The 226,141-nt window shown below is 64.4% G+C and carries 223 protein-coding genes, 1 tRNA gene and 1 riboswitch (1 of these 225 cut by a window edge); of the genes, 123 read left to right on the forward strand and 101 right to left on the reverse strand.

Translation table 11 applies throughout. The annotated features are described in order from the left end of the window. From betI to NFG58_RS13385, 4 genes are all read left to right on the forward strand, one after another. Nucleotides 1-446, forward strand: partial view of a transcriptional regulator BetI gene (betI, locus tag NFG58_RS13370; protein WP_204248998.1) — the 3' portion only. Its footprint begins 175 nt before the window's first position; only the last 446 of its 621 coding nucleotides appear in the window; the start codon falls outside the window, past its left edge; its stop codon occupies nt 444-446. Between the two features lie 162 nt (nt 447-608). Continuing rightward, a complete protein-coding gene (gene betB / locus NFG58_RS13375; protein WP_286985819.1) occupies nt 609-2,078 on the forward strand; it encodes a betaine-aldehyde dehydrogenase in 1,470 nt (489 codons plus the stop codon). A gap of 78 nt (nt 2,079-2,156) precedes the next feature. Beyond that, on the forward strand, nt 2,157-3,938 hold the full coding sequence (gene betA, locus NFG58_RS13380) for a choline dehydrogenase (RefSeq protein ID WP_348826720.1): 1,782 nt from the start codon (nt 2,157-2,159) through the stop codon (nt 3,936-3,938). A 229-nt stretch (nt 3,939-4,167) separates the two neighbouring features. Continuing rightward, a complete protein-coding gene (locus NFG58_RS13385; protein WP_045994601.1) occupies nt 4,168-6,618 on the forward strand; it encodes an acyl-CoA dehydrogenase in 2,451 nt (816 codons plus the stop codon). A 60-nt stretch (nt 6,619-6,678) separates the two neighbouring features. Here the strand turns inward: NFG58_RS13385 and NFG58_RS13390 are convergent, their stop codons facing one another. The 3 genes from NFG58_RS13390 to NFG58_RS13400 all read right to left on the reverse strand — a co-directional run bounded on the left by NFG58_RS13390 (nt 6,679) and on the right by NFG58_RS13400 (nt 10,908). Then, a complete protein-coding gene (locus NFG58_RS13390; protein WP_222568960.1) occupies nt 6,679-8,733 on the reverse strand; it encodes an SLC13 family permease in 2,055 nt (684 codons plus the stop codon). Between the two features lie 181 nt (nt 8,734-8,914). Continuing rightward, entirely contained in the window at nt 8,915-9,475 is a 561-nt protein-coding gene (locus NFG58_RS13395; RefSeq protein ID WP_045994599.1) for a carboxymuconolactone decarboxylase family protein, read from the reverse strand. A gap of 98 nt (nt 9,476-9,573) precedes the next feature. Then, nucleotides 9,574-10,908, reverse strand: coding sequence for an aspartate aminotransferase family protein (locus NFG58_RS13400; RefSeq protein ID WP_348826721.1), 1,335 nt, complete (start codon nt 10,906-10,908; stop codon nt 9,574-9,576). A gap of 155 nt (nt 10,909-11,063) precedes the next feature. Between NFG58_RS13400 and NFG58_RS13405 the strand changes: the two genes are divergently transcribed. Further along, the gene (locus tag NFG58_RS13405) at nt 11,064-12,029 is read left to right on the forward strand and encodes a MurR/RpiR family transcriptional regulator (protein ID WP_348826722.1); all 966 of its coding nucleotides are present in this window, start codon (nt 11,064-11,066) and stop codon (nt 12,027-12,029) included. A gap of 160 nt (nt 12,030-12,189) precedes the next feature. Here the strand turns inward: NFG58_RS13405 and NFG58_RS13410 are convergent, their stop codons facing one another. After that, the gene (locus tag NFG58_RS13410; protein ID WP_213229605.1) at nt 12,190-13,167 is read right to left on the reverse strand and encodes an NADPH:quinone reductase; all 978 of its coding nucleotides are present in this window, start codon (nt 13,165-13,167) and stop codon (nt 12,190-12,192) included. A 285-nt stretch (nt 13,168-13,452) separates the two neighbouring features. Between NFG58_RS13410 and azu the strand changes: the two genes are divergently transcribed. Further along, nucleotides 13,453-13,947 (forward strand): azurin, encoded by a 495-nt coding sequence (azu, locus tag NFG58_RS13415; protein ID WP_348814508.1) that lies wholly within the window; start codon nt 13,453-13,455, stop codon nt 13,945-13,947. A gap of 384 nt (nt 13,948-14,331) precedes the next feature. Here azu and NFG58_RS13420 read toward each other — a convergent pair whose 3' ends face one another. Then, the gene (locus NFG58_RS13420) at nt 14,332-14,985 is read right to left on the reverse strand and encodes a hypothetical protein (protein WP_045994595.1); all 654 of its coding nucleotides are present in this window, start codon (nt 14,983-14,985) and stop codon (nt 14,332-14,334) included. A 246-nt stretch (nt 14,986-15,231) separates the two neighbouring features. Between NFG58_RS13420 and NFG58_RS13425 the strand changes: the two genes are divergently transcribed. Beyond that, complete coding sequence (locus NFG58_RS13425) at nt 15,232-15,987, forward strand: glycerophosphodiester phosphodiesterase family protein (RefSeq protein WP_124803901.1); 756 nt, start codon at nt 15,232-15,234, stop codon at nt 15,985-15,987. 161 nt (nt 15,988-16,148) lie between these two features. Next, nucleotides 16,149-16,973 (forward strand): alpha/beta hydrolase, encoded by an 825-nt coding sequence (locus tag NFG58_RS13430; protein WP_348826723.1) that lies wholly within the window; start codon nt 16,149-16,151, stop codon nt 16,971-16,973. 66 nt (nt 16,974-17,039) lie between these two features. Here NFG58_RS13430 and NFG58_RS13435 read toward each other — a convergent pair whose 3' ends face one another. The 15 genes from NFG58_RS13435 to gltS form a co-directional block, all read right to left on the reverse strand. Next, nucleotides 17,040-17,279, reverse strand: a complete 240-nt coding sequence (locus NFG58_RS13435) for a DUF2188 domain-containing protein (protein ID WP_108448894.1) — start codon at nt 17,277-17,279, stop codon at nt 17,040-17,042. A 98-nt stretch (nt 17,280-17,377) separates the two neighbouring features. After that, on the reverse strand, nt 17,378-18,841 hold the full coding sequence (locus tag NFG58_RS13440) for a cobyric acid synthase (protein WP_348814510.1): 1,464 nt from the start codon (nt 18,839-18,841) through the stop codon (nt 17,378-17,380). Between the two features lie 124 nt (nt 18,842-18,965). Continuing rightward, nucleotides 18,966-19,601, reverse strand: a complete 636-nt coding sequence (gene cobO / locus NFG58_RS13445) for a cob(I)yrinic acid a,c-diamide adenosyltransferase (protein ID WP_222568954.1) — start codon at nt 19,599-19,601, stop codon at nt 18,966-18,968. Next, nucleotides 19,558-20,448, reverse strand: coding sequence for an ABC transporter ATP-binding protein (locus NFG58_RS13450; protein ID WP_348826724.1), 891 nt, complete (start codon nt 20,446-20,448; stop codon nt 19,558-19,560). Before NFG58_RS13450 ends, cobO begins: the two co-directional genes overlap by 44 nt. Nucleotides 20,449-20,456: 8 nt before the next feature. Then, complete coding sequence (locus NFG58_RS13455; RefSeq protein ID WP_348826725.1) at nt 20,457-21,467, reverse strand: iron ABC transporter permease; 1,011 nt, start codon at nt 21,465-21,467, stop codon at nt 20,457-20,459. Continuing rightward, complete coding sequence (locus tag NFG58_RS13460) at nt 21,454-22,371, reverse strand: cobalamin-binding protein (protein WP_348826726.1); 918 nt, start codon at nt 22,369-22,371, stop codon at nt 21,454-21,456. Before NFG58_RS13460 ends, NFG58_RS13455 begins: the two co-directional genes overlap by 14 nt. Next, the gene (locus NFG58_RS13465; RefSeq protein WP_348826727.1) at nt 22,368-24,314 is read right to left on the reverse strand and encodes a TonB-dependent receptor; all 1,947 of its coding nucleotides are present in this window, start codon (nt 24,312-24,314) and stop codon (nt 22,368-22,370) included. Before NFG58_RS13465 ends, NFG58_RS13460 begins: the two co-directional genes overlap by 4 nt. Before the next feature lie 151 nt (nt 24,315-24,465). Beyond that, nucleotides 24,466-24,732: riboswitch (cobalamin riboswitch) on the reverse strand. Between the two features lie 126 nt (nt 24,733-24,858). Then, on the reverse strand, nt 24,859-25,368 hold the full coding sequence (locus NFG58_RS13470; RefSeq protein ID WP_348826728.1) for a bifunctional adenosylcobinamide kinase/adenosylcobinamide-phosphate guanylyltransferase: 510 nt from the start codon (nt 25,366-25,368) through the stop codon (nt 24,859-24,861). Beyond that, nucleotides 25,320-25,958 carry a histidine phosphatase family protein gene (locus NFG58_RS13475; protein ID WP_348826729.1) on the reverse strand — a complete coding sequence of 213 codons (639 nt, stop codon included), beginning with the start codon at nt 25,956-25,958 and terminating at the stop codon, nt 25,320-25,322. The genes NFG58_RS13470 and NFG58_RS13475 overlap by 49 nt, the downstream gene beginning before the upstream one ends. Continuing rightward, nucleotides 25,910-26,716 carry an adenosylcobinamide-GDP ribazoletransferase gene (gene cobS / locus NFG58_RS13480; RefSeq protein WP_348826730.1) on the reverse strand — a complete coding sequence of 269 codons (807 nt, stop codon included), beginning with the start codon at nt 26,714-26,716 and terminating at the stop codon, nt 25,910-25,912. The genes NFG58_RS13475 and cobS overlap by 49 nt, the downstream gene beginning before the upstream one ends. Continuing rightward, nucleotides 26,709-27,329: a bifunctional adenosylcobinamide kinase/adenosylcobinamide-phosphate guanylyltransferase gene (locus NFG58_RS13485; RefSeq protein ID WP_348826731.1), complete on the reverse strand. Its 621-nt coding sequence runs from the start codon at nt 27,327-27,329 to the stop codon at nt 26,709-26,711. The genes cobS and NFG58_RS13485 overlap by 8 nt, the downstream gene beginning before the upstream one ends. Further along, a complete protein-coding gene (cobD, locus tag NFG58_RS13490; protein ID WP_348826732.1) occupies nt 27,326-28,555 on the reverse strand; it encodes a threonine-phosphate decarboxylase CobD in 1,230 nt (409 codons plus the stop codon). The genes NFG58_RS13485 and cobD overlap by 4 nt, the downstream gene beginning before the upstream one ends. Beyond that, nucleotides 28,552-29,532 (reverse strand): adenosylcobinamide-phosphate synthase CbiB, encoded by a 981-nt coding sequence (gene cbiB, locus NFG58_RS13495; protein WP_348826733.1) that lies wholly within the window; start codon nt 29,530-29,532, stop codon nt 28,552-28,554. The genes cobD and cbiB overlap by 4 nt, the downstream gene beginning before the upstream one ends. Before the next feature lie 58 nt (nt 29,533-29,590). Then, complete coding sequence (gene cobT / locus NFG58_RS13500) at nt 29,591-30,718, reverse strand: nicotinate-nucleotide--dimethylbenzimidazole phosphoribosyltransferase (RefSeq protein WP_348826734.1); 1,128 nt, start codon at nt 30,716-30,718, stop codon at nt 29,591-29,593. Between the two features lie 357 nt (nt 30,719-31,075). Beyond that, a complete protein-coding gene (gene gltS / locus NFG58_RS13505) occupies nt 31,076-32,284 on the reverse strand; it encodes a sodium/glutamate symporter (RefSeq protein ID WP_348826735.1) in 1,209 nt (402 codons plus the stop codon). A gap of 651 nt (nt 32,285-32,935) precedes the next feature. On the opposite strand from gltS, the gene NFG58_RS13510 reads away from it, so the two are divergent. The 4 genes from NFG58_RS13510 to NFG58_RS13525 all read left to right on the forward strand — a co-directional run bounded on the left by NFG58_RS13510 (nt 32,936) and on the right by NFG58_RS13525 (nt 37,797). Next, on the forward strand, nt 32,936-34,504 hold the full coding sequence (locus NFG58_RS13510) for an arylsulfatase (RefSeq protein WP_083970615.1): 1,569 nt from the start codon (nt 32,936-32,938) through the stop codon (nt 34,502-34,504). A gap of 178 nt (nt 34,505-34,682) precedes the next feature. Beyond that, complete coding sequence (locus NFG58_RS13515; RefSeq protein ID WP_348826736.1) at nt 34,683-35,816, forward strand: PA0069 family radical SAM protein; 1,134 nt, start codon at nt 34,683-34,685, stop codon at nt 35,814-35,816. Nucleotides 35,817-36,007: 191 nt separating this feature from the next. Next, nucleotides 36,008-37,324 carry a sulfite oxidase gene (locus NFG58_RS13520; RefSeq protein WP_222516690.1) on the forward strand — a complete coding sequence of 439 codons (1,317 nt, stop codon included), beginning with the start codon at nt 36,008-36,010 and terminating at the stop codon, nt 37,322-37,324. 14 nt (nt 37,325-37,338) lie between these two features. Continuing rightward, a complete protein-coding gene (locus tag NFG58_RS13525) occupies nt 37,339-37,797 on the forward strand; it encodes a hypothetical protein (RefSeq protein ID WP_222516691.1) in 459 nt (152 codons plus the stop codon). A gap of 123 nt (nt 37,798-37,920) precedes the next feature. Here the strand turns inward: NFG58_RS13525 and NFG58_RS13530 are convergent, their stop codons facing one another. From NFG58_RS13530 to NFG58_RS13565, 8 genes are all read right to left on the reverse strand, one after another. Continuing rightward, nucleotides 37,921-38,601 (reverse strand): glutathione S-transferase family protein, encoded by a 681-nt coding sequence (locus NFG58_RS13530; RefSeq protein ID WP_348826737.1) that lies wholly within the window; start codon nt 38,599-38,601, stop codon nt 37,921-37,923. Nucleotides 38,602-38,652: 51 nt separating this feature from the next. After that, complete coding sequence (locus tag NFG58_RS13535) at nt 38,653-39,444, reverse strand: DUF2797 domain-containing protein (protein ID WP_108132990.1); 792 nt, start codon at nt 39,442-39,444, stop codon at nt 38,653-38,655. Between the two features lie 28 nt (nt 39,445-39,472). Beyond that, nucleotides 39,473-39,769, reverse strand: coding sequence for a DUF1315 family protein (locus NFG58_RS13540; protein ID WP_045994422.1), 297 nt, complete (start codon nt 39,767-39,769; stop codon nt 39,473-39,475). 9 nt (nt 39,770-39,778) lie between these two features. Next, complete coding sequence (locus tag NFG58_RS13545; protein ID WP_348826738.1) at nt 39,779-40,624, reverse strand: rhomboid family intramembrane serine protease; 846 nt, start codon at nt 40,622-40,624, stop codon at nt 39,779-39,781. Between the two features lie 271 nt (nt 40,625-40,895). Continuing rightward, nucleotides 40,896-41,882, reverse strand: a complete 987-nt coding sequence (locus NFG58_RS13550; RefSeq protein ID WP_222516727.1) for a metallophosphoesterase — start codon at nt 41,880-41,882, stop codon at nt 40,896-40,898. Between the two features lie 13 nt (nt 41,883-41,895). Continuing rightward, nucleotides 41,896-42,777, reverse strand: a complete 882-nt coding sequence (locus tag NFG58_RS13555; RefSeq protein WP_108132991.1) for an NAD(+) kinase — start codon at nt 42,775-42,777, stop codon at nt 41,896-41,898. Nucleotides 42,778-42,898: 121 nt separating this feature from the next. Further along, entirely contained in the window at nt 42,899-43,768 is an 870-nt protein-coding gene (locus NFG58_RS13560; RefSeq protein WP_348826739.1) for a DMT family transporter, read from the reverse strand. Between the two features lie 90 nt (nt 43,769-43,858). Beyond that, nucleotides 43,859-44,473, reverse strand: a complete 615-nt coding sequence (locus tag NFG58_RS13565; RefSeq protein WP_222516694.1) for a YqaE/Pmp3 family membrane protein — start codon at nt 44,471-44,473, stop codon at nt 43,859-43,861. Between the two features lie 194 nt (nt 44,474-44,667). Here NFG58_RS13565 and NFG58_RS13570 point away from each other — a divergent pair, with 194 nt between their 5' ends. Both NFG58_RS13570 and NFG58_RS13575 read left to right on the forward strand, forming a co-directional pair. Continuing rightward, a complete protein-coding gene (locus tag NFG58_RS13570) occupies nt 44,668-46,134 on the forward strand; it encodes a dihydrolipoyl dehydrogenase (RefSeq protein ID WP_287165103.1) in 1,467 nt (488 codons plus the stop codon). Between the two features lie 50 nt (nt 46,135-46,184). After that, nucleotides 46,185-46,607 carry a CBS domain-containing protein gene (locus tag NFG58_RS13575; protein ID WP_045994411.1) on the forward strand — a complete coding sequence of 141 codons (423 nt, stop codon included), beginning with the start codon at nt 46,185-46,187 and terminating at the stop codon, nt 46,605-46,607. 545 nt (nt 46,608-47,152) lie between these two features. On the opposite strand, the gene NFG58_RS13580 is transcribed toward NFG58_RS13575, so the two are convergent. Then, a complete protein-coding gene (locus NFG58_RS13580) occupies nt 47,153-47,827 on the reverse strand; it encodes a metallophosphoesterase (RefSeq protein WP_348826740.1) in 675 nt (224 codons plus the stop codon). 116 nt (nt 47,828-47,943) lie between these two features. Here NFG58_RS13580 and NFG58_RS13585 point away from each other — a divergent pair, with 116 nt between their 5' ends. The 6 genes from NFG58_RS13585 to NFG58_RS13610 all read left to right on the forward strand — a co-directional run bounded on the left by NFG58_RS13585 (nt 47,944) and on the right by NFG58_RS13610 (nt 52,183). Next, on the forward strand, nt 47,944-48,510 hold the full coding sequence (locus NFG58_RS13585) for an XRE family transcriptional regulator (protein ID WP_045994409.1): 567 nt from the start codon (nt 47,944-47,946) through the stop codon (nt 48,508-48,510). Beyond that, nucleotides 48,507-49,232 (forward strand): AzlC family ABC transporter permease, encoded by a 726-nt coding sequence (locus NFG58_RS13590; protein WP_108132997.1) that lies wholly within the window; start codon nt 48,507-48,509, stop codon nt 49,230-49,232. The genes NFG58_RS13585 and NFG58_RS13590 overlap by 4 nt, the downstream gene beginning before the upstream one ends. Further along, complete coding sequence (locus NFG58_RS13595; protein WP_045994407.1) at nt 49,229-49,573, forward strand: AzlD domain-containing protein; 345 nt, start codon at nt 49,229-49,231, stop codon at nt 49,571-49,573. The genes NFG58_RS13590 and NFG58_RS13595 overlap by 4 nt, the downstream gene beginning before the upstream one ends. A 343-nt stretch (nt 49,574-49,916) precedes the next feature. Continuing rightward, entirely contained in the window at nt 49,917-51,170 is a 1,254-nt protein-coding gene (locus NFG58_RS13600; RefSeq protein ID WP_348826741.1) for a methyl-accepting chemotaxis protein, read from the forward strand. 165 nt (nt 51,171-51,335) lie between these two features. Next, a tRNA-Gly gene (locus NFG58_RS13605) sits at nt 51,336-51,409 on the forward strand. A gap of 366 nt (nt 51,410-51,775) precedes the next feature. Beyond that, on the forward strand, nt 51,776-52,183 hold the full coding sequence (locus NFG58_RS13610; RefSeq protein WP_045994404.1) for a DUF1090 domain-containing protein: 408 nt from the start codon (nt 51,776-51,778) through the stop codon (nt 52,181-52,183). A 115-nt stretch (nt 52,184-52,298) separates the two neighbouring features. Here the strand turns inward: NFG58_RS13610 and NFG58_RS13615 are convergent, their stop codons facing one another. After that, nucleotides 52,299-53,222 (reverse strand): YeeE/YedE thiosulfate transporter family protein, encoded by a 924-nt coding sequence (locus NFG58_RS13615; RefSeq protein ID WP_348826742.1) that lies wholly within the window; start codon nt 53,220-53,222, stop codon nt 52,299-52,301. Nucleotides 53,223-53,607: 385 nt separating this feature from the next. Here NFG58_RS13615 and NFG58_RS13620 point away from each other — a divergent pair, with 385 nt between their 5' ends. The 4 genes from NFG58_RS13620 to putP all read left to right on the forward strand — a co-directional run bounded on the left by NFG58_RS13620 (nt 53,608) and on the right by putP (nt 59,932). Beyond that, nucleotides 53,608-53,979, forward strand: coding sequence for a hypothetical protein (locus tag NFG58_RS13620; protein ID WP_045994420.1), 372 nt, complete (start codon nt 53,608-53,610; stop codon nt 53,977-53,979). Between the two features lie 68 nt (nt 53,980-54,047). After that, nucleotides 54,048-54,872, forward strand: coding sequence for an AraC family transcriptional regulator (locus tag NFG58_RS13625; RefSeq protein WP_124803941.1), 825 nt, complete (start codon nt 54,048-54,050; stop codon nt 54,870-54,872). A gap of 180 nt (nt 54,873-55,052) precedes the next feature. Beyond that, nucleotides 55,053-58,244, forward strand: coding sequence for a bifunctional proline dehydrogenase/L-glutamate gamma-semialdehyde dehydrogenase PutA (gene putA, locus NFG58_RS13630; protein ID WP_348826743.1), 3,192 nt, complete (start codon nt 55,053-55,055; stop codon nt 58,242-58,244). Nucleotides 58,245-58,453: 209 nt separating this feature from the next. After that, the gene (putP, locus tag NFG58_RS13635) at nt 58,454-59,932 is read left to right on the forward strand and encodes a sodium/proline symporter PutP (protein ID WP_045994400.1); all 1,479 of its coding nucleotides are present in this window, start codon (nt 58,454-58,456) and stop codon (nt 59,930-59,932) included. A gap of 143 nt (nt 59,933-60,075) precedes the next feature. Here putP and NFG58_RS13640 read toward each other — a convergent pair whose 3' ends face one another. Then, nucleotides 60,076-60,396, reverse strand: coding sequence for a hypothetical protein (locus tag NFG58_RS13640; RefSeq protein WP_045994399.1), 321 nt, complete (start codon nt 60,394-60,396; stop codon nt 60,076-60,078). A gap of 299 nt (nt 60,397-60,695) precedes the next feature. Here NFG58_RS13640 and NFG58_RS13645 point away from each other — a divergent pair, with 299 nt between their 5' ends. Next, complete coding sequence (locus NFG58_RS13645; protein WP_108450177.1) at nt 60,696-61,304, forward strand: OmpW family outer membrane protein; 609 nt, start codon at nt 60,696-60,698, stop codon at nt 61,302-61,304. A gap of 254 nt (nt 61,305-61,558) precedes the next feature. After that, on the forward strand, nt 61,559-62,200 hold the full coding sequence (locus tag NFG58_RS13650; RefSeq protein ID WP_348826744.1) for an OmpW family outer membrane protein: 642 nt from the start codon (nt 61,559-61,561) through the stop codon (nt 62,198-62,200). A gap of 298 nt (nt 62,201-62,498) precedes the next feature. Here the strand turns inward: NFG58_RS13650 and NFG58_RS13655 are convergent, their stop codons facing one another. The 5 genes from NFG58_RS13655 to NFG58_RS13675 all read right to left on the reverse strand — a co-directional run bounded on the left by NFG58_RS13655 (nt 62,499) and on the right by NFG58_RS13675 (nt 65,752). After that, nucleotides 62,499-62,999 (reverse strand): gamma-glutamylcyclotransferase family protein, encoded by a 501-nt coding sequence (locus NFG58_RS13655; protein WP_348814535.1) that lies wholly within the window; start codon nt 62,997-62,999, stop codon nt 62,499-62,501. Nucleotides 63,000-63,039: 40 nt separating this feature from the next. Then, nucleotides 63,040-63,384 (reverse strand): YqcC family protein, encoded by a 345-nt coding sequence (locus NFG58_RS13660; RefSeq protein ID WP_108133007.1) that lies wholly within the window; start codon nt 63,382-63,384, stop codon nt 63,040-63,042. A gap of 183 nt (nt 63,385-63,567) precedes the next feature. Then, a complete protein-coding gene (locus NFG58_RS13665; protein ID WP_045995128.1) occupies nt 63,568-64,317 on the reverse strand; it encodes an amino acid ABC transporter ATP-binding protein in 750 nt (249 codons plus the stop codon). After that, nucleotides 64,314-64,988 carry an amino acid ABC transporter permease gene (locus NFG58_RS13670; RefSeq protein WP_108450181.1) on the reverse strand — a complete coding sequence of 225 codons (675 nt, stop codon included), beginning with the start codon at nt 64,986-64,988 and terminating at the stop codon, nt 64,314-64,316. The genes NFG58_RS13665 and NFG58_RS13670 overlap by 4 nt, the downstream gene beginning before the upstream one ends. 17 nt (nt 64,989-65,005) lie before the next feature. Further along, the gene (locus NFG58_RS13675) at nt 65,006-65,752 is read right to left on the reverse strand and encodes an amino acid ABC transporter substrate-binding protein (RefSeq protein WP_287165107.1); all 747 of its coding nucleotides are present in this window, start codon (nt 65,750-65,752) and stop codon (nt 65,006-65,008) included. Nucleotides 65,753-66,231: 479 nt separating this feature from the next. Here NFG58_RS13675 and NFG58_RS13680 point away from each other — a divergent pair, with 479 nt between their 5' ends. The 4 genes from NFG58_RS13680 (at nt 66,232) to NFG58_RS13695 (ending at nt 69,511) form a co-directional block, all read left to right on the forward strand. Continuing rightward, entirely contained in the window at nt 66,232-67,269 is a 1,038-nt protein-coding gene (locus NFG58_RS13680) for a DUF3549 family protein (RefSeq protein ID WP_348826745.1), read from the forward strand. Between the two features lie 91 nt (nt 67,270-67,360). Beyond that, complete coding sequence (locus NFG58_RS13685; RefSeq protein ID WP_045995124.1) at nt 67,361-67,798, forward strand: RimK/LysX family protein; 438 nt, start codon at nt 67,361-67,363, stop codon at nt 67,796-67,798. Between the two features lie 33 nt (nt 67,799-67,831). After that, the gene (rimK, locus tag NFG58_RS13690) at nt 67,832-68,746 is read left to right on the forward strand and encodes a 30S ribosomal protein S6--L-glutamate ligase (RefSeq protein ID WP_045995123.1); all 915 of its coding nucleotides are present in this window, start codon (nt 67,832-67,834) and stop codon (nt 68,744-68,746) included. Nucleotides 68,747-69,034: 288 nt separating this feature from the next. Beyond that, entirely contained in the window at nt 69,035-69,511 is a 477-nt protein-coding gene (locus tag NFG58_RS13695; RefSeq protein WP_045995122.1) for a hypothetical protein, read from the forward strand. Between the two features lie 100 nt (nt 69,512-69,611). Here the strand turns inward: NFG58_RS13695 and NFG58_RS13700 are convergent, their stop codons facing one another. From NFG58_RS13700 to NFG58_RS13730, 7 genes are all read right to left on the reverse strand, one after another. Then, entirely contained in the window at nt 69,612-70,388 is a 777-nt protein-coding gene (locus tag NFG58_RS13700) for an ElyC/SanA/YdcF family protein (protein ID WP_348826746.1), read from the reverse strand. A gap of 58 nt (nt 70,389-70,446) precedes the next feature. Continuing rightward, nucleotides 70,447-71,019, reverse strand: coding sequence for a putative Fe-S cluster assembly protein SufT (gene sufT, locus NFG58_RS13705; RefSeq protein WP_045995121.1), 573 nt, complete (start codon nt 71,017-71,019; stop codon nt 70,447-70,449). 86 nt (nt 71,020-71,105) lie between these two features. Continuing rightward, nucleotides 71,106-72,347 (reverse strand): cysteine desulfurase, encoded by a 1,242-nt coding sequence (locus tag NFG58_RS13710; RefSeq protein WP_045995120.1) that lies wholly within the window; start codon nt 72,345-72,347, stop codon nt 71,106-71,108. A 2-nt stretch (nt 72,348-72,349) separates the two neighbouring features. Continuing rightward, nucleotides 72,350-73,696: a Fe-S cluster assembly protein SufD gene (gene sufD, locus NFG58_RS13715; protein ID WP_108133009.1), complete on the reverse strand. Its 1,347-nt coding sequence runs from the start codon at nt 73,694-73,696 to the stop codon at nt 72,350-72,352. Next, nucleotides 73,693-74,445, reverse strand: coding sequence for a Fe-S cluster assembly ATPase SufC (gene sufC / locus NFG58_RS13720; RefSeq protein ID WP_045995118.1), 753 nt, complete (start codon nt 74,443-74,445; stop codon nt 73,693-73,695). Before sufC ends, sufD begins: the two co-directional genes overlap by 4 nt. Nucleotides 74,446-74,520: 75 nt before the next feature. Then, nucleotides 74,521-75,963: a Fe-S cluster assembly protein SufB gene (gene sufB / locus NFG58_RS13725; RefSeq protein ID WP_045995117.1), complete on the reverse strand. Its 1,443-nt coding sequence runs from the start codon at nt 75,961-75,963 to the stop codon at nt 74,521-74,523. A gap of 79 nt (nt 75,964-76,042) precedes the next feature. After that, on the reverse strand, nt 76,043-76,504 hold the full coding sequence (locus tag NFG58_RS13730) for an SUF system Fe-S cluster assembly regulator (RefSeq protein WP_045995116.1): 462 nt from the start codon (nt 76,502-76,504) through the stop codon (nt 76,043-76,045). A 430-nt stretch (nt 76,505-76,934) separates the two neighbouring features. Here NFG58_RS13730 and NFG58_RS13735 point away from each other — a divergent pair, with 430 nt between their 5' ends. The 9 genes from NFG58_RS13735 (at nt 76,935) to NFG58_RS13775 (ending at nt 84,704) form a co-directional block, all read left to right on the forward strand. Beyond that, on the forward strand, nt 76,935-77,600 hold the full coding sequence (locus NFG58_RS13735; RefSeq protein WP_045995115.1) for an ABC transporter permease: 666 nt from the start codon (nt 76,935-76,937) through the stop codon (nt 77,598-77,600). A gap of 187 nt (nt 77,601-77,787) precedes the next feature. Continuing rightward, nucleotides 77,788-78,948: an ABC transporter ATP-binding protein gene (locus NFG58_RS13740; RefSeq protein WP_045995114.1), complete on the forward strand. Its 1,161-nt coding sequence runs from the start codon at nt 77,788-77,790 to the stop codon at nt 78,946-78,948. 4 nt (nt 78,949-78,952) lie between these two features. Next, a complete protein-coding gene (locus tag NFG58_RS13745) occupies nt 78,953-79,684 on the forward strand; it encodes an ABC transporter permease (RefSeq protein WP_222516702.1) in 732 nt (243 codons plus the stop codon). Nucleotides 79,685-79,729: 45 nt separating this feature from the next. Beyond that, nucleotides 79,730-80,611, forward strand: coding sequence for a glycine betaine ABC transporter substrate-binding protein (locus NFG58_RS13750; RefSeq protein WP_348826747.1), 882 nt, complete (start codon nt 79,730-79,732; stop codon nt 80,609-80,611). 131 nt (nt 80,612-80,742) lie between these two features. Then, entirely contained in the window at nt 80,743-82,050 is a 1,308-nt protein-coding gene (locus tag NFG58_RS13755; RefSeq protein WP_348826748.1) for an MmgE/PrpD family protein, read from the forward strand. Nucleotides 82,051-82,241: 191 nt separating this feature from the next. Continuing rightward, the gene (locus tag NFG58_RS13760) at nt 82,242-82,418 is read left to right on the forward strand and encodes a hypothetical protein (protein ID WP_185696407.1); all 177 of its coding nucleotides are present in this window, start codon (nt 82,242-82,244) and stop codon (nt 82,416-82,418) included. 60 nt (nt 82,419-82,478) lie between these two features. After that, nucleotides 82,479-83,336, forward strand: a complete 858-nt coding sequence (locus tag NFG58_RS13765) for a nitrilase-related carbon-nitrogen hydrolase (protein WP_124803961.1) — start codon at nt 82,479-82,481, stop codon at nt 83,334-83,336. Between the two features lie 198 nt (nt 83,337-83,534). Then, entirely contained in the window at nt 83,535-84,020 is a 486-nt protein-coding gene (locus NFG58_RS13770) for a gluconokinase (protein WP_348828138.1), read from the forward strand. Between the two features lie 375 nt (nt 84,021-84,395). Beyond that, a complete protein-coding gene (locus NFG58_RS13775; protein WP_045995291.1) occupies nt 84,396-84,704 on the forward strand; it encodes a hypothetical protein in 309 nt (102 codons plus the stop codon). A 331-nt stretch (nt 84,705-85,035) separates the two neighbouring features. On the opposite strand, the gene NFG58_RS13780 is transcribed toward NFG58_RS13775, so the two are convergent. The 6 genes from NFG58_RS13780 to NFG58_RS13805 all read right to left on the reverse strand — a co-directional run bounded on the left by NFG58_RS13780 (nt 85,036) and on the right by NFG58_RS13805 (nt 90,608). After that, nucleotides 85,036-85,944 carry a 2-dehydro-3-deoxygalactonokinase gene (locus NFG58_RS13780; protein ID WP_045995290.1) on the reverse strand — a complete coding sequence of 303 codons (909 nt, stop codon included), beginning with the start codon at nt 85,942-85,944 and terminating at the stop codon, nt 85,036-85,038. After that, nucleotides 85,941-86,615 (reverse strand): 2-dehydro-3-deoxy-6-phosphogalactonate aldolase, encoded by a 675-nt coding sequence (locus NFG58_RS13785; RefSeq protein ID WP_348826749.1) that lies wholly within the window; start codon nt 86,613-86,615, stop codon nt 85,941-85,943. Before NFG58_RS13785 ends, NFG58_RS13780 begins: the two co-directional genes overlap by 4 nt. Nucleotides 86,616-86,707: 92 nt before the next feature. Beyond that, entirely contained in the window at nt 86,708-88,012 is a 1,305-nt protein-coding gene (locus tag NFG58_RS13790; protein ID WP_348826750.1) for a TRAP transporter large permease subunit, read from the reverse strand. Then, nucleotides 88,012-88,626, reverse strand: coding sequence for a TRAP transporter small permease subunit (locus NFG58_RS13795; RefSeq protein WP_124803969.1), 615 nt, complete (start codon nt 88,624-88,626; stop codon nt 88,012-88,014). Before NFG58_RS13795 ends, NFG58_RS13790 begins: the two co-directional genes overlap by 1 nt. 133 nt (nt 88,627-88,759) lie before the next feature. Further along, nucleotides 88,760-89,800 (reverse strand): TRAP transporter substrate-binding protein, encoded by a 1,041-nt coding sequence (locus NFG58_RS13800; protein ID WP_286985013.1) that lies wholly within the window; start codon nt 89,798-89,800, stop codon nt 88,760-88,762. Nucleotides 89,801-89,807: 7 nt separating this feature from the next. Further along, a complete protein-coding gene (locus NFG58_RS13805) occupies nt 89,808-90,608 on the reverse strand; it encodes a FadR/GntR family transcriptional regulator (protein WP_045995058.1) in 801 nt (266 codons plus the stop codon). Between the two features lie 388 nt (nt 90,609-90,996). On the opposite strand from NFG58_RS13805, the gene NFG58_RS13810 reads away from it, so the two are divergent. Beyond that, entirely contained in the window at nt 90,997-91,998 is a 1,002-nt protein-coding gene (locus tag NFG58_RS13810) for an NADP-dependent oxidoreductase (protein ID WP_348826751.1), read from the forward strand. Between the two features lie 96 nt (nt 91,999-92,094). Here NFG58_RS13810 and NFG58_RS13815 read toward each other — a convergent pair whose 3' ends face one another. Then, entirely contained in the window at nt 92,095-93,018 is a 924-nt protein-coding gene (locus NFG58_RS13815) for a DMT family transporter (protein ID WP_124803971.1), read from the reverse strand. Nucleotides 93,019-93,182: 164 nt separating this feature from the next. On the opposite strand from NFG58_RS13815, the gene NFG58_RS13820 reads away from it, so the two are divergent. From NFG58_RS13820 to NFG58_RS13830, 3 genes are all read left to right on the forward strand, one after another. Beyond that, a complete protein-coding gene (locus tag NFG58_RS13820) occupies nt 93,183-93,671 on the forward strand; it encodes an Lrp/AsnC family transcriptional regulator (RefSeq protein ID WP_197037138.1) in 489 nt (162 codons plus the stop codon). Nucleotides 93,672-93,861: 190 nt separating this feature from the next. Further along, nucleotides 93,862-94,542, forward strand: coding sequence for a DsbA family protein (locus NFG58_RS13825; protein ID WP_348826752.1), 681 nt, complete (start codon nt 93,862-93,864; stop codon nt 94,540-94,542). Further along, a complete protein-coding gene (locus NFG58_RS13830) occupies nt 94,539-95,453 on the forward strand; it encodes a complex I NDUFA9 subunit family protein (protein ID WP_348826753.1) in 915 nt (304 codons plus the stop codon). Before NFG58_RS13825 ends, NFG58_RS13830 begins: the two co-directional genes overlap by 4 nt. A 66-nt stretch (nt 95,454-95,519) precedes the next feature. Here NFG58_RS13830 and gloA read toward each other — a convergent pair whose 3' ends face one another. The 3 genes from gloA to NFG58_RS13845 all read right to left on the reverse strand — a co-directional run bounded on the left by gloA (nt 95,520) and on the right by NFG58_RS13845 (nt 98,390). Then, nucleotides 95,520-96,062 (reverse strand): lactoylglutathione lyase, encoded by a 543-nt coding sequence (gloA, locus tag NFG58_RS13835; RefSeq protein ID WP_045995063.1) that lies wholly within the window; start codon nt 96,060-96,062, stop codon nt 95,520-95,522. A 43-nt stretch (nt 96,063-96,105) separates the two neighbouring features. Then, nucleotides 96,106-97,689 (reverse strand): GMC family oxidoreductase, encoded by a 1,584-nt coding sequence (locus NFG58_RS13840; protein WP_348826754.1) that lies wholly within the window; start codon nt 97,687-97,689, stop codon nt 96,106-96,108. A 134-nt stretch (nt 97,690-97,823) separates the two neighbouring features. Then, nucleotides 97,824-98,390 carry a tat (twin-arginine translocation) pathway signal sequence gene (locus NFG58_RS13845; RefSeq protein WP_045995064.1) on the reverse strand — a complete coding sequence of 189 codons (567 nt, stop codon included), beginning with the start codon at nt 98,388-98,390 and terminating at the stop codon, nt 97,824-97,826. Between the two features lie 213 nt (nt 98,391-98,603). On the opposite strand from NFG58_RS13845, the gene NFG58_RS13850 reads away from it, so the two are divergent. Both NFG58_RS13850 and NFG58_RS13855 read left to right on the forward strand, forming a co-directional pair. Beyond that, nucleotides 98,604-98,942, forward strand: a complete 339-nt coding sequence (locus NFG58_RS13850) for a ribbon-helix-helix domain-containing protein (RefSeq protein ID WP_348826755.1) — start codon at nt 98,604-98,606, stop codon at nt 98,940-98,942. Nucleotides 98,943-99,158: 216 nt separating this feature from the next. Further along, nucleotides 99,159-100,667, forward strand: a complete 1,509-nt coding sequence (locus NFG58_RS13855) for a sodium:alanine symporter family protein (protein ID WP_045995065.1) — start codon at nt 99,159-99,161, stop codon at nt 100,665-100,667. 143 nt (nt 100,668-100,810) lie between these two features. Here the strand turns inward: NFG58_RS13855 and NFG58_RS13860 are convergent, their stop codons facing one another. Further along, entirely contained in the window at nt 100,811-101,728 is a 918-nt protein-coding gene (locus NFG58_RS13860; RefSeq protein ID WP_045995066.1) for a LysR substrate-binding domain-containing protein, read from the reverse strand. Between the two features lie 152 nt (nt 101,729-101,880). Between NFG58_RS13860 and NFG58_RS13865 the strand changes: the two genes are divergently transcribed. From NFG58_RS13865 to NFG58_RS13875, 3 genes are all read left to right on the forward strand, one after another. After that, nucleotides 101,881-102,765, forward strand: a complete 885-nt coding sequence (locus NFG58_RS13865) for a pirin family protein (RefSeq protein WP_348826756.1) — start codon at nt 101,881-101,883, stop codon at nt 102,763-102,765. 158 nt (nt 102,766-102,923) lie between these two features. Beyond that, nucleotides 102,924-103,547 carry an isochorismate family cysteine hydrolase YcaC gene (ycaC, locus tag NFG58_RS13870; protein WP_045995068.1) on the forward strand — a complete coding sequence of 208 codons (624 nt, stop codon included), beginning with the start codon at nt 102,924-102,926 and terminating at the stop codon, nt 103,545-103,547. 101 nt (nt 103,548-103,648) lie between these two features. After that, on the forward strand, nt 103,649-104,587 hold the full coding sequence (locus tag NFG58_RS13875; protein ID WP_348826757.1) for a pirin family protein: 939 nt from the start codon (nt 103,649-103,651) through the stop codon (nt 104,585-104,587). A gap of 27 nt (nt 104,588-104,614) precedes the next feature. On the opposite strand, the gene NFG58_RS13880 is transcribed toward NFG58_RS13875, so the two are convergent. Continuing rightward, the gene (locus tag NFG58_RS13880) at nt 104,615-104,953 is read right to left on the reverse strand and encodes a hypothetical protein (RefSeq protein ID WP_348826758.1); all 339 of its coding nucleotides are present in this window, start codon (nt 104,951-104,953) and stop codon (nt 104,615-104,617) included. A gap of 146 nt (nt 104,954-105,099) precedes the next feature. On the opposite strand from NFG58_RS13880, the gene NFG58_RS13885 reads away from it, so the two are divergent. Continuing rightward, nucleotides 105,100-105,684 (forward strand): NAD(P)H-dependent oxidoreductase, encoded by a 585-nt coding sequence (locus tag NFG58_RS13885; RefSeq protein ID WP_348826759.1) that lies wholly within the window; start codon nt 105,100-105,102, stop codon nt 105,682-105,684. A 76-nt stretch (nt 105,685-105,760) separates the two neighbouring features. Here NFG58_RS13885 and NFG58_RS13890 read toward each other — a convergent pair whose 3' ends face one another. Beyond that, the gene (locus tag NFG58_RS13890; RefSeq protein ID WP_348826760.1) at nt 105,761-106,150 is read right to left on the reverse strand and encodes an MAPEG family protein; all 390 of its coding nucleotides are present in this window, start codon (nt 106,148-106,150) and stop codon (nt 105,761-105,763) included. Between the two features lie 125 nt (nt 106,151-106,275). Between NFG58_RS13890 and NFG58_RS13895 the strand changes: the two genes are divergently transcribed. After that, on the forward strand, nt 106,276-106,881 hold the full coding sequence (locus tag NFG58_RS13895) for a cytochrome b/b6 domain-containing protein (protein WP_348826761.1): 606 nt from the start codon (nt 106,276-106,278) through the stop codon (nt 106,879-106,881). 96 nt (nt 106,882-106,977) lie between these two features. Here NFG58_RS13895 and NFG58_RS13900 read toward each other — a convergent pair whose 3' ends face one another. From NFG58_RS13900 to NFG58_RS13915, 4 genes are all read right to left on the reverse strand, one after another. Continuing rightward, nucleotides 106,978-108,468, reverse strand: coding sequence for a sodium:solute symporter family protein (locus NFG58_RS13900; RefSeq protein WP_348826762.1), 1,491 nt, complete (start codon nt 108,466-108,468; stop codon nt 106,978-106,980). 174 nt (nt 108,469-108,642) lie between these two features. After that, nucleotides 108,643-109,035, reverse strand: coding sequence for a RidA family protein (locus tag NFG58_RS13905; protein WP_045995074.1), 393 nt, complete (start codon nt 109,033-109,035; stop codon nt 108,643-108,645). 39 nt (nt 109,036-109,074) lie between these two features. Then, entirely contained in the window at nt 109,075-110,535 is a 1,461-nt protein-coding gene (locus NFG58_RS13910; protein ID WP_348826763.1) for a D-aminoacylase, read from the reverse strand. Nucleotide 110,536: 1 nt separating this feature from the next. After that, nucleotides 110,537-111,400 carry a MurR/RpiR family transcriptional regulator gene (locus tag NFG58_RS13915; protein ID WP_045995075.1) on the reverse strand — a complete coding sequence of 288 codons (864 nt, stop codon included), beginning with the start codon at nt 111,398-111,400 and terminating at the stop codon, nt 110,537-110,539. 213 nt (nt 111,401-111,613) lie between these two features. On the opposite strand from NFG58_RS13915, the gene NFG58_RS13920 reads away from it, so the two are divergent. Further along, nucleotides 111,614-112,843, forward strand: a complete 1,230-nt coding sequence (locus tag NFG58_RS13920) for an amino acid deaminase (RefSeq protein WP_348826764.1) — start codon at nt 111,614-111,616, stop codon at nt 112,841-112,843. Between the two features lie 202 nt (nt 112,844-113,045). Then, nucleotides 113,046-114,095: a DUF2235 domain-containing protein gene (locus tag NFG58_RS13925; RefSeq protein ID WP_348826765.1), complete on the forward strand. Its 1,050-nt coding sequence runs from the start codon at nt 113,046-113,048 to the stop codon at nt 114,093-114,095. A 302-nt stretch (nt 114,096-114,397) separates the two neighbouring features. Here the strand turns inward: NFG58_RS13925 and NFG58_RS13930 are convergent, their stop codons facing one another. From NFG58_RS13930 to NFG58_RS13940, 3 genes are all read right to left on the reverse strand, one after another. Continuing rightward, entirely contained in the window at nt 114,398-115,888 is a 1,491-nt protein-coding gene (locus tag NFG58_RS13930; RefSeq protein ID WP_348826766.1) for a CoA-acylating methylmalonate-semialdehyde dehydrogenase, read from the reverse strand. Between the two features lie 93 nt (nt 115,889-115,981). Beyond that, nucleotides 115,982-117,265: a Xaa-Pro peptidase family protein gene (locus tag NFG58_RS13935; protein ID WP_124803985.1), complete on the reverse strand. Its 1,284-nt coding sequence runs from the start codon at nt 117,263-117,265 to the stop codon at nt 115,982-115,984. A gap of 86 nt (nt 117,266-117,351) precedes the next feature. Further along, nucleotides 117,352-118,230: a hypothetical protein gene (locus NFG58_RS13940; RefSeq protein WP_348826767.1), complete on the reverse strand. Its 879-nt coding sequence runs from the start codon at nt 118,228-118,230 to the stop codon at nt 117,352-117,354. Nucleotides 118,231-118,335: 105 nt separating this feature from the next. On the opposite strand from NFG58_RS13940, the gene NFG58_RS13945 reads away from it, so the two are divergent. From NFG58_RS13945 to NFG58_RS13960, 4 genes are all read left to right on the forward strand, one after another. Further along, a complete protein-coding gene (locus NFG58_RS13945) occupies nt 118,336-119,217 on the forward strand; it encodes a LysR substrate-binding domain-containing protein (RefSeq protein WP_045991825.1) in 882 nt (293 codons plus the stop codon). Nucleotides 119,218-119,424: 207 nt separating this feature from the next. After that, a complete protein-coding gene (locus NFG58_RS13950) occupies nt 119,425-119,649 on the forward strand; it encodes a hypothetical protein (protein WP_222517197.1) in 225 nt (74 codons plus the stop codon). A gap of 377 nt (nt 119,650-120,026) precedes the next feature. Further along, entirely contained in the window at nt 120,027-120,608 is a 582-nt protein-coding gene (locus tag NFG58_RS13955) for a manganese efflux pump MntP family protein (protein WP_045991826.1), read from the forward strand. A gap of 312 nt (nt 120,609-120,920) precedes the next feature. Beyond that, nucleotides 120,921-122,510, forward strand: a complete 1,590-nt coding sequence (locus NFG58_RS13960) for a hypothetical protein (protein WP_348826768.1) — start codon at nt 120,921-120,923, stop codon at nt 122,508-122,510. A gap of 106 nt (nt 122,511-122,616) precedes the next feature. On the opposite strand, the gene NFG58_RS13965 is transcribed toward NFG58_RS13960, so the two are convergent. Further along, nucleotides 122,617-122,784: a hypothetical protein gene (locus NFG58_RS13965; protein ID WP_348826769.1), complete on the reverse strand. Its 168-nt coding sequence runs from the start codon at nt 122,782-122,784 to the stop codon at nt 122,617-122,619. Between the two features lie 205 nt (nt 122,785-122,989). Between NFG58_RS13965 and NFG58_RS13970 the strand changes: the two genes are divergently transcribed. The 3 genes from NFG58_RS13970 (at nt 122,990) to uxuA (ending at nt 125,366) form a co-directional block, all read left to right on the forward strand. Further along, nucleotides 122,990-123,703, forward strand: a complete 714-nt coding sequence (locus NFG58_RS13970; RefSeq protein WP_348826770.1) for a GntR family transcriptional regulator — start codon at nt 122,990-122,992, stop codon at nt 123,701-123,703. Between the two features lie 87 nt (nt 123,704-123,790). After that, nucleotides 123,791-124,165 (forward strand): hypothetical protein, encoded by a 375-nt coding sequence (locus NFG58_RS13975; protein ID WP_348826771.1) that lies wholly within the window; start codon nt 123,791-123,793, stop codon nt 124,163-124,165. Between the two features lie 25 nt (nt 124,166-124,190). After that, complete coding sequence (uxuA, locus tag NFG58_RS13980) at nt 124,191-125,366, forward strand: mannonate dehydratase (protein WP_348826772.1); 1,176 nt, start codon at nt 124,191-124,193, stop codon at nt 125,364-125,366. A 210-nt stretch (nt 125,367-125,576) separates the two neighbouring features. On the opposite strand, the gene NFG58_RS13985 is transcribed toward uxuA, so the two are convergent. Genes NFG58_RS13985 through NFG58_RS14000 form a run of 4 tightly spaced genes read right to left on the reverse strand, consistent with a single transcriptional unit; the run spans nt 125,577 to nt 132,967 of the window. Next, complete coding sequence (locus NFG58_RS13985; RefSeq protein WP_222517192.1) at nt 125,577-128,087, reverse strand: CoA transferase; 2,511 nt, start codon at nt 128,085-128,087, stop codon at nt 125,577-125,579. A 60-nt stretch (nt 128,088-128,147) separates the two neighbouring features. Further along, nucleotides 128,148-129,710, reverse strand: coding sequence for a BCCT family transporter (locus NFG58_RS13990; protein ID WP_108133289.1), 1,563 nt, complete (start codon nt 129,708-129,710; stop codon nt 128,148-128,150). 54 nt (nt 129,711-129,764) lie between these two features. Continuing rightward, the gene (locus NFG58_RS13995; protein WP_348826773.1) at nt 129,765-131,435 is read right to left on the reverse strand and encodes a GMC family oxidoreductase N-terminal domain-containing protein; all 1,671 of its coding nucleotides are present in this window, start codon (nt 131,433-131,435) and stop codon (nt 129,765-129,767) included. Between the two features lie 23 nt (nt 131,436-131,458). Further along, nucleotides 131,459-132,967 (reverse strand): CoA-acylating methylmalonate-semialdehyde dehydrogenase, encoded by a 1,509-nt coding sequence (locus tag NFG58_RS14000; RefSeq protein WP_108133287.1) that lies wholly within the window; start codon nt 132,965-132,967, stop codon nt 131,459-131,461. Between the two features lie 178 nt (nt 132,968-133,145). Here NFG58_RS14000 and NFG58_RS14005 point away from each other — a divergent pair, with 178 nt between their 5' ends. The 3 genes from NFG58_RS14005 to ampC all read left to right on the forward strand — a co-directional run bounded on the left by NFG58_RS14005 (nt 133,146) and on the right by ampC (nt 136,588). Beyond that, on the forward strand, nt 133,146-134,060 hold the full coding sequence (locus NFG58_RS14005; RefSeq protein WP_108133286.1) for a LysR family transcriptional regulator: 915 nt from the start codon (nt 133,146-133,148) through the stop codon (nt 134,058-134,060). Between the two features lie 365 nt (nt 134,061-134,425). Beyond that, a complete protein-coding gene (locus NFG58_RS14010) occupies nt 134,426-135,124 on the forward strand; it encodes a glutathione binding-like protein (protein WP_045991839.1) in 699 nt (232 codons plus the stop codon). 396 nt (nt 135,125-135,520) lie between these two features. Further along, nucleotides 135,521-136,588, forward strand: coding sequence for a class C beta-lactamase (gene ampC, locus NFG58_RS14015; protein ID WP_348826774.1), 1,068 nt, complete (start codon nt 135,521-135,523; stop codon nt 136,586-136,588). 138 nt (nt 136,589-136,726) lie between these two features. On the opposite strand, the gene NFG58_RS14020 is transcribed toward ampC, so the two are convergent. Together NFG58_RS14020 and NFG58_RS14025 are read right to left on the reverse strand one after the other, a co-directional pair. Then, entirely contained in the window at nt 136,727-137,089 is a 363-nt protein-coding gene (locus tag NFG58_RS14020) for a transcriptional regulator (RefSeq protein WP_348826775.1), read from the reverse strand. Between the two features lie 334 nt (nt 137,090-137,423). Next, the gene (locus NFG58_RS14025) at nt 137,424-137,711 is read right to left on the reverse strand and encodes a hypothetical protein (RefSeq protein ID WP_108449122.1); all 288 of its coding nucleotides are present in this window, start codon (nt 137,709-137,711) and stop codon (nt 137,424-137,426) included. 1,121 nt (nt 137,712-138,832) lie between these two features. Here NFG58_RS14025 and NFG58_RS14030 point away from each other — a divergent pair. Beyond that, nucleotides 138,833-139,834 carry a hypothetical protein gene (locus NFG58_RS14030; RefSeq protein WP_348826776.1) on the forward strand — a complete coding sequence of 334 codons (1,002 nt, stop codon included), beginning with the start codon at nt 138,833-138,835 and terminating at the stop codon, nt 139,832-139,834. 25 nt (nt 139,835-139,859) lie between these two features. On the opposite strand, the gene NFG58_RS14035 is transcribed toward NFG58_RS14030, so the two are convergent. After that, on the reverse strand, nt 139,860-140,939 hold the full coding sequence (locus NFG58_RS14035; protein WP_348826777.1) for a phage portal protein: 1,080 nt from the start codon (nt 140,937-140,939) through the stop codon (nt 139,860-139,862). After that, nucleotides 140,936-142,720 (reverse strand): terminase family protein, encoded by a 1,785-nt coding sequence (locus NFG58_RS14040; protein ID WP_348826778.1) that lies wholly within the window; start codon nt 142,718-142,720, stop codon nt 140,936-140,938. The genes NFG58_RS14035 and NFG58_RS14040 overlap by 4 nt, the downstream gene beginning before the upstream one ends. Nucleotides 142,721-142,847: 127 nt before the next feature. Here NFG58_RS14040 and NFG58_RS14045 point away from each other — a divergent pair, with 127 nt between their 5' ends. The 17 genes from NFG58_RS14045 (at nt 142,848) to NFG58_RS14125 (ending at nt 153,709) form a co-directional block, all read left to right on the forward strand. Then, a complete protein-coding gene (locus tag NFG58_RS14045; RefSeq protein ID WP_348826779.1) occupies nt 142,848-143,687 on the forward strand; it encodes a GPO family capsid scaffolding protein in 840 nt (279 codons plus the stop codon). 15 nt (nt 143,688-143,702) lie between these two features. After that, nucleotides 143,703-144,719, forward strand: a complete 1,017-nt coding sequence (locus tag NFG58_RS14050) for a phage major capsid protein, P2 family (protein WP_348826780.1) — start codon at nt 143,703-143,705, stop codon at nt 144,717-144,719. Between the two features lie 12 nt (nt 144,720-144,731). Beyond that, nucleotides 144,732-145,427, forward strand: a complete 696-nt coding sequence (gene gpM, locus NFG58_RS14055; protein ID WP_124804017.1) for a phage terminase small subunit — start codon at nt 144,732-144,734, stop codon at nt 145,425-145,427. Between the two features lie 104 nt (nt 145,428-145,531). Further along, entirely contained in the window at nt 145,532-146,002 is a 471-nt protein-coding gene (locus NFG58_RS14060; protein ID WP_348826781.1) for a head completion/stabilization protein, read from the forward strand. Next, a complete protein-coding gene (locus tag NFG58_RS14065; protein WP_222485782.1) occupies nt 146,002-146,214 on the forward strand; it encodes a tail protein X in 213 nt (70 codons plus the stop codon). Before NFG58_RS14060 ends, NFG58_RS14065 begins: the two co-directional genes overlap by 1 nt. Before the next feature lie 79 nt (nt 146,215-146,293). After that, nucleotides 146,294-146,638 (forward strand): putative holin, encoded by a 345-nt coding sequence (locus NFG58_RS14070; protein ID WP_124804023.1) that lies wholly within the window; start codon nt 146,294-146,296, stop codon nt 146,636-146,638. Continuing rightward, nucleotides 146,635-146,907 carry a phage holin family protein gene (locus NFG58_RS14075; RefSeq protein WP_348826782.1) on the forward strand — a complete coding sequence of 91 codons (273 nt, stop codon included), beginning with the start codon at nt 146,635-146,637 and terminating at the stop codon, nt 146,905-146,907. Before NFG58_RS14070 ends, NFG58_RS14075 begins: the two co-directional genes overlap by 4 nt. Beyond that, the gene (locus NFG58_RS14080; RefSeq protein ID WP_348826783.1) at nt 146,907-147,710 is read left to right on the forward strand and encodes an N-acetylmuramidase family protein; all 804 of its coding nucleotides are present in this window, start codon (nt 146,907-146,909) and stop codon (nt 147,708-147,710) included. The genes NFG58_RS14075 and NFG58_RS14080 overlap by 1 nt, the downstream gene beginning before the upstream one ends. Beyond that, a complete protein-coding gene (locus NFG58_RS14085) occupies nt 147,707-148,078 on the forward strand; it encodes a hypothetical protein (RefSeq protein ID WP_348826784.1) in 372 nt (123 codons plus the stop codon). Before NFG58_RS14080 ends, NFG58_RS14085 begins: the two co-directional genes overlap by 4 nt. Before the next feature lie 120 nt (nt 148,079-148,198). Beyond that, nucleotides 148,199-148,687, forward strand: a complete 489-nt coding sequence (locus NFG58_RS14090) for a phage tail protein (protein ID WP_348826785.1) — start codon at nt 148,199-148,201, stop codon at nt 148,685-148,687. Continuing rightward, complete coding sequence (locus tag NFG58_RS14095) at nt 148,680-149,138, forward strand: phage virion morphogenesis protein (RefSeq protein ID WP_348826786.1); 459 nt, start codon at nt 148,680-148,682, stop codon at nt 149,136-149,138. The genes NFG58_RS14090 and NFG58_RS14095 overlap by 8 nt, the downstream gene beginning before the upstream one ends. A 62-nt stretch (nt 149,139-149,200) precedes the next feature. After that, entirely contained in the window at nt 149,201-149,752 is a 552-nt protein-coding gene (locus tag NFG58_RS14100; protein WP_287165183.1) for a phage baseplate assembly protein V, read from the forward strand. Further along, the gene (locus tag NFG58_RS14105; RefSeq protein ID WP_348826787.1) at nt 149,752-150,114 is read left to right on the forward strand and encodes a GPW/gp25 family protein; all 363 of its coding nucleotides are present in this window, start codon (nt 149,752-149,754) and stop codon (nt 150,112-150,114) included. The genes NFG58_RS14100 and NFG58_RS14105 overlap by 1 nt, the downstream gene beginning before the upstream one ends. Then, the gene (locus NFG58_RS14110; RefSeq protein ID WP_348826788.1) at nt 150,111-151,022 is read left to right on the forward strand and encodes a baseplate assembly protein; all 912 of its coding nucleotides are present in this window, start codon (nt 150,111-150,113) and stop codon (nt 151,020-151,022) included. Before NFG58_RS14105 ends, NFG58_RS14110 begins: the two co-directional genes overlap by 4 nt. Then, nucleotides 151,015-151,644, forward strand: a complete 630-nt coding sequence (locus NFG58_RS14115; protein WP_348826789.1) for a phage tail protein I — start codon at nt 151,015-151,017, stop codon at nt 151,642-151,644. Before NFG58_RS14110 ends, NFG58_RS14115 begins: the two co-directional genes overlap by 8 nt. A 15-nt stretch (nt 151,645-151,659) precedes the next feature. After that, on the forward strand, nt 151,660-153,144 hold the full coding sequence (locus NFG58_RS14120) for a phage tail protein (protein ID WP_348826790.1): 1,485 nt from the start codon (nt 151,660-151,662) through the stop codon (nt 153,142-153,144). A gap of 10 nt (nt 153,145-153,154) precedes the next feature. Beyond that, nucleotides 153,155-153,709 (forward strand): hypothetical protein, encoded by a 555-nt coding sequence (locus NFG58_RS14125; RefSeq protein ID WP_348826791.1) that lies wholly within the window; start codon nt 153,155-153,157, stop codon nt 153,707-153,709. Nucleotides 153,710-153,725: 16 nt separating this feature from the next. Here NFG58_RS14125 and NFG58_RS14130 read toward each other — a convergent pair whose 3' ends face one another. Beyond that, nucleotides 153,726-154,358, reverse strand: coding sequence for a hypothetical protein (locus tag NFG58_RS14130; RefSeq protein WP_348826792.1), 633 nt, complete (start codon nt 154,356-154,358; stop codon nt 153,726-153,728). A 164-nt stretch (nt 154,359-154,522) separates the two neighbouring features. On the opposite strand from NFG58_RS14130, the gene NFG58_RS14135 reads away from it, so the two are divergent. From NFG58_RS14135 to NFG58_RS14165, 7 genes are all read left to right on the forward strand, one after another. Next, nucleotides 154,523-155,698 (forward strand): phage tail sheath protein, encoded by a 1,176-nt coding sequence (locus NFG58_RS14135; protein WP_348826793.1) that lies wholly within the window; start codon nt 154,523-154,525, stop codon nt 155,696-155,698. A gap of 40 nt (nt 155,699-155,738) precedes the next feature. Next, nucleotides 155,739-156,248, forward strand: a complete 510-nt coding sequence (locus NFG58_RS14140; protein ID WP_348826794.1) for a phage major tail tube protein — start codon at nt 155,739-155,741, stop codon at nt 156,246-156,248. A gap of 88 nt (nt 156,249-156,336) precedes the next feature. After that, the gene (locus NFG58_RS14145; protein ID WP_348826795.1) at nt 156,337-156,645 is read left to right on the forward strand and encodes a phage tail assembly protein; all 309 of its coding nucleotides are present in this window, start codon (nt 156,337-156,339) and stop codon (nt 156,643-156,645) included. Between the two features lie 26 nt (nt 156,646-156,671). Further along, nucleotides 156,672-156,791 (forward strand): GpE family phage tail protein, encoded by a 120-nt coding sequence (locus NFG58_RS14150; RefSeq protein WP_348826796.1) that lies wholly within the window; start codon nt 156,672-156,674, stop codon nt 156,789-156,791. A gap of 12 nt (nt 156,792-156,803) precedes the next feature. Beyond that, complete coding sequence (locus NFG58_RS14155; protein ID WP_348826797.1) at nt 156,804-159,434, forward strand: phage tail tape measure protein; 2,631 nt, start codon at nt 156,804-156,806, stop codon at nt 159,432-159,434. Between the two features lie 527 nt (nt 159,435-159,961). After that, the gene (locus NFG58_RS14160; protein ID WP_348828139.1) at nt 159,962-160,387 is read left to right on the forward strand and encodes a phage tail protein; all 426 of its coding nucleotides are present in this window, start codon (nt 159,962-159,964) and stop codon (nt 160,385-160,387) included. Further along, nucleotides 160,384-161,400, forward strand: a complete 1,017-nt coding sequence (locus tag NFG58_RS14165) for a phage late control D family protein (RefSeq protein ID WP_348826798.1) — start codon at nt 160,384-160,386, stop codon at nt 161,398-161,400. The genes NFG58_RS14160 and NFG58_RS14165 overlap by 4 nt, the downstream gene beginning before the upstream one ends. Nucleotides 161,401-161,403: 3 nt before the next feature. Here the strand turns inward: NFG58_RS14165 and NFG58_RS14170 are convergent, their stop codons facing one another. From NFG58_RS14170 to NFG58_RS14190, 5 genes are all read right to left on the reverse strand, one after another. After that, complete coding sequence (locus NFG58_RS14170) at nt 161,404-162,666, reverse strand: hypothetical protein (protein WP_348826799.1); 1,263 nt, start codon at nt 162,664-162,666, stop codon at nt 161,404-161,406. Then, on the reverse strand, nt 162,666-163,769 hold the full coding sequence (locus NFG58_RS14175; RefSeq protein WP_348826800.1) for a nucleoid-associated protein: 1,104 nt from the start codon (nt 163,767-163,769) through the stop codon (nt 162,666-162,668). The genes NFG58_RS14170 and NFG58_RS14175 overlap by 1 nt, the downstream gene beginning before the upstream one ends. 53 nt (nt 163,770-163,822) lie before the next feature. Then, a complete protein-coding gene (locus NFG58_RS14180) occupies nt 163,823-164,188 on the reverse strand; it encodes a S24 family peptidase (protein WP_348826801.1) in 366 nt (121 codons plus the stop codon). 7 nt (nt 164,189-164,195) lie between these two features. Further along, complete coding sequence (locus tag NFG58_RS14185; protein ID WP_348826802.1) at nt 164,196-164,531, reverse strand: hypothetical protein; 336 nt, start codon at nt 164,529-164,531, stop codon at nt 164,196-164,198. A gap of 89 nt (nt 164,532-164,620) precedes the next feature. Continuing rightward, entirely contained in the window at nt 164,621-165,064 is a 444-nt protein-coding gene (locus NFG58_RS14190; protein ID WP_260425321.1) for a S24 family peptidase, read from the reverse strand. A 339-nt stretch (nt 165,065-165,403) separates the two neighbouring features. Between NFG58_RS14190 and NFG58_RS14195 the strand changes: the two genes are divergently transcribed. From NFG58_RS14195 to NFG58_RS14255, 13 genes are all read left to right on the forward strand, one after another. Then, nucleotides 165,404-165,631, forward strand: a complete 228-nt coding sequence (locus tag NFG58_RS14195) for a DNA-binding protein (protein ID WP_124804075.1) — start codon at nt 165,404-165,406, stop codon at nt 165,629-165,631. Nucleotides 165,632-165,670: 39 nt separating this feature from the next. Next, on the forward strand, nt 165,671-165,874 hold the full coding sequence (locus tag NFG58_RS14200; protein ID WP_124804077.1) for a hypothetical protein: 204 nt from the start codon (nt 165,671-165,673) through the stop codon (nt 165,872-165,874). Nucleotides 165,875-165,913: 39 nt separating this feature from the next. Continuing rightward, a complete protein-coding gene (locus NFG58_RS14205; protein ID WP_124804079.1) occupies nt 165,914-166,114 on the forward strand; it encodes a hypothetical protein in 201 nt (66 codons plus the stop codon). A 2-nt stretch (nt 166,115-166,116) separates the two neighbouring features. Continuing rightward, a complete protein-coding gene (locus NFG58_RS14210) occupies nt 166,117-166,386 on the forward strand; it encodes an ogr/Delta-like zinc finger family protein (protein WP_348826803.1) in 270 nt (89 codons plus the stop codon). A 38-nt stretch (nt 166,387-166,424) separates the two neighbouring features. Further along, nucleotides 166,425-166,808, forward strand: coding sequence for a hypothetical protein (locus tag NFG58_RS14215; RefSeq protein ID WP_348826804.1), 384 nt, complete (start codon nt 166,425-166,427; stop codon nt 166,806-166,808). A gap of 58 nt (nt 166,809-166,866) precedes the next feature. Continuing rightward, complete coding sequence (locus tag NFG58_RS14220; protein ID WP_348826805.1) at nt 166,867-169,548, forward strand: toprim domain-containing protein; 2,682 nt, start codon at nt 166,867-166,869, stop codon at nt 169,546-169,548. Between the two features lie 22 nt (nt 169,549-169,570). Beyond that, entirely contained in the window at nt 169,571-169,897 is a 327-nt protein-coding gene (locus tag NFG58_RS14225; RefSeq protein ID WP_348826806.1) for a hypothetical protein, read from the forward strand. Then, nucleotides 169,894-170,292: a hypothetical protein gene (locus NFG58_RS14230; RefSeq protein ID WP_348826807.1), complete on the forward strand. Its 399-nt coding sequence runs from the start codon at nt 169,894-169,896 to the stop codon at nt 170,290-170,292. The genes NFG58_RS14225 and NFG58_RS14230 overlap by 4 nt, the downstream gene beginning before the upstream one ends. Before the next feature lie 3 nt (nt 170,293-170,295). After that, a complete protein-coding gene (locus tag NFG58_RS14235; protein WP_348826808.1) occupies nt 170,296-170,517 on the forward strand; it encodes a TraR/DksA family transcriptional regulator in 222 nt (73 codons plus the stop codon). Then, nucleotides 170,507-170,659 (forward strand): hypothetical protein, encoded by a 153-nt coding sequence (locus tag NFG58_RS14240; protein WP_348826809.1) that lies wholly within the window; start codon nt 170,507-170,509, stop codon nt 170,657-170,659. The genes NFG58_RS14235 and NFG58_RS14240 overlap by 11 nt, the downstream gene beginning before the upstream one ends. Then, nucleotides 170,656-170,937 carry a hypothetical protein gene (locus tag NFG58_RS14245; protein ID WP_348826810.1) on the forward strand — a complete coding sequence of 94 codons (282 nt, stop codon included), beginning with the start codon at nt 170,656-170,658 and terminating at the stop codon, nt 170,935-170,937. The genes NFG58_RS14240 and NFG58_RS14245 overlap by 4 nt, the downstream gene beginning before the upstream one ends. Further along, complete coding sequence (locus tag NFG58_RS14250; RefSeq protein ID WP_348826811.1) at nt 170,934-171,191, forward strand: pyocin activator PrtN family protein; 258 nt, start codon at nt 170,934-170,936, stop codon at nt 171,189-171,191. Before NFG58_RS14245 ends, NFG58_RS14250 begins: the two co-directional genes overlap by 4 nt. A 129-nt stretch (nt 171,192-171,320) precedes the next feature. Next, nucleotides 171,321-171,536: a hypothetical protein gene (locus tag NFG58_RS14255; RefSeq protein WP_348826812.1), complete on the forward strand. Its 216-nt coding sequence runs from the start codon at nt 171,321-171,323 to the stop codon at nt 171,534-171,536. A 55-nt stretch (nt 171,537-171,591) separates the two neighbouring features. Here the strand turns inward: NFG58_RS14255 and NFG58_RS14260 are convergent, their stop codons facing one another. Then, complete coding sequence (locus NFG58_RS14260; RefSeq protein ID WP_348826813.1) at nt 171,592-172,527, reverse strand: site-specific integrase; 936 nt, start codon at nt 172,525-172,527, stop codon at nt 171,592-171,594. 250 nt (nt 172,528-172,777) lie between these two features. Between NFG58_RS14260 and dusA the strand changes: the two genes are divergently transcribed. Next, complete coding sequence (gene dusA / locus NFG58_RS14265) at nt 172,778-173,782, forward strand: tRNA dihydrouridine(20/20a) synthase DusA (RefSeq protein WP_348826814.1); 1,005 nt, start codon at nt 172,778-172,780, stop codon at nt 173,780-173,782. A gap of 271 nt (nt 173,783-174,053) precedes the next feature. Here the strand turns inward: dusA and NFG58_RS14270 are convergent, their stop codons facing one another. After that, nucleotides 174,054-175,088: a succinylglutamate desuccinylase/aspartoacylase family protein gene (locus NFG58_RS14270; RefSeq protein WP_045992886.1), complete on the reverse strand. Its 1,035-nt coding sequence runs from the start codon at nt 175,086-175,088 to the stop codon at nt 174,054-174,056. A 182-nt stretch (nt 175,089-175,270) separates the two neighbouring features. Here NFG58_RS14270 and NFG58_RS14275 point away from each other — a divergent pair, with 182 nt between their 5' ends. Next, a complete protein-coding gene (locus NFG58_RS14275; RefSeq protein WP_222568536.1) occupies nt 175,271-175,885 on the forward strand; it encodes a TetR family transcriptional regulator in 615 nt (204 codons plus the stop codon). Nucleotides 175,886-175,936: 51 nt separating this feature from the next. On the opposite strand, the gene NFG58_RS14280 is transcribed toward NFG58_RS14275, so the two are convergent. The 4 genes from NFG58_RS14280 to NFG58_RS14295 form a co-directional block, all read right to left on the reverse strand. Next, the gene (locus NFG58_RS14280) at nt 175,937-176,677 is read right to left on the reverse strand and encodes a hypothetical protein (RefSeq protein ID WP_348826815.1); all 741 of its coding nucleotides are present in this window, start codon (nt 176,675-176,677) and stop codon (nt 175,937-175,939) included. A gap of 304 nt (nt 176,678-176,981) precedes the next feature. Beyond that, nucleotides 176,982-180,176 (reverse strand): efflux RND transporter permease subunit, encoded by a 3,195-nt coding sequence (locus NFG58_RS14285; RefSeq protein ID WP_348826816.1) that lies wholly within the window; start codon nt 180,174-180,176, stop codon nt 176,982-176,984. Beyond that, on the reverse strand, nt 180,173-181,567 hold the full coding sequence (locus tag NFG58_RS14290; RefSeq protein ID WP_108133279.1) for an efflux RND transporter periplasmic adaptor subunit: 1,395 nt from the start codon (nt 181,565-181,567) through the stop codon (nt 180,173-180,175). The genes NFG58_RS14285 and NFG58_RS14290 overlap by 4 nt, the downstream gene beginning before the upstream one ends. A gap of 92 nt (nt 181,568-181,659) precedes the next feature. After that, complete coding sequence (locus tag NFG58_RS14295; RefSeq protein WP_108133278.1) at nt 181,660-183,123, reverse strand: TolC family outer membrane protein; 1,464 nt, start codon at nt 183,121-183,123, stop codon at nt 181,660-181,662. 348 nt (nt 183,124-183,471) lie between these two features. On the opposite strand from NFG58_RS14295, the gene NFG58_RS14300 reads away from it, so the two are divergent. Then, nucleotides 183,472-184,386 (forward strand): alpha/beta hydrolase, encoded by a 915-nt coding sequence (locus NFG58_RS14300; RefSeq protein ID WP_222568540.1) that lies wholly within the window; start codon nt 183,472-183,474, stop codon nt 184,384-184,386. A gap of 155 nt (nt 184,387-184,541) precedes the next feature. Here NFG58_RS14300 and NFG58_RS14305 read toward each other — a convergent pair whose 3' ends face one another. Beyond that, nucleotides 184,542-185,387, reverse strand: coding sequence for a fructosamine kinase family protein (locus NFG58_RS14305; RefSeq protein WP_045992891.1), 846 nt, complete (start codon nt 185,385-185,387; stop codon nt 184,542-184,544). Nucleotides 185,388-185,495: 108 nt separating this feature from the next. Between NFG58_RS14305 and NFG58_RS14310 the strand changes: the two genes are divergently transcribed. Further along, a complete protein-coding gene (locus NFG58_RS14310) occupies nt 185,496-185,807 on the forward strand; it encodes a YqfO family protein (protein WP_286985616.1) in 312 nt (103 codons plus the stop codon). A gap of 96 nt (nt 185,808-185,903) precedes the next feature. Here the strand turns inward: NFG58_RS14310 and NFG58_RS14315 are convergent, their stop codons facing one another. Next, nucleotides 185,904-186,461, reverse strand: a complete 558-nt coding sequence (locus NFG58_RS14315; protein WP_348826817.1) for an NUDIX hydrolase — start codon at nt 186,459-186,461, stop codon at nt 185,904-185,906. Between the two features lie 101 nt (nt 186,462-186,562). Here NFG58_RS14315 and NFG58_RS14320 point away from each other — a divergent pair, with 101 nt between their 5' ends. From NFG58_RS14320 to NFG58_RS14335, 4 genes are all read left to right on the forward strand, one after another. Next, on the forward strand, nt 186,563-187,195 hold the full coding sequence (locus NFG58_RS14320) for a CoA pyrophosphatase (protein WP_052704359.1): 633 nt from the start codon (nt 186,563-186,565) through the stop codon (nt 187,193-187,195). A 40-nt stretch (nt 187,196-187,235) separates the two neighbouring features. Then, complete coding sequence (locus tag NFG58_RS14325; protein ID WP_045992895.1) at nt 187,236-187,895, forward strand: 2OG-Fe(II) oxygenase; 660 nt, start codon at nt 187,236-187,238, stop codon at nt 187,893-187,895. 12 nt (nt 187,896-187,907) lie between these two features. Continuing rightward, complete coding sequence (locus NFG58_RS14330) at nt 187,908-189,542, forward strand: PAS domain S-box protein (RefSeq protein ID WP_348826818.1); 1,635 nt, start codon at nt 187,908-187,910, stop codon at nt 189,540-189,542. A gap of 193 nt (nt 189,543-189,735) precedes the next feature. Next, on the forward strand, nt 189,736-190,407 hold the full coding sequence (locus NFG58_RS14335; RefSeq protein WP_045992896.1) for a response regulator: 672 nt from the start codon (nt 189,736-189,738) through the stop codon (nt 190,405-190,407). 83 nt (nt 190,408-190,490) lie between these two features. Here the strand turns inward: NFG58_RS14335 and NFG58_RS14340 are convergent, their stop codons facing one another. Then, nucleotides 190,491-191,030 (reverse strand): DUF6624 domain-containing protein, encoded by a 540-nt coding sequence (locus tag NFG58_RS14340; RefSeq protein ID WP_045992897.1) that lies wholly within the window; start codon nt 191,028-191,030, stop codon nt 190,491-190,493. 287 nt (nt 191,031-191,317) lie between these two features. Between NFG58_RS14340 and NFG58_RS14345 the strand changes: the two genes are divergently transcribed. Then, the gene (locus NFG58_RS14345; RefSeq protein WP_124804121.1) at nt 191,318-191,791 is read left to right on the forward strand and encodes a nucleoside deaminase; all 474 of its coding nucleotides are present in this window, start codon (nt 191,318-191,320) and stop codon (nt 191,789-191,791) included. Nucleotides 191,792-191,881: 90 nt separating this feature from the next. On the opposite strand, the gene NFG58_RS14350 is transcribed toward NFG58_RS14345, so the two are convergent. Further along, nucleotides 191,882-192,778, reverse strand: a complete 897-nt coding sequence (locus NFG58_RS14350) for an MOSC N-terminal beta barrel domain-containing protein (protein ID WP_348826819.1) — start codon at nt 192,776-192,778, stop codon at nt 191,882-191,884. An 88-nt stretch (nt 192,779-192,866) separates the two neighbouring features. Continuing rightward, the gene (locus NFG58_RS14355) at nt 192,867-193,556 is read right to left on the reverse strand and encodes an aspartate/glutamate racemase family protein (protein WP_222568545.1); all 690 of its coding nucleotides are present in this window, start codon (nt 193,554-193,556) and stop codon (nt 192,867-192,869) included. A gap of 189 nt (nt 193,557-193,745) precedes the next feature. Here NFG58_RS14355 and NFG58_RS14360 point away from each other — a divergent pair, with 189 nt between their 5' ends. After that, entirely contained in the window at nt 193,746-194,642 is an 897-nt protein-coding gene (locus tag NFG58_RS14360) for a DMT family transporter (RefSeq protein ID WP_045992901.1), read from the forward strand. 234 nt (nt 194,643-194,876) lie between these two features. On the opposite strand, the gene NFG58_RS14365 is transcribed toward NFG58_RS14360, so the two are convergent. The 6 genes from NFG58_RS14365 to NFG58_RS14390 all read right to left on the reverse strand — a co-directional run bounded on the left by NFG58_RS14365 (nt 194,877) and on the right by NFG58_RS14390 (nt 204,915). Further along, nucleotides 194,877-195,650: an enoyl-CoA hydratase-related protein gene (locus NFG58_RS14365; protein ID WP_348826820.1), complete on the reverse strand. Its 774-nt coding sequence runs from the start codon at nt 195,648-195,650 to the stop codon at nt 194,877-194,879. 141 nt (nt 195,651-195,791) lie between these two features. Then, the gene (locus NFG58_RS14370) at nt 195,792-196,643 is read right to left on the reverse strand and encodes a 3-hydroxybutyryl-CoA dehydrogenase (RefSeq protein WP_045992903.1); all 852 of its coding nucleotides are present in this window, start codon (nt 196,641-196,643) and stop codon (nt 195,792-195,794) included. A gap of 143 nt (nt 196,644-196,786) precedes the next feature. Beyond that, nucleotides 196,787-198,415, reverse strand: a complete 1,629-nt coding sequence (locus NFG58_RS14375) for an acyl-CoA synthetase (protein ID WP_045992904.1) — start codon at nt 198,413-198,415, stop codon at nt 196,787-196,789. A gap of 124 nt (nt 198,416-198,539) precedes the next feature. Continuing rightward, nucleotides 198,540-200,327, reverse strand: coding sequence for an acyl-CoA dehydrogenase (locus NFG58_RS14380; protein ID WP_124804127.1), 1,788 nt, complete (start codon nt 200,325-200,327; stop codon nt 198,540-198,542). Between the two features lie 212 nt (nt 200,328-200,539). After that, a complete protein-coding gene (gene lolA / locus NFG58_RS14385) occupies nt 200,540-201,178 on the reverse strand; it encodes an outer membrane lipoprotein chaperone LolA (RefSeq protein WP_045992906.1) in 639 nt (212 codons plus the stop codon). Nucleotides 201,179-201,366: 188 nt separating this feature from the next. Continuing rightward, nucleotides 201,367-204,915, reverse strand: a complete 3,549-nt coding sequence (locus NFG58_RS14390; protein ID WP_348828140.1) for a DNA translocase FtsK 4TM domain-containing protein — start codon at nt 204,913-204,915, stop codon at nt 201,367-201,369. A gap of 181 nt (nt 204,916-205,096) precedes the next feature. Here NFG58_RS14390 and aat point away from each other — a divergent pair, with 181 nt between their 5' ends. From aat to infA, 3 genes are all read left to right on the forward strand, one after another. After that, on the forward strand, nt 205,097-205,813 hold the full coding sequence (gene aat / locus NFG58_RS14395) for a leucyl/phenylalanyl-tRNA--protein transferase (protein ID WP_045992907.1): 717 nt from the start codon (nt 205,097-205,099) through the stop codon (nt 205,811-205,813). Nucleotides 205,814-205,911: 98 nt separating this feature from the next. After that, nucleotides 205,912-206,658 carry an arginyltransferase gene (locus NFG58_RS14400; RefSeq protein WP_045992908.1) on the forward strand — a complete coding sequence of 249 codons (747 nt, stop codon included), beginning with the start codon at nt 205,912-205,914 and terminating at the stop codon, nt 206,656-206,658. A 676-nt stretch (nt 206,659-207,334) separates the two neighbouring features. Beyond that, nucleotides 207,335-207,553, forward strand: a complete 219-nt coding sequence (gene infA, locus NFG58_RS14405; protein ID WP_013332816.1) for a translation initiation factor IF-1 — start codon at nt 207,335-207,337, stop codon at nt 207,551-207,553. A gap of 380 nt (nt 207,554-207,933) precedes the next feature. Here the strand turns inward: infA and clpA are convergent, their stop codons facing one another. From clpA to icd, 3 genes are all read right to left on the reverse strand, one after another. Next, nucleotides 207,934-210,210 (reverse strand): ATP-dependent Clp protease ATP-binding subunit ClpA, encoded by a 2,277-nt coding sequence (gene clpA, locus NFG58_RS14410; RefSeq protein WP_045992909.1) that lies wholly within the window; start codon nt 210,208-210,210, stop codon nt 207,934-207,936. A gap of 204 nt (nt 210,211-210,414) precedes the next feature. Beyond that, complete coding sequence (gene clpS / locus NFG58_RS14415; protein ID WP_045992910.1) at nt 210,415-210,747, reverse strand: ATP-dependent Clp protease adapter ClpS; 333 nt, start codon at nt 210,745-210,747, stop codon at nt 210,415-210,417. A gap of 303 nt (nt 210,748-211,050) precedes the next feature. Further along, nucleotides 211,051-212,307, reverse strand: coding sequence for an NADP-dependent isocitrate dehydrogenase (gene icd, locus NFG58_RS14420; protein WP_045992911.1), 1,257 nt, complete (start codon nt 212,305-212,307; stop codon nt 211,051-211,053). Between the two features lie 145 nt (nt 212,308-212,452). Between icd and NFG58_RS14425 the strand changes: the two genes are divergently transcribed. The 9 genes from NFG58_RS14425 to NFG58_RS14465 all read left to right on the forward strand — a co-directional run bounded on the left by NFG58_RS14425 (nt 212,453) and on the right by NFG58_RS14465 (nt 221,486). After that, entirely contained in the window at nt 212,453-213,043 is a 591-nt protein-coding gene (locus tag NFG58_RS14425; protein ID WP_108133262.1) for a pseudouridine synthase, read from the forward strand. Continuing rightward, complete coding sequence (locus NFG58_RS14430) at nt 213,040-213,489, forward strand: NUDIX hydrolase (protein ID WP_045992993.1); 450 nt, start codon at nt 213,040-213,042, stop codon at nt 213,487-213,489. The genes NFG58_RS14425 and NFG58_RS14430 overlap by 4 nt, the downstream gene beginning before the upstream one ends. A 68-nt stretch (nt 213,490-213,557) precedes the next feature. After that, the gene (gene mnmA, locus NFG58_RS14435) at nt 213,558-214,670 is read left to right on the forward strand and encodes a tRNA 2-thiouridine(34) synthase MnmA (protein ID WP_045992913.1); all 1,113 of its coding nucleotides are present in this window, start codon (nt 213,558-213,560) and stop codon (nt 214,668-214,670) included. Then, nucleotides 214,667-215,305 carry a high frequency lysogenization protein HflD gene (hflD, locus tag NFG58_RS14440; RefSeq protein ID WP_045992914.1) on the forward strand — a complete coding sequence of 213 codons (639 nt, stop codon included), beginning with the start codon at nt 214,667-214,669 and terminating at the stop codon, nt 215,303-215,305. Before mnmA ends, hflD begins: the two co-directional genes overlap by 4 nt. 40 nt (nt 215,306-215,345) lie before the next feature. Beyond that, entirely contained in the window at nt 215,346-216,719 is a 1,374-nt protein-coding gene (gene purB, locus NFG58_RS14445) for an adenylosuccinate lyase (RefSeq protein WP_348826821.1), read from the forward strand. Between the two features lie 126 nt (nt 216,720-216,845). Beyond that, complete coding sequence (locus NFG58_RS14450) at nt 216,846-218,033, forward strand: cupin domain-containing protein (RefSeq protein WP_348826822.1); 1,188 nt, start codon at nt 216,846-216,848, stop codon at nt 218,031-218,033. Beyond that, on the forward strand, nt 218,026-218,454 hold the full coding sequence (locus tag NFG58_RS14455) for a GNAT family N-acetyltransferase (RefSeq protein WP_348814576.1): 429 nt from the start codon (nt 218,026-218,028) through the stop codon (nt 218,452-218,454). Before NFG58_RS14450 ends, NFG58_RS14455 begins: the two co-directional genes overlap by 8 nt. Nucleotides 218,455-218,914: 460 nt before the next feature. Beyond that, nucleotides 218,915-220,510: an isocitrate lyase gene (locus NFG58_RS14460; protein WP_108133257.1), complete on the forward strand. Its 1,596-nt coding sequence runs from the start codon at nt 218,915-218,917 to the stop codon at nt 220,508-220,510. Between the two features lie 505 nt (nt 220,511-221,015). After that, nucleotides 221,016-221,486, forward strand: a complete 471-nt coding sequence (locus NFG58_RS14465; protein WP_108449068.1) for a glycine zipper 2TM domain-containing protein — start codon at nt 221,016-221,018, stop codon at nt 221,484-221,486. A 169-nt stretch (nt 221,487-221,655) separates the two neighbouring features. Here NFG58_RS14465 and NFG58_RS14470 read toward each other — a convergent pair whose 3' ends face one another. Further along, nucleotides 221,656-221,931 (reverse strand): hypothetical protein, encoded by a 276-nt coding sequence (locus NFG58_RS14470; RefSeq protein WP_045992920.1) that lies wholly within the window; start codon nt 221,929-221,931, stop codon nt 221,656-221,658. A 220-nt stretch (nt 221,932-222,151) separates the two neighbouring features. Between NFG58_RS14470 and NFG58_RS14475 the strand changes: the two genes are divergently transcribed. Next, the gene (locus NFG58_RS14475; protein WP_045992921.1) at nt 222,152-222,634 is read left to right on the forward strand and encodes a peptidylprolyl isomerase; all 483 of its coding nucleotides are present in this window, start codon (nt 222,152-222,154) and stop codon (nt 222,632-222,634) included. Between the two features lie 195 nt (nt 222,635-222,829). On the opposite strand, the gene NFG58_RS14480 is transcribed toward NFG58_RS14475, so the two are convergent. Then, nucleotides 222,830-223,474 (reverse strand): CDP-alcohol phosphatidyltransferase family protein, encoded by a 645-nt coding sequence (locus tag NFG58_RS14480; protein WP_108133256.1) that lies wholly within the window; start codon nt 223,472-223,474, stop codon nt 222,830-222,832. 110 nt (nt 223,475-223,584) lie between these two features. Beyond that, entirely contained in the window at nt 223,585-225,843 is a 2,259-nt protein-coding gene (locus tag NFG58_RS14485; RefSeq protein WP_348826823.1) for an FAD-dependent oxidoreductase, read from the reverse strand. Nucleotides 225,844-226,141 lie beyond the last annotated feature (298 nt).

Genomic DNA, 226,141 nt, shown 5'->3' on the forward strand with positions numbered 1-226,141 from the left:
CGACCATGCGCCAGATCCAGCATGACCTGGGCCAGGCCGTGGCGGCGCGGCGCAAGGCGCTGAGCGACTCAAGCCCCCGTGCCCATCTGGAAGCGATCATCGACGGCAACTTCGACGCCTCCCAGACCAACGCCCGCGCTGCCGGCACCTGGCTCGCCTTCTGGGCCAACTCGATGCACAAGGCCGACCTGCAGCGGCTGCAGAAGATCAACGACCGGCGGCTGTACGCCAACCTGTGCTACCAGTTTCGCCGGCTGATGCCCCGACACGAGGCCCAGCGCGCCGCCAATGGCCTGGCCGCGATGATCGACGGTCTGTGGCTGCGCGGCACCCTGTCGCCGGAAGGCCTGGACGCGGTCCAGGCCCGCCAGCTGGCGCGGGAGTACCTGAATCGACTGCTCGACAGCCACGCGCCCGCTGCGGCTCGCAAACCCGAACCGGCCTGAGTCGTCTTCAGGCTCAGGCCCCGAGCCTCGAGCCGCATCTCAGGCAGACCGAGTGGGCAGGCTCAACACCTGCGCCACTCACGCGCACATTCTTGCTCTTCACTTATCGCCCCGACATCGCTGTCAGCTTGCTGACACATGCCCTTTCGACAGGAGGATGCCATGGCAACTCTCGAACTCCAGAAGCTCTACATCGACGGCCGTCTGACCGACGCCACCTCCAACGAGACCTTCAGCGTCACCAACCCCTACGATGGCAGCCACCTGGCCGACGTGCAGGTGGCAAGCCAGGCCGACGTGGACGCCGCTGTCGCCGCGGCTCAGCGCGGCCAGAAGGTGTGGGGCGCGATGTCCGGCATGGAGCGCGGACGCATCCTCAACCGCGCCGTGGCGCTGCTGCGCGAGCGTAACGACGAGATCGCCGAGCTCGAGACCCGCAACACCGGCAAGCCGTTCAGCGAGACGTCCACCGTCGATATCGTCACCGGCGCCGACGTGCTCGAATACTACGCCGGCCTCGCCGCCGCCATCGAAGGCAGCCAGATTCCGCTGCGTGAAGACAGCTTCGTCTACACCCGCCGCGAGCCGCTGGGCGTCATCGGTTCCATCGGCGCCTGGAACTACCCGATCCAGATCGCCTGCTGGAAGTCCGCCCCGGCGCTGGCCGCCGGCAACGCCGTGGTGTTCAAGCCCAGCGAGGTCACCCCGCTGACCACCATGATCCTGGCCGAGGTGTTCACCGAAGCCGGTCTGCCCGATGGCGTGTTCAACGTCGTCCACGGCGAGGCCGAGGTGGGCCAGGCGATCACCGGCCACCCGAATATCGCCAAGGTCTCCTTCACCGGCGAGGTGGGCACCGGCAAGAAGGTAATGTCGGCCTCCGCCGCCTCCAGCCTCAAGGACGTCACCATGGAGCTTGGCGGCAAGTCGCCGCTGATCGTCTGCCGTGACGCCGACCTGGTCCGTGCCGCCGACGCGGCGATGATGGCCAACTTCTACTCCAGCGGCCAGATCTGCACCAACGGCACCCGGGTGTTCGTCGACAACGCCGTCAAGGACGACTTCGAGGCACTGCTCGAGGAGCGCGTGGCGCGCATCAAGGCCGGCGACCCGATGGACCCCTCGGTCAACTTCGGTCCGCTGGTCAGCTTCGAACACCAGGAGAAGGTGCTGTCCTACATCGAGCTGGGCAAGCAGCAAGGCGCCCGGGTACTGGCCGGCGGCGACGCCTGGGACCAGGGCGACTGGGCCAAGGGCGCCTGGGCGGCCCCCACGGTGTTCACCGACTGCACCGATGACATGCGCATCGTGCGTGAAGAGATCTTCGGCCCGGTGATGTCGGTGCTCGGCTTCGACTCCGACGAGGAAGTGCTCGAGCGCGCCAACGCCACCACCTATGGCCTGGCCGCCGGCGTCTTCACCGAGAGCCTCAACCGTGCGCATCGCCTGATCCATCGCCTGGAAGCCGGCATCTGCTGGATCAACACCTGGGGCGAGTCCCCGGCCGAAATGCCGGTGGGTGGCTACAAGCAGTCCGGCGTCGGCCGCGAGAACGGCATCGAGACCCTGGCCCACTACACCCAGACCAAGTCGGTCCAGGTCGAAATGGGCCCCTTCGAGTCGGTCTTCTAAGGCCGGCCCGTCGCGACAGCACTCGAACACCGCGTCACGCCTGACCCGGTCACCCCATTGCCTTCAGGGAGGCGTCACATGTCACAGCTCCGTGAATTCGACTACGTCATCATCGGCGCCGGCTCCGCCGGCAACGTCCTCGCCACTCGTCTGACCGAGGACCCGGACGTCCAGGTCCTGCTGCTGGAAGCCGGCGGCAAGGACCACCGCTTCGACTTCCGCACCCAGATGCCGGCAGCGCTGGCCTATCCGTTGCAGGGCAAGCGCTACAACTGGGCCTTCGAGACGGACCCCGAGCCGCACATGGACAATCGCCGCATGGAGTGCGGTCGCGGCAAGGGCCTTGGCGGCTCTTCGCTGATCAACGGCATGTGCTACATCCGTGGCAACGCCCTGGACTATGACGGCTGGGCCAAGCGCGACGGGCTCGAGGATTGGCACTACGCCAACTGCCTGCCCTACTTCAGGAAGGCCGAGACCCGCGATATCGGCCCCAATGACTACCATGGCGGCGACGGCCCGGTGTGCGTGGCCACCCCGAAGCCCGGCAACAACCCGCTCTACCACGCCTTTATCGAGGCGGGACAGCAGGCAGGCTACCCGGCCACCGAGGACGTCAACGGCTACCAGCAGGAAGGCTTCGGCCCCATGGACCGCTTCGTCACGCCCCAGGGACGCCGCGCCTCCACCGCGCGCGGCTATCTGGACGAGGCAAAGAAGCGCCCCAACCTGACCATCGAGACCCGAGCCACCACCGACGTCATCCTGTTCGAGGGCAAACGTGCGGTGGGCATGCGCTATCAGCGCAAGGGCCAGACCCAGGAGGTGCGCACCCGTCGCGAGGTGCTGCTGTGCGCCGGCGCCATCGCCTCGCCGCAGATTCTGCAGCGCTCGGGCATCGGCCCGGCGGACCTGCTGGCGGAGCTCGGCATCGAGGCGGTCCACGTCAACGACAACGTCGGAGCCCATCTGCAGGACCACCTGGAGATGTACATCCAGTACGAGTGCAAGAAGCCGATCTCGCTGTACCCGGCGCTGAAGTGGTACAACCAGCCGGCGATCGGCGCCGAGTGGCTGTTCAAGGGCAGCGGCGTGGGCGCCAGCAATCAGTTCGAGGCCGCCGGTTTCATCCGCACCAGCGAAGAGGAAGCCTGGCCGAACCTGCAGTACCACTTCCTGCCGATCGCCATCAGCTACAACGGCAAGAGCGCGGTGCAGGCCCACGGCTTCCAGGCCCACGTCGGCTCGATGCGCTCCCAGAGCGAAGGCCGTGTACGGCTGACCTCGGTCGATCCCAAGGCCGCGCCCTCGATCCTGTTCAACTACATGTCCACCGACAAGGACTGGGAAGAGTTCCGCGACGCCATTCGCCTGACCCGCGAGATCATCGCCCAGCCGGCCATGGACGAGTTCCGCGGCCGCGAGATCTCGCCGGGGCCGGACGTGCAGAGCGACGATGAGCTCGACGCCTTCGTGCGCCGCCACGCCGAGACCGCCTATCACCCCTGTGGCACCTGCCGCATGGGCGACGGCGACGACTGCGTGGTCGACGGCGCCGGACGCGTGCACGGGGTAGAAAGCCTGCGGGTGGTCGACGCCTCGCTGTTCCCGGTGATTCCCACCGGCAACCTCAACGCGCCGACGATCATGCTGGCCGAGCGCATGGCCGACAAGATCCGTGGCCGCGAGCCGCTGCCGCCGAGCCAGGCGCCCTACTACGTGGCCAACGGCGCCCCGGCCCAGAAGCCGCCGCAGCGCCGGCTCGAGGAGGCCCATCCGACCCAGAGCGAGCGGCGCCTCTCCGCGCGTGCTGGTGCTGGTGCTGGTGCAAGTTCTGATAGCACAGCGCAGCCTGGCTGACGCCGGAAAAGCTGCCGCTGGCGGCGACACGATTTAGACGACATCGACTTGGCCCCGTGACTTTCACGGGGCCTTTTTTGTGCAGCTAAGAGACCTCTAGTTCGACCATGGTGCAAGAGGCAAGGTTTTCGATGGCCGGTTGTCAGGCGATGGGCTAATCTGCAAGAATTCAAACAGGCGTTTTATTACAACCACACTTCCTCTCATCGCTCTCCAAGGAGAACCGCCCATGCTCAGCCTGCTCCTGCTCATCTTTGCGGTCGTTGGCCTGATCGCCATCGCCCGCCGCGAGGCCGGGGCCGCGCCTGCCGCCGCCCTGCCCGCCATTCTCGGGGTCGCGGGCCTGGTCCTCGACGCCGAATTCGTCGGCGTACTGCTGCTGATCACCGCCGCCGTCATCGCCGTCTGCGGCCTGCCGGCGCTGCGCCATGGCTGGCTGTCGCCGCGTCTGTTCGCCATGTTCAAGAAGGTCGCCCCCCGCGTATCGGATACCGAGCGTACTGCGCTTGAGGCCGGCAGCGTGGCCTGGGACGGTGAGCTGTTCTCCGGCCGCCCTGACTGGCAGCGCCTGCTCGACTTCAAGGATGACGGCCTCAGCGACGAGGAACGCGCCTTCATCGACCATCAGTGCACCGTGGCCGCCGGCATGTGCAACGCCTGGGACATCGCCCGCGAGCGCGCCGACCTGCCGCCGGAGCTGTGGGACTACCTGAAGAAGGAACGCTTCTTCGGCATGATCATTCCCAAGGAGTACGGCGGTCTCGGCTTCTCGGCCAAGGCCCAGTCGGCGGTGCTGCAGAAGCTCGCGGTCAACGAGACCCTGATGTCCACCGTGGGTGTCCCCAACTCGCTGGGTCCGGGTGAGCTGCTGCTCAAGTACGGTACCCAGGAGCAGAAGGACCACTATCTGCCGCGTCTGGCCGACGGCCGCGAGATCCCCTGCTTCGGCCTGACCGGCCCCCGCGCCGGCTCCGACGCCACTTCGCTGCCGGACGTCGGCATCGTGTGCAAGCAGGAAATCGACGGCAAGGAAGTGCTGGGCCTGCGCCTGACCTTCAACAAGCGCTGGATCACCCTGGCGCCCATCGCCACCGTGGTCGGCCTGGCCTTCCGCATGTTCGACCCGGACCACCTGCTGGGCGACACCGAAGACCTCGGCATCACCTGCGCGCTGGTGCCGCGTGACACCGACGGCATGGAGATCGGCCGTCGCCACCACCCCATCGGCAGCCCCTTCATGAATGGTCCGATTCGCGGCAAGGACGTGTTCGTGCCGCTGGACACCATCATCGGTGGCCCCGAGATGGCCGGCGAAGGCTGGCGCATGCTGATCGAGTGCCTGTCAGTCGGCCGCTGCATCACCCTGCCCTCAGGCGCTACCGGCACCGGCCGCTACGCCATCGGCTGGGCCGGCGGCTTCGCCCGCATCCGTCGCCAGTTCAATGTGCCGGTGGCCGAGATGGAGGGCATTCAGGAGCCGCTGGCACGCCTTACCGCCAAGGCCTACATCGCCCAGGCGGCGGTCTACCAGACCGCCAACACCATCGACCACGGCCAGGCGCCGGCGGTGCCATCGACCATCCTCAAGAGCCAGCTGACCGAGTTCCAGCGTGACATCCTGGCCGATGCAATGGACATCCACGGCGGCAAGGCGGTGACCCTGGGCCCGCGCAACTACCTGGGCATCGGCTACAGCGCCAACCCGGTGGCGATCACCGTGGAAGGCGCCAACATCATGACCCGCAACCTGATGGTGTTCGGTCAGGGCGCGATCCGCTGTCATCCCTACGTGCTGGAGGAACTGGCGGCCAAGGACGCCGATGACGCCAAGGCCTTCGACCGGGCGTTCTTCCGCCATGCCGGGCTGATCTTCGGCAACGCCGCCCGCGCCCTCACCATGGGCCTGGGCATCGGCAAGCCGTCCTGCCCCTTCGACGAGGTCGCCCGCCCCTACGCCCAGGACGTGGCCCGTCTGTCTGCCGGCTTCAGCCTGTGCGCCGACGCCGCCATGGCGAGCCTGGGCGCCGAGCTCAAGCAGCGCGAGATGCTCTCGGCGCGCCTGGGTGACGTGCTCTCCAACCTCTATCTGGTGAGCATGGTGATCAAGCAGTGGCACGAGGGTGACAAGGTCGAGGGCGAGGCGGAACTGATGCACTACGCCTGCCGCTTCCTGCTCAACCGCGCCGAGACAGCCTTCGTCGAGGTCTTCGACAACCTGCCCAACCGGGCGCTGGGCAAGACCCTGAAGGTGCTGGTAATGCCGCTGGGCCGCCGCTGGGCACGCCCCCACGACGACCTGGCCCGGTCCATCGCCCGTGCGGTGTCCACCGACAGCGCCCTGCGCAAGAAGCTCTTGGTCGGCGCCTGGGACAGCAACGACCAGGTCCAGGACAACCCGGTGGCGCGCTACAACGCCCTGCTGGAAACCCAGGACCGCGCCGAGGTGCTCTATCGCCAGATCAACAAGGCGTACTCCAAGGGCAAGCTGCCGGTGCAGGCGCTGCACCCGGAAGAACGCCTGGAAGCCGCGCTCGAGGAGGGTCTGATCAGCGAGGAGGATGCCGACTTCATGCGCAAGCGCGAGGCCGAGGTGCTCGACATGCTGAGCGTGGACGACTTCGCCTTCGACGCCTTCGTCACCGACAAGGAAAAGATGAACCACCACAACGTCACCGCGTAACGCCGACGTTGCTCGCACCACCACGACGCCCGGGCCCAGCCCGGGCGTTTTTATTGGCCGTTATTGCAGCGGCCAGACCAGCATGATCAGCGGGATGGCGACCACCATCACCACCAGGGTCAGCGGCAGGCCAAGGCGCCAATAGTCGCTGAAGTGATAGCCCGCGGGGCCCATCACCAGGGTGTTGGACTGGTGGCCGATGGGCGTCAGAAAGGCGCAGGAAGCGCTGATCGCCACCACCATCAGGAAGGGGTCCAGCGACAGCTCGAAACCGCTGGCGAGACTCGCCGCGATGGGCGCCATCAACAGCGCCGCCGCCGCATTGTTGATGACGTTGGACAGCAAGGTGCTGACCATGAAGAGCCCCGCCAACACCAGGATGGGCGGCCACTGGCTGCCAAGCCCGAGCATGGCATCGGCGATCAGACCTGCCCCGCCGCTGGACTCCAGCGACTGCCCCACCGGAATCATCGCCCCCAGCAACACCACCACCGGGCCGTCGATGGCACGGTAGCCTTCACGCAGCGGCAGCACCCCCACCAGCAGGGTGACCAGCGCGGCCAGCGACAGGGCCACCGCCGCCGGCAGCAGATCGAACAGCATGGCCGTGATGGCGACGGCAAAGATGCCCACCGACAGCGCAAGCTGGCGCGGCTGGCCGAGGGTCAGGCGCCGGTCTGCCAGCGGCAGGCAGCCAAGCACCGTCAGGCTCTCCCCCAGCCCTTCGGGATCGCCCTGCAGCAGCAGCACGTCGCCGGGCCGAAAACGAATATCGCGCAGACGCTGCTTGAGGCGCCCACCGTCACGGGCCACCGCCACCAGGTGCAGGCCGTACTGATGGTGCAGGCGCAGCTCGGCGGCGGTGCGGCCGCTGATGGCGGCGTCGTTGCGCACCACCGCCTCGATCAGGTGCAGGTCCTCGGGGGCCTTGTCGTCCTGGCGCTCGTCGCCGTCCTCGGTGCCCCGCGCCGCCTCACGGGTCTCGTCCAGGGTGATGCGGCGCTCTCGCGCCTGCTCGTCCTCGTCGACCAGTTGGCGGGTACGCTGGGCCAGCGAAGCGGACCCGGCATTGCCGTCTGCGTTCAACGGCTGGGCCGACGTCGACGTGGCCGCTGCGTTGTCCGAGGACCGCACCTGATCATCGCTGCCGGTCTGCTCGGTGTTGGCTGGCTCGGTGTCGGTCGGCTCGGCGTCGCTCTGCTCGGCATCAGGATCCGGCGCCTCCTCGGGTGCCAGACCGACCCGCAGTCCGGCCCGATCCTCCAGAGCCTTGAGCTCCTCGGGACCGGCCTCCAGCAGCAGGATGTCGCCCTCCTTGAGCACCCCATAGAAAGAGTGACCGGCGTAGCGATGACCGCCCCGCACCAGCGCCAGCACCGGCACGTTGTCGTCGAGCTTGCGCCTGAGCTTGTGCAGCGACCAGCCCAGGGCCTGGGCATCGGCGTCGACCCGTACCTCCACCAGATAGTGGGCGGTATCGAACATGGCGTCGCGGCTGGCCTGGCCGGTGCGCCTTGGCACCAGGCGCCAGCCCAGCAGCACGATAAAGGCAACCCCGGCGAGTGCCACGGCGCCGCCCACCGGGAAGAAGTCAAACATGCTGAAGCGCTCGCCGGCGACGCTGGCACGGTAGCTCGAGATGATGATGTTGGGCGGGGTGCCGATCAGGGTGGTGAGGCCACCCAGCAGCGAGCCGAAGGCCAGCGGCATCAGCAGGATCGACGGCGAGGTATCGTGTTCGCGCGACATCCGCAGGGCCACCGGCAGCAGCAACGCCAGCGCCCCCACGTTGTTCATGAAGCCCGACAGCACGGTGACAAGGCCGGTCAGCGCCAATAGCTGGTACAGGAGCCTGTCGCCAACCTTGAGCACCTGGGCGGCGATCACGTCCACCACCCCGGCCCGCTCGAAGCCACGGGACAGCACCAGCACCGCCACCACGGTGATCACCGCCGGATGGCCAAAACCGGAAAAGGCCTGGTCGGCGGGCACCAGCCCCAGCACCACCGAGGCCAGCAAGGAGGCCAGCGCCACCAGATCGAAACGAAACCGCCCCCAGACGAACGCCGCCAGCGTCAGCCCGAGCACGATAAATACCAGAAGACTGTCGTCCATGCCGGCCCCTCCCTGGGCGGCGCCCTGACGGGCGATTGCAGAGTGCTGGAGGTCGCGAAAGCGTCACCGAGAAAGCGCCAGGGTACCGCTGATTCAGCGTAGCCTAAAACACCTCGTCAGCGCGCCTCGGAGGGTTCGACGAAGGGCAGGCTTCGTCAACGGGCTGGGGTTCGGCAAAGGGTTAGGGTTCGTCAAAGGGCAGCGGTTCATCGCCGCGACGGACCTCGAACACGTTCAGCGTCATCGCCACAAGGGCGTAGTAGCCAAGCACCCCGACCAGTTCCACCACGGCCTCCTCGCCGAAGGCCTCCACTGCCCTGTCGTAGGTGGCCTGATCGACGCGACGGTGCTGATACAGCACGCTGGCCAGGCGATGGACGATGACTTCGTCGCTGCGCTCGAAGGTCGGTTGACGGCCTTCTCGCAAGGCCTCGACCACCGACTCGGACAGGCCGGCCTTGAGGGCGATGGGGGCGTGGATCTGCCACTCCGCCTGGGACTTCCACCAGGCCGCGGTGGTCAGGATGGCAAGCTCGGTGAGGCGCAGCGGAAGCGAGGTATGGTAGCGACAGAAGGCGCCCAGGCGCTGGGCATGGTCGGCAAGCTGTGGGCTGTGCACCCAGGCCAGGAAAGGACCATCGAGGTTGCCGCGGGGGCCGCTGAGGATATCGTCGAGCACCCGGCGCTGCTCCGCGCTCATGGTGGCGTCGTCAAGCTCGGGCAAGCGGGAACGAAGGGTCATGCTGTCATCCTGTACGTGGGAAAAAAGGTAGCAAGCCCGCCCCTTGGCGGGCCTGGTGTGTCAGTGGTGTTGCGCGGGCCGAAGCGCCAGGCATGGACTCAATGGCCCACCTGGCCAAGCGCCTGCTGCAAGGCGGCGTCGAGCTTGTCGACGATCTCGTCGAGATGATCTTCCTCGACGATATAGGGCGGCGCCAGCAGCACATGGTCTCCACGGCGTCCGTCCAGGGTACCGCCGGCGGGATAACACATCAGCCCCTGGTCCATGGCGGCGGCCTTGACCGCGGCGTTGAGGCGTCGGTCGGGGTCGAAGGGCTCCTTGCTGGCCCGGTCCGCCACCAGCTCGAGTCCCAGAAACAGCCCGCGTCCACGAATATCGCCGACCTGTGGATGGTCGCCAAAGCGCTGTTGAAGGCGAGCACGCAGCGCCTCGCCCCTGGCGCGCACCTGCTCAAGCAGGCCGCGTTGCTCTACCGCGCGCTGCACCGCCAGCGCCGCGGCGCAGGCGGTGGCGTGGCCGATATAGGTGTGGCCATGCTGGAAGAAGCCGGTGCCCTCGGCGATGGTGTCGCGGATACGCGCACTGGCCAGGGTGGCGCCGATGGGCTGGTAGCCACCGCCCAGGCCCTTGGCCACGGTCAGAAGGTCGGGGCTGACGTCTTCCTGCTCGCAGGCAAACAGGCTACCGGTGCGCCCCATGCCGCACATCACCTCATCGAGAATCAGCAGGATACCGTGACGATCGCAGATCTCGCGCACCCGCCGAAAGTATCCGGGCACCGCCGGCACCGCGCCAAGGGTCGCCCCCACCACCGGCTCGGCGACGAAGGCCATGACCCGGCGTGGCCCCAGCCGCTCGATGGTGTCCTCGAGTTCCACCGCGAGTCGCTCGCCGTAGGCTTCGGCGCTTTCGTCCGCGCGCTGGCCGCGATAGGCGTAACAGGGGCTGACGTGGGTGGTGTCGGCCAACAGCGGTTCGAAGGGACGCCGCCGCCAGGCGTTTCCGCCGGTGGCCAGCGCCCCCAGGGTATTGCCGTGGTAGCTCTGGCGCCGGGCGATGACCTGGGTGCGCTCTGGCTGGCCGATCTCGAGAAAGTACTGGCGCGCCATCTTCAGCGCCGCTTCCACCGCTTCGGAACCGCCGGAGACGAAGTAGACGCTGCCGATGCCCTGGGGCGCACGATCGACCAGAAAGTCGGCCAGCGCCTCCATCGGCTCCGAGGTAAAGAAGCTTGAATGGGCGTAGGCCATGCACTTGACCTGTTCGCTGATAGCGGCCTGCACCTCGGGATCGCTATGCCCCAGGCAGGACACCGCCGCGCCGCCACAGGCATCGAGGTAGCGCTTGCCTGCGGCATCGATCAGATAGGGCCCATCGCCTGCCACCGCGGTGGGATAGGACGCCTTGAGGTGGCGGTGAAAGACGCGGCTCATGGAACCTCCAGCAGGTAGATACAACATCGCATAAATGCAAATATTAAATGCATTCTATTTTTGCACAATGCATATTTGCAAGTTGAGTCTACGCCTCACCGGACAGACGCCCGCCAAGCTGGCACACTGGCCCGCTCGTCATTCAAGGAGACGCCATGCCCTCTCGCGACTCGAAGCCCGCCACCAAGCCACCGACCGAGCGGAGCGCTCAGGACCGCCCTGTTCGCCTCGGCGAATCGAGCACCCTCGGCGACTTGCAGGAGCTGGCAGCGCAGATCCAGGCCGGTGACGGCGAGGTTCGTCTGGGCAAACGATCGTTGCGGGTGCTGATGGCACTGCTGGAGTCGCCGCAGGCGAGTGCGGTGGCCTCGATCAGCGAGCTGGCCGGGCGGCTCGAGGTGAACCCCTCGACCTTGACCCGGCTGGCCCAGCGCCTGGGCTTCGACGGCTTCGGCGAGCTGCAGGCGGTGTTTCGGCGGGATCTGGCCGACGGCGGCGAGCACTTCTACAGCGACCTGGCCTCGAGGCTGTCGACCGATCGCGACCAGGGCCAGGGTGTCGCGCGGCTGGCCCGGCTCGGACGCCAGGAGAGCGCCAACTTCGCCGGCCTGCTCGAGCGACTCGACGCCGATGACTACGACCGGGTGGTCGAGCTGCTGGCCCTCGCCCGTCGGGTCAGGGTCCACGGGCAACGCCAGTTTGCGTCGCTGGCGCAGTTCATAGCCTATGGGCTTGGCATGCTGCGTGCCGATACCGGAGAGCTGGATGCGGGACACCAGGGGGTGGCCGATGCCCTGGCGCAACTGGATGAAGGGGACCTGCTGGTGGTGATCAGCTGCTTTCCCTACACCACCAGCGTGCTAGAAACCGCACGGGTGGCGGCGCGGGCGGGGATTCGGGTGGTCGCCCTGACCGACAGCGAGTCGTCTCCGCTTGCCCGGGTCGCCGAATACCGTTTCCTGGTGCCTACCGACAGCCTGTTCTTCTCCAACGCCATGGGTGCCTTCTTCCTGCTGGCCCAGGGCCTGCTGACCGAGGTGGCCGATCGCCTGGGCGACGAGGGACTGGCCGCCCTCAAGCGGCGCGAGAAGATGATTCGCGAGCTGGGGGCGTCGCTGTAGCGCCAAGCAGAACCGACGGCGAGCAGGGCAGCCGGTACGCAAGCCACTCCGCCGTCAGGCCGACGCCTCCCTGAAATGCAAGCGGGCCCGCCAACTTGGCGGGCCCGCTCTGTCCGGAGGACAAGTTCGATCAAGAAGATAGGGATCGGCGATCGATCGCTCAGGGCAGCAGCACGGTAGACCCGGTGGTCTTGCGTGACGCCAAGGCGTCCTGGGCCTTGCCGGCCTCCGCCAGGGCGAAGCGCTGGGCCACGTCGATCTTTACCTTGCCGCTCTCGATCATGTCGAACAGCTCGTCGGCCATGTCCTGCAGCCGCTCCGGGCTGTCGGCGTAGCCGTTGAGGCTCGGCCGAGTGACGTAGAGCGCGCCCTTCTGGTTGAGGATGCCGATGTTGACCCCCTCGACCGGTCCGGAGGCGTTGCCGAAGCTGACCATCAGGCCGCGCGGCTTCAGGCAGTCCAGCGAGGTCTCCCAGGTGTCCTTGCCGACGCTGTCGTAGACCACGTCGACCATCTCGCCACCGGTCAGCTCGCGCACCCTCTCGACCACGTCTTCCTTGGTGTAGTCGATGGTCGCCCAGGCGCCATTGCGCTTGGCAAGCTCTGCCTTCTCGACGGAGCTGACCGTACCGATCAGCTTGACGCCCAGGGCCTTGGCCCACTGACAGGCAATCGACCCCACCCCACCGGCAGCGGCGTGGAACAGGATGGTCTCGCCGCCCTGCAGCGGGTAGGTCTGACGCAGCAGGTACTGCACCGTCAGCCCCTTGAGCATGGCCCCCGCTGCGGTCTCGCAACTGATCCCCTCGGGCAGCGCCACCACCTTGTCCGCCGGCAGGGTGTGCAGTTCGGCGTAGGCACCCAGGGGCCCCTGAGCGTAGGCCACGCGGTCGCCTACCTGCAGATGCTCGACCCCCTCGCCCACGGCGTCGACCACGCCAGCGCCTTCGGTTCCCAGGCCCGACGGCAGGGACGGCGCCGGATACAGACCGGTGCGGAAGTAGATATCGATGAAGTTGAGGCCCACCGCCTCATTGGCGACGCGTACCTCGCCGGGGCCCGGCTCGGCCGCCGGTGTATCGACGAGTTCCAGCACCTCGGAATCGCCGGTGCGTGCGAATTGAATCCGCTTGGCCATGAAAGGCTTCCTTACGCTGCTAACGGGTATGTACGCCCAGTCAAGCGCTCTGCTCGACCTCGGTCAAGTCCAAACTGGATTTGCCGTCGGCACAGCCGTGGCCACGGGATCACTGTCGGCGCTTGACAGCTCCATTGATGTCTACGAGACTCATCAACTGTATACAGTTAACATATAAACATGGATACATCTTGTGTGGTGCACCGCGTTTCCCCTTGCTGAACGCCGTGAACGGTCGTGGCAAACCCTGCACCCACCTCATCCAGCAACGAAAAGGACGCTGTCATGAAACATGCCCTGCTTTCCTCCGCCTCCATCCTCGCGATCACCGCCGTGCCGCTATTCTCTGCCGTGGCGATGGCGGATGACGACGCCTCGGACAACGTCGCCGAAGAGTGCCGGCTGACCATCGATTCCAATGACCAGATGCAGTACGACAAGAGCGAGCTGAGCGTACCCGCCAGCTGCGAGACCGTCAGTCTGACGTTGACCCACTCGGGCTCCATGGCGAAAGACGTGATGGGACACAACTGGGTGCTGGCCCCTACCGACGCCTATCAGGAGATTGCCTCCGCCGGCATGCAGGCGGGACTCGACAGCAACTACCTACCGGAGGATGACCGCATCCTGGCCGCCACCGACATCATCGGCGGCGGCGAATCCACCAGCATCACCTTCGACACCGAAGGACTCGCCGACCAGGATCTGACCTTCTTCTGCTCCTTCCCCGGCCACTCCTCGATGATGAAGGGATCGTTCAGCCTCACCAGCGAGGGCTAGGGCTTGTCTGAAAAGTGCCTGCGCTCGGTAATACGGCGTTAAAAATCGGATCAAAATGCTCATTTACACCCCGTAAACTGCGCTTTCTCACCGATTTTTGCCTTGTCTAACCTTCGCTCGTCGACTTTTCGGACAGCGCCTAGACAACTGCACGGATCGACGGGCATCGATCCCTGACGGCGTGACCCGGGCCACCTCCGTTCTTGCTGCCCGCGAGCGGATCAACAACCACCTCGGCCCGGCAAGCGCCGACCCTTTGCCCAACGACGAAGCCCCGGCCCTCGCCTCCAAAAGAGGTAAGGGCCGGGGCTTCGTTGTTACTACCACTTCTACTAGTTCATAGCGTCCGCGGGAAGGACCCAACAGGTGCCCTTCCGTCGCTGATCACAACGTCCGCGGGAAGGACTCCAGCCCTCTGACAAAGCGGTTCTTGTAATCCTCAAAGAGTGCCTTGTCCTGCTTGAAGTTGGCCACCACGGAGGCTTCGTCCACGGTCAGGGTACGCGGCAGATTGTCGAGGCTGGTGGCCGTATGCTTTGGCCCCAGACCGATCTGCAGCTCGCCCGGGCCCTTGATCCAGCGCTGGATACCGGCGGCGCTAAACTCGGCCTTCTGGGCATCGCTGACCACGTCCACCCGCAGCGGCGCCCGCAGCGCCAGTTCCGCCACCAGGCGAAGGGCGGGATTCAGCTTGCCCTTGCCGGCCGGCTTTTGCGCCTCGCCCTGGCTATCGCTTTCCGCGCCGGTCTTGTTGCCGCCGTCGACCGCACTTTCGGCGTCAGGATCCAGCGACGTCAACTGGGCCACATTCATGCTGGTACCGGCTTCGTCGCTGACCAGCAGGGCCAGCGCGATGGGACGGGACTGATCGTCCACCAGCGCGAGAAGCCGGGCGGCTTCCTGCTTGAACAGCACCCCGATGACGCCGGCGAAGGTGACCAGGGGGGCGATACCCGCCTGATGACCGTAGGCTTCCGCACACAGGCGTGCCAGGCAGGCTTCCCGCTGCTGGGGCTCGTTGATTTTGACGACCTTCATCACTGACCTCTAATTGCTGGCGCCGACCGGCGCTGACCCACTTGTCGAAACCGGCGAGACTAGCATATTCCAGGCAGCGACACCGCCCTCGGCGTACCGCTGCGACAGACGGGGTGTTCATGTCGTCGCCGTTCGGTCATCTTTGTGGCCCAACATGGAGGCGTGCAGCCTCTGGCTAGCAGGACGGTCATGTCCGATGATGACGAAAGCCGGTGCCATGTTGTGACGCCAAGCCAAGGAGAGCCCATGACGACATCTCGCACGCCCCTTATCGACCTGCCCCGCCTGATGGCGCATCGCGGCCTGTCGGCCCATGCACCGGAAAATACCCTGAGTGCCGTCCAGCTTGCCTGGGAAGCCGGTATCACCTGGGTCGAGCTCGATGTGCAATTGCTGGGTGATGGCACCCCGGTGATCTGGCACGACCCCGGCATGCGGCGCTGCTCCAACGGGCGCGGCAAGTTAAGCAAGCTGCGTCTGGAACAGGCCAGAGAATACGACGTCGGCGCCTGGTACGCCGAGCGCTTTCGCGGTGAGCGCATGGCGACACTCGACGACATGCTCAATCTGATCGATCGACGCGGTATGGCGGTCAACCTGGAACTCAAGGTGACCCGGGGCCGCGACCCCGAAGCGTTGGCCGAATCGGTGATCCCACGTCTGCTGGAAGCGCTGCCGTTCGAACGTCGACTGGTGTCTTCTTTCAGCCCGGCGGCGCTCGATCACGCGCGAAGCATCGCATCACCCAGCCAACTCGCCCTGGGCGTCCTGGTCGACAAGATCGGCAAGAACTGGCGGCACGACATGGAAGCGGTGCAGGCCTACAGCCTGCACTGCGACTGGAAGAAGCTGAAGGAAGAGCGGGCTCGGGAGGTCACCCAGAGCGGCACACCGCTGCTGTGCTATACGGCCAATGATCCGGTGGCCTTCGCCAAGTACTGGAAATGGGGCGTGACCACCGTCATTTCCGATGACCCCGAACGCTTTGCCGACAAGACGTAACTTGCCAAGGCGTATCCTTGAAGCGGCTCTGCCACTGGCATGGCCCTGTATTAAAAAGCGACCTGTCTTAAAACCGACCTGTCCAAACCTAGCGCTTGCTTGGCATGCCAGCGGCCACTCGCTAGAGTGGGCTTGATATGTTGCTGCCAGCGAGCCACTTCATGCCCCAGGTATCTGACCTTCAGGTGTCACTGCACGACACAGACCGACAATCGCTGTTTGTTCGTCGATGGCGTCCCGAGCCTGATACCCAGGGCGCGCCCATCGTGTTGCTGCATGACTCGCTGGGCTGCGTTGAGCTGTGGCGCGATTTTCCCGAAGCCCTGTGCCTGACCACCGGCCGCGAAGTGATCGCTTACGATCGACTGGGCTTCGGCCAATCCACACGCCACCCAGACCGACTGACCCACACCTTTATCGCCGACGAAGCGCACCAGGGCTTTGCCGCGCTTCATCGCGCATTAAAGCTCGAGGGTTTCGTTGTTCTGGGCCATAGCGTGGGCGGCTGCATGGCTGCCGGTATCGCTGCCCACTACGACGATTGCCAGGCGCTGATTACTCTGGCGGCCCAGGCCTTTGTGGAAGAACGCACGCTTTCGGGCATACGCCAGGCCCGCGATACGTTCGCCCTGCCCGGCCAGATCGAGCGCCTGGAGAAGTACCATGGCGACAAGGCCCGTTGGGTGCTCGACACCTGGGTAGAGACCTGGCTGGACCCCGACTTTCGGAGCTGGGCCCTGGATGACACCCTCAGGCGCGTTGCGTGCCCTGTGCTGGCGCTGCACGGCGACCAGGACGAATACGGCTCACCACAGCAGCCCAAACGCTACGCGCAACTGCCTCAAGGGTCGTCACGGATGGTATTGCTGGAGGGGTGTGGCCACGTGCCCCATCGCGAGCAGCCTGACAGAGTCCTTGACTACATCACGAGCCTGCTGAGTGAGCAAATCAACGTAGATGATGGTGAAGAGCAAGGGACGCAATAGCGGATAATAGTACGCCTCATCGAACGGGCAATTGACAAAGACATTGCGCTCAAATGGCATACGCCGTCACTTCTTCGAGCGCAGAGACTTGGTTGCCTCAGATGCGCGCCGATAGCTCTTGCGCTCCTGGATAGTGCCATCGAGCCCATGCACGTATAGCTCACCGTGCTCCTTCCTGGCCGCGCGGCGCGCATATTCCACGGCTTCAGCCTTGCTCTCGAAAACCTTGCCGGCACGAGACGTGCCGCTGGTCTTTACCGCCCATCCCTTGTCTCTGCTGACCACATGTTTGGATGTCACCTTCATGACCAAGCCCTCGACGCAGTTGCCATGGTGCCATCTGTACAGGGAAAGCAGTGGCACCCCCACAGTTTACGCCGGGCGCCGATATCGGACCATCTTCCTCAACCGATCAGGCGCAGAACCATCTCCATATCCAGATGCTGCTCGATGGTGTCGGCCAGGCGGTCGAGTTGACGTTCGCGATGGGCGTCGAGGTCTACCCGGCGAGTGTCCTCGGGCGGAAGCCCGAGGCGGGCGAGCAATGCTTCGCAGGCGTCGGGGCCGTCGAACAGCCCGTGCAGATAGGTACCCATGATCTGGCCATCCTGGCTGACGGCACCCTCGTCTCGTCCTTCGAGACGCATCAATGGCCGTGAAAGCGCCTCGCCCCGGCTGACGCCCTGATGAATCTCGTAGCCGTGGATGCTGCAGCAGCCGTCGGCGGTGTCGATGCGCCCGCTGACGCGTTTAAGGCGCTTGTCGGGGCGCATGGTGGTGGACATGGCAAGCCAACCGAGCCCTTCGACGCCGCCGGGCTCGCCCTCGATGCCGTCAGGATCGTCGATCCATTCCCCCAGCATCTGAAAACCGCCGCAGACACCCAGCACCCGCCCGCCGTAACGCAGATGACGCCGGATACGCTCATCCCACCCTTGGCTGCGCAGCCAGGCCAGGTCCGCCCGGGTGTTCTTGCTGCCCGGCAACAGGATGACGTCGGCATCGGGCATCGGCTGGTCGGGGCCGACCAGGCTCAGGCTGACGCGAGGATGCAGGCGTAGCGGATCGAGGTCGGTGTGGTTGCTGATGCGCGGCAGAGCCGGCACCACCACCTTGAGCATGTCGCCCCCTGCGTGATCAAGCCGCTGCTCCAGCGACAGGCTGTCCTCGGCGTCGAGCCACAGCCCCTGCAGGTAGGGAAGCACACCGAGCACCGGCCTCGCCTCGCGCTCGGCCAGCCACTCAAGCCCCGGTTCCAGCAGCCCGATATCGCCGCGAAAGCGGTTGATCACGAAGCCCTTGATCCGCGCGTTTTCGGACGCGCTGACCAGCGCCAAGGTGCCGCATAGCTGGGCAAAGACGCCGCCTCGGTCGATGTCACCGACCAGCAGTACCGGGCAGTCCACCGCCTCGGCGAAGCCCATGTTGGCGATGTCGCCTTCGCGCAGGTTGACCTCGGCGGGGCTGCCCGCCCCTTCGGCGATGATCACGTCGAAGCGCTCGGACAGCCGGCGATGGCAGTCCATCACCGTCTGTCGGGCGGTGGTCTTGTAGGCGTGATAGTCCAGCGCGGCCATGCTGCCGTGGACGCGACCGGCCAGGATGACCTGGGCGCCCTTGTCGCTTTCGGGCTTCAACAGCACGGGATTCATGTCGCTGTGGGGCGCTACGCGGGCAGCCTGGGCCTGCAGCGCGGTGGAGCGACCGATCTCGCCGCCGTCCACGGTGACGGCACTGTTCAGCGCCATGTTCTGGGGCTTGAACGGGGCCACGCTGAACCCGCGCCGTGCCAGCACCCGGCACAGACCGGCGACCACCGTGGACTTGCCGGCATCCGAGGTGGTGCCCTGGATCATCAGCGTTGCCATGCTAGCGCTCCCTTACTGCTCGATGCTCTTCCTGGAGTTAGATCAAAGCTTGATCGCAACGCGATACTCTTTTTGGGGTTCGATCAATGCTCGATCAAAGCTCGATACCCTTCTGGGGGTTCGATCAAAGCTCGATACCCTTCTGGGCCTTGATGCCTTGATCCTTGAAGGCGTGCTTGACCACCTTCATCTCGGTGACCGTATCGGCCAGTTCGATCAGCGCCTGAGGCGCGTGGCGCCCGGTCACCACCACATGCTGCATCGCCGGTCTGGCCTGCAGGTCGTCCAGCACCCGGTCGAGATCCAGATAACCGTAGCGCAGGGCGATGTTCAGCTCATCGAGCAGTACCAGCGCGATATCGGGATCCTGAAGCAACTCGCGGGCCTTGTCCCAGGCGGCTTCGGCGGCGGCGACATCGCGCTCCCGGTCCTGGGTGTCCCAGGTGTAGCCCTCGCCCATGACGTGGAACGCCACTCCGGGCTGGCGGCGATAGAAGGCCTCCTCCCCGGTGGAAAAGGCGCCCTTGATGAACTGCACCACGCCCACCTTCATGTCGTGGCCCAGCGCCCGGGCCAGCATGCCGAAGCCGGATGAACTCTTGCCCTTGCCGGGGCCTGTCAGCACCAGCAGCACGCCCTGTTCCTTGTCGGCACTGGCGATGCGCTCGGCCATGATCCGCTGCTTGGCGGCCATGCGCCGGGCGTGGCGCTCGGGATCAACGTTCTTCGGAGTCTGTGTCGTGGGGGACGTGTGGGTCATGGGAAACTTCCTTGGTGGGGCGCGGCGGATTAATCGACGAAGCCACCCGCGGCATGAAGACGGCGGCGCCATCGACCTCGGCGACGCTCAACGGCTGGTCGTAGAGCCGCTCGAGGGCCGACGTCACCAGCATATCGTCGCGTGGTCCCCAGCAGGCCGCGCCATCGGGATACAAAAGCAGCAGGTGGTCGCACCAGCGCGCCGCCAGATTGAGATCGTGCAGGCACATCACCACGGCGGCACCCTGGCTTGCCTGTTCGTCGAGCAGCGCCATGGCCGCCACCTGATGATGCAGGTCGAGGTGGTTGGTGGGTTCATCCACCAGCCAGATCTGCGGCGCCTGGGTCAGTACCGTGGCCAGGCTGACCCGCTGACGTTCACCACCGGACAGGGTCGCCAGCGGCCTGTGGGCCAGGTGAGCGATATCGAGGCGTTCAAGCGCCCCCAGGGCGCGCTGGACGTCGTCCTCGCTTTCGTTCTGCCAGGCCCGGAGGAAGGGATGGCGGCCGATCAGCGCGGTTTCCAGCACGCTGGCCGGAAACTCGTCATGGCGCTCCTGGAACACCACACCCAGACGCTGGGCGACGGCACGCCGGCGCCAGTCGGTCAGCGGCCGGCCGTCCAGCCTCAAGCGCCCATGGCGCGGCGCCCTTAACCCGGCCAGGGTATGCAGGAGCGTGCTCTTGCCGGCGCCGTTGGGCCCGAGGATGCCCCAGCGACTTCCGGGCTCGATGGAAAAGGACAGCGGCTGACCGTCCGCCCTGCCGGGCACGTCGATCACCAGAGCTTCGCAGGACAGCGAACAGGATGGCAGCGCCTGGTCGGTGGATGCGGGTGTGACAGCCATGAGCGCCCCTATCCCTTGCCGTGGCTGCGATGCAGCAGGTAGAGAAAACTCGGCACCCCGATCAGCGCGGTGATCACCCCTACGGGCAACTGCTGGGGGGCGATCAGGGTCCGCGCCAGGGTATCGGCCAGGGTCAGCAGGCAGCCGCCGGCCAGCAGCGAGGCCGGCAGGATCAGGCGCTGGTCGGCACCCAGGCGGAGGCGCAGCATATGCGGCACCATCAGGCCGACGAATCCCACCGATCCGGCGGTGGTCACCGCGGTGGCGGTGGCCAGGCTCGCCGCCAGATACAGCCCCCATTCCAGCGGGCGCACCGCCACGCCCAGCGCCAGCGCCTGCTGGCCACCCCGGGCAAGTACGTTGAGGGTCCGCCCCAGCGGCACCAGCACCAGTGCCGACAGCGCGGCGATCACCAGTACCGGCCAGGGGCTGCGGGCGTAGGCCATGTCGCCCATCAGCCAGTAGAGCATGCCCGGCAGCTCTTCCACCGGGCTGACCGCCAGCAGGAAGGTGATGATCGCGCCCCAGCCGGAGGCCATGACGACCCCGGTCAGCAGCAGGCGCGCCGGCGACCAGCTGCCGCTGCCATGGGCCAGGCCAAATACCACCAGGATCGACACCAGCGCGCCGGCAAAGGCCGACGCCGAGACCAGCGCCGCGCCAAGGCCAGCCAGCATGGCGCACAGCGCCGCCACCGAGGCCCCGCCGGAGAGCCCGAGCACGTAAGGGTCGGCCAGCGGATTGCGCAGCAGTACCTGCATCAGGGCGCCGGCCAGGGCCAGCAAGGCACCGGTACCGAAGGCGGCCAGCGCACGGGGCAGGCGCAGCTCCCACACCAGGGTCTGGTGGAGGGGGCTGCCCTGCCCGGTCAGCGTCAGCCACAGCTCCATCGGTGACAGCGCGACGCTGCCCACCGACACGGCCAGCACCACCGACACCACACCGAGCAGCGCCAGCAGGCCCAGCGGACGACCTCGCCGGGTGGGCCGAAAGGTAGCGCTGGAGTCAGCGGCGTTCACGGGCAGAGTCCAGATGTTGGCACAGGGTTCGGGTGCCCTCGACCAGGCGCGGCGTCGCCCGCTGCACCAGGTCAGGGTTGATGAAATAGAGGTTGTCGCGGGCCACAGCGGTCATCTGCGGCCACTGGCGCCAGGCATCGAGCCAGGTGGAGTCCGCCTTGCCCATGCCGCCGGTGATGATGACTTCCGGGTCCGCGGCCAGCACCGCCTCCCGCGACAGTCGAGGCACCAGCGGCGCCTCGTCGGCGAATAGATTGACACCACCACAAAGTGACAGCGCCCGACTGATCCAGTGCTCACCGTTGACGGTCATCAGCGGCTGCTCCCATACCTGATAGAAGACCTCGACCGGTGCTGCGTCAACGTAGCGTTCGCCGAGGGCCGCTACCGATTCTCGCAGCTCCCGGGCCGCGGTGTCGCCGGTATCCGCCGAACCGGCCAGGCGACCGAACCGCTCAAGCGTCGAGGCGATCTGCTCGAAGTTGGCGGCGTCCGAGCGGAACACCGGCAGCCCGAGTTCATCCAGGCGTTCGACCTGCTGTCCGGGATTACCCCCGGCCCAGGCCACCACCAGGTCGGGGTCAAGCGCCAACAGCGACTCGAGGTCGAGTCGATCGTAGCTGCCCACCTGGGGCAGCGAGCGCGCGGCCTCGGGATAGTCGCTGAAGCTGACTACCCCCACCACCCGCTCGCCGGCCCCCGCCGCGAACAGCATCTCGGTGACGCTGGGCGACAGCGCCACGATACGCTCTGCCGGCGCCGCCAGGCATAGATCCCGCTCGGTGTCATCGAACACGCAGATGTCACCGTTCCCGCCGGGAGAGGAGGACGCCATGGCGGCACTGGCCAGCGCCGACAGCACCAGGCCAGCGCTGGCCGAGACAAGCGAGCGGCGGATGATCACAGGTTGAAGCCGACGCTCAGGTAGGCCGCACGTCCCGGGTTTTCGTAGTCCCAGCCGCCTTGAAAGGCAGACGCACGCGAGGTGGCGTACTCGCGATCGAAGACGTTCTCGAGCGTCAGGTTGGCCTTCCAGTCCGGCGCAAAGGCCCAGCCCGCGCGCAGATCCAGGGTGCCGTAGCCAGCCAGGCGTTCGTCGTTGTCGACGTCATTGTAGCGGTGGTCCTGGGCGACGAAGGAGGCCCCCAGATTCCAGTCACCCAGCTGGCGATCGGCGTCCAGGCGCAGGGTCTGGCTGGCGCGGCGAATCAGCTGCTTGCCGGTGTCGCGGTCTTCCGGGTCGGTATAGGCGACGCTGGCGGCCAGGGTCCACTGGTCGAGCTCGAGCCCTGTGGCAAGCTCGACCCCACGAATACGCGCCTCGTCGACATTGAACGGCGCGGATCGGCCGCCCCGCGTCTCATTGGCGATCAGGTCGTCGACGTTGGTCTGGTAGAGCGCCAGATCCCAGTAAAGCCGCTGGTACTGCCCGCGCAGGCCGATCTCCCAGGTTTCGGACTCCTCGGGCTCAAGATCGCTGTTACCAAAGCCGGGAAAGTACAGCTCGTTGAAGGTCGGGGCGCGGAAGGCGGTACCGTAGCTGGCGCGCAAGGTGTGCTGATCGTCGAGGGCGTAGCCCAGCGCCAGGTGGCCGGTGACCTCTTCATCGTAGGCCTCGTTGTCGTCGTGGCGCAGACCCGCCTGCAACGAGAACGGATGGAAGTCCATCAGTGCCTGGGCAAACACCGCCACGTTGTCGCGGCTGGTCTCTTCGTAGTCGTTGGTGCTGTCGACCTTGTCTTCCAGATATTCGGCGCCGGCGATCAGCTCGTGGTCACCGAGTTGCAGGGTATTGTCCCAGCGAGCGGTGCGCGTCTCGGTATCAAAGACCGTCGTCGCGGGAACGAAGTCACTGGGCTCATCGCTGTGGTCCTCCAGCTCATCGCGGGCCTCGCTCAGGGTAAGACGCGACGACCAGATATCGGTCACCGGCACCTCGGCGTAGACACCCGCCACCTGCTGCACATAGTCGGAGTCACCACCTTCGTATTCGTTGTTGCCACGGGCACGTAGTCCCAGCAGTCCGAGGTTGGCGCCGTTGTCGAAGGTGTGAGACAGGCTCACCAGACCCGAAGTGTTGTCGTAGGCCTTGTCCTCGCCACCGTCGCGAATCTCGGTGCCGTCGCTGTCCAGGCGGGTGGCGCTGAACTGGTAGGAGGTGCCGCCCTCGCGGCCCGACAGACTGGCCGAGGCCCGCTGGGTATTGAAGGAGCCGGTACCGAGCTGCACGCTGGGCGTCGGTCCCTGTTCATCGGGCTTGTCGGTGAACAGCTGAACCACCCCGCCCACCGCGTCGGCGCCGTAGAGCGCACCGCGGGGCCCGCGTACCACCTCGATACGCTCGAACATGCGCGGCTCCAGGTACTGCCAGGCAGGCCCGCCATTGGTGGCGGAGCGCAGGCGGATACCGTCGATCATCATCACCGAGGCGGTGCTGCCGGTACCACGGATATAGACGCTCGCCTGCTTCCCGAAGCCACCGTTGGTGGAAATATCTACACCGGGCTGGCCACGCAGGGCGTCGGTAATGCTGACCGGATCGCGGCGCCTTAGCGCCTCTTCATCGATGACGCTGACGGAGGACAGCGACTGACTGGCGGTACGCGGCGAAAGCGTCGCCGACACTACCAGCGGGTCGAGTTCGGTGGCGGGCTCGGTGGTGGGCTCGATAGAGGCCTGTTCGACGGAGGAAGACTCGGCGGTCGTCACGTCGGAGGAAGCGGACTGCTGAGCGCTGGCCTGGCTCACCAACAGCCAGGGGGCGGCGGCAAGGCCGACGCACAGACGCAGGCCACGGGAGCGGCAGGCAACAGAAAGACGAGCAGGGGCGAAGAAAGCAGACGACATGGTGTATCCCTTGGCACCGTGCGCACCCGCACGGCGTAGACCCTCGAAGGCCGAGGAGCGAACAGGGGACACAGAACGCTGGACAGGACACCCGGGAGCGTCAAGAACACCAAACTGACAGGCAAGCGCTGCGCGTCGGGACCCCACCGCCCCTTGGCATGGCTCTTCAGGCCGGTCTCCGGGCTGACGAGATGAACCATCGAAGCGTTTCGACGGTTCGGCGCGTTCGCCTTCCCGTGACTGGCTGAGCGGGACACAGGGTCCGGTCGCACCAGGGGTCAAGGACCCTGTCACAGTGGCGTGGTGAGCGCGCTTGACTCGATCACCGTTGCGGGGGCAGCGTCGGATTGGCACCGACTTCCCGTTTCACCCCTCGTGTCTACTTCTGGCCACGGCGTCTTGCGTCAGAAAGGACTGACGCCGAGGTCATGCTGGCACGTTTCGGGGCACCTGAGAGTGCGCGTAAGCTAGCAATCGGCACAGCGGGCGTCAACGAAAAGCGCCGTTCGGCTTGTTCGATGGGGGCCATGCCGGCTCTGTTCGCTCAGTCCGCTCGGCCCGCTCGGCCCGCTCGGCCCGCTGCGGCAGCATCCTTCCCATCGAGCCGCATGGTCAGGCCATGGCGTACATAGTGTACCTGGCTTGCCAGGCGCACCGCGTCCTGTGACAGCCAGCCCATCAGATCGCGCAGGCGGCGCTGGGCCCGGTCCACCGGGACGATGCCGCGCCCCACCTCGTCAAGCACCAGCACGCACTGTGCCGGCGAACTGGCCCAGCCGGCAAAGGCCTGGCGCCAGCGCTGGCCCAGCAGGTCGTCGTCGGCGCTTGCAGATCCGGCCTCAAGTCCGGCCTCAAGTTCGGCCTCGAGCCAGGCTAGCCAGCCGCTGATGACGAGGGTGTCGCCATCGTCGATGGCGGGATCGGGGCGGGGACCGGCGCCAACACCGGGCACCCGACTCATCATCTCGCCGGCGTCGCACCAACGTGCCTCGGGGTAGCGCTCGGCTACCCGCTGACGCTTGCCTGACGCGGTACCGCCGATGAAGACGTGCATGTGATGCCCTCTGCCTGTCGGTTGAGTGTCCAGCGCCGACCGGCGGCCTGACCGACGACGCCCTCCCAGAACGGTACGCCCTCGAACTCCCGGCGCAGCTCACGGATCACCCCGCCGTGGGTGACCACCAGCACGCGCCGATGGCCGGCCTCGACGGCGGCATCGAAGATGGCGTCGAGCGCCAGCGTCAGACGATCACGCAGGTCCTGGGCGGATTCACCACCGGGAGGTGCCAGTTCACCGGCGCTGTCGATCCACTCCCGGTAGACCGGATCGTCCTTGAGCTCTTCCCAGTTGCGTCCCTCGAACTCGCCGAAGTCGTTCTCGCGCAGACGTTCGTCCAGGCGAGGCTCCGGCCAGCCCCGTCCCTCGGCGATATGGGCCAGGGTCTGGCGGCAGCGGGTCAGGTCGCTCGACACCACGGCGTCGAAGCGCTCCCCTTCCAGTTCCAGGCGCAACCGATCCATATCGGCCAGGGCGTCGGGCATCAACAGCTCGATATCGCGCTGGCCCTGGTAGCGCTTGTCCAGGTTCCACTGGGTCAGCCCGTGACGAACCACCACCAGCTCGAGACACACATCAGAAGCCATAGTTCTCCTCCCTCGATGGCACTGCCCAGCATATCGCCGTTGATGCCGTGAAAGGCTCGGATCATCCCCCGGGCGAAGACCCAGGTAAAGCCCCCGCTGGCAAGCACGATCCCTGAAAACCCGACCACACTCGTGCCACCCGGCGCCAGCAGCAGTCCCGCGGACACAACCACCAGAAGCGGAACCAGGGCAAGCGCCAGGTCTCGCCAGCCAAGGCCCTGCTGCCAGCTATGGGCGAGTCCCTCGGGGCGAGCGGCGGGCACGCCGATGAGCAGCGCCACCGCACCGGCCCTGGCCAGGGCGGGGACCACGACCAGCCACAGCAGAGCCCCACCGGTCGTGAGCCACCACCACAACAGGACCGCCTTCCAGGCCAGCAGGAACACCAGCGCCAGCACGCCAAAACTGCCGACCTGCGGGTCCTTCATGATCTGCCAGCGGCGCTCGAGCGGCGCATTGCTGCCCAGCGCATCGGCCAGGTCCATCACACCGTCCAGGTGCAGCCCACCGGACAGCGCCACCCACAGCGTCAGCAGCACCAGTGCCTGGATCGGCGTGGGCAGCGCTGAGGTCAGCGCGGCGGCCACGGCCAGCAGCGCGCCGATCAAGAGCCCCACCAGCGGGTAGCAACGCGCCGCCCAGCGACGGTTGGCGCCGTTCCAGTCGATCACCATCGGCAACGGTATGCGGGTCAGAAACTGGATCGCCAGCCCCAGCCCGGCCAGTGCCGGACCCACTCGCGGCTTTTGATCACTCACTCGGCTCTCCTCTACCCAGCGTGTTACCCACCTCTGTCGTCATGCCCGCGGGATATTCTTCCGTAGGCTTCCACTCGATGGTCTGTCCGGCGACTACCTCCACCACCCGATCGGCGCGCCGCGCCAGCAGCAGATGCAGACGCTGGAGCTCGCCCAGGTACCAGCGCACCAGGGCGTCCCTGGGCGGCAGTTCCTCGTTGAGGTCGTTGGAGACGACCACCAGCGCAATGTCACGCCGGCGAGCGTCGGCGAGCAGCGCTGCCAGCTGGTGGAAGGCGTCTCGCGCCGCAGCGCGCCGCGCGTCCCGCTCGAGGCCATCGGCAAACAGGCGCTGGCTCGACCACAGCGTCAGGCAGTCCAGAAGTACAGCGTCGCCTGCGCTCACCCGGCGCCAGGCCCCCAGCAGGTCCTGCGGCGCCTCCAGCGTATGCCAGCGGCTGTCGCGCCGGGCCTGATGGCGCGCCACCCGCGTGGCCATCTCGCCCTCCTCGGCCCTGGCGGTCGCCAGGTACCAGAGCTGCCCCCGGGGCTTGTCGGCGTGAAGCGCCAGCGCCGCCTGCTCGGCCACGCGACTCTTGCCCGAACGCACGCCACCGCTGACAAAGACGATCATCGGTGCTCTCCACGAGAGAGGGTATCGCCCTGCTCCGGCAAGGACTCGAGCCCGTCGCCGAGCCCGTCGTCGATCCATTCACCGAGCCATTCGCCAAGCCAGCTGAGCAGGCGATCATTGTCGGCGCGGAGCTGCAACGCGACGCGAATCCAGGCACCGTCCAGCCCGTTGAAGGTGTGGGTGTGGCGAGCCAGACAGCCGTGACCTGCCAGATACGATAACAAGGCTTCGCCATTGGCCTGCGACGCCTGGCCCGGCGGCCTGAACAGCACGAAATTGGCCTGGGAGTCCGCCACCGTCAGGCCCAGATCGCGCAGGCCTGCCGTCAGGTAGGCGCGCTCGGAGTGAAGCCAGTCGCGCGTGCGACGTGCGAAGTCACTATCGGCCAGCAGCTCGGGCACCACGGCAGCGGCCAGGCCGTTGACGCTCCAGGCCACCTGATGGTGTTGCAGCGCCCGACAGCGCGGCGGAGATGCCACCAGATAGCCAAGCCGCAGCCCCGCCAGGGCGTAAAACTTGGTCAGCGAGCGCAACAGCACCAGCGGCGCGCCCTGTTCCACCAGATCGGTGAGCGGGGCTTCGTCGTCGGCAAAGTCGACGAAGGCTTCATCGATGACCACCAGGGTGTCGCTGCGCCTGGCCGCCGCCACCAGCGCTTCCACGTCGCGTCTGGGAAGGCGCGTGCCGGTGGGATTGTTGGGGCGACACACAAACACCAGATCGACAGACGCAAGGCGCGCCGAGAGCGCCTCGACGTCCAGCCGGAAGTCATCTCCGCTGAGCTGCACCCGCTCGATCTCGATATCGTTGAGTCGGCATGCCCGGGCGTATTCGCCGAAGGTCGGCTCGACGATCAAGGCCCGGGCGCGACGATAGGCCCGGGCCACCAGGTGGATCGCCTCGGCGCCGCCATTGGTCAACACCAACGACGGTGGCGCTATCCCCAGCGACGCCGCCAGGGCCGCCAAGGCGTCCCGGTGCTCGGGGTCGGGATAGTGGCGTACCTCGCTCATGGCGCTGGCGAGCCAATCAGAAAGCCAGGCCGGCGGACCCAGCGGATTGAGGCTCGCGCTCACATCCATGGTCGGTGTCACCGACGACAGGCCAAGTCTGTCGAGCAGCGCCGCGCCCTGGCCGCCATGATCAGGCCAGCAAGAGCCCTGGCCCTGCGTTGGCGTCTGGCTCGCGCTTGTGTCGCTCAGATGCTGATTGTGGGTCGATGTCATCGCACGGCCTCCAGCACCAGTATGATCAGGGCCAGCAGTGTCAGAACGCCCGCCGTGCCGGCGTAGAGACAGCGAATCGCGGCGTCGATATGACGCGCCTTTAACGTCTCGGTGGGCGAGCCCAGCCGCGCCCGGTCGCTGATCTGATCGCCATAGTGGTTTACCCCGCCCAGCTCGACGCCGAGCAGATTGGCCACCATGGCCTCCGGCCAGCCGGCGTTGGGACTGGGGTGAGCCGGTGCCTGTCGGCACGTCGCCGACCAGGCGCCGCGCCTGCGCAGCCCCGGAACCACCGCAGCAAGACACCACATCGCCAGCGCCGTCAGCCGAGCCGGCAGCAGGTTGACCAGATCGTCGAAGCGAGCCGAGGCCCAGCCGAACTCACGGTAGCGATCATTGCGATGGCCGACCATGGAATCCAGAGTATTGGCTGCCTTGTAGGCCAAGGCCAGGGGCGCACCGCCGAGCAGAGCCCAGAACAGCGGTGCGGTGATGCCATCGACGGTATTTTCGGCCACGCTCTCGACGCACGCTCGGCTCACCCCTGCCTCGTCAAGCTCCCGGGTATCGCGCCCGACGATGGCCGAGACCGCGCGCCGCGCCTGATACAGATCGCCCCTTGCCAGCGGTGTGGCCACCGCGCGGGCGGCCTGCACCAGGCCCCGGCAGGCAAGGCAGGTCCACAAAAGCAAGCCCTCCACCACCAGCGCCAGCCAGGGCGAGACGACACCGGCAAGGCCAATCGCCAGGGTGGCCAGCGTCCATGCAAGCCCCACCACTACCAGCGTGAGCACCACGCCCTTGGCTCGACGCGCCTGCGGCCTGCCACGATTGAGCCGCGCTTCCAGGGCGCCGATCAGTCGGCCCATGCCGACCACCGGATGCGGCAGCCAGCGTGGATCCCCCAGCCACAGGTCCAGCACCAGGGCGGCGAGCACCAACGCCAGCAACTCGGGGCTCAGTGGCGGCAGCGTCATGGGAACCACCACCCCCTGTCCGCGCTGTCGTCCTCTACTCTCACGACGTCTGCTCGCCTCATGCCGACGGGCCACCCTCGACTCCGGCGTCGGCGAAGGTCGCCATCTCGCTGAGCATGGCGCAGGCACTGGCGAGCAGCGGATAGGCCAGGGCCGCGCCGCTGCCTTCGCCCAGGCGCAGGCCAAGCGACAACAGCGGCTCACCGCCGAGTGCAGCCAGCGCCTCACCGTGACCGGCCTCATCGCTGCGATGGCCAAACACCAGGTAGTCGCGCACGCCAGGCGCCAGCCGAGTCGCCGCAAGGGCCGCTACCGTGGCGATAAAACCGTCCACCAGCACCGGCGTGCGACCCGCCGCTGCGGCCAGGCAAGCCCCCGCCATGGCGGCGATCTCGAGCCCGCCCAGACGCGCCAGGGTATCGAGGGCGGTATCGCCAGTGCCCCGGGCCAGCGCCCTGGAGATGACCTTGCGCTTGTGGGCCAGACGCGCATCATCGATACCGGTGCCACGCCCCACCACCTCCTCGGCGGAAAGCCCGGTAAAGGCGGCCAGCAGAGCGCTGCTTGCGGTGGTGTTGGCGATGCCCATCTCCCCCAGGATGACACAGCGGGCACCCGCAGCGCGGGCGCGCTCGACGGCACGAATGCCGACCTCAAGCGCCGCCTTTACCTCGTCGGGACTCATGGCGTCCTCGCAGGCAATATTGCCGCTGCCCGCGCGCACCCGATCGAGCACCACACCCGGCACCTGGTCACTGGGCGTGGCCACCCCAACGTCGACGACCTCGAGCCGGGCATTGATCTGGCGGGCGAAAACGTTGATGGCGGCGCCCCCGCGGGCGAAGTTGGCGACCATCTGGGCGGTGACCGAGGCCGGAAAGGCCGACACGCCTTCCGCCGCCACCCCGTGGTCTGCGGCGAACACGATGATGGCCACAGGGTCGACCCGGGGTAACGGCTCCCCGGTCATCGCCGCCAGATCCGCTGCCAGCTTCTCGAGTCGACCCAGGCTGCCGGGGGGCTTGGTCAGGCTATCGAGACGTGCACTGGCCAGGCGGCGGGCCTCAAGATCCAGCGAAGGAATGCGGCCAATATTGGAGGAAAGAGTTGAAGCAAGGGGTGAGTCGAGGGTCGAGTCAAGCGTCGAGGCGGGAGTAGAAGACGAGGACGAGGGCTGGTCACGCACGGCGATATCCTGATGGCACAAACGCCGCCCGGGCGGCGAATAAGAAAAAGACCGCCCGAGCCTTCAGACACGCGAACAGGCGGGCAACAAGCCGCCGAGCTTAGCAGATCACCGAAAGGCGATCTTCCCTCGGAAACGGATCCGAGATCCAGCGTCTATGCTGCAGGTCGTGCTGCAGGTCGTGCTGCAGGTCGTGCTGCGGGTCGCCTTGCCTCATTCAAACCCCATTCGAGCCCCGTTCGAGGCCCCCGCATTCATCATGATTCGCCCGGACGACCGGACGCCGCGCCCGGGGGGGCGCGGCGTCGGTATCTATTCATGAAACAGCTCTACTGCTGATACCGCTAGAGCGTGACCTCAGGCAAAGACGTTGAGACACCAGGTGATGGCGGGCACGGAGACCATGTCGATCAAGACGGCGCCACACAGCGAAACGATGATGTAGGCCTTGCTCGATACCACCTTGTAGTGGTCGCAGACGGCGCCCATGTTGGCGAAGGCGTTGGGCGTAGCGCCCAGGCCAAAGCCGATGAAGCCGGCGGAGAGTACGGCGGCGTCGTAGTTGCTGCCGAGCGAACGAAAGACCACCAGCGCCGCGATGGCAACGATCACCAGCGTCTGGATCATCAGGATCAGCGCCAGGCCAAGTCCCATGCCCTGCAGCTGCCAGATCTTCAGGTTCATCATGGCCATGGTCAGGAAGATCGCCAGGCTGACTTCTCCGATCAGATTGATGGCACGCTCGGACACCTCGACCAGGCGAAGGTGATCGTTCAGGTTGCGCAACACGATGGCCACGAACATGGCCCCGACGTAGCTTGGCAGCACGATGCCGAGTTTCTCTTTCATGAGTTCGCGACAGGCCAGGCCGATGACCATCACCGGCACCACCACCGCCATGGCCTTCAGTACCCGATGCGGGGTCAGCGTCTGATCATCTTCGCTCAGGTGCTCCTCGTGCAGATCGGCAAGCCCGCCGACCTCCTCGGCCTCGATGCGAAGCTTGAACCGCTCGATCAACCAGCGGGCGAGAGGCGCGCCCAGCAGGCTACCGGTGATGACACCGTAGGTGGCCGCCGTCATGGCGGCGGTCAGGGCGCCGTCGGCACCGAGCGCTTCCGCCTCTGGCCCGAAGGCCGCCGCACCGCCAAAGCCGCCTTCCAGCGAAGGCCCGCCCGCCATCAGGCCGATCAGGGGGTCGAGCCCGATCATCGAGGCGACGCCGATACCGATACCATTCTGCACCAGCACCAGGGCCCAGCAGGTCAACAGGAAGATCACCAGCGAACGCCCGCCCCTGGCCAGCACCGAGAGGCTGCCACCGAGCCCTACCGTGGCGAAGAAGGCGATCATCATCGGATCCTGAACGCTGGTGTCCAGATCCAGCGTCAGCACGTCCATCGATCGTAGCAGCCATACCAGCACGGCGAAGCCGATGCCCCCGACCACCGGCGTCGGTACGCACATGCGCTCGAGCCACTCCACCCGGCGCCGAAGCTGAATGCCCACCATCAGCAGGACCAGCGCCAGCGCCATTGTTTCCACTGCGTTCAAGCCTATATTCATCTGCCTTCGCTCTCCTTCGCCCTCGAAGGACACCCTCCTGGTGACTCTTGGTGCGGCTACGCCAGGTGTCCGCCCTTAGACTACTGGACAAACATTCAGGCATGAGAGGGGCCTATTTGTCGTGGAGCAAGCTTTTGCTCCCTCTTGTGTCCTCAGCGGTCCGCCCCACCCGAGGGAGGGTCCAGGCAGAAACAGCGGTTCAAACTCAGCCAAGGGAGAAGGTGCCAAGGGCCACGACCAATGACACAGAGGGCGATGACCAACGACTCTGAGGGCGATGACCAACGACACAGAGGGCGAGGTCACTGGCACCCTGACGATCGAGTCGACGATGGCAAAGCAAATGAGACAACCATTTGGGCAGGCTCGGGGAAGTTGGTCATGCACAAGCAATGATCGTTTACTATGCTGTCTTGCATGCCCATCAAGGCACACTTTTAGCTGAGCCAGCAGACTCGGCCTTCCTTCCCCCTGGTTCCAGCCCAGCGGGCGAGGATCGGAGGAAATACAACGATACCGCCGGCCTTCACGCGTCGGCTGTCAGGACCTGACCAGCAAGCCGTACGTCGACCAGCAAGGAGAGCAGGCCAACACATCACTCCGCTGTATCAATGCCATGTCAATGACATCATTTAATTTAAGGGAACGATCATGAAAGTGTATTCGTCGGCAATACCTTCGCCCTGGAAGGGCATCGTGGCGGCATCGATTGCTGCGGTCGGCCTGGCAGCCAGCATTCAGCCAGCGTCCGCTACCGAAGAAGAAACCTCCTCCGAGGCGTCATCAGACAAGCCCAACATCCTGGTCATCATGGGCGATGACATCGGCTGGTTTAACACCAGCGCCTACAACAGCGGCATGATGGGCTACACCACGCCCAACATCGACAGCATCGCCGAAGAAGGCATCCGCTTCACCGACGCCTATGGCCAGCAGAGCTGCACCGCTGGGCGCGCGGCCTTCATCACCGGGCAGTCACCCAAGCGTACCGGTCTTCTCAAGATCGGCATGCCCGGCGATCCGCTCGGCCTGCAGCCGGAAGACCCGACCATCGCCGAGATCCTCAAGCCGATGGGCTACGCTACCGGCCAGTTCGGCAAGAACCACCTCGGCGATCGCGACGAGTACCTGCCGACCAACCACGGCTTCGACGAATTCTTCGGCAACCTCTACCACCTGAACGCCGAGGAAGAGCCGGAGAACGCCGACTACCCCACCGATCCTGGCTTCCGTGAACAGTTCGGCCCCCGTGGTGTCATTCGCTCTTCCGCGGATGGCCAGATCGAGGACACCGGCCCGCTGACAAAACAGCGTATGGAGACCATCGACGAGGAATTCCTGACCGCCGCCGAGGACTTCATCGAGCGCCAGGAATCTTCCGACACCCCCTGGTTCGTGTGGTACAACACCACCCGCATGCACATCTTCACCCACCTCAAGGAAGAGAGTGAAGGCCGCACCGGACTTGGCATCTACGCCGATGGCATGACCGAGCACGACGCCCTGGTGGGCCAACTGCTCGACAAGCTCGAGGAACTGGGTGCCGACGAGAACACCATCGTCATCTACACCACCGACAACGGCGCCGAGAAGTTCACCTGGCCGGATGGCGGCACTTCGCCCTTCCGTGGCGAGAAGGCCACTACCTGGGAAGGCGGCATTCGGGTGCCGTTCATGATGAGGTGGCCGGGTCAGATCGAACCGGGCCAGGTGTCCAACGAGATCCTTTCGCTTGAGGACATGTTCCCGACCCTGATCGCCGCCGCTGGCGAGCCGGACATCAAGGAGCAGCTGCTTGACGGCTACACCGCCGGTGACAAGGAATTCAACGTGCACATCGATGGCTATAACGTGCTGCCCCACCTGACTGGCGCCGAGGACGCCGGCGAGTGGCCGCGCGACACCTTCTTCGCCTTCGTCGATGATGGTTCCCTGGGTGCCGTGCGCTTCGGCCAGTACAAGGCACACTTCAGCATCCAGGAGCACGAGGGCATGGACGCTTGGCGCCGTCAGCAGACGCAGCTCAAGGCACCGCTTCTGATCGACCTGCGTGCCGATCCGTTCGAGATGGCCCCGGAAGACTCTTCCTACTACGACGACTGGCAGCTGCGCCGCATGTATGCCTTCTCCCCTGTAGGCAAGATCGTGGCGGACTTCATGGCCACCTTCGAGGAATACCCCCAGCGTCAGGAAGCCGGCTCCTTTACGCCGAAGCAATAACGCTTCCACCGGCAAGTCGACAGGAGGCCGCCCTTGTGCGGCCTCTTGCCGTTATGCTCCCCGTTCGGCTCTTGTTCAGCCCCCGTTTATCTCCTTTTCACCCCCTAGCTCTGCTCCGCGTTCGTTTTCCCCATCATAAAGCTGGATATATAAACAGTATTCGACTAGCCTTGCCGGCATGGATCACTATCACGACGACGGCCAGCAAAGAAGCGCTACGAGCCCCTTGAAGGGCCGCGGCGCGACCTATGATCCCGCCAATCGTTTTTCTCCCACCCGTAGCGAACAGGTGGACGACGGCTGGTGGCAAGAGGCAACACCTGATCGCATCGCCACCGTCACCGCCACCGAGAGCGCCAAGAGCGCGCTGTCGTGGAACCGCTCGCCAGACCTCCCTTTCGATCGCTCGATCAACCCCTACCGTGGCTGCGAACATGGCTGCATCTACTGCTACGCGCGGCCCAGTCATGCCTACTGGGACCTGTCACCCGGTCTCGACTTCGAGACCCGCCTGATCGCCCGCACCGGCCTGGTGGAACGCCTCACCGAAGAATTGTGCAAGCCCGGCTACGTCTGCCGTCCGATCAACCTGTCCGGCAATACCGACGCCTACCAGCCCATCGAGGCCGAACACCGAACCACCAGGGCACTGCTCGAACGGCTGCTGGAGTGGCGTCATCCGGTCACCCTGGTGACCAAGAGCGCGCTGATCCTGCGCGACAAGGACCTGTTGAGCGAACTGGCAAGCCGCCGCCTGGTGCGGGTGATGGTCAGCCTCACCAGCCTGGACACCGAACTCAAGCGTCAGCTGGAGCCGCGCACCGCCTCACCCCGGGCCCGACTCAGGGTCATCGGCGAGCTTGCCGATGCCGGTGTACCGGTGGGCACCCTGGTCTCGCCGGTGATTCCCGGGCTTACCGACCATGAACTGGAGCGCCTGCTTCAGGCCGCCAGGGACGCCGGCGCCAGCACCGCCGGCTGGATGCTGCTGCGCCTGCCACGAGAGGTCGCGCCGCTGTTCGAGGCCTGGCTCGAGTCCCACTATCCTGAGCGCGCCGCCAAGGTCATGAGCCTGATTCGCCAGTGTCGCAACGGCCAGGACTACGACAGTCGCTTCGGCCACCGCATGCGCGGCCAGGGCGTCTTCGCCGAACTGCTCGACCAACGCTTCCGCAAGGCCTGCCGTCGCCTGGGCCTGTCACGACGTAGTGATAGTGGCCTTGATAGCGGCCTTGATAGCGGTCTTGATACTGATAGTGAGCTTGATACCGAGAGCTTCAGGCCGCCCCACCGTCAGGGGTCACTATTCTGAGGCTTGTCCAACCTTCGCTAGTCGACGTTTCGGTTAAAGCCTCGCGAGACGCCACCGCCTCCAAGCCGCTATGCGCCAGCGCTGGTCCCATTGCCGCCTTCCAACTGTCCCTGGCTGCCGCCGGTGCCACCACCTACGCTACAAGGATCCTCTGGAATAACGACCTACAATTAAAATATAAGGAGTTCTGCATGCGCCGCCAGACCAAGGGCCTGCACGCCCTCTACGCCAAGGATCCCGTGGACGCCGATCGCAAGCTGTGGGGGCGGCAGGTGGATCCCGTCAGCCGTCGTGGATTTCTCACCGGCTCCAGCCTGCTGGCCATGAGCGCGGTACTCGGCGCCAGCATTCCCTTCGCACGCTTCATGCCGGGAGGCCTGATACCCGCAGCCCTGGCCCAGAGCGACGAAGCCTTCGAGATCGAGGGCAAGGAGGGGCTGAGGGTCCTCAACGACCGTCCGATCAACGCCGAGACACCGGCCCATCTGCTCGACGATGACATTACCCCGGCGCGCTACATGTTCGTGCGCAACAACGGCCTGCCCCCGGAGCGAGCCGAGATCGATCCCGCCACCTGGACGCTGGAAATCACCGGCGAGTCGTGCCAGAACCCCACCACCTTCACCATCGCCGAGCTGAAGGAGCGCTTCTCCGAGCACACCTACCAGCTTCAGGTAGAGTGCGGCGGCAATGGTCGCAGCGAGTACGTCCCCGCCGCCAGCGGCAACCAGTGGACCACCGGCGCGGTGGCCTGCCCGACCTTTACCGGGGTACGACTTCGCGATGTGCTGGAGGCCTGTGGCATCGCCGACGACGCCGTCTATATCGGTTACTACGGCGCCGATCGCCATGCCAGCGGCGCCGCCGACAAGGAAGCGATCTCTCGCGGTGTGCCGATGGAAAAGGCCCTGGAGGACGAGTCGCTGATCGCCTGGGCGATGAACGGCGAGGACATTCCCTACCAGAACGGCTACCCGCTGCGCCTGGTGTGCGGCGGCTGGCCGGGCTCGGTATCGGGCAAGTGGCTCAAGCAGATCGTCGTACGCAACCAGAAGCACGATGGGGCCAAGATGGCGCCTCCCTCCTACAGCGTGCCGGCGAACCCGGTGGCACCGGGCACTGAGGTGGCCAAGGAAGACTTCGTCACCATCCAGTCGATGCCGGTGAAGTCCCTGATCACCTACCCGCGATCAGGGATCGAGCACGCCCAGGGCCAGCCGATGGAGGTGCGCGGTCACGCCTGGGCGGGGGATCTGTCGGTGTCCGAGGTGCACACCTCCATCGACTTCGGCGCCACCTGGCAGAGGGCCAGCCTCAACGACGCACCCAATCGCCTCGCCTGGCAGCGCTTTACCACCCAGGTCGAGTTCCCCGAGCCAGGCTATTACGAGGTGTGGGCCCGGGCGGTGGACGAAAACGGCCAGTCCCAGCCCATGGTGGTGCCCGGCTGGAACCCCAAAGGCTACCTCAACAACGCCTGTCACCGCATCGCGGTTCAGGTCGGCTGAGGGAGGAGACTGGCATGGGAATTCGTACCACCAGAAGGCATAGGGCATGGTCGTCGACCCGCCCGCTCTTGATGACTGGCCTGCTGCTCGGCGCGGTGCTGTTCAGCCCCTTTGGCCTGGCTCAATCGACAGGCGAGGCCTCTGGGCAAGCCACAGATGCCCCCCTCGAGACCGATCCGGACAGCGGGTTCGTGATGGCGGAGGGCTGGCAGACGGTCAAGGGCAACTGCACCGTCTGCCACTCCGCCGCCCTGGTCACCCAGAACAGGGGGTCACGCGAGCACTGGGCCTACCTGATCGACTGGATGCAGGAGACTCAGGGCCTGTGGCAGTTCAATCCCGAAATGGAAGCCACCATCCTCGACTACCTGTCGACCCACTACGGCCCGAGGACCGATGCCAGGCGGCAGAACCTGCCCAAGCATCTGATGCCGCCGGCACCACAGGCCAGCGAGACCAGCGCAGAAGGTTGAAACAACGGACGCGGTCGAAAGGCGGCTGATCGGCCCGATTCTGCGACAGCGGAATCGGGCATCGTATGCTCTGACAGATAGTCAGATGCTCTAACACAGATCCTTCACTTCAGCGCAGATCCTTCAGCGCAAGTCCTTGAGCACAGTGCCGCTGGCGAGGATCTGCGCCTCGAGAGGTAACTCACGGAACGGCTCGCAAACCGCCTCGCTTTGCCATTGGCGCATGGCGGGCAAGGCGAGGAGTCGCTCGAGGTAGTCGCGAGACGGGCCACCCATGGGCAGGTCGTAGGTTCGCATCCTGAAGGCGATGGGGGCGAAAAAGGCGTCTGCGGCGGTAAACCGCTCGCCGCACAGGTAAGGTCCACCAAAGCGCGTCAAGCCGTCTTCAAACAGTTCGTTCAGCCGATGCAGGTCATCCAGCAGCTCGGGCGTCTTTTCGTTCAAGCGTACGCGCAGCGCGCAGTGCATCGGACACTGCTGCCTGAGCGCGCTGAAACCTGAATGCATTTCGGCACAGGCACTTCTGGCCCAGCACCTGGCGTCCACATGCTCAGGCCAGATCCCAGAATGACGCTCGGCCAGGTATTCGATGATGGCCAGCGAGTCCCACACCACCCGTTCGTCATGATGCAGACAGGGAACTCGCCCCGAGGGCGAAAACCGACGAAAGTCGGCGTGACTGTTGCCCTGCTCATCGAAGGGGTGAAAGGCCAGCTCGAAGGGAATCTCAAGCTGGCGAAAGGTCAGCCAGGCCCTCAGCGACCACGACGACGTCTGTCGATTGGCGATATGCAGGACGTACATGACAGCGCTCCCTGGGTCGCTGGCAGCGCCTGTCGCTGCCGGTGACGTTGATCAAGCCGCCAGCGACATCTCGTAGCCGGTGTACTTGCGAAGATTGATCACTCCGGTATCGAAGATCAGATACTGGCCCTTGATTCCCATCAGGGTGCCCTCGACTCGCGGATTCTTGTCGAGGTTGTGAGACGTGACCTTGGTGGGGTACTCGAGTACCGGGTAGTCGAAGCGACGTGGGCTGCCGTCCAGGGGACGGATAGCATCGGCGCCGAAGCGCTCGCGTAGATCGCCCAGCCCCGCCGACAGCCTCTCCAGCAGACGGTCGCGCTCTGCGGCCAGATCCAGCTCCTCTACCTGCCCCTTGAGCATCGCCCGCCAGTTGGTGCGATCCGACACCTCGTTCTTGAACAGCACCTCGACGAAGCCAGACTGCTGACGACTGTCCACCTCGAGGATCGGCAACGCCTGGATCGCGCCCTGGTCGAGCCAGCGCGTCGGCATCTGGGTATTGCGGGTGATCCCGACCTTGAGCCCGGAAGCGTTGGACAGGTAGACGACGTGGGGCTGGAAGCAGAACCGCTCGCCCCACTCGGGCTCGCGACAGGTCCCCTCGAAAAAGTGGCACAGCTCGGGCTTCATGATGCAGCTGTCGCACTGGGCCAGGCGTTTGAAGCAGGGATAGCAGTGGCCTTGCCCGAAGCTCTTCCTGGTCGCACGCCCACAGTGGGTACAGGCGATCGCCCCGCTCCACTCGAGTCGCAGGGTGCGGCCCAGGTAGTCGTTGAGCGGCAGACGGTTCTCGCCGGCCTTGAGGGTGTAGCGCGCGGGGGAGTCGGGTTCGACCCCCATCTTGGACAGACATCCGTGGGCAAGTACTTCAGTCACGACTGGCATCCCGGGCGAGCCCCGCCATGTCTTCGGAAACCCCGGCACTGCTCGATGGCCCACCGGGCCCAGCGCCGCAGGTGCGTTGCTCCAGGTAGCCGATGCGGCTCTCCTCGGGCACATTGTTGTCGTGCTCGTAGCGCATCACGGCTTCCATGCACAGCTCGATCTGCTCGGCCGTCAGCATTCGCCCGTCCGGCCACTTGCGCAGCGACACCGCCTGCTTGAGGCTCTGGTAGATCGACGGCGTCATCTGGGAAATCATTCGCTCGAAGGTCATGTCGCTCATGGCATCGCTCTAGTGAAGACGTGATTTTCGGGAATGATACCAGCCCAGCACCAGCCCCACGAGCAGACCGCCCAGGTGCGCCTCGTTGGCCACATTGCCAAAGCCCACCAGCCCGGCGACGTCGGTCATGGTGAAGACCATCCAGCCGAGCATGAACAGCACCAGCATCTGCGGCACGAAGAAGCCGCTGGCCGGCGCGCGACGGGACATCAACCAGACGTAGCCAAGCAACGCAAAGTCGACGCCTGACATGCCACCGAACAGCACCGTGCCGGTGGCGTACTGGGCCAGGTTGCCGGCAAGCCCCGCCACCACCACCAGCGTCAGCATGCGCAATGGGCCATGCAGGGTCTCCACCTGACGGCCGAAATACCACAACCACATCATGTTGAAGATCAGGTGCATCCAGCCGAAATGCAGGAAGATCGGCGACAGCGGGCGCCATACCTGCCCCGCCGCCAGCGCATCGGGGATACTGCCGACGGCCAGCGCCCCGCCACGGATGCCCACAGGCACGATCGCCAGCCACGCCAGCACCATGTCTCCCCACACAGCGATGGCACCAAACACCAGCAGACACAGCCCGAGCACCGACAAGGTGACCGGATGATGGCGCAGCAGCGGCCACCAGTGACGTGCCGGTCTCGGCTTCGAGGCACTCGGCGCGGGTATCGCCTCCCCCCGCTGCCAGCGAGTGATCACCTCGGCCAGAGCATCCTGCTGTTTCGGGTCCATCAGCCACAGTACCTGGCCGTCGTCCTCGTCGGTGATACGGTGTCCGATGCGGTGCGACCAGAGCGCCTGTCGCAGCTCGCGAGTATCGATATCGTGGGGGATCAGCATGACCCGGAACATGGCGTCTCCAGCGCGAAAAAGGGTAGCGGCCCAGAGATGATGGCCTGAAATGACGTTGGCCGGTAGGGGCAGCGGTCACACGCGGCGCAGATGGGCGAAAGGCCCGACGGCAAGCCGGGCATGGCAGGATGTCTTTTTCATCCACACAGAAAAAGTCCGGCGGAGGGGGCCGCCGGACAAGAGCAAGGGATCATTCAAGGGAACACCTACTCAGACGCCGCTTTTGATAAAGGGTTCAGTCGAGTGCTCGACTTTAATGTAACGTTTTGTATCAGTCGAAGACGATCTCTCGGGGCAAGGGCCTCGCACGCACATCCCTGGGCACCGGCACCCACACAAAGTGGTTGGCATCGAGGCGGGATTCAAAGCTGTAGCGATAGGCCACCAGTCGACCGAACTTCACCGCGCTGTAGTCGAGACAGGCAATATTCGGGGCCGGCAAGGCCGGGACGCCTTCGCACCAATAGTGGCCGATGAACAACGGGGGCTGGTCGGGGCCATAGTAGCTGAGGCTGGCCCGCTCGCTGTCGCTCAACGGCCGGTCCTCGAGGTCTCCCGGTAGATTGTCCGGCTGGAACACCACGTCACCCCAGGTGCGAGGGTCTCGTGCCCAGAAGTGGGTCCGAAAGCTTCGTCGAGTGAAACCGTCTCCGGAATGGATGACCGTGTCCCCGGGCAGGTCGATGGAACCGCCGCGGGTCAGGCGCTCGAGGATCCTCGACTCTTCGGTACCCGGGCTCGAGGCCTGGAGCAGGAAGTCGTGGTCCAGACAGCCGTCGGGCCGGAGCCGCCTGAAGGATTCGATCAGGCGGTCGTCCCAGCAGGCGTGGACCACCCGGATGCCGTCGATCTCGAGACACAGGGGGATCTGGCGAAACCACGCCAGGGCATCATCCCACTCCTGGGGGTGGTCATGGTACTGCTCGAGGGTTTCACGAATGATGCGGTTGTGACGCGGTGTATGCGGGCGTAGCCATTCCCTGCCGTGCTCAGGCGGGGCCTTCTGGGTGTACGTCAGGGCATTGATCTCGTGATTGCCCAGCACGATATAGGCCTCGCCCTCTTCCACCATGCGTCTGGCGATGGAGACCGCCAGGCGGATACGCGGGCCACGGTCGATCAGGTCCCCGAGGAAGATCGCCTTGCGCTGGGGATGACGATAGACACCGCCACGCAGGTGATACCCCAGCCGTTCCAGCAGCGCCGCCAGGGTGGCGCCGCAGCCATGAACGTCACCGATCAGGTCGTAGCCGTCCAGTCGCCTGCTCACGTCAATCTCCCAGCCTGTTGCTCCAGCCCAGCTTGCTGCGCAGGACGTCATAGAAGTTGTGACCCAGAGGGTGCACCAGTTGAACGTTCTGGGGCTTGCGCCGGATCACCAGAACATCATCGGGCTTGGCCACGGCACGGGTCTGGCCGTCACAGCTGATGTGGGGATAGGTCTGGTTGGTCTCACCGATATGACAGCGTATCTCGCAGCCGGCGTCGATCACGATGGGCCGGCTCGAAAGGGTGTGCGGGAACATCGGCACCAGCGTCACCACGTCGAGCTTCGGATGCATGATCGGGCCACCGCCGGACATGGCGTAGGCGGTGGAACCGGTCGGCGTGGCGATGATCAGGCCATCGCTGCGCTGGCTGTAGACGAACTGGCCATCGATGAACAGTTCGAACTCGATCATCCGCACCGCCTTGCCCGGGTGCAGTACCACTTCATTGAGGGCATCGCCGCTGCCCACCAGGGAGTCCCCGCGGTAGAGCTCGGCGTCGAGCAGAAAGCGCTGTTCGACCTCGTACTGCCCCGCCAGCACCTCACCGACACGGGCCTCGAGCTCATCCGGCGAGATATCGGTCAAGAAGCCCAGCCGTCCGCGATTGACCCCCAGCACCAGGGTTCCGCTGCGACACAGGGTGCGGGCCGCGCCCAGCAGGCTGCCGTCGCCCCCGACCACGATCACCAGATCACACAGTTCACCGAGCATGCGGCGACTGGCCTCGGCGTGGCCACGTTCCAGCAACGCCGAGGCGGTACGGTCTTCCACGATCACGTGGTAGCCGGCGTCATCCAGAAAACGAATCAGCCGCTTGAGGGTCTCGACCACCTTGGCGCTGCCCAGGCGCCCGATCAGTCCGATGTTCTTGAACGATTGCATCCACGCATCCTTCCCTTGGCGACCGCTCATTATGGCGAGGGGGGCCTGGCGGAGCAAACCGCGCCCGGCGCCTCAGGCCAACGCATGGCCCAGATCGATGATCACCCAGACTGACGATGAATTAGACCGGCGCCGTCCTATGATGCCGCTGCCACCAGGCGTTGAGCCACAGCGAACCGGCGATGATGGCGCCTCCCATGGCCAGACGCACCAGATCAGCCTCGCGGTTCCAGATCACCAGGTTCACCGCAAGGCCAGCAGGAATCAGCATGTTGTTCATGATCGCCAGGGCGCCTGCATCCACCCGCACGGCGCCCAGGTTCCACAGGAAGTAGCCGAGCCCCGAGGCGACCAGTCCCAGCCACAGCAGCACCCCCCACTGCAGGGGTGTCGTCGGCAGCCCCGAGGTGCTTCCCAACAGCGCGAAGGCCGGCAGCGCGATGCAGGCCGCACCCAGGTAGAACCAGGCGAATACATGGTGGCGAGGCAACGAGGGGGGCAGTGCCGCCGACAGGCGCCGATAGCCGACCTGCCCCATGGCAAAGCAGAGATTGGCCCCCTGCACCACCAGGAATCCCAGCCAGAAGTCGTCGTTGACGCCCTTGTAGCGAATGACCGCCGCGCCGATCACCGCAAGCCCTGCAGTGACCAGATGGAAGGGAGTGAAACGACCAAACGCCAGGTCATCCAGAATGGCGATGTACAGCGGCGTGAAGATGGTGAACAGCAGCACCTCCGGCACCGACAGGAGCACGAAGGACTGGTAGAAGAAGATGTACATGATGCCAAGCTGGACGGCACCAAGTGCCATCAGCGCGAGCTTGTGGCGCAGATCGAGCAGGCCGGGCTTCAACAACGGCAGGAACACCAGCGCCGCCAGCCCCACCCGCATCATCACCGCGAAATAGCTGTCCACCTGACCGGCCAGATAGACGCCAATCAGCGAAAACGAGAACGCCCACAGGGCGGTGACCACCACCAGATAGCCCACCGTAAACTCCCACTAGTCAAAAAGGTTTACGGCAGTATACGCGAACACCCTCCTCGGCCCAACGCTTGCCCCCTCTGAGCCCTGCTCGCCTCAATGATTGACCTGCTTCAACCACCAGGCCCCGTACGCCACCCCAGGCAGCCAGCCCAGCAGGGTCAGCAGGAACGCAATCGCGATCCGGCGCGAACCACCTTCGGCTACCGCCACCGCCAGCGGGGGCATCAGCAGCACCAGCACCATCAAGGCGAGCCGGGCCGCTGGCGACGCCATCAACGCCGACGCCACCTGGGGCGAGGATGTCATGGGCTCGTCACTGGTTCTGGACGCATGCGCATCGGTGCCTTCCTTCTGCTCGGGCACAGGCGGTGGGGTGAAGTGCTCCACCGCCGGGCTATCTGCCGGGCTATTTGAAGGGCTATCCATCGCCCCAGCCTGCGCACGCTGCGGCTGCGCGTCACGCGCTGCCTGCTCCTGGGCCTGGCGATGGGCCTCGGCGTCAATCTTCTGCTCCAGGCTTTCCGCGCCTTCGGCCAGGACATCGTGGTAACGCTCCCAGTCTTCCCAGTCATGGGGTGTCCCGGCCCTGGGACGATGGTCGTGGGACTCCCGCGCTCGGTCCCAGGCCTTTTCCTCGAGGGTGTTGGGCCTTTCCTTGTCTCGCTCACCGTCGAGCCCCTTGCGGGCCAGATACTCTCGCGCGTCCATCAGAGAACTTACCTCCAGGGTCGAATGACGCCACCGGTATCTCCGATGGCCCATTTCAGTGTGCCAATACAGGCTTTGATGTAACAGCAACGCCTGATTGATAGAGAAACCCGCCTCAACTGTCCTACTGTTTTGATAGAGGTCACCCCCACGGGTTCCCCACAGCGCCATGTTCAGCTCCCAGGAGAGACATCATGCAGGAAAGACAGGTCGAGATCGCCATTATCGGAGCAGGAAGCGCCGGCCTTGGTGCCTGGCACGCGGCGCGACAACATACCGACAAGCTGGTGCTGATCGAATCCGGCGCCTACGGCACCACCTGCGCACGGGTCGGCTGCATGCCGTCCAAGCTGCTGATTTCCGCCGCCGACGTGGCCCAGCAGGCACGTGACTCCGAGGGCTTCGGGGTCAAGGTCAGCGGCGTCAGCGTCGACGGCCCCGCAGTCATGGAACGCCTCCAGCGGGAGCGGGATCGTTTCGTCGGCAGCGTACTGAGTTCGATGTCCCGCATCGAGGAAGACGACCGCATCGTCGGTGCCGCTCGCTTCGAAGACGCCAACACCCTGGTGGTGGGCGACCATACGCGTATCAAGGCCAAGCGCATCGTCATCGCCACCGGTTCCCGCCCCTCCTGGCCCGACTTTCTCAATGCCGCCGGGGATCGCCTGATCATCAACGACGACCTGTTCGAATGGGATGACCTGCCCGAGTCGGTGGTGGTATTCGGGCCCGGCGTCATCGGCCTCGAACTCGGTCAGGCGCTGCACCACCTGGGCGTGCGAGTGCGCATGTTCGGCGTCGGCGGCGCCATCGGTCCTCTCGGCGACCCCGATCTCAAGGCGCTCGCCGACAAGGAGTTCAACACAGGGTTTCCGCTGGACCCCGACGCCACCGTCAAGAAGGTCGACCGGGACGGCGATCAGGTGGTGGTGACCTTCCACTGTCGCGACAGCAACACCGAGAAGACCGAGCGCTTCGACTACCTGCTGGCGGCCACCGGACGTCGGCCCAACGTGGACAAGCTGGACCTGCCGAAGACCGGGCTGGAACTCAACGACCGCGGTGTGCCGGTGTTCGACCGGCTGACCATGCAGTGTCGCTTCGATGACGGTTCGCCCGCACCGATCTTTATCGCCGGTGATGCCAACCAGGATCTTCCCCTGCTGCACGAGGCGTCCGACGAGGGACGCATCGCAGGCGAAAACGCCGGACGCTACCCGGATATTCGCGCCGGTCGCAGGCGTACTCCGTTGGCGGTGGTGTTTACCGATCCGCAGATGGCAAGCGCTGGAGTAGGCTACGCTGAACTCAAGCGTCGGGATGAACAACTGACCAACGTGGCCATCGGTGAGGTCTCGTTCGAGGATCAGGGACGGTCCACGGTGATGCGGCAGAACCGAGGCATGCTGAGGCTTTACGCTGAGCACGGCTCGGGAATTCTTCTCGGCGCGGAAATGTTCGGCCCAAGGGCGGAACACCTGGGCCACCTGTTGGCCTGGTCCATCGACCAACGATTGACCGTGGATCGCCTGCTGGAAATGCCCTTCTACCACCCGGTGGTCGAAGAAGGCCTGAGAACAGCACTGAGGGACCTCAACGTGCATCTGCGCAGGGGTCCGGCGATCACCGAACGCTGCCTGGAGTGCGGTCCAGGCGCTTGACGGTCAAGGGCCCGACGCATGGCGCCGGGCCGCTTCAAAGGAGAGCGGTTATGCCACACAAGGCACCTCCATCGATCGTCCGGGACATCATGTCCAAGGACTGCTACCGCGTCAGCGGCAAGACCTCCATTTCCACCCTGGCGGAAGGTCTCGCTCTGCACCGATTGCCAGGGGCCCCGGTGGTGGACAACGGCGATCACCTGATCGGCTTCATCTCCGAGCAGGACGTGCTGGGCAAGGTGATCGAGAGCCTCTATCTGGATCACGAGGCACCGCTGGTCCATGAAATGATGCGTAACGAAGTGCTGTCGGTGTCTCCCACCAAGAGCATCGTCGATCTGGCCCAGGAAATGCTGGGAGCAAAACCCAAGGTGTATCCCGTCACCGAACAGGGCCGACTGGTGGGTATCGTCACCCGCCGCGACGTGCTTACCGCCGTGCTCACCATGCGACGCCATCAACGAAGCGCCTGACCCCTCCTGTTGCGCAACGCCTTCTGTAGACGCCCACCGCCGGCATCACGATGCCGGCGGTGGGCGTGCTGTCGGTAGCGCCAACGCTGACACCACTGCCTGGCTCCATCGCCTGGCACACCGCCGTGCATCGGCCTCCCCGATCCTCCAGATGCCCCTGGCGCTTGTGCAAACCGTAAGGGCGTTCATGGAGCATGCCTGATATGCCCCGGGCTCACAGGTAAGGGAGAGAGGGAGAGCACCTTCGCCAAAGCAAAAAAAACGCCCCATGGAAACCATGAGGCGCAACGATCGATTTAGCAAACCAGATCAACACTGCTAACGACTGCCATCGCGCATGCTGTCTGTACCACATATGACAGTCGTCACCAGAAAAGTTCTCCTTTCATCGAAAATTTTTTTTCCTCCCCTGGGCCCGACGGTGCACAGCGGTGAGAGAAGCGCCCTACTGACCACAGCGTTCTGCGTCGGTTCCAAGGTCTGTGGCAAGAGCTCGACGCTGCCACTACTCGGCGGCCATCAACGGGCACCGCCGGCCAGGTCGTTCAGGGAATGGCATCAAGGATGTCGTCGACAGCGGCCAGGGTGAGGCGCCCGCCGTCACAGGCACCGGTATCCAGATGTAGCACATTGCCAAGCCACAGCGGTGCCTCGACGATGGTGTGCCCCACCACCACCGCATCGACGCCCTCGACGCGGGTCGAGTCCAGGCTGCCGCCGCTGTCACGTCGGAATCTACGCCGCGACCATAGCAGGTGCTCGGCCGGGGTCTGCTCGATCTGGCCCCAGTCGTCGGGTGGATCGGCGTGCACCACGCCCAGGCGACGCTGTCCCGCACAGATTTCCCGAGCCAGCGGAAGATGCGGACGGGCGGCGTTCATGGTGCTACGGGCCTCCTCGACGCCATCGAGAAAGACCCAGTTGCCGCCATTGCGCTGCCACAGATCCCAGGCCATTCCTCCGCCTTCGGCCAGGGCGGTGATCGCCATCTGTTCGTGATTGCCCTTCACCGCAAAGCACCAGGGCTCAAGCGCCAGCGCCAGACAGGCGAGCGATGCCTCTCCCCTGTCGACCAGATCACCGACGCAGAACAGCCGGTCCCGGGCGACATCGAAGTCGACTCTCTCCAGCGCTTCCATCAACTGGGCGTACTGGCCGTGCACGTCACCGACGACGTAATCACGCCCCTTGCGGTTTGGTCCATGACGGATACAGCGCATGAGTCTGCTCCTGCCCCAGTGCGAGCTCAGGCTTGACGCCATCGCAACATTCGTCCTATGTTCCTTTTACAGAACGTTCGATAAATGGAACAACAGCTCAACCGAACAGTGACCTCATGATCGAGCCTTTCTCCCAAGCTAGCTTCTCAAGCGACGACACGCTGCATGCCGAAGCACTCGGCCGGCATCTTCAGCATCTGCGCCAATTGCGTGGCTGGTCGCTATCCCGCCTGGCCAGCGACGCCGGCGTCGCCAAGTCGAATCTGTCTCGGCTGGAGCAGGGCAACGGCAACCCTACCCTGGACACCCTGTGGCGCCTGGCGAGCTGCCTCGAGGTGCCTTTCGGCACCCTGATAAAGCCCGTGACCACGGCGCTGGATGACCAGGGCGTGCAGGTCCAGTTGATCGATCAGGGCGATAGCCAACCGGCCGTCGACGTCTACTGGATGCGCCTGGACCCTGACGTCTATCGGCTCAGCGAAGCGCACCCCGCGGGCGTGCACGAGACCGTCACGGTGATCTCCGGCCGGTTGACCACCGGCCCCGAGCACGAGAGCCACACCCTGGGTCCCGGCCAGAGCGTCACCTTCGCGGCGGATCGTCCACACCTCTACGCGTCCGACAACCAGGCCACTTCCGCCACCCTGACCATCGTCTACCATCCACCGGAAACCTCTCGATGACCACCACGACGACTCCTTTGCGTGCCAGCCCCTGGGTGACCGGCGTCCGCGAGGCGATCCCGCTGCTCGGCGGCTATATCCCCATCGCCATCTCCTTTGGCCTGGTAGCCGTCCAGGCGGGCTTCAGTGCCTGGGAAGCCGTCGCCATCTCTACCCTGATCTATGCCGGCGCCTCCCAGTTCGTGTTCGTCGGCATGGTGGCAGGTGGCGCTCCTCTATGGCTGGTGGTCGCCATGACCCTGTTGATCAACGTTCGTCACGTGGTCTATGCCCCGAACCTTGCCGCCTCGATGACCACGAGCCGCTGGTGGCCTGCACTGATGCACGGCCTGACCGACCAGGTCTTCGCCCTGGCGCTGACGCGTCTGCCGCAACTGCCGGAGGCGGCTCGGCTTGGCTGGTACACCGGCGCCGCCCTGCTGGCCTGGCTGGCCTGGATCGCCGGTACCGCCGTGGGTGCACTGGGGGGCGAATGGGTGGTGGAACGCTGGCCGCTGCTGGGAGAGGTGATGCCCTTTGCCCTGCCTGCCCTGTTTCTCGTGTTGGTGGTGCCTCGCCTGTCCAGCTTCCGCTGGGGCCTGGCGACCCTGGTGACCATCGCCGCAGGCGCCCTGCTGGCGGTGCTGGGGGTGGCCAATGCCGGCATCCCCCTGGCGGCTCTGTGCGGCGCACTTTGCTTCTTTATGGTCAAACGTTCACCGGTCACAAGGAGTCGATCATGACCACTACGCTGTGGATGGCGGTGGTAGCGACCACCCTGGGCACCCTGCTGATGCGAATGGCGCCCCTGATATGGATGCGCCGTCGTCTCGCCGAGCGCCAGACGGAAGACAGCGTCGAACCGATGCCGCAGTGGCTGTCGGTGCTGGGGCCTTTGATGATCGCCGCGGTCCTGGGCGTCTCGTTGGTACCAGCACAGCCGAGCATCGCCAGCTGGAGCGCCACTGGCGTGGGGGTGCTGGCAACGCTGGCGGTATGGTATCGAACGCGATCGCTGGGGTGGCCGGTCGCCGCCGGAGTGGCCGCCTACGGACTCACGCTGGTACTGGCCGGTTCGCTCTGACACTCAAGTCGACGCTGACACTAAAAGGCCTACCGGGTATTGGTGTCCGCGACCCAAGCGGTCTTGCCTTTTCCTTTCCCTGTGCCTATTTCCGTCAGGCCCGCACCGAATGGTGGCGGGCCGCTGCCTTCCTGCCCCCAACTCGCCGTGTTCCATCGTTTGACCCACAGGCTTTTCCTGCGCGGCCAGGCGCTCTCCCTCATTTATGCGTGCAAGATACTAAAGCTCGAGCGATATCGGCCGATACTCGTTCGGCTCCAGGATGGAAAAGGCATTTTAAAAAGAAAAAACAAGAACCTGCTTCGACCTTGCTCCCAGCACCTTCCACTCCCGAGGTAACTTGATGGTATCGGCCAGAAGAATAAGCGCCCTGTATCGCGCACTGAATAGCCACACCGCCTGTATTGTCTTTCGTCCCGACGGCACCATCCGCGAAGCCAGTGATGCCTTTCTTGCCACCGTCGGCTATCGGCTCGATCAGATACGCGGTCAGCACCACCGCATGTTCTGTCCGCCAGAGGTTCATCAGGACCCCGCCTACGAGGCATTCTGGCGGGGGCTGGCGGACGGCCAGTCGAAAACCGGTACCTTTCGCCGCATCGACGCCAATGGCAATCCGTTATGGCTGGAGGCGACCTATCTTCCTGTGCGCTCCGCTCGAGGCAAGATTCACTACATTCTCAAGATTGCCAATGACGTCACCGACGATCGCCTTGCTGCGTCCGGTCAGGATGCTGTGCTCAGCGCCCTCGACGCGTCCATGGCGGTGATCGAATTCACACCGGAAGGCGAAATACTGCGTGCCAACGGCAACTTCCTGACCACGATGGGCTATCGTCTCGACGACATTCTGGGACGGCATCACAGGATGTTCTGCGACGACACCTTCTACCTAGATCACCCCGACTTCTGGCAGGAACTGGCCGCCAACACCTTCAAGCAGGGACGCTTCAGACGCATAACCGCCAGTGGGCGCACCGTCTGGGTCGAGGCCACCTACAACCCGGTGATCGACGAGACCGGCAGGGTGACACGCGTCGTCAAGTTCGCCACCGACATCACCCGCTCTGTCGAGGCCGAAGATGCCGCTCGCAGTGCCGTGGAGTCCGCCCGAGTCACCGCGGAGCAGACCGAGACCATCGCCGACAATGGTCTGGTCCAGCTCGAAGAGGCTGTCGAGTCGTCGCGCCAGGCCGCCGACGAGATCAAGGGGACCCAAGCCATCGTGGCCGCCCTGGAGGAGCAGACGCGAGCGATCAACAACATAACCGACTCCATCTCGCGGATCGCCCAGCAGACCAACCTGCTGGCGCTGAATGCGGCGGTCGAAGCGGCGCGCGCTGGCGAGCATGGCCGCGGATTTGCGGTGGTGGCCCAGGAGGTTCGCGAACTGTCCCAGGGCTCCACCCGCGCTGCCGAGCAGATCACCCAGGTGCTCAACGACAACAACCAACGCATTCGACTGGCCAACCAGAAGATCACCGAGGTGGCCACCCGCAGTGACCTCAGCCAGCAACGGGTCGGCGAGGCGCAACTGGTGATACGCGAGATCCTGGACGGCGCCCACAACGTCTCGGCGGCGATTCGCAAGCTCTGATCGTGGCGTGTGATGGGCACCACTACCGCACCGCAGTCATTGTCGCCACTAGCAAGCCACATGACTGCGGCGTGGCTCCGGGCTCGTCCGGTTGACGAAAATCACGCCGCGCGAGCCTTTTGCTTGCAAGGCGTAACCAACGGAGATTACTATCAAAAACGCCTTGCGGGTGTAGCTCAATGGTAGAGCAGAAGCTTCCCAAGCTTAAGACGAGGGTTCGATTCCCTTCACCCGCTCCAGGGCCTCCCCTTTCTCGGTCACAGAGCTCTTGCATCCTTGCTTAGCAAGCTGACCCGCTACGCCCCTTATTTCGCTGCGCCCTTTAGTTCGCTTCGCTCTGCCTTTCACAGCGCTCCCTTCCCGCTGCGCGCTCCAGACCTCCCCCCATCCTGCGATCAAGCGTCGTTTTCGAGCACTGTCTCGTGCTTTGGCCTTGCCTGTTCAGCGCCCCGGGTACTGCGAGCCCCGGCATGTCGCCATTCATGCCGCTACCGCTGAATCGGCCTCATACTTAAAGACTACGCCCCCCTTCGATGGGCCCCTGTTCAAGCTCGGTTTTCGCACGCTAGGCTGGCGCCACAATCATAAAGTCGTGGGGACGCCGTATGCCTTTTTATCGCCACACCCTGCTGCTGACGCCTGTCTGGCTGCTGCTGAGCACACTTGCCATGGCCGATGGTTCGAGGGATAGCTGCGATCAGCGCGCGCAGGCACTCGAGCATGACCTCGCCTTCGCTCGTCATGCCGAGGACACCGCACGGGTGAATGAACTGGAACTCGCCCTGGATGGTGTCCGAAGCGGCTGCACCAGCGAAGACGTGCTCAGCCAGGCCGAGTCACGCGTACGTGAGGGTCAGCAGATGGTGGAACAGCGCCAGCAGGAGTTGAACGAGGCCTTCGACGAAGGTGATATCGGCCAGATAACGCGTAAACGCGAGGCTCTCGAGGTCGCCATCGAGGTGCTCAACGCTCGCATCGCCGCGCTCAAGGTGCTGCTGCCGTCGGCCAGCTGAACCTTGTACGGCTGACATTCGAGGGACAGTGCCAGCCGCAGAGCGTCAAGCGCTGGTAGCACCGCCAGTCTGACAATCGGCTGTCGGGATGCTTGCCGACCGCCATTGGCCTCGCCTAGTCTTGGTCTTGGCGTCGCTCCCAACGTTCCTCGATGGCGAGCCCGATCCAGATGCCGGCGATCATGCAGGCCAGGGCGACGACCGCTCCCGGCGAGCCGGCCGGCAGCGCGATCAATAGCTGCAGATCGTTGCCACCCAGCGCAAGCGAGGCGCCGATGCCCATCACGATTCCGGCCAGCAGATGCTTCATCCAGCGCCCCAGGGACCCCTGATACTCGCCTGGTCGGAAGTGGGCTCGCGCCGCTACCAGCATTCCCGCCAGGATCGCGACGCTGATCAGGACGCGTCCGAGGCTAGGCCAGGCGACGGCCATGTCCATCGCCAGAGGCCGCTCGGTGACGTCTCGAATCAGTTGGCTCGGTGACCACAGTGGTTCCAGCACGCCCAACAGACCGCCTACCGCGCCGAACACCATGACACCCGCGTAGATACGGCGGTGCGCCGGCGACAGCCGCCAGATCGCCAGCAGCGAGACTGCGACGATACTCAGTACCAGCCACCAGGCCGGAGTGAGGGTCGTCGCCAGACGGGTGTAGGAGATATCAGGGGCGCCCAGGTACAGCATCCACCAACCCAGCACCCAGCCCAGAATGGTCGCGAGCATGTGCCACTGCCCCCGCGCCAGGGCGGAAAGGGTCGAGATCGAACAGCCATGATTGACCGCCGCGGCCAGGCCAAACAGCAGCCCACCGACGGCGAAGGGCCACCCTATCGCGTGACGTCTGAGCACCTCGCCAAGAGGGAAATGGATGAACAGGGGGCTGGCAAGCCAGAACCAGACGCCGCAGCCGACGATGGTCAGCAACAGACCCGGCCGCCACATGCGTATCCCCTGAACCGCACGCACCATGCAAAGACCGGTACGCTGGGCGAGCCACCCCAGCGCGACAGCCAGCAGCAGGGAGACCAACAGAGCCATCACATCTCCTCGTTTACACGGTTCCGGAAATACAAGGGCGGAACACTATCTGACGATCATGGCCGGCGATGGTGCGATACTGGCCGGCACGCCATGCTATTGCCCGGTGTCCCTCTACTCTCGGCATTCCTCTCTGCATTCCTGTCTGTTCAGAACGGGGGTCAGAGCTGGTGTCGCGGCGGATGGCCGGACAGGCCGTCACCCCGACGACGATCTCGAGGTCGTGCGGCCTCACATCCATCCATAATGTAACAATATGCAATGAACGCCCCTGCCACCACACCAGCGTCAACGCAGATCGGGACCCGCGACATGTGCGGCTGGATGTGAGAGCCTTGCGATCAGCCGTCCTTTCCCGTTTCAAGCGATCTACCGTGCCATGACCTTGTCCTTGTTTCTGCTCGTGTTCGTCGTCTGTCTGGTCGTCTTCGTCGCGGTGCTCGCGGTGTTGATGCTGTCCGGCACGCCACGATACCGCACCGAGCCACAGCACCTGCTTGACCTGTTCGACCGTGCTCTCGACAGCACAGTTGGCGAAGATGAATGGAATGCCGTCATCCTTTATCCGATTCGCCACGACGAGTACCTGGACGGCGTCCGACGCCGCGCTCGCAGCCTGGTCGATGAACACGGGCGCTTTGGCCGGGTGACCCGAGGCAAGGCCCTGCTGGACAGCGCCGGACAGGAGGACCTGCGTGCACTGCGCGACCACCTGGCCGCTCGTATCCGCCTCAGGGAGCAGCCCAGGGGGGACTGACAGTCAGTGAGAATCCTGTACCCATCGGGTATGATGACGTCCTCGTTACCGCCTGCGGGAGCCCCCCGATGAGCAGCGCCATCAGGCAGATCCCCCTGGACACCGCGACCCGGCATCACTCCCACGACTACCATCAGATCGTGATCGCCCTGGCCGGGCGCGCCGACTTCGACATCGAAGGCCTTGGCGGCACCATCGAGGCATTCTGCGGCTGCATCGTGCCCGCCAACCACCTCCACTACTACGCCGGCACCGGCAACAACCGCCAACTGATCCTCGACCTTCCCGATGACGCCCTGGCGCTCACCGGCCATCATCATGAACTGGCCAGGCTGTTCGACGCGCCACGTTTCTTCACCCTGGACGCACCTCTGAAACAGTTCCTGGGTTTCGTGGTGGCCGAAATGAATCAGTTGGCGCTAGAGGGCCCCGTCCCTGCCCTGCATCAGGAGCGCCTGGCGACCACTCTGCTGGGCTCGTTGCATGCGCGTCTGGCCGGCGATGAAACCGGCGCGATGCACCACCGGCGCATCGACCTGCGCGCGCTCGACCGCTACATCGACGATCACCTGGCGCGTCGCTTCAAGGTCGCCGATCTGGCGGCCTTCGCCTGCCTCAGCGAAACCCACTTTACCGAACGCTTCCGCGCCCAGACGGGCCTGTCCCCCTGGCAGTACGTGATGCGTCGACGCCTGGAGGCGTCACGTCAGCTGCTGATGCGCAGTCGCCTGCCGTTGTCGGAAATCGCCGCTCTCACCGGCTTCGCCCACCAGAGTGCCCTGTCCCGCGCCTACCGCAAGCATTACGGCCATCCTCCCAGCCAGACGCGACGTCATGTCAGCGAGATTTCGTCACCGAATCTCCACCATCTGACTGCCAAATCTGCACATTAAAGCTAGGGTTAGTCGATAACGCCCGTGGATTTGCCAAATCCTTCGGTGCATTTGGCAAGCATGGAAGAGGCATGCAACCTAGTCTTGCCAACATGCCCGGATTGCGCGACTGCACGTCCGCGATCGACTTTGCGGCAAGCCCTTTCTCCGCCCGCGGCGGTTCACCATTTGGGGACTGACATGCTCAACGCCAACAATATGCTCGACAACTCCACCTGGCAGCAGGATCTGGATACACTCTTTGCGCGCATCAGCGATCACTACGTGGTCGAAGAAAACGCCTTCGTAAGTGAATTGATCAAGCTGATCGATGGCAAGGACGAGCACATCGAGCGCGTCGCCGACAAGACGGCTTCTCTCGTGCGCGAAGTGCGCGAGATGGACACCGCCGTCGATACCATCGACGAGCTGCTGCAGCAGTACAGCCTGGATACCCACGAAGGCTTGATGCTGATGTGTCTGGCCGAGGCGATGCTGCGCATCCCCGACAAGGCCACCGCCGATGCGCTGATCGAAGATCGACTGGGCCCGGCCGACTGGAAGGCCCACCTCGGCAAGAGCGAGTCCTGGATGGTCAACGCCTCCACCTGGGGCCTTCTGATGACCGGCCGGGTGGTGAGCCTGGACAAGCCCAAGGATGGCAAGCCCAGCGGTTTCATCAACAAGATGGTCAACCGCATGGGCGAGCCGGTCATTCGCCGGGCCATGGTCGAAGCCATGAAGGTGATGGGCAAGCAGTTCGTGCTGGGGCGTGATATCGACGAAGCGCTCAAGCGCTCCAAGCCGCTGTTCGACAAGGGCTACACCTACTCCTACGACATGCTGGGCGAGGCCGCTCGTACCCGGCGAGATGCCGGCCGCTACTTCGACGACTACGCCACCGCCATCCGCCAGGTCGGCAAGACCAGCCGCAACCTGGGCGACACGACGCCAGCACCGTCGATCTCGATCAAGCTGTCCGCGCTGCACCCGCGCTACGAGTTTGGCCGCCGCGAACAGGTCCTCGAGGAGCTGGTGGGCAGCGTCAAGGAGCTGGCCAAGCTGGCCCGGGACAATGACGTGGCGGTGACCATCGACGCCGAGGAGGTCGACCGCCTGGAGCTGTCGCTGGAGGTCTTCCGCGCCGTCTACGAGAGCGACATCTGCCGCGGCTGGGGCCACTTCGGTCTGGTGGTGCAGGCCTACTCCAAGCGCGCCCTGCCGGTGCTGCACTACCTCAACCGTCTGGCCGACTTCCAGGGTGACGAGATCCCGTTGCGTCTGGTCAAGGGTGCCTACTGGGACACCGAGATCAAGGAGTCCCAGCAGCTCGGCGTCGACGGCTACCCGGTGTTCACCCGCAAGGCATCCACCGATGTGGCCTACCTGGCCTGTGCGCGCTTTCTGCTGTCCGATGCCACCAAGGGTCGCATCTTCCCGCAGTTCGCCACCCATAACGCCCATACCATCACCACCATCCTCGAGCAGGCCAACCACACCAGCCGAGCCTTCGAGTTCCAGCGCCTGCACGGCATGGGCGAGGCTCTCTACGATGCCGCGCTAAAGCGTGCACCTGAAGGCACCTACTGCCGTATCTACGCCCCAGTGGGCGCCCACAAGGACCTGCTGCCCTACCTGGTTCGCCGACTGCTCGAGAACGGTGCCAACTCCTCCTTCGTGCATCAGCTGGTGGACCCCAAGGTGCCGGTGGAGTCGCTGTGCGTCCATCCCATCGAGACACTGCGACAGTTCGACAGCCTGTCCAATCCCCAGATTCCGCTGCCTCGCGACATCTATGGCGAGCACCGCCCCAACTCCCGCGGCGTCAACCTGACCATCAACAGCCAGTACCGGCCGCTGATGGAGGCCATGGGCAAGCACATGGATACCCGCTACCAGGCGCGTCCGCTGCTGGCCTTCGAGGTCGCCGAGGACCCCGCCCAGACCCACGAAGTCACCAGTCCTTACGACCGTCGCCAGGTGGTCGGTAGCGTGCAGTGGACCACCCGCGAACAGACCGAGCGGGCGGTGGACGCGGCCTGGGCTGCCTTCCCGGCATGGGAGGTCACCCCGGTCAAGGAGCGCGCCGACATCCTGAGGCGCTTCGCCGACCTGATGGAAGAGCACCTGGCGGAGCTGATGGCGCTGTGCTCGCGTGAAGGTGGCAAGCTGTTGACCGACGGCGTCGACGAGATCCGCGAAGCGGTGGACTTCTGTCGCTACTATGCGGTGCGCGCCGAGGAGATCTTCGGTGAGCCCACCGAGCTGCCCGGCCCCACCGGCGAGTCCAATCGTCTGCACATGGGCGGCAAGGGGGTGTTCGCCGCGATCAGCCCGTGGAACTTCCCGGTGGCAATCTTCTGCGGCCAGATGGTCGCCACCGCGGTGGCCGGCAATACCGTGCTGGCCAAGCCCGCCGAGCAGACGTCGATCGTTGCCCACCGGGTGGTCGAGCTGCTGTACCAGGCCGGCATGCCGCGTGAAGTGGTTCAGTTGCTGCCCGGCGACGGCCCCACCGTGGGCAGCGTGCTGACCGGCGATTCGCGGATCACCGGGGTGGTCTTCACCGGCGGTACCGATACCGCCCAGATCATCAACCGCGCCCTGGCCGAGCGTGAGAATGCGCCGCTGCCGACACTGGTGGCCGAGACCGGCGGCATGAACGCGATGATCGTCGACTCCACCGCCCTGCCCGAGCAGGTCGTCGCCGACGTCATCCACTCGGCCTTCCAGAGCGCCGGACAGCGCTGCTCGGCCTTGCGGGTGCTCTACCTGCAGGACGACGTCGCCGACCGTGTGCTGGAGATCCTCGACGGCGCCATGGCCGAACTCCATGTGGGCGATCCGCGCGACCTCGGCACCGACGTAGGCCCGGTGATCGACGAGGACGCGCGCAAGAACCTGATGGCGCATATCGATCGGCTGAAGGGTGAAGGACGTCTGATCAGCGAAACGCCGCTGAAGCCCGAGCACACCAGTGAAGGCACCTTTGTCGCCCCGGCGGCCTTCACCATCGATGGTATCGATGCGCTCGAGCGTGAACAGTTCGGCCCGGTGCTGCACGTGGTGCGCTGGAAGTCCAACGAGCTCGACAAGGTGATCGCCTCGATCAACGCGCGTGGTTATGGCCTGACCTTCGGCGTGCACAGCCGCAACGAATCCTTTGCCGATGAAATAGCGCGGAAAGTGCGCGTTGGCAACGTCTACATCAACCGCAATATCATTGGTGCTGTCGTAGGCGTTCAACCCTTCGGCGGTCAGGGGCTGTCCGGCACCGGCCCCAAGGCCGGCGGCCCCAACTACCTGTTGCGTTTCGCCACCGAGAAGACGGTGACCAACAACACGGCGGCACTCGGCGGCAACGCCTCGCTGCTGGCGCTAGGGGACGAGTAAGTCAGGCCCTGGCCTGCTGGTCCAACGCACTCACCCGACGGTCGGCGCATCGTCGGCAACCGGCGCTCACCCACTACCCCGAGGGGAGCGCCGGATCGCAGGGACGCGCGTGACGACCGCGCCCACACGGGGAGATCATCGCGCTCGACACAGAGCCGGTGACTTGAGAACGCCAACCACCCACGACAAAAACCACAAGGAACGCTCCCATGGTCGAAAACAACGCCACCATTGGCATCACGTTCGCGCTGTATCTGATATTGATGCTGGTCATCGGTATCATTGCTTACAAGCGCACCACCAATCTGTCCGACTATATCCTTGGTGGCCGCTCGCTTGGCCCCTGGACGTCGGCGATATCTGCCGGCGCCTCGGACATGTCGGGCTGGCTGCTTCTGGGTCTGCCCGGTGCGGCCTACGTCAGCGGTCTGTCGGCCTCCTGGATCGCCGTGGGCCTGTTGATCGGCACCTGGCTCAACTGGCTGATCGTCGCCCGGCGCATGCGCGTCTACACCTTCAAGGCCAATGACGCCCTGACCCTGCCGGACTTCTTCGCGAAGCGCTTTCGCGAGAAGGCACCGCTGTTGCGGGTGATCTCGGCGGTCTTCATCCTGCTGTTTTTCCTGTTCTACACCAGCTCCGGCCTGGTTGCCGGCGGCAAGCTGTTCGAGACGGTATTCGGCTTCGACTACACCATCGCGGTGACCGTCGGTACGCTGGCCATTATCTCCTATACCTTCTTTGGCGGCTTCCTGGCGGTCTCCTGGACCGACCTGATCCAGGGTCTGATGATGGCGGCGGCGCTGCTGGTCGTGCCGGTCATCGCCCTGACCGAACTGGGTGGCTTCAGCGGCAGTGGCCAGCAGATCCTGGCCGAGAACCCCGACATGCTGAGCTGGTTCGTCGATGCGTCCACCGGTGAAACCCTGACCGCCATCGGCATCATCAGTTCGCTGGCCTGGGGCCTTGGCTACTTCGGCCAGCCGCACATCCTGGCGCGTTTCGCGGCCATCCGCTCCGAAGCCGACATCCCCGCCGCCCGTCGCATCGCCGTGACCTGGTCGGGCCTGTGCCTGGTCTGCGCCATGGCGGTCGGTCTACTGGGCCTCGTCTACATGACCCGCGACCTGGGTGACGGCGAGACCATCTTCATGGTCATGGTCAACGCCATCTTCCATCCGCTGGTCGCCGGTGTGCTGCTCGCCGCCATCCTGGCCGCGGTCATGTCCACCGCCGACTCCCAGCTGCTGGTGTCGTCCTCCGCCCTGACCGATGACTTCTACAAGGCGCTGTTCCGCCCCGACGCCAGCCAGTCCGAGCTGGTCTGGGTCGGCCGCTTTGCGGTCATCGGCATCGCCGTCATCGCCTACCTGCTGGCGATGAACCCGGACTCCACGGTACTGGGACTGGTGTCCTACGCCTGGGCCGGTTTCGGCGCCGCCTTCGGTCCTGCACTGATCATGTCGCTGTACTGGCGTCGCATGAACCAGTGGGGTGCGCTGGCCGGTATCGTGGTCGGTGGCATCACCGTGGTGGCCTGGGCCGAGATGTCCGGCGGGCTGTTCGATCTTTACGAGATCGTGCCCGGCGTGATCTTCGCCTACATCGCCATCGTGGTGGTGAGCTTGATGACCGCCGAGCCGAGCAAGGAGATCACCGAGCAGTTCGACACCCTGGAAGACGCCTGATCGTCAGTGATCGTCTGCCACGCAAGAAGGCCGCCCTCGGGCGGCCTTCTTCGTTACGGGACACATCGAGCACGCACCTGGCGCTCAACGCTCACTGACGGTCGAACCGCCCTGCCCACCTTGGCCGTGCACATCAGCCCCGTTCAAAACAGGCCGGCGTAGCGACACAGCAGCAGCACGATAAAGCTGACCAGCGCCAGCGGATACCAGGGCATGGCCCCCGCCAGACGCCACCAGCCGGGTACCGCTGAGAAGTGCAGCGGCATGGACAACCCCCCGCCCAGCGCCCACACGCCCAGAACTACCATGGCCAGCCTCGCCGGCGTCGGGAGATCACGAATCAGCCAGGGTTCCAGCAGCAGCCACACCGCCAACACAGCAGTCAGTGCGAGCACCAGTGCCGCCCCGCCCCAGGGCAGCGTCGACATGCCGAGCAACCTCTCACGCCTTCGTCTGGCCACCATCCCGCACTCTCCTCCGGAGTCTTCTCCCACAGTGAAGACGATTTATCGCCGGACGGCGAGCGTTTATGCAGTGCACAAGCGCGCATCGATGTCTACGCCACAATGTGCAAAAAAATTGTACAGCATTTACATTACCTACCCGCCCAAGTCGATTTAGTTCCATAAATTCTGGCTAGTTACTGCTATCTGGCCAATTAAATATTTCTACAAGACATTTAGAAACACTGTTCGTAAACTGCGAAGCGTACAAGGTTACTTCCCTCGGGAAGGATGCCATCGGATCATCAAGGAGGTCCCGCATGAACATGACTCGACTGATGGGCACCGCAGCCCTGCTCGCTACCACCACCTTCGCCGCCCAGTCTGCCCTGGCCTATCAGGCAGGTGACATCTACGTGCGCGGTGGCTTCGAGAAAGCCGATCCCACCTCGGACAACGGCGATATCGCCAACCAGGATCTCGATGTCTCCGAAGAGAACGGCTTCGCCTACGGCGCCGGCTACCTGTTCCACGACAAGTTCGGTGTCGAGCTCAACGGCTCCGAGGCCATGGAGCACGATATCGCGGTCAACGGCGGTAATGTGGGCAGCGTCGACCGTACCCCGGTCAACCTGATGCTCAACTACTACCCGCTGGGCGGCGTGGAAAACGCTCGCGTCCACCCCTACGTTGGCGTGGGCATGAACTACACCCACTTCTCCGACGAGAGCTTCAACGCCGACCTCGATAGCTCCTACGGCGCCGCAGCCCAGGTGGGTCTCGACCTCAGCGTCACCGACAACCTGCTGGTCGGCACCTACGCCCGCTACGCCGATGTCGATTCCGATATCGAGGTCGACGGCCACGATGTCGGCGAGGCCGAGATCGATCCGATGACCATCGGTGCCGGCGTCACCTATCGTTTCTAAGCGCTTGCGCTGTATTGAGAAAACGCCTGCGCGATCTTGAAATAAGCGGCTGACCGGTTAGCTCGATCGCGCCGCATTCCAACCGCAGCATCGAAGGCGTCTGGCTTTGCCAGGCGCCTTTTTTGGTGCGTTGCCGGTTCATTTTTGTCGACCAAAGGAGGTATTGAGGTAGATCAATAACCACGTTCTCGATGCGGCATACACTGCTTGGCAATCGGGCTCGCCCACTTTTGCCAGTACGCAAGGAGAACACCATGCGCCATCCCCTGATCACCACCGCCCTGGTCGCCGCCATCGCCGGCAGCGCCCTCGCCAGCAGCCAGGCCTTTGCCGCCTACGGCAAGGGCGACATCTACACCCGCATCGGTGTGGCCAAGGTCAAGCCCGACTCCGACAACGGCTCGCTGGCCGGCGGCAGCATGAATACCGACGTCCATGACGACAACGGTTTCGCCTTCACCCTGGGCTACCGCTTCCACGACAAGTTCGGCGTCGAACTGCTGGCCGCCGAGCCCTTCGAGCACGACGTCGACCTGAACGTAGGTGGCACCGATATCGGCGCCAGCGTCGAGCACCTGCCGCCGACCCTGACCGTGCAGTACTACCCCTTCGGTGGCACCGAGGCGCGGGTGCAGCCCTACGTCGGCCTGGGGGTCAACTACACCCACTTCTCCGACGAGGATATCGCGCTGGAAGGCGCCGATCTCGATCTGGAAGAGTCCTGGGGCTGGGCCGGCCAGGCGGGCCTCGACCTGGTCATCGACGACCACTGGGCGGCCAACATGGCGGTGTGGTATCTGGATATCGACAGCGACGTCGACCTCAACGGCGAGGACATCGGCGAGATCGAGGTGGCCCCCTACGTGATCATGGCCGGTATCAGCTACCGCTTCTGATCCAGGGCTCGACCGCTAACACGCAGCGCCCGCTCCTGCCTGACAGGAGCGGGCGCTGTGCTGTGACCGTCACAAGATGGCTTCTGTGGTCGCTCGCGTGGCAGTCGCCACTGCCATTCTCGAGGGCGGGGCTGCGGTAACAGGGCAAGCAGAGGCCTAGCTTAGTACGAAAAGCCGGCGAGCGATGGTTAGACAAGGCAAAAACCGGTAAGAAAGCGCAGTTTACGAGATGTAAATGAGCATCTTGACACGATTTTTAACGCCGTATTACCGAGCGCAGGCGCTTTTCGTACAAGCCTTAGCGGGGATGATAACGTGACAGCCCCAACCTCCCCAGAGTGGCATCATCGAGGTGCTCGACGGCCTCTACCGCCGCCAGCGCCTGGTGGTAGCCCTCGCTGAGGAAGTCACGACCGGCCAGCAGGTGCTCAAGGTACTCGCGGGCGGGCCGCAGGCCATCCCCCTGGCGTTCGGCGCCGGCGATATAGACCCAGGCCTCGATCGGCCCTTGTTCGGTGAGCACCGGCAGACGATGACGGTCGTACTCGTGCGGGTAACCTTCGAAGGGATCCATCTGCCGGATCTGCTCTGGCTCAAGGAGTTCGAACAGCGCGCCCTCGACCCGATCGCCTGGCGCCGGCACCACATTGGCGTGGGCAATGCCCGGCACCCGGGAGGCCTTGTTGAAGCGCAGCGCGTAGCCTTCCAGGCTGCCGGCCAGCACACGCCGGGTCTCGCCGATGCGCGCGGCGACACGCTCAATGTTCATGTTGCTGCCATAGGCAAAGTACCAGGGCATCGCCTTCTCCTCGCTGGGGACTTCTTCCGTTACCGGCGATTCAGTTTTCGGTGATCAGCCGGTCGATATCCTCGACAACCTTCTGCAACAGCATCCGGTCCTGGGCGCGCGCGCCTTCCTGGATCAGGTAGGCGTCCACCGCCGGGGCCACATCGCAACTGGCGGGCAGGGGTGCACGCTGTTCGACCAGGGTATCGAGCCTGGCGATAAACACGAAGCGCAGCCACTGGGGCAGCGACATGGTATCGATGCAGAACGGCTGCCGACTGTTGAAGGCGGCGGCCTCCGGCTTGTCCATACGCCACATGTTGGCGGCCTTCATGGTCGCCTCGAGCTCGCGCAGGGCCGCGCCCAGGGCGTCGTGGACGGAAGGTTCGGTGGGCATGATGCCTCCGCTTTGAAAATGGGCTAGGTGCACGTCATTGTCGCGTGCCGGACCAGCGAGGGCCAGCCCGGCAGCAACACGCGCCCCCCAAGAAACCGCTGCAAATGCGGCACCTCGAAGGGCACGCCTCGACGTGCAGACTTTCTCGAACGAGGATCTCGCCGGATGGATGAGCGATTCGGCCTACAGGGGCTCGGCGGCGGGCAGTACCTTGCGCAGGAAGTCTCGGGTACGCGGGTCCTGCGGTGCATGGAACAGCTCCGAGGGAGGCCCCTGCTCGACGATGCGCCCGCCCTCCATGAACACCACCCGGTCGGCCACGTCACGGGCAAAGGCCATTTCGTGGGTGACCACCAGCATGGTCTGGCGTTCACGCGCCAACTGCTTCATCAACGCCAGCACCTCGTCGACCCACTCGGGATCCAGCGATGAGGTGGGTTCGTCGAACAGGATCACCTCGGCCTGGGCGGCCATGGCGCGGCCGATCCCCACCCGCTGCTGCTGGCCCCCGGACAGCGACGCCGGATAGGCGTTCGCCTTGTCCGACATGCCGATGCGCTCGAGGATCTCCCGTGCCCGCTGGTGGGCCTTGGCCCTGGGCCAGCGGTTGACCACGATCAGGCCCTCGGCGATGTTCTCAAGCGCCGTCTTGTTGGCAAACAGCGCGTAGTTCTGGAACACGAAGGCCGTGTGTCGACGGGCAGCCAGGATCTCGGACTTGCTGGCCTGGGTCAGGTCCAGGTTCAGCGGACCCAAGGTCAATCGGCCACCATCGGGCTGCTCGAGAAAGTTGAGACAGCGCAGCAACGTCGACTTGCCGGTCCCGGAGGGGCCGATCACCACGATGATCTCGCCCTGCTGGATCTCCAGATCGATACCGTCGAGCACGGTGGTATCACCGAAGCGCTTGGTCAGTCGCTCTAGCTTGATCATCGACGATAGGCCTCGTTGAGTCGGGATTCCAGGCGCCGCTGCAGCCAGGCCAGTGCCTCGACGATGGCCCAGTAGATCAGCGCCACGGTGATGAAGGCCTCGAAGTACAGGAAGCTGCCGGCGGCCTCTTTCTGGGTCGCCCCCATCAACTCGGTCACGCCCAGGGTGAACGCCAGCGAGGTGGCCTTGATCATGTCGATGAAGTAGTTCATCAACGTCGGCACCGCGATGCGAGTGGCCTGGGGCAGCACGATCCGGCGCATCAACTGGCCGTTGGTCATGCCAATGGACAGCGCCGCCTCGGTCTGACTGCGATCCACGCCGACGATGGCGGCGCGGATCGACTCCGCCATATAGGCCGAGAAGTGCAGCGTCAGCCCCATGATGGTGGCGGTGATGCCATCGATGGTGGTCAGAAACGACAGCACCTGGGGCAGCCCGTAGTAGAACAGGAACAGCTGCACCAGCAGCGGCGTACCGCGAAAGAACGAGATGAACCACAGCGTCAGGCCGTTGAGAACCGGGATCTTGAGTACCCGGATCACCGCCAGGCCACAGGCCAGCACCAGAGCCAGCGCCATCCCGGCCAGCGCCATCCCCAGGGTCAGGGGAAGGTAGCTGAGCAGGATGGGCACCAGCCCGAGCATGTAGTCGAGGTCGAGAATGCTCATGGAGAGTCGATCACCGCTCAGGGCGTGGTGATATCGGCATCGAACCAGCGCTCGGAGATCTCGCTCAAGGTGCCATCTTCACGCAGGGTGTCAAGCGCCTGGTCGACCTCGTCGCGCAGTTCCTGGTCGTCCTGACGGAACGGCAGCGCATTGCGAATCTCGGAGAACGGCTTGCCGGCCAGCGCCAACGGCAGTGGCTTTTCCTTGATCACCTGGGTGGCGCTGACGCGATCCATGACGAAGGCATCGACACGACCCAGCGCGGTGTCCTGCTCGATGTTGCTCTCATAGGTGCGGATATCGATCTCGTCGGCGTAGGGCAGCTCGCGCAGCAACTGCTCGTAGTTGGAGCCCAGGTTGACGGCCACGGTCTTGCCCGCCAGATCCTCGACACCGGAGACCTCGTCATTGCCTTCCTTGGTCACCACCTGAGCACCGTCATACACGTAGGGCGAGGTGAACAGGTACTTCTGCTCACGCTCCTCGGTGATGGTGATCTGGTTGGCGATGGTGTCGATGCGCCCCGACTCGAGCATGCCGAACAATCCTGAGAAGTTGGCGGTGACGAACTCCACCTCGGTGCCCATCTCTTCGGCCACTGCTTCCATCACGTCGACCTCGAAGCCCTTGAGGGTGTCCTGCTCGACGAAGGTAAAGGGAAAGTAACCACCGGACATGCCGACTTTCAGGGTGTCGGCGTGGGCACCGGCAGCGACACCGATGGCACCTGCGGCGGCAAGAGAAACAGCCAGATGACGAACCATGGACGGCTCCTTGAAAACGATTGGGGCGGCCAGTGCGGCATGGCCCGGGAGGGTGACAGGTGGAGGCATCCATCGCCACTTCAACCCTGGGCTGCTCGATGGCTCAGCATGATTTGGAATAAACGACCGCTATTATATTCCAAATCGATAGCAGACGCAGTGAAAAATCCCAGGGTGAACCATAGCCTCCTGCTATTGCGACCGCCCTTTCCGGGAACAACCGCCGACAGCCGTCGGCTAACTGTCACCTCACCGACTTATCCCCACCATCATTCATTCACAGAAGCGCTGAATGTCCCTGTGGATAACCCTTTGACAGATGACGCCGAGCCGCTTCTGACGCTCTTTCGCGGCGCTTGATCAAAAATTCACCAGCGGTGCAGCAAAATACAGTGCGAGGGATGCACAAATTTCCGCCGTGGACGGCTGACACTCCTCGAGCGGCGCGATAGAGTGCACGCTGATCTTTCGGAGGGGCCATGCAAGCGATCCATCGTCTTCACGACTTTTTCACCCTGACCGGTGCCGAGGTGCGTCTCTATCATATGGGACGGCGTGTGCACCCCTGCGCGCTCGAGACCCTGGCAGACTTCGAGAGCGGCCAGGTCCCCTGGCCGGAACCCTGGCAGGGTCGTGCCCGCCTGGCGCTGGTGTTTCGCCTGGGTGACATGAGCGACCCGCTGATCTGGTTCCTGGCGCTGCCGGTGGACGAACAGGGCCTTCTGGATGCCGCCCAGCGGGACGCCTTCCTCGAGCGCCTGCTGTCCACCCTGGGCCGCAGCGCAGAAGCGCTGGAGCAGTCCGACGGCGGCGAGATCGACAACCTGATGAAGGACAACCCGCTGGCCTTCACCCCTTCCCTGACCTTTCAGGCGATGCTGCACGCCCGAGCCAGCGCCGATCTTGAGCGTCCCGCCAGCGAGCACCTTGAGCCGGTCGAAGCCTTCCTGTCGGGCCAGGGTGGCCACGACTGGCAGGCGCTGGGCCTGCAGGGGCTGGCCGACCATGTGGCGCGTCTCACCCCCGAGACTGAGGCCTCGCTGGTGGCCGCTATCCCGCAGCTGCACAGCGAAGTGCTGACATCGCTATGCTACTGTCTGGAACATGTAGCACTATCAGCAGAGCTTGCGGAGGCGCTGCGTCAGCGCGGCGAACAGGCCGCCAGCCAGGGCGACATCGAGACCTTCTGCGCCTGTGTACGCGCCGTGGGCAACGCGCCCGACAGCCTGGCCGGTGACTGGTTCGACGACCTGCTGGCCGATAGCGATGCCTGCGGCCCGGACACCCTCGCGGCAATCGCCGCACGGGGCTGGCAACACCTGGAGCACGCCGAGCGCCTGCCGCTGTTTCTGGAGCGGGTCGCCGAATGCGAGGGGGCCGACTTCCTGGCCGTTGCGAGGGACCTGGCGCAGATCCCCCGGCTGCGTCTGCCGGTACTGATGACGCTGCGTCAGGCGCCGAAGGACTCCGCCACCGCTCGCCGACTGGCGGCGGTCAAGGGCACAGGCGGTCATTGATTCGCTTGCCCGTGTGACGTTCGTTGCCACTGACAGTTCGACAACGGACGTCGCCTGAATAACAAGCAGCATCCCGCGACAAGGAGAAGACATGAAGGACCTGCCCTTTCAGGCTCAGGCCGTCGTCGGTCGCCGCGAGATGGTGATCCTGCCGCAGATGCACCTGCATCTGTGTGCCAAGGTGGACACCGGCGCTCGCACCTCGGCGCTGCACGCCGAGGAGATCGAGTCCTTCGAGGAGGACGAGATCCTGTGGGTCAGCTTCGTCACCCGTGCCGGCGGCCCCGACAGTCCGTCACATCAGTACCGCATGCACCTGCATGATCGGCGCAAGGTCACCAGCTCCAACGGCCAGGCCGAGTGGCGCTACTTCATTCGCACCCAGATGCAGATGGGGGATCTGGAATTTCCCGTCGAGCTATCCCTGACCGACCGGCGCAACATGCGCCACCCCATGCTTCTCGGTCGCCGCGCACTGCGCCGCCTGCTGGTGGCGCCCGGCGCTACCTTTCTGCACGGCGAACCCTGACGGATCCACCGCCCCTGACCTGGAGACTCGCACATGCATATCGCGCTGCTGTCCCGCAACCGCAATCTCTACTCCACTCGTCGCCTGGTGGAAGCCGCCGAACAACGCGGCCATACGGCCCGGGTGGTCGATACGCTGCGCTGCTACATGAGCATCGCTTCTCACCATCCGTCGATTCACTACAAGGGTGAGGAACTCGAGCCCTTCGACGCCGTCATCCCGCGCATCGGCTCCTCGGTCACCTTCTACGGCTGCGCCGTGCTGCGTCAGTTCGAGATGATGAACGTCACCGTGCTCAACGACAGCGTCGGTATCACCCGTTCCCGCGACAAGCTGCGCTCACTGCAACTGCTGTCTCGCAAGGGCATCGGCCTGCCGGTGACCGGCTTCGCCCACTCCCCCGATGACATCCCGGACCTGATCACCATGGTCAAGGGCGCCCCGCTGGTGATCAAGCTGCTGGAAGGCACCCAGGGTATCGGCGTGGTGCTGGCCGAGACCAACCAGGCGGCGGAATCGGTGATCCAGGCGTTCATGGGCATGAAGGCCAACATCATGGTTCAGGAGTACATCAAGGAAGCCAAGGGCGCCGACATCCGCTGCTTTGTCATCGGCGACAAGGTGGTGGCAGCGATGAAGCGCCAGGCGGCCGAAGGCGAGTTCCGCTCCAACCTGCACCGCGGCGGCAGCGCCAGCGTCATCCGTATCACCCCGGAAGAACGCTCCACCGCCATCCGCGCGGCCAAGTCCATGGGGCTGCGCGTGGCCGGTGTCGACCTGCTGCGCTCCAACCATGGCCCCGTGGTGATGGAGGTGAACTCCTCGCCCGGCCTGCAGGGCATCGAGAGCGCCACCGGCAAGGACATCGCCGGCCTGGTCATCGAACACCTGGAAAAGAGCGCCACGGCGCGTCCACGGACCCGTACGCCGGCCAAACCCAAGGGCTGAAGCGGCAAGGGCTCAAGATAAAAGCCCCGTAAAGGATGACGCCGACGGGCGACCGATAGTACGGTCGCCCGTCTTGTCATTGGCGCTCACTTACCGCTCACAAGCGCGAGGCGGCCCTTCGCCTACGACGATATCTCGCCGCAACCGGGCCAACTTTGTCAGCGCTTTTCGACCAAGGTCGAAGCGATCGACCACCCCACCGCAAGAATCATAAATATTTGCCACATTAGGGGTGGCAAAACTCCTGCTGGAGCCCCACAATTTGCGTCACCGGAGGAGGTGACGCGCATGTTTCTCGATAATCGCCAGGTGGCGATGGACAGCCTGCTGGAGGCCCTGGCCGACAGCGTCGACTATTTCCAGGACAATCTCGAGCGCCTGCGACCCTCGCTGCGCGACGCTCTGGAGCCCCACTTCGAGACGCGCCAGAAGACCATGCGCGAGCTCCAGGAGCTGGCGCGCGAACACCTCGACCTGCTGCCGCGTGATGCCGACGTCGAACGCGACGACTACATGTGGCTGTGGAGTCGTCTCAAGAGCTTTGTCGGCAACGACTCACAGGTGTTGATCAACGAGCTGCTCGAGCAGGAGCGGGTGCTGATGCAGTCCCTCTCCACCCTGTTTACCCATCCCTTGCCGGGCCCCATCGAGCCGGTGATCGAAGAGGTATGGAAGGGTTGCCGCGCGCTGATTCGCGAGCTCTACGACCTGCAGAAGTCGACCGCCCAGAAGCGTGGCGCAGGCCGTCGAACCGTCAAACGCTGACGCCGCCGACCACAACGCCAATCCACGAAAACGCCTTGCCAGGCTCTGCCGGCAAGGCGTTTTTATTGGTGAAGCGGATGCCTGGGTAAAGGGGCTGCTCTCAGTTCTTGTCGGCGTCGGGCGTGCGCAGCAGCAATGGCGCCACACTGGCGTCGCCTCTGGTCAACACCTCATCGATGATCTCGTGAAGACTCCGAGCCTCGATGCGAGCTGCCGGCGCCGCGATCTTCAAAGGCTCCAGCGGGCCAAGAAAGCGCGGCTCTCGTTGCCACAGGTAGAGATCGCCCAGGGTCGCCACCCGGGCCACCCACTCTCGCAGGATCAGCCAGCGAGAACCCTCCCTCTCGGGCGCCGGGCAGCCCTCGACCTCAAGTCCCAGGGCATCAGCGATGAACAGCGCCCGCGGCAGGTGCCAGTCCTGGGTAATCAATAGCGCGCGCTCCACCTCGAACACGTCGCGGGCCCTGGCCAGGGTATCGAAGGTGCTGAAACCGGCGTAGTCCAGCGTCATGTCGACCTCGCGCACGCCACGCGCCTTGAGATCGCGCCACATGGTCACCGGCTCGTTGTAGTAGCGGGTGGCATTGTCACCGGACACCAGCAGGTGGCGCAGACGTCCTTCGTTCATCAACCGGGCGGCGGCGATCATGCGCCCTTCGAAGTGGGGATTGCGGGTACCGCTGCGGGTCCAGTGGGAGGTGCCGAAGACGATGCCGACCTGGTGGGGGCGGCATTCGACGAGGCGAGGAGCGACGCGATCGCGGGTGGTGGCCACCACCCAGGCGTTGGCCGCGACAAAGGCCAGGGCGAGCAACAGGACCAGGCTACCGAGACACAGCAGCAGGCGACGAAACATCGTGAACAGTGGCTCGCGCATGACGATTCCAATTGACAGCGGAGGTCAGGACCCGCTGCGCGGGCCAGAGAGGGCCGGGTCAGAACATGCCAAGTTCCAGCTTGGCCTCGTCGCTCATCATCTCACGACTCCAGGGGGGATCGAAGACGATCTCGGTATGCACCTTGGAAATCTGCGGTGCTCCCAGAATCTTGTTGCGCGCATCCGCCGCGATCACATCGCCCATGCCACAACCGGGGGCGGTCAGGGTCATGCGAATGGTGACGATGCGCTCACCACTGATCAGGCGCTCGATACGACAACCGTATACCAGTCCCAGATCGACGATATTGACCGGGATCTCGGGATCGAAACAAGTCCTGAGCTGATCCCAGACAAACGCCTCGATCGCCGCATCGTCGGCCTCGGGGTCCAGTGTCGGGCGTGGCATCGGCTCGAGGCCCACCGCGTCCAGGTTGGATCCCTCGATCAGGTACAGACGTCCCTCGTAGGCAACACTCAGGGTGCTGCCCTTGGCCTGCATCACCGAGACGATGCTGTCCTCGTCAAGCGTCACCGTCTTGCCGAAGGGAATGGAGATGACCTCCACGTCCCGCTGCAACGGCAGTTGCTGGCCCTTGCTCAGTTGAGCAATCTGATCGTGTTCGCTCATGCAATTCCTTAGGCGGGTACGCCGAATGACTCCCTTGCCAACCAGGGCTCGAGGCGGCACGCGCCGCCCCGAGCCGCCCTGCTGCTTCAGCGCAGCATGCTGATCACCCGCTGGAGGCTCTCGACCAGCACGTCGACTTCCTCCGGGGTGTTGTAGGCCGCAAAGGAAGCGCGACAGGTGGCATCGACGCCGAACTGGGCCAGCAGCGGCTGGGCGCAGTGGTGGCCGGTACGAATCGCCACGCCGAGCTGGTCGATCAGCAGACCGATATCCTGGCTATGCACGCCGTCGACCACAAAGGACAAGACGCCTGCCTTGTCCGGCGCGGTGCCCAGCACGCGAAGGCCATCCACCGCCGCCACGCTTTCGGTGGCGTGCTCGAGCAGGCGATGCTCCCAGGCACTGATGTGCTCAAGGCCGATCGAATTGACCCATTCGATGGCACGGCCCAGGGCGATCACTTCGGCGATGGCCGGCGTGCCCGCCTCGAACTTGTGGGGAATGGCGGCAAAGGTGGTCGGCGTCTCGAAGGACACCGTGGCGATCATCTCGCCGCCACCCTGCCAGGGCGGCATGGCCTCGAGCAGCGCCTCGCGGCCGTAGAGCACGCCGGCGCCGGTGGGACCATAGACCTTGTGCCCCGAAAATGCGTAGAAGTCGGCACCGATGGCCTGAACATCGATCGGCTCATGGGGTGCCGCCTGGGCGCCATCCACCAGAATCAGCGCATCGTGCTGATGGGCGACCCGGGCCATCTCGGCCACCGGGTTGATGGTACCGAGGGCGTTGGAGACGTGATTGACCGCCACCAGCCGGGTGCGCTCGCCGATCAGGTCACGGTAGGCGTCCTGATCCAGCGCGCCACGCTCATCCACCGGGATCACCTTGATGGTGAAGCCGCGCTCGGCCGCCAGCAGCTGCCAGGGCACGATATTGGAGTGATGTTCGAGCTGGGAGATCAGCACCTCGTCACCGGGACCGAGGTTGGCGCGCCCCCAGCTCTGGGCCACCAGGTTGATCGCCTCGGTGGTGCCACGGGTGAACACGATCTCGCGGGTGCTCGCGGCGTTCAAAAAGGCACGCACGGTCTCCCGGGTGCCCTCGAAGGCCGCCGTGGCCTCGTCGGCCAGGGTGTGAAGGCCACGATGGATATTGGCGTTCATCTGGCTGTAGTAGTGATCGAACACCTCGATCACCTGACGTGGCGTCTGGCTGGTGGCGGCGTTGTCCAGATAGACCAGAGGCTTGCCGTGGACCTCCCGATCGAGGATCGGGAAGTCCTTGCGCACCCTCGCCACATCGAGCAGCAGATCGCTGAAGTGGGTCATGCTCAGTCCTCGTTGAGGGCCACGGCGGCTTCCACCAGACCGGCCAGGTGGAAGCGCTCGGGCAGCTTGCCGGCCACGGTCAGCTCGACCCGCTCGGACACCGCGTCCAGATTCACCTGATCCATCACCTCACCGGCGAAGGCCAGGGTCAGCAGTCCACGTGCAGTGGCCTCATCCAGCCCGCGGGTACGCAGGGCAAACACCGCTTCCTCGTCGAGCTGACCGGTGGTGGCGCCGTGGGAACACTTGACGTCGTCGGCGTAGATCTCGAGCTCGGGCTTGGTGTCGATCTGGGCACGATCGGAGAGCAGCAGGTTGGCGTTGCTCTGGTCGGCCTCGATCTTCTGGCTGTCGCGCTTGACGATCACCTTGCCGTTGAACACGCCGTGGGCGCGGTCATCGAGGATGCCCTTGTAGTTCTCGTGGGAGAAGGTGTGGGGCGCGTTGTGGTTGGCCAGGGTGTGGTTGTCCACGTGCTGGCGATTCTGGCCGTAGAACAGACCATTGAAGGTCACCTCGGCGCCCTGGCCATTGAGGTCGCTGACCAGGTCGTTGCGCACCAGTCCACCACCGAGGGTGATGTTGAAGGAGGTGAACTGAGCGTCGCGGCACTGCTCCACGTGGATACTGGCCACGTGCAGGTCCTGCTCGGGCGACTCCACCAGCTTGTAGTGGGTCAGGTTGGCGCCACGATCGAGCATCACCTCTTCCACCAGGTTGGTGAAGTTGGCGGCGCCCTCTTCACCCACATGGTGTTCGATCACGGTGGCCTGGCTGCGTCCGCCCGCCTCGATCAGGATACGCGGGTGGCTCATCACCGGCGCCTCGTTGGCCCGGGACAGGAACTGCAGCACGATGGGCTTGTCGACCACGGTGCCGGGCGCCAGGCGCACCAGCGCGCCCTCCTCGAAGAAGGCGGTGTTGAGCGCCGAGAAGGCCGAGAATTCGACCCCGGTCAGGCGCCCCAGCGGGCCGCCGACGGCCTCGTGGTTCTCTTCCAGGGCCTGGGACAGCGGCTGCACCTGCACGCCACCCGGCAGCTCGGACAGGTCCGACAGGGCGCTGGAAAAGACGCCGTCGACGAAGGTCAGACGGTGGGCGTCCAGCGGCAGCGTCAGGGCAGCGGCGCTGGCCTGGGAAAACTCGGCAGAGCCTGTGAGCTGGAAGTCGGTGCGACTAATGGCGCGCACGTCGGTGTACTTCCACTCTTCGACGCGGCGATCGGGAAAGCCCATCGCCTCGAAGCGGGCCGCACCGGCCTGGCGCCGTGCGGCGATCCAGGTGGGTTCGCCGCGGCGCGCCTCGCTGCGCTCGTTCAGACGATCGAGAAAGCGTTGCACATCACTCATGCAGCGGGCTCCTCTACGACCCAGTCGTAGCCACGGGATTCGAGTTCATGGGCAAGCTCGGCGCCGCCGCTCTTGACGATCCGGCCGTTCACCAGCACGTGGACGTGGTCGGGCACGATGTAGTCGAGCAGGCGCTGGTAGTGAGTCACCAGCAGGATGCCGCGATCTTCACTGCGCAGCGAGTTGACCCCATCGGCCACCACCTTCATGGCGTCGATGTCGAGGCCGGAGTCGATCTCGTCGAGCATCGCGAGCTTGGGCTGCAGCACCAGCATCTGCAGGATCTCGTTACGCTTCTTCTCGCCGCCGGAGAAGCCTTCATTGACGGCACGCTGCAGGAAGCTGTTGTCCATCTTCATGAAGGACACCTTTTCCTTGATCAGCTTCATGAACTCGGGTGCCGGAATCTCGCCCTCGCCGCGCGCCTCGCGCTGGGCGTTGAGCGCCGCCTTGAGCAGGTAGATGTTCTTGACCCCCGGGATTTCCACCGGGTACTGAAAGCCCAGCAGCAGACCGGCCTGGGCGCGCTCTTCGATCTCCATCTCGAGGACATCCTTGCCCTCGAAGGTGATCGAGCCCGCGGTCACCTCGTAGCCGTCCTTGCCCGCGATGACGGCGGACAGGGTCGACTTGCCGGCGCCATTGGGACCCATGATGGCGTGCACTTCGCCAGGCTGGATGGACAGGGTCAGACCCTTGAGGATTTCAGAGCCCTCGACGGTGACGTGGAGATCCTTGACTTCGAGCATGTAGACACCTTTGCGATGCCCGCCGCGCCGGGCGGCGGGAGAAAAACGAATAAGGGTGGAAGTTGGCGCCGGGGGTCAGCCCACCGCGCCTTCGAGCGTCACGTTGAGCAGTGCCTCTGCCTCGACCGCAAACTCCATCGGCAGCTCCTGGAAGACGTCCTTGCAGAAGCCGTTGACGATCATGTTGACCGCGTCTTCCTCGGAGATACCGCGGCTCTGGCAGTAGAACAGCTGGTCCTCGCCGATCTTGGAGGTGGTCGCCTCGTGCTCCACCGTGGCCGTCGAGTTGCCGATCTCCTGGTACGGGAAGGTGTGGGCACCGCAGGTATCGCCGATCAGCAGCGAATCACACTGGGTAAAGTTGCGCGCGCCCTTGGCCCGCGGGCCGACCTTGACCAGACCACGATAGGACTGGTTGGAACGCCCGGCGGAGATACCCTTGGAGACGATGGTGGACTTGGAGCCCTCGCCCAGGTGGATCATCTTGGTGCCGGTATCGGCCTGCTGGCGACCGTTGGTCACCGCCACCGAGTAGAACTCGCCGATGGAGTCCTTGCCACGCAGGATGCAGGACGGGTACTTCCAGGTGATGGCGGAGCCGGTCTCGACCTGGGTCCAGCTGATGTGGGAACGGTCGCCACGGCAGTCGCCACGCTTGGTGACGAAGTTGTAGATGCCGCCCTTGCCGTCCTCGTCACCCGGATACCAGTTCTGCACCGTGGAGTACTTGATGCTGGCGTCTTCCAGCGCCACCAGTTCCACCACCGCGGCGTGCAGCTGGTTCTCGTCGCGCATCGGTGCGGTGCAGCCTTCCAGGTAGGACACCTGGGCCTTCTTCTCGCACACGATCAGGGTGCGCTCGAACTGGCCGGTGTTGGCGGCGTTGATGCGGAAGTAGGTGGACAGCTCCATCGGGCAGGTCACGCCTTCCGGCACGAACACGAACGAGCCGTCGGTGAACACCGCCGAGTTGAGCGCGGCAAAGTAGTTGTCGCTGGTCGGCACCACGGTACCCAGGTACTGCTTGACCAGCTCCGGATAGTCGCGGATCGCCTCGGAGATGGAGCAGAAGATCACGCCGGCCTCGGCCAGCTTGTCCTTGAAGGTGGTGGTCACCGACACCGAGTCGAACACCGCGTCCACGGCGACGCCAGCCAGGGCCGCACGCTCATGCAGCGGGATGCCCAGCTTCTCGTAGGTCTCGAGCAGCTTGGGGTCCACCTCGTCGAGGCTCTGGGGCTTGTCTTCCTCACGCTTGGGCGCGCTGAAATACGAGATCGCCTGGTAGTCGATGGGCGGATAGTCCAGATGGGCCCAGGACGGCGCGGTCATCTTCAGCCACTGATGGTAGGCGTCAAGGCGCCAATCGAGCATCCACTGCGGCTCACCCTTCTTCTTGGAGATGAAAGCGATGGTGTCTTCATCCAGCCCCGGCGGGATCGTGTCGCTCTCGATGTCGGTCACGAATCCTTCTTTATATTCGCGACGGACGAGCTGTTCCATTTCCTGACTTGCCATGATGTGTCCCCTCCCGGACGGTTCGGTCGGCGGGCGTTACCCGCCCAGGGTAATGAAGTCGATGTCGATGAGGCGCTGGTCAGGCTTCCGCCGCCAGGCTGATGCTCTGGATCGGCAGGCGAATCGGCAGCTTCAGCGGCGCACTGTCGGCCAGGTGCGCCAGGGTGATGCTGTCGAGCAGTTCGCGGATCGCCAGCGACACTCGCTGCCAGTTGTCGGCCACCCCGCAGGTGGAGGCCAGGTCGCATTCGCCATCGGCGTGGCTGCATTCGGTCACCGCCACCGGCCCTTCGATGGCCGCGATGATGTCGCTGGCGGTGATCTCCGAGGCAGGACGCGCCAGGTAGTAGCCACCCTGGGCGCCGCGCCGGGACACCAGCAGTCCCGCGCGCACCAGCATCTTCAGCGTCTTGCTCACCGTGGGGTGAGGCAACTGCACCGCTTCGGCGAGCTCTCCGGCGGCGTGCGGCTGCTGGGGGTGACGTGCGATCTGTGCCATCACCACCGCCGCATAGTCCGTCAACCGGGAAAGCTTCAGCATGCCCATCTCCTCGGGGAGTTCCCCTCGTCGGTGCAGGGCTCAGCCCCTGCTTCGATTGGGGACCATTTTAGTCCTGTATAACCTCCATGTGAAGAGCGGCACACATCTATCACGTCGATAGCCCTCACGTTCTCGGCACGATCGCCGCCGATAGACACAATAAAACCAATCATTCTCATTTACTTTAACTATGCGTCCGGGTTGACAGCCTCACCCCCAAGCATCAGATCCATCAATTCCCGTCATTGCAGATCGTCATTCATGATCAAACCAAATAGATACTTCATTCTGCTAAGCTTGTGCCGTATCAACGGCCAGTGAACGCAACGCCTCGCCTCTTGTCAGGCCGAGCCGATGGCGTGTGTCCTGGCCCAGGGCCGTTCACAGGCCCGACTCACCCCGCCGCGAGGCCTCGACAGGAGCTATTGCCTTGGAACTGATTCAGTACGCCCTGGACAACGCCGACCTGCTGTTGTCCCGGACCCTCGAGCACATCTCGCTGGTGGGCGTTGCCGTCGGCATCGCCACCCTCACCGGGGTGCCCATCGGCATCGCCATCACCCGCAACGAGCGCGTCGCCCAGGCGGTGCTCTACGCAGCGTCGATCATCGTCACCGTGCCCTCCATCGCGCTGTTCGGGATCATGATTCCGGTGCTGTCGCTGATCGGTCAGGGCATCGGCTACCTGCCGGCGGTGATCGCGGTGCTGCTGTACTCCCAATTACCGATCATTCGTAACACCTACACCGCCATCAACAACGTCGACCCGGCCCTGCGCGAGGCTGCCCGTGGCATCGGCATGAGCCACCGACAGCGCCTGCGGATGGTCGAGATCCCGCTGGCGGTGCCGGTGATCATGGCCGGGGTGCGCACCGCCGTGGTGCTCAATATCGGCGTCATGGCGATCGCCGCCTATATCGGCGCTGGCGGTCTCGGCACCTTTATCAGCCGTGGTATCTCCCAGTCCGACCCGCGCCAGCTGATCGTCGGCGCGGTGGCGGTCAGCCTGCTGGCGATCATCGTCGACTACGGCCTGCTGGCGGTGCAGAAGCGCTTCACGCCCAAGGGCATGGAAGGCGCCGCCAACGCCGCCTGATCATTTGTGTTCCGGCAACGTCGCGGAAATGCCGCTGCGGCGGCTGGCGTCCTGTACGCCACACCGCCCGAGCGCAGCCGGAACGTCGATACGACAACAGGTGAGCCGCCGCCTCGACAGCGGCACCGTCGACGCCCATCGACGACCCGGAGCTCGCCGACGCCGACTTGCATACAAGGATTTGCTCATGATTCGTCTGGAAAACCTGACCAAGGTCTTCGATACGCCCAAGGGCGCGGTCGTCGCCGCCGACCACATCAACATGGAGGTCCCCAGCGGCGAGATCTGCATCCTGCTCGGCCCCTCCGGCTGCGGCAAGACCACCACCCTCAAGATGATCAACCGGATCGTGAAGCCCTCCTCCGGCAAGGTGTTCATCAATGGCGATGACACCACCGGCATGGACACCCAGGACCTGCGCCGCAACATCGGCTACGTCATCCAGCAGATCGGCCTGTTCCCCAACATGACCATCGAGGAGAACATCGCGGTGGTGCCCAAGCTGCTGGGCTGGGACAAGGCGCGCTACAAGGAGCGTGCCCGCGAGCTGATGCGCATGATCGCGCTGGAACCCGACGCCTTTCTCAAGCGCTATCCGTCCGAGCTGTCCGGTGGTCAACAGCAGCGTATCGGTGTGGCCCGGGCACTGGCCGCCGATCCCCCCGTGATGCTGATGGACGAGCCCTTCGGCGCCATCGACCCGATCAACCGGGCGGTGATCCAGGATGAATTCCTGAAGATGCAGCAGGACCTGAAGAAGACCATCATGTTCGTCAGCCACGATATCGACGAGGCGATCAAGATGGGGGATCGGGTCGCGGTCTTCCGTGAGGGCAAGCTGGTGCAGTATTCGTCCCCCGACGACCTGCTGGCGGCGCCGAAGAATGCCTTCGTCGAGTCCTTCCTGGGCGAGGACCGCGCGCTCAAGCGGCTGAATCTGGTCAAGGTCGCCGAAGTGGTCAGCGATGAGATCGGTACCGTCAAGCCGGAGGACACCCTGACCACGGCGCTCGCACGCATCGACGACTTCGGCTACCAGAATTCGATCCTGATGATCAACGACAAGCGCCAGCCGGTGGGCCTGATCAGCCGCTCCCTGGCCCGCACCACCAAGGGCTACTGCCGCGACCACTTCCAGAACGTGCCGGCCACGGTGAGTCTCGACGACGACCTGCGCAAGGTGGCCTCGCTGATGTTCGCCCAGGACATCACCTGGCTGCCCTGCGTCGACGAGGAGGGCCGCGTCTGCGGGCAGATCACCCAACGCGCCATGACCCACCACCTGGGCGCCCGCTTCCGTACCAAGCAGCGCGAGACGTCCGCCGTGGCCGCCGAGCCCAAGGAGTGAGCCGATGCTGATTCGAAGCCTGAAAAGCGCCGGACTCGTCCTTGCCCTGATTGTCATCTTCCTGCTCGGGGTATGGGCTCAGGCCAGCGGCGCCATCGATGACTTCCTGTGGTACCTGCCCGACGTCCAGTATCTGGTGGTCCAGCACCTGTGGCTGACCTTGCTGTCGGGCAGCCTGGCGATCCTGGTCGCGATCCCGCTGGGGGTGTGGCTGTCGCGCCCGAGCATGGCCAAGGCCGCGGAATCGATGATGCAGGTGCTCAACGTCGGCACCACCATCCCCACCCTGGCGGTGCTGGCGCTGTCCATGAGCTTTCTCGGCATCGGTACCGTTCCGGCGGTGTTTGGCCTGTTCGTGGCCACCCTGCTGCCCATCGCGCGCAACACCTACGCCGGACTCAAGGGCGTCTCGCCGGCGCTCAAGGAGGCCGCTGCCGGGATTGGCATGTCACCGACCCAGCGCCTTTTCAAGGTGGAACTGCCCAATGCCCTTTACGTCATCTTTGCCGGTATCCGTACCGCCCTGACCATCAACGTCGGCACGGTGCCCCTGGCCTTTTTGATCGGCGCAGGCGGACTGGGTGAGCTGATCTTCACCGGCATCGATCTCTACGATCCGATCATGATGCTGTCCGGGGCCATCCCCACCGCCCTGCTGGCGATCCTGGTGGACGCCCTGGTGGCCGGCGTGGCCTTCATCGTGGTGCCGCGCGGCGTCAATCCGGCGCGCGCCTGAACACCTGGGCTTTCCAACAACGACACCCTGCAAGGAGATATTCGCATGAAGACCCTGATGACCACCCTGACCGGCCTGGCCCTGTTTACCGCTACGGCTACCGCCAGTGCCGACGAGATCGTGATCGGTGGCAAGAACTTCACCGAGCAGCAACTACTGGCCAGCATGACCACCCAGTATCTGGACGGGCTCGGCTACGACGTCGACACCCGCGCCGGCATGGGCTCGGCGGTGCTGCGCCAGGCTCAGGAAAACGGCCAGATCGACCTCTACTGGGAGTACACCGGCACCTCGCTGATCAACTACAACGACGTCACCGAATCGCTGTCCGCCGACGAGACCTACCAGCGCGTCAAGGAACTGGACGGCGAGAAGGGCCTGGTGTGGCTCGAGCCTTCCGCCGCCAACAACACCTACGCCCTGGCCATGCGCGCCGAGAGCGTGGAGGAAACGGGCATCAGTACGCTGTCCGACCTGGCGTCCGCGGTGAATGACGGTGAAGAGCTTGCCTTTGCCATGAACGCCGAGTTCTACGCCCGCGAAGACGGCTGGCGTCCGCTGCAGCGCGCCTACGACTTCCGCGTCGAGCGTGGCGCCGTCAAGCGCATGGACTCCGGCCTGGTCTATCAGGCGCTGCGCGACGGCCAGGTCGATATCGGCCTGGTGTTTGCCACCGACGGTCGTGTGCCCGCCTTCGACTTCCAGATCCTCGAAGACGACCAGGGCTTCTTCCCGGCCTACGCCCTGACCCCAGTGGTCCGCCAGGACACCCTGGACGCCAATCCGGAGCTCGCAGAGCAGATGAACGCGCTGTCGGCGCTGCTCGATGACGACACCATGGCGAGCCTCAACGCCCGAGTGGACGTCGAGCGCGAGACCATCGAGGACGTCGCCGAGTCCTTCCTCGCGGACAACGACCTGCTGTGACCCTTCAAGGCCCCCGTTCGGGGGCCTTTTTCTTAGCTCGCCAGCGTGCGGCGAGCGGAACCTGCAGCAGCAGCGACCGGTCGCCCCCCCTCCTGCATTGCTGCTCCCCCTGTTCGACAAAGGACCTCCCCATGAGCACTTCCCGGGACGTCATCCACTGGATCCTCACGTCTCCCCTCGACCGCCTCGATGACGCTCAGTGTCGCCACGCCAAGCGCTGCCTGATCGACCTGATCGGCGTCGCCGCCGGCGCCACCGACACTACCCTGGCCGAGCACGCACGGCGCTACGTCAGGGTGCAGCATGCGGGGGATCGCCCCTTGCTGTTCGCGTCATCAACGGCGTCGGCTACCGGCGTCGCCCTGCACGGCGCCTGGCTGATCGATGCACTCGACGCCCACGACGGCCAGGTGCTGACCAAGGGCCACGCCGGCGTCGCCATCCTGCCGGGACTGCTGGCGCTGCCCGAGATCGAGCAGGTCAGCGGCAGGGATTTTCTCGGCCTGCTGGCGATGGGCTACGAGATCGCCACCCGGGCCGGCATCGCGCTGCACGCCTCGAGCCCCGACTACCACACCTCAGGGGCCTGGAATGCCCTCGGCGTGGCAGCGGTGACCGCGCGCCTCAAGGGCCTCGCCCCGGCCCAGCTGGAACACGCACTCGGCATCGCCGAATTCTATGGCCCGCGCAGCCAGATGATGCGCTGCATCGATCACCCCACCATGCTCAAGGATGGCAGCGGCTGGGGTGCCCAGGCCGGCGTCGCGGCCACCCTGCTGGCCGATGACGGCTTCACCGGCGCCCCGGCGGTGACCCTGTGCGATGAGCAGCAATCCGCAGTTTGGGGCGATCTGGGACGGCGCGACTACCTGTCACAGCAGTACTTCAAGGCCTATCCGGTATGCCGCTGGGCCCAGCCGGCGGTGGAGGCGGTACTCGCCATACCCGCCGCCGAACGCCAGGTGGAGAACATCGAACGCATCGAGATCACCACCTTCCACGAAGCCAGGCGCCTTCATACCATCGCCCCGACCACGACCGAACAGGCCCAGTACAGCCTGCCCTGGTCGGTCGCCTGCGCCCTCGATCGAGGCACCATCGACGTCGCCGCCATCAGCCGGGATCTCGGCGACGACGATCTCGTGGCGCTGTCACGGCAGGTGACAACCACCGAATGCGATGACTACAACGCACGCTTTCCGGCCGAGCGCTGGGCCAGCGCTACGCTGCACCTGCGCGATGGCCGCCGTATTCAAAGCCCTGCCATGGAAGCCCGCGGCAACCCTCACAATCCGCTGAGCGATGACGAGATCGCGGCCAAGTTTCAGGCCCTGGCAAGCCCGGTGCTGGGCGCACGCGCCAATGAGATCGAGGAGGTCGTCGGCACCCTGGAAACACGCCCCATCGGCGATCTGCTGAGGTTGCTGGGACAACCTTGAACGCGCGAGCTTGAACGCGCGAGCCCAGGGCGTCGAACATGACGGGAGGTGGCTAGGGTGACAAAGCGCCTGGTTTCGTCGGCTCTTGACCCAGGTCGCCTCGCCGTCTGTCTTTTTGGCGTATAGAAGATGTTGCTGTCAGGCATTATTTCGGCCCCGGGCGGTCCGGGGCCTCAAACGGAGCCCCTTCTATGGACACTCGCTTCTATCTCCTTATCGCCGCGGTCCTCGTCGGGCTTGCCGTCATCCACTGGATTGGCTTTCGCCTGCTCAAGCGCAAGCTGCAGCCGCCCCAGGAAAGCGATGCCATCCGCGACACAACGCCCGGACGCAGCAGAGACAACAGCGACAGCAGTGAGGAACGTTGATCCGCCGGGCAAATTGCGGCACCTTGTGGCGCCCTGCCCCCACCCTCAGGAATTCCAGCAATGCAGCATCAGGCCAAGCAGCATCAGGACCAGCTACAGGTCGCCTGCGCCCAGATCAACGCGCGCCTTGGTGACGTCGAGGCCAATCTCGCCCATCACCTCGACGTGATTCATGACGCCCGCCGTCGTGGCGTGGAATTGCTGGTCTTTCCCGAGCTCTCATTGACCGGTTACGGCCTGGGCCCGCGGGTGCTGGAGGTGGCCATGCCATCGGAAGACCCGCGGCTGATCCAGCTGGCCAAGGCGGCCGCCGGCATGCAAGTCATCGTCGGCTTCGTCGAGGAAGCGAGCCCCGGCGAGATCTACAACGCCCTGGCGATCCTCCAGGACGGTCGCATCGCGGCGGTGCATCGCAAGCTCAACCTGCCCACCTACGGCGGACTCGAGGAAGGCAAGTGGTTCAGCCATGGCGCCAGGCTGACCGAGGTGGCGGTGCGCCCCGGCTGGAGCACCACCTCGATGATCTGCGCCGACCTGTGGAATCCGGCGCTGGTGCATGCCGCCCTGCTGGCACGGCCGACGGTACTGTGTGCACCGATCAATTCGGCCTCCGGCATCGTCTCCGAGGACTTTTCCAACGAGGAAAACTGGGCACTCAACGTGCGCTTCTACGCCATGACCTATGGCACGCCGGTGTTGATGGCCAACCGCTATGGACCCGAAGGCGACAGCCATTTCTGGGGCGGATCGCGCATCCTCGGGCCACGCGGCGAGAGCCTGGCCGAGGCCGAGGATCGCGAGACCCTGATCTGCGCCGAACTGTCGCGTACCGCCATCGCCAGGGCACGCTTCGAACTGCCGACCCTGCGTGACGCCGACAGCCCCCTGATTCGCGAACTGATGAGCGGCTATCGCTGATACAGCGCTGGTTCGCATAGCGCTTTCGACACCGGTATCGACAGCGCTTTCGACAACGGTATCGAGACGCCCGGCGCCGAGAATTCTCAAGGTGAAAATGCTAGGATAACGCTTCCATCTTGCAGACAATTTTCGGCGCCACCTATGACAACATCGTCTCGATCCTGCGGCCTTTCCTCTCCTTCTTGCCTGCTCGTCATGGGCGTGTCCGGTTCGGGAAAATCGTATATCGGCAAACTGCTGGCCGAACGAACCGGCGCGTTGTTTATCGACGGTGATGACCATCACAGCCCCGAAAACATCGCCAAGATGTCCCGCGGAGAACCGCTCACCGACGAGGATCGGCAGGGCTGGCTTGCCACCCTGGCAGGGCTCTACCGGGAGCATCAGCAGCAGGGACAATCGCTTGTCATCGGCTGCTCGGCGCTCAAGCGCCAGTACCGTGACCTGCTGCGTGAAGGAGCACCCGCGCTGGAGATTCTCTACCTCCATGGCAGCCACGAGGTCCTGCTGGAGCGGCTGAACAGCCGTGGACAGCACTTCTTCGCCGGCGAGCACATGCTCAGGAGTCAGCTCGCCACTCTGGAAATGCCAGGTGATGACGAGGCCATCCGTTGCGATATCCAGATGACCCCCGATGCCATCATCGATAACTTCCTGGCACAGCTGGCGAGCCGTCGATAGTCCTGAATGCCAGCGCTGAACGACCTGTCGCAGTGAGACCCGACCTCGGAGTCGCCCTTTCCTGACAGGCTGCTGTCAGCTTTTTTATCGGTGATAGCGCGAAGGCAAAGTTTCTCGCCCACGCAGCAGTAATGAAGTCCGTAGAATTGTCACCAAGTCGTCATGTTGCAACTCTGGTCGACCACCAGCACCGACGGCGAACAGCGTTAACCGCATCCCGGCAAATCGCGGCAACAACCGGCCGTCGACAACGGAACGTCGACATCAGCGCGTCGCTGGTCAGTACGTAACTCGTCAGCACGTTATCGGACGGCACGTTACTGATTAGTCAGTACAGTTGGCCAGCGCGTCGATATCAGCAGACAGGAGGCTCCCATGACAGATCCAATGGTAGGCAAGACGTTTGAATTCAACTGTGACGGCACCACCTGGGGCGTCGTCTTCGAGAATGCCACCCGCATGCGTCATCGCCTGGGCGGCAATTCACCGTCCCAGAAAGCTCAGGACATCAGCTCCGCCTACCTGGCGACCCCGGTCGATGAGCACCGGATCTTCGTCTACGGACTCGAGGAGCAACAGCTGGCGCTGCGCTACGTGCTGGATTTCAACGACATGACCTTTGTCGGTCATGGTGCCTTTGACGGTCTGTCCTCCACCGCCAGTGGCGAGTTCCGCCCGTCCTGAATCCTGGCGGCCGCGCCTTGATATGGCCACGCCGTACCTGGTAATCGCCTGGCACCTGAAAACAGTCTAGATAGGCATCAAGCACCAGCGGACATCAAGGACCGTCCCGAAACTGCATCGGTCGCCGGTCCTTGATGCCTGTGATGGCCCATTTGGGCCACCCCTCAGGCTTCGGCCTCGACTCCCCACCGCTGGCGTGCAGAGATCATCGCTGATGACATGACGCCGATGATCAAGACACTGGTGATCAGGCCTTGGTGACTAGGCTTGGGTGACTAGGCTGGGGTGACTAGGCCTGAGTAATTCAGCCCTGGTGACATGGCCCAGACAATCAGCCCGCGCGGTGGCGTTCGGCCAAGGCAACCAGCCCGGCCAGGGTAGCCTTGTCGCTGTCGACTTCCTCGACGCGAATGCCCTGGCGCTCCAGCGCCTGGCGGTAGAGCGGATTGAGACTGGACGAGCCGACCAGTACCACCGCGCCCTGGTGGTCCAGCAGATGCTCGCGCTGGGCCAGCACCTCGGCACCGATCAGCACCCCGGACAGAAAACTGCCCACCTGGTGGGCGCCAAGTCCTGCGTACAGGTGGCGGCTTCGGCCTTCGAACAGGGCGTGCATCAAGCCCGCCGGATGGTCCGCCGCCGCCAGCCCCTGGGCAAAGCCATCGGCGTCGTGGGCGTCGCTGCCCCTGGCCGGCTCTCCCGGCAGGGTATGAAACCGCACCGCATGATAGAGCTCGCCGGTCATCACCGTGGAGAAGTCGATCAGCCGCTCTCCTTCCAGACGGGCCCACTTGCTGTGGGTGCCCGGCAGACAGCAGACCCCGGCGGACAAGCCCAGCAGCGCCAGTGCACCGAAGGCCTGGATCTCCTCGCCGCGCATCACGTCGACGTGATCCTCGCGCACCACCTTGAGGCCAGGCACGATCCAGGCGTTGTCCAGCCCCGGCGCCGCTACGACATTGTCGGCCAGGTCGGTGGCCGAACGCGGCACCTCGAGCTGCGGTGCTTCGCTCCAGCCCCGCGCCGAGCCGACCATGCCCGACAGGTAGACCGGCACTTCACCGCCCTTTCGCCAGGCCCCGACCTGGGCCTCGCAGTAATGCGGGAATTCGTCCGTGCTCAACGACTTGAGCCCGGCATCCGAGCGCACACTATCGAGACACTCGCCGCTGTCGCGGTCCACCAGAAAGGCCCGAAAGTTGCTGGTTCCCCAGTCAATGGCGATCAGCCGCCGGCTCATGCGCCACCCCCTTGCTGGCCTGCCTGGTCAGCCGTCAGACGCTGCCATTCGGCCACCAGCTCGCGGGCGATCTCCCCGACCTCGGCGGCGCTGCGTCCGGACTTGTAGAGGTTGCTGCCGAAACCGAAGCCGGCGATGCCGACGGCATGCCACTCGGCCATGTTGGAGCGATCGATACCGCCCACCGCCAGCACCGGCAGTCCCTTGGGCAGGATCGCACTGATGTCCTTGAAGTAGCCGGTGCCCAGGCGTGCCGCCGGGAACAGCTTTAGTGCCGTCGCCCCTGCCCGCGCCGCGGCCAAGGCTTCGGTCGGGGTCATGCAGCCGATCATCGGCGCAAGCCCACGCTCGGCGCCCAGCGCCACCAGCTCGGCCTCGGTGTTGGGGGTGATCATCAACGGCGCCCCGAGCTCGGCAAGCCGTGCGGTATCGTCTTCGTCGAGCACCGTGCCGGCACCGATCAAGACGTCGTCGGGACAACAGGCCACGGCGCGCTCGATGCTGACCCAGGGCTCAGGTGAGTTGAGCGGAATCTCGATCAGCCGGAAACCGGCCTCGACCAGGGCGTGACAGACCGGCTCGATCTCGTCCGGCGTGATACCACGCAGGATCGCCACCAGCGGCGTCTCGGCCATGGCAGCGTCCAGTACGCGACGTTGAGCGTCGTTCATCGCAAAGTCCTCGAAGTCGAAAAGAAGGAAAACTCAGCCCCATGATAAAGCGAAGGGCGGCTGATGCCGCCCTTCGCCGTCAGGGTTCAGACCTAATTGACAAGCCACATGGCCATTTCGGGCCACATCAGCAGCGCCGCGAGTACGCACAGCTGCAGGGCGATAAAGGGCAGCACCGCGACGAAGATGTCCTTGAGGCTGATCTCCGGTGGCGCCACGCCTTTCAGGTAGAAGGCCGCGGGTCCGAACGGCGGCGACAGGAAGGACACCTGCATGTTCACCGCGAACAGGATGCCGAACCAGATCGGGCTGTAGCCCAGCTGCACGATGATCGGCACGAAGATCGGCAGGGTCAGCATGGCCACCCCGATCCAGTCGAGGAACATGCCGAGCACGATCAGGATCGCCATCATTACCAGGATGATCACGATGGGCGAGACGTCCAGATCCATGATCATGCCGGAGATGAAGCGGTTGCCGCCCATCAGGTTGTAGACCCCGACCAGGGCGGCGGCGCCGATGCCGATCCAGATGATCATGCCGCAGGTCACCAGGGTCTGGGACAGGCTCTGGTGCATCATCGAGAACGAGAACTCGCCCCGGGCCAGCACCGCCAGCAGCACGCCGAACACGCCCATGGCCGCCGCCTCGGTGACCGAGGCCACGCCGCCGTAGATCGAGCCCAGCACCATGAAGGCGATCAGCGCCGGCACGATGATCGAGCGCAGCGCGGCACCCTTGGAGGCGAAGCCGGCGTTGCGGTCCTCTTCGCTCATCGGCGGGCCCATGGCGGGGTTGCGCAGGCAGCGCACCAGCACATAACCGATGTAGGACAGCATCAGGATCACCGCCGGGGTGATCGCCGCGGTAAACAGGTCAGCGATGGAGACGCTGGCGATCAGGCCGTAGATGATCAGCACGATGGACGGCGGCATCATGGTACCGAGCGCCCCGCCGGCGCAGACCACGCCGATCGACAGGTGCTTGTCGTAGCCGAGGCGGAGCATCTGCGGCAGCGCCAGGATGCCGAGCAGCACGATCTCGCCGCCGATGATGCCTGACAGCGCGGCCAGGAAGAACGCTACCACCACGGTCTGTACGGCGACGCCACCGGGCAGCCGCCCGGCGAACACCCGCATGGCGTTGAACAGATCCTTGGCGATGCCCGATCGGTCGAGCAGCGAGGCCATCAGCACGAACATCGGCACCGCCACCAGCGAGTACTCGGTGACGAAGCCGTAGACCCGGCTGGTCACCAGCGGCAGGGCGTTGGGGCCGAACCAGCCGAAGGTAAAGGCCAGCGCCACCAGGCCGGTGATAAAGGCCAGCGGCAGGCCGGTGACCAGCAGCGCGAAAATGGCGCCGACCAGCAGCAGGGTTCCGTCTGCGATGCTCATCAGTCAGCGCCTCCTTCGGGTGCGTCGGGGGCGGGCTTGCCCTTGATCGACTGGATCAGGTGAATCAGCGCCTGGACGCACATGATCGCCACCGCGGCGAGGATCATGCCCTTGACCAGGGCGGGGAACGGCGGGTTCCAGGAAGTGCCGGAGCGCTCCAGTTGCCACTCGCCGAGGGGGTTGTGGGAGGCGCCATAGAACATCACCCAAGCGGCGTAGGTCATGCCCAGGCAGAAGCCGAAGGTGACCAGGTCATTGAAGCGATCGAGCCACAGCCGGAACCTCGGGCCCACGGCGTCGTAGAGCACCTTGACCCGGATATGGCGGTTGGAGGCCAGCGCGGCCGGGCCGCCGAGACAGAAGCTGACCGCCACCAGCATGACCACGGTCTCGTGGACCCAGGAGGTGGGCGCGCCGAAGCCATAGCGCATGATCACCTCATAGACGCTGATGGCCATGGCGATAAACACCAGCCAGGCGGCGAACTGGGCCACCCGGACCACGCCACGGTCGAACCGACTGCGCACCACATCGGGGGCACGCTCGGGCGTCTTGTCCGTTGACGGATCGGGTGATGGGTCGGGCCCAGGCCCTGCACGTGTCTCGTCACTCATGAGACATCCTCGACATTGATGTATCGCGACGCCCGTGATCTATCGCCCCAACGGGCGCGGACATCGCAAGATGAAAATGAGGGGGCGGTGCCTCGGCACCGCCCCGGGTTCCACTGGCGCACGCCAGCGAGGATTACAGCAGGTTGTGGTTCTCGAGGTAGGCCACCACGGACTCGTAGAATTCCTGGGTGATCTCGTTCTTCTCGGCCCAGTTCTCCCACTCCTGCTTGGCGATATTGCGGAACGCCACGCGCTCCTCCTGCGGCAGGTCGATGATCTCGATATCCGGGTTCTGGCGAGCCTCGCGCACGGCTTCCATGTCGCGGGTCTTGAGCTCGGCCACCATCTCGTAGGCCAGGGCGTCGACCGAGGTCTCGAGGATGCCCTTCAGGTCATCGGAGAGGCTGTCCCAGACGTCCTTGTTGAGCGACACCGCCACCATCGGCAGCGAGTGGAAGCCCGGGTACAGCGGGTACGGCGCAAACTCGTGCAGCCCCTGGGCCTGGTTGGTGGCGAACACGGTGTAGTCGGCGGCGTCGATGACGCCCTTCTCGAGGCCGGTATAGACCTCGGAGCCCGGCAGGTTGACCGGAGTCGCGCCGGCGGCCTCGAAGATGTTGTAGACCATGCCCTCGGGTGCACGCAGCTTGAGGCCCTGCATGTCGTCGATGGAGCGCACCGGCTTGGTCGACGGCAGCGACTCGAGGCCGGTGGCGGCGGCGCCGATCAGGTGGACGCCGTAAGGTTCGACCAGCTTGTTGTAGAGCTCTTCGCCACCGGCGTTGTTCATGTAGTCGAGGAAGTCGTAGGGATCGCTCCAGGCGCCTACCAGGTTGCCGATCATGCCGAAGGCCGGGTTCTGGCCGGTGAAGTAGCTCGGGTCGGTCAGGTGGCCCTGAAGAATGCCGGACTGCACGGCCTGCAGGGTCTGGTTGGCCTGGACCACGGCGTTGACCGGCAGGATCTCGATGGAGATGCGGCCGTTGGACATGGTCTCGACGTTGTCGGCCCAGGCCTTCTTCATCTCGAACTGCGGCTCACCCGCGGTCTCGGAGGTCTGGAAGGTCCACTCGTACTCGGCCGCCTGGGCAGAGGTCGCCGTTGTCGCGAGGATCGCCGCGCCCAACGTCGTGAGCGCGGAACCAGAGAACTTGAGCTTGGTGCTTGCCATCATGGGAATCTCATCCTTCTTGTTGGCGAGTTGCAGGGAATTCGGGAGCGTCGAAGGTGGTCTCGATCGTGGCGGGCGACCTTGTCACCCCTTCAAGACCCAGGTCCTGCCCGGTGCGCTCCAGTACCGCGAGAGCCGCTCGGGCGGCTTCCTGCGGCTGGCGAAGCCGGATCGCCTCCATCACCCGGCGGTGACGATCCATGCTGTCGTTGAGCCTGTCGGCGCTGTGGTTGGAGCGTTCCACCAGCAGCGCGATGGCGGGTTTGAGAACGTGGCTGATCTGGGCCCACACCAGATTGTGCGATGCGGTAAAGATCGCCTCATGAAAGGCCACGTCATACTCGTCGTGGCTCTTGCCATCAAAGCGTAGATCATCGTTGGCCAGCGCTTCGATCATGCCCTCATAGGCCGTCTCGATGGCCAGCAGATCGGCGGCGGTGGCGTGCTCGGCGGCGAGACGGGCGACAAAGGGCTCCACCGCCACGCGAAAGGCGAAGACTTCGCGCTGGATCACCGGATTGGGATGGGCAAAGCGCGCCAGCCAGCCACTGACTCTGGGGTCCAGCAGGTGCCAGCCCTCCAGCGGTTGTACCCGAGATCCCTGGCCCGAGATTCGCGTGATCATGCCCGCCGCCACCAGCACCTGCAGCGCACTGCGCACGGTGGAGCGACTGACTTCGAAGCGCTCGCACAGATCCACTTCCCTGGGCAGGAAGTCCCCCGGCGCATACTCACCGGCGAAGATCGCCTCGGCCAGGGCATCGGCGATGTCCGGGCGCGCGCGACGCGTGGAAGTGGAACTTGCCGACATGGAGCCATCCATACAGGGAACGAGAGAAATCGGACATGTAGCGCCGTGTGTCGGACGGTGCTACAGGCTATGTCCGACATAGCTTGACGAAAACGTGTTTCAAACGCCTTTAGACTTTAGTCATGATTGGGTAGCGCCCTGCCGCCACGCCCTGTCCATGGCGCTCCTCGGGGAACCTCGCTGATTCGGCACAGTCGTAGTGAATAGACCTCGGACCCAGGAAGACAATCGCCCCCTTTACGAAACAGACCGACTGGTCTATTGTGGCGACCGTACACCTATCGATGATCACGGAGCGAGGCGTGAATCCGAGCGACCCTCGGCCACGCTTCGCACTCTCCGGAACGACAGCCAATCGACTTCCGGTTCATCACGCAAAGGAGGCATGATGCAGTCGAACTACTACACCATCAGCGAGTATCCCACCGGCACCCCCAGCCAGGACGTCTTCAAGCTCAAGCAGCAGGACCTGCCGGCGCTGGCTGACGGTGAAGTGCGCATCCGCAATCGCTGGCTGTCGGTGGACCCCTACATGCGTGGGCGCATGAGCGGTGTCACCACCTATATCGAACCCTTCGAGCTCGAGGCACCGCTGGAAGGAGCCGCCGTCGGCGAGGTCATCGAATCCGGTGACGATCGTTTCAAGGTGGGTGACAAGGTCAGCCACATGGGTGGCTGGCGAGACGTGGCCCAACTGCCCGCCGACGGCGTGACCGCCCTGCCCGATCTGGACGTGCCGGAACAGGCCTACCTGGGCGTGCTGGGCATGCCGGGGATGACCGCCTGGACCGGCCTGAATGCCATCGCCGAGATGCAGCAGGGTGACAATGTGCTGGTCAGCGCCGCCAGCGGCGCGGTGGGCTCTCTGGTGGTACAGCTGGCGAAGGCCAAGGGTGGTGTTGTGGTCGGCCTGGCCGGCAGCCAGAAGAAGCGCGACTGGCTCGAGTCCCAGGGCGTGATCGCGGTGGACTACCGCGACAAGGACGCCGCCACCCTCAGCGAGGATCTGGCCAAGGCCTGCCCGGACGGTTTCGATGTCTACTACGAGAACGTCGGCGGTGTCTGCCTGGAAGCCGCGCTGAACAACCTCAGGGTCGGCGCCCGCATCGCCGTGTGCGGCATGATTTCCCGCTACAACGATGAAGGCCCGGCACCGGGACCGGCCAACCTGGCGATGATCCTGATTCGCCGAGCGCGCATGCAGGGCTTTATCGTGTTCGAGCACTGGGACAACTACCCGGCCTTTCTCAAGGACGTCGGTCCCAAGGTCGCGGCCGGCGAGATCGACTACCAGGAGACCGTGCGCGAGGGCCTCGAGGCCACGCCGGAAGCCTTCCTTGACCTATTCAAGGGGGCCAACACCGGCAAGATGCTGGTGCGCCTGGGCTGATTGCTGATTGCTGATTGCCCTTGCTGGACGATTGACCCAGACACCGCCTACGGGCGGTGTCTCTGGTTCAGCACTGCTCGAATGACCGCCGCGCCATCAACGGCCACGGCTGGCAATCATCACGCCGGACACCACCATCAGCATGCCCACCGCCGTGACCCCACCGATCGTCTCGTCCAGCGCCCACCAGGCCAGCGCCGTGGCCGCCACCGGGGTAAGCGAGCCCAGCGCCGAGGTCGCCTCGGCCCCCAGCCGTCGAATCGCCACGCCCATCAGCAGGCCAGACCCCAGCCCCACCAGGATGCCCTGCACCACCAACTGCACCAGCCACTCCTTCGTGGGCACCAGATGCAGGGACAGCCCCCCCGCCCCGCTCGCCTCGAGCCCGATCACCGTCAGCACAATGACCAGTCCACTGGGCACCGTGACCACCGCCGTGGCCTCGAGCGCCGACAGACCGCTCTGACGCACGCTGAGGGTGAACACCGCCCACATCACGCTGGACAGCAGGAACATGCCCTGCCCCAGCAGCAGGCTCTGCGAGCCCTGTCCCCCGGACGCCAGCAGGCAGACGACGCCGAGTCCGATGGCGACCAGGCCGGCGGCACGCCCCCGCGACAACGGCTGAGCGAAGACCCAAACCGCCAGGGTACTGACGAACAGCGGCGCTGCCCCGGGGATCAGGGTGCTGCCGTGGGCCACCGGGGCCAGCCCCATGCCCACCGCCCCCAGCAGGAAGAAGGGTATGCCGGCGCCGGCCATCATGCCGACCAGCCACACCGGGTTGACCGCCAGCAGACGCTGGCGCCGACGCAGCGCCAACGGCAGCAGCGCCAGGCCAGGCACGGCGTAGCGAAACAGGGTCAGGTCGAGCGTTCCCAGTGGTGACAGCGCCCCTTGGCGCAGCGACAGGAAGTAGCACGACCAGATCAGCACCGCCCCCAGCGCAGCGGCGACCCCCAACAGGGCGCGCCGGGGAGAGGCGACAAGCGGTGCCACCTGGGTCAAGGAAGACGACATGAAAGAACTCCGTGAGGTTCGATGGGCGCCTGAACGAGCCCCCTGCTGACCCTCAGTCTGCCGCCAACGGTCGGGCAAATGCAGGCAAAGACAACGACGCGCTGGACCCATATTGGCAGGACATGCCAATATTTTTCTTCGACCCGCAAGATTGAGCCAATCCGTTGAAAAAACTGGACCGTATCGATCGCCATCTGCTCGCCCTGCTCCAGCAGGATGCACGACTCACCAGCCACCAACTGGCCGAGCGGGTGGGGCTGTCGCCGTCACCCTGCGCCAGGCGCATACGCCGGCTGGAGCAACAGCGGCTGATCCAGCGCTACCGCGCCGAGCTGGACCGCGAACGCCTGGGGCTGGGGCTGACGGTGTTCGTCCACGTCAAGCTCAGCCGCCACCAGGACGCCCTGGTGGAAGCCTTCGAAGCCGCCGTGGCAGACATGCCCGAAGTCATCGAGTGCCACACCGTGTCCGGCGCCTTCGACTATCTGCTGCAGATCGTCAGCGCCGACCTGAAAGGCTACGAGCGCTGGGTGCGACAGCTGCAGACCCTGCCCATGGTCAATACCGTGGATTCGAGCTTTGCCATCCGTGCCGTCAAGCGCGCCGGCGCCCTGGATCTGCGCGACGCCCGTCCAACTGACGACGATTCGTAAGGCTCCACACGAGGATCCGCTGCACAGCCCCACCAGGCAGACGTCGCCTCAGCCGGTGATCACGGCTGACGCAGCTTCGCCAGCATCGAGCCTAGCTGACGTCGGCGCTTCACTTCGGCGTCATCAATCGTCAAGCTAGGGTCGATCCCATTGCCGTCCGGGCCCACGTACCGCCACCCAGGAGAGTTGCATGCCGACCCCGCCCGCTCCCCCACGCCTGACCCTGGAGGTCTTCAGCGATCTGCGCTGCCCGTTCTGCTACCTGGAGTTGCCCGAACTGGAGGCGCTGGAAGACAGGTTCGGTCATGACATCCGCGTCGTCTGGCGCCCCTTCGAGCTGCGCCCCGAGCCGGAACCTGCCCTCGATCCCCACTGCGACTACCTGAACGAGCTGTGGCGAGACGCGGTGCTGCCGATGGCTCAGGAGCGAGGTCTGAGCATGCGCCAGCCGAACATCCAACCACGCTCGCGTCTGGCCCTGGAAACGCTGGCCTGGGCCGAGCGCCGCTATCGCGACACCCCGTCAGCCAGCCAGGTCGCTGCGCTGCGAAAGGCCCTGTTCAGCGGCTTCTTCGAAGATAGCCTGGACCTGTCGGATCCCGGCGCCCTGGCCGAGATCGCCAATCAACTGGGGCTGGACGGCGCGGCACTCGAGGCGAGTCTTGCCGCCGGTGAAGACCGCGAGGCGGTACAAGCTTCCCGCGAGGAAGGTCAGGCGCTGGGGGTTCACGGTGTTCCGGCGCTGCGCTTTCTGGTCGACGGCGAACACGCCGGCATCCTGTCCGGCGCCCAACCCAGGCGCCAGCTCTTTCTGGCGGTGGAACGCCTGCAGGATGCCCTGCGCCAGCATGAGGGCAAAAGGACGCCATGAGTGACCGCACACGTCCGGTGGTGGTGATCGGTGGCACCGGCTTTGTCGGCGCTGCCGTGGTGCGCGAGCTCTACTTCGCGGGCCATGCAGTCCGCGTGGTGGCCCGCCACCCGAGACTCCCGGAAGAGGTGGAAGACGGCGATCCGGTCGAGGCGATCCAGGCGGATATCGAGGATCCGGAGAGCCTCAAGGCGGCCCTTGAGGGGGCCAGCGCGGTGATCAATGCGGTCAGCCTCTACCGCGAGAGTGGCAAGCGCAGCTTCGAGCAGGTGCATGTCGAGGGCGCCGCCAGGCTGGCCCGGCTCGCCCGGGAGGCGGGCATCGATCGCTATGTGCTGCTGTCCGGCATCGGCGCCCGGCTCGATTCGCCCTCGCCCTACGTGCGCGCCCGGGCGAGAGGCGAACAGGCGGTGATGGGCGAGATACCTCGCGCGGTCATCGTTCGCCCCAGCGCCCTCTATGGCCAGCAGTCAGGCCTGGTGGCGACCCTGGCAAGGCTGGTGAAGATGCCGCTGGTGCCGCTGTTTGGCGCCGGAGAGATGCGCCTGCAACCGCTCCACGTGGGTGATCTTGCCAGCGCCCTGGCGCGCCTGGCCACCCGGACGAGCCTGCCCAGGGCACTTTTCGAACTGGGCGGGCCCGACCCGCTGCGCTACCGCGATCTGGTCACCCAGGTGGCGCGACACCTCGGCAGAGAACCCAGCTTCATCAAGGTCCCCCTGCCCCTGTGGCACGCCCTGGCACTGGCCCTTTCGCCCTTGCCCTCGCCGCCGCTGACCCGCGATACCCTGTGGCTGATCAGCGAGGACAACCTGGTCGCCAACGGCGTCGGCAGCTTCGCCGACCTGGGCCTCAATCCGCGCAGCCTGCGCGACAGCCTGCCGCACTGCCTGCCAACGCAGGCAGGCTGAGTCCGACGGACGGGCCTCGATGGCCCCCGGCCCTATGCCGCCGGGGCTTGGCGTTAGATAACCGCTTCAGGCGTCGCCCATGTTCGCCATCAGGCTCGGCTGCACCACCTCGATCCAGTAGCCGTCCGGGTCCTTGACGAAGACCACGTCCTTCAGCTTGCCCTGCTCGGGGCGCTTGATGAACTCGACGTCGTTTTCATCGAACCAGGCCACCGCCGCGTGCAGATCCGGCACCGCAAAGCAGATATGACCAAAGCCCTGGGGCTCGGCGTTGCCGTCGTGGTAGATCCGCCCTTCCTGCTCCTCGCTGCCCCAGTTGTGGGTAAACTCGAGCAGTCCGCGCTGCTGAAAGGTCCAGGTGGAGCGGGCGGCGGCGTCCTCGGGAACCTGATCATCCGCCTCGAGGTTGGCGAGAAAGTACAGCGAGAACTGCATTTCCTCGAAGTCCAGGCGCCTCAGAACGCTCATGCCGAAGACCCGTGAATAGAACGCCAGGGACACCTCGGGATCCTTGACCCTCAGCATGCTGTGATTGAGGCGAAAACCGCGCGTGGCCTCGGGGGCCGGCTCCACGCCGGGGTGCTGTTCGCCTTGGAAATTGTCGTGCATCTCGGTCTCCTTGGATGAGGGGTCGATTGTCGTTCAGGGGTCGTCAGATCGCCTGCTCGGCCATCTGCTGCGCGATATATTCTGCCTGACGCAGGGCCAGCGAGACGATGGTCAGGGTCGGGTTTTCCGACGCCGAGGTGGTGAACTGACTGCCATCGGAGATGAACAGGTTCGCCACCTCGTGGGTCTGGCCGTAGCCATTGCAGACGCCGTCCTCGGGTCGCTCGCTCATGCGGCAGGTACCCAGGTTGTGGGTCGAGGGATAGGGCGGCACCTCGTAGACATCCCGTGCCCCCACCGATTCGTACAGCGCCTTGCCCTGCTGATACCCGTGCTGCCTCATGGCCACGTCGTTGGGGTGATCGTCGTAGTGCACGTTGGCCACCGGCAGGCCGAAACGATCGGTCACCACCGGGTTCAGGGTGATGCGGTTGCTGGCCTGGGGCAGATCCTCCCCCACCAGCCACATCCCGGCCATATGATCATACTGGTCCATCGCGCCGGCGAAACGCTCGCCCCAGGCGCCGGGGTCGAGGAAAGCAGCCATGAACGGCAGCCCCAGCGACAGCGTCTCCATCTCGTAGCCGCCGACAAAGCCCCGCGACGGATCATGGCGCGCCTCATCGGAGATGATGCCGGCCATGGTGGTGCCGCGATACATGTGCACCGGCTCGTCGAAGGTGGCGTAGACCGAACCCGTCATATGGCGCATGTAGTAGCGCCCGACCTTGTCTGCCCCATTGGCAAGCCCCTTGGGGAAACGACTGCTCGTGGAATTCAACAACAGCCGCGGCGTCTCGATGGAGTTGCCGGCCACCGCCACCACCCGGGCCTTCTGTCGCTGTTCGCGGCCCTCGCTATCAAAGTAGACCACCGCCTTGGCACGACCCTCGTCGTCATGCTCGATACGCGCCACATGCGACTCGGGTCGCAGCTCCAGGTGTCCGGTGGCGATGCCCCTGGGCAGCTCGGTATAGAGCGTCGACCACTTGGCCTGGGTCTTGCAGCCCTGGAAGCAGAAGCCGCGCTGCTGGCAGGGCGCCCGGCCATCGCGGATCTCGCTGTTGATGGCCATATGGCCGGTGTTGCAGGAATAGCCGAGCTTCTGCGCCCCGGCGTACATCACCTTGAAATTGTTGTTGCCCGGCAGCCCCTTGTTGTCGTGGGTGCGGGTCACCCCCATGCGCGCCTCGGCACGATCGTACCAGGGTGCCAGTTCCTCGTAGGACAGCGGCCAGTCGAGCAGGTCAGCGCCGTCCACCGCGCCATAGTGGCTCAGCGCCTCGAACTCGTGGGGCTGGATGCGCAGGCTGGCACCGGCCCAGTGCACCGTGGTGCCGCCCACCGACTTGACGATCCAGGCCGGCAGGTTGGGAAAGTCCCGTGCCAGCCGCCAGCTTCCCGACGTGGTCCTCGGGTCCAACCAGGAAAGCTGGTTGAAGGCACCCCACTCGTCGGCCAGAAAGTCCGAGGTGGTGTGCAGCTTGCCCGCTTCCAGTACCACCACGTCGATGCCCTGCTGGGCCAGTTCGTTCGCCAGGGTGCCTCCACCGGCCCCCGAGCCGATCACTACCACCACACTGTCATCGTCCAGCGCAAAGGTCTTCTGACTGTCGGTCATGGCCATAACGACGTCTCCTCATCGGTCCGTATTGTTCGTTGTTGTCTGTTGTTGTCTGTTGTTGTCTATAGCGGGCTGTTGTTGTCCGTGGCTGTGGCCAGCTCGCAACGACGCTCGTCTCACCCGGCGCCGCGACAGCGTCAGCCCGGTACTTCATGGGGCAGGTAGCCGCCCTCGGGCCGGGGCGGATCCGGCAGCCAGTCCAGGTCATTGAAGCCCTTCGTCAGGTAGCCGGGATTGCCCGCCTCACCCTCGTAGCCGAAGTGGGCGTAGGCCAGATCGTTGTCATAGAGCGAGACGACGGCGTCGCCGCGCACCAGTTCGAAGAATGGCGAGCCGGCCCGCGCTTCCAGCAAGGCGAAACGCTCGCTCGGCGACAGCGATAGCCAATCACCACCCGCCTCACGGTCGAGCACATCGATACCTTCGGCTACCAGGGCCGCGACCTGGGGATCGGCGGCCTTGGTGTCCAGACTCTTGACCACCAGGGCGTAGACCGCGTCTTCAAGGTCTGGGTGAGGGAAGATGTGACGCGTCATCGCCAGCAGCACCTGGCCCTGGCGACTGGTCAGGGTTTCAAGGGACATGGCCCAGCTACGACTGGGCGCCAGCAGGGCGATGGGACCGGAGGCCATCGCCAGTGTGCCCATCAGCACACCACCGCTGGCCTTGAGAAAGACACGACGAGAAAAAGCGCTACCCTTCATAGCAGGACTCCTTGCCCCAGGCCGTAGAATTCAGATTCGACAAGCGCCACATGCGACACTGCGTCTCTCCAAAGCCTATGTCGCCTCCGCCTACGGCGGGTAACACTGGGGTACTACGTCGACCATGGTCTAATGCTCCTTGACGCAAGAGCCAGGCAGGGTCAGAAGACGGCATCATCGATAACGACCGGACGCCAGCGAGAGGACCACGCCATGTGCCATATGTACGCCTCCACCGACCCTGCCAAGTACGAGTGCACCACCCGTTCCATCCGCCTGCAGGGCTCGGTGACCAGCGTCAGACTGGAAAACGAGTTCTGGGATATCCTCAACGAGATCGCCGCCGGCCAGAATCTGACCACGGTTCAGTTCATCAGCGAGCTGCATCAGGAGGTGATCGAGATCCGGGGTGAGGTGCCTAACCTGGCATCGCTGTTGCGGGTGGCCTGCGCCATCCACCAGCAGAATGCCATTCAGGGTAATGTCGTCCAGGGAAGTGCTGCCCAACCCTCGGCCGAACGTCTGTCTCGGGCATCGCTAGGCATAAACTGAAACGGCACCGGGTAAAGGAACTCACCGACACCTCGTTCAGCGCCATACGGGTGACCTGGCCTCCCATCGAGAACAGCAGCCCTAGAAATTCGACTAAAGTCTATATCTTTTTTCTCGAAAACTACGCCTTATCTCAATCTTTTCTCTACGCTCCTTGTCATACGCGGCAATTCGTGAAGAATGGCCTCCGCATTCCTACCCAATGGACAATTTGACATGGATTCCATCGCCACCTGGTTCAACGATGCCGTCTCCGTCGGCAACGGCCTGATCTGGGGTAAACTGCTCGTTTACCTGTTGATCGGCGCCGGTCTCTACTTCACCGTCATGACCCGCGGCATCCAGTTCCGCTTCTTCGGCCATATGTTCGCCCTGCTCAAGGGATCCCGTGATGGCGGCGAGGGCATTTCCTCCTTCCAGGCCCTGTCCACCAGCCTGGCGGCCCGCGTGGGTACCGGCAATCTGGCGGGTGTCGCCGTGGCCATCTATCTGGGCGGCCCCGGCGCCATCTTCTGGATGTGGATGACCGCGCTGGTCGGCATGGCCACCAGCTTCGTCGAGTCCACCCTGGCCCAGGCCTACAAGGTCGACCACGGCGACAAGACCTTCCGCGGCGGCCCGGCCCGCTACATCGAGCGCGGGCTCGGTCAGCGCTGGATGGCCATCGCCTTCTCGATCTGTCTGATCATCGCCTTCGGCCTTGCCTTCAACAGCGTCCAGGCCAACTCCATCGCCCAGGCCATGGAGCAGGCATTCAACATCCCGACCTGGATCGTCGGCATCGCCCTGCTGGTGGGGGTTACCCCGATCATCTTCGGCGGCCTGCGCTCCATCGCCAAGGTGGCGGAGCTGATCGTGCCGCTGATGGCACTGCTCTACCTGATCCTCGCTCTGGTGGTGGTGGCGCTGAATATCGATGAGCTGCCGAGCGCCATCGCGTTGATCTTCAACAGTGCCTTTGGCCTCGAAGAAGCCGCCGGCGGTGCAGTGGGCTACGCCGTGGCCCAGGCCATGATGCAGGGCATCAAGCGCGGCCTGTTCTCCAACGAGGCCGGCATGGGTTCCGCCCCGAACGTGGCCGCCACCGCCAGCACCCGACCGAACCATCCGGCGGCCCAGGGCTTTATCCAGATGCTCGGCGTGTTCTTCGACACCCTGGTGATCTGTACCGCCACCGCCGCGGTGATCATCCTGTCGGAGCCGGCGCTGCAGAGCGGTGATGCGCCCAACGGAATCCAGCTGACCCAGGTCGCGCTGTCCGAGCACGTGGGTGACTGGGGCGGCATGTTCGTGGCCATCGCCATCCTGCTGTTCGCCTTCACCTCGCTGATCGCCAACTACTCCTACGGTGAATCCAACATCGAGTACCTGGCGGGCTCGCGTCGCTCTGCGGGCGCGGTGTTCATCTATCGCCTGGCGGTGCTGGCGATGATCATGATCGGCTCGATCGCCCAGCTCGGCACCATCTGGAACTTCGCCGACCTGTCCATGGGCATGATGGCACTGATCAACCTGACCGCCATCCTGCTGCTCTCGCCGCTGGCCTTCGCCCTGTTCCGCGACTACGAGCGTCAGCTCAAGGCCGGCCAGGAGCCGACCTTCAACCCGGACGAGTTCCCCAAGCTCAAGGGCAAGGTGGACCCAAGCGCCTGGCCGAGCTTGAGCAACAAGGCCTCGCAGGCCTCATCCTCTGAAGCGCCCAAGGGCAGCGGAAAGGACGCCTGATCAGGCGCTGGACCAGCAAGACCGCAGGGGCCGCTTGAGCCCCGGCACCAACAACGCCACGGCCCATGCCGTGGCGTTGTCGTTTCCGACGGCCGGACACGGGCCGTCTCGTCAGGCCAGGCACCGTTGCGCCCCGATCGTCCCTACGCCCTGGGCAGCGGCGCGTCCTCCTCGTCCAGGGCACCGTCGAGAAAGTCGAGCAGTGCCCGTACCGACGGTAACTGTCCGCGGCGGCTGGGGTAGACCGCGTGGATCAGTCCGGCCCGAGGCTCCCAGCCCGGCAACACGTCCACCAGACGCCCGGCGCACAGATCGGCGCCCGCGGCCACCAACGGCAAGCGTGCCACCCCCTGGCCATCGAGCACCGCCCGGTGCAAGAGCCCCACGTCGTCGGTCACCAGCCGAGGCCGATGCTCGATGATTCGCTCCTCGCCGCCGGGACCGTCCAGGCGCCAGCGATGGCGCCGGTCCGGTTCCTCGAAGTCGAGACTGGGCCAATCGCTCAAGGCTTGCGGCGCTTCCGGCATCCCCAGGCGCGCCACCAGATCCGGTGATGCCAGCAGCCGCTGGGGGCTGCGCGACAGCCTGCGCATCACCAGTTCGCTGTCTTCCAGCGGCGGATAGCGTACCCGGATCGCCAGATCGAAGCCTTCTCGCACCACGTCGACGCGGCGACTGGTCGCCACCACGTCCAGGTCGATGCGGGGGCAGCGACGCAGGAACTCGGAAAACAGCGGCGTGAACAAGGTGGCGAGAAGGCTCGGCGGACAGCTCAGGCGAATGCGCCCGCGCGGTTCGGCCTGGTGGCGCTCGACCACCTCCACCGCCGCCTCGGCCTGCCACAGCATGGCCTGGCAGTGCTGATAGAAGGCCTGGCCCAGTTCCGTGACCACAAACTGACGGGTGGAACGCTGAATCAGGCGGGTATCGAGGCGTGCCTCCAGTGCCGCGATACGTCGGCTGAGCCGTGACTTGGGCAGCCCCAGGGCGCGGCCCGCCGGAGCAAAACCGCCGTGGTCCACCACCTTGACGAAATAGAAGAAGTCGTTGAGATCCTGCACGGCTCGGGTCCTGTCGAGGGTGATTGAGCGCACCATCGTTCCACATATGCAACGATGCGTCCGAATTTTGCCTACTACCGCCTCCATCGTCTCGATTCTATGCTGTCACCATGACGGATCGCCAACGATCCTTCCATGACAGGAGGTGTCCCATGAAGACCATCAACGCCGTACACGCTGCCCCTCGCGGTCACTGGGTGGGCGACGGCTTCCCGGTGCGCTCGCTGTTCAGCTACGACCGCCTTGGCGCCGAGCGCATCAGCCCCTTTCTGCTGCTGGACCACGCCGGGCCTCACCACTTCGCGCCCAGCGAGCAAAAGCGTGGCGTCGGCGTGCACCCCCATCGGGGCTTCGAGACGGTGACCTTCGTGCATCGCGGCGAGGTCAGCCACCGCGATTCCTCCGGCGGGGGCGGCACCATCGGCCCGGGCGACGTTCAGTGGATGACCGCCGGCGACGGCATCCTCCACGAGGAGTTTCACTCCGAGGACTTCACTCGCCAGGGCGGCGACCTGGAGATGGTCCAGCTGTGGGTCAATCTGCCGGCGCGCCACAAGACGACCCCGGCGGCCTACCAGAACCTGACCCGTGACGAGATCCCGGTGGTGACACTGCCGGGCGAGGCGGGCCAGCTCAGGGTGGTGGCCGGCGAGTACCTGGAGGCACGTGGCCCGGCGCGGACCTTTACCCCGATCAACGCCTGGGAGCTGGCATTGAACGAGGACGCTGAAACGACCTTGTCGCTACCCAACGGGCACACTAGCCTTCTGGTAGTGCTCGACGGCACCCTGCTGGTACAGGATCAGGAGGTCGTGCGCGGTGGCAGCGTGGTCGAGCTGTCCCGCGATGGCGAGACGCTGGCCCTGGCCGCCAACACCGCCGCCCGGCTGCTGGTGCTGACCGGTGAACCGATCGACGAGCCGGTGGTAGGTCATGGCCCCTTCGTGATGAACAGCGAGGCCGAGATCCACGCCTCCATCGACGCATTTCGGCGTGGCCGGTTTGGCCGACTCGATACCCAGAGTGTCGGCAGCTAGAAACAGGTTGCCGGCGGCTAGGCGTCTGCCCCTGCCGACTCCCCCCTTCTCAATGCTTGGCAACTTCCCGGCGGCAGTCGCCGCCGGGACCCCACCTCCAGGCTGGATGCCGGAGGCATCTCTTAAGGAAGGTTTCCCCTGACAGGAGGAGAAAACCCATGACTCGCCCCTATGTTCGTCTCGACAAGGATGACGTCACCGTACTATTGGTCGACCACCAGGCCGGCCTCTTGTCGCTGGTGCGCGACTTCGAGCCCGACGCCTTCAAGAACAACGTGCTGGCCCTGGCCGACATGGCGAAGTTCTTCGAGCTGCCGACCATCCTGACCACCAGCTTCGAGGACGGCCCCAACGGCCCCATGGTCCCCGAACTCAAGGAGATGTTCCCGGACGCCCCCTATATCGCTCGCCCCGGCCAGATCAACGCCTGGGACAACGAGGAATTCGTCGCCGCCATCGAGAAGACGGGACGCAAGCAGCTGCTGATCGCCGGAGTGGTCACCGAGGTCTGCGTGGCCTTTCCGGTGCTGTCGGCCATCGAGGCCGGCTACGACGTCTTCGTCGTCACCGACGCCTCCGGCACCTTCAACCCGGTGACCCGCGAGGCCGCCTGGGATCGCATGAGCCAGGCCGGCGCCCAGTTGATGACCTGGTTCGGGGTGGGTGGCGAGCTGCATCGCGACTGGCGCAACGACATCGAAGGCTTCGGTGGCCTGTTGGCGTCCCACCTGCCGGCCTACTCCAACCTGATGCAGAGCTATTCGCAGCAGACCCAAGGGTGAGCTTCAGGCCTGGGCGTACTGCGCCCAGGCCTTGTTCTTTCCGTCGATCCCACCCAGGTACAGCCATACCAGGTCTAGCCATGACCGCCCAGGAGGCCACCATGAGCCTGCACGAAACGCCCCATCGCCCATCATCTTCTTTGGACTGCCCGGTCGTCGATGGCCGTCACTGCATCCAGCGTATCGGTTCCCGGGAGGCCGACGTCGGCGGCCTGCCGATCCACCGCGTGCTGCCCACCCGCGAGCGCCGCCTGATCGGCGCCTGGTGCTTTCTCGACCACGCCGGCCCCAGCATCCTGCGCGAGGGCCAGGCCATGCGGGTCGGCCCCCATCCCCACACCAGCCTGCAGACCTTCACCTGGATGCTCTCCGGCGAGGTCCACCACCGGGATAGCCTGGGTAGCGACCAGGTGATTCGCCCGGGTGAGGTCAACCTGATGACCGCCGGCCACGGCATCAGCCATACCGAAGAGAGCCTGGCCGAAACCGACAGCCTGCACGCCGCCCAGCTATGGATCGCCCTGCCCCGGGACAAGGCCGACACCGCGCCACGCTTTGATCACTACACTGAGCTACCGCACTGGCACCGCGAAGGCGCCGACTTCACCCTGCTGATCGGTGAAGCCGAAGGCCATCACGCCCCCACCCTGAGCTTTTCGCCGCTGGTGGGACTCGACGTTCAGGCCAGTGACACCACGAAGCTGGCGGTGCCCCTGCGTCCCGACTTCGAATACGGCGTGCTGGTGCTGGAAGGCGGCCTCGAGCTCGATGACGAGGCCTTCGCGGTGGACGAGCTGGGGTATCTGGGGCGTGGGCGAGACAGCCTCGAGATGTCGCTGTCTGCGGGCAGCCGGATCCTGTTGATCGGCGGCGAGCCGATGCAGGACGAGATCCTGATCTGGTGGAACTTCGTTGGCCATTCGCGGGAAGCGATCATCCAGGCCCAGCACGACTGGGAAGCCGCTAGCGAGCGCTTTGGTGACATCCCCCAGTGGCAGGGAGCACGCCTGGAGGCGCCACCGCTGCCCTGGTCTTCCTGAAGGCCGCCTTGCCGACACGCAAGGCATTCATCCAGACGCCTTGTCTTCCTGCGCGTTCAGGCTGGCCCACCAGTCGGCGTAGGAGCTGTTGTGGGGCGCGCGTCCGGACTCATCCTCGGCGCCGTCGGACCACCACACCGGGCCACGCTCGCCCAGCGCCTCCTTGGCCGCCTGGACCTGGCGGCGCGCGGCCTTGAGCGCGTCGTCATCGTCGACCTTGTTGGCCTCCTTGACCGCGCGTCGGGCCGCCATCAGCGCCTTGACGTGGCGCTTGCGGGTGTCCTCGTCCAGGCCGGGATCGGTGCAGCGCCAGAGGCGATTGCGGGCAACAAAGTAGCGCCCATCCGGCGTTGTGGGGTACTTCACATCGACCTCCTTCTGCCATCTTGATGCGATATGTTGCAGGATGAATGCACAAGATCGGCGCTGGCAATGGCTGACAGAGCGTAGGTCCTTGGCTATATGTCTCTTCCTTATTCCCTACGTTTCCGTTCACACCGCAGGAGAACCCCATGAGCGATACCCGTCCCCGTATCCTGGTCTTTGCCGGCAGCGCCCGGGAAGATTCCTTCAACAAGCGTCTGGCCAAGCTGATGGCACAACGCATCGACGCCCTTGGCGGTCAGGCCACCTTTGTCGACCTGCGCGACTTTCCCATGCCGATCTACGACGGCGACCTGGAGGCCGGCGAGGGTCTTCCCGAGCACGCCAGCCGCCTCAAGCGGATGTTCATGGAGCATCAGGGCCTCGCCATCGCCTCCCCTGAGTACAACGGCTTCATCACACCGCTTCTGAAGAACACCATCGACTGGGTCTCGCGCCCCGACGGCGACCTGGGCGCCCTCGAGCCCTACCAAAACAAGGTGGCAGCCATCGTCGGCGCCTCACCCGGCGGGCTGGGCGGGCTACGCGCCCTGCCGCTGCTGCGTCAGCTCTTGAGCAACATCGGCGTCACGGTACTGCCGGACCAGCTTGCCGTAGGCGGCGCCGGCAGCGCCTTTCATGAAGACGGCAGCCTGGCCGACGAAGGCAAGGCCAAGGCGCTGGACAACATTTGCCAGCGCCTGGTCACCACCCTGGCGCGGTCGTCACAATGACGGCCGTCGGCCCCTGACGGTCAAAGGGCTGAATGCCGGCGGACAACCGCCCGCCACCGGTCTCGTTTCGGGGCGGCTACCACAGCGCCCCGATCATGATCGTCAGACACGCCAGCATGCCGATGGCGAAGACGATGGAGCGGGTCCACTGCCAGTTCAGGGCGTAGGCCAGCGGGTGGAGCAGACGTGAGGTGAGAAAGACCAGCGCCAGCACGTCGAGGCTTTCAAGCTCCACCCCGGCGCCGATGGCCACCACCGCGGTGGTGGCGTAGATGATCAGCGCCTCCCAGGCGTTGGACTGGGCCGCCTGCAGCCGCGCACCGACGCCTTCAAGACGCGCCTGCTGGGCACGCGGGTGGCGATTGTCCAGGTGGCCGAACTGGCGCACACGCCAGGCGGCGCCGATCCAGGCCAGCAGGATCGGCAGCAGGGAGGCAACAAAGAGGGTGACGAGAAAGATCGACATGGGAGGCTCCGAGGGCGAATTGCCCCCAGCATGGCACAGGGAATGGCTGACAGGCGAAGGGCCAGGCGTCAGCATGGCGGTAGTTGCCTGACACCGGGCAATACCGCATCCCCGAGGTTTCCTTCATGCCAGCGAGCCGAGCCCACGACGTCACCCACGCCCCCGATGTCCACCCTGGCCGTCATGCCGTGACCAGCCGCGCCCTGCACGCCTCGCTGGCGTTGACCATCGGTCTTCTCTACCTCACTGCCTACGGGCGCAAGTGGGTGACCACCCAGCTCGAGTCGGCCAACTGGTACCTGCTGGTGGTCCACGTCAACCTGGGGCTTTTGAGTGTGGCGCTGTCGCTCGGGCTGCTGGCGGCCCACCTGTGGCTGCCACAGCCGCCCCCCCTGGGTCTGCCACGGGTGACTCGCCTCGCCCACCGTGGCCTGCTCGCCGTGCTCCTGGCGCTGCCCGTGGCGGCCTATATCGGTACCGGCTTCGACCTCAGGGTGCTGGGCCAGTGGACACTGCCCTCGTTTCAGCGCCTGCCATTGGCGGCGTCGCTCGCAGCCTTGTTCGAAGTACCGCTGATCACCCTGATGGAGCCTTTTGGCCGCTTTCATCGGGACTGGGGCGCCGATCTGCTACTGCCCTTTTTGCTTGGTGGCCACATCACGGCGGCCCTGTTTCACCATCTGGTACTAAAGGACGGCGCCCTTGGCCGAATATGGTCGCTGCGCCGTTGAGCGATGCCCCATGCTCCTCGCCACCGCGGCAGACATGCGAAGAAGCCCGCGCAGTCACCTGCGCGGGCTTTTGTGCTTCGGCCTGGAGAGCGGTCTTCAGGCCTTGGCGGGCCCCTTGCGCAGCGGCACGTCAGGCACCGCCTCCATGCGCTCGCGCTCTTCTGTGATCAGCTCGAGTGCCTGGTCTTCGCTGAGCTCGGAAGCCGGGGTCAACAGACTGACCACAATACCGGCGGCCATGGCCAGGCCCACCGCCGGGATGCTCGGGTTGCCCCAGTAGTCACTCCAGCTCTCCACCGAGATGACCGTCAGCGAGGTGGCGGACGCCACCACCAGCGAGGCAATCGCGCCCTGCCAGTTGTAGCGCGACCAGAAGCGTCCCAGCACGCCGCACACGAACATGCCCGCCAGCACGGTCGCCACCATCTTGGTGATGTAAGCGATCACGTTGTCGGAGGTCAGGGCGAAGGCCAGCGCCAGACTGATGGTGCCGACCAGGCCGAACCGCGACAGCATGACCACGCTCTTGGCCGACGGCGCGCGGCCCTTGACCAGCACGTAGAGATCGCGGATCAGGGTGGTGACACCGGCGATGGCGTCACTGCTGGCGCTGGACATGGTCGCCGATAGACCGGCCACCAGCAGCAGCAGGCCCAGCCACAGCGGCAGCACCTCGGTGGCCAGATACGGGAAGGCGAAGTTGCTGTTTTCCAGGTCGGGGTTGAGGGCGTAGGTCGCCATGCCGATGATCGCCGGCACGATGGAGAACAGCATGTAAAGGCAGCCGGTCACCAGGAAGGAGCGGCGTACCGAGCCCACCGAGGCGCCGGAGTAGATGCGCTGGCGGAAGGACGGGGTCGCCAGCACGCCGACGGCGATCACCGTGATCAGCGACAGGGCGGGCACCAGGCCGACCTTGTCGATGGCCAGAAAGCTGGTCGCCGCGGCGTCCATGGAGGCGGTCATCTCGGAGAAGCCGCCGACCTCGACCACGGCCACCGCCGCCATCAAAAAGAAGCCGACGAACAGCACGATGGCCTGCACGGTGTCGGTCCAGACCACCGCCATATAGCCGCCGATGACGCAGTAGACACCGAAGCCCAGGGCCACCACCATCTTGGCCTGCCAGGCGGGGATATCCGCCATCCAGGCCAGATACAGGCCGCCGCCGAGGATATGGGCGCCGAGCCAGCCGATGCAGGCAACGTAGATGAACAATGCCACGACATTGCGCACCAGGCGGTTGGCCCCGACGTAGAACGACAACTCTTCGCTCATGGTCATGAAGCGGTAGCGGCGCACACCGGCGAAACACAGCGCCAGCAGCAGCACCCCGATCGAACCACCCAGACCATAGAGTGCGCCGCCCCAGCCGTTGGCGTAGCCGAAGCCCACCGCCCCCATGCTGGAACCTGTTCCCACCATGGTGGCCACGGTGGTACCGATGGTCAGGAATATCGGTACGCTGCGCCCGCCAAGGAGAAAGTCATCGCCGGTGCCGCGATCGTTCCGCGACATCCACCAGCCGAAGCCGATCATCAGGACGATGTAGACGCAAAAGGTAGCAAGGAAAAGATGACTGTTCATACAGACCTCTTATACTTGTCGTCTCGGTCGTTGCCGCGATCGAGACAGTGAACGTGAACGTGAACGTTTGCTGTGCCTGGCGTCGGGTCCTTGCCGGGATCCGGCGCCTTCCTGTCGCTACGATGCGGGCATCCCTGCCCCGGTCGAGTTGCCGCTCGACGCAATATCCCTGGTTTAAGCGCGGTCGGCGCGGTAGCAGGTCAGGTCCACCTCGACCTTGCAGTCCACCACCAGATCCTGAACGCTGCAGATGCGCGCCGGCGGGTGATCCTTGAAGTACTCGGCGAACACCTTGTTGAACGACTGGAAGTAGCGCGAGTCAGTCAGCACGGCGGTGACGTGGACCACGTCCTCGATGTCGTAGCCCGCCTCGCGGGCGATGGTCAGGGCATTCTCGAAGGCCAGTCGGCTCTGCTCGACGATGCCGCCTTCCACCACTTCTCCATCGGTCATCGGGGTCTGACCGGACACCTTCAGCCAGCCGCCGGCTTCCACAGCGCGGGAGAAGGGAAGTTTCTGGCCGCCGGTACCGACGCCGCCTTCGGCGCCATAACGCTTGATCGTCATGTCAATGTCTCCTGAAAAATACTGATGCAATAAACGTGGCTAGAGTGGCGTGGCCGCAAGGCGCACGCTTCGGCGCAACATGCGCCCGGATCGTTGGCCCGACGCCTGACCGTTGGCGTAGGCCGTCGTGCCGTTGACCAGCACCCGAAGGATGCCGCTGGCGGGCGTCTTCGGCTGGTCATAGGTGGCGCTATCTTCCAGGCGCTCGAGATCCAGAAGGACCAGATCGGCGAAGGCGCCTGGACGAATCACACCGCGGTCTTCCAGGCCAAAGGTGGCGGCGGAAAGACCGGTCATCTTGCGTACCGCCTCGGCCGGCGGCATCAGTGCCAGGTCGCGGCTGTAGTGGGCCAGCACGCGGGGAAAGGCGCCCCACAGGCGCGGGTGCGGATGCGGGTCATTGGGTAGGCCGTCGGAGCCGACCATGGTCAAGGGGTGCGCCAGCACCTGGCGCATGTCGTCCTCGCTCATGTTGTGATAGACCGCGCCGGCGGGCTGCAGGCGCCTGGCCGCGTCCATCAGTGACAGCCCCCAGTCGGCGGCGATGTCGGCCAGCGGCCGACGCGCCTGCTCCGGATGCGGCTTCGACCAGGTGATGGTGATGTCGATCTCGTCGGTGACCTGCCCCAGATCCAGGGTCGAGGAACCGGCGGTATAGGGGTAGCAGTCGCAGTGGACACGCTGGCGGCTGGCGGCCTCGGTCAACTGCGCCAGGGCCCGTGGCGCCTGGCCCCAGTTACCGGCACCGGCGCACTTCAGGTGCGAGATCACCAGCGGTGCACGGGCCTCGGCGGCGGTGGCAAAGGCCTCGTCCATCGCCTCGGCCTGTCCGGCGAACTCGTCACGCAGGTGGGTGGTGTAGATGCCGCCCGCCTCGCTGACCGCGCGCACCAGGGCACCGACCTCGGCGCTTGGCGCCTGACGGGCGTTGCGATAGGCAAGCCCGGTACTCATGCCGATGGCCCCCTCGGCCAGCGCCTGTTCCAGAGCAAGGCGCATGGCGGCGATCTCGTCATCGCGGGCCGGGCGCTCGAAGTCATCCATCACCAGTGAGCGCAGGCTGGTATGCCCCACCAGCGCCGCCACATTGACCGCCGGGCAGGCCGTCGCCACGGCATCGGCGTAGGCGGAGAAGCTGGGGTAGGCGAAATCCTCGGCGTCGCCCAGCAGGTTCATCGGATCGGGCACCTCGCTGCCGCGCAGCCTGACCGGCGAGGCGCTGATGCCGCAGTTGCCGACCACCACCGTGGTCACCCCCTGGCTCAGCTTCGGCAGCATCTCGGGGGTGCGCACCACATTGGTGTCGTCGTGGGTGTGAACGTCGATGAATCCCGGGGTCAGCACCAGCCCCTCGGCCTGCACCACCTCGCTGGCCTCGTGCCCGGCGAGATCCCCCACCGCCACGATACGATCCCCCTTGACCGCGACATCCGCGATACGAGGATCTGCGCCGGTGCCATCCAGCAGCGTGGCGCGACGAATCAAGAGGTCATGGTGCATGTCAGTCTCCCAGCGGCTGGCGATTGTCGCCGCCGCGATGGTCATCAAGTGCAATCTTCAAACGCCTGAGCTTGGTGCGTGCCTGGTCGCGATGACGCATGGCCAGCTCCAGCGCCAGCACGTCGATGGCGGCCATCAACGCATAGCGCGACGCCGAAGGGTGAAGAATGAAATCGGTCTCCCGGGCGGCGATGGGCAGCACCACGTTGGCGGCGGCGGCAAGCGGAGACCCAACGGCGGTGATGGCGATCACCTGGGCCCCGTACTGACTGGCGATCTGGGCCGACTCGACCATCTCCGGCGTATAGCCGGACACCGACAGCACCACCACTACATCCTCGGGCTCCAGGGTGGCGGCCACCATCCTCGGCAGCAGACCGTGAGGATAGGCGCTGACCGCATAGCCCAGGCGCATCAGGCGAAACTGCAGCTCCTGGCACATCACGCTGGAGCCACCACCACTGCCGAAGGTCAGGATCTGGCGGGCATTGTCGAGTCGCTCTACCGCGCCTTCGATATCGGCCTCGAACAGCAACTCGCGGTTGAGCGCCAGGGTCTGGGCGGCAACGTCGTAGACGATGCTCGATCCCCGGGCGGGATCGGCGTCCTCGATAAAGCGACGACCGGCGGCCAGGGCACGGGTCAGGCGCAGCTTGAGGTCACGCACGTTGTCGCAGTCCACCGAGCGGGCGAAGCGGGTCACGGTGGCGTCACTGACGCCTGATCGCCGGGCGATCTCGCTGATGCTGGCCTCTGCCACGAAGTCGATGTCGTCGAAGATCAGCTCCGCCACCTTGCGCTCCGACTCGCTCAGGGAGCGAACCACCGCGGTGATGCGCGACAGGATATCGATCTGTTGACTCACGGCTTGCCTCCCTCCGTTGCGACGTTGCCAGATCACGAAGCCTGTCCAGGGCCCTCGTCATCTGCGGTATCCTTACGCTATGTTAGTTTCTAACAACCATCCACCGTTTTTTGAAAATTTCCGACAATGGTCGTAGTCAGATCAATCTTCGAACATTGCCAATCGTCCGGCGCGGCGTAACATGAGCCGCGTTCCGCCTTCAGGAGAACTTCCATGGCCCACTCCCCCTCTTCTTCCTCCTTCGATGCCAAGGGCTGCCACAAGGGCACCCTGGAAACCGGCGACCGGCTGCTGGCCGACGTCAGCCTGCCGGCGGCGGTGATCCACCAGGCGCCGCTCGCCCACAATCTGGCATGGATGCAGGACTTCGCCCGCCGCCACGGCGCCGAGCTTGCGCCCCACGGCAAGACCACCATGACCCCGGCGCTGTTCCGGCGGCAGCTCGAGGCCGGCGCCTGGGGCATCACCCTGGCCACCCTGCCCCAGTGCCGCGCCGCCTTCGCCGAGGGCGCCCAGCGACTACTGGTGGCCAACCAGATGGTCGGTCAGGCCAACATGGCCATCGCCGCCGACCTGATCCGTGCCGGCGCCGAGCTCTATGTCACCGTCGACAGCGCCGAGAACCTGGACCAATTAGGCGCCTTTTTCGGGGCGGCCGGCATCTCCCTGAATATCCTGATCGAGGTAGGCGTCGAAGGGGGAAGGTGCGGACTTCGCGATGATGACGAGGTAATGGCGCTGGCGCGCCGGGCGGCTACCCTGCCCGGCATAGCCCTGGCGGGTCTGGAGGGGTATGAGGGCGTAGTCCATGGCGACGATCCGGTGGCCGGTATCCGTCGCTACGCCCAGCGCCTGGTCGACGGCGTCAAGCGACTGGCCGACGAAGGCCTGGTCGAGCGCGACAAGCCCATCGTCACAGCCTCGGGTTCAGCCTGGTACGACCTGATCGCCGAAGAGTTCCGCGACGGTGGACTCGAAGGCCGCTTCACCCCGGTGCTGCGCCCGGGCTGCTACGTGGTCCACGACCACGGCATCTACCGCGAGGCCCAGGCCGGCGTGCTGTCCCGGCGCCAGGACCTGCACCAGGGGCTTGAGCCGGCGCTGGAGGTGTTCGCCCAGGTGCAGTCGCTGCCCGAGCCGGGGCTGGCCATCGTGGCACTGGGCAAGCGCGATATCGGCTTCGACCTGGCGCCCGAGGTGCTCAGGCGCTATCGCGAAGGCGGACAGGCCAGCGAGCGTCTGTCGGTGGAAGGTTGGCAGGTGGTCAAGCAGATGGACCAGCACACCTTTATCCAGTTGCCCGACAGCGCTCGCGACGTGCGCATCGGTGACGTCCTGGCCTTCGGCGCCTCACATCCCTGCATGACCTTCGACAAGTGGCGCCAGCTCCATCTGGTCGATGACGCGCTCAGGGTCGTCGATACCTGGGCGACGCGCTTCTAGACATTCTGACAAGCGAACGACCAAGGGGGGGGCGGAGGCCATCCACCCGCCCCGCTCCTGCAATCTTTGCCGCAGCGCTGACGGCACGACCGATCGACGCCCTTCGCCTCTGCGCTCAATTTTCTGGCCACGCCCCCGACATACACTGACAGCGACCACCGGGCATCGCTCGGATCAAGAGGGCTGACAGCAAGGGAAGCCGATGGCCAAGAATGTCGCGCTGTTCTTCGATGGCACCTGGCAAGTGCCGGACATGGACCTGGAAGACGGTGACACCAACACCAACGTCAGCCGGCTCTACCAGGCGGTGGCCGACAATCCCATGGCCGAGGGCGGCACCGTCAAGCGCTACTACCATGGCGTCGGCAGTGACCTGCACTGGTACGACCGCCTGGTGGCAGGCGCCACCGGACTCGGGCTATCGGAAATTCTGGTCGAGGCGTACGTCGAGCTGGTCGAACTGTTGCGCCCGGACGACCGGCTGTTTCTGTTCGGCTTCAGCCGAGGCGCCTACACCGCGCGCAGCCTGAGCGGGATGCTTCACACCAGCGGTCTGCTGCACCCCGAACACCGGCAGTTGGCGGGACGCGCCTACGCGCTTTACCGCGATCGAAGGCGTGGCCCGCAATCCGCCGAGGCTCGACGCTTCGCCTCGCGCTACGCCTGGGTACCGGAGATCCACATGATCGGTGTGTGGGACACCGTGGGCAGCCTGGGGATTCCACTCAGGAGCTTTGCCGCCTTCAACCGCCGCCGGTTCGAGTTCCATGACACCCGCCTGAGCCCGCTGGTGCGCCACGCCTACCAGGCGCTGGCGATCGACGAGCATCGCAAGGCCTTCGCCCCCACCCTGTGGTCACCGCAGACCACCACCGCCACCCTCGAGCAGGTATGGTTTCCCGGCGCCCACTCCAACGTCGGCGGCGGCTACCGGGACCGCGTGCTGTCGGACGTCAGCCTGGACTGGATGATGGGCCGCGCCTGCGATCAGGGGCTGCCGCTGCTGCCTGACAGTCGCCCCTTGCTTGGTTCACCACCGCGCGAGGACGACATCGTCGACTCCTACCAGAGGTTTCTTTCGCGCCTCTATCGACTGATCTCGCCCCGGCGCTATCTGCGGCGCATCGGCTTTGCCTCCTTCGGCAACGAGACGCTGCACCCGAGCGTCGCCACCCGTCGTCTTGCCCTGCCCGGCTATCGCCCCGCCAACCCTATCCACCCGCGTCTTGCGGCGACGCCGCCATCCACTTAGGGCTTGTCTGAAAAGTGCCTGCGCTCGGTAATACGGCGTTAAAAATCGGATCAACATGCTCATTTACACCCCGTAAACTGCGCTTTCTCACCGATTTTTGCCTTGTCTAACCTTCGCTCGTCGACTTTTCGGACAGCGCCTAGACACTGACAGCCCCCGAGTGATGGCGCGAGCGCCTGCCACGGATACGACAACGCCCACTCGCAAGGAGTGGGCGTTCGCGGTGGCCTGAGGCGCTCTCCCTCGTCGGGGGGCCGAGGCCGGCGCTGCGCTTGCAGGACGAGTCTGGCCTCGAGAGCGCGCTAGTTCGAGGGGAAGTTGAACTGCGCGCTTTCACTGTCCTGGCTCCTCGGCCAGCGCTGGGAGATGGCCTTGCGCCGGGTGTAGAAGCGCACGGCGTCGGGGCCATAGGCATGCAGATCGCCGAACAGCGACTCCTTCCAGCCGCCGAAGCTGTGGAAGGCCACCGGTACAGGCAGCGGTACGTTGATGCCGACCATGCCGACCTCGATGGCGTCGGCGAAGCGACGCGCGGCCTCGCCATCCCGGGTGAACACGCAGGTGCCGTTGCCATACTGGTGGGCGTTGATCAGCGCAATGGCCTCATCGAAGCTGGCGACACGCACGACGCACAGCACCGGTCCGAAGATCTCGTCGCGATAGACGCTCATCTCGGGCGTGACCCGGTCGAGCAGGCTCGCACCGAGGAAGTAGCCCGGTGACGACGCGACCAGCGGATGCTCGCGCCCATCCACCACCAGCTCGGCCCCGGCGTCGACGCCCTGCTGGAGATAGCCCGCCACCTTGTCACGGTGCCCGGCGTTGACCAGCGCGCCCATATCCAGGCCGCGCTCGGTGCCGGCACCGATCTTGAGTTCCCGGGCCTCCTGCGAAAGCCGTTCGACCAGGGCATCGGCGGTGTCATCGCCGACACACACCGCCACGCTGATCGCCATGCAGCGCTCACCGGCGCTGCCGTAGGCGGCCCCGATCAGGGTGCTGGCGGCGTTGTCCAGATCGGCATCGGGCAGTACCACGGCGTGGTTCTTGGCGCCACCGAGCGCCTGCACGCGCTTGCCATTCTCGGCGCCACGCTGGTAGATCGCCTTGGCCACCGGGGTCGAGCCGACGAAGGACACCGCCTTCACATCCGGCGCATCGATCAGCGCCTCGACCACCTCCCGGTCGCCGTGGACCACGCTGAACAGGCCGTCGGGCAGACCGGCTTCGGTGAGCAGCTCGGCCATCTTGAGCGCCGCCGACGGCACCTGCTCGGAGGGCTTGAGAATAAAGGCGTTGCCGCAGGCCAGCGCCATCGGATACATCCACAGCGGCACCATGGCCGGGAAGTTGAACGGCGTGATCCCGGCCACGATGCCCAGCGGCTGATGATTGGACCAGGTGTCGATGGCCGGCCCGGCGTTGTGGGAGTACTCGCCCTTGAGCAGCTCCGGCACGCCGCAGGCGTACTCGACGTTCTCGATACCGCGCTTGAGTTCGCCCATGGCGTCTTCAAGCACCTTGCCGTGCTCTTCGCTGACCAGCGCGCAGATCTCGTCGGCGTCACGCTCGAGCAGCGCCTTGAAGCGGTACATCACCTGGGCGCGCTTGGCCGGCGGCGTGTCGCGCCAGGCCGGCTGGGCGCGGCGGGCCGCCTCGATGGCACTCTCGACGGTAGCAGCGTCCCCCAGGGCGACACGACCGACCGGCTCGGCGGTGGCCGGGTTGATGACATCCAGATGGCGCTGCGACGGCTGTGACTCACCGCCGATCCAATGATTCACGTCTTTCATCAAAACTCTCGATATGACTTTCTGAAAAGGCGTCAGCGCCGGGCGGCCATCTCGCATGGGGCCCGGCGCAGCATGGTACACAGATGATGCGGCTCAGAACTGGCGGTCGAGCAGCGCCTCGTCGAAGGGATAGCGGGACAGCTTTTCCACACCGCTGTCGGTGATCAGCACTTCTTCTTCCAGCTTGACCCCGTCGGCGGCACCCACCTCGCCGATGTAGCTCTCCACGGACACCACCATGCCGGGTTCGAGAACGCCATCCTTGGAGAAGCGATCGAAGTCCATATGGTGAGCGACCAGCGGGGTTTCACCGTGCATGCCGACGCCGTGGATGATGGAGGGATAGCGACGGTCGAGGAAGCGCTCGGGGATCTTCCAGGCCTGCTCGGCGATCTCGCGATAGCTCATGCCCGGCTGCAAGATGCCCATGTTGTGGTGCACCTGGTCGTAGGCCATGCGATACAGCTCCTTCTGGTAGGCGCTGGGGCGATTCGGGCCGACGTGGAAGGTACGCGAGAAGTCCGAATAGTAGCCGTGACAACCGATGGTATCGGTGTCCAGCGCCACCAGCTCGCCCGGACGAATGACCCGGTCACTGGCCTCATTGAACCAGGGATTGGTGCGCGGGCCGGACGACAGCAGACGGGTCTCGATGAACTCTCCGCCCTGGCGGATGACGTTGCCGTACATGATCGCGAACAGCTCGTTCTCGGTGATGCCCGGCTTGATCGCCGCCTCGACCTCGGCCACCGCAGCCTCGCTGCCGGCCATGGACTGGGCCAGACAGGCGATCTCCTCGGGGGTCTTGATGCGCCGGCAGTGCAGCGTGTCCTGCATGCAGTCGAAGACCTCGAGGCCCTGGGCCTCGAGTGAGCGCGCCAGGTTGAGCGCACAGCGATCCAGCCCGATCTTGCGGTTGCCGCGTCCGTGCTCTTCGATCAGTTCGGCGATCTCCACACCGAAGGGGTCCGAAGAGAGGTTGTCGCGCTGGTTGACGGCGGACCACACCACCTTGGAGGTGCGCGATTCATCGATGGTCTCGAGCCAGGTAGAGACGTGGGCGCTGCCCGGGTACTCGAACAGGATCACCGGCCCTTCCAGGGGCACATAGATGTAGCGGGTCGAGTTGCGCAGGAAGTAGCCGAACATGTTGCGCGAACCGGTGGCATAGCGCTGGTTGTTGGGGTCGAACAGCACCATGGCGGCGTAGCCTTGCTCCGCCATCGTCGCGCGCAGCCGCGCCAGGCGCCCGGCGCGCAGCTGCCTGGGATCGAAGGCGGTGGGGATGCTGTCGCCGTTGGCCATCGGCGCAGAGGGCACGACCGGAATATGGTCCGGCTCGTTGTCGGTCAGGTTGTCGAAATCGACGATGCTCATGTCAGGGTCCTGTTCGAATATGGCGGGGTCGCAAGGGGCACAGGCCGAGCCTCTACGTGCTCGGCTTCGATGTCATCGGCGTGGGCTCAGTCGGCCAGCGAATCGCTGCGATTCATGCCTTCCTTCAACAGGGTCTCGTGAATCGGCGCCATGCGCCCGAAGATGCGCTGGGCACGCTCGGGGCGACCGATGAAGCCGGGTTCCTTGGCGTAGGCGAAGATCACGGTGTGACGCTCCTTCTGGCCTTCCACCGGCGTCACCCGGTGCAGCGAATAGCGGCCGAAGAACACCTGCAGGTCACCCGGTTGAAGGTCCAGCGCCTTGAGCCGCGAACGATCACCGTCCAGCACCTGCTCGACCTCGTTGAAGTTCTCACCCTCGGGGCTGCGGATGCCCGGGGCATACTCGAACCGGCCACCGCCGTGGGACTGGCGGGTCATCATGGTGACGATGAACTCGTTGGTGTCGTAGTGCCAGGGATGCTGGCAGCCCTCTCTCAGCACGTTGACCACCAGGTCCGCCAATGGGTCGGCGTACTGGTGAATCTCTTCCATGCCCACCACGGTGGCGATAAAGCGCTGGAAGTCCGGGTGCTGGTAGACCTGGCGAATGATGGTGTCTTCGCCGATGCGATCGCCGGCGACAAAACCGTTGGTGCGATCGTCGAAGCGATTGAGCGGATGGCGGGCCGGGCGCTCGGGATCGCCGGCATTGTTGTAGGGGTTGGTCTCGGTCTGGTTGTAGTGCGCCTCGGGCGACAGCCGCTCGGTCTCGCGCTCCAGCCGCGCCAATGCCTCCTCGGGGACAAAGTTCTTGAGTACCACACAGCCATCGTCGGCCAGCTGTTCGTGACAGCGCTGGATCAGCGCCCGTCCGGACTTGCCGTCCAGGTCATGAATCGGGTAGTGCTCAAGGTCGATCAGACCGTCCAGCGAGGAAGTGGTGGGCGCATCGGTGGCCTGCATGAGGAACTCCTGCCTGTCTCAAGTGATGTTGGACAGGATAGAGAGCGCCTCTTCATAATAGAAATGAATGGTTGAGATATCACTTATTTCAAAGGCTCATCGATTATGGATACCGACCTGCTCCGCGCCTTCGTCACCGTGGCCGAGTGCCAGGGCTTCAGCGCCGCCGGCCGCGTGCTGCACCGCACCCAGTCCGCCGTCAGCCTGCAGATCAAGCGACTGGAGGACCAGATGCACAAGTCGCTGTTCGAGCGCACCAGCCGCAGCGTGCTGCTGACGTCCGACGGTGAACGGCTGCTGCCCTATGCGCGACACATGCTGACGCTGGAGGACGAGGCCAGGGCGGCACTCGGCGACCGCCAGCACGGCGAGAAGATTCGTATCGGCACCTCCGAGGAACAGGCCAGCGCCTACCTGCCGGAACTGCTGCCCCGGTTCGCCGAGGCCTATCCGCATACCCGCATCGAGGTCATCTGTGGCATCAGTGCCGACCTGGTGGACAGCTTCCAGCAGGGCCTGCTCGACGTGGTCCTGTCGATCCGCCACGGACCGACGCAATCGGGCCAGTTGCTCGGCTGGGAACCCATGGTGTGGGTCGCGGCAGAAGATGCCGATCCTACCCGTGGCAGCCGACTGCCCCTGGCACTGAATCCCGAAGGCTGCATCTTTCGCGCCCACGCCCTCGCCGCCCTGGGGCGTCAGGAACGCGCCTGGGAACTGCGTTACTCGAGCCAGTCCCCCACCGGCATCAACCTGCCGGTCCAGGCGGGGCTCGCGATCACCGTCAAGACACCCCGCAGCGTACCGGCGGGCTGTCGGATTCTCGGCGAGGAGCAGGGCCTGCCGGCGCTCGGCCAGGTGGAAATCGAGATGCACCGGCGCCCCGGACATGCGAGCGACGCCTTCAACACCTTCTGCCAACAGCTCGAGGAGGTCGTCACCCACAACGACGCAGTCGCCGTGCCCGAGTTTCAGGACCAGGCCTAAGCCTGGCTCGACCGCGTGTCGGTCGAATGCCTGAGTCGCAATATCATGATCGTGACGGATTAATGGTTTGATTACCTCGTCATTACAGGCGAACTACCCCCTGATCCCTATATCGCCACAAGGAGAGATACGCCACACTTCAATAACCAGGATTCTCCGATGGTCTCGCCTGCCCGGCGGTGCCCTTGTCCTGGTCCGGAGATGACAGTGACCACGCCATTTGACGACTCCCTCGAACCTCGGGCTTCCCAGTTTTCATCGGTTGGAATGGATGGAATGGAGCTCCTTGAACAGGAACTCGAACACCTCAGAGCTCGGCATCTAAAGCTTCGCGAAGAGGTCGCAGCCATTCGCCACTATGCCGGCGACAACCTGCCCGCCAAGGCCGGCCTCGTCATCGTAAAGATGCTGGAAGACGCCTTGAAATCCTGACCGTCTTCTCTTCCCGAGAACCAACATTCTTGCCGCTGCCAATGCATCTTCTTGCTCGTTTATCGGGGAAAGGGCCTCGACGACCTTGCCGCTTTGTCGCGCCTCGGGATTACCCGCCAGCGGGCAATAGTGCGCCTCTGGCCTCTCCTTTTCTTGCCGCTGCCATAAGGTATAGTCACGGCTATATGTCTTTGTTTTGGCTTAAACTTGCAGCCTTGGTAAAGAGTTGCATCTGTCAGCCTGCGCGCTAATATCGCCATGCAAATTCGCTATCGTGTCCATAGCCAATGCCCGGAATATCGGTCGTAACGCTGCGCACGAGGCTCTTTCAGCGACATCACGTATTTTCAACAGGCAACCGCCGGATTCGCACCTTCATGACGCCCACTTCGACCCTGCTTCTCGCCTTCTCGCTATCTTCCGATGCCTTTGCCGCCTCGGTCAGCAAGGGTGCCTGCGTGCGTCGGCTGCGTTTCGTGGTGGCCCTGCAGACCGGCCTGCTGTTTGGTCTGGTGGAAGCCACGACGCCAATTATCGGCTGGCTGCTCGGCACCAGCGCCTATGACACCATTGCCCACTGGGATCACTGGATCATCTTCTTCCTGCTGCTCGCCCTGGGCGGCAAGATGATCCACAGTGGCCTCGCTCCCGCCCCCAAGGACTGCGCCAGCTGCGATTGCGGCACGACCAGCGATCGCACCCGCTGGTGGCTGATCATCGCCACCGCGATCACCACCAGCCTGGACGCCATGGCGGTGGGCGTAGGTCTGGCGTTCATGAACGCCAACATCTGGGTGACGGCACTGGCGATCGGTGGCGCCACCACCCTGATGGCGACCCTGGGCATGCTGCTGGGACGCCGGCTCGGCAAGACGGTGGGGCCGCGTGCCGAGATCCTCGGGGGGCTGGTCTTGATCGCCATCGGCGCCACCACCCTGTATCACCACCTGCTCGCCTGATCCTCTTGCCCGGTCGACCCTGTCGCGATCCCGGGCAGGTTAACTGCCAATGACTCGCTCCTAGCGCTCATCCATGCCGGCAACACGCCTGCTCTAGCAAAGTTCGTCCACGATCTCGCCCGTTTTGTCGATAGTCTGGTGCACTATTGCCGGTATCAGACGGCTGGACACCTCATGATCCTCAAGCCCAGCGCACAGGCGGCTCGATTGCCACGATGGATAGCGGTAACCGTTCTGGCCGTTCTGCTGACCGGCTGCGCTGAGCACTCCCCTTTCTCGCCAGCAGCATCCGCCACCAGACCAGCCACCGAGATGACGTCAGCCCCCCTTGCGGGTCACGGCTTCCAGTCGTCGGTACAGATCGTTCAGCGTGATCAGATTTCCGGCGACCGACAGCACCTTTCGGCCAGCCCGGCGCTGCCCAGCGCCTCCCGTTCCGCCGAGCTGGTGGCCGGGGGGATCGGACGGATGACCGCCAACCAGCTCACGACTCAAGGAACCGCCGTGGCCCGTGCTGTCGGTGCCAACGGATGGGCCAGCGCTACTGAGTCCGCCCTGGCAAGCACCGGGGCCTACCTTGAGGGACCACTGGGGGGATCTCTGGAAGCGGTTGAGGGTGTGCTCGACAGCGTCGCTGCTCTGCCGTTACTGCATCGCTTCGATGACCGGCTGCAGCGGGTGCTGTCACTGGACCGCTATCGACGTCGCCTGACCAGCACGCTGGGCATCGGCCAGCAGGAACTCGATCTCGAGGAGCCATGGGGTGATCTTGAGCAGTCACTGACCACCCGAGTGGCTAGCGCTATCCAGCTCGGCCTGGAACCGATCCTGATCACCTCCGACTCCTTGCTGTGGCCAAGCCTGGCGGCGGACCTGATCGTCGCCGGAGGCGATGCGCTGTCAGACGTCAGCGCCACCACCGGCAACGCCCTGGTCGACGCCTCCGCCAGTGGGCTGAGTCGTGCCGGCCAGTGGGTCGCCCTGGCCGGTCAGGTGCTGGGAGGCCAGCGTGATGAGACCAGCCTGCAAGGGGTGGCGGCGCGCACGGCGCTGCGCCATGGCGGGATCAGCCACAGCGGCATCCCCCGGCTGGATGAGCAGGCCGTCGTCGGACTGGTCGAGAGTATCGGAAACGATGAGCGCAGCACGCTCACGGCAGCGGCGGACCTGGGCCGAGGCAGCCTGAGTCAGATGCTGGCCACCGAGGCGGTGGGCCTGACCGGTGAGTTCGGCGTCATGGTCACGCGTCCCGGCGACATGCTCGACGACCGGGTGACACTCGCCCTGGCCCCGGCCCAGCAACTGGGCGACATGTCGGCCAATCTGTCATCGCTGGTAGGCGACACTCGCACCACCCTTGAGGAGGTCGGACGGCTGGTCGATGCCGGCCAGGACCTGTCCGGGCGTTTGCAGGGTCTGGTGCTGGCGGACAGCCTGGACAGTGGTGTCACGACCCTTGGGCGCGTCGATCAGGGCCTCGACAGGACCGGCAACCGGCTGCTGCCCCTGGCCGACACCCTGGTCGAGGGGCTGGCGCAGGCCGATACCCGCATCGAGACGCTGGCTGATCGCTTGGGAGGCACGCTTGACCCCGTCACCAGCGCCCAGCAGGACGGCGTCAACCGCCTGGCGGACGCCGTGGTGCAGGCGCCGATGTCCAGTCGCCCGTTAAGCGAACTGGGAGACGCCGTGGTCGCACTGGGCGACGGCATGCGCCTTGCGCCGATCGCCGCCGGGCTCGACTGGATGATGGTGGTGCCGGTACCCGGGCGCGAAGGCCCGCTCGCAGGCGACACACCTGCCGACTCGTCCACCGCCGGCACAGACACCGACCAGAGTCCCGGCCACCCCACCGTCGACGGCCACGCCCTCGCCGGCTCCCGCGCTGACCATATGCCCTGAGAAGCCGTTGCCCTTCCAGCATCATCACAGCGCCGCCGGCGTGCAAGGGTCACCCTCTCCACCAGGACGACCCCGGCTATTGAGGCGCTGCCTATTGCCGTGCTGCCTATGCCAAATCTCCCCAGGGCGAATGGGCCAGAGCGCTGGCCGGCGTCGGCGCCAGCGGCAGCGGCAGCGGCAGCGGCAGCGGCAGCGGCAGCAGGGTCGCCTGGAAGGCGTGATAGATGTCCGCCGAGCCGGCGTCGATGATCGTCCTTGCGCAACACACAGTCATCCGGTGCAGCGAAGTTGACGGAGTGCGGCATGGCGCCCCCGGGGTGACGATGATGGTGGCGAGGCGAGACCAAAGTGCTACACGCCCAGGCCGGACAGCACCTACTAGCTATGCTAGCATGACTACCATACAAGCCATACCAGACCGGAACTCAAAGGCTCAACAGTACAAGAGCTAAAAAGCTCAACGACAGGTAGGTGCCCCCATGCTGACCCCCGCAATCGCTGAACTCTGGGAACAGGATGCTACCGGAGGATCGGTGCGTCAGCGGCTCTACCGCGTGCTTAGACTCGCCATCATCCGGATGCAGTTCGCCCCTGGCCAGGCACTGTCCGAGAAGGAGATTTCCGACGCCTTCTCGGTCAGCCGACAGCCGGTACGCGAAGCCTTTATCCGCCTGTCCGAGGCAGGCCTGGTCGACGTTCGACCACAACGCGGCACCTACGTCGTGGGCATCTCGCAGAAGTCGGTGCGTGAAGCGCGCTTCGTCAGGGAGGCGGTCGAAACCGCCGTCAGCGCCTCCGCCGCCAGGCAAGGGCTCGCCGACAAGGTGATCTACGAGCTGCGGGATCTGATCGAGCGACAGGTTCGCTGCGCCAGCAGCGGCCAGTATGACCAGTTCTTCATCCTCGACGAGGACTTCCACCGCGTGTTCGCCCTTGGCGCCGGACACGAGACCGCCTGGCGCGTCATCGAAGAGGTCAAGGCACAGCTCGACCGGGTGCGCTACCTCAGCGTGCCTGACACCACGCCCTTCGAAAAGCTGGTCCAGCAGCACGCCGACATTGTCGATGCCATCGAACAGAGAGACGAAGACAAGGCCCGCCAAGCCATGCTGATGCATCAAAGCGAGATCCTGATCTCCCTGCCCCAGATGGTGCAGCGCTTTTCGCCGATCTTCGAGGACACCAACGGCTGATAGTTATCTAACCGGCAGACGTCTCTCATGGGCAAGGGCCACCCGCCCCCTGCCCTGCGGCCATCACCGTTCCGCCCTGTGACAATATTGAGCACAACGGCAAACGCACCTGCAAGGCCATCGATCACCTTCATCGCCCCGCGCACAGCGAGCGAACTGGCAGACTGGACCAGCGACCAGGTCGACTGCACCGCACCGGGGCTGGCCGCCTGGGTACGCTACACCTCCGGCGTCTCGCTCGACGACCGACGACATGAGGTGAGTGACCCGCTGGCATCGCGCTTCATCGAGCTGCATGAACGTCACTGCGATGACCCTGAAGCGCTGGTGGCGGCCTTTCTGGCCCAGCAAGACATCGTCCCTGCGGCCCTGGCAGCACAGCAGGGATTTGCCGATGCTGTCACCGATGGCTACCGCCGACTGATCAATACCGGGCTTGCGGCGTCACTGAGCACCCTCTAGCCGGACCCGAGAAAAGGAGATTTCCATGCAACACACCTGGCGCTGGTTCGGCCCCAAGGACCCGATCCGACTCGAGGAGATTCGCCAGACCGGCGCGACCGGCATCGTCACCGCGCTGCACGAGGTGCCCAACGATGAGGTCTGGTCCCGGCAGGCCATCGCCGAGCGCAAGCAGATGATCGAGGACGCTGGCCTCGAATGGTCGGTGGTGGAGAGCGTGCCGGTGCACGAGGCGATCAAGAAAGGACTGCCCGAGCGCAACGCCCTGATCACCCGCTACTGCGACACCCTGCGCAACCTGGCGGCCTGCGGCATCGATACCGTGTGCTACAACTTCATGCCGGTGCTCGACTGGACCCGCACCGACCTGCGCTGGGCGATGCCGGATGGCGCCCTGGCGCTGCGCTTTGACCAGACAGCCTTTGCCGCCTTCGACCTGTACCTGCTCGCCAGACCAGGCGCCGAGAACGAGTACAGCGACGACGAGAAGACCGAAGCCAGGAGCTACCTCGATAGCCTGGACGCCGAAGCCCGCCAGTCACTGGTCGATACCCTGATCGCCGGCCTGCCCGGCGCCGAAGAGCACTACACCCTGGAGCGCTTTCGCGAGGTACTGGCCGGATACGCCGAGATAGACGCCGCGCGCCTGCGCGAGCACCTCGGCTACTTTCTGAAAGCGGTCATCCCGGTCGCCGAAGAACTCGGCATCAAGATGGCGATCCACCCCGATGACCCGCCCCGGCCGCTGCTCGGCCTGCCCCGGGTGGTCTCGACGGCGGCGGACGCCGAGTGGATCCTTGCGGCCGTCGACAGCCCCGCCAATGGCCTGACGCTGTGCACCGGGTCCTACGGCGTGCTCGCCGCCAATGACCTGGCCGCCATGGTTCAGCGCTTTGGTCCCAGCATCCACTTCGTGCATCTGCGCTCGACCCGGCGCGAGTCCCCCGACCCTCGCTCCTTCCACGAGGCGCCGCACCTGGACGGTGACGTCGACATGGTCGCGGTCATCAGCGCGCTGGTCGCCGAGGAACGCCGTCGCGAGCGCGAAGGCGGCCGACGCTTACCGCTGCGCCCCGACCACGGCCACCACATTCTCGACGATCAGCACCGCGCCACCGCCCCGGGCTACCCGCTGTACGGCAGGCTGCGCGGCCTGGCCGAGCTGCGTGGCGTCGAGACCGCGGTACGCCAGCTCACCTGACGCCCTGGCGTTCTACCAGCCGCTGCGCTGGCGGCGCTCGCCGCAATCGGCATCCGTCGCAGTGGCTGTGGCCCTTCACAACGAAAACGACCAGGCGGGGAGGCGCATTCCCCGCCTGGTCGGCTCAGGACACCTTCAGCCCGCCTGGTCGGCTCAGAACACCTTCAGCCCACCTGGTCGGCTCAGCGCCAAACCCTGCGCAGAGCACCCCTAGGTCGGCAGATACTCCTCGCTCCAGCTCTCCGACACGACGCCTTCGGCGATCAACCGATCGATCTCCTCTGGGCTGTGCCCCAGCTCTTCGAGCACCTGACGGCTCGAGCTGCCGTACTTCTCCGACGGCGCCAGCGGATAGATGCGACCTCGCTTGGGACGGATGGCGTACGGATCGAGCTGCGTGATGACGTGACCGCTGGGGTGCTCGTCGTAGACGGTGAAGGAGTAGCTGCCACGATCGATGCCCGGGGTGTTGTCCCAGCGCCGCGAGTTGTAGGAGCGCAGGGCCTCGATGTTCTCGCACACCGCCGCGGCGATGCCCGCCTTCTGCAGCCGTTCCACCCAGTCGGTGGCCACCGCATTGATAAAGCGAGGTGCCAGATAGGCCGCCCGCTCCTCCGGCGGAACATCGACCACCCCTTCGATCCCCGGCACCTGGGCGAACTTGTGCAGGTCCCGCTCGTAGGCGCTGATCAGCACCACCCCGTCGGCGGTGAAATAGAAGCGTGACAGATCGTCGTAGCCGTTGAGTTCACGGCCCGAGGGCTCGTCGAACAGGCCGCGCCGCTCGTAGTCGTAGCAGAACGGCATCTGGGCCAGGCCACTGAGCGCCGACAGCGAGGTCTTGACCCGGCTGACCCGGCGGGTACGCAGCTTCTGGTACAGGGCGGTGGCGACACCAAGAGAGGCACCGAAGCCGCACATCACGTCGATGGTGCCGACGTGGGCGTGCTCTTCTGGCGTGTCCATGCTGCCCCCGAAGCGCAGCATGATGCCGGTGGTGGCCTGCACCAGGTCGTCGTAGCCCAGGTAGTTGGTCCGGGGGCCCGGCTTGACCCCGCTGAAGCAGTCGAGCTGGCAGAAGATCGCCTCGGGATTGATGCGCTGCATTTCCGCCTCGGTCAGCCCCATCCGCTCCACCTGCCTGTCGGTGGCATTCCACACAACCACGTCGCTCTGGCGGATCAGCTCGTCGAGGATTTCACGCCCCCGAGGCACCTGGATATCGGTCAGCAAGGAGCGCTTGGAGCGCATATGCGACAGGCCGAAGATGACCGTGTTCCAGCAGTCGTAGAACGGCTTGGCGGGGTCCACCTTGATGATGTCGGCGCCGAAGCGTGCCAAAAAGGCCACCGAGTGGGGACCGGCGATGACGTTGCACAGATCCAGCACCTTGACGCCTTCGAGCCAACCGTCCTTGGCGTTGCGCGCACGAACCCGTGGCAGCTTGGTCTCGATGCGATGCAGCACTGCCAGCGCCTGGTCGAACGACACCCAGCGGCGCGGCGTCGGGGTGAGCATCTCGTGGCCGCTGTCGTGCAGCCAGACCATCGGGCCGGGCTGGGTCATCAAACCGAATTCGGGATCATCCACTTCGATCATCAGCCCGGCGGTCTCGGCGTGGTCGTCGTGGATCCACTCCTGCAGCCAGCGCTGCGGCGCGCCGGGGAACTTGCCACGGCCGAAGATCTTCTCCCACTCCTTGGAGGTGCGGGTCAGGAAGACCTCCTTCATACGCGCGGCGATATGATCCGCCCACCGCTTGGGCAGCGGGTAGACGCCAAGTGACACGTCACTCTGCCACTGGCTGGTGGGCGCATAGGTGTCGGGCTCTTCCACCAGCCCTTCTTCCACAAGTTCATCGTAGAGACCGAGCACCTTGAGGCAACGCTTGGCGTGCTCCTTGTGACTCGGGCAGACCACGTAGAACATGCGCCCGTCCTTGCACTTGTAGCTGCGATAGAAGGGGTCGAGCAGTTCCTGCAGTTCGTCGTAGTCCAGGTTCATCGGCGCGCCTTCGATGCGGCGACGCTCGATCTCCTTTTCGCGCTGGGTCTTGTAGCGCTCCGGCAGGCCCTCGATCTTGATCGAGTTGTAGCAGAGGCCTTCCATCAGGGCGCAGGCGATGGGCACTTCGATCTCGTCGCCGAGGCCGGTACGCTCACGCGCCTGCAGCGCCAGGGTGACGGCGGTGGCCGCCAGCATGGTGCCGTAGGCCGAGCCCAGCGGCAGCGGCGAGAACGACGGATTGATGCCCATCAGCACCCGGTTGAGCCCCATGTCGGTAAACACCCCCGAGTGGGCGGCGATGACGCTCTCGAAGGCCCGCCAGTCTCGGCGCAGCTCGTCGTTGGAGGCAAAGCCCGGCATCGACAGGGTGATCAGCTCCGGACGCTCTTCGCGCAGCGCGCTGAAGTCGATGCCCAGGCGCTGCATGACGCCGGGCCGGAAGCTTTCGATCACGATATCGGCCTCCTCGATCAGCGCCAGCGCCTGTTCGAGGCCCTCTTCAGTCTTGAGGTCGATCGTCACGATCAGCTTGTTGCGCTGCAAGGTGGCGTTGGCCGGCGACTCCCACATGGGCCCCGTGGGCGGGTCCACGTGAATGACCGTGGCGCCCAGGTCGGCGAGGATCATCGCCACCGCAGGGCCGGCCATGTACTGACCGAAGTCGATGACCTTGACGTCCTTGAGCGGCAGTTGGGAATGGGGATTCGGTGACATCGGGGTCTTCCTGTAGAGCAAGGGTGGCAACGTGAGGAGGCCGAAGCCTCCCCGGTGACGTCAGTGTTTGCCGTCTTCGATGACCAGGTGGGGTTCAAGGACCTTCTTGGCGAAGTCCTGGCGCAGCCAGCGCACCAGTGACCATGCCAGGATCGCCAGCACGGGAATCATCGGCAGCGCCACCACGATGGTGGAGGTCTGCACCGGCTTGAGCCCGCCAAGCTGGATCAGCGCTACCCCGACGCCGGCGATCAGAAACGCCCAGATCAGGCGGATCTTGCGCTGCGGTTCCTGATAGCCAGACAACTTGCGCGAGGTCACCGACGCCAGCACGTAGGCGGAGCTGTCCAGGGTCGTCGCCAGGAAGATGAAGCACAGCAGCACGAACAGGGTGGTGATCACGCCGGACATCGGCAGGGTGCCGAGGATCGCCTCGACCGCGGCGGGGATGCCTTCGGCCGAAAGAATGGCTGCCACGTCCAGGGTGCCGGAGATCTGCAGGTCCAGCGCATAGCCGCCCCACACCGCGAAGAACACCCAGCAGCCCAGGGAACCGAACACCATTTCGGCGATGATCAGCTCACGGATGGTGCGACCACGCGAGATGCGGGCGACGAACAGGCCCATCATCGGGGCGTAAGCGATCCACCAGGCCCAGTAGAACACCGTCCAGTCGCGCCAGAAGCTGGAGTCCCCCACCGGGTCGGTCCACATGCTCATGGGCACGAAGTTGGAGACCATCTTGCCGAGGCTGTTGACCCAGCCCTCCACCATGAACAGGGTGTCGCCCACCACCAGGGTGAACACCAGCAGTACTCCCGCCAGCAGCACGTTGATGTCCGACAGGATCTTGATGCCCTTGGCCAGGCCGAACCACACACTGGCGGAGAAGATGGCGGTCCAGATCAGCAGCACCGCGATATCCAGCATGAATGACGGTGACACCCCGAGCAGTCCGCTCAGCAGTTGCGATACCAGCGGCACCGCCAGCCCCAGCGAGGTACCGACGCCACCGACGATGCCGAACACCACCACCGCATCGAGAAGCGCGCCCCACCAGCCGTCGGCATGACGCCCCAGCACCCCGCGGGCGGCCACGGACAGCCTGACGCCCGGGCGGTTGTGGACGAACATGGAGTAGGCGATCGGGATGGCCGGCAGGCAATAGAAGGCCCAGGGCGTGAATCCCCAGTGGAACTGACCGTAGGTCAAGGCCCACTCGGCTGCTTCCTGTGAGCTCGGCTCGACGCCGAAGGGAGGCCCGGTGAAATAGTAGATGGGTTCGACCCAGGCCCAGTTGACGATGGCGATGCCGATACCACCGGCAAAGATCATCGCCACCCAGCTGAAGTAGGAGAACTCCGGCTTGTCATCGGGGCCGCCGAGCCGCACGTTGCCGTAGCGACTGATGGCCAGGCCCACCAGAAAGACCACCACGGCGATGCCGGCGAGCAGATACAGCCAGCCGAATCGCCCGGTGGCAAAGGCAAAGGCCGCATTGACCAGTGCGGCCCCCGACTCCGGGAACACGATGATGGGCAGGATCAGGCCTGCGATGACCAGCACGGCGGGTACGAAGACCCGCAGGTCGAGCCGATCGGAATGGGACTCTGGCGCGTTCATCAGGGATACCTTTATCGTTTGTTGTTGTCACGCTTGCTGCGCAGGACGCCGGCGTCAGCCGGCGGCCTCGAGCATCCAGCCCGCCGCTCGCTCGGCGATCATCAAGGTCGGCGAGTTGGTATTGCCGCTGGTGATGGTCGGCATGACGCCGGCGTCCGCCACGCGCAGGCCCTGGATGCCCCTCACCCGCAGGCGTGAGTCGACCACCGCCATGGGATCGTCGGGCTGCCCCATCCGGGTGGTTCCGACCGGGTGGAAGATGGTGGTGCCGATGTCACCGGCCAGCCGCCACAGCTCTTCATCGGTCTGGTACTGGACGCCGGGCTTGACCTCCTCCGGTTCGTACCTGGCGAACGCCTTCTGCTCGGCGATCCTGCGGGTGACGCGCAGCGAGTCCGCCGCGACCCGCCGGTCCTCGTCGGTGCTCAGGTAGTTGGGGGCGATGGACGGCGCCTGGGCCGGATCGGCGCTCTGAATCCTGACGCTGCCGCGGCTGGTCGGATTCAGGTTGCAGACGCTGGCGGTGACCGCCGGATAGGGATGCAGCGGCTGGCCGAAGGCCTCCAGACTCAGGGGCTGGACGTGGTACTGGATGTTGGGGTGCTCGTGCTCGTCGCTGCTGCGGGTGAAGATACCGAGCTGAGACGGCGCCATGCTCATCGGGCCTGTGCGCTTGAACACGTATTCCAGACCGATGCCGGCCTTGCCCCACAGGGTGCTGGCCATGGTGTTGAGGGTCTTGGCGCCCTTGACCTTGTACACCGAACGAATCTGCAGATGGTCCTGCAGGTTCTCGCCGACCCCCGGCAGTTCGTGGACGACGTCGATGCCGTGCTGCTTGAGCAGCTCACCAGGCCCGATACCGGAGAGCTGCAGGATCTGGGGTGAGCCGATGGCGCCAGCGGACAGCACCACCTCACGGCGCGCCCTGGCCAGCTGGGTGGTGCCCTCGCGCTTGACCTCGACCCCTTCACAGCGCTTCTCGCCGTCGGGCTCGCCGCCGGCGACGATCAGCCGGTTGACCTGGGTGGAATGCCACAGCGTCAGGTTCGGCCGCTTGAGCGCCGGGCGCAGGAACGCCTTGGCGGTGTTCCAGCGCCAGCCGGAGCGCTGATTGACCTCGAAGTAGTCGACGCCCTCGTTGCTGCCACGGTTGAAGTCCTTGGTCCGAGGGATACCCGCCTGGACCGCCGCCTCGGCGAAGTCGTCCAGCACCTCCCACTTGAGCCGTTGCTTCTCGATGCGCCACTCGCCGCCGTGACCGTGAAAGTCCCGGTGGGCGGCGTCGGCGTCGCCGCCCTCGTCCAGACGATAGTGATCCTCGTGCTGGATGAAGGCCGGCAGGCAGTGCTCCCAGCGCCATTGGTCGTCACCGGTGACCTCGGCCCAGTGGTTGTAGTCCCGGGCCTGGCCGCGCATGTAGATCATGCCGTTGATGCTGGAGCAGCCGCCGAGGGTCTTGCCGCGCGGGTAGAGCAGCGAGCGCCCGTTGAGGCCCGCGTCCGGATCGGTGCGAAAGCGCCAGTCGGTGCGTGGGTTGTCGATGCAGTACAGGTAGCCCACCGGCACGTGGATCCAGTGGTAGTTGTCGCGACCACCGGCTTCGATCAGCAGCACCCGGTTGTTGGGGTCGGCGCTCAAGCGATTGGCCAGCAGGCACCCGGCGGTGCCTGCTCCGACCACGATGTAGTCAAACTCGCTGTCGTATTGTTGTGCGGTTGTCATCGCAGATCCCTCGATTCAGGGCGTTATTTGGCGGTCGGCATCACGAACTCCGCGCCCGCCTCGATGGAGTCGGACCAGCGCTGCATGATCGACTTCTGCTTGGTGTAGAAGCGCACGCCCTCTTCGCCGTAGGCGTGCATGTCGCCGAACAGCGAGCGCTTCCAGCCACCGAAGCCATGCCACGCCATGGGCACCGGAATCGGCACGTTGATGCCGACCATGCCCACCTGGATGCGACGGCCGAACTCGCGGGCGACCTTGCCGCTCTCGGTGAAGCAGCTGACGCCGTTGCCGAACTCGTGGTCATTGATCAGCTCGATGGCGGTGGCCACGTCCGGCACGCGCACGCAGGCCAGCACCGGGCCGAAGATCTCCTCGCGGTAAATCGTCATCTCAGGGGTGACGTGATCGAACAGGGTGCCGCCCATCCAGAAGCCCTCGCTGCAGCCTTCGCCTGTATTGCTGCTGTCGAAGCCACGGCCATCGACCACCAGCTCGGCACCCTCCTCGACGCCCTTGTCGATGTAGCCGGTAATACGCTGATGGGCCTGGGCGGTGACGATCGGCCCCATCTCGGCGTCCAGCTGCATGCCGTCCTTGACCTTGAGACCCCGGGCGCGTTCGGCCACGCGTGCCACCACGTCATCGGCCACGTCGCCGACCAGCACCGCCACACTAATGGCCATGCAACGCTCGCCGGCGGAGCCGTAGGCGGCACCGATCAGCGCGTCCACCGCCTTGTCGAGGTCGGCGTCGGGCATCACCACCATGTGGTTCTTGGCGCCACCGAGGGCTTGCACACGCTTGCCCAGGGCCGCACCACGCTGATAGATCAGGTTGGCGATGGGAGTGGAGCCGACGAAGGACAGCGCCTTGACGTCGGGGTGGTCGATCAGCGCGTCCACTGTTTCCTTGCCACCCTGGACCACGTTGAACACGCCGTCGGGCAGCCCGGCCTGCTTGAGCAGGTCCGCCATCATCAGCGAGGCGCTGGGATCGGTGGGGCTGGGCTTGAGGATGAAGCTGTTGCCGGCGGCGATGGCGACCGGGAACATCCACATCGGCACCATGGCCGGGAAGTTGAACGGGGTGATGCCGGCGACCACACCAAGCGGCTGGCGCAGTGTCCAGTTGTCGATGCCGGTGCTGACCTGGTCGGTGAAGTCGCCCTTGAGCAGCTGCGGGATTCCGCAGGCGAACTCGACGATGTCGATACCCCGTGCCACCTCGCCCTGGGCGTCGGTGAAGACCTTGCCGTGCTCACGGGTAATCGCCTCGGCCAGGGCGTCCTTGTTGGCATTGAGCAATTCGAGGAAGCGGAACATCACCCGGGCGCGGCGGATAGGCGGGGTGTCGGCCCAGCTCGGGAAGGCCGCCTTGGCCACCTCCACCGCCTTGTCGATCTCGCTGGCGGAGGCCAGCGCCACTCGGCCACTGACCTGGCCGGTCGCCGGGTTGTAGACGTCCTGATGGCCCAGGGAGGCGCTTTCGTCGATCTGGCCGCCGATGAAGTGAGGAATCGTCGAGGTCATGGAGTGCTCCTTTATAAGCGTTGTTTAAGTTATTCGAGCGTGGCCGTATGAGGAAAGGTGCCCAGCCTGCTCGTCTTGTCGCTGTACAGCCTATCTCTGGTGGCGATCTGAGCAATTGAGTTATTTGAAACCCAGATATAAAGTTCTCAAATAACACGCTCTGTTGAAGGAAGGCGCCATGCAGGACTACCCCACGCTGCGAGCATTCGTCACGGTGGCGCACCTCGGCAGCGTCTCCCGCGCCGCCGAGGCGCTGCATCTCACCCAGCCGGCGGTTAGCCTAAAGTTGAAGCAGCTGCAGGCAACGCTGGGACTGACGCTGTTCCACCGCCGCCCCCAAGGACTGGAGCTGACGGCCCACGGTCAGGCACTGCTGCCCACCGCCGAAAAGGCCCTGGAGAGCGCTCGGGTGTTCGATCAGATGGCCCGCTCGTTGCACTCGACGGTGCGTGGGCTGTTGAGGATCGGCACCATCATCGACCCCGAGTTCATCCGTCTGGGCAGTTTTCTCAAGGTGCTGGTCGAGCGCGCCCCCGAACTCGAGACCGAGCTGCACCACGGCATGAGCGGTTACGCCCTGTCGCGAGTGGAGCGCGGCGAGCTGGATGCAGGTTTCTATCTGGCGCCCCCCGGAACAGGCAGCACCCACGCCGACGGTACCGGCGAACTTGCGTTTGTCGAGCTGACCCACTTTCGCTACTACGTGGTGGCGCCCTCAGGCTGGGAATCACGGGTCGAGGACACCCGCTGGTCGACGCTGGCCACCCTGCCCTGGATCGTCACACCCCCCGACTCGGTCCACCATCGACTGCTCAAGCGCGCCATGCAGGACAGCGGAGAGACGCCCCGGCGGGTCGCCCAGGTCGACCAGGAGGCCTGCATGCTCGATCTGGTACGCGCCGGGGTGGGGTTGAGCCTGGCCCGGGACTCGCTGGCCTTGACCGAGCGCCAGCGCAGCGGCCTGACCATCGTCGAGGGGGTGACGCTGGACTGCGCCCTGTGCTTTGTATGGAAGAAGGAACGCACCCGCGAGCCGCCGCTGCAGGCCGCGCTTGCCACCCTGGAGAGCGTCTGGCCCAACCGCCCTGGGTGAGGCTTGTAGGAAAAGTGCCTGCGGTCGGTGGCTTTTCGTACAAGACCCAGGGCCTGAAAAGCCCGGGGGTAGACCCCGCGGGCTGGCGCCCGAACCTGCTAATAGGCGCCCGAACCCGCCGATACGCGCCCGAACCCGCTTTGGCAGCAGCGCCAAATGCACCAGAGTTGCGCCTTTCTGCGCCTGGCGACGCTCGAATCCGTCGTCGGGTGCTACCCTCCAGACGTTGGCTGACGGCTTTCCCCGGTTCAGGTCAAGGGCGACGCCTGTCTCGATCGCTCCTTGCTCGCACCGTCAGTTCGTACTTCCAGCCACCAGATGTCAGCGTCACGCTCCCTTCGTTCTTCACCACAAGGAATGTCCCCATGACCGACCTTTCCCGCTTCCCCATCACTGCCAAGTGGCCGGCGACACACCCCGAGCGCCTGCAGCTCTATTCGCTGCCGACCCCCAACGGGGTCAAGGTCTCGATCATGCTGGAGGAAGTCGGGCTGGACTACGAAGCGCACCGGGTCAACTTCGATACCAGGGACCAGCACTCTTCCGAGTTTCTCTCGCTCAGCCCCAACAACAAGATTCCCGCGATCCTCGATCCCGACGGCCCTGAAGGCCAGCCGATCGGACTGTTCGAGTCAGGCACGATTCTGCTGTACCTGGCCGACAAGACCGGCCAGTTGGTGCCCCAGACGCCCCAGGCGTACTATCAGGCCCTGCAATGGCTGATGTTCCAGGTCGGCGGCGTGGGCCCGATGTTTGGCCAGATCGGCTACTTCCACTTCTTCGCCGGCAAGGAACTCGAGGACAAGCGCCCTCTTCAGCGCTACGTGGACGAGGCCAAACGCCTGCTTGGGGTGCTGGACAAGCGCCTGGAACAGCGCGAGTGGATCATGGGCGAGGATTACTCGGTGGTGGATATCGCCATCCTTCCCTGGGTACGTAACCTGGTCTACCGCTACGACGCCGGGGATCTGGTCGAGTTTGCCAACTTCCCCCACGTCGACCGCACCCTCCAGGCGTTTCTCGAGCGCCCCGCCGTGCAACGAGGCCTCAAGGTCCTGGCCTGAGGCGATATAGCAGGCACTACCAGGGTGAAGGTGGCGATCGGTAAACGTGGCGATCGGTAGAGGTAGAGCGAGACGAAATGAGGTGAGAGCCGCACGATCGAACCTCAGCCCACGGGTGACTCGCCGCCGGGTTCAGGCGATGATTGTGCCGGCACAGCAGACTCCGTGAGCCTTCAAGGCGCGCCGTCCTGTGCCTGTCCGCCTGCCCCTTGGCCCCACTGCCTCGGGCAACACCCCCACACGACGGAATCACCGCTCATGCCCGTTCGCCCCGTTCATCTTCTGCCCCTCGTCCTCGCCGTGGGGACCACCTCCGCCCAGGCAGCCTCCGCGCCAAAAGACGCCGACCGGAGTACCGTCGAGCAGCAGAGTAGCCGATCCTGCGAAAACCCGACCATGGACCAGCAGATCGAGGCACTGATGGATCACCACGGCATCCCGGGCGTGTCGGTGGCACTGATCGACCACGGCAACATCTGCCTGAGCCACTACGGCGTCGCCAGCCGGGAGTCCTCGACCGGCGCCGCAGTGAACGACGACACCCTGTTCGAAATCGGCTCGGTCAGCAAGACCTTCACTGCGGCGCTGGGCGCCTGGGTGCAGCAAGGCGGAGCCTTCTCCCTGAGCGACAGCGCGGCCAGCATCGAGCCCGACTTCGAGGGTCGTCCGGTAGGCGAGGTCAGCATGGTAGAGCTTGCCACCTACACCGCCGGCGGCTTCCCGCTGCAGTTTCCCGCAGGCGTCGACGACGCCACCCTCCACGACTACTTCGTGAACTGGCAGCCGGACTTTGCCGCCGGCACCAAACGCCTGTACTCGAACCCCAGCATCGGCCTGTTCGGCCTGCTCGCGGCCCAGAGCGAAGGCTCAAGCTTCGCTGAGCTGATGCAGGACAGCGTGCTGCCCACACTTGGCCTCGATGCCACCTGGCTTACGGTGCCCGACGACCAGGCCCGCCACTACGCCCAGGGCTACAACAGCGACGATCAGCCTGTGCGCGTCAATCCGGGCCCGCTGGACACCCAGGCCTACGGCATCAAGACCACGGCACGGGACCTGGCACGCTTCGTTCAGGCCAATATCGACGCCTATCAAGGCAGCCAGGACGACCAGCGCATGGCACAAGCCCTGCTGGCCACCCACCAGGGCTACGCCGCCGTCGGCGAGATGCAGCAGGGACTCGCCTGGGAAAGCTACGCCCTGCCGACGACCCTCGATACGCTGCAAAACGGCACCACCGCAGAGATGGCGCTGGAGCCCCAGCCTGTCACCATGCTCGAGCCGTCAGGCGAGCCACAGCCCCAGCGCTGGTACCACAAGACCGGCTCCACCGGCGGCTTCGGCGCCTACGCCGCCTTTATGCCGGCGCATGAACTCGGCATCGTCATCCTCGCCAACAAGCGCTACCCCAACGGCGAGCGCGTCGAAGCCGCCTGGCGGATACTGGAGGCGCTGGAGCACTGACGATCACGTTTGGATCACTGGATCTCAGTGATACTCCTGGGCCGAATCAGACGCAGGGCCTCATCCTGGCCCCACACGCGACGCCGCCGCCCTATGGGCGGCGGCGTGATCGATGACATGGTGGGCGGAAGCTCAAGGTTAAGCAGATGTCTCGTTCATCAAACTCTCGTAGGGGATCCGTAGCCCATGATGCAGCCGGCGGATCATGGCCAGGCTGAGCCCACGCTTGCGATTCAGCACCTCCGAGACCCGTCCGCTACCGCCGATATAGGCTTCCAGGTCTCTTGGCGTCAGCCCTTGCTGTTCCATGCGAAACTTGATCGCTTCGATGGGATCCGATGGACCGATCGGGTAGTGCTCGTCTTCATAGTGCTCAATCAGAATCGACAGGACCTCAAGTTCGTCGGCCTCGGGACTGCCGTCTTCGGCATTCCATAGCGCCTCCATCCGAGCGAAGTCCCGCTCCAGATCGGCATCGTTGTGAATCGGCTGGATATTCATTCACACAGGCTCCACGTCGATGTGATCGTACTGGGCGTGAGTGCCGACAAAGCGTACCCAAGCGATCTGCTGGGCATATCGGATCGCAACGATGACCCATACTCCACACGATGAAAACGCACCCTTGGGGCTGGCACACCACGCGCTCTCTCCCGCCCGATCTCTTGATGCCGATGGCTGACCGAGATCCCCTTGCCCGCATCAAGAGGATACCGCTCGAAAGCGTAAAATCAGTCGAGCGCATCGATCTGACCTTCCCCTGACATATCGCCTGTGCCTTGCAAGAGGCTATTGAGCCCCCTTATCGAAAGGCGCACAGTCGGATGTGCTCGACTCAATTCTCCTCATAGGCATCAGCCACCGCACGCTCGATAAGTTCCGGAGCCACACCGCGAGCCTTCAACGCCTCCACCAAACGCCGCACACCATCATCGAGATAGCGAGCCTCGTCGCGACGCAGTCCCTCGCTGACGTAGGCTTTCAGCAGCGTCTGGTAGCCTTGAAACCCCTTCAGTGGCGCTATCGCCTTCAGCGACTCCACCACATCAACCGGCACCCGCAGCGTCACTGTCGTCATGGGACGGTCCTTCGCCAATCGCCTTTTCAAGGTCTCATTGAGCATAAATCGCCTCCTCTCGCCTGGTGGCCCGTCGCGCCGAGGTAAGGCGCAATCCCTCGTCGGTACCACGATACTCGCGTCGCCGGAAGGCCAGCGCCAGCAGTCCTCAATCTGCAAAGTTTTCCTCGCTGCTCCAATTTGGCGGTAGAACGCAAGGCCAGGGGCAGACTGCGAAGCACCTCTGCTCCGACTCGTACCCGCCGCACAGTCACCACACCAACAATGAAAACGCCCCCTTGGGGCTGGTACACTACGCGCCCTCTCCTGCCCGACCTCTTGATGCCGATGACTGACCGAGATCCCCTGGCCCAGGCCCGCCGCTTTTCTGTGGCGCCGATGATGGATCGGGGATAAAGCCCACAACCACGGGCTTTCCCGGCGTCGTGTACCAAAAATGTACCAGCAAGAAAAAGTGGCACGGATCCTGTCGCAGGCGTTGCGCTTGTCGGTGAGACAGGCGCGAGCATGGACGTGACGAACGCGTGCGTACGCGTTAGAGACGGGCCCGCCTCAGAATCCGTGGGGGGCTCGGAAAAAGGTAACAAAGGTAACGCCTTGCGAAAAACACGCTTATCTTAATGATTTATCAAGGATTAAAACGACTGTCCAAAAGGTAACAAAAAGGTGATGAAAAGGTGATGCGTTACCTTTTGGAAAGGTATTTTTCTTGTTTTCAAGAGTCTAAGAAAATCAGATGGTTAGCCGGGCGTTACCTTTTGCGTTACCTTTTGCGACCTTTTTACGGTTACAGAATTTTTTAATAAAAACAGATGCATAGAGTATATTCTCTGGTCCTGTCACCGATGTTACCTTTTTCCGAGCACCCCCCACATTCTCAGCAGCCACCATGGGTGGTGACCTCCGCCACCACGCTCCTCTGGCGCTCGTTGAGTTCGCATGATTCCGCATGAAAGACAGCCCCTTGCCCAGCGCCAGGGAGCCCAGAGCGCAGGCGCCCTCAGCGAGAGTGCAAGGGTGCCCAAAAATCGACAGGTTTAGCGCGCAGGCGGGGCGGGGTGTCGACGGCGCGCCAAGGAGAGTATCTGAAAGACTGGCCACCCTTCCAAGGCTCGCCAAAAACAGCTACTTTCACTTATTCTCATGCAACCTCAAGGATGACATACGTGAATGCTATAAATCTCCGCGTCGAAGCGCAGACGTCCGCCGTGCACGATGAGGTGATGGCCCTCACCGCAGTAGTAAGGCCGATCTTGCAAGGATTATTGTTCGCTCTAAAGCACGAAGTTGTTGAGCAAGCTGGAGGTATCGAGAATCTTCCCCTGTTTATGCTTCCAAGAGCATATCGAGCCGGCTCAGGTGACTGTGGAATTTGCTTCGAATATGCAGTTCACGATGCGATAAATCGAAAGGACCCGCTTGTCGTTGAACGAGTACATGACAGCCTTTCTCGATTCTGCAACGTTCCAGGGTACGATACTTCATCAATACTCTTTGGCGCCGAAAAAACTGGCGCATTGAAAATAATAGGCGACCCAAGACAGCTTCTTACTGAAAACTCGCGACTTCTGACCGGAATCCGCGCCCAGCCTCCAAAACTAATTGATCACATTTCCGCACTAACAACGGCATTTCGTCAACAAGCTCAAAGAGAGCTCTTGCCAAGTAGTATTTCCGGCCTGTGGAAAGCAGATCTTTTTTTAGGAAACAGAGACACAGATAAATGGGTCGGCACTACCGTAAAGATCAACAGAAATCAGCTGGAAGGGGCACCAGGTCTCAGGATCGGAATTGTGCCAGCAGCTCATGGTCGTGGTGACACAATAACTGTTGACAGTAGCAAGAATCTAATCGTATGTCCGCTTCCTTACGATGGCGCGTTTATGGAGATATTCTATTGTGCATGGAGAATTGTTCAGTACTTCTTAGCAGCCGATGCAAAGATGCCTCCCTACCAACACCTGCCAATTGGTTCTCATAGGAACGTAGCTCAGCATCTCTATGAGCGCCGAAATTTCCCAGTACTACAGGTAATTGATAGTCTGATACCTATCGCCCAGCCAGGCTTGATTGAGACGCAACAGAGAGTTGAAAACACTTCTACAGCAATGGGACCTGTAGAAGATGAGGTCAATACTCTAATTGCACCACAACCTCTTAACGTTTAGAAAATCTACCGTGGTCTATTGTCAGTTAGCGGGTGGGATCGAGCGGCGCCGCGCCGCCGGCGTCCAATGAGTAGGGCCGGAACTTGACGACCTCCTCGCCCAGGTAGTCGTTGATCTCGCTGAGGGTGGCTTGCAACGGCTCGAGCTCGTTGGCGACGAAGACCCTCGCCGCCTTCTCGATGTCGCCGAAGCCGCCGGTGTTGTTGGGGATGATGCCCATCAGCTGCGGCGGGATCCGGTGGCCGGCCAACTGATCGTCGCGGGTGATGTTCTTGATCGAGGCGAAGTCGTCCTTGGCGGCGACCTCGCTGATGGGGATGATCTGGATGCCGTCCTTCTTGCCGTTGGGGCTGTAGAGGAACAGGTTGCGGAAGTTGCCGACGCCCTTGCTCTCTTTCAGGGCGCTGCGCATGGCGTCGATATCCTCCTGGTTCTGGGCCGCGTCCGAGACGTACATGATGAAGCCGGCGTGGCTGCCGTTGAGGTAGTACTTGCGGCGGAACAGGGTGGCGTTCTCGTTGAGGTAGATCGACTGCAGGGCCCCCAGGTAGTCCGGCACGCCGTAGACCTCCTGGTTGATGTCCGGCTCGAGCAGATGGATCAGGCTGCCCCGGGCGAACTCGCTGCGATCGGCCCAGTTGGGGACCCAGAAGTAGCGCTCCAGGTCGGCCCCGCGACGCACGTACTTGGCCCGGGCCGGGCGCAGCTGCAGCAGCTTGCCGAGGCGCCCGCGGATCTGCTCGAGGTAGCAGTTGCCGAACACCAGATAGTCGGTGGCCAGCGCGCTGAAGGCCTGCCGGCTCAGCAGCGGGTGCGGCACGAAGGAGCGCACCAGGATGTTGCGCTTTACCTGGATGGCACTGCCGTGATGGGCGGTGGCGCGATAGGTCTGGGCCAGCGCCGGGAAGTCCACCGGCGGCTCGTACCACTCGCTGCCCAGCATCCAGCACCCGGTGTAGAAGAAGTCGTGGCCATCGGTGACCGGTACCGGATCGCCGAAGCTGAAGGCCTCGGCCCTCGCCGGCGTGGGCACCTGGTCGCCACCGGCGTCGGCGCGGTAGGCCGACACGCGCACCCGGGGCTTCTCTGCAAGCGGCTCGCTCATCCAAACATCTCCATCATTGATCGTCCGGTGCCGTGCTCCGCCGGCCCGTCCAGGGGTTCGTTGTGCAGGGCATGCATGGTCGCCCAGGCCAGATCGGCATGGCCGGTCAGGTTGTTGCGCCCTGCGGTGTAGGTGATCTGGCGGCCCGAGGCGGTGAGTCCGCGCCGGATCGCCATGAACGACTGGGCGAGCTCCGCCCAGCCGGCGTCGAATTCGAGCCGCCCCTTGTTGATGATCTGCTGCGCCTGCATCACCAGGCGGGCCTTGATCTCGGGGGTGTAGCGGTAGCGGGTGACCGTGGGGAAGAACTTGGCGACCAGCTGGGCGACGGCCTCGCCGAGCCCCGAGGTGTCGATGCCGATGAAGGTCACGTTGTAGCGGCGAGTCACGCCGCGGATGAACTCGGCCTGGGCCTCGTAGTCGCTGCCCTTGATGCGGTGCTTCTCGAGGATCCGGTGCTTGCCGTTCATCGCGCGCGGCGGCGCCACTACCACCAGCCCGGCACCATCCCCCTCCTCGCCGTCGCCGGCGGGGTCATAGCCGACCCACACCGGATGCTCTCCATAGGGCCGCGGGGCCAGCGGCTTGATGTCCCGCCACACGTCCCAGCTATCGACCATGCAGCGCTGCATCATCGCCAGCGGGAAGGCCGACTGGGTGTCGTCGACGAACTCGCACATCAACAGGTTCGCGAACTCGTCATCGCTGTACTCGAGGCGCAGCTGGTCGATGTCGAACAGGTCGCAGCCGCCGGCGATGGCGTCCTCGATGGTGACGATCTGGCGCCACTGGCCGTCCGGCCCGCGGGCGCCGTCCCTGAGCGCCGCATGGCCGACATCGATCTTCACCCGGTCGGCCTTCTTGCGCCGCTTGTTGAAGCGCTCGCCGGTCCAGAACGGATAGGCCTCATGGGCCACGCTCGATGGCGTCGAGAAGTAGGTCTGGCGCCACTTCTTGTGCATCGCCATCCCGCTGGTCACCTTGCGGAAGGTCTCGAAGCCGTGGATCCAGAAGTACTCATCCAGGTAGGTGTCGCCGTGGTAGCCCTGGGCCGTCTTGGCGTTGGTGCCCAGGAAGTGCAGCTCGGCGCCATTGGCGAGGATGATCGGGTCGCCCTTGAGCTCGACGCCGGTGACTTCCTTCACGAACTGCACGATGTAGTGCTTGAAGATATGGGCCTGAGCCTTACTCGCCGACATGAAGATCTTGTTCTTGCCGGTCTCCAGGGCATCGGCGATTGCCTCCCGGGCGAAGTACCAGGTCGCGCCGATCTGGCGCGACTTCAGCAGGTTGCGGATCCGCTCATGCTGGCCGGCCCGGTACCAGGTGCGCTGGTAGTCGAATAGCGAGGCCTCGAAGGCCTCGACGATCTGGATCACGCCCTCGTCGCCGACGTCGTTGGTCTTGGGCTTGCGCTTCGGCTCGACGTTGCGCCGATCGATGTTGGGATTGAGGTCGCTCTCCTTCCCGCTGCCCTGATACTTGTGCACCCGGGCCAGCCGCTCGACCTGCCGCCCCAGCAGGTCGATCTCCTTGAAGTCCTTGCCCTCCTTCTGGTCCTTCCAGATCAGCTGAACCAGACGCGCTTCGAGCGCGCCCTCGATCCGCTGGGTGGGAGTGGCGTCGTCCCAGGCATCGCGCTTCTTCCAGCTGTCGATGGTGGCCCGGGGCACGTCCAGGAACTCGGCGATACGCGCGATGCGCCACCCCGTCCAGTACAGGTGCCGGGCGGAGAGGCGTGAAGCGTCGAGGATGTCCAGGTCGGGCGTCGGTGTCGTCATGCCGCCCAGCGTACCCGCGCGCGCGACGGTGCCCTCGCGGGGCTCGGTGTAAGTCGGCCCAGCGACACCGGCAACGCGTTGAGCCCCAACGCCTCTGCGCGGAACCTGACGGCAGCACCGAGAGCCCATGAACCGAGGACACCCCATGCCCTTCTTCCGCGTCGCCACCGAAGGCGCCACCACCGATGGCCGGATCATCTCGCGCGACTGGATCACGCAGATGGCCGGCAACTATGACCCCAAGAAATACGGCGCCCGTGTGTGGATGGAGCACATGCGCGGCATGTTCCATGACGGACCCTTCCCCGCCCTTGGCGATGTGAAGGCGGTCAAGGCCGAGGAAGTCGAGGAAGGCAAGCTGGGCCTGTTCGCGGACATCGACCCCACCGACAAGCTCAAGCAGATCAACGGCGAGCGACAGAAGGTCTATACCAGCATCGAGGTCGACCCGGACTTCGCCGGCACGGGCGAGGCCTACTTCGTCGGCCTGGCCGTCACCGACAGCCCCGCCAGCCTGGGCACCGAGATGCTCCAGTTCTCCGCCCAGCAGGGCCAGGCGTCACCGCTGGCCGCGCGCAAGCAGAAGATCGACAACCTCTTCACCGCCGCCGTCGAGACCGAGCTGGATTTCTCAGATCCGGCGCCTGCGCCCGAGAAGGGGCCCAGCCTGACCGAGCGCGTCACCGCCCTGTTCAAGAAACACGACGCCAAATCCAAGGCCGGATTCGACGCCTTCAGCAAGGATCTGGAACAGACCCTCGAGCTGTTCGTGAACCGCCACGCCGCGCTGGAATCCGACCTCGAAAAGCGCCCCACCGCCGAGGCCTTCAATGAACTGAAGACCGCCCATGGCGAACTGCAGCGCCGCTTCGACGAGCTCTACACCCGGCTCGACAACGAACCCTCCACCCAACATCACCGCTCCCGCGCCACCGGCAACGACGGCGGCATCGTCACCGACTGCTAAGGAACCGACCCGCTCATGCGCAACGATACCCGCATCCTCTTCAACCAGTTCGCCTCCCAGGTGGCGAAGCTCAACGGCGTGCCGGAAGCCACCCAGAAATTCGCCGTCGACCCCAGCGTCCAGCAGCGCCTGGAGAAGCGCATCCAGGAGTCCAGCGACTTCCTGGGCCGCATCAACATGATCGGCGTCGACGAGCTGAAGGGGGAGAAGCTCGCCCTCGGCGTCTCCGGCCCGATCGCCGCGCGCACCGACGTCAGCCAGAATGATCGCGAGACCCGCGACCTCTCGACGCTGGACGCCAACGGCTACGAGTGCCGCCTGACCGAGTTCGATACCCACCTCGGCTACGGCAAGCTCGACGCCTGGGCCAAGTTTCCCAACTTCCAGGCCCTAGTGCGCGATGCCATCGTCCGCCAGCAGGCCCTGGACCGGATCATGATCGGCTTCAACGGCACCTCCGCCGCCGCCCAGACCAATCCGGCCACCAACCCGATGCTGCAGGACGTCAACATCGGCTGGCTCCAGCACTACCGCACCAAGGCCCCGGCCCGGGTGCTCAAGGAAGGCGCCACCGCCGGCACCCTCAAGGTGGGCAAGGGCGGCGACTACGAGAACCTCGACGCCGTGGTCTACGACGCGGTCAACGAGCTGATCGATCCGTGGTTCCGCAACGCCACCGACCTGGTCGCGATCGTCGGCCGCAAGCTGATGGCCGACAAGTACTTCCCGCTGATCAACCAGACCCAGCCGCCCACCGAGCAGCAGGCCATGGACGTGATCATCAGCCAGAAGCGCATCGGCGGGCAGCAGGGCCTCCAGGTGCCGTTCTTCCCCGACAACGCCATCCTGGTCACCACCCTGGATAACCTCTCGATCTACTGGCAGAACGGCGCCCGCCGCCGCTACGTCAGCGAGAACCCCAAGCGCAACCGCATCGAGAACTTCGAATCCTCGAACGACGCCTATGTGGTCGAGGATTTCGGCGCCGGCTGCCTGATCGAGAACATCGAGCTGGACGACTTCAGCGTCTGATAAGGAGCCACGATGACCAGTCCCGCCCGCCGCCACTTCCAACGGGTCTCCGCCGCGCAAGCGGCGGGAGACGCTGGTGAGACCCCCATGCAGGGCCCCGCCTATGAGCTGATGCAGGCCGCCCTGTTCGAGGACTACCGCCGCCTCAAGTCGACCCAGTCGATGGAGCGCAAGGCCGAGATCAAGCGCGAGATCCTGCCCAAGTACGCCGACTACGTCGACGGCGTGCTCGAGGCCGGCCAGGGCGCCCAGGACGACGTGCTGATGCGCGTCATGCTGTGGCGCATCGATGCCGGAGATATCGCCGGCGCCGTGACCATTGCCCGTTACGCCCTCACCCACGATCTCAATCCGCCCGACCAGTTCGAGCGCTCCACCGCGGCGATCATCGCCGAGGAAGTCGCCGACCAGGGCTTGAAGCAGCTCGATGAGGAAGGCGCCGATGTCTTGGCGCTGCTCAAACAGCTGATCGACGCCGAGATCATGACCCGCCAGGCCGACATGCACGACCAGGTGCGCGCCAAGCTGTTCAAGGCCCTGGGCTATGCCCAGCGCGCCGCCGGCCAGCTGGTCGAGGCCCAGTCCAGCCTGGAGCGCGCCCTGGCGCTGAACGACAAGGTTGGGGTGAAGAAGGATCTCGAACGCATCGAGCGCGAGCTCAAGCAACAGAACGCCGGCGATCAGGGCTCTCCCCAGAACGGGGCCTGACGCTGCCACCGAGTCGCACGCCGACGTCAGGGGGCGCCGAGTGAGAGCAGGCCGATAACAGACCCGCTCGTAACCCGGCCCACCCCCTTCAACCAGGAGTCCGGATGAACAGCTTCGTTTCGACCGCTACCACCAGCGCCCCCGCCGCGGAGCCGGTGCAGAACAACGGATTCTGGCCCGACATCGCGCCCGCCGACTTCCGCGATCGCCATCGGCTGGACGGCGCCATTACCGCGGCAAGGATCGAGGGTGCCCTACTCGCGGCCATCGCCACCGTCAACCGCACCCTGCGCGAATGGCAGGCCCGCCAGGTCGACGCCGGCCACGCCAGCATCGACGAGGTGCCGATCCCCATCTGGCAAGCCCCAGGCGTCTATCAGGGACTCTATCAACGGGCTGTCTACTCCATGGCGCACGCCAGCCTGATCGAACGCTACGCCGATTTTGATGCCACCAACAGCGGCCGCGAACGTGCCGAGAGCCTGATGGACCCGGCGGACAGCTACCGTCGCGATGCCGTCTGGGCGATCGCCGAGATCGAAGGCCGGCCCCACAGCACCATCGAGCTGATTTGATGCCTCGCACGGTCTATGCCCAGCAGCACGACACCCTCGACGCCATCTGCCATCGCGCCTTCGGCCGCACGGCAGGCGTCACCGAGCAGGTGCTTGAGCTCAACCCCGGCGTTGCCGACCTCGGCCCGACCCTGCCCCAGGGCACGCCGGTGCAGCTTCCCGAGGCCACGCCACAGCCGCAGCGCTCCCCCACCGTGCAGCTGTGGGACTGAACCTATAAACGCGCCCGGCTAACGCCAAACCAGCGCGATAACCAGCGCCACAAGACGCGCGAAGTACGCAGAGGAACCTATGGCAGAGCCCAGCACCGCCACCGCCGTCGCCACCGCCACCGGACTCGCCGCCCTGGTCGGCTGGTTGCCCGGCGTCGACGCCAATGCCGTCATCGGCGCCTTCTGCGGCGCCACGCTGTTCGTGATCAGCGCCAAGGACCTGCCGATCGTCGTGCGCCTGATCTACCTGCTGATCAGCCTGCTGATCGGCTACCTGGGAGGCCCGCCGGTGCTGGGCCAGTGGGTTCCGCACAGCGCGGTGTCGGCGTTCATCGCCAGCGCCACCGCGGTGACCGCGGGACTGCGCGCCATCGAAGGGGTCAAGACACTCGACATCAAGTCGCTACTGGGAGGCCGCAAGTGACCACCCCCACCCTCGTCACCCTGCTCTGTGCCCTGCTCATCTGCGTTCGGCTGCTGACCTTTCGCCGCCGCGGGGCCCGCTACCGGCTGGGCTATTCCTGCACCGCCTGGCTGCTGATCGCCGGCACCGGCACGGTGGCCATACGCATCATCACCCAGAGCGGTTATCCCGCCGGCTGGGGCATCGCCATGGTCATGGCGGTACTGGCCTGGCTGATAGTGCGCGCCCGGGGCAACGTCGCTCACGTCATCAAGCTCAGGAGGCTGTGATGCTGCTACGCCATGGAGACACCGGCTACCGGGTCGAATCCCTGCAACGTGACCTGGTGCGCGCCGGTCACGGCCTCGCCATCGATGGCTGGTACGGCGACGAGACCGAAGCCGCGGTGCGTGCGGTCCAGCGTCAGCATGATCTGGTCATCGATGGCCTCGCCGGCCCCAAGACCCGCGAGGCCCTGCACCGCGGCAAACCGGATCCCCTCGCCCTGCGCCAGATCGACCTGGTGCTGGCCGCCGAGTATCTGGGTGTCGAGCTCGCGGCGATCATGGCCGTCAACGAGGTCGAGTCGCGGGGGCGTGGCTTTCACCCCAGCGGCGAGCCGGTGATCCTCTTCGAGCGCCACATCATGCGCCGCCGGCTGATCCACCACGGCATCGACCCGGTGCCCTGGCAGCGCCGTCAGCCCGACGTCGTCAACGACAAGCCCGGCGGCTACGTCGGCGGGATCCGCGAGCACCGGCGCCTGGACCGCGCCCACGCCATCCATCCGGCCAGCGCCTGGGAGTCCGCATCCTGGGGTGCCTTTCAGATCATGGGCTTTCACTGGCAGACGCTGGGATACGAGAGTGCCGAGGCCTTCGTCATCGCGATGCAGCGCGGCGAGGCCGCCCAGCTCGACGCCTTCGTGCGTTTCATCGCCGCCGACCGAGGGCTCCATGCCGCCCTGCGTCGCCGCGACTGGCGCGACTTCGCCCGGCGCTACAACGGGCCGGCCTTCGCGAAGAACGATTACGACACCAAGCTCGCCGCCGCCTACCGGCGCCATTTCCGGGACCTGGAGATCGCTGCATGACCCGGCTCCGCCTACTCGCCGCCGCCCTGGCACTGGCCACCACCGCCACCGGCGGCTGGCTGGCCCGGGGCTGGCTCGAGGACAGCCAGCGCCTCACCGCCGAGCGCGCCATCGAACAGGCTATCGCCGCCGCCATGGCTCGCGAGTCCGAGATCGCCGGTGCCGTCGAGACCAGACTGGCCGAGCTTGAGGCCAATGAGCGCATCATCGACCGAGGGATCATCCGTGAAATCGAGAAGCCCATTTATCGGCGCGTTTGCCTTGAGCCTCGGCTTGTCCGGCTGCTCAACGACGCCGCCGCCGGCCGCCCCCCCGCTTCAGCAGACGTTGCTGACGCCCTGCCCAACGACGCTGCCACCGCTGACTGACGGCACCGCCCGGGACGTGGCGCTGACACTGCGCGGCTGGGCCAGCCAGTACCACGGCTGCGCCACGCGTCATAACGGCCTGATTGAGGCCCTGGATCACCGCCAACGAGACGCTCGCCCATGAAGAAGCTGCACCTGCTGCGCAAGCACCTGATCGCCGCCGTTCCGGCCCTCGCCCGGGACCCCGACCGCCTACTCACCTTCGTCGAGGAGGGCAGCATCGAGTTCCACCGCGGCCCCAACCTCTCCCACGAGTACGCCTTCGCCGCCCAGCTGGTCCTGACTGACTTCGCCGAGGATCTGGATACCGTCATGCTGCCGCTGCTGCAGTGGCTCGCCGAGTACCAACCGGACGTCGACCCCGGGGAGGCGCTCACCTTCGAGGCCGAGATCCTCAGTAACGACGCCGTCGACCTCGCCCTGCGCCTACGCCTCAGCGAGCGGGTGATCACCCGGGTGGATTGCGATAGCGGTCGCATCGAAGCCGAGCACGTCACCCTGCGCTTCGAGCGCGATACCTGCCCCGCCGCCCAGTGGCAGCTTTATACCCGCGAGCCCGGCGAGGATGACTGGGCGCTGGCCAGCGCCTGGGAGGCTGATAATGGCTGACGACCTGCAGCAGTTGGCCGACTGGGCCGGGCCCTTATTGGCCCGGCTCGACGCCAAGGAGCGGCGGGCCCTGGCCCGATCCCTGGCGCGCGAGCTGCGCCGCGGCCAGCGCGAGCGCATCAAGGCCCAGCGCAATCCCGACGGTAGCGAATTCGCGCCTCGCCAGTCCCAAAAGTGGCGCGCCCGCCAGGGCGGCATCCGCCGCCGGGCGATGTTCGGCAAGCTGGCCACCGCCAAGTGGCTCAAGGCCACCGCCCAGAGCGATACCGCGGTGGTGGGCTTCTTCGGCAACGTGGCGCGCATCGCCAAGACCCACCAGTATGGCCTTCGCGATCGGGTCGACCGCAACGGCCCCACCATCGAGTACCCGCAACGCGAGCTGCTCGGCTTCACCGAGGCGGATCGGACGCGGATCCGTGACGCCCTGATCGAGCACCTCGCCTCGGTGTAAGTCCCCGCAGTCACACCCGCCGCCGCTTCGCGCACTCCGCGCCGGCCCGCACGATAGCGGGCATGAACCTCGTCGAACTGCTGCGCCTCATCCACAACCTGATCCGCCTGGGCACCATCGCCGAGGTGGATCATGCCCGTGCCCGGGTGCGCGTCCAGTCCGGGGAGCTGCTGACCAACTGGCTGCCCTGGATCGAGGCACGCGCCGGTACCACCCGCGACTGGGACCCGCCCACCCAAGGCGAGCAGGTCGTGGTGTTCTCCCCCGGTGGCGACCCCGCCGCCGGCTTCGTGATCAGCGGGCTGTTCTCCGACGCCCACCCGGCGCCGGCGGATAGCGCAGACCTGTGGCGGCGGCTGTTTCCCGACCAGGCGCTGTTCGAGTACGACCACGCGGCCAGCCGACTGCGCATCAACCTACCCGGCTCCATCGAGATCAGCGCCCCCGGCGGCACCGCCTGGGTCGGCGACATCAACCACCAGGGCGCCATGAGTCGCGAGGGAGCCTACGACCAGCAGGGCGGCAGCCTGACCCACAACGGCAAGAACGTCGGCCACGACCACGCCCACAAGGGCGTCGTCGCCGGCAACAGCAACACCAAGGGGCCCGTGTGATGCCTGGAATGAACGCCAGCAGCGGCCGTGCCATCGAGGGCATCGCCCATATCCAGCAGTCGGTGCGCGACATCCTGACCACGCCGCTCGGCTCGCGTGTCATGCGCCGCGACTATGGCTCGCTGCTGCCCGAACTGATCGACCAGCCGCTGCACGGAGCCACCGCCCTGCGCGCCTACTCGGCCACCGTCGTCGCGCTGATGAAGTGGGAGCCGCGGATCCGCGTGCAACGCATCACCCGCCTGGCGCCCGCGGACCGCCCCGGCACCCTGGTGCTTGAGATGACCGCTCGGCGCACCGACACCGATGAGCCCATCGAGCTGAGCGTGCCCCTGGGCAGCGCCGCCGGAGGCCTGACATGAGCAGCCCGATCGATCTCTCCCGCCTGCCGGCGCCCGATGTCGTCGAGGCCCTGGACTTCGAAGCAGTCCTCGCCGAGCGCAAGGCCGCCCTCGTCGCCCTCTATCCCGCCGACGAGCAGGACGACATCGCCGCCCTGCTCCAGCTCGAATCCGAGCCGCTGACCAAGCTCTGCGAGGAGAACGCCTATCGCGAGCTGCACTGGCGTCAGCGGGTCAACGAGGCGGCGAAGGCCGTCATGCTCGCCCATGCCCGCGACGGCGACCTCGACCAGCTGGCCGCCAACTACAACGTCGAGCGCCTTACCATCGCCCCCGGTGATCCCTCGGCCGTGCCGCCGGTACCGCCGACCCTGGAATCTGACGAGGATCTCCGCCTGCGTGCCCAGCGCGCCTTCGAGGGGCTCAGCGTGGCCGGCCCGCGCGGTGCCTATGTCTTCCATGCCCTGAGTGCCGATGGCCGGGTGGCCGATGCTACGGCGATCTCGCCTTCCCCCTGCGAAGCCCTGGTCACCGTACTTTCCCGGCTGGGCGATGGCTCCGCCGACCAGGACCTAATCGATACCGTGACGGCCGCGCTCTCCGCCGAGGACGTGCGACCGGTCGGCGATCGCCTCACGGTGCAATCGGCAAGCATCGTCGCGTACAGCGTCGTGGCAGTGCTCTACCTCTATCCCGGTCCGGAGCAGGAGCCGATCCTCGCCGCCGCCCAGGCCGCCCTGGATGCCTACGTCTCCACCCAGCGCCGCCTCGGCCGCGACATTCGCCTGAGCGCGGTCTACGCCGCTCTGCACGTTGAGGGCGTCCAGCGCGTGGAGCTTGTGAGCCCCACGGCGGACGTGGTGCTGGACGAAACCCAGGCCGCCCACTGCACCGGTACCAACGTCTCGATCGGGGGCAGCGATGAGTGACGACAGCCGCCCACTCCTGCCGCCCAACGGCACGCCCTTGGAGCGCGCCGCAGCCGAGGCCCTGGCCGAGATCCAGCGGGTTCCGGTCCCTCTGCGACAACTGTGGAATCCGGCAACCTGTCCCGCTCACCTGCTGCCCTACCTCGCCTGGGCCTTTAGCGTGGACCGCTGGGACACCAGCTGGTCGGACGCCACCAAGCGCGGCGTCATCAGCGCGGCGTTCTACGTCCACCAGCGAAAAGGGACGATCTCGGCGCTGCGCCGGGTCGTCGAGCCCCTCGGCTATCTGCTCGACGTCGAGGAGTGGTGGGAAACATCGCCCGAAGGCACCCCCGGCACCTTCGCGCTGCGCATCGGCGTCCTCGATACCGGCATCACCGATGGCATGTACACCGAACTGACCCGCCTGGTCGACGACGCCAAGCCACTCACCCGCCATATCACGGGCCTCGACCTGCTCGGCGAAAGCCGTGGCCACCTCTACCTCGGCAGCGCGGTATACGACGGCGAAGTCACCACCGTCTACCCCTATGCCGCTCCCGAGGCCCAGAGCGCCGGGCCGATCTACATCGGCGCCGGCCTCGACGTACTTGACACCACCACCGTCTACCCGTCCCCCTGACAGCCAGGAGAGCCAATGCCCAGCTTCTACACCCTGCCCACGGCCCTCGGCGAGGCGAAGATCGCCAACGCCATCGCCCTGGGTACCCAGGTCAACATCAGCGAGCTCGCCGTCGGTGACGGCGGTGGCAGCCTGCCCACGCCCGACAGCGACCGAACCGCCCTGGTCAACGAGCTACGCCGGGCGCCGATCAACCGCATCGAGGTGGACGACGAGAACCCCAACTGGATCGTCGTCGAGCAGATCTTACCCCCCGACGTAGGCGGCTGGACGGTCCGCGAGCTTGGCCTGCTGGATGACGACGGCAACCTGATCGCTTACGGCAACTATCCCGAGACCTACAAGCCGGTGCTCAGCGAAGGCAGCGGCCGCACCCAGACCATCCGCTTCGTGATGCAGGTCTCGGACACCGCGGCGGTGACGCTGAAGGTGGATCCGTCTGTCGTGCTTGCCACTCGCCAGTATGTGGACGATGCCGACCATGCACACGCCGAGAGTCGAAACCATCCGGCAGCCACTGAATCAGCCCAAGGGATGATTCAGCGCGCAACCAGCGTCCAGGCTTTGGCCGGTTCCGACAACAGCCGAGCGATGACACCAGCGCGTGTTCACGAGGCATTCCTTCAGTTCGGCTTGGGCGAGGTAAAAGTCAGTAGTAATTGGGATTCAATCAACAAGACGGGGTTTTACACCAACCAGTCGAGTGGGCAGCAGGAAACGCCGCTTGCCGTAGATTCACTAAACGTTATCCATATTGAGTCCGGTGATAACGCGACTCAAACGTGTTTCAGGTCAAGGAGCGATGGTGTCCAATCTTGGATTAGGGCCAGGTCTCAATCTGTATGGGGTCCGTGGGTCGAGATCTTTCATAGCGGCAACTTGAAGGCCGCCACAGATGAGATTAAAGGCATTGTCGAATTAGCGACATCACAGGAAACCATTGCTGGGTCTGACATACATCGAGCAGTTCATTCCGCCGGCACAAAGGCGGCTATTGATGATCGTGTAGCTAATCAAGAAATGGTCGACTCTGGAAGCAATGATGCCAAGTTCGTCACGCCGAAGAAGCTGAAGGCATGGGCGGGCTCTTGGGTCAAGCAGGCCTCGGAAACCGTGACTGGGATGCTGAAGGTGGCAACGCAGGCTGAGGCCGATGCCGGAACTGACGACAGTGTCGCCGTGACGCCGAAAAAATTGCGATGGGGAGTTTCTTATAGTCTTGGAAAAACCGGGTATTTGGTGCTCCCTAGCTGGTTAGGCGGGGTTATCCTCCAGTGGAAAGAAGGTGGGGCATCAGTACAAGAGACCTCTTTTTCAGACACATTCCCCATCGCTTTCCCGAATAACTTCTGGGTAGCAACAGTGACAGACCTGTCTGTCACAGACTCAACCAACTCGTCCTCACCGAAGACATTTGAATATATCTCAAAGACACAGTATAGGGTCTGGCAAACAACGTCGGCTCCGACTCAGCATTACTTAATCGCTATTGGCAACTGAGAGGTAGGTCATGTTCTATAGTGCTCAAGAAGATTGCTTCTATCCAAACGACTTGAGATCAGTGTATGAAGCAAATGGCGATTGGCCAGCAGATGCAGTGCAAGTCACTGCCCAGGAATGGAAGACCTATGGGAAGGGCATTCCACCTGAAGGCATGAGAAGAGCAGGTGACCCTCAAGGGCACCCTACTTGGGTAATCCTCCCGGACAAGTCACTGACCGAGGTTGCCGGCCAAGCCATCGCCCGCATCAACGCCGGCTACCAGCTGCAAATGGGGCAGATCCTGAATGAGTATCCTCAGGCGGAAACGCTGACCTTCGACAAGCAGGAGCGCGAGGCTCGCCAGTGGCAGGCGGACAACAGCGTGGCCACGCCATATATCGACGCTATGCTTGCTGAGCGTCCCCTCGACAAGGCTGAGCTCGTGGCTCGGATCCTCGATAAGGCCGACGCCTTCACATCGGCCAGTGGTAAGGCCACCGGCAAACGCCAGCGACTCGAGGACGAAATTCGGGCTGCGTTTATTGATGAAGACCGAGGTAAACTCGAAAGCATAAGCTGGTAACTACTTAGCTAAGCCATCAGCGTTTTGGCCGGCTGTAGTCGGCCAGAACACTTTGGTGTTTGATCAATGCTTGCTTTGCACCTGGTTCGAAACTTTTGAGATCAGACCAATACAACGCATAAACGCGAAACGTGCAAAAAGCGGTAGAGTGATGGTTAAGAACAAAGTCGGAAAAAAAACCTTCCCCAAGCCTGTCTTTCGTCGGGTGAGCATAGTACTTATCACGTATCTTCTTTAGAGACATCGAGAAACCAGGAGAAAAAACAATCTGGCTATCCAAGTACGGGCTTTCATCTCGAACGGCATTCATACCGCATTCTTCGATGTGATTTAGAATCTGCTTAGTGGCTATTTGTCGATGTCTTTTCCCAAGTTTCTCTTTGTTTTCAATAGCAACTCTTTTCGCCAACTCATCTTCTGGGAAATTTACGCCTAGTCTTCTCTCTATCGAGACGCACAGTTTCAATATCTCGTATAGATGAGCAGCCCATGCTATGTAACGATCAACCGCTATAAATCCATCCAGGCTACCCTCCTTTTCACCATCTACGATGTACTTCTCCTGGTGATGAAAAAAAGATTCGAGAGCCAAACGGCACTTGGTCGCCTCCTGATTAAGAAGGCCATAATGACTAGAAAAATCGGGCATGCAGTACTCCAAAGTCTCGTTTACCTTGTTCGATTCTAGGTTGTGCGGTGTGAATCCCGCCACTTACACCCGTCGCCGCTTACCCCTGCACTCCCTGCGCCGCACGATACCAGCGTGATTTCACGTTTCCGCTGAACCGTACCAAGCCCTGCGCAGGAGCCCACATGGCAACCGACTATCACCATGGTGTGCGCGTCATCGAGATCAACGAAGGCACGCGCCAGATCCGTACCGTCAGCACGGCGGTGATCGGCCTCGTCGCCACCGCCGATGATGCTGACGCCACCTTCTTCCCCCTGGACACCCCGGTGCTGGTCACCGACGTCTACGAGGCGCTCGGCAAGGCCGGCACCACCGGCACCCTGGCCCGCTCCCTCGATGCCATCGCCGACCAGGCCAAGCCGCTGATCGTGGTGGTGCGCGTCGCCGAGGGCGTAGACGAGGCCGAGACCAAGACCAACGTCATCGGTGGCGTCGACGCGATCACCGGCAAGAAGACCGGCATGAAGGCGCTGCTCTCGGCCCAGCAGTCCTTCGGCATCAAGCCGCGCATCCTCGGCGTGCCCGAGCTCGACGATGCCGACGTGGCCGCCGAGCTGATCGGCGTGGCCCAGCAGCTGCGGGCCTTCGCCTACGTCAGCGCCTTCGGCTGTGCCACCGTCGACGAGGTGGTGATGTACCGCGAGAACTTCGGCGCCCGCGAGGTGATGGTCATCTGGCCCGAATTCACCGGCTTCGATACCACCGCCGGCGAGACCGTCGAGCTCTCCGCCGTGGCCCGGGCCCTCGGCCTGCGCGCCCAGTTGGACGAAACCGTGGGCTGGCACAAGACGCTGTCGAACGTGCCGGTAAACGGCGTCAGCGGCTTGTCGAAGGAGGTCTATTGGGACCTGCAGAATCCGGCGACCGATGCCGGTGTGCTCAACGCCGCCGACGTCACCACCCTGATCAACCAGGGCGGCTTCCGCTTCTGGGGCTCGCGTACCTGCGATACCGATGGCCTTTTCCCCTTCGAGAACTATACCCGCACCGCCCAGGTGGTGGCCGACACCATGGCCGAGGCTCACCTGTGGGCCGTCGACAAGCCGATGCACGCCTCGCTGGTGAAGGACATCATCGAGGGCATCAACGCCAAGTTCCGCGAGTGGAAGGCACTTGGCTACATCATCGACGGCAACGCCTGGTTCAACGAGCAGGCCAACAGCGAGACCACCCTCAAGGCCGGCAAGTTGTACATCGACTACGACTACACCCCCGTGCCGCCTCTCGAAAACCTCATGTTCCAGCAGCGCATCACCGACCAGTACCTGGTCGACTTCGCCGCACGGATCAACGGCTAACCACCGGTTCAGCACCGGGAACCCATAGGAGGCGCCAACGATGGCACTGCCCAAGAAACTCAAGGACCTGAACCTGTTCGGCAATGGTGACAACTGGCAAGGCCTGGTCGACACCCTGACCCTGCCCGCCCTGGCGCGCAAGATGGAGGAATGGCGCGGCGGCGGCATGGATGCCCCGGTCGATATCGACCTGGGCATGGAGAAGCTCACCTTCGAATGGACCATCGGCGGCCTGGTGCCGGCGATCTTCGACAATTTCGGCACCAACCGACTCGACGCCGACCTGTTGCGCTTCGAGGGCTTCTACGAGCGCGACGACGTGGGCCAGACCTCCGCCGTCACCGTGGTGGTGCGTGGCCGCCACCAGCAGATCGCCATGGGCGACGCCAAGGCCGGCGACAACACCGCCCACCAGATCACCACCACCTGCAGCTACTACAAGCTCGAGATCGACGGCGCCACCGTCATCGAGATCGACGTGCCGGGCCTGGTGTTCAAGGTCAACGGCGAGGACCGCTATGCCGAGCGCCGCAAGGCGCTTGGCCTGTAAAGGCATGTCTCTAAGCCCAAACCCACATGAGCGCGCCGGCTGCAGCGGGCGCGCCGCCCATCACTCCCCCATTGCATAGGAAGACACCATGACCAAGGCACAGACCGCCCAGGCCATCAGCGAGACCATCACCCTCGACACGCCGATCGCACGCGGCGAGACCACCATCGACGAGATCATCGTGCGCAAGCCGACCTCCGGCGAGCTGCGTGGCGTGGCCCTGTCCGACGTGCTGCAGCTCCAGGTCGACGCCCTGGTGAAGATCACCCCGCGACTGTCCAGCCCGGCGCTGACCGAGCCCGAGATGCGCCACCTCGACCCTGCCGACCTGGTGCAGATCGGCGGAGTCATCGCCGGTTTTTTGCTGACGAAGCGGGCCAAGGGCGAGACCGTGTAAGTCTGCCTGAGCACGTCGAGGAGGCGATGGCGGACCTCGCCGTCACCTTCCACTGGACGCCGGCGGACTGCGCCGGCTTCTCCCTCACCGAACTGATGGAATGGCGCGATCGCGCCCGTCGCCGCACCCAGGGCGACGACGACTGACAGGAGCCGCCGGTGGCCAAACCGCTCAAACTCGAAGTGCTGCTGGGAGCGATCGACAAGGCCACCGGCCCGCTCAAGAAGATCACCGAAGGCAGCGGCAAGACCGCCCAGGCCCTGAAGGCCAGCCGGGACGAGCTGCGCACCCTGGAGCGCGCCCAGAAGGATCTGAGGGGCTTACGCCAGCTCAAGCAGCAATCACAACAGACCAGCACCGCGCTCGAGGACCAGCAACGCGAGATCCGCGAGCTCTCGCGGCAGATGGAACATGCCGAGGGCAGCACCCAGGCGCTGTCTCGCAAGCGGGACGCTGCCATCCGCCAGGCCCGCAAGCTGAAGGAGCGCTACGAAGGCGAACAGCAGCAGCTGCAGCGCCTCAAGACCGAGATCCGCGACACTCACGGCGTCACCGGCAAGCTCGCCGGTAGCGAGGAATCACTGGCGCGAAAGATTCGCGCGGCCAACGATCAGCTCGCTGCCCAGCAGCGCGAGCTCAGCGAGACGGCTCGCCGCCAACGCCAGGCGGCCGATGCCGCCAAACGCTACCAGCGAGCCACAGCCCGCGGCGGCAGCATCGCCGGCGCCGGGGCCACCGGCGCGGCCACCGGCGGCGTTGCGCTTACCGCCATGAGCGCTCAGGCACTCAGCAACCAGCGAGGCGGCGCGCGCCTGGCCGCGCAGTTCGGCGAGGGCATCGAGGCCGCCGAGCGCTATCGCGAGGTGATCACCGGTGTGTACCGCACCGGTCGCGGCGGTGGGCTCGAGGACGTGACGAACGCCGTGGGCGCCCTGGGCGCGGCCTTCGGGTCATTGGAGACACAATCCAGCGCCCAGCTACAGGCAATCACCGAGCGCGCCCTGACACTCTCGGACGCCTTCGGTATCGACGTGACCGAGGCCGCGCAGACGGCCGGCATCATGGTCCAGAACGGCCTGGCCAAGGACGCCACCGCCGCCTTCGACCTGATCACGCGAGGCTTCCAGGAAGTCTCGGTCGGCATGCGTGACGAGCTGCCGGAGGTCCTCCACGAGTACTCGACCAACTTCCGGGCCCTGGGGCTCGACGGTCAGCAGGCCATGAACCTTCTGGTGGCTGCCGCCGACCAGGGCAAGTTCGCCCTCGACAAGACCGGCGACGCCCTCAAGGAGTTCACCATCCGCGGCTCGGACATGAGCGACTCTACCCTCGAGGCCTACGAGGCAATCGGGCTGAACGCCGAGCAGATGGCCAACGCCATCGCCAGCGGCGGCGACCGAGCCCACCAGGCTCTGCTGACCACGGCTCGCAGCCTGCTCGACATCGAGGATCCCGCCAGGCGTGCCAACACCGCCATCGCGCTGTTCGGCACGCCGATCGAGGATCTCTCCGTCGATCAGATCCCGCAGTTCCTGCAGGCACTTTCCGGCACCGAGGACCGGCTGGGCCGAGTCGTCGGCGCGACCCGCGAGATGGGAGAGACCCTGGACAACAACGCCGGCGATGCCCTCAAGCGCATCCAGCGCGCCTTGTCGGGCGCCTTCATGGGGGTACTGAGCGACGCGCAGGACGAGATCATCGCGGTGAGCGACGCCGTGACCGGCTGGATCGAGGAAAATCCCGAGCTGGCCAGCACCCTCGCCAAGGCCGCCGCCGCCGTCGCGGCGCTGGTGGCCGTGGGCGGCACGCTGATGGTAGTGCTGGGCTCCATCCTCGGGCCCATTGCGGCCGTGCGCTACGCCCTCACCCTGCTCTCCCTCAACCCGGCGGCACTGACCATCATGGGCATCGTCGCCGCGGCAGCCGCCCTCGCCGCCGGCGCCTACCTGGTCTACCGGAACTGGGATAAGATCAGCGCCTGGTTCGGCCAGCGCTGGGACGACGTGAAGGCGGCATTCTCCGGCGGCATCAGCGAGATCATGCGACTGCTCGCCAACTGGTCACCGATCGGCCTGATCTACCGCGGCGTCACCGCCGGCCTCGAGGCGATGGGCATCGAAGTGCCGGCCAAGTTCACCACCCTGGGCGGCGCCATCATCGACGGCCTGGTAGGCGGCATCTCCGGCGGCCTCGGCCGGCTTGGCGACGCCATCGTGGGGATGGGCGAGAGCATCAAGAACTGGTTCAAGGACGCCCTGGGCATCAACTCGCCCTCGCGGGTGTTCGCTGGCTTCGGCTCCAACCTCCTCGAGGGCCTGGTCAACGGCATCGATGCCAGCTGGCAGACGCTCAAGGACGCCATCGGCAATACCGCCGATGCGGTGGTCGGCTGGTTCAAGGACAAGCTCGGGATCAACTCACCCTCCCGGGTGTTCGCCGAGCTGGGCGTGCACACCGTCGACGGCTTGAACGTGGGCCTCGATCGGCAACGCGACGAGCCAGCCAAGCGGGTACGCGACATCGCCCAGCGGGTCGCCCGGGCCGGGGCCGGCCTGGCCATCGGCAGCCTGGCAATGCCCGCCGCGGCGGATATCCCCATCGACCGTCGCCCGGCACTGTCCGCCCAGACACCGAGCGCCCAAACGGCCGGCGACAGCATCACTGTCAATATCTACGCGCCCCCCGGTGGCGACGAGCATGCGATCGCGAGAGCCGTAAGTCTCGAGCTAGATCGGAGGCAGCAGGAGAGGACTGCACGTCGCCGATCTTCGATGCGGGACCTTGATTAGCGGCAACGTTCTCTATTGTTGCCCTCTCGTCTGCACTATCCAGAGAGTTCCAAATGCCACGAACGAGGTTCCAAGCTACACCAAGCATTGAAATCAACAGCGCCATAAGAGGCCCAAATATCAGCGACTGCTTTATATCACCGTCACCCTTACCAGGGACGTCAAACTCGAGAGGTAAAACCTTGAACACCTGAACCATAGTCACCATTATCACTGCATAAAACGACGCCAATGCCATTGGGACATTAACTTCACCTTTCAATATCATAAAGCCAAAGAGTGCAGTAGCAGTTATAAGATACAGCTCGACACTGATACTTTTAACACCATTAACAAACTCAAGATCGCTCGCGGAAAAATTATTGGAAATAATAGTTAGAAGCAGTGCAAAAAAACCAAAAATGACAGGCACCTGAATGAAAAAACCAGCTACAAACTGCTCCTTCTTACTGACATGAACGGGTGGTCGCTGACGGCGCTTTTTAACTTTCTCGGCAATGGACTTTATCATGCTAATGGCACTCGGAATGTTCGTTTTTCAGACTCGTTCTATACCATACCAAGAACTACAACGATCTACTCAATGGCGACACGCCAGCCAGTCGCGGGTCGGTGATCGCCCGGCCTACCAGTTCGTGGGTCCCGGGGCCGACACCATCACCCTTTCCGGTACCCTGCTGCCGGAGTTCACCGGCGGCCGGCTCGACCTGGACGAGATCCGCGACATGGCCGACGAGGGCAAGGCCTGGCCACTGGTCGAAGGAACTGGCCGGCAGTATGGCCTGTGGGTCATCACCGGCGTCAACGAGACCTCGAGCACATTCTTCCGCGATGGTGCGGCCCAGAAGATCGAGTTCACCATCACCCTCGAGCACGTCGACGACCAGCGCACCGACCTGATCGGCAACTTCACCACCTACGGCATTGCTCGTTTCGCGGGGGCCTTCGTATGAGTGCATCCCGCAGCAACGCCACGCCCTACCGCTACCGGCGCCCTAGCTATCGCCTCACCCTCGCCGGTGAAGACATTACCCCGCGCCTGAATGGCCGACTGATCGATCTGCGCCTGCGCGAGCAACGCGGCCTCGAGGCGGACCAGCTGGACATCACCCTGGCCGACCACGATGGCGCCCTGGCGCTGCCCCGGCGTGGCGCTACGCTGCGCCTAGCCTTCGGATGGCAGGACGAAGGGCTGATCGACAAGGGCCTGTTCACGGTGGACGAGGTTCAGCACAGTGGCTCACCCGATCAGCTCACCCTGCGCGCGCGCTCGGCCGACATGCGTGGTGAACTGCCCGGCAAACGGACCTTCAGCTGGCACGACCTGACGCTGGAAGAGATCGTCGAGACCATCGCCAAACGCCATGGCCTGGATCCGGTGATCGGCCAGACCCTAGGCGGTATTCGCTTGGAGCACATCGACCAGACAGAGGAATCGGACCTCAACTTCCTGACGCGCCTCGGTGAGCGATTCGATGCTATCGCCGCGGTGAAGGCCGGGCGCATGCTGTTCACCCTCGCCGGCGAGGCGCTCACCGCCAGCGGACTGACGATGCCGGCAATCAGTTTGTCCCGGAGCGACGGCGACCAGCACCGCTACAGCATCACCGATCGCGACAGCTACACCGGCGTGAAGGCCTACTGGAACGACACCCAGGGGGCAGAGCGACGGATCGTCCTGGCGGGAAGCGATGACAATGCCAAGCAGCTGCGCCCGACCTATGCCAGCGAGACCAATGCGCTAACCGCCGCCCAGGCTGAGTGGCGGCGTCTACAACGCGGGCTGGCCGAGTTCGAGCTGACGCTGGCCACCGGGAGAGCGGACGTGCTGCCCGAGACACCGTTGGCGGTGCGCGGGTTCAAGCCGGAGATCGACGCGACGCCCTGGTTAGTCACTGAGGTAGAGCATTCACTTGCCTCAACTGGTCTACAAACCATTCTCAAAGCGGAGGTTATGAAGAGATAAAAATCAATGAACACTAAACATCGTGAAAAGTGAATTCTTAAAAACCCTCCAAATACCTGACACGCTAACCCCGTCACTCAAAATAACTTTATCCCCTTCAGGTAGGAAAGAATTAAAAATCATATGAGCGGCTACTAGACCAACTCCAACCAAGAACGCGAGGGTTATAAAAATAAACTTCTGCACATGTATCCGAAGTAACAAAGAAGCAAAAGCCCCATCAAACATTTCTTCAATTGTTGGATATTGTTCAGCGATCTTTCGTTTCTGGCGAGTAACCTCTAACTTTATAGCATTTATCGAGCACCATTGATTAAAAATCAGCGTCAGAACAATTATTGAAAACATCCAGCATCCAAAAAGAACACCTTGATTTATAAGCATTTGACTTTCACTTTCGCCTGCAGACTTCATTTGAGTCGCTACTATCACAGTTGCCACTGGAATGCTGAGAACCTGATTTTGAATACTAGAGAATATATCGTGAATTCTTTTAGTAAAATCTAGCTTCGCATCTTGCACTTTCCCCTTGACAAGCTCGTATGAAAAGCCAGAACAGAAAATCCTATAACCTTCTCTAGCATTGTCTTCAATATCAGAAAATCGCCTTAATATTAAAGAAAACCGTTCTTCCTTGGGCGCACCAGACACCAAAGAGATAACAGCAGAAGACATTATTTCTTTTTTCTGATCTTCGTGGACATCTCCTTCAAAAAATGAAGAAACAAAATCCTCATGAAAATTCAAACTATTTAAGTCTTTTGATGAATATACGATAGGTATAGAGACTTTCCCAGAATCAACAAACACCAACTCTTTTTTTTCTTTATCGAAATAAGCACAAGCTTTTTCAAGAGACTCAATAAAATCAAGCACCTGCCTATATTTCACTATTACATCTGGCGGGCTACTATCGTTCTTAGAAAACCCTTCGGACGCCAAAAAATAGTTATTTGGCTCCTGAATAACACCCAGTTTGAAAATATCATCGACAGTCCATGCCAAAATCCCTAAACCCGGCCTTGGCTGAGATACCCTTAACTCAATAACATCACCGACCTTAAGTTTTTCAGAGTCTCCCTTGCCAATAGTGACACCAGCATCTTCGTAATTCTCGTCACTTAGTATTACGGCCAGAAGGTCTACCTGGCGATTTTCTTCAAGAGTCAACTCGTAACGTTGCGATTGAGGCCCCTTACCTCTTCCATTTATATCCAGCATTTTATATAGCGCAATAAGGTCGTCAAATCTTACCTTTCGCATCATCAAGACCCCGAAATTTCTCGCCTGAGACTATCGATCAAGTGAGAGGGAACATCAGAAAGCTTTATACTATCATCTTCTAATAGCTGAATATTTCCTTCAGCAATAGCTTCCCTATCAAAGCTGAGGCTCCAATGTTGAGACTTACCCCGAAATTTCACTAAACCTAAGAGTCCTTTTTTATGTGGGACAAAACCATCGCTAATAGGCGTATCACTCTCAGCCAAGGCGCTCTTGAGAGCTTCGGGGTCTCTAGGCCAAACAACGTTAGAGAATTCCTCTAGATGCAATTCTAGACTTGAATCGGCCATTTCTCTACAGTAATTATCGACTTTTTTTAAAAAATCATCTCGCTGCTCATCTGATAGCGGCTTATCATCAATCTTTACAGACCATGCAAATTTCTCAACAACGCTGGTCAAAGACTGTGTATCACTTAAATTTGAAATTGAAGAGTCGCATGCCAAGAACCTTTTGAAATAATCTGCTACATCTCCAGTTCCCTTAAGAAAGCTTAAATAACGATCCTCGCTATTTTTCCAAGCAGTGACATTTATTTGACCAGCAAAGCGCAGCCCCTTCAGATTGAGAAATCCAACCTCTTCTAACTCGTCGCCTCTTTCTTCCTCTTCGTTAAGTGCAATCGCGTACTCGTCATTTATAATTGCCACTAAAAGATAGTCTTTCTTTGCGTGTGTAAACTGGGCTATAAAGACGTGCCCACCGGTGGCAGCACTTGACCTTCTGGCCTCAGCAGCCAAAGCATTCGCCATGTCTACGCTAAAAGATTTAAAATCAAGATCATTGTCAACAAAATATTTTTTTACATAAACTTGCGAACGATTTTCTTCGATCTTACCATTAAAAAAACCGAATGACTTAGAAGGCTTAGATGCATATGTTTCGTACAGTTGATCAACCAGCTTTTGAGCTAGTGTTGTTTTAGCCAATGGCTTTGACCTAGGCTTAATAGTGACATTTTCTTTTACGTGCTGACTTTTTTTCAGCTCATGTGTAATAAGATGATGCAACTCTGTCTTGGCAACATATTCATCGCCAGAACCACGAACCTTTTTTTCTTCAGCTTCTATCACAGTCGAACTCATAGAACACCCTGCAAATCAGTTTTTTTAGGTAATCAAAAGACATCAACAAAATGTCAGCCGTCCTGCTCAATCAAAGCGCTAACCCTAGCCCTGTGAATCACCACCCCACGGCAATCCGAGCGATAAGCAAACACCGACTCACTGGGTCGCACGGTCGGAATCAGCAGCAGTCGTCCACCCATGCGATGACACCGGAACACTCGAAGTGCATCCTCGGACTGAACGATGACCAGGTCGTCATGCTGTATCGGGCGAGACTCGTCAACGACCAATAGGTCGCCCTCGATGACGTCTCCCTCCACGCCGGCTTCATCGTGCACCTCAACGAGGTAGCGCATCGGCGAGAGCAAGTTGGCATCGAGCTCGATTGATTGCGGCAGAAACTCCGGCAGGGCCGGGCCTAGGTAGTGCACTCGCATGGCAACCTCAATCGAAGCTGAACGACTGGCGGTTGTCTGCGGCCTGGGTTTCCATATCGATACAGCCGCCCAGGGTGCTGTAGCTGCCAGAGCCAGTCACGGTTGCGACTTCTTCACACTGGCGCCTGACCCCGGCGGGGATCGAAGCCCATTCAGTCTTGAGGCGGTTGTAGGCGGCCTGCTCCATCTGGATGCAGCCGTTGTAGGTGACGTTGCTGAAGTCGCCGCCGATGCTGGCGACCATCTCGCACTGTGTCTCGACATCGAAGCGAGGAATCTCGTCGGCGATGGCGGCCATGGGAAGGCAACCCGCTAGCACTGTGGCTTGTAGTACACGCTTCATCCTTGTTCTCCCTACGTCTTCGCCCTCTTCACGGGGCCCGTTTTTGCGCGCATGCGCCGAAGCTACTCGGCGCCAATGTGATTGGACGTCTACGCGATCCTGCCGATGCGGATCTCGCAGCGCCCCAGGATCTCCACGTCGCGGAGCTGCTCCGGGCGGATCATTTCCGGCTGGTAGTGGGTGTTGTCGCTGATCAGGTAAAGGGCCCCGCCGGCCAGGCGCTGAACCCGCTTGATGCGACGCTCACCACTGACCAGCAGCAGGAACACCCCTTCCTGGCGCACATCCTGGTTGGCGCGGTCCACCAGCACCCAGTCGCCGTCCGAGAGCGTGCCCTCCATCGAGTCGCCGCGCACCTTGACCCCCGCCACCTGGGCGGCACAGAGCCCCAACGCTGATAGCTGAGCCTCGGGGAAGTACAGCGCTCCCTCGACACGTTCTTCTTCGAGTGAGCGGCCGTCGCCAGCGGCGCCCTCGACATCATAGAGCTTGACCTCTGCCAGCCCGGGAGCCGGTGCCGTGGCTGCCTCCACAGGAGCGCCGTCATTGACGCGAACGGCCTCGCGACCATCGAACGAACTATTATCGGTCGAACGAATACCTGTCACGAGATACTGAATATCGACGCCGACCTTGGCGATTTTCTCGAGATAAGCCGTATCTGGGTGCCTTTTACCCCTCTCATAGTTCGATTGAGCAAATTTCTTGACGCCCCCAACCTCCCCGAAAGCCTCTTGTGACAGGCCTAAGCGGGCTCTCTCTTCGCGTATCCGCTCACCTAAGTTGCTCGATTGCACACAGGCACCCTTGACAGTTGTCCATTCGAATACCATCATTCCATTAACAAACACGAACCCACACAGGTTAACACAATGGCCATTACCCGCGATCAGGCCCGTAAGGAGCTGGAACGACGCGGCATCAGCATCGCCGAGTTCAGCCGCTCACATGACCTCAACCCCAATCTGGTCAGCGACTTGCTAGCCGGTCGCAAGAGGGGCCTGCGCGGAGAGGCCCACCGTGCCGCCGTTCTCCTCGGTATCAAGGACGGCGTCATCGACGACGTCGAAGACTTCCCGCCCTCGGCGCCCAGTGAGTAACCCATTCCATTCCTGACCTGCTGCATAAGGACATCCGCCATGTACCAGGACCCAAAACGCGTTCGCTCCCGCTATGGAGCTATCAACCTCGACCAGTACGAAGCCCGACTCATCGACGCCCTGGTGGACTACACCGGCCTCGACAAGGCCGCCCTGCTCCGTCAGCTGGTGTTGAAAGAAGCGCTGGAGACGCTGGGCGTTGCCGACCTCGATACCCGCACTTTGCAACCGCGGGCGTCGTGAAGGCAGGCCTTTTTAAGGACCTCAAGGAGCACTGGATTTATGGCTGACGCCTCACTCCATGACGAACTGCGCCTTCCGATGGATGACGAGCTCGAAGCCGTGCTGGAACAGGTTCGAGTCCAGCAACACCTGGCAACCCTGGAAGAAGCCGCCGAATGGCTCGTGCGCCGCCGCTTGCGCAAGGGAACCCAGGGACTGACCGGGCGCGGGCGCGCCCTCTACCTCGCAGGGAGACGATAACTATGAGCATCCAACACCAGAACAAGCACCGCATTCCGTGCCCCCACTGCGGCAATACCGCGCGCATCCGCAAGAGCCAGGGCCTCACGCCGGTGTATCGCGAGGCGGTCATCGAGTGCCGCAACGAGGACTGTGGTTGGCGCGGCAAGCTGTCGATCGAGATCACCCACACCATCGCGCCGAGCGACATTCCGAACCCCACGGTGCGCCTGCCCCTGGTGCCCCGCCTGCGGGAACTCGCCCTGGCCCAGCCGGCCCTCGTCAACGCCTGACGCACGCTCGTCGACCCACGATCTACAGGAGACCGCTCATGACTTCCGTTACCGCTCTGCATCGCCCGCACCTGGACGCCCATAACCTCGCCGCCGCGCGGCTGTTCCGCGAGCGCTGGGAGAACCGCGTCACCGCCCTGGGCAACTGCATCGAACACTTGGTCGTCGACCATGAGATGACCGAGGAGGCCGCCGAGCTTACGGCCATCCAGGCCTATGCCGACCTCGAGGCCACCAACCAGCTGGCTCGCGTCGACATCGATGCCAGCACCTCCCACGTGGTGGTGCTGCGCACCGAAGGTGGTCGCCCGGTGATGTTCACCGTCACCGACCTGATGCGCATCCTCGCCCAGGCCCGCGAGGAGGAGCGCGCCGTGGTCGTCGATCGCGACCGGCGCCGCCCCGTGGTGCTCGAGTACTGAACCAGGTACCCGCCGTCCCTTCACCACGTTCTCCACCACGACATAAAGGAGGCACAGCGTGAATCCATCGCTGCGCCAGGACATCCTCGCGCGTTTGAAGCGCGACTACCGTGCCGAAGAGCGCGGCCCGTACCTGCAGAAGGTGCAATGCCCCGACTGCGGAAAGCGGGAGGCCTATATCGCCACCGAGGCGCCGTGGATGCTGAAGTGCGGGCGTGAGAACAACTGCGGCAGCCAGCTCCACGTCAAGGAGCTGTTTCCCGAGTTCTTCGCCTCCTGGTCTGAGCGCTACGCGCCCCGCCCCGATCAATCGCCCCACGAGACGCCGGCCAGCGCCACCCCGGTGGCGGATGGCTACCTGCGCGACGGCCGCGGCTTCGAGCTCGAGCGCATCCAAGGCTGGTACAGCCAGGAGAGCTACTGGAAGCCCAAGGTGGGCGGTAGCGCCACGGTGCGCTTCACCCTGTCCGGCGGTGCCTACTGGGAGCGGCTGCTCGACAATCCCGAACGCTTCGGCAAGCAGAAGGCCAACTTCGTCGGCCGGTACAAGGGCAACTGGTGGCAGCCGCCGACCCTGACGGCCGCCGACCTGGTCGAGGCCGGCGAGGTGTGGATCGTCGAGGGCATCTTCGACGCCATCGCCCTCTACCACCATGGGATCGCCGCGGTCTCGGCGATGAGCTGCACCAACTACCCGGATTCTGCACTCAAGGCCTTAGCCGATGCCGCCCATGCCGCCGGTACCGCGCGCCCCACCCTGGTGTGGGCGCTGGACGGCAACCGTGCCGGTCAGAACGCCACCCTCAAGCACGTCCAGCGGGCCCGGGCGGCAGGCTGGGAGTGCCGCGCCGCACAGATCCCCGGCGGCGGCCGCCACGACTGGAACGACTGCCACCAGCGCGACGAGCTCACCGAGCAGCACCGCGAGACCTCCCGCTACCACGGTGCCCTGCTGCTGGCTGCCTCGGCCATGGCCAAGGCGCTGATCATCTACAAGCGCACCGAGCGCCGAGAGTTCTGGTTCGAGTACAAGCGCCAGGTGTGGTGGTGGAAGCTCGACGTCGATGCCTTCGATCGCGCGGTGCGCGCCGAGGGCGAGGACGGCGGCGACCAGCAGAGTCTCAACCCAGCGATCCGCGACGCGGCCCTCGAGCAGGCCGGCAACGTCAAGCGCATCTGCACCTGCTTCCCCACGGCGCTGTACTACCAGGCCAACGCCATCACCGACGAGAGCTGGTACTACTACCGCGTCGAGTTTCCCGACGGCCGTGCCCCGGTGAAGAACACCTTCAGCGGCGGCCAGCTGGCCAGTGCCTCCGAGTACAAGAAGCGCCTGCTCGGCGTGGCCCCGGGCGCGGTGTGGACCGGCACGAGCCAGCAGCTCGACACCCTGCTCCAGGACCAGATCGGCAACATCAAGACCGTCGAGACCATCGACTACATCGGCTACAGCAAGGAGCACGGCGCCTATGTGTTCGGCGACCTGGCCGTGGCCGGCGGCAAGCTGGTGCGCATCAACAGCGAGGATTATTTCGAGCTCGGCCCACGCAAGCAGCTCAAGACCCTGAGCCAGTCGGTGACGCTGCACCTCAATCCGGACCGCGAGGCCTACCAGACCGGCTGGACGAACCAGCTGCTCGGCGCCTTCGGCAGCAAGGGCGTGGTGGCCCTAGCCTACTGGCTGGGCAGCCTGCTCGCCGAGCAGATCCGCGCCGAGATGGGCTCGTTTCCCTTCCTCGAGATCGTCGGCGAGGCCGGCGCCGGCAAGTCCACGCTGATCGAGTTCCTGTGGAAGCTGGTCGGTCGCCGGGACTACGAGGGCTTCGATCCGTCCAAGGCCACCATGCCGGCACGCAGCCGGAACTTCGCCCAGGTCTCGAACCTGCCGGTGGTGCTGATCGAGTCGGACCGCGAGCAAGAGGGCGGCGCCAAGCAGAAGCAGTTCGACTGGGACGAGCTCAAGACCGCCTTCAACGGCCGCTCGATCCGCGCCCGGGGCGTGAAGAACAGCGGCAACGACACCTACGAGCCCCCCTTTCGCGGCTCGATCGTGATCAGCCAGAACGCCGCCGTGCAGGCCGGCGAGGCGATCCAGACCCGCATCTGCCACCTGCATTTCACTCGCGAGGGGCAGAACCGCCAGACCAAGGAGCTCGCCGAGGCCCTGGAGAAGGCCGAGCTCGAGCACGTCAGCCAGTTCGCCCTGGACGTGGCCCAACGCGAGGCCGAGCTGCTCACGCTGATCAACGAGCGCGCCAGAAACTACGCCGAGCGCCTCGCCGAGGACCCGGACGTCAAAGTGCTGCGCATTGCCAAGTGCCACGGCCAACTCGCCGCCCTGGTCGAGTGCCTGGGCCCCGATGGCCTCGGCCTGTTCAACACCCAGACGATCGATGTGGCCGCCGGCCATGTCTGGCAGATGGCCCGGGAACGCCAGCAAGCGATCAACGCCGATCACCCGCTCGTGGCCGAGTTCTGGGAGGCCGTCGACTACCTCGAGGGACTCAGGGCCGAGCCAATGCTCGATCACTACGGCGGCGAGGGCGATCTGATCGCCATCAACCTCAAGGACTTCGAGCGGGCCTGCGGTGAATACAAGCTCCGGGTGCCCGAACTGCGCGAGCTCAAGCGTTACCTCAAGGCCAGCAAGACCCGCAAGTTCGTCGACGCCAACCGCACCGTGCGCTCCCGCATCCGCCTCAACAGCGCGAGCGTGAAGTGCTGGGTGTTCCAGGCATAGCAGGTAGAGAAAGGAGGCCCATATGCAGCGCACCTACTCACTCGACCAGGCCGCCGGCCTGCTGAACATCGGCCGCAACACCCTGGCCCGCCGCCTACGCGAGGCCGGCGTGCTGGGCGCCGACAATCTGCCCGCCGGTCGCTACCGCGGCAACACCCGCCTGGTGTTGGTGGCCACTGGCACCTACTGGCACCCCATCTGCGGCTGGACCCACTACGGCCGCACCGAACTCACCGATGCCGGACTCGACCACGTGGCCGACAGGCTCGGCATCGCCATCGATCACCTGCCCGCGCATCACGCCCACCGGGCAGCACAACAACCGCACCACGCAAGGAGCGCACTATGAACCGCGAAACCCGCATGCCCAAGCTCACCGAGCGCCTGAGCGAGCGAAACCGTCAGGCTCTGGAAGCCATGCACGCCGCCGAGGGCGATGCCGATCAGCGGCTGGCCAGGGTCGAGAAGCTTCGCCCTACGGCACTGCTGCGGCTCGTCGCCGTCGCCCAGGGCGACAGCGGTCAGAGCCACCACTGCCGCCGGATCCTGCTCGCCATCTACAACGGCCCCGAATGGCCCCTCGAGCTCACCCGGCTGCGAGTGATCGACCGCGACCTCCAGGACGCCGCCCTGGTCGTCATCGAGTGGGCCACATACACCGGCCGCGAGCTGCACGAGTATCTGGACGATGGAGACCGCCTGATGCAGCGCTTCTGGCTGATCGAAACCGGCGGGGAGGGCTGAGCCATGGCTGATAACGCCGATATCGCCGCCGAGATCCAGGAGCGCCACCTCGAGGGCGCCCTGACCAACCGCCCACGCTGGATCGGGATCGACTGGGCCGGAAGCGCCGAGTGCGAAGAATGCGGCGACGAGATCCCAGCGGCCCGCCGCCAGGCCGCGCCCTGGGCCACCACCTGCATCGAGTGCCAGCAGATCTACGAAAGGAAGGGGCGCCATGTCCGCTGACGCCATTCTGATCATCATTGCGGCAGTGGCCATCCTGATGACGCTGCTGCTGGCCTGGGAAGCATGGAAACTCAGCCGCGAGACCTTGGACCTGTTCGATCCTGAGCGTAACGATGCCCATGGAGACGAGGACGAGCCATGAACAAACGAAAAGGAGGCACCCTGGCCAGGGCTGCCGTCCTGCTTTGCAAGGACAGAGGCTTTCGGCTCTACCTGGACCGACGCCGGCGCCACAAGTTTGGCCTGACCGCCAAGCAGCTACCCGATGGCACCCACAACGAACAGGACGCTCGTGACTGGCTATGTGCCGCCTGCGGCGTCAACAGCCGCGCCGAGCTGGATTATCGACCGGAAGCAGCAGTCACACTGCAGACCATTCAGCAGCGCTACCACCACTGGAAAAGGAGAAGCCAACCATGAACACCTACTTTGGACTGCTGGCGGAGTTCGACGGGCGCTCCGAGCTGCCACTAGATGAAGTGGCCCCCCGCTACTTCGGCATCAGCCCGCGTACCGCCAGCATCCGTGCCGGAGCCCAGGCCCTGCCTGTACCCACCTACCGCGCCGGCGACTCGCAGAAATCGCCTTGGCTTGTCAGCGCTATGGACCTCGCCCATTACCTAGATAAGAAGCGTGGCGAGGCACATAAGCTCTGGAAGCAGGTCAACGGGTAGTCGGTTGATACTTGCTGTTTGTCATGCCCGTTTGCTGACGCTCATCATTGGTCTGAGAGGTTCGGTGCAGGACCGTAACAGCATCGGGTAGATTGACGGGCACCACCTTCGGAATTCAAGGATAGAAGTATGGCCCGCCATATCGACCAGATTCTCAATGCCGCTACCCAGCGATCACTGTCGAGCGAAGAACTCAAACTGCTGACTAGCTATATCCGCAATTTGGAGCAAAACAGAATGCCACCAGAGGATGTCTTGGTGAAACGAATCAAGGAGCTTGAGGGGAAGCTGGACGACTGCCGGCAAAAGTTGCGCAGCGTCGATCGCAACGAGATTATGGACTGAATACCTGCCACCCTTCGGGGTGGCACGGTGACAAGACAAAGTAACGGTATATTGACTATCTCAGCTGCAACGTCTCTGGACGCAGGTGTGTGTATCGCTTCAACACATCCCAGCTCTCATGCAGCGTGAACTGCTGCACTTCGACGATCTCGTATCCCGCCTCGAACAGACGTGACGTCGCTTCGTGACGCAGGTCGTGAAAGCGAAGGTCCTCGATGCCGCAGGCGGCTGTCGCCGCCCGCCAGCGGGTGCCAATAGACTTCCCGTTGTAGGGGAAGATCCGGTCTTCCCCTTGAAAACGCGGCTGCCGTTTGATGATGGCCATGGCCTCGTGGGTCAGCTTGAAGCGCTTGTGGTTGCCCCACTTCTGGCGCGGGTGCTTGGCATCACGCACCCAGCAGGTCATGGCCTCATCGTCGAGATCCGACCACAACAGGCGCGTGATCTCTTCCTGGCGCCGTGAGGTGGCCACCGCAAAGTCCATGATGTCTTCCATCGGAATGACGGCACTCGGCCGAATCCGCTGCGAGCGCTGGAAGTAAGCACGTATTCGCTCAAGCTCCCCGGCTGTTGGCCGCCGATCCCGTGCACTCGACCTGCCAATGACGCCTTTGCTACGCAACAGCAGCCTGGCTGACTCGAACTCGTTGAGCTCCACCGGCATCTTCCAGGCCGCCGCTGCGGTCTTGAGGATGATCCCCAGCCACACCACATCTTGGTTGATCGTCGAGGGCTTGATGCCGCTGTCGCGGCGCATCACCGCGTGCTCGATCACCTGTTCGCTGGTAAGTTCGGTGATCGCCACCCTGGAGATGGGAAAACGTCGTAGCTGCTCGATGGTGGCGCGCTTAGAGCGCCCCGCACCCTGGGCAAACTCGTGCAGGTAGCGCTCGATGGCGTCGTCCAGAGTCACGCCCTTCCAGCGCAACTGAGCGATACCACCCGGGGCGGCCAGCTCGATCTCGCGACGCTTGGCCCATTCATCGGCCATAGCCTTCTTCGGGAATGTCCTGGTCTCCGAGTAGTCGGGCTGGCCGCGCCGAGCGATGCGGACCCGGACCAGATATGAGAAACTGCCGTCCTTTTTTCGGCGCTTCACTATTGTCGCCATCACCACACTCCAATGTGACAAATTCCCTCGGCGCCATGTGCCAAGAATGTGACAAGACACCGAGTAAAATACGGCAAAACCACTGTAAATATGTACAGATATGATTGAGAAGGCAACCCCCACAACCCGCATGAAGCCTGACACCCCGCGCCCCACGCTGGATAGAACTTTCTCCGTGGCGCCGATGATGGACCTAACTACCCGCGACTACCGCGTTTTCGCGCGCACCCTGACGCGCCGGACGCTCTTGTACACCGAGATGGTGACCACTGGTGCGATCCTTCACGGGCGTCCGCGCGAACGCTTCCTCGGCTACGACGAGGTGGAGCATCCGCTGGCGCTGCAGTTAGGTGGCAGCGATCCGGGAGAACTCGCCGAGTGCGCGGCGATCGCCGAGGAGTGGGGCTACGACGAGGTCAATCTCAACGTGGGTTGCCCCAGCGACAGGGTCCAGAACAACCTGATCGGGGCCTGCCTGATGGGTCATCCGGACAAGGTGGCACTGGCGGTGGCGACGATGCGCGAGGCGGTGTCGATTCCGGTGACGGTGAAGTGCCGTATCGGGATCGACGATCAGGACGAGGACGCCGATCTCGAGCGCTTTATCACCCAGGTGGCCGACGCCGGCTGCGAGGTGTTTATCGTGCACGCGCGCAAGGCCTGGCTGCAGGGGCTGTCCCCCAAGGAAAACCGCGACGTGCCGCCGCTGAATTATCCGCGGGTGCATCGCTTGAAGACCAGTCGCCCCGACCTGCATATCGGCATCAACGGCGGCATCAAGAGCCTCGAGGAGTGCCAGACGCAGCTTAATCACGTCGACAGCGTGATGGTGGGTCGCGAGGCCTACCAGAATCCCTGGCTGCTGGCCCAGGTGGACCAGGCGATCTACGGCGAGCCGGGGCCTGCTGACAGTCGCCACGCCGCCGCCATGGCACTACGCCCTTACATCCAGCGCCGCCTGGAAGAAGGCGCCAAGCTCAACCATATCACCCGCCATCTTCTTGGCCTGTTCCAGGGCTGCCCCGGCGGGCGCCGCTTCCGTCGACATCTGTCGGAGAACGCTCATCGCGACGGCGCGGGCCTGGCGGTGTTCGACGATGCCCTGGGCCTGGTGCCGGAACCCGTCAGCGCCTGACAACGGCTGCACGACACTCCGCTGCACGGGAAAAATTGCCCTGCAAAAAAGACAACGGCCGAGCGATCTGCTCGGCCGTTCTTTATTGGGTCCGGGGTTGGGGACTCGATCTTCATCAAGCCCTCCGGACATCTGTCTCGCTAGCCCTACCGCTACTGCTACCGCTACCTCTGCCGCCACCCCTATCGCCACCCTCATGCCTTAAGGTAAGCGAGTGCTCACCTGCATGTGCAACCTTGGCTCCTGGGTGAACCGCGTCACGCCTTGAGGCCTAGTAGAGTGAATCGGGCGGCGGCTCCAGGCTCGAATGGAAGGTCTCGATGGCGCTTTCGGCTTCTTCGATGGCGTCGAAGCGGGCGATATGGAACAGCGCCTCGCCTTCGTTGGCCAGGGGCAGCCGGCTCATGCCGATGACGATGCCGTCGGCCATGGACAGGATCTCGCCTTCGGTCTCGCCGAAGGGATCGGCGACCTTGCCCAGCACCTGCCCCTTGGCGACCCGGGCACCCAGGCGCACCTTGGGCCTCAGGATGCCGTCGATGGGCGCACGCGCCCAGCTCGACCCATTGGCGACCTCCGCTGCCGGTGGCTTGCGACGGCGTTGCTCGCCGGTCAGCATGTCGAGCCGGCGCATCACCCGCAGCACCCCTCGGACACCAGCGGTGATCGCCCACTCGTCGAAGCGCAGCGCCTCGCCGGCCTCGTAAGTGAGTACTGGCGTACCGCGAGTCTGGGCGTAGTGGCGAAGGCTGCCTTCGCGAAGCTCGGCGTTGAGGATCACCGGAGCGCCGAAGGCGTCGGCCATGCGCCGGGTCTCCTCACCGGCGTCACCCAGCTGGGCGCGGATCTGCGGCAGGTTGGTGCGGTGGATGGCGCCGGTATGAAGGTCGATGATGTGGGTCGCGTGATCGACGATCTGCTCGCGAAACAGTGCCGCGATACGCCCCCCGAGAGAGCCTGATTCACTGCCGGGAAAGCAGCGATTGAGATCGCGCCGATCCGGCAGATAGCGAGAGTGCTGAACGAAGCCGAAGATATTGACGATCGGCACCGCGATCAGGGTGCCGCGCAGACGGTTGATCTGGCGCGAACGCAACAGACGCCTGACGATCTCGACGCCGTTTATCTCGTCGCCGTGGATGGCGCTGCACACCAGCAAGGTGGGGCCGGGCTGGCGTCCGTGAACGACCTCCACCGGGATATCCAGCGGTGCATGGGTGTAAAGTTTGGCCACCGGCACGTCGATCTGGGCACGCGTGCCCGGCTTGACGGTAATGCCGGCCAGTTCGAAGGGGGCTCTTGCCATGAAAGTTCCTTAGTCGCCATGCCGCGCCGTCGAAAACACGACAGCACCTGTCGTCCTTATACCTTTGTGACGTCGCCAAAACGAGCCCAATTTACCTCAGTGCGCGTATCGATGCCGCTGATCTCGCGGGGCCAGTCCGGTAGAATACGCGGACTGACCCACCGCCGGAGCGCCCCGCCCCCATGGCCCGCCGTACCAAGCAAGAAGCCGCCGCCACCCGAGCCGCATTGCTCGATGCCGCCGAGGAAGTGTTCCTCGAGCGTGGTGTCTCGCGCGCCTCGCTCGAGGTCATCTCGCGACGGGCCGGCGTTACCCGGGGCGCCCTGTACTGGCATTTTCGCAACAAGGGCGATCTGTTCCGGGCCATGCTGGAGCGAGTCCATCTGCCGTTCGAGGACCTGCTCAATGAGCTCGACGACTCCTCGGTCGATCACCACCCGCTGGAGGCCATTCGCTTGAGCTGTCATGTCGGGTTGCGTCAGGCCGATACTCCGCGCCACCGCCGGGTTCACGGTATCCTGCTGCACCACTGCGAGCGTACCGACGATTTCGACCCGCTGGAGGCCAAGGCCGAGATCGCCCGAGAAACCTGCCAGGCCTTGCTGCGCCAGTTCAAGCAGGCTGATCTCAAGCAGCAGCTACGCCCCGGGCTTAGCCCGGAGCGTGCCACCGACCTGTTTCACTATGCCCTGAGCGGGCTGTTCTGGGAGTGGCTCCGGGCGCCCCAGGCTTTCACTCTCAGTGAACGAGGCCCTGCCCTGGTCGATGACCTGATCCGCCTGATCGGTCGCGACTGACCCGTCGTCGCGAACTGCTACTCGATCGACTCGAGAAGGGCTCGACACGCTTCAATGCTGATGGCCGTGGGAGTGACGATGGCCGTGGTAGTGATGCCCGTGCGTCGGTGCCTCATGGGGTGGTACCGGTTCATGGCGCTCGATCAGCTTGAGCCTTACCAGCCGGGTACGCGCATCGAGGAACTCCTGCTCGGCCACCGAGCGGAAGCTGTCGTGCTCTTCCAGGTACTTGACCAGCACCCGCACTTCCCCTTCCCGCGGCATCGCCCCCGGCTTGCCCCTCAGGCAGATCTCCCGGGTTCCGTCCGAGCAGAGCACCGCACGGCAGCACCCCTGACCATCGATGAAGCCGACCACCTGAACACGCTCGCCCAGCAGGCAACGGCGGTTGAACGAGGGCCGATCGCGATAGCGCTTCAACAGTACCCGACAGAAGCGGGATGCCAGCGGGGACGACAGCGCAAAGGCTCCCCACAGCACCACGATGCCCAGCGGCACGATCACGATTGCCAAGTTGACCCACTGCAGAATCAGCAGTTCCGCCACCAGCGTGAAGACAGCAGCGAACAGGATCAGCGCGGTCAAGGCCACCGTCACCGGCACCCCGGCAAACCCCAGCGATACCATCGTGCTGGCCATGTGATCGTCACGCAGGCTGTCACGTTCGAACAGCTGCAGCGGCACCAGCTTCAATGCCACCAGGATCCAGTAGAGCGCGACGAGTGGAAGCAGCACCGTGAACAGAATCAGCGGAAAACTCAGGGCAATGTCCCTGATCAGCATTATGTCCATACCACCTCCCGTGGCGTTGCCACTTGCGTACTTGCTACCCGCAGCATAGCGCCATAGGCCACAAACCTCGACCCGCACATCCCAATTTTTCCTTTGGCGACAGCATGTTGCAGCGCACAACATGCTGCACTGCACACTTCCCTCAGGCCCGCCACAAGCGTGTAATACGCAATAAAAAACTCCCTGTCACCAGCGACTCACCGCCTCTGCAGCATAAAAAAAAGCGCCGCCTGGAAAGGCGGCGCTTTGACCTGCATCAACCATTCTACCGATGAGGGGCGGTCATGTTGACCCGCCCACTGGTTCAATGATCGGTGGCAGTGCCCTTGGCTTCTGAGGCGTTCTCGTCCTCATCGTCGTCGGAACCACGCTCTCCGAACAAGCGCAGGGAGAGCGACGCGATCATGGCGTAGAACGACGGCACGAAACAGCTACCCAGTATCGCCACCGAGGCCATGCCCATGGCCACCGTGGTACCGATGTGGTGGCTGCTGGTGTCACTGGCGCCGGTGGCCATGGCCAGCGGCAGGGTGCCGAAGATGAATGCCATGGAGGTCATCACGATGGGCCGGAAACGCAGCTCCGCCGCGGTGATCGCCGCCTCGCGGATGGTCTTGCCCATCTCCTTGCGCTGCAACTCGGCGAACTCGACGATCAGGATGGCGTTCTTTGCCGCCAGGCCGATGACCACCAATACCCCGATCTGGACATAGACGCTGGTATCCAGACCACGCATGGCGATACCGGCGATGCCCCCGAGGAAGGCGAACGGCGTGGCGGTCAGTACCGCCAGCGGCAATGACCAGCTCTCGTACTGCGCCGCCAGGATCAGGAACACCATGACCATGCCGAAGATGATGGCGATGGTGCCGGCGTTACCCGCTTCGCTCTCCTGGTAGGCGGTACCGGTCCAGCCCATGCCCCAGTCGCTGCCAAGCGTATCCTGGACGATCCGCTCCATGGCCTGGAGCGCCTGAGTCGAGGAGTAGCCTTCCGCCGGGCCACCCTGGAACTGGGCCGCCGAGTAGACACCGAAACGGGTGACTACCGCAGGGGCGGCCTTGCGCTCGAGGGTCACGAACTCCGACAGCGGAATCCGCTCACCGTTGCCGCCGCGCACATAGACGTTGTTGATATCGTCCGGGGTGTCGCGGTACTCCGCCTCGTTCTGCAGGTAGACCTGGAAGTTGCGGTTCTGGTAGCTGAAGAAGTTGACGAAGCCATTGCCGAAGGTGTTCGACAGAGTGGCATTGAGGTCGGTCAGCGACACGCCGTAGCTCAGCGCCTTCTGCTGGTCGATCTCGGCGCGGAAGGACGGCACGTTGACGCTGAAGGTCGAGAACACCTGGTTGAGCGCCGGATCCTGATTGGCCGCCTGCATCACCTTGAGCGAGGCCTGGTAGATCTCCTCGGGGGTGGCACCGGAGAACGACTGCAGGTAACCGGTGAAGCCGCCGGTGGTGGACAGGCCGATGATCGGCGGCATGTTGAAGGCCATGACGTTGCCGCCGTCGACCTCGGCACCGATCTGGAAGATCCGGCCGATCAGGTCATCCACCGTGGTCTCGCGCTCGTCCCAGTTGTCCATGTTGATGAAGATGATGCCGCGCGCGGTGTTGACCGAGCTGGTCAGCATGTCGTAACCGGCGATGGCCGAGGAATAGCGCACACCGGGCACTTCCTCGATGCGCTTGCTGACCTCGGCCATATAGGCTTTGGTGCGGCTGAGCGATGCCGAGTCCGGCAGGCTGACCGCCGCCAGGGCGATGCCCTGATCGGTTTCCGGCACCAGCGTCGAGGGCGTGTTCTCGTAGAGCCAGAAGGAACCGGCCCCGACCAGCCCCACCAGCAGCAGGGTCAGCACCCAGGCCTTGACCAGCACCTTGACCGCCACCATGAACACCCTGGTGACGCCGTCGAAGAAGCGGTCGAACAGGCGCAGCGGGGTGCGCACCGCCCGCATGAAGGAGGATTCCTTCTTGTGCAGGTCGTGCTTGATGAAGATCGCCGACAGCGCCGGGGTGAAGGTCAATGCCATCAGCGCCGAGAACGCCACCGAGATGGCGATGGTCAGGGCGAACTGCTGATAGATCTGCCCGGTAAAGCCGCCGAGGAAGGCCACCGGCACGAACACCGCCGCCATGATCAGCGAGGTGGCGATGACCGGCCCACCGACCTCCTTCATGGCCTGGATGGTGGCCTGGCGAACCGTGATCTCCTCGTCTTCCGACAGCACCCTTTCGACGTTCTCCACCACCAGGATGGCGTCATCCACCACGATGCCGATGGACAGCACCAGAGCGAACAGCGTCAAAAGATTGATCGAGAAGCCGAACACGTAGAAGCCTGCGAAGGTGGCCAGTACCGATACCGGCACCACCGACATGGCGATCACGGTAAAGCGCCAGTTCTGCAGGAAGATGAACAGGATGACGCCGACGATCAGGAAGGCTTCGATAAAGGTGTGGAAGACGGTTTCCACCGAGGCGTCGATGAACAGGGTGGTGTCGTAGGGCACCACGTACTCGAGGCCCGGCGGGAAGCGCACCTCCAGCTCGTTCATCTTCTCCTTGACCATGTCTGCCGTCTGCAGCGCATTGGCGCCCGGCTGCTGCTGGATCATGATCGGCGTCATGATGGCGCCGTTGAGGCGCGCCTCGACGCCATAGAAGGAGGCACCCAGCTCGATCCGTGCGACGTCATCCAGGCGCAGCGCAGAGCCGTCCTCGTTGGTGCGCAGCAGGATGTCGCGGAAGTCGTCGGCGCTGGACAGACGTCCGCCGGCGGTGATGGTGTAGGTGAAGGCTCGCGGGCTGTCGATAGGCGTGGACGCCAGGCTACCCGCCGGTACCTCGGTGTTCTGGGCACGAATCGCCGCCGCCACTTCGGTGGGGGTCAGGTCGTACTCGGCCAGCTTGTTGGGGTCCATCCAGATGCGCATGGCGAACTCGCCACCGCCCAGCACCTCGGCCTCACCGACGCCGGGAATCTGGCGCAGCTCGTCGAGAATGTTCAGGGTGGCATAGTTCTGCATGTAGATGTTGTCGTAGTCGTCCTGGGGCGAGATCAACGACACCAGCATCAGGATCGAGCTGGAGCGCAGCTCGACCTGGACGCCCTGCTCCTGCACCGCCTCGGGCAACTGGGACAGCGCGCCCTGGACCCGGTTGTTGACGTTGATGGTGTTGATATCACCGTCGGTCCCGATGTCGAAGGCCACGCTCAGGCTCATGGAGCCGTTGTCGGAGCTGGTCGAGTTCATGTAGAGCATGTTCTCGACGCCGTTGATCGCCTCCGCCAGCGGCGCGGCCACTGTCTGCGCCACGGTCTCGGCATCGGCCCCCGGGAAGGTGGCGCTGACCGACACCGTGGGCGGCACCACACTGGGATACTGCTCGATCGGCAGTACCCGCATGCTCATCGCCCCGATGATGGTCAGGATGATCGCCAGGACCGAGGCGAAGATCGGCCGCTTGATGAAGAAGTTGGCGAAATTCATTCGTTACCCTCTCCTCGAGCCTCCTCGGCCTCCTGATCGCCCTGCGGCGCGTTCATCGGCGCCTGCTGGGCGGCCTGGGTGGCACTCGCGGCATCCTCGCCCTGACCAGCGCTCTCGGCAGTGCCCTGCCCGCTCTGATCGGCCGCTGGCTCGCCCGGTGACGCCGCTTCCTGCTCAGCTTGCTCGGGCGCGGCCTGGCCGGCGCCCTGCCCCTGCTGCTCGTACTGGGCTTCTTGCATCAGCGCCTCGGCATCGCCGTCGAACGGCTGGGGATCGATCGGGGTACCCGGCTTCAGGCTGCCCGGATCACCGACCACCACACGCTCGCCGGGTTCGACGCCGTCGAGGATGATTTGCCAGGCGCCCGCCAGCTCGCCGAGCTGCACTGGACGCGCCCTGGCGACGTTGTCTTCATCAAGCACGTAGACCTGCGGGCCCATCAGGCCCTGGGTCAACGCCAGCTCCGGCACCGCCAGCACGCCGAAGCGCGCCAGCCCCTCGATCTTCACGCGCACGTACTGACCCGGCAGAACCGCGCCGTCCGGGTTGGCAAAGGTGGCCTCCGCCTGGACGGTGCTGGTCTCGGGATCGACACGGGAGCCAAGGAAGTCCAGGTGGCCGCTGAGCACGGCAGGCTCATCCCCACGCGAAGAGAACGCTTCGAGCGAGGCGGCGATGTCCTCGATGCTCATGTCCTTCAACTGACGACGCAGCTCGAAGGCGTCGTTCTGAGGCATCTGGAAACGGACCTCCAGCGGATCCAACGGAGTGATGGTGGCAAGTTCGGTATTGGGTGACACAAGGTTGCCGACATTGACCTCACTGAGACCGATCACGCCAGACACCGGCGCCGTGACCTCGGCGTAGTCCAGGTCTAGCTGGGCGCTCTTCAGCGCCGCCTCGGCCTGGGCCACGCTGGCCCGCGCGACGCGCGCGTCGGCCAGGGCCTGGTCGACCTGCTGACGGCTCACCGAGTTCTGGGCTGCCAGCTGCTGGAAACGATTGGCGTCACGCTCGGCCCGCGACAGCTCGGCCTGGGCGCTGGCCAGGTCGGCCTCGCGCTGGGCCACGGTGGCCTCGTACAGGTCCGGCTCGATGGTGTAGAGGCTCTCCCCCTGCTCGACCTGATCGCCGGGTTCGAACTTGCGCTCCTCGAGCACACCGGTGACACGTGCGACCAGGGTGACTTCCTGCTCGCTCATCAGCTTGGAGGGGTAGGACTTGTCCAGTGGAATGTCCTGGTAGGCCAGCTCGGCCACCTCGATGGCCTTGGCGGGTGGCTGACCACCGGCCTGACCGGCGGACGGGTCTTCTTCCTGACCACAGCCGACCAGCAGCAATGCCGCCGCCAGTGCGGCCCAGAGGCGGCCGCGATAGATGGTGGTTTTCATCCCTTGATTCCTTCGGGGTAATTGGATCGTCAGATGCCGGGCGCTGACCGCCTCGAGGGAGGAGGCGGTCAGCCTGGACGCCAAGGCGTGCGTCAGCCGTCCTGACTCGGCGGTGCGCCGATATCGAGAACCGCGTCGTATTCGTCGGCCTCGCCCTGCTCCGGCAGGGTGAAGTTCACCTGCCCTTCCTCGACAAGGAAGGCGTTGAGCTCGGCGATATCCTGGGCGTCGAGCACCCCCGCCTGACGGTGCAGACTGAGCAGGTTGATCACGTAGTTGAAACGGGCATCGGCGTAGTCAGCGATGGCGTTATACAGGTTCTGCTCGGCGTTGAGCACGTCGACGATGTTGCGGGTACCCACCTCGTAGCCCGCGCGGGTGGCATCCAGGGCACTCTGGTTGGAGACGATGGACTGCTTGCGCGCCGCCACCGTGGAGACGTCATTGCTGACCTGGGTGTACAGCGAGCGCACCTGCAGCACCGTCTCGCGGCGCTGGGACTCGAAGTCGTACTGGCTGGACTCCAGGTCGTAGGTGGTCTGGCGCACCGAGGCGCTGGTCCGACCGCCGGTGTACAGCGGCATGCTGGCGCTCACGCCCACCTGGCTGTTGGAGTTGTAGTCCTCGAAGTTGTCACGCTCGTCGTCGCTGTAGGCGTAGTTGGCAAAGGCCTCCACCACCGGCAGATCGGCGGCCCTGGCCACATCGATCCGCTCACGCGCCACATCGACGCCAGCCTGCTGCGCCAGCAGTTCCGGATTGCGCTCGATGGCAAGCTCGATCCAGGCATCACGACTGGACGGCTCGGGCAGCGCAATGGGCAGATCGTCTTGGAGCATCTCGATGCTGTCGTAGCGCTTGCCGGTCAAGCGCTCCAGCGCCTCGAAGGCAACCTGGAGGTCGCTCTCGGCGACGATCCGGTCGGCCCGGGACTGGTCGAAGGTCGCCCGCGCCTCCTCGACCTCGGTGATCGCGATCAAACCGACGTCGAACTGCTCCTGGGCCTGCTCGAGCTGACGCCCGATGGCACGCTCCTGGGCCCTGCGTGCTTCGAGGATCTCGTAGGCGCGCAGAATATCGAAGTAGGCCGACGAGGTGTCGATCAACACCTGCTGCTCGGTAGCCGCCAGGGTGTAGGTCTGCTGCTCCAGCTGGGCCTCGGCCACGTTCACTTCGCGGCTGTTGAGGGCGTCGTAGAGCTTCTGGGTCGCCTGCAGGTTGAGGCCGTAGCTGAGGTAGTCGTCATCGCTGCCGGTGCCGCTGAAGCCGGACTGCGACTGGGTCTCGAAGATATGGTTGTAGGCCGCCTCGCCGGAGGCGGTCACCTGAGGATTGAGATCCGCCTGTTCGACGTTGATGCCTTCTTCCGCACTACTGGTGGTGGACCGCTCGGAGGCCAACTCGGAGTTGTTGTCCAGCGCGTCGCGGGTAATGGTCAACAGATCGGCGGCCTGGACCTGGCCCATCATCAGGGCGGCGACAGCGGCACACAGAAGGCGTCGGCGAGAAGGAACCCGCGAGGTCAGAGTGACGGGGACTGGTCGGGAAGGCGTCATTGATAGCATCCTCGGATCTGTTGCTCGGCGTTGTCCACAAGTCCCTTTGACCAGGCCACAGAGACATCACACCAAGGACGCCGCGCGACGCGAGCACGACCTCCCTGACACACTGTCCTTGCCATTTCCTGGGCGCCTCGACTTCCTGGAAAGCACCGGGTGGCGTTCGAATCTAGGGGTATTCGATATACATACATTGTCGCATGTTTGGCGTCGTATTCTACCGCCCTTCATGCAAGGATGGTGAAAAATTCGCAATTCCGCACTATATTGCTGGCTAAACCACAATGCTGCACTGCAACATAGCCAAGATCGCCCTCCCCTGCAGGACCATCACCAGGAGCCACCATGGACACTCTGAGACTGGTCACCTTCCGAGAGCTCGAGATCGCGGTACGCGTGTTTCATCCCGAGGCCCCCAGAACCGTCATCGCCTGGCACGGACTGGCACGCCACGGCGGTGACTTCGCTGCCCTGGCCCGGGAACTTGGCCCCGAATGGCGAGTCCTGGCACCCGACACACCGGGGCGAGGACTGTCGAGCTGGTCGCTGTATCCTGCCAATGACTACTTGTACTCCCACTACATGACAGTCGCGTTGGCCGTCATGGACCACTTCGAACTCGACCGGGCAGCCTGGGTGGGTACCTCCATGGGAGGGCTGCTCGGCATGCTGCTGGCCGCCGATCCATCCAGTGCAGGCCGCATCGAACGACTGGTGCTCAACGATGTCGGTCCGGAACTGGTGCCACAAGGCCTGGCCGAACTGGCCACCTACTTCACCGTCCCCCACCGTTTTTCCCGCTTGAGCCAACTCGAGGCGGAGCTTCGCCGCCACTACGCCGGCTTCGGCATAGATGACGAGGACGCCTGGCGCCAGCTCACCCTGGAGAGCGCCCGCCGCCTGCCGGACGGTAGCTGGACCTACCACTACGACCCGCGCATCGGCGAGCAATTCGTCCACGACACGCCCAGGGACACCTGGGCCGACTGGAAGGCCATCCGCTGCCCCTTGATGGTCGTGCGTGGCGAAGACTCACCTTTGCTGTCCGAGGATATCGTCACCCGCATGGGCGAGGCCCAGCCACAGCTCGAGACGCTGGCGGTCCCGGGCTGCGGCCACGCCCCGATGCTCGATCGCCCGAGCCAGGTTGCACCGATCAAGGCCTTTCTCGAGAAAAGCCTCGCCGAGCAGCCTCACGAGCCGTCCAGGGCGGTTGCGCGTCCCTGGTGGCGGCGCCTGCTGGGGCTCGGCGCCTCCTGAAGCCCGCTCTGTCTAGGCGCTGTCCGAAAAGTCGACGAGCGAAGGTTAGACAAGGCAAAAATCGGTGAGAAAGCGCAGTTTACGGGGTGTAAATGAGCATTTTGATCCGATTTTTAACGCCGTATTACCGAGCGCAGGCACTTTTCAGACAAGCCCTAGTCGTTGGAGTCCTGCTCCAGCCGCGTGATCGTTCGCAACACTGCCGCGTGATAGCCACGGCCGAACAGCAGCAGGTGATTGAGCAACGGATAGAGCTGGAAGGCGGCTTCGCGCCGGGGCCAGTCGGCGGGCGCGCGCTCCCGCCCCTGCGCCTGCCAGTAGGCCTCGAAAAATGCCTCACCCGGCGCGCCGAACAGCGTCAGCATGGCCAGATCCACCTCCGGGTAGTGGCGATAGACCGCCGGGTCGATCAATGCCGGGCCCCGCGAACTGTGGATGACGTTGCCGGACCACAGGTCCCCGTGCACCAGACTTGGCGCCTGGTCAGGCAGCCACGCCTCGAGCTGGTCGGCCACCTGCCTGAGGCGGGCAAGTTCACTGCGCGACAGCAAGCCGCGGCCGTGGCAGGCCTCGCCCAGGGGCATCAATCTTCGCTCACGCTGGAAGGCGCGTCCGTCGTGAAGCGGCGCATTGGGCTGGGGCGTCGCCCCGCAGGCGTTGTCGTGCGCCCAGCCGTGGGCGGCCTCGCAAGGCGCGTGCAGCTCCGCCAGCCCTCGACCCAGCGCCGTCCAGTCGGCGGGCCCAGGCTCCAGCGCTTCCATCACCAGCCAGGAGCCGACCTGGCCCATCACTGCGGGTATCACCAGCGAGCTACCGGCATCGCCGAGCGCGGCAAGGCCCTCGGCCTCTCCTGCCAGGCGTTCAGGATCGTCGCGCTTGGCCACCACCGCGCCCTGGGCTGTCTCGATCCGCCACACCTCGGCCATATCACCGCCCGACAGGGCACGTGGCGGTGCCGTGGCGGCTAGCCCCAGCGTCTCGAGGGCGTCATTGAGTTTCATGCTGGCTCCTGCTGGCTGCTGGCAGATTCGCCGGGCGCAGGTTGCGCGTCGCCACCCTCGGGTGGTACACCCGGCTCGATCATTCCCCAGCTTACGCAAGGAGACCCCATGTACAAGCTTGCCTTCTTCGTGCCCAGAGACGACGCCGAGGCGGTCAAGGAAGCCGTGTTTGCCACGGGTGCCGGACGCATCGGTGAGTACGAGGCCTGCTGCTTCCAGACCGCCGGTCAGGGCCAGTTTCGCCCGCTGGACGGCGCCGACCCGCACATCGGGCAGGTGGGTGAGCTTGAGCGGGTAGAGGAATACAAGGTGGAGCTGGTGTGCGAGGACGAGCTGATCGGCGCCGCCATCTCCGCGCTCAAGCTGGCCCACCCCTACGAGGAAGTGGCCTACGACGTCTGGCGGCTGGCAGATCTGTGACGCGAACGAAAGCGGACGAGCCGGCCGGTGGCCTTTCGAATCTGCGGTGGGCCACCGGGGGCAACCCTGGCCCCGGCAAGCCTTGGACGTATGGCGTCAGGCGCTGCCGAAGAAGCGCCTGCGCTGATCCGGTGTGATATCGCTGATGTGCAGCGGGTAGGTCGCGCTTGCGCGGTCCTCGAAGAAGTGACGCAGGGTACGCTCGATGGTGGGAAAGGCCAGTTCGTCCCAAGGCACCTCGTGCTCCTCGAACAGCGCAACTTCAAGACTCTCGGGACCGGCGGCGTAACCTCCATCGAGCTCGGCGAGAAAGATCATGAACACCTGATTGATATGGGGCAGGTCGATCATGGTGTAGAGCCCCGACAGCGCTACCTCGGCGCAGGCCTCCTCGCGAGTCTCGCGCCGTGCTGCGTCCGGGGTGGTCTCGCCGTTTTCCATGAATCCCGCCGGCAGCGTCCAGTAGCCTTCACGCGGCGCGATGGCGCGACGACACAGCAGCACCCGTGACCCGCAAACCGGCAGCGTGCCGGCCACGATGCGCGGGTTCTGGTAGTGGATGGTGCCGCAGTCGTCACACAGGTAACGCGGACGGTCGTCCCCCTCGGGGATGACGAAACGGACGGTCTGCCCGCAATGGCTGCAAAAATTCATGGGCTGCAATCGTTCATGTCGCTCCCGGCTCGGGAATGGAGGACGGGCTTGACGCCACTGCACGGGGCTGGGTACAAGGAGTGAAACCCTGCGGATCCCCCATGTTAGAGAAACTTCGCAAACGCCTGCAAGCGCATTCCCCCCGCCGCCTGACGCTGAAGCTGCCCGAGGCGGCGGTACTCATTCCGTTGGTCGATCGGCCCGAGCCCGGCCTGCTGTTCACCCGCCGCGCAAGCCACCTGTCGACCCACAGCGGCCAGGTCGCCTTTCCGGGCGGCAAGCGGGAGCCTCATGACGCCGACCTGCTGGCCACCGCCCTGCGCGAGTCCGAAGAAGAGATAGGCCTGCCCCCCGGCCAGGTAGAGGTGCTCGGCCAGCTCTCGGATGTGCTGTCGCTGCATGGTCTCAAGGTCACCCCTTTCGTCGGGCTGATTCCGCCGGATCTGCCGCTGGTCCCGGACCAGGGTGAGCTGGACGCGATCTTCGAGGTGCCGCTGTCGCACTTTATCGATGACCAGCGTACCCACACCGACGTGATCCCTGTGGACGGCAACGACATCTATGTGCCGAGCTACCTGATCCCCGCCGATCAGGGCGACGACTACGTGATCTGGGGGCTGTCCGCCATGATGCTGGTGGAGCTGCTGGCCAAGGGATGCGACCTGGACATGAGCCTTTCTCGCCGCCCGGAGGGTAGACTACGCCATCTGCCTCCGAGAAGAGCGCCAAGATGACCAGGCACGGCCCCGCGATGACAAGACGAGCACCGATTTCATGAGCTACCCCGATCCCTGCCCCCTGCCGCCGCAACGGATGGAGGAGCTGGTGGACGCCCTGGTGGAACGCGGCTTCTATGTCGGTGAAGCGATGATCGACGCCGAGCTGTGCCAGGCCTTGCACGCCGAGGTCGAGGGCCGAGCGCACCAGCAGGCCCTGGCCCGGGCCGGCATCGGCCGCGGATCCGACTTCGATACCCGCGAAGACATTCGTGGCGACGCCATCCACTGGCTCGATCGGGAAACCCTGGCCCAGCGCCGCTATCTCGACGCCATGGGCGAACTTCAGCAGAGACTCAACGAGAGCCTGTTTCTCGGCCTGTTCGAGTACGAGGCGCATCTGGCCCGCTATCCTGCCGGAGCCTTCTACCGTCGACATCTCGACAGTTTCCGAGGCCGCGCCAACCGCGTGGTCTCCACGGTAGGCTATCTCAATCCCGACTGGCCGGAAGATGGCGGTGGCGAGATGGTCATCTACGCTGAACAGGACCCGCAGAGGGAGCTCACCAGGGTCGCCCCCAGGGCCGGCACCCTGGTGTGCTTCTTGTCCGAGCAGGTGCCGCATGAAGTACTGCCGACCCGCCAGCCCCGCGCCAGCATCGCCGGCTGGTTCAGACGCAATGCCTCGCTGGGTGGCGTGGTAGACCCGGCTCGCTAGGGCCTGATGACCATGCGCCACGACAGCAACGACGCTAAAGCCTCCAGCGCCGAACCGCGAACCGAAGAGGAACGCTTGCGCCAGCAGGTAGAGGCGCTCAGCGAACGGGTACAGCAGCTCGAACAGGAGAAGCGCCACTATCAGTGGCTGGCCGAGAGCACCACGGATCTGATCTCGCGCCACGACCACAACGGCGTCTTCCTTTACGCCTCCCAGGCCGCCAGGACCCTGCTGGGCTATGATCCTGACGACTTGATCGGTGTATCGGCCTACGACCTCTTCCACCCGGACGATCTGGCGGCGCTGCTGTCCAAGTCCCCTCGTATCTACTACCACGAGGGCTTCTACGAGCAGACCTACCGTTTTCGCACCCGCAGCGGCCACTACATCTGGTTCGAGACCACCAGCCGTACCCGTCGCGACCCCGCTACCGGCGAACTCACCGACGTGCTGTGCGTCTCCCGCGACGTCAGTCGGCGGGTCGAGTCCGAGGCACGCCGCGAGCGTCTGGCAAGGGTGGTGGAATCGACCACCGATTTTGTGCTGTTCTGCGACCAGGACGAACACGTGGTCTACTGCAATCAGGCCGCACGTAGCCTGTTCAGGCTCGACGAAGAAGGCGCAAGCACGACCATTGCCGAACTCTTTGTGCCAACGTCGGCACAAAGATGGCGTGAACAGGTGCTGCCTGCCGTCACCCTGGAGGGGCGCTGGAGTGGCGAGCTGGCCCTGGCGTCACCCTCGGGCGAGATCCCGGTGCTCAGCGTGGTCCAGCTGCACCGTGAACAGGGAGGGCAGACGCGACTGTCGATCCTCAATCGAGATCTCAGTCTGCGCCTGGAGGCGGAGGCCCAGGCACGCCGCCATCAGGAGCAGATCACCCACGCCAATCGCCTGGCGAGCCTGGGTGAACTGGCCACCAATATCGCCCACGAATGCAATCAGCCGCTGGCGGCTATGGGCAACTACGCCAGCGGCGCGCTGATGCAGCTCGAGCGCGACCCCGACCAACCCGCCCACCAACTGGCGCTACCCCTCAACCGCATCAACGATCAGATTCAGCGCCTATCCGAACGCTTCAAGCATATCCGTCGCTTCGTTCGCCGCGGCAGTCTTCACCTCGCGCCCCAGGATCTCGCCGAGATCATTGGCCAGGCCTGCGACCTGTGCGAGCCCCAGTGTCGGCACGAAGGCGTGCATCTGGCGTCACGCCTGGCCCCTGGCCTCGACCCCGTCATGGCCGACGCCATCGGCCTGGAACAGGTACTGGTCAACCTGATACGCAACGCTCTCGACGCCTGTCGCGACATCGCCACTCCGGCCAGGCCTCCGTGCATTCGCCTGGAAGCCTACCCTCTTGGCTCCCGCGAATGCTGCGTGGACATCGTCGACGACGGCCCCGGCGTGGCACCAGAGCAACGCCAGGGCCTGTTTACGCCCTTCGTCAGCGGCCGCAAGGACGGTCTCGGCATGGGGCTATCGATCAGCCTGTCGTTGATCGAGGCCATGGGCGGCAACCTGGTGCTGATCGATGACGTCGACCCACCGAGCGCAGACGCTCTTCCCCCCGCTACCGGTGCGAGACGGCCAGAAGATCCTGACGCGCCACAGGGTGCGCGCTTTCGTATTACCCTGCCCTCCGCCTGAGGGCTTGAACAGCTGATCCCTCGGCGCGTCCCCCGACTTGAGGCGCCAAGCGCCAGCCAGGCGGCGACCAGGCACCAGGCTTTGTACGAAAACCCGGCGACCAGGCATCGCCTGGCACGGTCCCCTTTGGCCAGGGGATCGGCTAGCATAGGGGCCTGCCCGCGAGACTCGCCCAACCAGCGAAGTGACCATCATGCCCGTCGACACTGCTGACCAGCCAACCATCGCCATCATCGACGACGACGATGACCTGCGCGAGTCGCTCGCCTGGCTATTGCAGTCGGTGGGACTTGGCAGTCAGGGCTACGCCAGCGGCGACGCCTTTCTCGCCTCGTCGCGGCACCATGAGGTGCTGCTGCTGGACGTGCGCATGCCCGGCCTCAGCGGTCTGCAGGTCCAGCAGCGGCTGGCCGAGCGAGACCGTTGTCCTCCCCTGATCATGATGACCGGTCACGGTGACGTGCCCATGGCGGTCGCCGCGCTGAAGGCGGGAGCCTTCGACTTCATCGAAAAGCCCTTCAATCAGCAGCAATTGATCGATGTCATCCAGCAGGCGCTGGCCCACCACCAGCACCGGCAGCGGGCCCAGGCCGATCTCGAAGAGCTGCGGCAGCGATATGAAGGGCTGAGGGCCAACGAACAGGCCATTCTGGTCGAGGTGGCCCGCGGGCTTACCAGTCGAGAGATCGCCGAGAAGCTGACGCTGAGCGCCAAGACCGTGGAGGTCTACCGTCAGCGCATCATGAAGACACTCGGCGCCGATAGCCTGGCGCATCTGGTCAGGCTGGCCGTGGCGCTGGGATTGGTGGCAGCACTGCCCGGGCAGGATAGCGACGTCGGCCGAGATGCCGGCGCGCCGTCATGAGTCTGGTGATAAGGGCAGAGTGAGAGGCCACCAACTGGCAGCCGACTCAGTTCGACATGCAGCAGGAAGTGAAGCAAAGCGGTTCAGGCCGAACGCCGTAGCCAGTCATCCGGACCCGCTAACCCCGGTCCCCTCAGCCGTGCCAGACGACTGGACAGCGGCTCCAGCCCGAGCGCCTGACGACGCCGATCGACGTCATCCGGCCGTTCGATGACGCTGGGCACGGGCCAGCCGTCGTCGCCGATCTCGAATTGGGTGCCATAGCGCTGAGGCCGACCGGTCAGGACCCTTATGCGATCCTCGAGAAAGGCCAGCTGCCACCCGGGCGCCTGGCCGGCGGCAACCGCCTGAATCAGTGCAGAACAGCAGCGTTGCATGAAATCCACGTCGAAAACCGCGTGCATCGCGATGTACCAGGCTGCTTCGCTGCCGTCTTCCCCGACGGTGTCCTTGCCCGGCCAGCCGTGACGATCGATGACCGCAGACAGACGCTCGGCGTTGGCCTGATGCAGCGCACGCACTCGCGGATGATAGTCGGCGGAGGGGATCTCCCCCGAGGCCGCGAGTTCATCCAGCAACGCTCTATCCTGCTCGGCCAGCGCCACCATCTGCTGGGCCAACATGGTATTCCTCGTGTTTATGCAACGCACCTCATTTGCAGGCCAGCTTGCCGACAACCTACAGCGTCCTAGGGTTACCCTTCGGCATCAATAGTCGATCCGCCGGGCGCTGCGTAGGAAAATGCCGACGCCAGAAGCATATTTCAGTGAAGAATCACGTATCTGGCTGTCCGTCATCTGACAACTTTGGTCCATGCTAGAGTCAAGCCAAGGCCACAGATATCCCTCCCCGGAGGCATCCTTCCCCAGGCAGGAGGCCGCCCGCGAATCATCTTTATGAGGAATACTGAATGAATTCGACCGATCGTCAGCACCTGCGCCGCTGCGTTGACCTGGCCAGGGAGGCCCTCGAGGCTGGTGATGAGCCGTTCGGCTCGCTGCTGGTGGATCCGCAAGGGCAGGTTCGCTTCGAGGATCGCAACCGCGTCGCCGGCGGTGACGCGACCCGCCACCCCGAATTCGCCATCGCCCGCTGGGCGGCCGAGCACCTCAGCGTCGAAGAGCGAGCGCACTCGACCGTCTATACCTCCGGTGAACACTGCCCCATGTGCGCCGCGGCGCATGGCTGGGTCGGACTCGGACGCATCGTCTACGCCAGCTCCTCAGAACAGCTCGGCCGCTGGCTAGGCGAGTGGCAGGTGGCACCTGCCCCGATCGCCCCGCTGCCGATCCAGACCATCGTGCCGAGTGCCGAGGTGGAGGGGCCGGTTGAGGAGTTTGCCGACGAGATTCGCGAGCTGCACCGGCGGCTCTACCGGAAGTGACGTCGTGATGGAGGACGGGAAGAACGTGAGAGCATCGAGAAGGCGGACAGCGGCGTCGAGTCGTTGGCCGGCAACGCCGGTGATCAACCGTCAGCTCAGGCTCTCGAGCACGTCGCCCACACGCAGGATGGCCCCCACGCCCTGCTCGACGACGGCATTCTGGCCAAAGAAGGCGCCCTTCCAACCGGGCTGGGTATCCATTTCCACCAGGGTCTTCAACGGTTCCTTGGCCGAGGGCGCCTCACCGCTGCGCTGATCCAGGGTGATGATCTTGCAGCGCTTGCATGGCTTGCGCAGGCCGAGGCGATAGCCGGGCCCGGCCAACGAGGCCCAATCCCGTTCGGCGAAGGGATCACCGCCCGACACCACCAGGTTGGGGCGGAAGCGCTCCATCGGCACCGGCGCCTCCCCCTTGGCTTCCAGCCGCTCGTTGAGCGCCGCCAGCGAGGCCTCGGAGGCGATCAGCAGGGGGTAGCCGTCGGCAAAGGCGGTATGCACCACACCGCGTTCCGCCGGCGGCAGAAACTCGGTCTCTACCCAACGGCGCTGCTCGTGGGGCAGGCGCACCAGCCGCAACCGCCGGAAACGTCCCGCTTCGCCCCGGGGTTCTGGCAAGGACTTTGGCAAGGGCTCTGGCAAGGACTTTGCCAGCGCTTCTGCCAGCCAATTCGCCGCACCGTCGCCTTCGTCCAACGCCTGGCATTCGCTCTGCCAGACCCGCACCCGGCGCACCGCCGCCTTCGGCTCGTCCAGTGACAGCACGAGCGGCGCCATCCTCTCGTGGACCAGGCGCAGAGTGTCGGACGACAGTTCGACACCGATGGTCGCCAGGGCGGGGATCTCACGCTGGGTGACGAAACGACCGTCGTCGTCGACCAGCATCCAGCGCCGATCGAAGGCGAGCCCGCGCTCGGTGAGTTCAGCCCGGGACAGCGCGATGCCGCGCAGCGACTTGACGGGGTAACAGGCGAGAGTGGAAAGCTTCATGGGCATCCTTGCCAGAGGGGCATCGTCTCAAGTTGGTGGCATGGGCACTGCACGGTGCCAGTACCAGTGCTAATAACCAGTACCAGTATCAGCCTAGCGCCAGTTCGACGGCCCTGCGGGCGTGAATGGCCGTCGTATCATACAGCGGAATCTCGGTGTCGGCCTGAGCGACCAGCAAGGCGATCTCGGTGCAGCCCAGTATCACCGCTTCCGCACCACCGGCCTTGAGCTCTTCCATGATCGACAGCATCACCTGGCGTGACGCCTGCTCGATTTCACCATGGCAAAGTTCATCGTAGATGATCCGGTGGACCTGATCGCGCTGGGCCTTCTCGGGTACCTGTACCTCGATACCGTAGGCCTCGAGCCGGTCCTTGTAGAAGCCCTGCTCCATGGTAAAACAGGTGCCGAGCAGCCCTACCCGCTTGACCCCGTCGGCGATCAGGGCATCGGCGGTGGCGTCGGCAATGTGCAACAGAGGGATATCCACCGCCTTTTCGATGTCTCGGGCCACCTTGTGCATGGTATTGGTACACAGCACGATAAGGTCCGCGCCCGCCTCCTGAACGCGCCAGGCGGCGTCGGCGAGCAGCCCGGCGGCATCCTCCCAGCGGCCCTGATGCTGAAAGGCCTCGACCTCGGCGAAGTCCAGACTGATCAAGGCAATCTTGGCCGAATGATGTCCACCAAGTGCGCGGTTCACATCCCGATTGATGACCTGGTAGTAGCTCACCGTGGACTCCCAACTCATGCCGCCCAACAGCCCGATGGTCTTCATAGCGCCCTCCCGAGGACTTCCCTGGCCCAGTCAGTGTTGCGGTACCGTCTACTTCAGCATACAAGAGTCATCGGTGGCTCACAGCACCCTCACCCTCAACGGCTTTCCTGTTTCGCGCATCTCGCATACTCTTAGCGGGCTAGCAAAAGTGCTACCACTACCTCCTCCGTCCCACGACAAGGAATCTCGATGACGGCCTCAGACACCCTCAAGCTGGTCCTGCTGTCGAGCCTGTGGGGACTGTCCTTCATCTTCATGCGGGTGGCCTCGCCGGAGTTCGGCGCCGTCCCGGTGGTGATGATCCGCATGGGGGTCGGCGCCCTGCTGCTGCTGCCCCTGCTGGCATCACTGCACTACCTGCGCCAGGTGCGCGACAATATCGGACGCCTGGCGCTGCTCGGCTTCATCAACCACGTGGTGCCGTTTTCACTGCTGGCCCTGGCGACCACCCAGCTCGAGGCAGGCTTCACCTCGCTGATCAACGCCACCACTCCGATCTTCACCGCGCTTATCGGCGCCGCCTGGTTCGCCACGCCGATTCGCCGACGTCAGTACCTGGGTCTGGCGCTGGCCTTCGTCGGTGTCTACGTGCTGTCCGCCGATCGGCTGGACTTCCAGCTGGGCGGCGATGGCTGGTACATCCTGGCGATTCTCGGGGCCACCTTCTGCTATGGCATCGCCGGCAACTATTCGAAGACCCACCTCGGCCATCTGCCGGTACGCGTGCTGGCCGCCGGCAGCTGCTCGATGTCCGGGCTGATGCTGCTGGTACCTGGGCTCCTGATGTGGCCGCAGCAAGCCGTCAGCATCGAGGCCTGGGGCAGCGCCCTGGCCATGGCGGTGCTGTCCACCACTGTCGCCTTTCTGCTGTTCTTCAGCCTGCTGGCCAGCGCCGGGGCTACCGCCGCCTCTACCGTGACCTTTCTGGTACCGGTCAGCGCCCTGCTGTGGGGCTATGTGCTGCTCGACGAGACCCTGGGGCTGCGCACCCTGGTGGGCATGGCCATCACCCTGGCAGGCACCGCTGTGGCCACCGGCATGCTGTCGCCGGGCCGGGACAAGGCCACGCGACCATTGCCCCGCTAGGCGCCCCCAGAACCTTCGCGCCTGAATGACGAAGCGGCCATGGCGTTCGCCATGGCCGCTTCAGTGCTAGGCGCTGTCCGAAAAGTCGACGAGCGAAGGTTAGACAAGGCAAAAATCGGTGAGACAGCGCAGTTTACGGGGTGTAAATGAGCATGTTGATCCGATTTTTAACGCCGTATTACCGAGCGCAGGCACTTTTCAGACAAGCCCTAGCTGAAGGCTTGTGAAAGGGACTCAGAAGTTGGGCTTGCGCTTCTCGACGAAGGCGCTCATGCCTTCGCGCTGCTCGTCGGAGGCGAAGCACAGGGCAAACAGGCTGGTCTCCAGCGCCAGGGCGCTGTCCAGATCCTGGTCCATGCCGTCGTGGATCACCTGCTTGGCACTGCGCACCGCGCCGGGGCCATTGCCGGACAACTGCTTGGTCAGGGTGGCGGCGTAGTCCTCGAGCTCGGCCTGGGACATCACCTGGTTGACCAGGCCAATGCGCAGGGCCTCCTGGGCGTCGATCTTGCGACCGGTGGTGCAAAGGTCAAGCGCCATGGCCGGGCCAACCCGACGTGGCAGACGCTGGGAGCCACCGAAGCCGGGAATGACCCCAAGCAGTACCTCGGGCTGGCCAAACACCGCGTTGTCGCTGGCCACCGCCCAGTCACAGGCCAGCGCCAGCTCGCAGCCGCCGCCGAGGCAGAAGCCGTTGACCAGCGCCACCACCGGCACCGGCAGCGTCTCGAGGCGCTTGATGGTCTTAAGCGCCTGACAAGCGAAGTCGCGCGCCTCGAGCGGGTTCATCTCGCGCATCGCGGTGATGTCGGCACCGGCCACGAAGGACTTCTCGCCGGCGCCGGTGATCAGCACCGCGCGCAGGCCCTCGCGACCTTCGAGCCGATCAAGGATCTCGGCCAGCGCCTCGATGACCTCGCGATTCAGGGCGTTCAACGCCTTGGGACGGTTGATGGTGAGGCGTACCACGCCATCGTTGTCGACCATCTCGACCAGTTGTTCGCTCACGAAATGCTCCTTGTCAGAGTTGTCAGTTGTCGGCGAGGCCCGCCTGGCGTCGGCGGAGCCTGGCGCGTTCGTCACCTTTGGCCCAACCCTAGCGAACGCTTGGTAGGCTCACAAGCCATCCTTTCGGCGCATGCCACCGCCTCAACCGCTGTAGTCGTGAAAGCCGCGGCCACTCTTGCGTCCCAGATAGCCGGCGTCGACCATCCGCTTGAGCAGCGGGCAGGGACGATACTTGGGATCGCCGAAGCCATCGGCCAGCACATTCATGATCGCCAGGCAGACGTCCAGGCCGATCAGGTCGGCCAGCGCCAGCGGGCCCATCGGGTGGGCGGCGCCAAGCTTCATGGCGGTGTCGATGTCTTCAGCGCTGGCCACCCCTTCCTGCACCAGGAAAGCCGCCTCGTTGATCATCGGCACCAGCAGGCGGTTGACCGCGAAGCCTGGGGCGTCGCCGATCGCCACGGCGGTCTTGCCCATGGACTCGGCCAGGGCTTCGACACGGGCCACGGTCGCGTCGCTGGTCTGCTCGGCGCGGATGACCTCGACCAGCTTGAGCACCGGCACCGGGTTGAAGAAGTGCATGCCGACGACTCGTTCTGGCCGCTGGCACACCGCGGCCAGACGGGTCAGCGATAGCGAGGAGGTGTTGGAGGCCAGCACCGCCTCGGGGTTGAGCTCATCGAGCTCCCGGAACAGGCGTTCCTTGAGCTCCGGCGCTTCCGGCGCCGCCTCGATGATCACCCCGCAGTCGGCCAGGGCCTGAAGCGAGTTGACCGTGGTCAGGCGCGCGCGGGCCTCGTCCCGCTGTTCGGCACTTAGCCGCTGCTTTTCCACCAGCTTGGCAAGGCCCTTGTCGATCGCCGCGCTGGCCCGCTCCAGGGCGGCCTCGGCAACATCATAAAGGCTCACCTCGAAGCCGCTTTGCACCAGCACCTGGGCGATGCCCTGCCCCATGGTTCCACCACCGACCACACCGATCCGCGTCTCGCTCACTAGCTTTCTCCCTTGATGGATATTTCCCTCGATCATGACACAACCACGCCGCCCCCGGTCACCCCGACGGCGGCGTCTGATGATCTGCTCCCCGCCCTGTCTCGGGCGGGCTTACCCTGCCATCAGCGGATGGCAGGCGGCGATCAGCTCTCCTTGGCCTGCTGACGCAGCACGAACTTCTGGATCTTGCCGGTCGAGGTCTTCGGCAGTTCGGTGAAGACGACGCGCTTGGGCACCTTGAAGCGCGCAAGCTTGCCCCGACAGTGCTCGATGATGTCCTCTTCGGTCACCTCACCGCTGGTGGCCTTGAGCTTGACGAAGGCGCAGGGGCTTTCGCCCCACTTCTCGTCAGGCTGCGCCACCACCGCGGCCTCTTCCACCGCCGGGTGGGCGTAGAGCGCATCCTCGAGTTCGATGGTGGAGATGTTCTCGCCGCCGGAGATGATGATGTCCTTGGAGCGATCCTTGATCTCGATGTAGCCATCGGCGTGCCACACTGCCAGGTCGCCGGTGTGGTACCAGCCACCATCCAGCGCTTCCCGGGTGGCGGCCTCGTTCTTCAGGTAGCCCTTCATCACATTGTTGCCACGCATCATGATCTCGCCGATGCTCTCGCCGTCCTTGGGCAATGGCTCCAGGGTCACCGGGTCGGCCACGCAAAGCGCCTCCAGCATGTGCCCACGCACGCCCTGGCGGGCCTTGATGCGGGCACGCTCCTCCAGCGGCAGCTCGTCCCAGGCCTCGCGCCAGGCGCACACCGTCACCGGACCATAGACCTCGGTCAGACCATAGACGTGGGTCACATCGATACCGAGTGACTCCACCCCGGCGATCACCGCAGCAGGCGGCGCTGCTCCTGCGGTGGTGGCCTTGACCGGGTGGTCGATGGCGCGACGCTGGGACTCGTCCAGATTGACCAGTCCGTTGAGCACGATCGGCGCACCGCTGAAGTGGGTCACCTTCTCGTCGGCGATCAGTTCCATGATCTTCTTCGGGTCGACCTTGCGCAGGCAGACGTTGACCCCGGCGTTGGCGGCGATGGTCCAGGGGAAACACCAGCCGTTGCAGTGGAACATCGGCAGCGTCCACAGGTACACCGGGTGATGTGGCATCGCCCACTCGAGGATGTTGCTCACGGCGTTGAGGTAGGCGCCGCGATGGTGATAGACCACGCCCTTGGGCTTACCGGTGGTACCGGAGGTGTAGTTCAGCGAGATGGCGTCCCACTCGTCTTCGGGCAGGCGATAGGGGTAGTCGGCGTCACCTTCGGCCAGCAGGTCCTCGTACTCGATCTCGCCCAGGCGCTCGGCCTGGCCCTCGAACTCGGGATCCAGCACGTCGATGATCAGAGGCGGTTTATCGAGGCCCTTGATCGCCTCACGTACCACCTCGACAAACTCCGGGTCCACCAGGATCGCCCGGGTCTCGGCGTGTTCCAGCATGTAGGCAATCGCCGAGGCATCGAGACGGATATTCAGAGTGTTGAGTACGCAACCGGCCAGGGGCACGCCAAAGTGAGCCTCGAACATCGCCGGCACATTGGGCAGCATCACCGACACCGTATCCCCCTTGCCGAGCCCACGACGCTCCAGCGCCGAGGCCAGTCGCCGGCAGCGCTGCCAGGTGGTGGCCCAGTCGCGGCGCGTCTGGCCGTGGACCACCGCCGGCAGGTCCGGATAGACGCTGGCCGCGCGTTCGATGAAGGTCAACGGCGAGATCGCCACGTGGTTGGCCGCGTTGCGCGGCATGCCCTGGTCGTAGATGTTGCTCATTAGACACTCCTGATTGAAGGTCGCATGCGTAGCCACTGGCGGCCTGCGCCTCGCTACGAGGGAAATGACGATGGCCGATCCTGAACAGAAGATAGCCGCCGGTGGACACCGACGGCCAATCGGTTCAGCCAAGCGATACGCCAAGCAGTTCGTCGAAGCCAGCCTCGATGACGCGACGCTGGGCGCACCCCTCGGGGAGCCACTGGCGCACGGCGAAGTCGGCACAGGCCAGCTTGCGCCGGTAGAAGTCGTCGTCGCTGCCGGCGTCCAGCGCGGCCCGGGCGATGATCGCCGCGCGCCCCATCTGCCAGGCGCACAGTACGTGGCCGGTCAGCGACAGAAGCGGTGTGGCGTAGGCCTGGATGGCGTCGGCGCCGCGTTCGGCGTCTGCCCCCGCCTCCAGCACCAGGGCCGCACAGGCACGCAGATCCTCGGCACCGGCGGCAAGCTCTGCCCCCAGCGGAGCAAGAGAAGAATGGGCTGACAGCGCTTCGGCGGTGGCCTGCACTTCGTCGATCAGCAGTGACAAGGCCGCGCCGCCATCGCGCTGGAGCTTGCGACCCGCCAGATCGAGCGCCTGGATGCCGTTGGTGCCCTCGTAGATCGGTGCGATACGCACGTCCCGCAACAGTTGCGCGGCGCCGGTCTCCTCGATGAAGCCCATGCCGCCGTGGACCTGAACACCCAACGAGGCGATGTCCACCGCCTGGTCGGTGGAGAAGCCCTTGACCACCGGGATCAGCACCTCGGCCCGCGCCTGGGCCTCGCGACGGCGCGGTTCGTCCTCATGGTGACGAGCCACGTCGAGTTGCTGAGCGCACAGCAGCGCCAGCGCCCTCAGAGCGTCGGTGCGCGCCCGCATCGACAGCAGCATGCGGCGCACGTCCAGGTGCTCGCCGATGGTGCATGGCTCGCCTCCGCGGGACGGTGGTGTGCGTCCCTGGGAGCGATCGTTGGCGTAGGCCAGGGCGTGCTGGCAGGCACGCTCGGCGACACCGATACCCTGGATACCGACCTTGTGGCGAGCCTCGTTCATCATCGTGAACATGTGGTTGAGGCCGCGCCCGGCCTCCCCCACCAGATAGCCGACGGCGCCGTCCTTCTCGCCGAAGCTGAGGGTGCAGGTGGGACTGCCGTGGATGCCCATCTTGTGTTCGATGGAGGCACATACCACGTCGTTGCGCTCGCCAAGCGAGCCGTCCTCATTGACCAGGAACTTGGGCACCAGAAACAGCGAGATGCCCTTGTTGCCCTCGGGGGCGTCGGGGGTGCGCGCCAGCACCAGGTGGATGATGTTCTCGGCGGCCTCGTGTTCGCCCCAGGTGATGAAGATCTTCTGGCCGAACAGCCGGTAGTGATCGCCTTCCGGCACCGCGCGGGTGCGCACCCGAGACAGGTCCGAGCCGGCCTGAGGCTCGGTCAGGTTCATGGTGCCGGTCCAGCTGCCTTCTACCAGACGCGCCAGGTAAAGCTGCTGGAGTTCGTCGCTGCCATGGTGAGCCAGCGCCTCGATGGCACCCGCGGTCAGCATCGGACACAGGCCCAGCGCCATGTTGGCGCCATGCAGCATCTCCTGCACGCTGCTGGCCACCACCTCGGGCAGCCCCTGACCGCCACGCTCCTCGGACACACCGATCCCGTTCCAGCCGCCCTCGGCGTAGGCCTGGTAGGCCTCGGCGAAGCCGTCGGGCAGTGTCACGCTGCCGTCTTCCAGCCGGCTGCAGCCCTGGCGATCACCACTGGCATTGAGCGGCGCCCAGACATCAGAGGCGAGCTTGGCGGCCTCCTCGAGTACAGCGTCGACCAGCTCGGGGCCAACCTCGGCAAAGGGGGCCAGGTTCAAGGACTCGTGCTCGAGCATTTCCGACAGCACGAAGGACAGGTCTCGCAGGGGAGCGGCGTAGGGATACATGGGGCACCTCGTGAAAACGATACCCGGGATAGTAGTTTCCCTAGTCGGCTCACACTATTGGGCCAAGGTCGCAGTAGACTTCAGGGTTGATCGGGGACAAGCGGCGTGCTCGATAGCGCACGGTAAGGAGGGAACGGACAGAAAATGGGAGGCCGTGGAAAAGGTGCGGAAGGGAGGCCGCCGCCGAGCGTGATCGGCGGCGGCAGGTGTGATCAGCGGGTCTGGCGAATCACGTCGGTACCCTCAGGCACCTCGAAGCGGTAGCGCTGGTCATCGATGTTGCCGTTCTGCTCGGCGTTATCGAAGGCGATGGCGGTACGCTGACCGGTGCTGTCGGTCATCTCCAGCGCCGCCAGCTGCTCGCTGTAGAAGGTCAGGCGCAGGCTTTCGAACAGGGTGTCCGAAGCCTTGGGCTCCAGGGTGAAGGTCTCGGCGGTGCCTTGCTGCGAGCTCTTGACCTCGTAGCTGTCGGTGAGCTCATTGGCGCTGCCGGACAGCAGCAGAGCCGGGGTGTGGGTGATGCGCTCATCCAGCGGCTGGATGGTGGCCTGCTCGAGATCGGGGTCATAGAGGGTGACCTCGTCGCCGTCCGACACCACGATCTGCTCGTAAGGTGCCTTGACCTCCCAGCGGAACTTGCCGGGGCGCGACAGCCACATGTGCCCTTCGGTCTGCTGCAGGCGCTGGCCACTGCCGTCGAGGATCTGCTGCTCGAAGTCGGCGGAATAGGTGTTCAACGGCTCCAGCATTCGGGTCAGGCGCTCAGCGCCGTCGGCCAGGGCGGTGGCGGGGATCGCCAGCGCCAGGGCCAGCGTGGCAAGACCGGAACTCAAGGTAAGGCGTGCGGGCATAGCGTCTCTCCGTCGAAATCGTCGAAATCCTTGTCGCGCCGGAGCGGCTCCGGCGCCGGGAGGATGTCCGTTTGAGTCCAGTATGCCTGGCAAGTTGCCGCTGAACCCGGTCGTGACACCCTCTTGCATGGTGATTACATCCTGACGCGACACTGTCCCCAAATGGAGACAGTGTCGCGCCGATCGGGTTAGCCTGCGGTGGGCGGCGGTGCCAGCACCTCTCGCCCGCCGTTGCTGCCCATGGACGATACCACCCCGGCCATCTCCATGGCCTCGACCAGGCGTGCGGCGCGGTTGTAGCCGATCTTGAAGCGCCGCTGGACCGCCGAGATCGAGGCTCGGCGCGTCTCGGTGACGAAGGCCACGGCCTCGTCATAGAGGGCGTCCTGCTCGGCGTCGCTGTCATCGCCGGTGCCTTCGGCCTCGAGCCCGGTCAGTGCATCGGCGGAAACACCACCGGAGAGGATCTCGTCGATGTACTCGGGCTCGCCGCGCCGCTTCCAGTCTTCCACCACCCGGTGCACCTCATCGTCATCGACGAAGGCGCCGTGCACGCGGGTCGGCTGACCCGAGCCCGCCGGCAAGTAGAGCATGTCACCATGGCCCAGCAGGTTCTCGGCGCCGCCCTGATCGAGGATGGTGCGGGAGTCGACCCGCGACGACACCTGGAAGGCCATGCGGGTGGGGATGTTGGCCTTGATCAGGCCGGTGACCACATCCACCGAGGGACGCTGGGTCGCCAGCACCAGATGGATACCGGCGGCGCGGGCCTTCTGCGCCAGTCGGGCGATCAGCTCCTCGACCTTCTTGCCGACGATCATGAACATGTCGGCAAATTCGTCGATCACCACCACGATGTAGGGCAGCTTTTCCAGCACCGGCGGGGTCTGGTGCATCTCCCAGGGCTGGGGCTCCCACAATGGATCGGCCACCTGGGCACCGGCCCGCTCGGCCTCATCGAGCTTGCTGTTGAAGCCGGCGATGTTGCGCACTCCCATGGCGGCCATCAGCTTGTAGCGACGCTCCATTTCGGCCACGCACCAGCGCAGGGCGTTGGCGGCCTCCTTCATGTCGGTGACCACCGGCGCCAGCAGGTGCGGGATACCGTCATAGACCGACAGCTCCAGCATCTTGGGATCGACCATGATCAGCCGAAGCTCGTCGGGGGTCGCCTTGAGCAGCATCGAGATCAGCATGGCGTTGACCCCGACCGACTTGCCCGAGCCGGTGGTACCGGCGACCAGCACGTGGGGCATCTTGCCCAGGTTGGCCACCACCGCGGCGCCGCCGATGTCCTGACCCAGCGCCATGGTGAGACCGGAGGCCTCGTGCTGGTAACGGTCCGAGTCGATCACCTCACGCAGGCGGATCATCGCGCGATTGGGGTTGGGGATCTCGATACCCACGGTGGGACGGCCGGGTATCACCTCCACCACGCGTACGCTCTTGACCATCAGCGAACGCGCCAGGTCCTTGGCCAGGTTGCTGATCTTGGAGACCTTCACCCCCGCTGCCGGCTTGATCTCGAAGCGGGTGATGACCGGGCCCGGCCAGGTATCGACGACCTCGGCCTTGACGCCGTATTCGCGCAGGCGCATCTCGAGCAACTCCGCCATGTCGGCCAGTTGCTGCTCGGTGTAGTTGGGCTGATGCGGCTCCGGCGGGGTCAATAGCCTGAGGCTTGGCAGCTCGCCGTCGGGTTCCGGCAGGTCATCGAAACCGGGACGCTGGCTTTGCAGGTGCTCTACCGTCCACAGCGTCGGGCCGTCGTTGTCGGCGGCCTCACGGGCTTGCTCGGCGGTAGCCACACGTCCTTCGCCCACGCTGTCGTGGCCTCCGCCAACATTCGCGCCCGCGGCGTCGTGACCTGGCTCAGCGCGGGGAGGCTCGGCCGGCGTGCCGGCGTCGCTGCGGGCCGCTTCCTGCTGCACGCGCTGACCAGCATCCTGACCAGCGTCCTCAGCAGAAGACGGACGGGGAGAAGAACTGGGGGCCTGGCTCGAGACACTACGCGGCGCCTCATGGGTGGCCGCCAACAGACCGGCACCCGCCCCTGCAGCGATGGCGCCGCCAGCCAGGGCACCACCGTCATCAGGCAGCACCGGCTCGGGGATTTCCTCGGCACGACGCTCCTCCCGACGAGGCTGCGTCTGGTGGCTCGACGGCTCCTCCCCGTGAGCGGGCTCTTCCCGACGCGGCTCCTGTGGAGCGGCGGGCGCCGGCGCGGACGGCGCAGCCTCGGACTCCTGAGAAGAGCTAGGCACGGCTGGCGCGGCTTCGGGCGCAGTTTCGGGCGCCTGCGGAGAGCGCGCCTGTGAAGAGCGCGCCTGTGAAGAGCCAGGCCCGGCGGGCGCGGCCCCGGGCGCCTGTGGAGAGCGCTCCTGTTGAGAGCCCTGCGCGGCTGGCGCGGCACCGGGCGCCTGCGGAGAGCGCGCCTGAGAAGTGCCAGGCGCGGTTTCGGGCGCCTGTGGAGAGCGCGCCTGTGGAGAGCGTGCCTGTGGAGAGCGTGCCTGAGCAGTAGGCCCGGCTTCGGGGGCCTCTAAAGAGCTCGGCTCGCTTGCACGTTCAGGCGAAGGCACCGGCGCATCCCTCTCTGCACGCAGCGACATCGGCTCTTCTGCCCTTGCCGCCGAAGGTGCCCCTGCCGCAAAACTGCCGCCCAGGGTCGGCTCTCGCCGCTCTCTGGAAGCCGTGGGCTCCGGGGCCAGGGTCGGCTCTCGCCGCCCGCCCTCAGGTTCGGTGGGACGGGTGTCCCGCGGCGTTGTGGTGCCGTCCTGAACGCTACCTTCATGGCGACGGCGAGGCGCGGCCTCGGCAAAGCGTTCGGTATAGGCAGCGCCAGGCTGCTTGGCCGACGGCGTGGATTCCGCCACGTCCCAGGGAATATCGGTGTTGCCGTCGTCGCCCATGGACGACCCCGCGGCCTCATTCAGGTCGGTCGGTGTCCCCTTGCCGCGCAGGCGCTGCCACAAGGAGGGCCGGGGCGTCGTATCGCTTTCCTCGCCATCTTCGCTGTCGATCGGCGATGACGCCTTGGCCCTGGGCTCAGGTGCACTGTGCTGGTCAGCGCTCTGCCCTGCGTCGTCCTCGTCTTTAGACGATGCGAAGCGGGACTTGAGCCAGCGTCCCAGCAACAGACAACGGTGGCCCGCCTCGTCCATGACATTGAGCCAGGACAACCCGGTAAACAGCGGCATTCCGCCCAGGATAGCGACAACGGCGAGCAGACCTGTTCCGCCGACGCCCACCAGTGGCCGCAGGGCGCCGACCAGCCCGACTCCGAGGATGCCACCGGTGGAGTATGGCAACACGCTGTCGGGCTGATGGAAGTAGAGCGCCCCCAGGGTGGTGCACCCCAGCAGCAGCAGAATCAGCCCGCCGCAGCGCACGGCCAGGGCGGTCGCATCCCACTCGAACTCCACTCGACGGGAACGGATCAGATACCAGGCGGCAAACGCCAGCATGCCTGGCCACCACAGGGCGCTGATGCCAAACAACGAATACAGCACGTCGGCGAGCCAGGCCCCGATGGGGCCCATCCAGTTGGCCACCGCGGTCTCGGGGCCACTGCTCGACCAGCCGGGGTCCGCCGGCTCGAAGCTGAACAGTGCCAGCAGCAGGAATACGCAGGCAGCCAGCAGTACGATGATCACACCTTCCCTGGCAGAGCCATGCAGACGCAACCCGACCTTGCGGGCGGTCTCCTTGGCGGCTGCCGCCGTCGCGCGCGACGACATGGACTTCTTGTTGGCACTCAAACGGCCTTCCCCTTGCGCCATAACGGCGTCTTCCATCCTTCTGACTGGCGGTCATGATACCGAGCCAGCCGGTGAGCGAATAGGCCCAGCATACCTTGAGCGAAGCGCGGGCTGGGGGCACACTGCCCCATCTTCCACCCGGTATTGCAAAGGGAGCCCCATGCTGCCCTGGCTCAACGAACATCCAGTGACCTTTCCTTCGGTCGATATTGCCCTCGACGACCCGGACGGCCTGCTGGCCGCTGGCGGCGGGCTATCTCCCGAATGGCTGATAGAGGCCTACCGCCGCGGAATCTTCCCCTGGTACAGCGACGACCAGCCGATTCTCTGGTGGAGCCCCGATCCGCGCATGGTGTTGCACCCCGAAGAGCTACGCGTGCGCCGAAGCCTCGCCAAGCGGCTACGCAACGGGGGCTTTCGCGCCACCGCCGACCAGGCGTTCGACGCCGTCATCGACGCCTGTGCTGCACCGCGCAACGATGGTCATGCGTCAGGCACCTGGATCACCGATGAAATGCGTGACGCCTACTGCGACCTGCACCGGGAGGGGGTCGCTCACTCGGTGGAAATCTGGCGTGACGACCGACTGGTCGGCGGGCTCTATGGTGTCGCCCTGGGACCGGTGTTTTTCGGCGAATCGATGTTCAGCCGCGAGGCCGATGCCTCCAAGATCGCCCTGGTGCATCTGGCCCGCGCCATGGCGGCCGGCGGCGGGCGTCTGATCGACTGCCAGATGCACACGCCCCACCTGGCCAGCCTCGGCGCTCGAGGTATCGCTCGATCAGCCTTCATCGGCTATCTTGAGAGGTGGCTGGATGATCTGGACCGAGACAGCCTGACTACGCCGGCATGGTCATTCACCGGCATCGGTGAATGACCTGGTATCAGAAGGCCATGTATGACGACCACCATTGACACGACCCATACCAACGCCTGATCCATCACTCGATGCCATCCGACAGGGAGACGGCAGCCTTGAGCAGCAATACACCGCGTCAACCCGTACGCGACCTGCGGTTCTTTCTTACTGTGCCGCACGCCTGCAGCTATCTGCCGGGCAAGGAAGCGACCACCCTGTTCCTGGATCCCAAGGAATCCCCGGGACAGGGCGTATATGACGCGCTTACGCTACTTGGCTTCCGTCGCAGCGGTCTGCATCTTTACCGCCCTCACTGTGAAGGCTGCCACGCCTGCATCTCCGTGCGAATCCCGGTAGCGGACTTTAGCCCCAATCGCACCCAGCGACGCCTGATGCGGCGCAATGCCGACCTGACCATCGAGGTGGTGCCGGCGCAGTTCGACTCCCGCCACTACGACCTCTACGCCCGCTATATCTGCACGCGCCACCATGACGGCGACATGTTCCCACCGAGTCACGAGCAGTACCGTACCTTCCTGAGCCTCGATCAGCCCTACGCGAGACTGCTGGAGATGCGCCTGGACGGAAAGCTGGTAGCGGTATCGGCCTTCGACGAGCTGCGCCATGGCTTGTCCGCCATCTACACCTTCTTCGACCCGGACCACAGCCTCGAGCGCCGTTCTCTTGGCACCCAGGCTGTGCTGGCTCTGATCCAGATGGCATCCCTGAAGGGACTCCCCCACGTCTATCTGGGCTACTGGATCGAGGAGTGCCGCAAGATGAGCTACAAGAGCAGCTTCTCGCCCCTCGAGCGCCTGGATGGCCGGCTCTGGCGACGACTGGTACCGATCGACAGCGAGTAATCGCCCAACCTGATAGCTCAAGCACGTTCTCTGCTCTCTAGAGAGCGGCAAAATATCGCTCACCTTGCTGATCCTTGAGAGCTAACCTGCCATCTGCCTTTGCCATCTGCCTCCGGGGATACTGGAAAGCGGCAGAATATCGCGCACTTTGAGGGGCTAGCCTGCTATCAATGGCCATCTGCCTTTGCCATCTGCTTCCGAGGATACTGGAAAGCGGCAGAATATCGTGAACTTTGCTTATCCTTGAGAGCTAACCTGCCATCTGCCTTTGCCATCTGCCTCCGGGGATACTGGAAATCGGCAGAATATCGCGCACTTTGAGAGCCGATCAGCCATCTGCCTTTGCCATCTGAGTCCGGGGATACTGGAAAGCGGCAGAATATCGCGCACTTTGAGGGCCGATCAGCCATCTGCCTTTGCCATCTGGCTCCGGGGATACTGGAAAGCAGCAGAATATCGCGCACTTTGAGGGCCGATCAGCCATCTGCCTTTGCCATCTGCTTCCGGGGATACTGGAAAGCGGCAGAATATCGCGCACTTTGAGGGCCGATCAGCCATCTGCCTTTGCCATCTGCTTCTGCATCCGGCAGAATATCGCGCTATCCTGACCACAGTAACGGCAGTGACGCCTCAAGGTCAGGCATCTTTTCGATTTCACCAGCGAGGATTCGCCTATATGGCACGCGAAGACCATATCGAAATGGAAGGCGTGGTCGTCGACACCCTTCCCAACACCATGTTCCGGGTCGAACTGGAAAACGGCCACGTGGTGACCGCCCACATCTCGGGCAAGATGCGCAAGAACTACATCCGCATCCTGACCGGTGACAAGGTCAAGGTCGAGCTGACTCCCTACGACCTGTCCAAGGGTCGCATCGTCTACCGTTCCCGTTGAGAACGGCCGGCGTCAGCGCTTCAGCGCCGACGCTACTTGCCGGTAACGCGCCTTAGCGGCGCGCCCCACCCCACCGGCAAGCGCAGCCCCCTTTTGCAAGACAGCAAGACTCTGGTGCAGCACCAGCCCTGCTTTGCCTGACGCAGCAGGGCGGCACTGCCTCGTCCAAAAGCCGGGCAACGACCCGCTACCGGGGATTCGCACGGCTGTTGCCGTCCAGACCCTGCTGGATACAAACGACGACGCCCCGTCGTTGACGGGGCGTCGCGTAGTTTCACTTCCTGACCAGTCGAAGCAACCAACTTGCTGATAGTCTCAGCAGGCAGGCCCAACAGGCAGGCTTCAGGCTTGGCCACACCCCACAAAGCCTGCCTCGACGCTCAAGGCGCGTCGGCCATCTCCACGTCGGTGGACAGGTGAAGCTCTCCGTCCTCCAGACTGACGTGCACCAGCCCACCGTGCTCGGCCAGATCCCCAAACAGGATCATCTCGGCCAGGGGCTTCTTCAGCTTTTCCTGGATCAGTCGAGCCATGGGGCGGGCGCCCATGTCCGGGTCGTAACCCATGGTCGCCAGCCAATCGCGCGCCTCGTCGTCCACCTCGAGCTGCACCCGCTTCTCGTCGAGCTGGGCCTGCAGTTCCACCAGGAACTTGTCGACCACATTGCGTACGACAGGCTTGGCCAGCGACGCGAACTGGATGATGCCATCCAGACGGTTGCGGAACTCCGGCGTGAAGGTCTTGCGAATCGCCTCCATGGCATCGGTGGAGTGGTCCTGGGTCTGGAAACCGATCGAGCGACGCGTCGCGATCTCGACCCCGGCGTTGGAGGTCATGATCAGAATGACGTGACGGAAATCCGCCTCGCGCCCGTTGTTGTCGGTCAGACGACCGTGGTCCATGACCTGCAGCAGCAGGTTGAAGACCTCGGGGTGCGCCTTCTCGATCTCGTCGAGCAGCAGCACGCAGTGGGGCTGCTTGGTGACCGCCTCGGTCAGCAGACCACCCTGGTCATAGCCGACATAGCCAGGAGGTGCGCCGATCAGCCGCGAAACCGTGTGCCGTTCCATGTACTCGGACATGTCGAAGCGCAGCAGTTCGACCCCCATGATATGGGCCAGCTGACGCGCCACCTCGGTCTTGCCGACGCCGGTGGGGCCGGCGAACAGGAAGCTGCCGACCGGCTTGTCCGGCGACTTGAGCCCGGCGCGGGACAGCTTGATCGCCGCCGCCAGGCTGTCGATGGCCTCATCCTGACCGAACACCAGCATCTTGAGATCGCGATCCAGGTTCTCGAGCAGCTTGCGATCGGAGCTGGATACGCTCTTCGGCGGAATCCGCGCGATGGAAGCGACCACCGCCTCGACCTGATCGACGTCGATGGTGTCCACGCGCATTTCCGGCGGCAACAGGCGCTGGTGGGCACCGGCCTCATCGATGACATCGATGGCCTTGTCCGGCAGGAAGCGGTCGTTGATGTAGCGATCCGCCAGCCGCGCGGCGCTGTCCAGCGCGGCGTCGGTGTACTTGAGCTGGTGGTGCTCCTCGAAGCGTGAACGCAGCCCCTTGAGGATCTTGATGGAGTCCTCGACCGAGGGGGCCATCACATCGACCTTCTGGAAACGACGTGCCAGGGCACGATCCTTCTCGAAGATACCGCGGAATTCCTGGAAGGTGGTGGAGCCGATACAGCGCAGCTCGCCGGAGGACAGCAGCGGCTTGAGCAGGTTCGATGCGTCCATCACTCCACCGGACGCCGCACCGGCGCCGATCACCGTATGGATCTCATCGATGAACAGGATGGCGTTGGGCAGCTTGCGCAGTTCCGCCAGCAGGCTCTTCAAGCGCTTCTCGAAGTCACCACGATACTTGGTACCCGCCAGCAGCGCGCCCATGTCCAGCGAGTACACCACGGCGTCGCCGATCACATCGGGCACGTCTTCCTCGACGATGCGCTTGGCCAGGCCCTCGGCGATGGCGGTCTTGCCGACGCCGGCCTCACCGACCAGCAAGGGGTTGTTCTTGCGCCGCCGTGCCAGAATCTGCACCACCCGCTCGAGCTCGTGATCACGCCCGATCAGGGGGTCGATCTTGCCCATGCGGGCCTGCTCGTTGAGGTTGGTGGCAAAACCGGTCAACGGATTGCCGCCGGCCTCGCTGCCGGCTTCCTCGGCGTCCTCGGCCTCGGGAGCCGCCGAAGACGGGCTCTGGCCGTGGCCGGTGACCTTGGAGATCCCGTGGGCGATGTAGTTGACCGCATCGACCCGTGCCACGTTCTGCTGCTTGAGGAAGTAGACCGCCTGGCTCTCCTGCTCGGAGAAGATCGCAACCAGTACGTTGGCACCGGTCACTTCGCTCTTGCCAGAAGACTGCACGTGGAACACGGCCCGCTGAAGCACTCGCTGGAAGCCCAGCGTCGGCTGGGTCTCGCGCTCGGTCTGGTCTTCCGGAATCAGCGGGGTGGTGGAATTGATGAAATCCTGCAGGTCGGACCGCAGCTTGTCGAGATTGGCCCCACAGGCACGCAGCACATCTGATGCTGAAGCATTATCCAGAAGCGCCAGCAACAAGTGCTCCACGGTCATGAACTCATGGCGCTTGGAACGCGCCACGGTGAAGGCCGTGTTCAGGGTCAGTTCAAGTTCTTTGCTCAGCATGGCAGTCCCCTTCTCGCCGCATAGGGCTTGCATCGGATCTTTTGTGGTCCGGCACCATCAACATCGGGTACAAATGGCGCCGTTGCAAGTTCTTCGTCAACGCAGCAGCCGTCTCTCGTTAACGCGGGGCCGGCTTGTGCGGATCTGTGACCACTCGTCGCCGCCAGCGGCAGCACTGTCAGGGCGATCCGATATCGACCCGTCTCAGTCCGCTGCCTCGATATCGCTCAACAGCGGATGCTGGCACTCTCTCGCATACTCGTTGACCTGATGGCTCTTGGTCTCGGCGATGTCATGGGTAAAGACACCGCAGGTTGCCTTTCCGTGGCTGTGGACCGTCAGCATGATCTGCACGGCGGTCTCGCTGTCCAGATGGAAGAAGGTCTGCAGCACCTCCACCACAAACTCCATGGGGGTGAAGTCGTCGTTATGCAAGACAACCTTATACATGGGTGGCCTGGCCACCTCGGGGTCAGCCTCCTGGGTCGCCAGGTCACCGTCATCCTGCTCGCCCGGCTCACTGGGCGGACGGGTCATTCCGGCGAAGGGGGCACGGATCCAGACAGGATCCTCCTCTCTTGCGTTGAACATAGGCCTCACACTGTCAATCGGGTGCCTGCGCCCACCCGCGTCGAGCATTGGACGTCGGCGGCGCGGCAGGGTTCCGTTCCGTCTCCCATTATCGGAAATCCGACGGACGCTTTCACGCAAAAAACGTACAAAGCAAAAAGCCCCCGCCCGAGCGGGCGAGGGCCTTTTCAGAGCGCCGCGATGAACAGCCGGTACGGGCGATAGCGATCACCGGCACCAGACGCTGTCATCGGACGATCGGTACGTCGCTTACATGTTGTCGGCGACGGCCTGACCGAACTCGGAGCACTTGAACAGCGTGGCGTTTTCCATCAGGCGATGGAAGTCGTAGGTGACCTCGCCCTTGCTGATGGCCTTCTCCACGCCCTTGAGCACCAGATCGGCGGCCTCGACCCAACCCATGTGGCGCAGCATCATCTCGGCGGAGAGGATCAGCGAGCCCGGGTTGACCTTGTCCTGGCCGGCGTACTTCGGCGCGGTGCCGTGGGTCGCCTCGAACATGGCGGTGGTGTCGGAGATGTTGGCGCCCGGCGCGATGCCGATGCCGCCCACTTCCGCCGCCAGGGCGTCGGACAGGTAGTCACCGTTCAGGTTCAGGGTGGCGATGACGTCGTATTCGGCCGGACGCAGCAGGATCTGCTGCAGCATGGCGTCGGCGATGACGTCCTTGACCACGATGTCCTTGCCGGTCTTCGGGTTCTTGAAGGTCATCCAGGGGCCGCCATCGAGGAGTTCGGCGCCGAACTCTTCCTTGGCCAGCTCGTAGCCCCAATCCTTGAAGGAGCCTTCGGTGAACTTCATGATGTTGCCCTTGTGCACCAGGGTCAGCGACTCGCGGTCGTTGTCGATGGTGTACTGCAGGGCCTGACGGACCAGACGCTTGGTGCCTTCGATGGAGACCGGCTTGACGCCGATGCCACAGTTCTCGGGGAAGCGGATGTTGGTGACACCCATCTCTTCACGCAGGAACTTGATGACCTTGTCGGCTTCCGCGGTACCGGCCTTCCATTCGATGCCGGCGTAGATATCTTCGGAGTTCTCGCGGAAGATGACCATGTCGACGTCGGCAGGCTTCTTGACCGGGCTCGGCACGCCTTCGAACCAGCGCACCGGGCGCTGACAGACGTACAGGTCCAGCTTCTGGCGCAGCGCCACGTTCAGTGAACGGATGCCGCCACCGACCGGCGTGGTCAGCGGGCCCTTGATGGAAACGATGTAGTCCTTGACCGCTTCCAGGGTCTCTTCCGGCAGCCAGGTGTCCGCGTCATAGACGTGGGTGGCCTTCTCGCCGGCGTAGACTTCCATCCAGTGGATCTTGCGCTCGCCGTTGTAAGCCTTCTGCACAGCGGCGTCGATGGCGATCTTCATCGCCGGGGTCACGTCGACACCGATACCGTCACCCTCGATGAAGGGAATGATCGGATTATTCGGTACGTTCAGGCTGTTGTCGGCGTTGGCGGTGATCTTTTCGCCGCCCTCAGGGACGACAATTTTCTGGAAACCCATTGAGAACTCCCCTGTCAGGTCTATTCAGTGGAGCGCGGAGTATAGCATTACCCCCCGCGCCCGGAGTAGGCTTTGTCGACAATCTTTGGAAAAGGCCTAAACGGCCCGCCGCCACGCCTTCCGAGCCAGATCATCGAGCCCGCCCATGAGTCAACTTTATCTGCTGCACAAGCCCTATCGGGTGCTGTCCCAGTTCACCGATGACCAGGGACGCAATACCCTGGCCTCGCTGATCGACGTGCCGGACATCTATCCGGCCGGCCGCCTCGACTACGATTCCGAAGGCCTGTTGTTGCTCAGTGACGATGGCGAGTTGATTCATCGTATCAGCCACCCGCGCCACAAGCAGCCGAAGACGTATCGAGTGCTCGTCGAGGGACAGCCGGACGATCGGGCCTTGAAGGCGCTCGCCGAAGGGGTCACTCTCAAGGATGGACCCACCCGGCCGGCCAAGGTCCGGCGACTGACGACCAGCGGGCTGCCCGAGCGCACGCCGCCCCTGGACCCGAAGCGCCATCCCGTTACCTGCTGGCTGGAGCTGACCATCAGCGAGGGGCGCAACCGCCAGGTGCGCAGGATGACCGCCCATGTGGGCCACCCGACGCTGAGGCTGGTACGCGTCGCCATCGGCCCCTGGCGGCTCGACGGCCTGGCCCCGGGACAATGGCAGCGCCAGACGCTGCACGCGCCAAAGCGCCCCCGGGGCTCAGCCCCTACAACAAGGAGACGCCGATAATGCGCTGGACCCCCTACGTGACCGTGGCCACGGTGGTCGAACGAGCCGGTCGTTTCCTGCTGGTGGAAGAAGACCGTGGCGGCCCCCATACCCTGTTCAACCAGCCCGCCGGCCACCTGGAACCCGGTGAGCGCATCCGCGACGGCGCCCTGCGCGAGGTCGCCGAAGAGACCGCCTGGCGGGTCGGCATCACCGACTACCTGGGCATGTACGTGTACGAGGCCCCGGACGGCAAGACCTTCCACAGCCACGCCTTCTTCGGCATGGCGCTGGCCCACCTGGGCACCGAACTGGACCGGGATATCATGGCCATCCATTGGCTGACCCTGGAGGACGTCGAGGCGCTGGAGCGCGAGGGCCGCCTGCGCAGCCCACTGGTGATCAAGCGCATCCGCGACGCCCTGGCCGGCAAGACCTTCCCGATGGAGGTGCTGCACGAACGCTGAGGCTTCGGTTGACGGGTGCAATTCGTGTATAATCACCGCCCATTTGCCCCACCACTCCGAGAGTCGTTATGTCAGCGTCCACCGGCAAAGTCATCGTCGGCATGTCCGGCGGCGTCGATTCCTCCGTTTCCGCCCTCCGCCTGATCCAACAGGGCTATCAGGTGGAAGGGCTGTTCATGAAGAACTGGGATGAGGACGACGGCACCGAATACTGCACCGCCATGGAAGACCTGGCGGACGCCGAAGCGGTGTGCAAGAAGCTCGACATCCCCCTGCACACGGCCAACTTTGCCGCCGAGTACTGGGACAATGTGTTCGAGCACTTCCTCGCCGAGTACAAGGCCGGACGCACACCGAATCCCGATATCCTTTGCAACCGCGAAATCAAGTTCAAGGTGTTCCTCGACTACGCCGAGATGCTCGGCGCCGAGATGATCGCCACCGGTCACTATGTTCGCCGCGGCGAGCGCGACGGCCGCCCGCGACTGCTCAAGGGACTCGACGGCAACAAGGACCAGAGCTACTTCCTGCACGCCGTGCCGGAAGCCGCCATCGCGCGCACCCTGTTCCCGGTGGGCGAGATCGAAAAGCCCGAGGTTCGCGCCATCGCCGAACAGCACGATCTGGTTACCGCAAAGAAGAAGGACTCCACCGGTATCTGCTTCATCGGCGAGCGCCGCTTCAGCGACTTTCTCAAGCAGTACCTGCCGGCCCAGCCGGGGACCATCGAGACACCGGACGGCGACGTCATCGGCGATCACATGGGCCTGATGTACTACACCCTGGGCCAGCGCCAGGGCCTCGGCATCGGCGGTCTCGCCAACTATTCGGAAGACCCCTGGTACGTGGCCGGCAAGGACCTCGAGCGCAACGTGCTGATCGCGGTTCAAGGCAAGCATCACCCCCTGTTGTACACCGACAGCCTGGCCACCGAGGCGATGGATTGGGTCGCCGGTGAACCGCCTTGCGCCGAGGGGCGCTTCAGCGCCAAGACCCGCTATCGTCAGGACGACGTGCCATGCACGCTGACGACCCGGGCCGATGGCGGCGTCGCGGTACACTTCGACGACCCACAGCGGGCCGTGACACCGGGCCAATCGCTGGTCATCTACGACGGTGACGTCTGCCTCGGCGGCGGCGTCATCCGGTCCACCTGGAACGCCGAGGAGCGAGCGGCATGACCGATTCGGTACCTATCCACCGCGCCCCCGAGTCCCCGGCGGCTCGCCAGGCGATCGCCCTGGCCGGCGTATTTCAGGCCGCCCATCTGGTCGACGAGCTGGCGCGCACCGGCCAGGTCGACAGCCGCGCCTGGGACACCCAGATCACCGCCACCCTGGAAACCAACCCGCCAACCTTCGAATCCATCTATGGCGGGCATCCCAACAATCTGCGCCTGGGGCTCGAGACCCTGGAGGCAGTGCTCGGCCGACGCCAGGCCAACCCGGTGGTGATGCGCTACGGCTTCAGCCTGATGCTGCTGATGAACAAGCTGCGCACCCAGCCCGACATGATGGACGCGCTCGGCACCCACCTGACCCGTATCCAGGGCCAGGCCGAACACTTCGGTCCGACCCACGAGAACGTCGTGGCGAGCCTCGGCGAGGCCTACCAGCAGACGCTTTCCACCTTCAAGAACCGAATCGTGGTCCAGGGCGACCCTTCGCTGCTGCAAAGCCGGATGATGCCTGAGCGGGTCCGCGCCTGCCTGCTCTCCGGCATTCGCTTCGGCCTGCTGTGGCACCAGCAGGGCGGACGTCGCTGGAAGCTGATCTTCCAGCGGGGCAGCCTCAAGCGCGCCCTGGACACCCTCTGATCGCTCGATCTTCCTTTCCTACCCGTACCGGAAAACCGCCATGCAACTCTCCGCTCTCACCGCCCTCTCTCCCGTCGACGGTCGCTACGGCAGCAAGGCCGAATCACTGCGCGAACACTTCAGCGAATTTGGCCTGATCCGCGCCCGCGTCATCGTCGAGATCCGCTGGCTGGAGCGCCTGGCCGCGCACCCGCAGATCACCGAGGTGCCGGAGCTGTCGGCCACCGCCACAGCCTTCCTGGATGGCCTGGTCAAGAACTTCAGCGAAGCCGACGCGGCGCGCATCAAGGACATCGAGCGCACCACCAACCACGACGTCAAGGCGGTCGAGTACTGGATCAAGGAAGCCATTGCCGACAATGCAGAGCTGCATGCCGTCACCGAGTTCGTGCACTTCGCCTGCACCAGCGAGGACATCAACAACCTGTCCTACGGCGTGATGCTGCGCGATGGCCTCGACAGCCTGCTGCCGACCATGCGCCAGGTGGCCGACGAGATCGCCCGTCTGGCCGAAGAGCACGCTGCCGTGCCAATGCTGTCGCGCACCCATGGTCAGACCGCCAGCCCCACCACCCTGGGCAAGGAAATGGCCAACGTGGCCTACCGTCTGCGCCGCCAGCTCAAGCAGATCGAAAGCGCCGAGGTACTGGGCAAGATCAACGGCGCCGTGGGCAACTACAACGCCCACCTGGCCACCTACCCGGACATCGACTGGGAGGCCAACGCTCGCACCTTCGTCGAAGGCCTGGGCCTGACCTTCAATCCCTATACCACCCAGATCGAACCCCACGACTATATCGCCGAGCTGTTCGACGCTGTGTGTCGCTTCAACACCATCCTGATCGACTTCGATCGTGACGTCTGGGGCTACATCTCGCTGGGTTACTTCAAGCAGCGCACCGTGGCCGGCGAGATCGGCTCCTCGACCATGCCGCACAAGGTCAACCCGATCGACTTCGAGAACTCCGAGGGTAATCTGGGCCTGGCCAATGCCATCCTCGCCCACCTGGCCCAGAAGCTGCCGATCTCCCGTTGGCAGCGTGACCTGACCGACTCCACCGTGCTGCGCAACCTGGGCGTCGGTCTGGCCTACGGCCTGATCGCCTACCAGGCCTCGCTGAAAGGCATCGGCAAGCTGGAGGCCAATCCCCAGCGTCTGGCCGAGGACCTGGACGCCAGCTGGGAAGTGCTGGCCGAGCCAATCCAGACGGTGATGCGTCGCTTCGGCATCGAGAAGCCCTACGAAAAGTTGAAGGAGCTGACCCGCGGCAAGCGCATCGACCAGGCCGGTTTCGCCGCCTTCATCGATGGCCTGGAACTGCCCGACGAGGTCAAGGCAGAGCTCAAGCAGCTGACCCCCGGCAACTACATCGGCAATGCCGTCGAGCAGGCTCGCGCCCTGCCGCAGCACTGAGCCGGAGCCGCTGACAGAACCCCGCTTCACCCCGCCAATCGGTGGGGTGAGGCGTTTCTGGAGCCCTCTCTTCGGGGCCGGGGCCGATACCTAGCCCGCTACTCCCAATCACCATCAGGATTCCTCATGTCAACTGATACCCCCCTCACCCTGCTGGGCGGCCTGACATCGGCAGAGTTCCTGCGCGATGTCTGGCAACAGCAACCGCTGCTGATCCGTGGCGCCTTCCCCGACTTCGACAACCCGCTGACGCCAGACGAACTGGCCGGGCTCGCCTGCGAGGACAATATCGAGGCACGCCTGGTCGAGGAACAGGGCCCCGACGGACCCTGGCAGGTCAGCCACGGCCCCTTCGACGAGGCCACCTTCGCCCGCCTGCCGGAGCACGACTGGACCCTGCTGGTACAGGCGGTGGATCACTATGTGCCGGAGGTCGCCGCCCTGCTGGAGGACTTCACCTTCCTGCCGCGCTGGCGCCTGGATGACATCATGGTCAGCTACGCGCCTCCGGGGGGCAGTGTCGGCCCGCACCTGGACCAGTACGATGTCTTCCTGCTCCAGGGCAGTGGTCAGCGCCGCTGGCAGCTTGGCGGCAAGGTGGCCGATGACGCACCCATCGTGCGCGGCATCGACCTGCGTATCCTCGAGACCTTCGAGGTCAACGCCGAACAGGACTGGGTGCTGGAGCCCGGCGACATGCTCTACCTGCCCCCCGGCTGGGCACACCATGGGGTCAGTCAGAGCGATGACTGCATGACCTACTCGGTGGGCTTTCGCGCCCCCTCGGCGGACGAGGCGATCACCTCCTTCGCCGACTACCTGGGTGAGCAGCAACCCCCCTCTCGCCGCTACGGCGATGCCGGAATGACCCCGGCCGAGGACCCGGGCGAACTCGATCAGGCAGCGCTGTCACGCATGCGCCAGTTGATCCTCGAGACCCTGGACGATCCGGCCCAGATGGCCCAGTGGTTCGGCCGGGTGATGACCCAGCCCAAGTACGTGGACCAGCTCGAGCCCAGCGAGACACCGACGGCGCCAGACGAGCTTGTTGCTGCACTACAGGAAGGCGAAGTGCTGGTGGCCGCGCCGGGCTCTCGCTTCGCCTGGCACGCGCTGGCGGACGACCGGGCCACCCTGTTTGCCGACGGCGACGGCATCGACTGCGATCTGGCGCTGGCCCGCGAGATCGCCAACCGCGGCGAGTTCGACGCCTCGCTGCTCGACTACCCCGGCGCCGCCGAGGTGCTGACACGGCTGTTCGACTCCGGCAGCCTTGGCTGGCCGGTTGACGACATGGAGGACGACGATGCCTGAGGTGGTGATCGAACAGGGAAGCTGGGAACAACTGGGGGAAGCGGCCGGTGACATTCGCTATCGCGTCTTCGTCATCGAACAGCAGGTGCCGATCGAGGAAGAGTGGGACGGCCTCGACCCCGACTGCCTGCATTTCCTGGCGCGCCAGGACGAGCGTGTACTGGGTACGGCGAGACTGCTGCCCGATGGCCATATCGGTCGCGTCGCGGTGCTTGCCGAAGCCCGTGGACTCGGCGTCGGCGTGGCGCTGATGCGCGCCACCATCAAGGCTGCGCGACAGCGTGGTCACTCGAGCGTCGAGCTCGCCGCCCAGACCCATGCGCTCGGTTTCTACGAAGCCCTGGGCTTCCGCGCCGAGGGAGATATCTTCCTCGACGCCGGCATTCCGCATCGCAATATGACCCTCTCCCTGAACGACTGACCTCTCCGTCAGCTCCTCCGTTCAGGAAACTCAACTACAGGAATGTGCCTCTACGGCGCTTTCCTGTAGTCGGACTACAACGCCTTGTCCCCCCAAGTACCAATGGCGAACCCCCGCCGCTGTGGGCCATAGTCACAACCATGGCGCAGCGGACAGACCTCGATGGCGAGTCAGATCGCTCACTTTGTAGTCGACCTCTACCGTTCCGCCAAGATTCGACCAAGGCCGTAAAGACTTCTCGGCCAAGGTGCAGGAACCTGACTACACTTCGCAGGTGCAGCATGGCATGGCGAGCAGTCGATCCTCTTGCAATGACGCCAACCGCAAGAGCCTGCAAGCCACTGGAGCCAAAGGCCGGTCGAAAGCGACCGCCCCGACACCGCCCCTCACCATGGATGCCAGGCAAGTCGTATCAGAACGTCGAACCAAACAGTCGATTCAACATCAGGACGGCCCGATCATGACCTTTCGTGAAGAACTGAAGACCCTGACCCAGCTTCGTGAAGCCCAGCGCGGCAAGTGGGACAACATCGATCCGGAAAGCGCCGCCCGCATGCGCGTGCAGAACCGTTTCCGCACTGGTCTCGACATCGCTCGCTACACCGCCGCCATCATGCGCGAGGACATGGCCGCCTACGACGCCGACACCGCCAACTACACCCAGTCTCTGGGCTGCTGGCACGGCTTCATCGGTCAGCAGAAGCTGATTTCCATCAAGAAGCACTTTGGCAACACCAAGCGCCGCTACCTCTACCTGTCCGGCTGGATGGTCGCCGCCCTGCGCAGCGAGTTCGGTCCGCTGCCCGACCAGTCCATGCACGAGAAGACCAGCGTGGCATCGCTGATCGAGGAGCTCTACACCTTCCTGCGCCAGGCCGACACCTGGGAGCTCAACCACCTGTTCCGTGCCCGAGAAGAAGCCAAGGAAGCCGGTGACAGCGCCAAGGTCGACGATCTGACCAACCAGATCGACAACCACGAAACGCACATCGTGCCGATCATCGCCGACATCGACGCCGGTTTCGGCAACGCCGAGGCCACCTACCTGCTGGCCAAGAAGATGATCGAGGCCGGTGCCTGCTGTATCCAGCTCGAGAACCAGGTGTCCGACGAGAAGCAGTGCGGCCACCAGGACGGCAAGGTCACCGTGCCCCACGAGGACTTCATCGCCAAGATCAACGCCGTACGTTACGCCTTCCTTGAACTGGGCGTGGATGATGGGGTGATCGTGGCCCGTACCGATTCCCTGGGTGCCGGCCTGACCCAGAAGATCGCGGTCACCAACGAGCCAGGCGACCTGGGCGATCAGTACAACAGCTTCCTCGACGGTGAAGAGATTTCCTCGGCCTCCGATATCGACAACGGCGACGTGGTGATCAAGCAGAACGGCAAGTTGGTAAAGGTCAAGCGTCTCGCCTCCGGCCTCTATCAGTTCAAGCCTGGCACCGGCGAAGACCGGGTGGTGCTGGACTGCATCACCAGCCTGCAGAACGGTGCCGATCTTTTGTGGATCGAGACCGAAAAGCCCCACGTCGGCCAGATCGCCGGCATGGTCAACCGCATCCGCGAGGCGGTGCCCAGCGCCAAGCTGGTCTACAACAACTCGCCGTCGTTCAACTGGACGCTGAACTTCCGCCAGCAGGTGTTCGACGCCTGGGAAGCCGAAGGCAAGGACGTCTCCGCCTACGAGCGTGCCGACCTGATGAACGCACGCTACGACGACACTGAGCTTGGCCAACTGGCCGACGAGTGGACGCGCAACTTCCAGCGTGACGCCGCCCGCGAGGCAGGCATCTTCCACCACCTGATCACCCTGCCGACCTACCACACGGCCGCCCTGTCTACCGACAACCTGGCCAAGGGCTACTTCGGCGACGAGGGCATGCTGGCCTACGTGGCGGGTGTGCAGCGCCGCGAGATCCGCGAGGGTATCGCCACCGTTCGCCACCAGGACATGGCCGGCTCCAATATCGGTGACGACCACAAGGAGTTCTTCCACGGCGACGCGGCGCTCAAGGCCGGCGGCAAGGACAACACCATGAACCAGTTCGGCTAAGGATCGCGGGCCAGCGGCACCCAGTCACTGAGCCCAGACACTGAGCCCTGTGACTGTGAGAAAGGGAGGCCGTCGGCCTCCCTTTTTGCTGTCCGTGACCTTGCCCTGCCAAGCCAGCCTTTCCTTCTTCCCTGGCAAGGGCCTACTCTCGAACTAACACGTCTGGCTCCAGCGAGTCCGACAACTGCAGCCATGCGACTCCCTCCGATGCCCATTGGCCTGGCAGGTCCGGTTCGGCATATGATGAATGTCAGGAAAGCGCTGTCGGCGCGACTCAGTGGCAGTCGCGGGGCGACAAGGGCGACAGGCGGACGGCCACCATGGGACGGACGAGACCCGATCATCGTTGGATCCGGGGAACCATCGCCCTGTCAAAGCCTCCAAACAGGCGTTACACTATTTTCGAACAGCGTTTGCGAACTTTGGTGCGGTACCACTACAAGCGAATGTGACCCGAACCGATGCGTTCAGAATGCGGCGCAGAAGACATTCAAGGAGAATCGCCATGAAAACTTCCATCCTTCCTGTCCTGGCGCTGAGCGTCGTGGTGCTTGCCGGCTGCACCGCCACCAATCAGTACTCGGGCAACGTCTATTCCGGCAACCAGGCTCAGACCGCCCAGAACGTGCAGTTCGGCACCATCACCGCCCTGCGTCGCGTCCAGATCCAGGGTGAAAGCTCCGCCGGCGGCATCCTCGGCACCGGTGGTGGCGCGGTGATCGGTGGCCTGCTCGGCAACCAGGTCGGCGGCGGTTCCGGTCGCACCATCGCCACCGCCGCAGGTGCCATCGGTGGCGCCGTGGCCGGCAACCAGATCGAGAAAGGCGTCAACCGCACCGACGCCTGGGAGATGGAGATTCGCAAGGACAGCGGCCAGACCGTGGTCGTCGTGCAGAAGGCAGACCAGGCCTTCCAGGTGGGGCAGCGTGTTCGCCTGATCGGCAGCGGTTCACGTCAGAGTGTTGCCCCCTACTGAGGGCTTGACGAAGGCGCTCGCGAAAGGGGCTTGTCCTTGTAAGCGACAACAGCACTTCGCTCCGCCGCAAACATCTCTGCGTTACATACAAAGGGCCCTGAGGCGTATCCGCCTCAGGGCCCTTTCGGTGATCACCAGGTGAACGCCAGGTGATTCACGTCACCACCGACTAGTGGACCTTGCCCATCACCCAGCAGCCCAGCTTGCAGCCCACCAGGGCGATGATGCCGATCACCAGCAGTGTCATCAGCATATCGATGGGGAAGACGATGAAGGTGGCCCCCAGCACGGCAAGGGCGGGGCACCAGATCCACTGGTCATCGTCACTGCGCAGTACCGCCGGCAGCAGGCTGCCCAGGGCACAGCTCAGGCCCTTGTCCCAGGCCTTGATCATCACCGCCAGCAGTACCGCAAAGGCCAGCACCCAGATCACAAATAGCGTCATGTTCAGCTCCGCAAGAAAAGCGTGAAAGGCAGAATCGAAAAATCTCACAAGAGGGTATCCCCACCACCGATACTGCGCAACAACCCGAAGGTGGCAGAGGGCGCGCGTGAATACCGTTCAGGATATGACCACACAAGGTGAAAAATGTCCCACGCCCCTGACAGCCCCAGCACCCACGCGTTACCATGCGTCCTCACACGCACTCACCAAAGGTTCATCAATGCAAATTGCGCAAAATTCCGTTGTCGCGTTCCACTACACCCTGACCAATGATGCAGGTGAAGTGCTGGACAGCTCGGAAGGCCGCGAGCCGCTGACCTACCTCCACGGCGCCGGCAACATCATTCCGGGTCTGGAAAAGGAACTCGAAGGCAAGGCCGCCGGCGACAAGGTCAACGCCAAGGTTGCCCCCGCCGAAGGTTACGGCGAAGTACAGGAGCAGCTCGTCCAGGAAGTGCCGCGTGACGCCTTCCAGGGTGTCGAGAGCATCGAGCCGGGCATGCAGTTCCAGGCGCAGACCCAGGGCGGTCCGCTGATGGTCACCGTGACCCAGGTCGAAGGCGACACCGTCACCGTCGACGGCAACCACCCGCTGGCCGGCCAGAACCTGAACTTCGACGTCGAGATCGCCGAAGTCCGTGAAGCCAGCCAGGAAGAAATCGAGCACGGCCACGTGCACGGCGAAGGCGGCCACGAGCACTGATCAGCGCTACGCTCGTCGGAAGCACCACGAGCATGCATGATCAAGTGCCGGCAAGATCAGGTGCCAGCAGGATCAAGCGCCAGCAGGATCAACAGCCGGCATGGTCAAGAGAAAGGGCAGCCCAGGCTGCCCTTTCGCGTGTCTGAGTATCACGTCTGATGAAAGGCCCCTCGCCTCGCGAGCCACGACCGGGGATCAGCTTCTGTCCTCGACGCCAGCGCCTCGCTCGATTGCCCTGAGGGTATGATAGCCGCCCCATAGCCGAGTGGCGGTGGTCAGCAGACAGGCCGCGGCGAACAGCCCTGCCAGCACAGGAAAGTGCGCCGGCCACAGACAAAAGGCCACCAGCGCCAGCACGGTCTCGGTACCTTCGGTCAGGCCGTGCAGATAGTAGAAGGCCTTGCGCTGGAAGCGTGGGCGCTCGAGATCATGGCGCGCCGCCATGATGGCGAAGGCCAGAAAGGACGTCCCGGTGCCGATAAAGGCAAACAGCAGCAGCGCTGCCGGCAAGGCGTTGCGCTCGCTGTCGGCCAGGGCAAAGCCGAGCACCACCGCGGCGTAGAAGACGAAGTCCAGCCCGATATCGAGAAATCCCCCGGCATCGCTGGGCGTACCCCGACGGCGCGCCAGCGCCCCGTCCAGGCCATCGGCGAGTCGATTGAGGAGGATCGCCGCCAGTGCCCATCCATAGGCCTGAACGGCCAGCAGCGGCAGTGCCAGCAAGCCGATAAGAAATCCCGCCAGAGTCACCTGATCAGGCGTCACCTTGCAGCGCTCCAGCATCTTGACCAGAGGCGCCAGGGGCGCCTGGGTTCTGGGCATGGTCCAGCGATCCAGCATAAAAGTCTCGTCAGCAGTAAAACGTCGGTTCGGTAGAAGGAAAGCACAAGCGGCGGGCCAGGGCCCACCGCTTGTGTCTTCAGGTCCAGGCTACTACCTGGGCGGTTCGCTCAGTCGTTGGACTGGGCAGAGGACAGCGACGATGCTTCGTGTCGCTCGGGGCTCGCACCGGCTCTGTCTCCCGTCACCGGCTGGCTTGAAGAATCGGCGTCGTCTCCCCCGCCTCGCCGCCAATTGAAGTAACGCTCCAGATACCCCAGGACCCGCTCGGGCTTGTTCGCGTTCTTCCACACCCCGGCGGCGGCCTTTACGGCTTCCGAGTGGGTCGGGTACGGGTGGATGGTCCCCAACAGCTTGTTCAGTCCGATACCGCGGGTCATTGCCAGGGTGAACTCCGCCAGCATCTCGCCAGCGCCAGCACCGACAATGGTGGCACCGAGAATGCGATCCTTGCCTGGTACGGTCAGCACCTTGACGAATCCGGTGGTATCGCCCTCGGCGATGGCCCGGTCGAGCTCGGACAAGGAATAGCGGGTGACCTCGAAGGCCACATTTTGCTCCTTGGCTTCGCGCTCGTTGAGCCCCACGCGCGCCACCTCCGGGTCACAGAAGGTGACCGCCGGCAGCGCCCGATAGCTCACATTGAAGCGCTTGAACTCGCCAAACAAGGCATTGACGGTGGCGTGCCAGGCCTGGTGGGCGCTGGCATGGGTCAGCTGGAAGGGCCCGACCACATCGCCACAGGCCCAGACATTGGGCAGCACTGACTGCAGCCCGCCATCCACGTCCAGGGTGCCGTTGTCGCGAGTGCCCACGCCCAGTTCTTCAAGCCCGAGCCCCTCGACGTTGGCCTGTCGACCCACCGCCACCAGCAACTGATCGAACTCCAGTTGCTCGATACGTGTCTCGCCTGCCTCGTTGACCTCGATCTCGAGTCGATGGAGATCACCGTCACCGGCCACCACCTTGAGCGCCCGGGTCGACAGGCACAGCGTCACGCCGCTGGCCTCGAGCCCCTGAGCCGCCTCCCTGGCGACGTCCTCGTCTTCGCGTGGCAAGAGTTGCGGGCCCATCTCCACCAGGGTGACCTGGCTACTCAGCCGGGCGAAGCTCTGGCCCAGTTCACTGCCGATCGGACCACCACCAAGCACCACCAGGCGCTTCGGCAATGCCTTTAGCTCCCACAGATTGTCGGAGGTCAGCACCTCGATATCCTCGATCCCCGGCAACGGCGGGACTCTGGGGCGGGCACCGCTGGCGATGATCACGTGACGGGTGGTCAGCACCTGTTCGCCAACCTGCACCCGCCAGGGATCGAGCAGCCTGGCTTCTCCTTCGACCACATCGACGCCCAAGCCCCGATAACGTTCCGGGCTATCATGGGGCTCGACCTCGGCGATGGCGCCGTGGACGTGGCCCATCACAGCGGCGAAGTCGACGCTTGGCTCACCGGCGCTGACACCATAGGACGGCGCCCGACGAATGTCCTCGGCGGCGCGAGCGGCGCGAATCAATGCCTTGGACGGCACACAGCCGGTATTGAGGCAGTCGCCGCCCATGCGGTGGCGCTCCACCAGGGTCACCTTGGCCTTCACCGCCGCGGCGATATAACTGGCGACCAGGCCCGCCGAGCCCGCACCGATCACCACGATATCCCGGTCAAAACGCGACGGGCGCTGGTATTCGGCGGCGAGCCGGCGACGCTTGAGCACCGCCACCACTGCCTTGGCGATCCAGGGAAACAAGCCGATCAACACAAAGGACAGGATCAGCCCTGGCGACAGGATGCCCGCCAGCGACTCGAGTTCACCCAGTTCCCGGCCAGCATTCACGAACACCATGGTACCCGGCAGCATGCCGAGCTGGCTGACCCAATAGAAGGTGGACAGACGCATGCGGGTCAGGCCGACCACCAGGTTGATCACGAAGAAGGGGAAGATCGGAATCAGCCGCAGCGTGAACAGGTAGAAGGCGCCTTCGCGCTCGATGCCGCCGTTGATTCGCGCCAGCTGGCGCGAAAAACGCGTCTCCAGCGTCTCACGCAGCAGGGTCCGGGCGATCACCGCGGCCAGGGTCGCGCCAAGCGAACTGGCGAAGGACACCAGCACCAGACCGATCCAGAAGCCGAACAAGGCCCCCGCCAGCAGCGTCAGCAACCCCGCCCCAGGCAGCGACAGCGCCGCCATCAGGATATAGACCGCGAAGAAGCCACCGGCCACGGTCCAGGGGTCCTCGTGGAACCACTGTTGAAATTGCGCCTGCTGGGCCTTGATCGCGTCCAGCGTAAAGGCCTCGTTGGCGCCGGTGACAAAGAACGCCACCACGGCGACGGCAATCAGTGCCAGCAAGATCCATTTGTTACGGGTCACCCGCGTCTCCTTCTAGGTCAACTGGTGTCGATGATCGGGTCGATGATCGATAGGTAGCCGTGGCCAGCAGCAGCGGCGCCCGTTGTCCTGCGCCCGTCTTGCGACGAGACGATGACGTTACCAGGAGCTGTGCGGCCGGCTATCGGGATGCAATCGAGAGTAGCAGTCTGCCTGAGTCGCGCACAGGCGACCGAGCCTTACGACCGAAAATGCAAAAAATCATCCCCTTATCGACAGCGCATGTAAGGATGCGCCTGCCACAATGACTGAACCAACCGGGAACTGCCCTACTCGAACC

Origin of the sequence: Halomonas sp. RT37, from assembly GCF_040070525.1 — a bacterium.
Classification (GTDB): Bacteria; Pseudomonadota; Gammaproteobacteria; order Pseudomonadales; family Halomonadaceae; genus Halomonas; species Halomonas litopenaei.

Bases quoted from the DNA above. Each gene is read 5' to 3' on its own strand.
- betB (WP_286985819.1), top strand. From the start codon at position 609: ATGGCAACTCTCGAACTCCAGAAGCTCTACATCGACGGCCGTCTGACC.
- betA (WP_348826720.1), top strand. From the start codon at position 2,157: ATGTCACAGCTCCGTGAATTCGACTACGTCATCATCGGCGCCGGCTCC.
- NFG58_RS13385 (WP_045994601.1), top strand. From the start codon at position 4,168: ATGCTCAGCCTGCTCCTGCTCATCTTTGCGGTCGTTGGCCTGATCGCC.
- NFG58_RS13390 (WP_222568960.1), bottom strand. From the start codon at position 8,733: ATGGACGACAGTCTTCTGGTATTTATCGTGCTCGGGCTGACGCTGGCG.
- NFG58_RS13395 (WP_045994599.1), bottom strand. From the start codon at position 9,475: ATGACCCTTCGTTCCCGCTTGCCCGAGCTTGACGACGCCACCATGAGC.
- NFG58_RS13400 (WP_348826721.1), bottom strand. From the start codon at position 10,908: ATGAGCCGCGTCTTTCACCGCCACCTCAAGGCGTCCTATCCCACCGCG.
- NFG58_RS13405 (WP_348826722.1), top strand. From the start codon at position 11,064: ATGCCCTCTCGCGACTCGAAGCCCGCCACCAAGCCACCGACCGAGCGG.
- NFG58_RS13410 (WP_213229605.1), bottom strand. From the start codon at position 13,167: ATGGCCAAGCGGATTCAATTCGCACGCACCGGCGATTCCGAGGTGCTG.
- azu (WP_348814508.1), top strand. From the start codon at position 13,453: ATGAAACATGCCCTGCTTTCCTCCGCCTCCATCCTCGCGATCACCGCC.
- NFG58_RS13420 (WP_045994595.1), bottom strand. From the start codon at position 14,985: ATGAAGGTCGTCAAAATCAACGAGCCCCAGCAGCGGGAAGCCTGCCTG.
- NFG58_RS13425 (WP_124803901.1), top strand. From the start codon at position 15,232: ATGACGACATCTCGCACGCCCCTTATCGACCTGCCCCGCCTGATGGCG.
- NFG58_RS13430 (WP_348826723.1), top strand. From the start codon at position 16,149: ATGCCCCAGGTATCTGACCTTCAGGTGTCACTGCACGACACAGACCGA.
- NFG58_RS13435 (WP_108448894.1), bottom strand. From the start codon at position 17,279: ATGAAGGTGACATCCAAACATGTGGTCAGCAGAGACAAGGGATGGGCG.
- NFG58_RS13440 (WP_348814510.1), bottom strand. From the start codon at position 18,841: ATGGCAACGCTGATGATCCAGGGCACCACCTCGGATGCCGGCAAGTCC.
- cobO (WP_222568954.1), bottom strand. From the start codon at position 19,601: ATGACCCACACGTCCCCCACGACACAGACTCCGAAGAACGTTGATCCC.
- NFG58_RS13450 (WP_348826724.1), bottom strand. From the start codon at position 20,448: ATGGCTGTCACACCCGCATCCACCGACCAGGCGCTGCCATCCTGTTCG.
- NFG58_RS13465 (WP_348826727.1), bottom strand. From the start codon at position 24,314: ATGTCGTCTGCTTTCTTCGCCCCTGCTCGTCTTTCTGTTGCCTGCCGC.
- NFG58_RS13470 (WP_348826728.1), bottom strand. From the start codon at position 25,368: ATGCACGTCTTCATCGGCGGTACCGCGTCAGGCAAGCGTCAGCGGGTA.
- NFG58_RS13475 (WP_348826729.1), bottom strand. From the start codon at position 25,958: ATGGCTTCTGATGTGTGTCTCGAGCTGGTGGTGGTTCGTCACGGGCTG.
- NFG58_RS13485 (WP_348826731.1), bottom strand. From the start codon at position 27,329: ATGATCGTCTTTGTCAGCGGTGGCGTGCGTTCGGGCAAGAGTCGCGTG.
- cobD (WP_348826732.1), bottom strand. From the start codon at position 28,555: ATGACATCGACCCACAATCAGCATCTGAGCGACACAAGCGCGAGCCAG.
- cbiB (WP_348826733.1), bottom strand. From the start codon at position 29,532: ATGACGCTGCCGCCACTGAGCCCCGAGTTGCTGGCGTTGGTGCTCGCC.
- gltS (WP_348826735.1), bottom strand. From the start codon at position 32,284: ATGAATATAGGCTTGAACGCAGTGGAAACAATGGCGCTGGCGCTGGTC.
- NFG58_RS13510 (WP_083970615.1), top strand. From the start codon at position 32,936: ATGAAAGTGTATTCGTCGGCAATACCTTCGCCCTGGAAGGGCATCGTG.
- NFG58_RS13515 (WP_348826736.1), top strand. From the start codon at position 34,683: ATGGATCACTATCACGACGACGGCCAGCAAAGAAGCGCTACGAGCCCC.
- NFG58_RS13520 (WP_222516690.1), top strand. From the start codon at position 36,008: ATGCGCCGCCAGACCAAGGGCCTGCACGCCCTCTACGCCAAGGATCCC.
- NFG58_RS13525 (WP_222516691.1), top strand. From the start codon at position 37,339: ATGGGAATTCGTACCACCAGAAGGCATAGGGCATGGTCGTCGACCCGC.
- NFG58_RS13530 (WP_348826737.1), bottom strand. From the start codon at position 38,601: ATGTACGTCCTGCATATCGCCAATCGACAGACGTCGTCGTGGTCGCTG.
- NFG58_RS13535 (WP_108132990.1), bottom strand. From the start codon at position 39,444: ATGGGGGTCGAACCCGACTCCCCCGCGCGCTACACCCTCAAGGCCGGC.
- NFG58_RS13540 (WP_045994422.1), bottom strand. From the start codon at position 39,769: ATGAGCGACATGACCTTCGAGCGAATGATTTCCCAGATGACGCCGTCG.
- NFG58_RS13545 (WP_348826738.1), bottom strand. From the start codon at position 40,624: ATGTTCCGGGTCATGCTGATCCCCCACGATATCGATACTCGCGAGCTG.
- NFG58_RS13555 (WP_108132991.1), bottom strand. From the start codon at position 42,777: ATGCAATCGTTCAAGAACATCGGACTGATCGGGCGCCTGGGCAGCGCC.
- NFG58_RS13565 (WP_222516694.1), bottom strand. From the start codon at position 44,473: ATGGACGCGCGAGAGTATCTGGCCCGCAAGGGGCTCGACGGTGAGCGA.
- NFG58_RS13570 (WP_287165103.1), top strand. From the start codon at position 44,668: ATGCAGGAAAGACAGGTCGAGATCGCCATTATCGGAGCAGGAAGCGCC.
- NFG58_RS13575 (WP_045994411.1), top strand. From the start codon at position 46,185: ATGCCACACAAGGCACCTCCATCGATCGTCCGGGACATCATGTCCAAG.
- NFG58_RS13580 (WP_348826740.1), bottom strand. From the start codon at position 47,827: ATGCGCTGTATCCGTCATGGACCAAACCGCAAGGGGCGTGATTACGTC.
- NFG58_RS13585 (WP_045994409.1), top strand. From the start codon at position 47,944: ATGATCGAGCCTTTCTCCCAAGCTAGCTTCTCAAGCGACGACACGCTG.
- NFG58_RS13590 (WP_108132997.1), top strand. From the start codon at position 48,507: ATGACCACCACGACGACTCCTTTGCGTGCCAGCCCCTGGGTGACCGGC.
- NFG58_RS13595 (WP_045994407.1), top strand. From the start codon at position 49,229: ATGACCACTACGCTGTGGATGGCGGTGGTAGCGACCACCCTGGGCACC.
- NFG58_RS13600 (WP_348826741.1), top strand. From the start codon at position 49,917: ATGGTATCGGCCAGAAGAATAAGCGCCCTGTATCGCGCACTGAATAGC.
- NFG58_RS13610 (WP_045994404.1), top strand. From the start codon at position 51,776: ATGCCTTTTTATCGCCACACCCTGCTGCTGACGCCTGTCTGGCTGCTG.
- NFG58_RS13615 (WP_348826742.1), bottom strand. From the start codon at position 53,222: ATGGCTCTGTTGGTCTCCCTGCTGCTGGCTGTCGCGCTGGGGTGGCTC.
- NFG58_RS13625 (WP_124803941.1), top strand. From the start codon at position 54,048: ATGAGCAGCGCCATCAGGCAGATCCCCCTGGACACCGCGACCCGGCAT.
- putA (WP_348826743.1), top strand. From the start codon at position 55,053: ATGCTCAACGCCAACAATATGCTCGACAACTCCACCTGGCAGCAGGAT.
- putP (WP_045994400.1), top strand. From the start codon at position 58,454: ATGGTCGAAAACAACGCCACCATTGGCATCACGTTCGCGCTGTATCTG.
- NFG58_RS13640 (WP_045994399.1), bottom strand. From the start codon at position 60,396: ATGGTGGCCAGACGAAGGCGTGAGAGGTTGCTCGGCATGTCGACGCTG.
- NFG58_RS13645 (WP_108450177.1), top strand. From the start codon at position 60,696: ATGAACATGACTCGACTGATGGGCACCGCAGCCCTGCTCGCTACCACC.
- NFG58_RS13650 (WP_348826744.1), top strand. From the start codon at position 61,559: ATGCGCCATCCCCTGATCACCACCGCCCTGGTCGCCGCCATCGCCGGC.
- NFG58_RS13655 (WP_348814535.1), bottom strand. From the start codon at position 62,999: ATGCCCTGGTACTTTGCCTATGGCAGCAACATGAACATTGAGCGTGTC.
- NFG58_RS13660 (WP_108133007.1), bottom strand. From the start codon at position 63,384: ATGCCCACCGAACCTTCCGTCCACGACGCCCTGGGCGCGGCCCTGCGC.
- NFG58_RS13665 (WP_045995128.1), bottom strand. From the start codon at position 64,317: ATGATCAAGCTAGAGCGACTGACCAAGCGCTTCGGTGATACCACCGTG.
- NFG58_RS13670 (WP_108450181.1), bottom strand. From the start codon at position 64,988: ATGAGCATTCTCGACCTCGACTACATGCTCGGGCTGGTGCCCATCCTG.
- NFG58_RS13675 (WP_287165107.1), bottom strand. From the start codon at position 65,752: ATGGTTCGTCATCTGGCTGTTTCTCTTGCCGCCGCAGGTGCCATCGGT.
- NFG58_RS13680 (WP_348826745.1), top strand. From the start codon at position 66,232: ATGCAAGCGATCCATCGTCTTCACGACTTTTTCACCCTGACCGGTGCC.
- NFG58_RS13685 (WP_045995124.1), top strand. From the start codon at position 67,361: ATGAAGGACCTGCCCTTTCAGGCTCAGGCCGTCGTCGGTCGCCGCGAG.
- rimK (WP_045995123.1), top strand. From the start codon at position 67,832: ATGCATATCGCGCTGCTGTCCCGCAACCGCAATCTCTACTCCACTCGT.
- NFG58_RS13695 (WP_045995122.1), top strand. From the start codon at position 69,035: ATGTTTCTCGATAATCGCCAGGTGGCGATGGACAGCCTGCTGGAGGCC.
- NFG58_RS13700 (WP_348826746.1), bottom strand. From the start codon at position 70,388: ATGCGCGAGCCACTGTTCACGATGTTTCGTCGCCTGCTGCTGTGTCTC.
- sufT (WP_045995121.1), bottom strand. From the start codon at position 71,019: ATGAGCGAACACGATCAGATTGCTCAACTGAGCAAGGGCCAGCAACTG.
- NFG58_RS13710 (WP_045995120.1), bottom strand. From the start codon at position 72,347: ATGACCCACTTCAGCGATCTGCTGCTCGATGTGGCGAGGGTGCGCAAG.
- sufD (WP_108133009.1), bottom strand. From the start codon at position 73,696: ATGAGTGATGTGCAACGCTTTCTCGATCGTCTGAACGAGCGCAGCGAG.
- sufC (WP_045995118.1), bottom strand. From the start codon at position 74,445: ATGCTCGAAGTCAAGGATCTCCACGTCACCGTCGAGGGCTCTGAAATC.
- sufB (WP_045995117.1), bottom strand. From the start codon at position 75,963: ATGGCAAGTCAGGAAATGGAACAGCTCGTCCGTCGCGAATATAAAGAA.
- NFG58_RS13730 (WP_045995116.1), bottom strand. From the start codon at position 76,504: ATGCTGAAGCTTTCCCGGTTGACGGACTATGCGGCGGTGGTGATGGCA.
- NFG58_RS13740 (WP_045995114.1), top strand. From the start codon at position 77,788: ATGATTCGTCTGGAAAACCTGACCAAGGTCTTCGATACGCCCAAGGGC.
- NFG58_RS13745 (WP_222516702.1), top strand. From the start codon at position 78,953: ATGCTGATTCGAAGCCTGAAAAGCGCCGGACTCGTCCTTGCCCTGATT.
- NFG58_RS13750 (WP_348826747.1), top strand. From the start codon at position 79,730: ATGAAGACCCTGATGACCACCCTGACCGGCCTGGCCCTGTTTACCGCT.
- NFG58_RS13755 (WP_348826748.1), top strand. From the start codon at position 80,743: ATGAGCACTTCCCGGGACGTCATCCACTGGATCCTCACGTCTCCCCTC.
- NFG58_RS13760 (WP_185696407.1), top strand. From the start codon at position 82,242: ATGGACACTCGCTTCTATCTCCTTATCGCCGCGGTCCTCGTCGGGCTT.
- NFG58_RS13765 (WP_124803961.1), top strand. From the start codon at position 82,479: ATGCAGCATCAGGCCAAGCAGCATCAGGACCAGCTACAGGTCGCCTGC.
- NFG58_RS13770 (WP_348828138.1), top strand. From the start codon at position 83,535: ATGGGCGTGTCCGGTTCGGGAAAATCGTATATCGGCAAACTGCTGGCC.
- NFG58_RS13775 (WP_045995291.1), top strand. From the start codon at position 84,396: ATGACAGATCCAATGGTAGGCAAGACGTTTGAATTCAACTGTGACGGC.
- NFG58_RS13780 (WP_045995290.1), bottom strand. From the start codon at position 85,944: ATGAGCCGGCGGCTGATCGCCATTGACTGGGGAACCAGCAACTTTCGG.
- NFG58_RS13785 (WP_348826749.1), bottom strand. From the start codon at position 86,615: ATGAACGACGCTCAACGTCGCGTACTGGACGCTGCCATGGCCGAGACG.
- NFG58_RS13790 (WP_348826750.1), bottom strand. From the start codon at position 88,012: ATGAGCATCGCAGACGGAACCCTGCTGCTGGTCGGCGCCATTTTCGCG.
- NFG58_RS13795 (WP_124803969.1), bottom strand. From the start codon at position 88,626: ATGAGTGACGAGACACGTGCAGGGCCTGGGCCCGACCCATCACCCGAT.
- NFG58_RS13800 (WP_286985013.1), bottom strand. From the start codon at position 89,800: ATGATGGCAAGCACCAAGCTCAAGTTCTCTGGTTCCGCGCTCACGACG.
- NFG58_RS13805 (WP_045995058.1), bottom strand. From the start codon at position 90,608: ATGTCGGCAAGTTCCACTTCCACGCGTCGCGCGCGCCCGGACATCGCC.
- NFG58_RS13810 (WP_348826751.1), top strand. From the start codon at position 90,997: ATGCAGTCGAACTACTACACCATCAGCGAGTATCCCACCGGCACCCCC.
- NFG58_RS13815 (WP_124803971.1), bottom strand. From the start codon at position 93,018: ATGTCGTCTTCCTTGACCCAGGTGGCACCGCTTGTCGCCTCTCCCCGG.
- NFG58_RS13825 (WP_348826752.1), top strand. From the start codon at position 93,862: ATGCCGACCCCGCCCGCTCCCCCACGCCTGACCCTGGAGGTCTTCAGC.
- NFG58_RS13830 (WP_348826753.1), top strand. From the start codon at position 94,539: ATGAGTGACCGCACACGTCCGGTGGTGGTGATCGGTGGCACCGGCTTT.
- gloA (WP_045995063.1), bottom strand. From the start codon at position 96,062: ATGCACGACAATTTCCAAGGCGAACAGCACCCCGGCGTGGAGCCGGCC.
- NFG58_RS13840 (WP_348826754.1), bottom strand. From the start codon at position 97,689: ATGGCCATGACCGACAGTCAGAAGACCTTTGCGCTGGACGATGACAGT.
- NFG58_RS13845 (WP_045995064.1), bottom strand. From the start codon at position 98,390: ATGAAGGGTAGCGCTTTTTCTCGTCGTGTCTTTCTCAAGGCCAGCGGT.
- NFG58_RS13850 (WP_348826755.1), top strand. From the start codon at position 98,604: ATGTGCCATATGTACGCCTCCACCGACCCTGCCAAGTACGAGTGCACC.
- NFG58_RS13855 (WP_045995065.1), top strand. From the start codon at position 99,159: ATGGATTCCATCGCCACCTGGTTCAACGATGCCGTCTCCGTCGGCAAC.
- NFG58_RS13865 (WP_348826756.1), top strand. From the start codon at position 101,881: ATGAAGACCATCAACGCCGTACACGCTGCCCCTCGCGGTCACTGGGTG.
- ycaC (WP_045995068.1), top strand. From the start codon at position 102,924: ATGACTCGCCCCTATGTTCGTCTCGACAAGGATGACGTCACCGTACTA.
- NFG58_RS13875 (WP_348826757.1), top strand. From the start codon at position 103,649: ATGAGCCTGCACGAAACGCCCCATCGCCCATCATCTTCTTTGGACTGC.
- NFG58_RS13885 (WP_348826759.1), top strand. From the start codon at position 105,100: ATGAGCGATACCCGTCCCCGTATCCTGGTCTTTGCCGGCAGCGCCCGG.
- NFG58_RS13890 (WP_348826760.1), bottom strand. From the start codon at position 106,150: ATGTCGATCTTTCTCGTCACCCTCTTTGTTGCCTCCCTGCTGCCGATC.
- NFG58_RS13895 (WP_348826761.1), top strand. From the start codon at position 106,276: ATGCCAGCGAGCCGAGCCCACGACGTCACCCACGCCCCCGATGTCCAC.
- NFG58_RS13900 (WP_348826762.1), bottom strand. From the start codon at position 108,468: ATGAACAGTCATCTTTTCCTTGCTACCTTTTGCGTCTACATCGTCCTG.
- NFG58_RS13905 (WP_045995074.1), bottom strand. From the start codon at position 109,035: ATGACGATCAAGCGTTATGGCGCCGAAGGCGGCGTCGGTACCGGCGGC.
- NFG58_RS13910 (WP_348826763.1), bottom strand. From the start codon at position 110,535: ATGCACCATGACCTCTTGATTCGTCGCGCCACGCTGCTGGATGGCACC.
- NFG58_RS13920 (WP_348826764.1), top strand. From the start codon at position 111,614: ATGGCCCACTCCCCCTCTTCTTCCTCCTTCGATGCCAAGGGCTGCCAC.
- NFG58_RS13925 (WP_348826765.1), top strand. From the start codon at position 113,046: ATGGCCAAGAATGTCGCGCTGTTCTTCGATGGCACCTGGCAAGTGCCG.
- NFG58_RS13930 (WP_348826766.1), bottom strand. From the start codon at position 115,888: ATGAAAGACGTGAATCATTGGATCGGCGGTGAGTCACAGCCGTCGCAG.
- NFG58_RS13935 (WP_124803985.1), bottom strand. From the start codon at position 117,265: ATGAGCATCGTCGATTTCGACAACCTGACCGACAACGAGCCGGACCAT.
- NFG58_RS13940 (WP_348826767.1), bottom strand. From the start codon at position 118,230: ATGCAGGCCACCGATGCGCCCACCACTTCCTCGCTGGACGGTCTGATC.
- NFG58_RS13945 (WP_045991825.1), top strand. From the start codon at position 118,336: ATGGATACCGACCTGCTCCGCGCCTTCGTCACCGTGGCCGAGTGCCAG.
- NFG58_RS13955 (WP_045991826.1), top strand. From the start codon at position 120,027: ATGACGCCCACTTCGACCCTGCTTCTCGCCTTCTCGCTATCTTCCGAT.
- NFG58_RS13960 (WP_348826768.1), top strand. From the start codon at position 120,921: ATGACGTCAGCCCCCCTTGCGGGTCACGGCTTCCAGTCGTCGGTACAG.
- NFG58_RS13965 (WP_348826769.1), bottom strand. From the start codon at position 122,784: ATGACTGTGTGTTGCGCAAGGACGATCATCGACGCCGGCTCGGCGGAC.
- NFG58_RS13970 (WP_348826770.1), top strand. From the start codon at position 122,990: ATGCTGACCCCCGCAATCGCTGAACTCTGGGAACAGGATGCTACCGGA.
- uxuA (WP_348826772.1), top strand. From the start codon at position 124,191: ATGCAACACACCTGGCGCTGGTTCGGCCCCAAGGACCCGATCCGACTC.
- NFG58_RS13985 (WP_222517192.1), bottom strand. From the start codon at position 128,087: ATGTCACCGAATCCCCATTCCCAACTGCCGCTCAAGGACGTCAAGGTC.
- NFG58_RS13990 (WP_108133289.1), bottom strand. From the start codon at position 129,710: ATGAACGCGCCAGAGTCCCATTCCGATCGGCTCGACCTGCGGGTCTTC.
- NFG58_RS13995 (WP_348826773.1), bottom strand. From the start codon at position 131,435: ATGACAACCGCACAACAATACGACAGCGAGTTTGACTACATCGTGGTC.
- NFG58_RS14000 (WP_108133287.1), bottom strand. From the start codon at position 132,967: ATGACCTCGACGATTCCTCACTTCATCGGCGGCCAGATCGACGAAAGC.
- NFG58_RS14005 (WP_108133286.1), top strand. From the start codon at position 133,146: ATGCAGGACTACCCCACGCTGCGAGCATTCGTCACGGTGGCGCACCTC.
- NFG58_RS14010 (WP_045991839.1), top strand. From the start codon at position 134,426: ATGACCGACCTTTCCCGCTTCCCCATCACTGCCAAGTGGCCGGCGACA.
- ampC (WP_348826774.1), top strand. From the start codon at position 135,521: ATGGACCAGCAGATCGAGGCACTGATGGATCACCACGGCATCCCGGGC.
- NFG58_RS14020 (WP_348826775.1), bottom strand. From the start codon at position 137,089: ATGAATATCCAGCCGATTCACAACGATGCCGATCTGGAGCGGGACTTC.
- NFG58_RS14025 (WP_108449122.1), bottom strand. From the start codon at position 137,711: ATGCTCAATGAGACCTTGAAAAGGCGATTGGCGAAGGACCGTCCCATG.
- NFG58_RS14035 (WP_348826777.1), bottom strand. From the start codon at position 140,939: ATGAGCGAGCCGCTTGCAGAGAAGCCCCGGGTGCGCGTGTCGGCCTAC.
- NFG58_RS14040 (WP_348826778.1), bottom strand. From the start codon at position 142,720: ATGACGACACCGACGCCCGACCTGGACATCCTCGACGCTTCACGCCTC.
- NFG58_RS14045 (WP_348826779.1), top strand. From the start codon at position 142,848: ATGAACCGAGGACACCCCATGCCCTTCTTCCGCGTCGCCACCGAAGGC.
- NFG58_RS14050 (WP_348826780.1), top strand. From the start codon at position 143,703: ATGCGCAACGATACCCGCATCCTCTTCAACCAGTTCGCCTCCCAGGTG.
- gpM (WP_124804017.1), top strand. From the start codon at position 144,732: ATGACCAGTCCCGCCCGCCGCCACTTCCAACGGGTCTCCGCCGCGCAA.
- NFG58_RS14060 (WP_348826781.1), top strand. From the start codon at position 145,532: ATGAACAGCTTCGTTTCGACCGCTACCACCAGCGCCCCCGCCGCGGAG.
- NFG58_RS14065 (WP_222485782.1), top strand. From the start codon at position 146,002: ATGCCTCGCACGGTCTATGCCCAGCAGCACGACACCCTCGACGCCATC.
- NFG58_RS14070 (WP_124804023.1), top strand. From the start codon at position 146,294: ATGGCAGAGCCCAGCACCGCCACCGCCGTCGCCACCGCCACCGGACTC.
- NFG58_RS14080 (WP_348826783.1), top strand. From the start codon at position 146,907: ATGCTGCTACGCCATGGAGACACCGGCTACCGGGTCGAATCCCTGCAA.
- NFG58_RS14085 (WP_348826784.1), top strand. From the start codon at position 147,707: ATGACCCGGCTCCGCCTACTCGCCGCCGCCCTGGCACTGGCCACCACC.
- NFG58_RS14090 (WP_348826785.1), top strand. From the start codon at position 148,199: ATGAAGAAGCTGCACCTGCTGCGCAAGCACCTGATCGCCGCCGTTCCG.
- NFG58_RS14095 (WP_348826786.1), top strand. From the start codon at position 148,680: ATGGCTGACGACCTGCAGCAGTTGGCCGACTGGGCCGGGCCCTTATTG.
- NFG58_RS14100 (WP_287165183.1), top strand. From the start codon at position 149,201: ATGAACCTCGTCGAACTGCTGCGCCTCATCCACAACCTGATCCGCCTG.
- NFG58_RS14105 (WP_348826787.1), top strand. From the start codon at position 149,752: ATGCCTGGAATGAACGCCAGCAGCGGCCGTGCCATCGAGGGCATCGCC.
- NFG58_RS14110 (WP_348826788.1), top strand. From the start codon at position 150,111: ATGAGCAGCCCGATCGATCTCTCCCGCCTGCCGGCGCCCGATGTCGTC.
- NFG58_RS14115 (WP_348826789.1), top strand. From the start codon at position 151,015: ATGAGTGACGACAGCCGCCCACTCCTGCCGCCCAACGGCACGCCCTTG.
- NFG58_RS14120 (WP_348826790.1), top strand. From the start codon at position 151,660: ATGCCCAGCTTCTACACCCTGCCCACGGCCCTCGGCGAGGCGAAGATC.
- NFG58_RS14125 (WP_348826791.1), top strand. From the start codon at position 153,155: ATGTTCTATAGTGCTCAAGAAGATTGCTTCTATCCAAACGACTTGAGA.
- NFG58_RS14130 (WP_348826792.1), bottom strand. From the start codon at position 154,358: ATGCCCGATTTTTCTAGTCATTATGGCCTTCTTAATCAGGAGGCGACC.
- NFG58_RS14135 (WP_348826793.1), top strand. From the start codon at position 154,523: ATGGCAACCGACTATCACCATGGTGTGCGCGTCATCGAGATCAACGAA.
- NFG58_RS14140 (WP_348826794.1), top strand. From the start codon at position 155,739: ATGGCACTGCCCAAGAAACTCAAGGACCTGAACCTGTTCGGCAATGGT.
- NFG58_RS14145 (WP_348826795.1), top strand. From the start codon at position 156,337: ATGACCAAGGCACAGACCGCCCAGGCCATCAGCGAGACCATCACCCTC.
- NFG58_RS14150 (WP_348826796.1), top strand. From the start codon at position 156,672: ATGGCGGACCTCGCCGTCACCTTCCACTGGACGCCGGCGGACTGCGCC.
- NFG58_RS14160 (WP_348828139.1), top strand. From the start codon at position 159,962: ATGTTCGTTTTTCAGACTCGTTCTATACCATACCAAGAACTACAACGA.
- NFG58_RS14165 (WP_348826798.1), top strand. From the start codon at position 160,384: ATGAGTGCATCCCGCAGCAACGCCACGCCCTACCGCTACCGGCGCCCT.
- NFG58_RS14170 (WP_348826799.1), bottom strand. From the start codon at position 162,666: ATGATGCGAAAGGTAAGATTTGACGACCTTATTGCGCTATATAAAATG.
- NFG58_RS14175 (WP_348826800.1), bottom strand. From the start codon at position 163,769: ATGAGTTCGACTGTGATAGAAGCTGAAGAAAAAAAGGTTCGTGGTTCT.
- NFG58_RS14180 (WP_348826801.1), bottom strand. From the start codon at position 164,188: ATGCGAGTGCACTACCTAGGCCCGGCCCTGCCGGAGTTTCTGCCGCAA.
- NFG58_RS14185 (WP_348826802.1), bottom strand. From the start codon at position 164,531: ATGAAGCGTGTACTACAAGCCACAGTGCTAGCGGGTTGCCTTCCCATG.
- NFG58_RS14195 (WP_124804075.1), top strand. From the start codon at position 165,404: ATGGCCATTACCCGCGATCAGGCCCGTAAGGAGCTGGAACGACGCGGC.
- NFG58_RS14200 (WP_124804077.1), top strand. From the start codon at position 165,671: ATGTACCAGGACCCAAAACGCGTTCGCTCCCGCTATGGAGCTATCAAC.
- NFG58_RS14205 (WP_124804079.1), top strand. From the start codon at position 165,914: ATGGCTGACGCCTCACTCCATGACGAACTGCGCCTTCCGATGGATGAC.
- NFG58_RS14210 (WP_348826803.1), top strand. From the start codon at position 166,117: ATGAGCATCCAACACCAGAACAAGCACCGCATTCCGTGCCCCCACTGC.
- NFG58_RS14215 (WP_348826804.1), top strand. From the start codon at position 166,425: ATGACTTCCGTTACCGCTCTGCATCGCCCGCACCTGGACGCCCATAAC.
- NFG58_RS14225 (WP_348826806.1), top strand. From the start codon at position 169,571: ATGCAGCGCACCTACTCACTCGACCAGGCCGCCGGCCTGCTGAACATC.
- NFG58_RS14230 (WP_348826807.1), top strand. From the start codon at position 169,894: ATGAACCGCGAAACCCGCATGCCCAAGCTCACCGAGCGCCTGAGCGAG.
- NFG58_RS14235 (WP_348826808.1), top strand. From the start codon at position 170,296: ATGGCTGATAACGCCGATATCGCCGCCGAGATCCAGGAGCGCCACCTC.
- NFG58_RS14240 (WP_348826809.1), top strand. From the start codon at position 170,507: ATGTCCGCTGACGCCATTCTGATCATCATTGCGGCAGTGGCCATCCTG.
- NFG58_RS14245 (WP_348826810.1), top strand. From the start codon at position 170,656: ATGAACAAACGAAAAGGAGGCACCCTGGCCAGGGCTGCCGTCCTGCTT.
- NFG58_RS14250 (WP_348826811.1), top strand. From the start codon at position 170,934: ATGAACACCTACTTTGGACTGCTGGCGGAGTTCGACGGGCGCTCCGAG.
- NFG58_RS14255 (WP_348826812.1), top strand. From the start codon at position 171,321: ATGGCCCGCCATATCGACCAGATTCTCAATGCCGCTACCCAGCGATCA.
- NFG58_RS14260 (WP_348826813.1), bottom strand. From the start codon at position 172,527: ATGGCCGATGAATGGGCCAAGCGTCGCGAGATCGAGCTGGCCGCCCCG.
- dusA (WP_348826814.1), top strand. From the start codon at position 172,778: ATGAAGCCTGACACCCCGCGCCCCACGCTGGATAGAACTTTCTCCGTG.
- NFG58_RS14270 (WP_045992886.1), bottom strand. From the start codon at position 175,088: ATGGCAAGAGCCCCCTTCGAACTGGCCGGCATTACCGTCAAGCCGGGC.
- NFG58_RS14275 (WP_222568536.1), top strand. From the start codon at position 175,271: ATGGCCCGCCGTACCAAGCAAGAAGCCGCCGCCACCCGAGCCGCATTG.
- NFG58_RS14280 (WP_348826815.1), bottom strand. From the start codon at position 176,677: ATGGACATAATGCTGATCAGGGACATTGCCCTGAGTTTTCCGCTGATT.
- NFG58_RS14285 (WP_348826816.1), bottom strand. From the start codon at position 180,176: ATGAATTTCGCCAACTTCTTCATCAAGCGGCCGATCTTCGCCTCGGTC.
- NFG58_RS14290 (WP_108133279.1), bottom strand. From the start codon at position 181,567: ATGAAAACCACCATCTATCGCGGCCGCCTCTGGGCCGCACTGGCGGCG.
- NFG58_RS14295 (WP_108133278.1), bottom strand. From the start codon at position 183,123: ATGACGCCTTCCCGACCAGTCCCCGTCACTCTGACCTCGCGGGTTCCT.
- NFG58_RS14300 (WP_222568540.1), top strand. From the start codon at position 183,472: ATGGACACTCTGAGACTGGTCACCTTCCGAGAGCTCGAGATCGCGGTA.
- NFG58_RS14305 (WP_045992891.1), bottom strand. From the start codon at position 185,387: ATGAAACTCAATGACGCCCTCGAGACGCTGGGGCTAGCCGCCACGGCA.
- NFG58_RS14310 (WP_286985616.1), top strand. From the start codon at position 185,496: ATGTACAAGCTTGCCTTCTTCGTGCCCAGAGACGACGCCGAGGCGGTC.
- NFG58_RS14315 (WP_348826817.1), bottom strand. From the start codon at position 186,461: ATGAATTTTTGCAGCCATTGCGGGCAGACCGTCCGTTTCGTCATCCCC.
- NFG58_RS14320 (WP_052704359.1), top strand. From the start codon at position 186,563: ATGTTAGAGAAACTTCGCAAACGCCTGCAAGCGCATTCCCCCCGCCGC.
- NFG58_RS14325 (WP_045992895.1), top strand. From the start codon at position 187,236: ATGAGCTACCCCGATCCCTGCCCCCTGCCGCCGCAACGGATGGAGGAG.
- NFG58_RS14330 (WP_348826818.1), top strand. From the start codon at position 187,908: ATGCGCCACGACAGCAACGACGCTAAAGCCTCCAGCGCCGAACCGCGA.
- NFG58_RS14335 (WP_045992896.1), top strand. From the start codon at position 189,736: ATGCCCGTCGACACTGCTGACCAGCCAACCATCGCCATCATCGACGAC.
- NFG58_RS14340 (WP_045992897.1), bottom strand. From the start codon at position 191,030: ATGTTGGCCCAGCAGATGGTGGCGCTGGCCGAGCAGGATAGAGCGTTG.
- NFG58_RS14345 (WP_124804121.1), top strand. From the start codon at position 191,318: ATGAATTCGACCGATCGTCAGCACCTGCGCCGCTGCGTTGACCTGGCC.
- NFG58_RS14350 (WP_348826819.1), bottom strand. From the start codon at position 192,778: ATGAAGCTTTCCACTCTCGCCTGTTACCCCGTCAAGTCGCTGCGCGGC.
- NFG58_RS14355 (WP_222568545.1), bottom strand. From the start codon at position 193,556: ATGAAGACCATCGGGCTGTTGGGCGGCATGAGTTGGGAGTCCACGGTG.
- NFG58_RS14360 (WP_045992901.1), top strand. From the start codon at position 193,746: ATGACGGCCTCAGACACCCTCAAGCTGGTCCTGCTGTCGAGCCTGTGG.
- NFG58_RS14375 (WP_045992904.1), bottom strand. From the start codon at position 198,415: ATGAGCAACATCTACGACCAGGGCATGCCGCGCAACGCGGCCAACCAC.
- NFG58_RS14380 (WP_124804127.1), bottom strand. From the start codon at position 200,327: ATGTATCCCTACGCCGCTCCCCTGCGAGACCTGTCCTTCGTGCTGTCG.
- lolA (WP_045992906.1), bottom strand. From the start codon at position 201,178: ATGCCCGCACGCCTTACCTTGAGTTCCGGTCTTGCCACGCTGGCCCTG.
- NFG58_RS14390 (WP_348828140.1), bottom strand. From the start codon at position 204,915: ATGTCGTCGCGCGCGACGGCGGCAGCCGCCAAGGAGACCGCCCGCAAG.
- aat (WP_045992907.1), top strand. From the start codon at position 205,097: ATGCTGCCCTGGCTCAACGAACATCCAGTGACCTTTCCTTCGGTCGAT.
- infA (WP_013332816.1), top strand. From the start codon at position 207,335: ATGGCACGCGAAGACCATATCGAAATGGAAGGCGTGGTCGTCGACACC.
- clpA (WP_045992909.1), bottom strand. From the start codon at position 210,210: ATGCTGAGCAAAGAACTTGAACTGACCCTGAACACGGCCTTCACCGTG.
- clpS (WP_045992910.1), bottom strand. From the start codon at position 210,747: ATGACCCGTCCGCCCAGTGAGCCGGGCGAGCAGGATGACGGTGACCTG.
- icd (WP_045992911.1), bottom strand. From the start codon at position 212,307: ATGGGTTTCCAGAAAATTGTCGTCCCTGAGGGCGGCGAAAAGATCACC.
- NFG58_RS14425 (WP_108133262.1), top strand. From the start codon at position 212,453: ATGAGTCAACTTTATCTGCTGCACAAGCCCTATCGGGTGCTGTCCCAG.
- mnmA (WP_045992913.1), top strand. From the start codon at position 213,558: ATGTCAGCGTCCACCGGCAAAGTCATCGTCGGCATGTCCGGCGGCGTC.
- hflD (WP_045992914.1), top strand. From the start codon at position 214,667: ATGACCGATTCGGTACCTATCCACCGCGCCCCCGAGTCCCCGGCGGCT.
- purB (WP_348826821.1), top strand. From the start codon at position 215,346: ATGCAACTCTCCGCTCTCACCGCCCTCTCTCCCGTCGACGGTCGCTAC.
- NFG58_RS14450 (WP_348826822.1), top strand. From the start codon at position 216,846: ATGTCAACTGATACCCCCCTCACCCTGCTGGGCGGCCTGACATCGGCA.
- NFG58_RS14455 (WP_348814576.1), top strand. From the start codon at position 218,026: ATGCCTGAGGTGGTGATCGAACAGGGAAGCTGGGAACAACTGGGGGAA.
- NFG58_RS14460 (WP_108133257.1), top strand. From the start codon at position 218,915: ATGACCTTTCGTGAAGAACTGAAGACCCTGACCCAGCTTCGTGAAGCC.
- NFG58_RS14465 (WP_108449068.1), top strand. From the start codon at position 221,016: ATGAAAACTTCCATCCTTCCTGTCCTGGCGCTGAGCGTCGTGGTGCTT.
- NFG58_RS14470 (WP_045992920.1), bottom strand. From the start codon at position 221,931: ATGACGCTATTTGTGATCTGGGTGCTGGCCTTTGCGGTACTGCTGGCG.
- NFG58_RS14475 (WP_045992921.1), top strand. From the start codon at position 222,152: ATGCAAATTGCGCAAAATTCCGTTGTCGCGTTCCACTACACCCTGACC.
- NFG58_RS14480 (WP_108133256.1), bottom strand. From the start codon at position 223,474: ATGCTGGATCGCTGGACCATGCCCAGAACCCAGGCGCCCCTGGCGCCT.